This window comes from Coprobacter tertius, from assembly GCF_024330105.1.
Lineage (GTDB): Bacteria > Bacteroidota > Bacteroidia > Bacteroidales > Coprobacteraceae > Coprobacter > Coprobacter tertius.
Map to the genome: position 1 here is coordinate 115,344 of NZ_JANDHW010000001.1, position 230,686 is coordinate 346,029.

A 230,686-nucleotide genomic window follows, 5' to 3' on the forward strand; every position below is an offset into this window, starting at 1 on the left:
CATTGTTCGTAAGCCGTTGCCTCGAGTTAGCCGGGTCGAGTTGTGAGGCAGTCATATCCGAGAGTTTTCCGCCCCAACTCGTAGCCCCTATCGTATAACCGTTGGCTTCATTACCTTTTATCTCGCTGCCGTAAACATTTTGCAGCTTTGGTAATACAAGCGGTGTTTCAAAAGTGGTGTTGCTAGAAAAATCGATGCGCAGGGAACCTTCTTTCCCTTTCTTGGTGGTGATCATCAGTACCCCGTTCGAGGCTGCGCTACCGTACAGGGCGGCCGAGTTGGCGCCTTTCAGGATGGTGATACTTTCGATATCGTCGGGGTTGAGTTGCGATAGCCCGTCGCCGCCTTCACCCGAACCTTCGGAGATGAGCAGTTCGCCGTCGCCCATTCCCATTTGGCTCGATACGCTATTGAGCATAGGAACACCGTCGATGACGATAAGGGGGCTGTTGTTACCGAGCATAGAAGCGTTACCACGCAATAAAATCTTCGATGCGCTACCGGCTCCTCCTGTATTGGGCGTAATTACAAGGCCTGCGCTTTTCCCCTGCAGAGAATTGATAAGGTTAGCTTCTTTAGCCCGGGTAAGTTCGTTCCCGCCTACGGTTTGGGTGGCATAGGTAAGGGATTCCGATTTCCGTTCGATTCCCATGGCGGTAACGACGACCTCGCCGAGCATTTGCGAATTTTCTTTTAGTATGATGCTAAGATTTTCGTCGGATGCTTTTAAGTTTTGGGCGATATATCCTATATAAGATACCGATATAGTGCTTCCTTTGGGAACGCGGATAGAGAATTTTCCTTCGTAATCGGAAATCGTTCCGTTGCCCGTTCCTTTTTGTGAAACGTTTGCCCCGATAACCGGTTCGCCTTTTTCATCGATGATCGTACCCTTTACAATGATAGTTTCAGGGGTATCGGGAGAATTTTGCTTTGTCTCCTTGTTTTGAAGTTTGGCATTGGCATCGGTTAAAATAATTTGATTATCTTTTATAGTATATATAATCGAAGTGTTTTTAAAAAGTTCCTGTAGTATCTCATCGATATTCCGGGTATCGGCATTCAGGTTTACTTTCCGTTCGATATCGGTTATTTTGTTGTTATACAGGAAGGTATAACCGGTTTGTTTTTCTATTTTCTCGATCACCTGCCCGATGGTTTCGTTACTGGCGTTGATAGAGAATTGGCGTATTTGGGAATAGCCGTTACTCGCGTAAACTTGCGAGAAGGTAATGATTAAGAGAGAAACGGCTATTTTTATGCGCCGGGATGCTTTACATAGAATATCCTTTCTTGTTTTTTTATTCATGGTAAATGATTTATTAAATGGTTTGGAATTAGTTTTGCGGTTTCGGTTATTTCGGCGATCAGTTCATTCTGACAATGATTTTTTTGTTAGACGGATGTTCGTCGCTGCCTTGTATATATATCTGTTCCCATTCAAGCGGAGCGGTCATTTTCAGGTAGTCGAGAATTTGGTAGATGTTTTCATGGGTAAAAGTCGCCCGGTAATTGTAATCTTTTCCCGATTTATTGATAAATTCGATATCGACGTTGTATATACGGGAAAGCCTCCGGAAAACTTCGGGTAAAGGAGTATCCCGGAATATGGTTTTTCCGTCTTTCCAGGCTGTTTTTTCGTATGGCTTTACGGTTTTGATAAACGCGTCGCGATTAGACCGGTCATAATAATAGCATTCTCCCGGCTTCATTTGTGTGGTGTTACCGCCCGACATAACGCTCACTTTCCCTTTTTCGAGGGTGATTTCAATCATTTCTTCATTGCCGTAGGCATTTACATTAAATCGTGTACCGGTCACCTCTACGTCGATATGGTCGGAGGTCGTAACGTAAAAAGGGTGTTGTTTGTTTGAGGTTACTTTAAAATACGCTTCCCCTTCCATTTCTACTCGGCGGCATTCTCGATCGAAGCGCGCCGGATAACGGAGACGGCTTTCTGAGTTGAGCCATACTTCTGATTTATCGGGGAGGGTGCAATGGTATATCGTGCCGGGCGCCGATTTTATTTCGATAAAAGACATTTCATCTTCAGTCGGCTGCAGCAATAAATATCCCATTAGAGCAGAGGAACATAGTAAAGGAAGTGCCATAAAGGCGGCGATACGGTATATGATGGCGGTAAGACCGATTTTTTTATTTTTTCTGATGCGTTTATTTACTTTACGGTATGCGTTTTTTACGTCGATGCGGGTATAATGTGCGATTTTTTGGTCGATATCGAGTAGTTTTCTGAGGTTTTCGATATCGTTTGCCAGAGATTCGTCTCTGGCCGCGCGTGATTCTATTTCGAGTTCTTTTTTCGCGTCGAGCTTTCCTTCGCAATAGTTCAGGAGTTCATCGGCTTCTTTAATTCTATCTATGTTATTAGTTTCGTCCATTTTATATGCCTTAGATATATAATAGACAATTGGAAACGAAAAAAAGGACAGCGATATATATTATATATAAAACTAATTATGCGAATAATTTTATATACTGAAGTTGAATAAATGATAATTTTATTGATAAACAGAGTCTTAAATGGTAATATGTATATGTTTATGTAAAGAAAATATTAAAAAATATTGTATAATTCGATATAAATATATTATTTAGCTGTATTAATACATTTATAAATCGTAAATATTGGTTTTGTCTGTTTTTAAGACAGATGATTAGATAAATAGAAAGGGGAATCTCCGGCATCATATTACCGATCGGAGAAAGAGTTATCGCTTTGGAAAATAATCGTACCGTATGCATATAGATGAATTAATGAAAGACGTTTTAGAGAACAGCAGTCACCGAGCTTTCAGGCAGCTGTTCGAAACATTCTACCCTGCTTTGTGCGTATTCGGTAAACGGTATATCGAGTCTGACGAGGTGGTAGAAGATATTATACAGGAAATTTTTGTGATGCTGTGGGAAAACCGCAGTAAAATTAATATTCGTACATCGGTAAAAAATTATCTGATGACAATGACCCGTAATTCTTGCCTTAATTATTTGCAACATGAAAAGATTGTAAGGGAATATGCCCTGGAAAAAGAAATAGAAAACGCTGAGGCCGTTAACGAATGTGATGAATTATTGTTGCTTGCGGAGTTGAAAAAATTATTTGACGATACTTTGAATGCGTTACCGGTAGAATACCGGAAGGTTTTTATTATGAGTCGCGTACACGATAGAAATTATCGGGAAATAGCCGAGGAAATGGGTATTTCGGTTAAAACGGTTGGGAGATATAAGGATAAAGTGGATAAAATTCTCGCGGAAAGTTTGAAAGATTATGTTACTGCGATTATTTTCTTTTACGCATATACTTGGGGTAAATTCTGAAATGATAGTATTATAAATAAAGGAAGCGCAAGCGGCGCTTCCTTTATTTATAATACTATTTAGGACGATTTTGTAATCGTATAAAATTTACGGGATTATAATACCCAGTCGGCAGGAGTACATTGTTCTTTTACTTTGGCCGGTGCAGTCGGGAAGAAGGTAAATCCGGTAAGTTCTTCTATTTCTTTTACCGATTTACAGTCGGTTGCCAGACTATGATTTTCATCATAAACTTTTTCGTGTTCGAACCAGAGTCCGATTGCTTTCAATTCCGACTCGGAACATTCGGCGATCGGTTTACCGGTATTTCCGCTACGGGTTCTGAGCAATATCTTAAAGTAATGGGTGGGTACTGGACATTCTTTCGACAATGCACTGGCATTTCCCCAAGACGTGGCGTCTAATGTTGTTTTGTAACCGTTTCCGAAGTAGCAACCGGTAACGACATAAAGAGTATCGTTGCACATATTGTTTCTTACTTTTCCTTCGAGGGTTCCCCATATGCCCGAGTTGAAATTACTGCTTTGCGGAGTCATGTTAGAGGCATAGAACGTTTGTGCATTCAGTGCATCGTTGGCGGTACGGTCGGCCGACGGTATTTGGTGGCCGCGGGTGTAATCTTTATACCGGGAAAATTCTTCTCCCCACAGTACGGCTTGCCACGATTCGCTGATGGAGGGGTCGGCGGCCCAGGCTTCGGTACGTCCCGAACTACCCCGGTAAGACTGATGCAGCGGATATGCTACCCATAGGGCAGCGTATTTTGTTTTATCGAAACACATCGAATAATTACGTACAGTCGTACCGGCCAGATCAGCAGCATGATATACATACAAATAGTCGTACGGTGTTGTCGTTAGCGGAAGTTCGGGATATGGGTAATTTACCTTCCCGAGATCGATTTTATTTTCAGACGGGTTGCCGGTGGTAAATTTTATATCGTCGATACGTATTTGCGTAGCGGCTGTAGCTTCGAATTTTAGGTATAAATTCTCTATCGGTTTGGTGAAAGAGAATGTCGATTTAGCTAAATCCCAGGTTCCCGAATTCGTTGCACGGGTAAATTCGATGGGTATCCACCGGCTTCCGTCTCCCAGCGATACGACCAGGTTGGTTTTGTTGAATTGGTCGTTCCCAGATAAACCGAAAGAAAGAACATAATCTTGTTTTCCTTGTGGAAGGACAATATTTTCGATGGTAAAATATCCACCGGCTTTACTGAAATAAATATTATTTATCCCCGATGCTTTTCCGGCGTAAGAGGGGGCGGGAGAATAGTCTGAGGTCCAGTCGCTGCGTACATTTAAATTGAAAAACGAATAAGTTTCGCTTCCCGAACCTGAGCCTTCGGCATTTTTCCAACCCTCGAACTGGTCGAGATAAGGCCAATATGAACCGCCTCCATAGGTTTTGGTTGCTGCCTGTTTATCGAAATTATTGAAATAAACGATATCTCCTTCGACAATGGGCGGATCGACAGGAGCTTCTCGTTTTACCGTTATATTTTTCGATATCGAGGGGTTTTCCTGTGTTGCTATCGTAGCAATGGTAAGTGTAATCGATTCTCCCTTGGGCATATCGAGGACTTTAATTTTTTCCTCGCCGGCTCCCCTACCCTCTGCTTTGTCGAGTGATAGTGCCTCGTTATCGGGAGTTGCCGTCCAGGGAGTATTGGAGTTTACGGTAATGTAGTTTTTACTGTCGTCAGTTTCATTAAAAGTAAATACACTTTCTGGTGTTACGCTCAGAAATACTTTTTCGGGTTCTCCACCTCCGGGTTCGTCGTTCGGAGAATCGCTACAATTCCAAAAAATAAGCATGCCGATTAAGGCGTACAAGCAATGTTTTTTCATAAAAATATTTTATCAAATTATTAATTATATATTCTTGAGGATTTGCAAAATTAGACTTTAATGTATTTAAAAAAGGATCATATCGTAAAATAAAAGTTTCATTCGGTAAAAAATCAGTTTTTTTGATAGGTTGTACTGGTTAATCGGTTTGAAGACTTTTTTGGGGGAAGTTTTGATATTGTTTTTTGTATTGTAACGGAGTGCAATGGTGCTTTTTTTCGAAAGCCCGGCGAAAAGTGGATATGGAGTTGAATCCCGATCTTTCGGCGATCTCTTCTACCGTGAGATTTAAACAAGGATCGGATAAAATGCGCTCGGCGTGCTCGATTCGATAAGAATTTATAAAATCATAAAAATTGGTATTCAGGTTATTATTCAGGTAGTCGGAAAGATACGTCCGGTTGGTTCCCAACATTTTGGACAGTTCCATAATGGTGAGGCCCGAATTTTGAAAAATGCATTTTTCTTCTAACATGTATTTTAGTTGCGGGATAAAAGTATAACTGTTTTTCTCGGGCATTTCTTCCGAAGAGTTTGCGTATGTATCTTCCTGCAAATCGATAGCTTTTTGTCTGTCGCTGTAATAGCAAATCACTCCCCATAACAATATGGCCGAACAGTAATATATGGCATCTCCGATCCAAGAGACCCGGTAACAGGCATAGAGCCAAATACACAGACAACAAAATAGTAGGCCTGTGGCGGTTCTCAGCCATTTTATATCAATATATTCAAGGTTTGAGTAGTTATTTTGCAACATTCGATTATAGAGGCGTATTTCACGGCTGAGATAAAAAATGATGAAGCCACTGTAAGCAGCAGCCCAAATACCGTTCAGTATAAAAACAAAGTAATTGCCTGTGATCGCGTATAAAAGCGTGAACGACAGGTAAGGGATAATGTGCAAAAGAATGCGTTTTAATGAAAGAGAATGCGGACGCAATAATTCTATTACATAAAAAGCGCAAGAAACGACAGCCCACATGTCGACAGACATAAACAGTATTTTAAAAAATTCTGATCGATGGAATGTTTCGGTCATAAGGGGCAGATCTTTCCAGAATAGGAATGCCCAAAACGCAAGGACTTTCCCCAAAGTTTCTTTCAGGTTGCTTTCGCCTCTTTGCCTGAGGAAATAAATAGCCATCAGGGTGAAAAACATGCAGGCGCTCCCATTAATGAAAAAAGTTATTTTGTTCATGTGTGATGTGTGACCGTGTGATTTAATTACAAAGATATGTTTTTAAACTGGATAGAATGTTAAAATGATATTTATTTTACAGTTTGTTTTTATTGAATTTCCGTTATTCTCTTTTGGTGTGTTTTTAGTGTGTATAAAGGCTAAAAATAACTTTGTTTTATGTCGTCGTTTTAAAAATCGGAGATCGACTGTGATATAAAAATAAATTAAAAAACTTGTTTTTCATTGCGGCTAATTATTATCTTTGCGCCGTAAAGAACATAATGTGGAAGGATTTGGCTGCTTGCAACCACGAAAAAAAATGCTAAAACTGCGTCACTAACCCGTTTTTCGGCGGAATTACCACCAGCTAAGCATTTTACCTTTCCTAAGTGAGGCGATTTTTTCCCGGCATGTTCTTATGCAGTGAAATATATCTATATTTATCAATTAAATTACAGATTATGAATTATTTATTCACCTCTGAATCGGTGTCTGAAGGACATCCCGATAAAGTAGCCGATCAGATATCGGATGCTTTGCTAGACGAGTTTTTGGCTTATGACCCGAACTCGAAGGTAGCTTGCGAAACCCTCGTGACGACCGGCCAGGTTGTTCTTGCGGGAGAGGTTAAATCGTCTGCTTATGTAGATCTTATGGAAGTTACACGGCGCGTGATTAACCGGATCGGTTATACGCGTAGCGAGTACAAATTCGACGGGGATTCTTGTGGCGTATTTTCTGCCATCCACGAGCAATCGGCCGATATAAACCGCGGTGTGGAACGCGAAGATGTAATGAATCAGGGAGCTGGTGATCAGGGTATGATGTTCGGTTACGCTTCGAACGAAACCGATAATTATATGCCTATTTCGCTCGATCTTTCTCATCTTTTGCTGATCGAATTGGCTGCTATTCGCCGAGAAGGAAAGCAAATGACTTATTTAAGGCCCGACTCCAAATCGCAGGTAACGATCGAATATAACGAAAATCATGTTCCGGTACGTGTGCATACGATTGTCGTATCTACCCAACATGACGATTTTATTACACCGGCCGATAATACGGTTGCTTCACAGGCTAAGGCCGATGAAGAAATGTTGCAGGTTATTTACAACGATGTAAAAAATATACTGATTCCCCGGGTTATCAACCAGTTGCCCGAACGAGTAAAAGCTCTTTTCGATGATAAACTGATTCTGCATGTAAACCCCACCGGTAAGTTTGTAATCGGAGGTCCTCATGGTGATACCGGACTTACGGGCCGGAAGATTATCGTAGATACTTACGGAGGAAAAGGAGCACACGGCGGAGGTGCGTTTTCAGGTAAAGATCCCTCGAAAGTCGATCGCTCGGCGGCTTATGCCGCCCGTCATATTGCGAAGAATATGGTTGCGGCCGGTGTAGCTGACGAAATGCTGGTACAGATTTCCTATGCCATCGGCGTGGCAAAACCGGTAAGCGTTTATGTAAATACATACGGTAAATCGAAAGTTGAGATGAGCGATGTACAAATCGCCGGCATGATCGATAAAATTTTCGATCTTCGTCCTAAAGCTATCGAGGAAAGATTGAAATTACGGAATCCGATTTATGAAGAAACGGCGGCTTACGGACACATGGGCCGTAAACCGCAGATCGTTGTAAAAACGTTTTCATCGAAATATATTCCCCAACCCATACAGCGCGAAGTCGAATTGTTTACGTGGGAAAAACTCGATTATGTAGATACGATAAAAAAAGCTTTCGGCTTGTAATCGTATAAATGATATGGTAAATAAATCCGTCCGGCACGAATGCTTTGGGCGGATTTATTTTGTGGCTCGGTACAAAAAAAGTAAATTTGCGGATATAACTTAATACCGAAAAATATGCGAACCCTATTCGCTGTCGTATTACTGATATTTTCTGGTCTGTTTTTATCCTGTTCCGATAAGAATGAATATGTTGTGGAAGCTGAACTCTCTAACTTGTCGGATCAGCCGTTATACGTAATACACGACCGGTTCAGGGCCGGAATGACTTTAGATACCATACGTCCGGTAAATAATTTTTTCCAGTTTAAAGGATCGTCCGAAGCGCTTACCCGGGTAAATATCCTCAACCCCGATCGTACTCTTTTGTTACGCCTTTATTTACAAAACGGTGATCGTGTAAAGATTACCGGTGATGTAGAAGTTCCCGGAGAAATAAAAATTTCGGGAAGCAATACCAATGAAGAACTGGGAAAATTCAGAAACGAAAATTCAGTTGTGTTAGGACGCATAACCGAAGTTGAGAAAAAATACGCTCTAGACAAAGATTTGTCTGCTTATTATTCGGATATTACACGACTGCGGGATTCGTTATATTACCCTGTAAAAAAATATGTTACCGAGAATACCTCTTCTCCGGTATCGGCTTTGCTCATTTATGAATACTTGCTCGATGATGTGAATTTTAAAAGATGCGATTCTCTGTTTAAAAGTATCGATCCGGATGGGAAACCCACTAATATACAGGCTCTGGTAGAGTTGTTTCTTGAAAATGTAAAGAAAACCGAGATTGGTAAACGTTTGCCTTATTTTGCTTTTAAAAGTGATAAAGACAGTATGTTATATACCTCTTCATTTATCGGTAAGCCCACCTTGGTTACTTGCTGGACGGCGGATGATAATGCCAGTATTCACGAAATATTGTCTCAGCGGGATATTTTCCGGAAGACCGATAAGAAAAAATTAAATATGGTATCTTTTTCCCTCGATCCCGATTCGATCGGATGGAAACGGCAGATTAAAGCCGATAGTTTGAACTGGCGGCATCTGCGTATTCCTGAAGGCTGGAACGATCGATGGGTGAAACAAATCGGAATCACCCGGATTCCTTACACATTGGTTCTTGATAAAACCGGAACGATAGTAGCACGTAATCTGTATGGCAAAGAACTCGAGGATTACATCCTGAAGATGTTAGCCGATACCGAAAAAAAGGAAAAGAATAAATAGCCCCGGTTTTTTTATAATTTTTTATTTGATTAATCATGCTGGTAAAAGTTTATGGAGCCGCCGTACAAGGTATCGACGCGATTACGGTGACCATCGAAGTGAATTGTACGAACGGTATTCGTTTTTTTATGGTGGGTTTACCCGATACCGCCGTAAAGGAAAGTCACGAACGCATCGTTTCGGCTGTACAACACAACGGATATAAATTCCCGAGAAAACAAATTGTGGTGAATATGGCGCCCGCTGATATTCGTAAAGAAGGGGCCGCCTATGATCTGCCTCTCGCCATAGGCATATTAGCTTCTGCCGAAACGGTGTCCCATGCGATGTTATCTGATTACATGATGATGGGCGAGTTATCGCTCGATGGGACGATATTGCCGGTAAAGGGGGTATTACCTATCGCCATAAAAGCCCGGGAAGACGGTTTTAAAGGGCTTATAGTACCTAAAGCGAACGTAAGAGAAGCTGCTGTAGTGAATAATATCGATGTATATGGTGTCGACAATATACGGGAAGTGATCGGTTTTTTTAACGGTGAAATCGAGTTGTCGCCCATGATAATCGACACAAGAGCTGAATTTTATGACAGACAAGAAAATTTCGAACTCGATTTTGAGGATGTAAAAGGGCAGGAAAATGTAAAGCGGGCCTTTGAAGTAGCCGCCGCAGGCGGACATAACCTGATTATGATAGGGCCCCCCGGAGCCGGAAAATCGATGATGGCTAAACGTATTCCCTCCATTCTTCCACCCTTAACGTTACAGGAGGCATTGGAAACGACTAAAATACATTCGGTTGCCGGTAAAATGGGAAGAGGGGCTTCGCTGTTGAGTCAGCGCCCGTTCCGCTCGCCGCATCACACGATATCGGGGGTAGCTTTAGTGGGGGGTGGTACTTTTCCGCAACCGGGAGAAATATCCCTGGCGCATAACGGCGTACTTTTTCTCGACGAGTTACCCGAATTTTCGCGACAAGTACTCGAGGTAATGCGACAGCCCCTCGAAGACCGTAAAATTACGATCTCCCGCATTAAGTATTCTATCGAATATCCCGCCGGCCTCATGTTGGTAGCTTCGATGAATCCCTGTCCGTGCGGCTATTATAATCATCCCGATAAAGAATGTATTTGTTCACCGGGAGCCGTGCAGAAATATCTCAATCGCATATCGGGTCCCTTGCTCGACCGTATCGATATACAAGTCGAGATCGTGCCGGTTCCCTTCGAAAAAATATCGGATATACGACCTTCCGAGCCGAGTGCCAAAATAAGGGAACGGGTGATAAAAGCCCGAAGATTACAGGAAGAGCGTTTTGCCGATGTCCCCGGCGTATATTGTAATGCCCAGATGAATACCAAATTACTGGGGCGGTACGCTGTACCCGACGCCGCCGGAAAAGAACGCTTGAAAATGGCGATGGACCGCTTTTGCCTCTCGGCCCGGGCTTATGACCGCATTCTGAAAGTCGCCCGTACGATCGCCGATCTCGACGGAAGTGAATCGGTCTCGGTGAATCATATCACCGAAGCGATCGGTTACCGTAATCTCGACCGGGCCAATTGGGCGGGTTGAAATCGGTAATATGTATGGGGGAATACCGGTTTTAAACTTCTATAAAATATTCGCTTGTATACTCAGGCTTATCTGCTCTGGGAGATTTGGCAGAATGTCCGGCAATAAACAATAAAATGCTAAACGGCAATGAAACGAAGTAAAATGATTCTGGCAGTGAAAATAGCAATGGCCCTTGCGGTTGTTTTGTATATCGCGTTTTGGGGATATAATAAAATAAAATTTATGAGTTTGAAAAAATATAAATGGGAGCCTACCTCCAACGTCCCTATTCTTTTCCCGGTAGATATTCATGTTGCCTATATGCGTTGTGGGGAAAACAGTGCGTTGGCAGTGGTGGTTCCAACAACACAGGTTTGGGGAATATTGGTGCGACATATGGTTTGGAAGGGACGTTTCCGCTTCCCACCGGATTGGATGTGATCTGGCTGTCGCAGGTAGATAAGAAATTTTATAAGGCGGAGGTCGATTTCCCGATGGAACAAATAACCCGGTTTTTCGAGGAGGGTTATATAAATTTCAAGGGAGAGAAAGAGAACTACAAATGGGTCAATGCCTGTTTCCTTCCGGGGGGACGCATCGTTGTCTACGTGACAGGCTATCAAAAAGGTGTTATTTTGGCAGAGTATCAGGGTAAAGAAACAACCGTAGAAATGAAAGATTTTATGCCGGACGGATACTTCGCGTATAAGAATTGGGATGAATATTATGATAAAATGCTTAGCCATTTAGATGTAAAATGGATCGCCAATTATCATGCCAACGGAGTGCCATACGGGTTATGGGACCGGTATTTCGAGCGGTTTAACTATGATGTAAAATTTGAGTTCGAGAACAAGCAGAGCGTATATGAAGGTTCGGGCTATGATTTTACCAATGGCGAACAAGGGATCATAGCTCCGTTATATTCTCTGGGTATGCCGATTACTCCTGCCGCCAGGGTGCGTGTTATTACTAATGATTGGACTGTCGGCGAATACCTTTATTCTGCATGGTTTTATTTCAACGAGCAGGAGGTGTTGGACGTTTTCGACAAAGCTTTTAAAGATAATCCCGAACAAAAGGGAGAACTCAAAATTTGGGTGAGTAAGTACAATAATCTTTTCGACATCTCGCTGACCGTTGCTGGACGTGAGCATAAATTTAAAAAGACTCAGATTCGGGTTTTTAAGGAACCCAAAGGGAAGCCTGAAGACGCTGAGTTGATTTACAAAAACTACGAGGGTAACCATGACTTGTTTTTAGGAGAATAAGCCATGAGCGATTATATAGATGGTATTTGTAGTTTCGGGCTATCAAAAGACAATCCGGGTTACCGGTATCGATAAAGATTATTACAATGAAAATAATTATGATATATGCACTATTGTCGCTTTTGGGGTTGAATTTTCAATCGTGTGGTGGTAAAAACAAAAAAGAGATGAGAACGATTTTTTCGTGGAGTCCGTCTGTTAGTACACCTTACAATTATCCGGCAGAACTTCACCATTGCAATGTAGGTTTTGGGGTTAAAGGAAAAAGTATTCCAGTCCTGGATCAGTTTCCCAGGTTGGGTATAGGAAGAAGCGGAGCCGGTGGGGTCGATTTAAACGCGTTCGACATAGAACAGGGGTTGCCTGTACCTAATAGTCTTGATATTTTATGGGTTTCTTACACCGAGAAGAAATTCTATAAAGCAAATATTCGGTTTCCGGAGGAATTACAAACTCGAATGTTGGAGTTGTTTCGCGAGGGATACTATGGTGTTAGTGAACAGCAACGGTTTAGGTACAACAACCTCGTCATCACACTTTTGCCGGGAGGAAAAATATGGCTATACCTTGATGGTCCTCATCGTTATGTCCGTTTGGATTATACGCTGCAAGCAGAAGAGGTCTCGGTAAAACTAAGTGATTTTGTAGAAACCCGCCATAAAACGATAGAAGACTTTTGCAAGGGCCGCTTGTCTGATTACCCAAAAGCGGTTGAAAATTTATCCAAAAATGGCATTCCTAAAGGATTATGGGATATTTACGCGGAGAGATTTCCGTATGATATCAAAATTGAGTTTGAGAACGATCAGGCGGAATTAGATCCGGATTACGGTTATTATTGTTCAAATGGAGAAATGTTCGGGAGCCTCGACGATGTAAAAAGTTATCCCATGTCACGGCTTAGATATCTGATAATGGCATGGAGTGTTGCCGATACAGTTTATACAGGGCATTTCTTTTTTAACGAGGATGAGGTCATACATAATTACCCAGAGGTATTCGGCAATAACTCCAATCCAAATATTCGGGGTGAATTCCTGATAAAAGTCAGTAAATACAACAACCGGTTCGATATCTTTCTGCGTGTCGGAGACCGGGAGTTGAAGTTTGAAAAGACACAAATACATGTGTTTAGAAAATGGCCAGGCAGGACGGATAAAGACGACCCTGTTTTTTACAACAATCATCAACAGATCCATTCAAGAGATTTTAAATTTGTTGGAGAATAAATCTGAGCGATTATACAGATATTATATGAGGTATCGGACTGCTAAATGACAATTCGAGTTATCGGTATCGACAAAAATTATAACTATGAGGATAATTATGATATATGCACTATTGTCGCTGTTGGGAATAAATTTTCAATATTGCGGAGGACAAGCGAATAATAACAAAAAAAATAAGGAAATGGCAAATGGTTATTCCTGGGGACCGGCGGCAAGTGCACCCAAACTATTCCCCGTTGAATCGAGATATGTAATTTTCTATGTCGGCGTAGATAACTCCCCTTATCCTGTCATTTACTCGGAGCTGCGCCGAGGCATCGCTAATGGGTCGAGCAATGCAGCCCTTAATGACTTCGACGCACAAATGGCTATGCCTAATGGATTTAAGACAATATGGCTGTCTAGAGCCGAACGTAAAGTTTATGGAGGCGATTTTACATTTACCGACGCACAAAAGGAGAGATATCGGCGGTTGTTTGTTCAAGGATATGAAGTTTTTAAAAAGTGGCAAGGTAAGACTGAACAAAAGCATTATACCTACACCACCTTTTGTGTAACCTTTATCCCCGGTGGCAAAGCCTTATTACATATAACCGGTCCCGGACGCCGCGTGTATGTAGACTCCTTCCAATGTGACGAGTTGAAAGATATCACGCTCGAAGAGTTGAACTTTCCTTATGTGACGAATTATAAAACAATGAAAGAACATTTTGACAGAACTTTAAAATACGAAGAATACCAGCCGATGCTTGCCTATATAAAAGAGCATGGCATTCCCTATAAGCTATGGGACAGGTATTTGGAAAAATTCAACTACAAAATAAAGATTAAGTTTGAAAATAATGAGACGAAACTCGATCCCGATTATGGTTCAAGTTATGCAAATGGTGAGATTATAAAAAGTCGGGACGGAATTCCTATAAATTCATTGGCAAGAATTAAGAGCCTTGCCTTTAAGTGGTATGTTGGAGATGTCAAATACACAGGGCATTTTTATTTTAATGAAGATGAAGTACTCGAATTTTTCGACAAAGCCTACGGAAAGGATCGGGGGCAGAACGGTGAATTTGTGATTTATGTGAGCAAAAACAACAACCGGTTCGATATTTTTCTGCGTGTCGGAGACCGGGAGTTGAAGTTTGAAAAAACACAAATTCATGTGTTTAAACAGGGAGTCGAACAGCCTGATAAAGAAGCGATTGTTTTTTATAATAATCATCGAGATATTCATTCGAGTAATATTAAATTTATAGGAGAATAAATAGATTAATTAAGTGAATTGACGTATGCGAGAGTGAATTACGGAATAGTTAACAGGGACTATTTATGTTTAATGTTAAGGCTGCCCTCCTATCCAACGCCTATTTTTCTTGTCCGACTTGTAGTGTGACTATCGGTTTGTATTTGCTATTTTAAAAAATACTTGATTTCAGGAGAATACAATCAGAATAACGATGAGAAATAACCGACGCCTACCATGACAACGTAATACCGGAGAAATTTGCCTGCGAGCATCGATAAGTTTACAATCAGGACGTTAGCCCGCATTAGCCCCAAACTAAGAATAATAAGATCTCCGCCGAACGGAAGAAATACGAAAAAGGCCATTAAAGCGCCTTTTCCCTGAAGAAACTTTTGGGCTTTATCGAGACTCGACCGTTTTACTTTAAAATATTTCTCTATCCAGTCGATACGTCCCAATCGTCCGACATAATAACAGGTAACTCCTCCCAGCCAGTTACCGGCCGTAGCGGTGATAAGACAGGCCCAGGGAGGGTAACCTGCCGCCAGCAAAAGTCCCAGTACAACTTCTGAACTGAACGGTAGAATGCTACCGGCGAGAAATGCCGCCAGAAAAAGACCTATATAGCCCCACTCGCTGAGTGCTGAAATAAACTCCATATGAAAAGGATTAAGTAGAGGAAGATCACGATATAAAACAAAATAATCGATATACGGGTTTTCGAATGGGTGAAATAGTGTGCGCATTGCAATGCGATGCAGGCATTGAGTATAGGCATGTAGGTATCTGCTTCTGAGAAATGCAGGGCTGCCGCAGCCAAAGAGCAAATAAGAACTACGTTTATAAAACCGTTAGAAGCCCGTACGCGCGTTTTGTCATTATAATGGCGATATAGGTTGCCTATAATCGTTAAAATGCCGATAAGGGCTGTAAAAACGAGCCATAGGGTTTGTATAATGTCCAGTCGATCCGGTTTGACAATATCGATACCGGAAATCATATCCCATACATTTTGCGGATATAGTTTGAGCTCGGTAATCCAATGTAAACAAAAGATGACCCATATCGTTGTAACAATTCCCATAAGCGAGGCGAGGAAAGACTTAAAAGTAAAGGCTCGCATCAGAAAAGTCCCTATCCAGAAAACCGGAAGGAAAAAGAGATACGGCGGCCACAATAAGGCTCCTACGCTTGTCATAAGTGAAATGCCGAATGCAAATTTCTGAGGTTCGGGATATTGATAAGAAGAATATAAAACGAATAATGACAGAATAAAAATAAAAACCAACAGGTTTCCGGTGTTCAACTCGGTTGTAAGGCCCGGGTTGCTTCCCTCGAAAAGAAGGAAGAATAAAGCCGGGAAAATCGTCCGGTTTCGGATGAGTGAAAATTTATTGCATAACCTGATCATTAAAAGCGAGCATGTAAATATGATCGCATTGTTGATGAGTACGCGGGCAAATGGGGTAAGTCGCCATGCATTGCGTTCCGGCATTACCAGACTAAAATTGGTAATCTGTGTTTCTACCGGAAATACGAGACATGCCGCAGTTACGGCTGCGGCAAACAATACAATGCACAGGGTTAGTAATCCTGTATTGTCGGAGAGGTTTTTCAGATAATTTTCTTTCAAATTACTCAATATATTATTCAGTAGCTCCGAAACAAGTTATTCCGGGGCTGTAGTTTACTATAAATCTTTTCCGATATCCGAACGGAAATATTTGCCTTCGAATGCGATCTTTCCTGCATTCTCGAACGAAAAAGCAAGGGCTTCTTCTTTATTTTTTCCGTAGGAACTGACTGCGATTACCCGTCCGCCGTTTGTTACAAGTCCGCTTTCTTTTAAATCTGTACCCGCATGAAAAAGGAGACTGTTTTTGACAAGATCAGTTCCGGTAATCACTTTCCCTTTTTCATATGAGCCGGGATATCCCCCTGAAACAAGCATGACGGTAACAGCGGCTCGGGGATCGATTTTGAGATTGCGTTGGTCGAGATCTTCCTTTGCGACGCCTTCGAGTAAATCTACAAAATCGGAGGCGATACGTAACATTACGACTTCGGTTTCTGGATCACCCATACGTACATTGTACTCGATAACCATCGGTTCACCGTTTACTTTTATCAATCCAAGAAAGATAAATCCTTTATAATCGATACCTTCCGCCTTAAGGCCTTCTATTGTCGGTTTTACAATACGTTCTTCTACTTTTTGCATAAATTTCCTGTCGGCAAAAGGTACCGGAGAGACGGCTCCCATACCGCCGGTGTTGGGACCGGTATCCCCCTCTCCTATCCGTTTATAATCTTTTGCTTCGGGGAGTATTTTATATGAATTGCCGTCGGTAAGGACAAATACCGAACATTCGATGCCGGAAAGGAATTCTTCGATAACAACAGTACGGCTGGCCTCGCCGAACATTCCGTCGAGCATTTCCTTCAGTTCTTTTCGAGCTTCTTCGAGGTTATCGATAATTAATACGCCTTTTCCGGCTGCTAAGCCATCGGCTTTCAGAACATAAGGAGGTTCGAGTAATTCGAGGAAGCGGTAGGCTTCTTCAATCTCACCAGCTGTAAAGCTCTTATATTTGGCTGTGGGGATACCGTGCCTCATCATAAAAGCTTTGGCAAAATCTTTACTGCCTTCGAGCCGGGCTCCCGATTGTGAGGGTCCGATCACTGGGATATTTTTCAGTTTTTCGTCTTTTTTAAAATAATCATAGATCCCTTTTACCAGAGGATCTTCCGGTCCCACGATAACCATCCCGATATTTTTTTCGAGAGCAAACTTGCCGATTGCGTCGAAATCGGTTACGCTAATGGGTACGTTCGTTCCGCAGGAAGTTGTACCCGCATTACCGGGTGCAATAAATAATCGCTCGGTTTTATTACTTTGCCTTATTTTCCAGGCCAGTGCATTTTCTCTGCCGCCAGATCCTAAAAGTAAAATATTCATGTCGGTCGTATTGTGTTTTATTATTATTTTAGATAATCGTTGAAGTATCGGGTGATTTTTTCATGCAGATGTACCCTGTCGAGCCCGATAACATTATGTTCGTGTCCCGGATAAACAAAATAATCGGGATATGTGCGGGCTTTAACGCAATGATCGAGGAAGCTGAGGCTGTGTTGCATTACGACGACCGGGTCCTGATCACCGTGTATAAGTAATAAATGACCCTTTAGGTTACCGGCATAATTATTTAGATTCGATTTTTCGTATCCTTCGGGATTATTTTGCGGAGTTCCCATATACCGTTCACCATACATTACTTCGTAGTATTTCCAATCGATTACCGGTCCTCCAGCCACCCCTACTTTGAATGTTTCGGGATAGTGTGTCATCAGGTAGGTAGTCATAAATCCACCGAAACTCCAGCCATGGACTCCCATACGCTCTTGATCGACATACGGCAGTGATTTCAGAAAAGCCACTCCTCTCATCTGATCTTTTCCTTCAATTTCTCCTAAACGACGGTGAGGTGCGCTTTCGAATTCAAGGCCTCGGTTATTCGAACCACGTCCGTCTACGCTAAAAACGATATACCCGTTTTGGGCCATATATATATCCCATCCCCGAACATCCCACATCCAGGTATCATGTATCATTTGGGCATGAGGGCCTCCGTAAACATAAATTACAGTCGGATATTTTTTTTGAGGATCGAATCCTACCGGTTTTATAAGCCGGTAATAAAGGTCGGTTGAGTCGTCGTCTGCTTTGATGGTGCCACAGGTAATTTCGGGAAATCCGTATCCTTTATAAGGATCGGCCGCTTGGTAAAGCGTATTATTTTTCCCCGATTTCAGGTCATAGAACCGCTGTATGCGAGGGGTAGAATGATTAGAATAGTTATCGATAAGATAGCGGCCTGATTCGCTGACGATTGCCGAGTGTACGCCATTTTCCTGTGTAAGCCGGTTGTATTTTCCGTTTTTAAAGTTCAGTTTGTAATAATGTACTTCGAGTGGCGATTTTTCGGTTGCTGTAAAATAAATATTCTCTCCTTTTTTATCGATTTCGGCATTTAAAACTTCCCACGGTCCTGTCGTAAGCTGTTTTATGAGTTTTCCCGTAGTATCGTATAGATACATGTGCCTGTAACCGTTTCGACGCGAAAGCAAGATGAACCGGTCACTTTTACCCGGTATGAAAAGAATCGGGTGTTCGGGTTCTGTATATTTTTTGCTGCTGTCGGTAAACAGGGTTCGCAATCGTTTCCCTGTTTCGCTGCTGTAAACGACGAGAGAACAGGTGTCTTGCCCGCGATTTACTTCCTGAAGGTATATTTCTTTTTCGTCGGGAGACCAGCTTATATTGGTAAGATATCGGTCTTTGGGAGCTCCCGTTTTTAAGAAAACCATGCTTTTATCCGCAGGTCTGTATACCCCGATCGTGGTTTGATGGCTTTTCATTCCGACCATGGGGTATTTTATATTGATGAGTTTTCCCTCCCGTGCCGAAATATCGACGAGCGGATAGTTTCCTACCATGCTTTCATCCATACGGTAAAAAGCTAATGCGTTTCCCTGAGGTGACCAGTAAGTTCCTTTTTTAAGGCCGAATTCATTCCGGTAAACTCTTTCCGATCCGAACAGTATATCCGGTTTATTTTCTTTTGCGATACAGGTACGATTTCCATCTGCTTCGATAAGATAGAGGCCCGATCCGTTGGTGACTGCATAACTGTTCAGTTTCGGGTTGATATCTTTGTTGGTATCTCCTTTTTCGAATCGGTATGAATAAACGATTTTTTTCTGATCGGGAGAATAAACAAACGAATGGCTATCGTGATCGAAACGGATAAATGTGTTTTTATCGACCGATGCGACGGTTATAAAGGGTAATCGTTTTAATTTTTTGCTGTTTGTTTCGGTATTTTCGAGAGCCTCTTGCAGGTCGGTTTTCGTTACCCAGACATGTTTTTTATGGGCAGGATTTATTTTGTACAGAGTGTCGTTTTGTACAAACAGATAATGATCGCCTATAAAACGCAGTTGTTTCAATTCTTTAGAAGATGGTGAAAATTTGGCATAATTTTTTCCGCCCGGAATAAGGTCGTCGAGCGTAAAGGTTTTATCCTGTGCCATTAACGGTATAACGGTATTTATGAGAATGATAATGAAATAAAAAATGCGTTTCATTGATTGGATATAAACAAGTTAATTGTCAGTTTTATTGTTTTTATCGTTGTTTTTTCGGTAAGGAGATTTTCCGTCGCGTTTTCCGAATGGTTTGTTATCTTTATTTCGCGAAAAGTTGTTTTCCCGTTTTCCCGATGGTTTGTTGTTTCTGTTTTCGTATGGTTTTCGATCGGATCTGCCTGCTTTTTTATCTGTTAGACCAGAAGGAGTCTGACGAAACATGTTGTTTTTTTCTTCTTTTTCTCGATCTTTTCTCACGCGTTCGAGATTTTTATCTCGTAATTTTTTCCATCCTGGACGGTTATCTACTTCGGGGTCTTCTATCGATGGAAGTCTGAAACGTACGAATTTTTCTATGGCCTCTTCTCCGTGAAGAATTTCGGGACGGCGATTCTCTCCTGTTTCCGTATCTTGACCGGCCGATTGCCGTTCTTTGTTCTCTTTCGGAGTATATTTTCTTTTTTCTTCCGAAGGTTTTGAGAACGTATTTCGTGAGTCTGAACGGCTTTCTCTTTTACGTATAGTTCCAGGGGTGAATTCTTCTGAACGGTTTTCTCTGAATCCTCCGGTATCACGTTTGAAATCTTTGTATTTTCCTTCGAATATTTCATATTTTCTGTACTGGCATTCGAGGGCTCCGTTCATAAGTTCTATTTTAATAGCCGGTTTCAGACCTATTTTTTCGAAACATTCGTCACGATAACTGATGATCCATGCGTCGTAACCTCTGAATACGTGCTTCAATTGTGAACCGATCATTTCGTACAATCCTAAAAGGTCTTGTGTGGAGATACGCTCACCATAAGGAGGATTAGTTACTAATATTGCATTTTCGGGAGCTTCTTCGTAACGCTGGAATGGCGTTACTTTAAGATCGATATATTTTGTCATCCCGGCGCTTTTTATATTACGCTCGGCAATAGAGATGGCTTTTGGAGAAATGTCCGAGCCATATATTTTATATTCGAAATTTTTTTCGTTCGAATCATCGTTGTAAATTTTATCGAAAAGCTCCTCGTCGTAATCATTCCATTTTTCGAACGCAAAATCTTTTCGGTAAATACCCGGGGGAGTATTGGTTGCTATAAGTGCGGCTTCGATTAGTAGTGTACCCGAGCCACACATAGGATCGATAAAGTTTTTATCTCCCTTCCATCCTGTTTTGAGTATCATTCCCGCAGCCAGAACTTCATTGATAGGCGCTTCGGTTTGTTCCACTCGATATCCCCGTTTGTGTAACGATTCGCCCGAACTGTCGAGTGAAAGCGTACAGTTATGTTGTGATATATGCAGATTGAGTATAAGATCGGCATTGTTGATGCGTACCGAAGGACGGTCTCCGTTTTTTTCGGTAAAATAGTCTACGATTGCGTCTTTTGTACGGTAGGTAACAAATTTTGAATGTTTAAATTCCTCGGAATAAACCACCGAATCGATAGAAAAGGTTTTACCGATTGAGAGATACTTCTCCCAGTCGAATTGTTTAATTTTTTCGTAAACTTCGTCGGTATTGTTTGCGGTGAATTTATAAATCGGTTTCAGAATGCGCAAAGCTGTTCTCAGATATAAGTTCGCTTTATACAGCAGTTCCTGATTACCCGAGAAAGATACCATACGACGCCCTATTTCGACGTTCTCACCACCTAATCGAGTAATCTCTTCGGCCAATACATCTTCCAGCCCCTGAAAAGTTTTAGCGATAATTTCAAATTTTTCGTTTTTCACCCTGATATCGTATTATGTATCTGTTAATTGATTATTTATTTTTTTCGGTTTGTCTCGAGCGGGTCTGCATTACTTTGTCTCCCGGTTCTACATTCTCGGTGACCCAAATGTTACCGCCGATTATTGCACCTTCGCCTATAACGATACGCCCGAGTATAGTCGCATTCGAATAAATTATGACATTGTCTTCGATGATGGGATGGCGGGGTATTCCTTTAATCGGGTTTCCTTCGGCATCGAGTGGAAAACTTCTGGCACCAAGGGTTACACCTTGGTATATTTTAACATTGTTGCCGATAATCGCTGTTGCTCCGATCACGACACCCGTTCCGTGATCTATCGTGAAATAGTTGCCTATAGTTGCGGCCGGATGAATATCGATTCCGGTTTCGGAATGTGCCATTTCGGAAATCATTCGGGGGATGAGAGGTACCCCGAGTTTGAGCAACTCATGAGCGATACGGTGGTTGCTGATAGCCCGTATAGCAGGATAGCAGAAAATAACTTCTCCGTAACTTTCGGCAGCGGGGTCCCCGTTATAAGCGGCAATTACATCGGTTGTCAGTATTTTTCTCAGTTCGGGAAGATAGGCGATAAATTCAGCGGTTTTTTCTACCGATTTTTCGCGCATTCCTTCGAGGCTTACATATTTGCTTCGGTCGCAGGCAAAACATAAGCCTGCGAGAATCTGTTCAGAAAGTAATTCGAACAACTTTTCGGTATTTACTCCCAGATAATAAGTTATGGTACGGCGGTTTACGTTGGAATGGCCGTAATAGCCCGGAAAGAGTATGGCCCGGCACAGTTCGATGATTTCGTGCAATACTTTTTCAGAAGGATAGGGTTCTCCGTCGTGATGCTGGTGGCATAATAACTTAAACGACTCGTACTCCGACAGTTTTGTTACCGTAGAAGTAATGGTATCTGAGTATTTGTGCAGGTTCATTCCGGGTTCAGTTTAAAATTAGCCTAAGTTGCAAAGTTATAACAAAACCGTGAATATTTAGGTTTTATAACGAAAAAGAAACACACGGCAAAGTATATTTTAGGGATGTGTCGTATCTTTGCATATTGTTTTTTAAATCTGTCCTGTTATGGAACCATCGCATAAAATCAACAAAGTAGAAATAAGAAATCTTCAGATAACCGATTATACTCAGCTTTCGCAATCGTTCAAAAGAGTATATAATGACGGGTCGGACGTATTCTGGACTCATAAGCAGATAGAAAAACTGATCGATATTTTTCCCGAAGGACAATTTGTAACGGTTGTCGATGAAAAGATCGTAGGTTGTGCTCTTTCTATTATCGTCGATTACGATATGGTAAAAAACGATCATACTTATGCTAAAGTAACGGGTGACGAGACTTTTTCGACCCACAATCCTAATGGAAATATTCTTTACGGAATAGAAGTGTTTATTCATCCCGAGTACCGGGGATTGCGTTTAGGGCGTCGTATGTACGATTATCGGAAAGAGTTGTGTGAAAGGCTTAATTTGAAATCAATTATGTTTGGCGGACGTATTCCTAATTATCATAAATATGCTGATACGTTACGGCCGAAAGAATACATTCAGCAGGTGAAAAAGAAAGAGATTTTCGATCCGGTTCTTACCTTTCAGCTTTCTAATGATTTTCATGTGCGCAAGGTGATGACCAATTATTTGCCGAATGATGAGGAGTCGAAACATTTCGCAACTCTTTTGCAATGGGATAATATATATTATACGCCTCCTACGCAAGAATTTAAAGTTGATAAGTCGACGGTACGTCTCGGGTTAGTACAGTGGCAGATGCGACCTTATAAAAGCCTCGATGATGTTTTTGAGCAGGTAGAATTTTTCGTTGATTCGGTTTCAGACTATAAAAGCGACTTTATACTTTTTCCTGAATATTTTAATGCTCCTTTGATGGCCCGTTTCAACCATCAGGGAGAGTCGGAAGCGATTAGGGGCTTGGCGCAATATACCGATGAAATGCGCGAACGTTTTGTAAATTTAGCGATCAGTTATAATATAAATATCATTACAGGCAGTATGCCGCTGATACGTGACGACGGATTGTATAATGTCGGTTTTTTGTGCCGTCGCGACGGGAGTTACGATATGTATGAAAAAATACATGTTACGCCCGACGAGATAAAAAGTTGGGGGTTGTCGGGCGGGAATATCGTGCAAACTTTCGATACGGATTGTGCCAAGATAGGTATTCTTATTTGTTATGATGTAGAATTTCCCGAATTATCCCGTATCATGGCGGAACAGGGAATGCAGATACTTTTCGTGCCATTCCTTACCGATACTCAGAATGCCTATTCCCGGGTAAGAGTATGTGCCCAGGCCAGGGCGATCGAAAACGAATGTTTTGTGGCGATTGCGGGTTCGGTGGGTAATTTGCCCCGGGTACATAATATGGATATCCAATACGCCCAATCGGGGGTATTTACTCCTTGTGATTTTGCTTTTCCAACCGATGGAAAACGGGCCGAAGCGACTCCGAATACCGAAATGATACTGATTTCGGATGTCGATCTCGATTTGCTCAATGAATTACATACTTATGGCAGTGTGCGTAATTTGAGAGATCGCCGTCATGATTTGTATGACTTGAGATTAAAGAAAAAATAATTCTTACCGTTGTAGAGTAAGTAGGGCTTCAGGGCCAGTGTTGAAAAGCAGATCGATGATGCTCATATCGGGAATGAACCCGTGCCGATCTGCAAATACCTGATAATAAGGCTGGGCGACAAAACCTGTATCGACCGGATGCTTGGGGTGTATTGCTTCCCTGAAGTCGGTTTCATCGGGTTCGAATACAGTTTTATACTCTGGAGAGTAGGTAATATCCGGGTTTATTCCCAAGAGGCTGCAAATCGTTTCCCGTAATGATTCGTTGAAATCGAAAAGAAATTTTCCGGCCGCATTATTTTTATAAAAAGGGAAGAAATCGTCTTGATAATATTCGAAAAAGGGAGTCGAGCTATAAGCCGAAACAATAGCGTTCCAATGCAGGTGTTGCCAATTGTCATGCGAAGAGATACGGATATCTCTGGTAGGACATTTCCCGGTTGTCGGTTTCTCTACAGGTATCGATAAGGGCATTATACCGTTCGCCGCGATAATATTACACCGGTTACGATAAGTTTGTTTTATATAATATCCCCAGGCATCTATTTCGATGTATTCGCAGTTAAATAATTCGTAATAGTACGAGATAGGGGCGAGGTAAGCTGTATTCAAGCAGATACGGGTCATGAAAATTAGTTTTTGCTGACGGGTTTAAATGTACGGGTGGGACGTAACGATTCATAAAAAGGTTTATCGGGATTTGTAGAGAACCAAATGCGCTTAGCTTTTCCTATAAGGTGAGATTGGGGAACAGCGCCGAAAGTACGGGAATCGATAGCGTTTTCCCGGTTATCGCCCATCATCCAATAATAGGGTTGTGAAAACCGGAACCAGGATACTTCTCGCCCTTTTTCATAGAGTCGGTTCTCTTTTTTTATGATTTGTCGTCCTTCATGCAGCATTAGTAACGGATACAGGAATTTTATATTATCGGGGGTAATTTGTACCGGTTGTCCTGGCCGGGGCAATATTATTGTAAAATTATTTCGTTTCAGATGTACGGGATTCAGTATATTCTTATTCTTTGCCGAGTTGTGTAAAATATAATATTGCATTTTCGTGAAAAAACGCAGGCGGTTTCCTTTTAGTTGTTGGTATCCCGGGTCGGAAATTTCGTTATGTTTTAGCAGCGCCGAAAGTTCGGATTCGAGTGAATCGGGAGTGAGGTATGCCTCCATGGTTAATGGGGGTTGTGCGCTTTCTTTTCCATTGATAAAAAGTCTTCCTTCCTGCATGCTTATCGTGTCTCCCGGTAATCCGATACAACGTCCTACTGCGATTTTTCGGCGATCGATGGGGGTGGTTTCGTCGATAGGATCGGGACGGTTGAAAACGACGATATCGTTTCGGGAAGCTTCTTTATCGAAAAGGCGAAAATAGGGTAACCTCACTGAAGATAAATATGATCTTGAATTAAACACAGTAATCGAGTCATGTAAAAATGGAATCGAGAAAGGGGTTACAGGTAAACGCAGGCCATAGTTCCATTTTCCGACCATGATATTATCGCCGGGTAATAATGTCCCTTCCATTTGTCCTGACGATATACGGTATAATTCACCTCCCAGATTACGGATGATCCAAATAACGATAATAATGAGGATCATCCATTTCCAGTAGACTCGTTTTTTCCTTTTAGCCATACCTTTCCCGATACTTACAACGGTTAGTCTTTACCTATTCTTTTAAATAGCCGGTTAAACCGGATACGTCCGTCGAACAGGCTGCGGTCTTTATCGATAGATAACCATACAAACAAGGGTTTACCCACAACGTGGTCTTCGGGTACAAATCCCCAGTAACGACTGTCGGCCGATTTGTCCCGGTTGTCGCCCATCATCCAATAGTAGTCCATTTTAAACGTGTACGAGTCGGCCGGTTTGTCGTTGATATATATCACGCTATCTTTTACCTGAAGCTTATTACCTTCGTAGTTACGGATAATGCGTTCGTAAATTGGTAAAATATCGGTCGTCAGTTTAAGGGTACTTCCCTTGGCTGGAATCCATATTGGGCCGTAATCAGAACGAGTCCATTGCGGCCGGAAACCGATAGGATATACGTCACCTCCGAGAATTCCCGGTTCGGGTATAACCTCGGTTACAAAATTGTATTTTTTTATATTTGCCAGTGATTCCTGAGTAAGCGGGAATTCATATACAGGGTTATATGTTCCGTTTGCATTAGGTTTTATTCCTACATATTCGAAAAGGCCTGTCGGGTTACCATCCCGGTTGAGAAGCTGACGATCTTCGACGCTGATATTCAAGTCTCGGTAATTTTGTTCGTTAAATAAGGTTCCGTTGGTAACTACGAGGTAGTTTTGTTGTAGTTCTTTGGGATTTTTCAACTCTTTCCCGTTGATATATACCAGATTATTACGCATCGAAAGAGTATCTCCCGGCATGCCTATACAGCGTTTTACATAGTTTTCACGACGGTCGACGGGGCGGTATACGATATCTCCGAATCTCGCTTTGTCGCGGTTTACGATTTTTCGTCCTTCCTCGAAACAAAGTTCTGCGAATTCGGGAGTTTGTTCGATATTGTCGAAGCCCGGTATTCCCGAGGAAAGAAGTCTTTTTCCTTCATTAAAACAATTGGTATAATAGTCGGGGTTCTGAGCCAGTATAGCCACCGTATCTCCTGCCGGGAAGTTAAATACCACAATATCGTTACGTTCTACTTTTCCTGTTCCCTTGAGACGGTGGTAGGGCCATTGAGGCCATTCGATATATGATTTGGTATTTATAACAGGTAATGTATGCTGGGCTAAAGGGAAGGAGAGAGGGGTATTGGGCACCCTCGGTCCGAAACTCAGCTTGCTTACAAAAAGATAATCTCCGACCAGCAATGATTTTTCTAAAGAGGAGGACGGTATTTTATAGTTTTGGAAAAAGAACGTGTTGATGAGGTATACAGCCACTAATGCATACAGAATTGCATCTACCCATTCCATTGTTTTCCGGAAAACCGAATTTTTTGAGGTTCTCCAAAATCCCCAGGGAATAAAACGTGAAATATATACATCGAAAAAAAGAACGATTAGCAGTAATACCGTATAGTTCCCCAGCCAAATTGCAAAAGCGATAACGGCCAGTGAAGCGAGTGCGAAACGTACCCAACGTGAAGTTTTAATTCCTTTGAAACGATTTTCTTTATCTTCATTTTTCACATCGGGAGAGATATTTTCGTTTTGTTTGGTTTCCATTATATATCGTTTATTAATTAAAATTTAAGCATATCCTGCATGGTAAGAAAACCTTTTTTGCCATGCGTAAACTCTGCCGCAATAACGGCCCCCAGAGCAAATCCTTCACGACTTTTAGCATCGTGTGTTATGCGTATCGAGTCGACTTCCGATTCGTAAATAACCGTATGTATTCCGGGAACTTCTCCCTCTCTTATGGCTTTAATTCCGATTTCGTTTTTTTCGGGTTCTTTACCTACTATCCAGCTGGTTTTGCGTTTTATATTGTCTATGAGGTCTCCGGCCAAAGTTATGGCTGTGCCACTGGGTGCATCGAGTTTATGTATGTGATGCACTTCTTCCATGCGTACATCGTATTCGGGAAATCCGTCCATAATTCCGGCCAGGTATTTGTTCAGTGCGAAAAATATATTTACTCCGAGACTGAAATTAGATGCATAGAAAAATGTATTTCCGTTTTTGCAAGCTTCTTTAATTTCTGGAAGGTGTTCAAGCCAACCTGTTGTTCCCGATACGACCGGAACTCCGGCAGCGAAAGCTTTGCGATAATTGTTTACAGCTACAGCAGGTACGGTGAACTCAATCGCGACGTCGGCACTTTTAAAAGCTTCCGATTCGAAGTCTTCGGGATTGTTTATGTCGATGATGCTAACGATTTCGTGTCCCCGTTTTCGGGCGATTTTTTCGATGATATGACCCATTTTGCCGTATCCAATCAATGCAATCTTCATATTTTAATTAAATTTTATGTTTAAAAATATTGTCGAACTGTTCGCTATATCGATGATATACTTTATCTTGCAAAGATAATGAAAAATCAGTTGGTTTTTCGGAGAAAGTATATTTTATGGAAAAGCTCATGCATTACATTTGGGAGCACCGGTTATTAGGAGAGCGGGATCTTGTTACTACAACCGGAGAAAAGGTACAGATTATAGACCCGGGACATCTTAATACTGATTCCGGTCCTGACTTTTTTAATGCCAAAATACGTATCGGTAACAAAATATGGGCCGGTAATGTAGAAATACATGAGAGGGCGTCCGATTGGAAACGTCATAATCATCATACCGATCAAGCATACGATTCTGTTATCCTGCATGTAGTAGGTGTGAATGATATGCAGATTTGTCGTATTTGTGGTGAGATGATTCCACAGATGGTGATGGTTTGTTCTCCGAGATTTAGAGATGATTATGCATTTTTGGTACAGCAAAATAGTTTTTTACCTTGCGGTGATCGGCTGGGAGAACTTTCGCCTTTGGTTATAGCCGATTGGATATCGGCATTGTTTTTGGAAAGATTGCAACAAAAATCGGATCGTATTTTCGATTGGTTGAAAATTTACAAAGGTAGTTGGCAGGAGGTATGTTACGTTACTTTATCTCGCTCGATCGGCTTAGGGACTAATAACGATGCGTTTGAAAGGTTGGCGCGAGGGTTACCTTTGATTTTTTTACAAAAGCATGCCGCTTCTCTGATACAGTTGGAAGCATTCCTTTTTGGACAAGCAGGATTACTTGAAGAATATGATCTTCAGGATGATTCTTATTACAGGCGTTTATCGGATGAATATTTGTTTTTGAAAAATAAATTCGGACTGCATCCCATGAAAAGTGAGAGCTGGAAATTCTTCAGGTTACGTCCTGCTAATTTCCCCCATCAGCGTATTGCTATGCTGGCCCGGTTTATTTCCGACGGATTCTCGTTATTTTCGGGTATTTGCGATGCAACGGAAGAAAAAGAATACCGGCAATTATTCGATATTAGGCTCGATAGCTATTGGAATACACATTATGCTTTCGGCCGGGTATCTTCTGATCATCCTAAAACTTTGGGGCGTACCGCTGTGGATATATTGTTGATAAATACGGTTGCCCCTTTATTATATGCGTATGGTATGTTTACAGGTGATAATGTATTAATAGATAGGTCGATGACGTTGCTCGAGTCGCTGAAATCCGAACAAAATCGTATCGTAAGGGAATTTTCTTCGGCCGGTGTAAAATGTAATAATGCGCTCGAAAGTCAGGCACTGATACAGTTGCATAATGCATATTGTGTACCGCGCAAGTGCCTTTATTGTCGTATCGGTCATAAACTATTGGCGTGTAAAGCTCTAAAGTAGCTTCTTTTTCGTAACTTTGCGGTGTATTAAGGTAAAAAAGATATGAAAAAATTTAGGAGTGGACGGGCCGGAGGAGTAGCGTTCTCGATTTTGGTATCGTTAGGAGCCTGTCACATGCTAAACGATACATTACAATCGCTTATTGCCGCCATTTATCCTTTGATTAAAGATTCTCTTTCACTTTCGTTTTCGCAGATCGGGCTTATTACCCTTGTTTTTCAGATATCTTCTTCGGTATTTCAACCGTTAAACGGATGGTTTACCGATAAACATCCCATGCCGTTCGCTTTACCAGTAGGTATGACTTCTACTTTAATCGGACTTATTTTTCTGGCGTTTGCTAATAGTCTTCATCTGGTACTTTTAGCTGTTTTCCTGATCGGTTTGGGGTCTTCGGTATTCCATCCAGAGGCGTCACGATTGGCATATATGGCTTCGGGAGGACGTCCGGGAATGGCGCAATCGATTTTTCAGGTGGGCGGTAATCTCGGAGGTTCATTCGGCCCTTTACTGGCGGCACTGATTATAGCTCCTTTCGGGCAGCGTAACGTAGTATGGTTTGTTATCATTGCCTTGATATGCATTATGGTTATGTTACCGGTGAGTCGATGGTATAGCCGTAACCTGAATATGTTCAAGCAGAGAACGGCTGCTGATAAAGCCGAGCGGGAATCGCTGTTTTCTCATCGGAAAGTAGTATTCTCCCTAAGTATCTTACTTATTCTTATTTTCTCGAAATATGTTTATTTGGCCAGTATCAACAGTTATTATACTTTTTATCTGATACAGAAATTCGGGGTTACAGTGCAACATTCACAATTATATCTTTTCGCTTTTTTGTTGTCTGTAGCTATCGGTACTCTCGTAGGTGGGCCGCTGGGAGACCGTATCGGGAGGAAATATGTTATTTGGGGGTCGATCCTCGGAGCAGCTCCCTTTACGATGTTGATGCCTTATGCTAATCTGACTTGGACCTGTATATTGAGTATTTGTATCGGATTTGTAATTTCTTCGGCCTTTTCGGCTATTCTCGTGTATGCTCAAGAATTAATGCCTGGTAAAGTAGGGATGATCGCCGGGATGTTTTTTGGCCTGGCTTTTGGAATTGCGGGTATCGCTTCGGCCGTTTTAGGTAATATTGCCGATAGTAAGGGTATCGAATATGTTTATCATATTTGTTCTTATCTTCCTCTTATCGGCTTAGTTACCGGATTTTTACCTGATATACGAAAGGCCCGGATGAAAGCTATGGCTGAAAAAGAAAAACTTTGAACTTTTAATTCTGATGATTGTTAAAGTATTATCTAAAAATAACAATCTGACATTATGAAAAGTATTCAAGGTACCCTTACCGAGCAGAATCTGCTGAAAGCTTTTGCCGGTGAATCCCAGGCCCGTAATCGTTATTCTCTTTTTGCTGAAGTAGCGCAAATGGAGGGCTATCAACAAATCAGTAGTGTTTTTCTTGAAACAGCCGAGCAGGAAAGAGAACATGCTAAACGTTTTTTCGATTTTATGACCGGGGGGGAAATGTTAACCATTACGGCTGATTACCCGGCGGGCCGTATCGGAACGACAAAAGAAAATCTTTTGGAGGCCGCCGAGGGAGAGAAGTTAGAGTGGTCGTCTTTGTATTCCGATTTTGCGGGTGTAGCTCTCGAGGAGGGTTTTAAAGATGTTTCTATCGCTTTTAAAATGATTGCGAAGGTAGAAGAATTTCACGAATGGCGTTATCGTAAATTGCTTTCTCGGCTTGAAGACGGTACGGTCTTTAAGCGTGAAGAACCTATTAAATGGCAATGCCGTAATTGCGGTTTTGTCTTTGAAGGTAAAGAGCCGCCGGCAAAATGTCCGGCATGTTTGCATCCGCAAGCCTATTTCGAACCTAAGAGAGATAATTATTGATTTTATTGTTCTGAAAAATAGAAAGAGACTGTCTGAATATAATCAAACAGTCTCTTTTTATTTCTATTTTTATAGGGGGTGATATTCTACAAAAGCTTCTATGGCTTCATAAGAAGCGAGGCCTAATTGTGCATACAAATTAGCTGTGGCTTTATTACGGTCTTCGGCTCGTTGCCAGAACAGCCGTTCGTCATCACCTAGGAAAGGTGCACTCTCCATTTGGGATTGATGTTTCAGAATAGAATTTCGTTTCTGCCGCAATTCTTCAGGGCTGATAGGTACTGCCATTTCAATATGGTCTATTTCCCATTCTGCCCAGGCACCCCTGTACATCCATACGCGACAATTTTTCATCCATTCGTCCTCTTTAACATCATCGATTGCAGCTAATACGGCGTCGAGGCAAACACGGTGTGTGCCATGCGGGTCGGCCAAATCACCGGCAACGAATATCTGATCGGGTTTTACTTTTAGCAAAAGATCTTTTACGATATTTTTATCAGTTTCGGTAAGCTCCCCTTTTTTAATCGTGCCGGTTTCATAGAAAGGTAATTGCAGAAAGTGTACGTTTTCGGGTTTTACTCCTATGTAATTACAAGCGGTGCGGGCTTCTCCCTGCCGTATCTGGCCTTTGAGATATCGTATATCGGCCAAGTCGATATCGCCTTCTTTTTTATTTTTTACAAATTCGGTTATTTCTGCGTGTTTAGCCAGAAACTCAGGCGTATCGAAATGAAATTTTTTAGCAATTCCGCCCATCAGCATGACATATCGCATCATGTCCTCGTCGCCAACAGCTATGTTACCTGAAGTTTCGTATGCGACATGTACATCGTGGTGTTGATCGACTAAGCGTTTTAATGTCCCCCCCATCGAAATTACATCATCATCGGGATGAGGACTGAATACGATAACTTTTTTAGGATAGGGGGTCGCTCTTTCGGGACGAAAGGTATCGTCAGCATTCGGTTTTCCGCCGGGCCAGCCGGTAATGGTATGTTGTAAATCGTTGAAGATTTTGATATTTACATTATAGGCAGATCCGAATAGTGCCAGTAATTCGCTTAAACCGTTATCGTTATAGTCTTTGTTGGTGAGTTTAAGAATCGGTTTGCCTGTAATTTTACAAAGCCATACGATCGCTCTTCTTATCAATTTGTCATTCCATTCACAGGATGTAACAAGCCAGGGAGTGCTGATGCGGGTAAGATTCTCGGCAGCAGACAGGTCAAGTACCATTTTAGCATCTTTATGCTGTTGAAGATAACTGGCCGGTATCGAATCGGAGACACAGCCTTCGATCGCTTCTTTAGCAATTGCTGCACGATTTTCGCCCCATCCCATTACGATAATTCTTTTGGTTGTTAATAGAGTAGAAATACCTATAGTAATGGCGCTTCCGGGGACATTCTCGGTAGAGTTGTACAAACTGGCGGCATTATGTCGTGATTCACTGCTGAGAAGCATTAATCTGGTAGTTGAGCCGATTTGTGAACCTGGTTCGTTGAATGCCAGATTACCTAACGGGCCCATTTCGAGTAGGGCCAGGTCGATTCCTCCGTAACTTTCGATTTTCTTTTCGTAGTCACGACAGAATTCGAAGATATTTTCTTTTTCACCGTTTGCTAACGGAGTGAATATGTTTTCGGGCTTTATATCTACCAGATCCAGTAAGTATTCCCGGAGTATATGTGTAGTTCCTCGAGCATTTTTATTCAGCGGATAGAATTCGCTGATATTGAATACAACAACGTTTGAAAAACTGATTTTTCCTTCTTTATAAAGCCGCACGAGGTCTTTATATACCGTATGGGTTCCTAAACCGGCACCGAGTGCTAATACACAGGGGCGGTTTTCTGCATTGCATTTATGAATGAGATCGGAAATTTCGTTTGCGATATGAACCGATCCTTCTTCGGTTCCTTCGTCAATTTCAGTGTTTATTTTTTCGAAACGGGTAAGCGCCGTAAGTTCGAAGGCATCGTTCGGTCGATAATACCTTTTGGGTATTCTATCGAGTTTAATTTGTGAACTTAAATGAGCTTTCATAAAAGTGTAATTATTTAGTTAGCGAAAAAGATATTTTCGAATTGAGAGTAACAAAGATAAATCTTTTATTTAACATGATCTCTTAATTTTTGAAATAAAGTTGGGTATATTTTATTGAATTCAGCTGTTAATAGAATCTTTTGGTTCGGGATGATTTTAAAAAAAAGAGATCATACGACGAAAAATGACTATAATCGGTATAATTTTTTTAATTTTGGGGCAATATTTTGAATAGAATTATTTTTCTAACGTTTGTAATGACGAGACAGAAACAACTAAAATAGTATCATTATGAGATTAATTATCGAGCCCGATTATGCAAATGTATCGCAATGGGCGGCCAATTACGTTGCTGCGCGTATTAATGAATACAGCCCTTCCGCAGAACGTCCGTTTATTTTGGGGCTTCCTACCGGTTCTTCACCGCTTGGAATGTATAGGAACTTGATTGAATTGAATAAAAAAGGAGTGGTTTCTTTTAAAAATGTCGTGACATTCAATATGGATGAGTATATCGGTTTACCGAAAGATCATCCCGAAAGTTATCATTCTTTTATGTGGAATAATTTTTTTGGCCATATAGATATTAATCCCGAGAATGTGAATATCTTAAATGGAAATGCAGAAGATCTTGCTGCTGAATGTGAGAGATATGAGAAAAAAATAAAATCGTATGGCGGTATAAATTTGTTTTTGGGAGGAATCGGTCCCGACGGGCATATTGCTTTTAATGAACCGGGTTCGTCATTAACATCTCGTACTCGTGTAAAAACGCTTACTCAGGATACCATTATTGCCAACTCCCGTTTTTTCAATAACGATGTAAATCAAGTGCCTAAAACTGCACTGACAGTAGGCGTTGGGACGGTGATGGATGCCAGAAGTGTTTTGATTATTGTAAATGGACACAATAAAGCACGAGCTTTGAAACATGGTGTAGAAGGCGGAATTTCTCAGATGTGGACGATCAGTGCACTGCAATTGCATCCGTATAGTATTATCGTTTGCGATGATGATGCTACAGCAGAACTCAAAGTGGGAACTTATAAATATTTCCTTGATATAGAGAAAGATAATATCGATCCGGCATCATTACTTAAAAAGTGATATAGTAGTTTGTATGAAAAAATTTTTTTTAAAGGAGTGTAACGAACATTTGTTCGTTACACTCCTTTTTTGTAAAGGTCATTTTTTAAGAATTTATAAAAATCGTTATTCGAGAATCGGTCATTCTTTTTTAAAAGCAGAAGGTAAATATCGGTTTTTCCTATTTTTGTTATTATGATGAAATCATTATTCCTTAATCGGTTTAGCTATTTTATCATGGTATATTAAATCAATTTCCCTCTTGAAAAGTTAAATTTCGGGAGATTTTTATAAATGCCTGATAAATAACTTTATAATAATTTTTTATTGTAAATATAATTTATTTTATTTGTATATTCCTCAATTGGCAGACTGATGTCTTTTTTTTCGTTACATTATACTTAAATTTTTAATACCATGAAACTGCGTTATTTTATTATTTTATTTTTGGGCTGCTCATCGTATATGTCTGCTCAAGTATCGCAAAAACTTACTGGAAACATAATCGGGACCGAATTCTCAGTTGATTATGACCATGGAGTACAATCAACGACTGTAAATACGAAGGAAAATGTATTCGATGGAGATTTCGATACTTTTTTTGCTTCTTTCGATCGTTCCGGGACTTGGGTAGGGCTCGATTTGGGAGAGCCTCATATTATTACAAAAATAGGTTATTCTCCTCGTGTCGGATCGAATAATCGTGTTGTTTTAGCTGTAATTGAAGGGGCTAATTCACCTGATTTTATCGATGCTATTCCTATTTATCTTATCAAAGAGGAGGCTCCCGATCGGAAAATGACTTATGCCGAAATCGATTGTTCTCGTGGATTCAGGTATGTAAGATATGTTTCTCCCAATGATGTAAGGTGTAATCTTGCGGAATTAGAATTTTACGGCAAAAAAGGAGAGGGAGACGATTCTAAACTTTATCAGCCAACTAACTTGCCACTGGTAACGATTCATACCGAAGGTGCAAAAGATATTGTCGAAAAGGAGGTATATCTTCCGGGGCAGGTATCGATTATTTCTGAAGACGGAACAAAACTTTTACATAAAGAACTCGACGTAAGAGGACGTGGGAATGCAAGTTGGTCTTTCCCTAAAAAACCGTATCGGATGAAATTTAATAAAAAAGATAATGTCCTTGATTTTCCGGCTAAAGCAAAAAACTGGACATTGATCAGTAACTACGGCGACCATACACTCATGCGTAATTTAATTGCTTTTGAGATAAGCAGGCGCGTAGGTTTGGAGTATACTCCGGCCGGGAGACCTGTGGATGTGATGCTTAATGGCGAATATAAAGGTTGTTATCAGTTATGCGACCAGGTAGAGGTGAACGAAAATCGGGTTAATGTTGAAGAAATGGAGCCGACCGATATATCCTCGCCTAACATAGAGGGCGGGTATTTGATTGAGGTAGATGCTTATGCATATAGTGAAATTTCGTGGTTTGCATCGGCACAGAAACAAATACCTGTGACGATAAAATATCCTAAGGATGACGAAATCGTATCGCAGCAGAGGCAATATATCGTAAATAGATTTAATGAGATAGAAAGCCGTTTGTTTTCGAATGATTTTATTACTCCGGGAAAATCGTATCGTGAGCTGTTCGATGTCAAAAGTTTTTTACAACATTTCTTGGTAGGAGAGTTGACGGGAAATACCGATACTTATTGGAGTACTTTTATGTATAAGCGACGCAATGATCCGCTTCTTTACACAGGTCCTGTTTGGGATTTCGATATTGCATTTGAGAATGATGACCGTACCTACCCGATTAATGCGCAAACCGATTTTTTATATCGTTTCGAAAGAGCTTCTCATGCTAATAATATGAATGTTTTTGCCGATCGTGTTCTCCTTTCCGATCCGCAGACTAAAGAAGAACTTTCGGCCTTATGGACCAAATGCCGGAAAGAAACCGGGATTACGGCGGAATCTCTTTTGGATTATATTGATAAAACTGCATCGGAATTGCAGGAAGCCCAAAAATTGAACTTTAAACGTTGGCCTATAAACGATACTTTTGAAGATGCCTTAAATGTTGTGAAAACATATTTGAGTGAACGTGTCGCATGGATGGATAAAAAAATTCCTTTTACCACAGGTATAAAAAATGTGTCTGTTGTGTCCGAAGGAATTATTTATGCTGATAATATGCAGGTTGTAGTTACGAATTTTGAGAAAGGGGCGGTTGTAAATATATACGACTTGCAGGGGCAACTCGTGACGCAGGGTGTTTGTGATGAAAATGGAGTGCGTATTCCTTTAACAGCCGGTTTTTATGTAGTACAGGTTGTTTCTCATGGGAAGAGCATTAGCCAGAAAAAAGTTTTATTATAAAGTAAAACAGGGCTTTCGCTATACAGCGAAAGCCCTGTTTTTAATGAGCCTCGAGCCAATTATTTCCGATACCGGAATCTGCAATAAGCGGGACATGTAATTTGGAGGCATGTTCCATTTCTTCTTTGACAATACATTCTACCTTGTCGGCTTCATCGGCTTTCACGTTGAAGTTAAGTTCATCGTGTACTTGTAAAATCATGCGTGATTGTAATCCCTCTTTTTCAAATCGGTCGAAAATGCGTACCATCGCTATTTTGATAATATCTGCTGCGCTGCCCTGAATTGGAGCGTTAATAGCATTTCGTTCGGCATAACCTCTTACAATAGCATTTTGAGAGTTAATATCGGGTAACATTCTCTTACGTCCGCTGATGGTCTCGACATATCCTCTTTCACGGGCCGATTCTATGCTTTTGTTCATATATTCCTTTACTTGAGGATAAGTCGCAAAATAACCGTCTATAAGCTCTTTTGCTTCGCTTCTGGGGATGTTAAGTCTTTCGGCCAAGCCAAATACCGATATGCCGTATATAATGCCGAAATTAGCCGTTTTTGCCTTTCTCCTCATATCTTTGGTAACAGCTTCGATCGGCACTTTATAAATTTTGGCCGCAGTAGCTGCATGGATATCGTTACCGGAGTTGAAGGCTTCGAGCATATTCGGGTCTTGACTCAGGTCGGCCATGATACGTAATTCTATTTGTGAATAATCGGCCGAGAAGAAGAGACAGTTTGGGTCGGGAATGAATGCTCTGCGTATTTCTCGTCCTTCGTCGTCGCGAATCGGGATATTCTGTAAATTGGGATTACTCGAGCTAAGCCTCCCTGTTGCTGTTACTGCTTGGTTAAATGAGGTGTGTATTTTTCCAGTACGGGGATGGATAAGTTCCGGTAAGGCATTGATGTAAGTACTGAGAAGCTTGCGCATTCCTCTTTGTTCGAGAATTTTACCGACGATAGGATGTCTGTTTCTCAACTTCTCGAGGATTTCTTCGGTTGTTGAATATTGTCCGGTCTTGGTTTTTCGAGCTTTCTCATCTATTTTTAATCGATCGAACAGAATTTCACCTACTTGTCTGGCCGAACTTACATTAAATTCTGTTCCGGCCATCTCATAAATTTCTTTTTCAATAGTTTCTATGCGTTTTGTCAATGATTCTGAAAAAACCGAAAGAGCATGTGTATCTACCTTCACACCTGTAATCTCCATTTCAGCTAAAACTCTGACTAAGGGCATTTCTATTTCGTAGAATAATTTTTCCATGCCTTCGGATTTAAGCTCTTTTTCGAGAATATTTTTTAATTTCAGTGTTACATCGGCATCTTCAGCGGCGTATTCGCATATTTGGGTGGCTTCTACATTTCTCATACACAATTGTCCTTTACCTCTGGGGCCGATAAGTTCTTCGATCGGTATTGTTTTATAATGAAGATATACTTCGGCGAGATAGTCCATATTATGCCGTTGTTCGGGTTGAAGCAAGTAATGAGCAATCATGGTATCGAAGAAATTGCCTTTTAACGTGACACCATAATTTCGTAACAGGATATAATCGTATTTAATATTTTGTCCGATTTTGAGAGAATTTACATTTTCTAACGCATCTTTAAAAATTGAGACGATTCTTTTGGCTTCTGTCTGATCTTCTGGAACTGGTACATAATAAGCTTCATTTTCTTTCAAAGCGAAAGACATACCGACTAATTCTACCCACATAGGATCGATTCCGGTTGTTTCGGTATCTATTGAAAAATATTGAGCATTTTTTAGCTTATTTGCTAAATCTATTCTTTTCTCTTCTGTATCAATAAGATAATAGGTGTGTTGAGTAGAGTTTAAGTCACTGAGAGTCGTATATTTTTTTTCATCCTGAGGGTCGGCCGTAAATTCGGCAAAGAGAGAACCTTGAATCGGTGTATTTGAAACTATTGTTTTGTTAATAGTTGTTCCGAGAACTCTATCAGATAAATTTTTAAATTCCAGTTCTTCGAAAATTTCTCGTAATCGGGAACTGTTTATTGGCTCTCTCAATAATTCTTTTTCATTGAATGTAACCGGAACGTCGGTTTTTATAGTGGCGAGAAATTTAGAAAAACGTATTTTTTCTGCGTTATCTTCTATTTTCGTTTTTAGGGCTCCTTTTAATTTATCTGTATTTTCAAGTAATTGGTCGATACCTCCGAATTCTTGAATGAGTTTTACTGCCGTTTTTTCTCCAACGCCCGGACATCCCGGAATGTTATCAGAACTGTCTCCCATGAGCCCCAATATATCGATAACTTGTTCGGGATTGTCGAGCTTGTATTTTTCTTTTATTTCTTTTATACCTCGAATCTCAAAATCGTTACCTCCGTATTTGGGTTTGTATATAAAAATATGATCGCTTACTAATTGTCCGTAGTCTTTATCGGGCGTCATCATGTAAGTGTCGAATCCTTCTTTTTCTGCCAGTTTAGCCAATGTACCTATTACATCGTCGGCTTCATATCCGGCAACTTCGATAATGGGAATATTATAGGCTCCGATGATTTCTTTTATAATAGGAACGGCTTTTCTTATATCTTCGGGTGTGGCTTCTCTTTGGGCCTTGTATTCGGCATAAGCTTCGTGTCGAAATGTAGGGCCCGACGGGTCGAATCCTACGGCGATATGAGAAGGATTTTCTTTCTTGAGGACATCTTCGAGCGTATTTACAAATCCGAAAATAGCTGAAGTGTTGAGGCCTTTCGAATTGATACGCGGATTTTTTATGAAGGCATAATAGGCACGGTAAATAAGTGCATATGCATCTAACAAGAATAATCTTTTGTCTGACATTGAAATAACTCTGTTATTAAGGTTTTCTGTAAACCGATGGAAAAATAAAGATCACGTTATATTTTGGGTAAATTTACAATAAACTGTGCATATTCTTTTGTTTTATTGTTATTTTTGCACATCATTAATGTAATATGGATAAACTCTCGATTATACAACAGCCTATTTCCGATGAATTGGTTCGCTTAAATGAAGTGATTGTAGATGCTTTAAAAGCCGACAGTGAATTGATGAATGTTGTTGTTGACTACTATTTAGGTAAAAAAGGAAAACAGATACGTCCTATTTTGGTGATGCTTTCTGCGAAAATGTGCGGTGGTATTTCCAAAACAACGATAGATGCTGCTGCATCTATCGAGCTGCTGCATAATGCGAGTCTTATCCATGATGATGTCGTTGATGAATCGTTTGAGCGGCGTGGCCGCCGAACTGTAAACGGAATTTGGGATAACCGTATTGCCGTGCTTGTTGGAGATTTTTTTGTTTCATGTGCACTGAAGCACTCTCTGGTGACCGGTAATTTGCAAATAGTAGATACATTAAGCACTTTAGGTAAAGAGTTGGCAAAAGGGGAGATCGATCAGGTTTCGAATGTAGAGGAACATCGTTTCAGTGAAGAGGCTTATTTTGAAGTAATTCGCCAAAAAACAGCATCTCTTTTTATTTCTTGTATGCGTATGGGTGCATTATCGGCGCATGCTTCGGAGGAAAGGTTAAAAGATCTTGAATTATTCGGTGAGAAGCTGGGGCTTTGTTTCCAGATCAAAGACGATATTTTTGATTATTTTGATAATAACGAGGTCGGTAAACCTACGGGTAACGATATTCGTGAAGGTAAAATTACTTTGCCGTTGATATATGCTTTGAATAAAGCAACAGGAATCGATAAAGAAAAAATGGATCGTTTGGCTAAAAAAGATAAGCACGACAGGACAGATATCGAAAAATTGATTTCTTTTGCTAAAGAAATGGGAGGGATAGAATATGCCGAGGACGTAATGAAAAAGTTACGAAAAGAGGCATTATGCGCTTTATCTGCTTTTGATGAGTCTCCCGTGAAAGAATCTTTGAAAACGATACTCGATTATACTATAGAACGGGATAAATAAAGGATAAATGATACATACAACGGGGGCGTAATCTTATAATTACGCCCCCGTTGTATGTAGAGAATTATTTAAAAGAATTTTATATCTTTTCCGGCAATCGAAGTTAACAGGTTGTTAGCTAATCGGCTGGCTCCGATACGGAAGAGATCTCTGGTAAGCCATTCTTTACCTAATATTTCCGAAACGATACAATAATACTTAACGGCATCTTCGGATGTAACGATTCCACCAGCCGGCTTAAATCCTACTTTCCGACCTGTTTTTTCGTAATATTCTTTGATGGCCTGACACATTACATAAGCAGCCTCGAGAGTAGCTGCCGGTTCGAGTTTACCGGTCGATGTTTTTATGAAATCTGCACCGGAATACATAGATAAGATTGCGGCTTTTTTTATGTTTGATGCAGTTTTTAAAGCACCTGTTTCGAGAATGACCTTCATATGGGCAGTGCGACAGGCTTCTTTTATTTCTTCGATTTCATCGCACATTTCTTCATATTCGCCACTTAAAAAATCACCGACGTTTATAACTATATCTATTTCGTCCGCTCCATCGGCAACAGCCATAGAAGTTTCTGCTACTTTTATTTCAGAAAATGTTTGTGACGATGGAAATCCGGCTGAGACGCATGCTATATTTACACTCGAAACTTCCAGGTTCATACGTACGATTTCTGCGAAGTTAGGATATACGCATATGGCTGCAACATTTTTCATGTCGGGATGTTCATTTTCGAAATCATTCACCCGTTTCGTAAAAGCTGCTACCGAAGTATTCGAATCGGTTGTTTTTAAAGTCGTCAGATCGATACAACCGAAAAGAAACTTATATACCTCTGTATTGCTGTTTTTTGCGAGGTTATCTCTTAGTATCTTTTCAACCGATTGTTTTACCGTTTCGTCATTAAGGTCGGTAATGTACCCCTTCAATGCTTCGTTGTATTTATCCATTTTAATGCAGTTTAGGGTTATTAATATGTCTGTTTTTATCTCGTTTGGTTTTTTTCTCGAGGTTCTTAAGCAGGGCATCGGTCATGTCTATGCCAGTTTGGTTGGCAAGACAGAGTAAAACCCACAATACGTCGGCCAGTTCATCTCCGAGTTCTTTATCCGATTCCCCTTGTTTAAATGATTGGTCTCCGTATTTCCTCGATATGATGCGTGCTACTTCTCCCACTTCTTCGGTAAGAATAGCCATATTGGTAAGCTCACTGAAGTATCTTACACCGTTTTCTTTTATCCATTTATCGACAGTTTCCTGCGCTTCTTTTATTGTCATATTATTCTTTATTCTTAGAATCGATCCATATAGTTACCGGACCGTCATTAATGAGTTCTACTTTCATATCTGCGCCAAACTCACCTGTAGCCGTTTCTTTACCGGTTTCTCTGCTTATCATTCGGCAAAATGTTTCATACAGCGGGATAGCATGATCGGGTTTCGAGGCTTTAATGTATGAGGGACGATTCCCTTTTTTTGTTGAAGCGTGTAATGTGAACTGACTGACAACCAGGATTTCTCCTCCGTTTTCGAGAACCGATCGGTTCATAACGCCTTTTTCGTCATCGAAAATGCGCAAATTCACAGTCTTCTTACTGAGCCATTCTGCATCTTCTTCAGAATCGTTATCTTCAATGCCAATTAGTACGAGCAGCCCTTTCCCGATGGATGATTTTATGTTTCCTTCGATCCTTACCGATGCTTTCTGTACACGTTGTATAAGTATCCTCATGATATAGTTCTTTATTTCCGGATAACGAAGATACATTTTATTTTTCAGAAAAATTTATTTATCACTCTTTTTCATGCAAAGCTTTGAAAAGAATACCGGCTTTAGATTTTCCGATAACTCCTTCGAGTTCGAATAAAGGAACTTCTCGGATGCGTTTTACGCTTTTGTAGCGATTTAGTAAAATATCTTTCGTTTTATTCCCTATCCCTGCTATTGTATCGAGTGCAGAAGCGACTTGCGATTTACTGCGTTTATCCCGATGAAAACGTATGGCAAAACGATGTACTTCGTTTTGTATCTGCTCCAAAAGATGAAATAAGGGAGTTTGTTGTTTTAATCCGATAATCAGAGGAGGGAAGCCGAATAATAACTCCGATGTTCTGTGTTTGTTATCTTTGGCAAGTCCTGCGATAGGAATATTCAGGTGTAATTCGTCTTCAATTACTTTCCGGATGACTTCCATTTGTCCTTTTCCACCGTCTGCAATAATTAAATCGGGTAGGGGTGATCCTTCGTCTAATGCTCTTTGATATCGTCGCCGTACGACTTCTTGCATAGAGGCGTAATCATCGGGGCCTTGTACTGTTCGAATAATATATTTTCTGTAGTCTTTTTTCGATGGTTTGGCCATTTTAAATACTACGCAGGCAGCTACTGCATCAGAGCCTTGTATGTTCGAATTATCGAAACATTCGATATGTACAGGCATTTTTTCAAGCTTGAGTTCGTGCTGAATTTCTTTTAATAACCGGATACTTTTTTGTTCAGGATTTAGTTTCTCGGCCTGTTTAAGGCGATCTATTTTATGTTGTTTTACATTCTGTACCGATACATCGAGTAATTTCTTTTTATCACCCCGCTGTGGAACTACTAAAACGGTATTTTCAAATTCAAGCTCGGGAAGAAACGGGACGATTATTTCATGGGAATTACTTTTAAAACGTGTACGTAATTCTACAATACCGAGTGCAAGTATTTCTTCCCGGGCCTCATCGAGCCGTTTTTTATATTCGAGTGTAAAACTTTGAGTGATAGACCCGTTTTTTACATGAAGATAATTAATGAAGGCTGCGTTTTCATCTTCATCATAGGAAAATACATCGATATTGTGAAGAGATGTACTTACAATAATCGATTTTGCCTTATATTTCTCGATCAAAAGATATTTTTCTTTAATCGTTTGTGCCTCTTCAAACTTCAGTTCGGAAGCGAGGTTTTCCATTTTTTCCCGTAAATGTTCGCTAAGCTGATGTATATTTCCGTTTAATATTTGCTTTATTTGAGTAATGTATTCGAAATAATCTTCTTGGTTTTCGTAACCGCAACAAGGTCCTTTGCAGTTTTTTATATGGTATTGCAAACATACTTTGAACTTTTTCTTTTTTATATTTTCGGGAGTCAGAGCTAAGCTGCAAGTGCGTATGGGGTATAATTCCCGGATTAGATCGAGCATTGTGCGAGCAACATGCAGGTTAGAATAAGGACCGTAATATTTAGATCCGTCTTTAACGAGTTTCCTTGTTAGAAATACACGGGGAAAATGTTCGTTTTTAACCGTAATCCAAGGATATGTTTTATCATCTTTGAGTAAAACATTATAACGCGGTTTGTACTCTTTAATAAGGCTGTTTTCAAGATGTAGAGCATCTTCCTCGGTTTTAACCACAATGTATTTAATATCTTGTATGTTTTTAACAAGAACATTCGTTTTAACCGATTCGTGTATTTTATTGAAATAAGATGAAACTCTGCGTTTGAGGTTTTTGGCTTTACCGATATAAATAATTTTCCCCGTTTTATCGAAATACTGGTATACTCCCGGAGTTTCTGGTAAAAGGGTAAGAATATTTTTAATATGTTCGCTTTTTTCGATCAATGCATTAGTATTTGATTAAGGCGTCGATCTCTACATCGGCAGGGAATACATTCCTTCCATTTAAAAATTCGAGTTCGACAATAAAATTTACATATATTTTTTGGGGATTAAAGCGTTTTACCAAATTATATGCAGCAATCATGGTGCCACCGGTTGCTAACAGATCATCATGAAGGACGACGATGTCGTTTTCGTCTAAGGCATCTTTGTGTATTTCGATCGTGTCTGTCCCATATTCTTTTTCGTAAGATTCACTCCATGTCTCGGCTGGTAATTTACCCGGTTTTCTCATGGTAACAAATCCGGCACCTAAATTGTTTGCCATAATGGGACCCATAATAAAACCTCTCGATTCAATCCCGACTACTTTCGTTATACCTTTATTTTTATAAAGATCGGTGAGGCTTTCGCTTAGCTCATGTAAGCAGTCTTTGTCTTTAAAAGCGGTGGTGAGGTCTCTAAAAATGATTCCTTTTTGAGGGAAATCATATATGTCGCGAATCTTTTTTTTAATCGTTTCTACTAACATAATTTATTATCTATTTGTATATTTGATCGTTATCCTTTAGTATTAAAGTAATACTTTTAGTGTTCCACGTGGAACACTACCTTCCTAATAGTACCAATAATATATTTATATCACTGGGTGAAATCCCGGGAATTCTCGATGCTTGTGCAATTGTTTCGGGATCGATGCGTTGTAATTTCTGTCTGGCTTCGGTCGATAATTGCTTTATGGAAGGATAATCGAACTTCCCTTTTATTCGGATATTTTCGAGTCGATCAATCTTGTTTGCAATTATTTTTTCTCGCTCTATGTATCCTTCATATTTCATCATAATTTCGGCAGCCTCTGTAATTTCTTCTTTCCGATTTTTGATTTTATCGATTTCTGCTTGTAATGCGGGTATTAACGTGGCTACCGAGTTGATCGTTAATTGTGGCCGTAAAATTAAATCGATAAGTTTTACCCCTTGTTTCAATGGGGTGGTTCCGAGTTTTTCAAGTTCTTCGTTTACAAATTGCGCTTTAACCGAATAATTCCGGGAAAATTCGATAATTCGGTCACGATCTTTTTTCTTCTGATCGAGCAATTGTTTTCGTAATGGGGTTGCTAAGCCTAATTGGTAAGACTTTTCTGTTAACCTCATATCGGCATCATCTTGACGTAGAAGAATTCGATATTCTGCTCTTGATGTAAACATTCGATAAGGCTCGTCTACTCCTTTAGTAACGAGATCATCGATAAGAACGCCGATATAGGCTTCGTTTCTTCCTAAAATGAATTCTTCATTCCCATGACATTTCAGATGTGCGTTTATTCCGGCGATAAGGCCTTGTCCGGCCGCTTCTTCATAACCGGTGGTTCCATTTATCTGGCCTGCGAAAAATAACCCTTCGATACGTTTTGTTTCTAAAGTATGTTTTAATTGTGTGGGATCGAAAAAATCGTATTCGATTGCATATCCCGGTCGATAGATTTGTATATTTTCGAACGCCGGTATCTTTTGCAGTGCTTGTAATTGTATATCGATGGGGAGGGAAGAGGAGAATCCGTTTAAATAATACTCCTGAGTCGTTTCACCTTCGGGCTCTAAGAATAACTGATGTTCCGATTTTTCTGAAAAAGTTACGATCTTTGTTTCGATGCTTGGGCAATACCGGGGACCGATACTTTTTATTTGCCCGTTATATAGTGGAGAATCGGGGAGACCTTGTCTGAGAATCTCGTGTACTTCTTCATTGGTATAAGTTATCCAACAGGATCTTTGTTTCAGTTTTTGTGTTTCGAGGTCGAGGTATGAGAATTTATGAAAATCGTTTTCGCCTACCTGTTCCGTCATTCGATCGAAACATACACTGCGACCGTCGATACGTACAGGAGTTCCGGTTTTCATTCTTCCCACAGAAAATCCATAAGATGCCAACTGATCGGATATTCCGTAAGATGCAGGTTCCGAGATACGTCCTCCGGGTAATTTAGTGCGTCCGATATGTATCAGTCCGTTCATGAATGTTCCCGAAGTAAGTATGACTGAACGGGCTGTAAAAGTAACGTTCAGTCCGGTAATTACCCCATGAATGCGTCCGTCCTTAATGATTAGTTCTTTGACGGAATCCTGCCACATGGATAAGTGATCGGTATTTTCGATAATTCCACGCCATGTTTGTATGAATTTTTCGCGATCGCTTTGTGCTCGAGGGCTCCACATTGCCGGTCCTTTCGATCGATTTAGCATTCTGAACTGTATGGCTGTTTTATCGGTTACAATTCCCATAAATCCGCCCAATGCATCTATTTCTCGTACGATTTGTCCTTTTGCAATGCCTCCTACTGCCGGGTTGCAACTCATTTGAGCGATCTTATTCATATCCATAGTGATCAAGAGTGTTTCCGAACCCAGATTGGCGGCGGCACAAGCGGCTTCGCATCCGGCATGCCCGGCTCCTACGACTATGACATCGTAATCAAATTTCATATAGTATGCTGATTGAGATAAATTATTTATAGGTTACCGCATATTTAGAGCTTCATTTTCACAAATCTCCATTTTTTCCCGTTCGCCGGGGCCTTTATCATTTATTCCGCAGAGATGAAGAATGCCATGAATAATTACTCGGTACAATTCTTCTTCAAATGGAAGGCGCAATTCTTCGGAATTACTCCTTACTGTATCCAAACTTATAAAAAGGTCGCCGCTAATACGGTTTCCCTGTGTGTAATCGAAAGTAATGATATCGGTATAATAGTCGTGTTTAAGATATTCCCGGTTTACTTCGAGGATTTTTTCGTCGGTACAAAAAATGTAGGAAATATCACCACAGTGTTTTCCGTATTTTTCTGCAACACGACGTATCCAGTCGTTAGTTTCCTTTTTTTTCAATACCGGCATTTTTATATCTTCGGCAAAATATGAGATAGCCATATCTTCTGTTTATTAACACAATAATGTCACAAAGATAGGGATTAATAACGATAAGTAAAAACGGGAATAGATAAAATATAGGTTGATAAGTTATCTTCGTAAAAGCCTGTTTTAGGTTTTAAGATCAACTGTTTCCGAAAAAAAGATAAGCGGTGAAAATAGCTGCAATAATTCCGATTGCATCAGCGAAAAGCCCGTATCCTGCGGCATAACGGGTATTTCGTATTCCTACACTGCCGAAATAAACGGCCAGTATGTAAAATGTGGTATCGGTAGAACCTTGAATTGTTGAAGCTACCCGGGCAACGAACGAATCGGCTCCGAAAGTAGACATTGCATCTACCATCATTCCTCTGGCTCCGCTTCCGCTTAGGGGCTTCATAAGTGCTGTAGGCAGAGCGCCTACAAATCCGGAATCGATTCCACACCAGTTAACGAATCTTGTAATTCCGGAAATTATGACATCCATAGCTCCAGAAGCTCTGAATATCGCAATTGCTACAAGCATTGCGACTAAATAAGGGATTATTGTGATTGCGGTTTTAAAACCTTCTTTAGCACCTTCGATAAAAGCGTCGTAGATATTTATTTTTTTTATCAGTCCGGCTGTGATAAAACCGATAATGATGGAAAACAAAAGCAGATTAGCTCCAAATGCGGAATATAAAGATACTTTTTCTTGTGGCATTCCCCAGAAGAACCAGATAATGAGCGCAATAGTTGCAGTAAGTCCCAGAAGGGAAAGGGATATGACTTTATCGAAAATATTAATTCTTTGTTTAAGGCACACGGCTATGAGTCCTGCTATGGTAGAACAATAGGTTGCGATAAGTATAGGCAGGAAAACATCAGAGGGGTTAGCAGCTCCCATTTGTGCCCTGTATACCATAACACTGAGCGGGACCAATGTCAGCCCTGTAGTATTAAGAACAAGAAACATTATCATAGGGTTGGATGCAGTATCTTTACGGGGATTGAGTTCTTGCATTTCCTGCATCGCTTTTAGACCGAGAGGTGTTGCGGCGTTATCGAGCCCTAACATATTCGCCGATACGTTCATAAATATAGAACCTAAAGCCGGATGATCTTTAGGCAGATCGGGGAAAAGCCGACAAAACAATGGACTGATTAAACGTGAAAAAAAAGCGATCACGCCACCTTTTTCTCCAATCTTCATCAGTCCTAACCATAAAGACAGCACCCCGGTAAGACCGAGTGAAATTTCGAATGCTGTTTTTGCAGAAGAAAACGATGCATTCATAATATCAGTCCAAATCGTCAGGTTTCCAAAAAATACAGTTTGTATAACAGCGACAACGAAAGCCACCAGAAAAAAAGCGATCCAGATATAATTAAGAACCATCGTTTTGTTTTTTAAAGACTACCAACAAAATTATATATTTTTATTGTAATCTTTTATTTAACGGATAAATATATTGTAAATGGTATGGTTATTAATTATTTTAAGTCTTTACGTAGTAATTCTAAATTTGGCATATGTATTTGATATTAAACTATTTACAAAAATTCGTGGCTGATTAGAATTGAATATATATTTTCAACCTGTATTCTTATACAGAATATAGAAATATAAGTGTTAATAACTATAAATGAGTTTTATTTTCTGAAAATGTAAAAGTTTTTTACGACGTTTGTACATTTTATTTACTTTTGGCATCAGGAATAAAAATGAATGTATGATGAAGAAAAAAGTATTGGTTACTTATAATATGTTTCGGGAAGGGTATGCTGAGTTGATGAGTAAATATGATGTAACGATACCTGAGGGAGATGTAGAAACATTTTCATATGAAGAAGTGCTCGAGATGATTCCTGACTTTGATGCACTGTTGTCGATGTTCAATTTTCCTGTCGATCGTCGTTTAATCGATACGGCATCTTCCCGATTAAAGATCGTTTCTAACTATGCTGTGGGATACGATAATATCGATATTCCCTATTGTACCGAAAAGGGAATACAAGTCACCAATACTCCCGATCCGGTAACGGAGCCTACTGCAGATCAGGCATTCGGCCTTTTGCTGGCTGTGAGCCGGCGTATTTCAGAAGTAGACCGTCGTATGCGTATACCGGGAGCTGTAAAAGTCGCTTTATTGGAAAATCTGGGACATTCTTTGTACGGTAAAACGATCGGTATTTTAGGCATGGGACGTATCGGACAGGCTTTGGCCCGTAGAGCTTTAGCTTCGGGGATGCGGGTCGTGTATCATAATCGTCATCGTTTGTCTCCCGATGTAGAACAGAAATATGAGGCTCGGTTTCTCCCTTTAGGAGAGTTACTGGCGATTGCGGATGTGGTTTCGGTGAATGCACCGTTAACCGCAGATACTTATCATCTGATAGGAGAAGAAGAACTGAAAAAAATGAAGCCCGACTCTATATTGATAAATACTGCGCGAGGACCCTTGGTCGATGAAAAGGCTCTTGTGAAAGCTTTACAGAGTAAACAAATTTGGGCTGCCGGTTTGGATGTATTTGAGTTTGGGGATTTCCCGTTGCCCGAATTATTGTCGATGGATAATGTGGTTCTTAATCCTCATACCGGTACTCAAACATATGAGGTACGTAACGAAATGGCCGCTTACGCAGCTCGTAATATTATCAATTTTTTTGAGGGGAAAGGACCGGTTGCGAAAGTCAATATGAAATGAAATAAAAAAGCTTATGATTACATTCGGAAATATGAAAGAGACTTTGCTCACTTATGCCGACGATGAAAAAGCAAAAGTGTTGCAGGGTTTTTTCAAAACAGGTAAAGGTGAATATGGTGAAGGCGATACTTTTGCCGGAATTCCGGTTCCGCAGGTCAGGAAAGTCGCCCGACAATTCAGGGAAGCTCCTTTGTCTGAATTAACTAAGCTATTATCCGATCCGATTCATGAATGCCGGCTATTGGCGTTATTGACGATGATCGAAATATTTAAACATGGTGACGAGTCGGTAAAACAAAATGTTTTTGAAACTTATTTGGCTCATACCCGCTATATAAATAATTGGGATTTAGTAGATTTATCGGCTTATCAGATTGTGGGACAGTATCTTTTACATAAAGACCGAGAACCTTTGCATCGTCTTTCCCGAAGCAATTATTTGTGGGAACAACGTATTTCGATAGTAGCAACCTGGATATATATCCGGTCCTCTGATTTTACCGATACTCTTATCATTGCCGATCGATTGCAAAATCATCCGCATGATCTTATGCAAAAAGCGGTAGGATGGATGTTGCGTGAAGTAGGGAAGAAAGATAAGAAAGCATTGGTCGATTTTCTTGAAAGACGTTATATGAATATGCCCCGTACGATGGTACGTTATGCCGTTGAAAAATTTTCTCCTGAAGAACGACGTAAGTATTATCTTAAAAGATAATATTGTAATTTTTAACGGTATAGGTAATTTAGTTTATAATAGGATTTAGTAAATTTGATTGAAAGGTAGATGACTATCGTTCGATTCACTTAATAATTATATAAGCTATGTTATCATTTATTATTTACATTGTCGGTCTTATTTGTACGATATGGTGTGTCGTAGATGTTTTTAAAAAAAACATCTCCATGACTTGTAAAGTGATAGTAAGTATTCTTATCCTGCTTACCAGTTGGATCGGGTTGTTGGTATACTATTTTATAGTAAAAGACAATATAGAAAAATGGTGTGCCGGTAAATAACTTTGGTAAGGGCATTTTTTTCTTATGCCTGGTTTCTAACCCATTTCGACATATAATACCTCACCGCAAACCATAGGTGCAACAACGTTACGGAAATGCGTCCGTAATAGCGTACCATGATGTCGTATCGTTCTTTTAGCGATGCCTTATGATTTTGTGTGGTAATTCCTTCGTTCAGATAATCGATAAGGGTATGGTGGGTATTGTGTATTTGGGAAGATTTTTTCATGCAACGGATGCACCAGTCGTAGTCAGCTGAAAAGCGATATTGGGTATCATATTCGGGTGCCAATTCCCGACGTACGATAAATGCCTGATGACAAACTAACATTCCCATACGAAAACTTTTCCAGGTAAGTTTATCCGGAGCATGTAATCTCCTCATTCCGATAAAATTTCGGTCGGTATCTACCAATGCTGTTTCACCATAAATGATATCGGGTCTGTTTTCTCCGATAGAATCGACAATTTTTTCTAATGTGTCTTTAGAATGAAGTGCATCTCCGGCATTTAAAAAAATGATATACTCTCCCGTTGCCAGTTTTAGACCTTTATTCATGGCATCATACAATCCGTTGTCGGGTTCACTGATATATTTTGTCAAGTAAGGAGATGATTTTAAAATTTGGGTCGTTCGGTCTTTTGATGCACCGTCGATTGCGATATATTCGTAATTTTTATAACTCTGATTACCTACGCTTTCTAAGGTAATACCTACTGTTTTTTCTGCATTGTATGTTATTGTTACGATCGTAAAAAAGGGTTTTTCCATTATCGTATAGATTAATCTTTATTTTTGGGAGTAAGTAATCGGTTATACAGTTCCAGATATTGGCGGGCTACGGTCCGGCTGTGGTACATGTGCCGTACTCTTTCGATACAATTTTCTTTTATTGTAAGGTTTCCCTTTTGTTGAAACCCCCAGTCGATACCCTCTGCCAATGATTCGGGAGAAGGATAAGTCGCAAGATATCCGGTATGTAAATGTTCGATAACATCGTTTTGCCCGCTATTGTCGAAAGAGACACCCGGTGTCCCGCAAGCCATCGATTCGATAAGTGTTTGTCCGAAGGTCTCGTAATGTGATGGTACAACGGTAACATCTGCTGCCGAATATAAAGCTGCCAGTTCGTTCGCTTCGGAAATTTTTCCCATATATCGGTATTCACAAGGAATATAATTCAAAAAATCGGGGTCATTTTTAATTTTTCCGAATAAAATCAATAAAAGTCGTTTTCCATACTTTTCGTACAATATTTTGAGAGCCTGTTTCAGGAGATCGAATCCTTTGTTTGGGTCATTTAGCTTTGCAGCACCGAAAACGATTACCATACGTTCGTCGCTGATCATTGCTTTTTTTCGGTATTCTTCCCGGTTCTTGGGATAAAATACGGTAGTGTCGAGAGTATTCGGTATTACGGTAGAAAAAGAACTCCCGGTTAAACCGCTGGTTTTTACTTTTTCATTAAGCCAGTTGCTTACCGGTACAAAAGTAATACCTGCATTTTTCAGGAATATTTTTTTATTCCATGTGATGGCTGAAAGGTCATGGGTTCCCGGTGTTTTTAAATAGAAACATTTTTGACATCCTGTTGTAAATTGTTTGCATCCGCAAGCATGGTGGCAAATAGCAGTACAATACCACATATCATGTAGCGTAATAACGACCGGTTTTCCGAGCGAGATGAGTTTTTGTATGTCATTTAAAGATAAAAAACCTTGGTTTACCCAGTGTAGATGCAAGATGTCGGCTTTTTTGATTTCCGGGAAAGAAGAAATATCGCATCCGGTAGAAGCAGTCGAAATGGCAAAAAGGTTTTTCTTTGAGAAACGATTGGCACAATATATCTGCAATCGTTCGAGTATGAAATTCAGTTTATAACGTAATGGTGAGATGACCTGTATCGTATCGTTATCTTCGGTTGTTTTACAAGCCACTAACATATTTACATCAGCACCTTCTTTTTTCAGTGCATCTTTAAGGCGTTTACAGGCAATCGCAGCACCGCCTCCGCTGTCGGATGTATTTATCAGGACTATTTTCATTTCCTATTGATTTTTACGATGTGAAGATACGTTTTTTTTGTGGTTTGGCCTTTATGTGTTCCAAAAAGCTTTGCATTGGTATTCTAAAAAAAATGGTTACATTTGTGAGGACTATAAATACGGTTTATGAACCCGTTTTTCGATAAAATACAACGACTGGCTAATGATAGTGTGCAGACTGGTTTGAGCCTGGTAAAAATAGCTTTGTTTTCGAAATGGAAAACGCCGGTTCCATCTGTTTCGGGTTTTTCCGAAGAATTGGTTATTTTGGGAAATGGCCCCTCACTTAATACAACGATCGATGAACATTACTCTTTTTTAGAGAATAAAACGCTGCTGGCCGTCAACTTTGCCGGTGCTACTCCGGTTTTCGAACGCTTGCGTCCTGCTCTTTATGTGATTGCCGATCCTTACTTTTATTCGGGAACACAGCAACGGGCTACCGATTTGTTCCGTCATATTCGGGAAACGGTCACTTGGGATATGGTTTTATTCATGCCTGCGGTGGCCTCAGGTAAAGGAGATTGGCATTCGTTAATCGAAAAAAATCGGAAAATACATGTGGTTTATTACAATACGACTCCAGTAGAAGGTTATAAATGGTTTACAAGAATGGCCTACCGGTATGGATGGGGAGGGCCTCGTCCACGTAATGTTCTTATTCCTTCTCTGATGTTGGGTTTACGAATGAGATTTGGCAAAATTTATATTGCGGGAGCCGATCATTCCTGGACAACTCAGCTATCGGTCGACGATAATAACCGAGTATTAACGGTACAACCTCATTTTTATAAGGAAAGCGAACAAGAAGTAAAACAGGTATTTGCCGAGTATGCTAAAGTGAAACTGCATGAAGTTTTATATAGTATGTCGGTTGCTTTTCGTTCTTATTTTGCGGTAGAAGATTATGCCCGTTACTCTGGTATTAAAATATATAATATAACACCCGGTTCGTTTATCGATGCGTTCCAACGGTTGAAGATATAAAATTTGGCAATAGAAAATAAAAGCAGCGTTTCTTAATAATGCTTTCTGAAGATAAATAGAAAATGAAAAAAGTATTAGTGACCGGAGCCGATGGTTTTATCGGTTCTCATCTTACCGAAATGTTACTCGAAAAGGGGTATGGAGTAAGAGCTTTATCGTATTATAATTCGTTTAACGATTGGGGGTGGCTCGAGGGTATCCGACATCCGCAACTTGAGGTGGTTACCGGCGATGTGCGAGATCCTTATTTTTGTAAACACATAACAAAAGATATCGATATCGTATTTCATCTTGCAGCACTTATTGCAATTCCTTATTCATATATAGCCCCCGACAGTTATATAGATACGAATGTAAAGGGTACATTGAATATTTGTCAGGCGGCTAAAGAAAATGATGTTTCGAGGGTGTTGGTTACTTCTACATCCGAAGTATACGGAACCGCAAAATATGTTCCTATCGATGAAAAACATCCCCGGCAACCGCAATCTCCTTACTCAGCCTCGAAAATTGGGGCCGATGCGCTGGCAATGAGTTTTTATAATGCGTTCGGATTACCGGTCGTGATTGTGAGACCTTTTAATGCATATGGTCCGAGACAATCGGCAAGAGCGATTATTCCTACGATTATAACTCAGATTGCGCAGGGGAAAAAAGAAATAAAGCTAGGTGATCTTACTCCCACCCGTGATTTCAATTATGTAAAAGATATTTGTAAGGGATTCATCGAGTTGGCACAGTGCGAAGCGGCTATAGGACAAGAAGTAAACGTATGTAGTAACCATGAGATATCTATGCGGGATACTCTTGAAAAAATTGCCGGTTTAATGAATGCCGATGTACGATTTATCGAAGATTCTCAACGGTTGCGTCCTAAAAATTCAGAAGTATTTCGTTTATGGGGCGATAACGGAAAAATAAGAAGGCTTACCGGATTTTTACCCTCTTATACGATAGAGGACGGTTTAAGAGAAACTATCGGATGGTTTCTCGATAAAGAGAATTTGAAAAAATATAAAGCCGATATTTATAATGTTTAGCGAGATTGTCGATTTTATACGCATTACTTTCGGCGGTAAGGAAATTGTTCCCTTACATGCTCCTTGTTTTGTGGGAAATGAAAAAAAATATCTCGAAGAATGTATCGATACTACTTTTGTGTCGAGTGTAGGAAAGTTTGTCGACCGTTTCGAATCGATGATGGCTGAATATACCGGTGCAGCCAGAGCTGTTGTGTGTGTGAATGGAACAAGTGCCATTCATATGGCACTTTTGTTAGCGGGTGTAGAACGTGGCGATGAAGTGATTACGCAGCCGCTTACCTTTATTGCGACCTGTAATGCTTTGAGTTATTGCGGCGCTCACCCTGTGTTTATAGATGTAGATACCGACACGTTAGGCCTCTCTCCCGGTAAAATGGAGGAGTGGTTACAAAAAAATTCCGAATATAAGGGGGATGCATTATATAATAAAAAAACCGGACGGCGTATCAAAGCCTGTGTCCCGATGCATACTTTCGGACATCCTGTCCGTATCGATCGTATTGCAGAGTTATGTAGTCGTTATCATCTTCAACTAATAGAAGATGCAGCCGAAAGTATCGGCAGTTTTTATAGCGGTCGGCATACGGGTACTTTCGGAAATATCGGGGCGATTAGTTTTAACGGTAATAAAACGATAACGACTGGAGGAGGCGGGGTGTTATTATTTTCAGATAAGTCGTTGGGTGATTATGCAAAGCATCTTACGACACAGGCTAAAGTTCCTCATCCCTGGGAATTTGTTCACGATCATATCGGTTATAATTATCGGATGCCTAATATTAATGCGGCTTTAGGGTGTGCTCAATTAGAGACTTTACCACTTTTTTTAGAAAAAAAAAGAGAACTTGCCGATTTATATAAAAACTTTTTTAATGAATTGGATATAACGTTTGTGTCGGAACCTGAAAATGCTTGTTCTAATTATTGGCTGAATGCCATTATTTTTAAAGACCGTTATGAACGGGATGAGTTTCTTCAGTATAGTAATGATCACGGAATTATGACACGTCCTATTTGGCGGTTGATGAATAAACTGCCGATGTTTGAAACGGCAGAGTGTGGTGATTTACAGAATTGTGAATATCTCGAGCAGCGTGTCGTAAATATTCCGAGTAGTGTACGATTATGAGTAAACGATTGAATATATTATTTTTAGGAGGCGCCAAGCGAGTTTCTTTTGCAGAACATCTGATAGCGGCGGGCTGTAAGAAAGAAATCGATGTATGTATATTTTCTTATGAGCTTAATCAGACAGTACCTATTGCATCGGTAGGAAAAGTTATTCTTGGGTTGCGATGGAAAGATGTTGCTCTCGACAAACATCTTATTTCGGTTATAAAAGAGTTTCATATCGGAATGGTATTGCCTTTTGTCGACCCTGCTGTTGAAGTAGCTGCACGCTTAAAGACAGCTCTTCCCGATGTTTTTATACCGTGTAGTCCGATCGAAATATGTCGTATAATGTTCGATAAAAAATGTTCTGAAGAATGGTTTATAAGTCGGAAGTTCCCCATTCCTCAGAGTTACCGGTTACAAGAGATCCCTGTTTTTCCGGTTATTCTAAAACCAAGAAAAGGATCTGCATCTAAAGGAATACGGATAATTACCGACCGGGTTACTTGGCTGTCGGTAGAAAATCCCGATGAATACGTTATTCAGAAATACATAGCCGAAAGAGAAGAATTTACGGTCGATGCTTATGTTTCTTCTTCCGGTAAAATTATTTCTGTTGTTCCCCGTTTACGCCTGGATGTAGCCGGAGGAGAGGTTATGAATTCCGTTACGGTACGGGATGAAAGGCTTATTGCTTTGTCTCGTGAAATTATATTGGCCGGAGGATTTCGTGGGCCTGTAACGATTCAGTTTTTACGAGACAAGACGACCGATGAGATTTATATTATGGAAATAAATCCACGATTGGGTGGAGGGGTAATCGTCAGTATAGAAGCAGGCGCCGACATACCTTTGTTTCTTCTTGAAGAAGAAGCCGGAAATATGCCCGAACCGGTCGATGATTGGAGGGAAAATACATTAATGACAAGATATTTTAAAGAAGTTATATTTTATGCAGATCATCATTGATATGGATGGTACGATTTGTACCGAAGAACGGACATATAGCCGGTGCCTGGCTCAGCCTAAAACCGGAGCTGTTGAGGCTGTAAACGCTTTGTATGATGCTGGTAATACGATTATTATCTATTCGGCGCGTACGTGGATGGAATTTGAAATGACGACAGCGTGGCTGAAACAATACGGTGTAAAATATCATCAATTGATGATGGGAAAACCGGTAGGAGATGTCTGGATAGACGACCGGGCCCTTCGGTTTCAGGATAATTGGGAAGAAATACTGAAAAAATTGAATAAATAAGAGTCCATGGGTAAAGCGATTATAATAGCCGAAGCCGGAGTAAATCATAACGGAGATTACCGGTTGGCCAAAGAGTTGGTATTGGCTGCTAAAGAAGCTGGAGCCGATTATGTAAAGTTTCAGACAGCTCGTCCGGAACTCGTTATTTCAAAATATGCACCGAAAGCCGAGTATCAATTAGGTACTACTCATAAGGAAGAATCTCAACTCGATATGTGCAGGGCGATTCACTTACCTTTGACCGATTATAAGCCGTTAAAAGATTTTTGCGATGAAACGGGCATAAAATTTCTATCTACACCCTTTGATCTCGAATCGATAGATGTCTTGGAAGAACTCGATATGGACTATTATAAGATTCCTTCGGGAGAGATTACCAATTTACCCTATTTGCAAAAAATATCCCGTTTGGGGAGACCGGTAATTCTTTCTACGGGAATGTCGGGGTTGGGCGATATCGAAGCGGCCCTGAATGTACTTATTGATGGAGGCCTCATACGGGAAAAAATTATTTTACTACATTGCAATACCGAGTATCCTACTCCTTATGAGGACGTAAATCTTCGGGCTATGCAAACTTTGGCTCGATGTTTTGGGGTAAAAGTAGGTTATTCGGACCATACTTGTGGAATCGAGGTTCCTTTAGCCGCTGTTGCAATGGGTGCTTGTGTTATCGAGAAGCATTTTACACTCGATAAAAAATTGCCGGGACCCGATCATAAGGCTTCTCTTGAACCCGAAGAACTAAAACAAATGGTGCTTTCGATACGTAATATCGAACGGGCATTAGGTAGTACGATAAAAGAAGTATCTCCTTCTGAGCGGAAAAATCAGCCGATAGCCCGTAAAAGTCTTATTGCTGCGAAAAATATTTTTGCCGGTGAAATATTTACCGCCGAGAATATGACCGTAAAACGTCCTGGAAATGGTATTTCTCCGATGCGGTGGTATGAAGTTATCGGGAAAACAGCACCTCGTGATTTTAAAGAAGACGAACTTATCGAAATATAGGATTTATTATGCGGAAAATATGTATTGTAACCGGTACACGGGCCGAATATGGGCTTTTAAGTCGCTTGATGAGGTTCATCGAGGAGGATGTCGATATGCAATTGCAAATTATTGCGACTAATATGCATCTTTCTCCCGAGTTCGGGCTAACTTATCGCGAGATCGAAAAAGACGGTTTTAAGATCAATAAAAAGGTAGAAATGTTGCTTTCTGCCGATACTTCTTCATCGGTCGCAAAATCGTTGGGCCTGGGTATAATCGGTTTTGCCGATGCATATACCGATTTACAGCCCGATATGATCATCGTATTAGGAGACCGGTATGAAATATTAGGTGCTGTTTCTACGGCATTGTTATTTCGCATTCCGGTGGCTCATATTTCGGGAGGGGATGTTACCGAAGGTGCATATGACGATTCGATACGCCATGCTGTTACCAAAATGAGCCATTTGCACTTTACAACGACCGAAGAGTATCGTAACCGAGTTATACAATTAGGAGAAAATCCCTCGAGAGTATATAATGTGGGTTCTATAGGATTGGATAATATTCGGAATATGAATTTATTGAGTCGAGAGGCATTTGAGGAGAGTATCGGTTTTCGGTTGGGAGAGCGAAATCTGTTGGTAACATTCCATCCTGTGACTCTTGAACAGCACACTGCGGCTGATCAATTTTCCGATTTGTTGGAGGCACTCGATAAATCGGGTGCTCATATCATTTTTACGAAGCCAAATTCTGACTCTGACGGACGGGTGATCATCTCGATGATCGATGATTTTGTAGAGCACCATCCCGAAAAATCTGTTTCATTTCTTTCGTTGGGCTATCTTAGGTATTTGTCTGCGTTGCAATATGTCGATGCTGTTATCGGGAATTCTTCGAGTGGAATTGTCGAAGCACCCTCTTTCGGTATCCCGACAGTCAATATCGGAGACCGTCAGAAAGGCCGAATCCGTAGTGAAAGTGTCATCGATTGTGAGCCTGATAAAGAATCGATCGGAGAAGCTATAAAGAAAGCATTTTCTTCTGATTTTAAAGAAGTGGCGAGCCGGGCAATAAATCCTTATGAAAAAAACGGAACCGTATACGAAATACTCGATGTGATTAAAAATACCGATATATCTTCATTGATTCCGAAAAAATTTTATGATTTATCATTATGATGTCAACTGAAAAATATATCATAAACGACTCATTATCCGTTAGAGACGCTTTGGCGAGATTAAACGAATTGTCATCGGATATTCTTACTTTACTTGTAGTAGATTCCGGTAAAAAACTGGTGGGAAGTATTACCGACGGGGATATAAGGCGTGCGCTTATCGGGGGTGCTGAACTCTCCGATTTGGTAACGAGAGTACTTCATCCTCATCCATTTGTTTTACACGATACGGGCTTTACTACTGAAGATATGCGTACTATACGGAAAAAAAGGTTGGAACTGGTTCCTGTCGTCGATAAAGAGGGACGCATCACGAGAGTTTATAATTTTAGGGATAAAAGAACTATATTGCCCGTAGATGCCGTGGTTATGGCCGGTGGCAGGGGCGAAAGGCTGCGACCGTTGACCGATTCGGTACCGAAACCACTTTTACCTTTGGGCAATAAACCTATTATAGAATATAACATAGATAATCTATTATATTTTGGAATTGATAAAATTACGATATCGGTACGGTATTTGGGAGAGCAAATAAAGGCATATTTCGGAGACGGAAGCCAAAAAGGGGCAACAATCGGATATGTCGAGGAGGGAATACCTCTCGGTACGATCGGAGCATTAGGTGAAATTTCTGAATTCGATAATGAGGTTGTATTGGTGATGAATTCCGATTTGTTTACCAATATCGATTTCGAAGAGTTTTATTTACATTTCAGCGAAAGCGGAGCCGATATGTCAGTTGCTTCTGTACCTTATAATATATCGATCCCTTATGCTGTCATGCAGACCTCCGACGGGCTGATACATTCGTTCGAAGAAAAACCCACCTATACGTATTTCTCCAATGGCGGAATCTATCTGATAAAAAAGTCGGTAATCGATAAATATATTCAAAAAGGGTGTCGGTGCGATGCTACCGATTTAATGCAACGGTTGATCGATGATCGTAAGAAAGTGACTTATTTTCCTGTAGTAGGTTATTGGATAGACATCGGAAAACCGGAAGATTATAAGAAAGCTAAAGAATTTATCAAATATCTGAAAACGGAATAATTCGATATGAGAGCATTATTTTTGATTCCCGCAAGAGGAGGGTCGAAGGGAATTCCCCGTAAAAATATAAAAAAATTGGGAGGACGGCCCCTTATTTATTATACTATCGATGCGGCTCGTGGCATAGCTTCCGATAATGATATATGCGTAAGTACCGATGACGACGAGATTATCGAAGTAGTACGGGAGTACGGTCTTTCGGTACCTTTTAAGCGCCCTGAAGAATTGGCAACCGACCGGGCTGGCAGTTATGAAGTTATTATGCATGCTCTTAAATATTATGAGGATCGTGGAATTTATTATGATGTAGTAGTGCTTTTGCAACCGACTTCGCCGTTTAGAACAGCACGGCATATTCGAGAAGCTATCTCGTTGTATGATTCCTCTTATGATATGGTCGTATCGGTGATAGAAACCGATAAAAATCCGTATTTCGTATTATTCGAAGAAGATAAAAACGGTTATTTACAGCGATCAAAGGATGGGCATTTTACACGCAGGCAGGATTGTCCCAAAGTATATGAGTACAATGGTGCGATTTATGTAATGAATGTCGACTCTCTGAAATCGAAATCGCTCGGGGAATTTTCCAAAAATGTAAAATATGTAATGAATAATATCGATAATGTGGATTTAGATACACCGCTTGATTGGGAGTTTGCAGAATTTCTTATTGCGAAGCGAAACGGAAGGCGCAAGTAGTGTAAAAATAATATTACGGTGAGAATGTTCCGTTTAAACCTACTTTTCGAGCCTTAATTTTAAAAAAACGAGAAATCTTTGAATCGTATAGTCTTTATTGATATTTTTTGTTTCATGAGCCTCAAAACGGCCTTCTGCGATACGTCCTTGCTGACTTCCTGCCGAGCAGGCATCTCCACGTAGCATATTCTTATAAATATGTTGTTGGTATGACCTTGTATAATAGTGGTTTATCTGTATTTTCGATTCGGCATGTAAAGGAGTACGGGGAATCCAGTAATGGAAGAAACGTTTGAACTCGTTAACCGGTAATATTTTTGTTTTTATTCCCACCAAGGAGGTTTCTGCATAAAATGTATGGCAAGTAAATACCTCGAAACGGTATGCTGTATTTATAAAAGATTTTCCGGTATTTACCAAATGGGACCATGAAGCCGTGTACTGTTCAATAACCAGTCGGTCGGGATCATGTTGTAGCCGGCCCGAAGTCCCGAAAAATTTCCAATTAATAAGAACACTCGGGTATTTTTTATATCCTTTTATCCAATCTTTTATATTTTGTTCGTATTTCAGACAAACGAATTCATCCAGATCGATGTATCCGATCCACTCTGTATCGTTTTTATAGGTCTCGTAACAATGTTTGTAGGCTTGTAGTTGTCCATATTGCACAGGCCAGTCTATAAGGTCTACTACTCCTTTTTCGATATAAGGCAAGAGAATTTCGTTGTAATTATCATCCGAAAAGTTATTATATAAATAAAAGTGATCGATTCCGATTAATAGGTGATATTCCATCCATTCTTTCAAGAATGGGGCTTCATTTTTGAAAATGGCACAAATCGAACAATTATATTTTTTCGTTTTTTTATTTATCTTATTAATATATATACTTGTAAACGAGATAAAAAAACGAATATATCTGATTATTGTCCAAAAGAAATTTTTTTTCTTTATGGGCACATAGGTGATGTATTTCATATTTTTCTTCTTTTTTTATAAATGAAAGATATACTTTCCCGGAACATTACCGAACGACTTATCCACATAAAAAATAGATATAAAATAACAGCACAAATAAATTTTATAATTACGCTTGCATAAATATTATCTATCTTTATTACAATCGAGTAGGATATCCCGATAGAAAGCAGAGCAAAAAAAGCGTAAGGTAAAATATCTTTCAGCATATCGATTAACCGCAATCCGATAAAACGGCGGGCAAAACGTTGCCATATAAAAATCCAGCAGATGTTGACTGTGGCAAACCCGATAATCATCGCATATATTCCGAACCGGTGCAAGAGTAATAATATTCCGAATTGTAGGATTCCAAGTGTTATTGTGTTCCACATAAATATATTCGATCGGCCATGGCTGACGATCATATTCGAAAAAAGAGTGTTTAAAGGAGATACAGCGCCCCATATGCAAAGTAATTGTAGAATAGGTACACTCGGTAGCCATTTGTCGGTAACGGTTATCAGGATGAGTTCAGGTGCGATAAGAGCTAATCCAAACATAATCGGGAAAGATACGAATGCTGTGAAACGCAGCATTTTTCTGAATATTTTCAGTTGTCTATCTTTTTCAGCGGATACCTCGGCAAGAACCGGTTGCGATACTCCGTTAACCATACTGGCGATAAATGTATTACCCATTACCATCCATTTGTTTCCTTGCGTATAGAATCCTACCTGAGAAGGATTGTAAAATTTACCCAGTAATGCCGAAAATATGTTGGCATTGGCTTGTACGAAAATATTTGTAATAAGAACTTTAAAACTGAAAGAGAACATCCCTTTCAGAGGATTTAGGTTGATCTTGAGAGTGGGTTTCCAAGGAGAATAATGCCATATTAAAATTACCAATGTCAACATGTAGGTGATGTTTTGTGCGGCAATGCCCCAATACGACATTCCGTTCAATGCCATAATTACTCCTACAGTTCCCGAGAAAAGAATAGCGATAATATTGGCTTTTGCTTTTTGTTTAATCATCATTTTTTTCGTAAGTATAGCCCCATGTACCGTACCTAAACTCCCGATAAGAAAACCCAGAAATAAAAATCGGGAAAGGGGTACAAGTTGGGGAATGCCATAAAACCGGGCAATCAGAGGGGCTATAAAAAAAAGAATAAGATACATACTTATGCCAACAAGTGCACAAAACCAAAATACGGCATTATAATCTTTGTGAGTTGCATTTCGTTTATTGATAAGAGCGATGGAAAATCCGCTGTCCTGGATGATACCCGCTATTGCGGAAAATATCATGAGCATACCCACCATACCGTAATCGCCGGCATTCAGAATGCGTGCGATAAAGATACCGAAAAGCAGGTTCAGTATTTGTTGCAACCCGTTGCTCAGTCCGCCCCAAAAAAGACCTTTTGCCGTTTTTTCTTTTAGTGATTCGCTCATCGGTAGGAGTATGAAAATTGTATTTGCGTTACAAATATATGATTAATTGTGGTTATGTATGATTATTTATGCGGGTTCTTTAGTCGATGAACGATTAAGCTTGTAAAATATGATGTTCATAGTTACGATCTTGAGATTTATTCTTTCCGGTTTATCGAAAAGGAGGATTTTATTTCTTTCAGGATTGCAGAATTCAGTTTTTTATTTATCCAATAGTAGAAAATAACGCAGACTGTTATTTGCAGGAATAATAAAACAACAGTATTTTTTATGACTAATTTCAACGGATAGGCTGTGAAAATCATTAATGCGGTTAAGCCTAAATAAGGAAATATATCTTGTAACTGACGATACCACTTATAGCCGGTACATTTATCGGTAGAGACTACGTACAGTATGTATATAATTGCTTTTACGACTGCTAGGCCGGTTACTACATAAGTGATCGACATTTTCCAGGTACAAGATAGAGCTATTGTTACCAGTATTATCTTGGTTATTTCTAATTTAAGTATCCATTTCGATTCACCCGATATTTTTATGAAATTACCGTTTATTGTCGTAAATACGGTAAATATACCGGCGACGGATAAGATTTGTAAAAATAAGGTAGATGGTTCCCATTTGGATGAAAGTAAAACAGAAATAAAAGGGTGACTTACTAATGCAAGGCATGCCAGAACGGGAAAAGTTATAAACGCAGTTAGTTTCATAGTTTTCCGGTAAGCCCTTATAAGGCGTTCTTTTTCTTCCTGAATACTGCTGAATACGGTATAAGTAGCATTTTGAACGGTACCGTATAGTGTCGTAATACCCGTTTCGGCCCATTTATTAGCCTGGGTATAATATCCCAAAATATTCTTATCGTATACGCGTCCGATAAACGCGGAATATATATTTTGGAATATTGCGTTTATTATATTAGCTAACATTAAATTAGATCCGAAAGAAAATAATTCTTTAAACGAGTTCATCGAGAAAATAAGCTTTGGATACCAATGTCCCGCAATCCATAGTAAACTGGTTTTAGCTATACTTTGTGATAGAATTTGTGCGGTTAGAGACCAAACGCCGTATCCTTTAAAAGCGAAATAAAGAGCTGTAATTCCCGAAATGAGAAGTGAGAGAAAATTAATAAGGGCTATTTTACCTAATTCTATATTTTTTACCAGCCGTGCCGTTTGCACCAAGCCTAATGAGTTGATAATAAGAGTTGCAAAAATAGTTCGGGAAAGAGGAATCAGGATCGGTTGATTAAAAAAACGTGCGATAGAGGGGGCGCAGAAATAGAGAAAAAAATATAATAAGATGGAAATTACCGTATTGAAATAAAAAATCGTACTGTAATCTTTATGGGTAGGTTCTTTTTTGCGCACTAAGGCTGCAGAAAAACCACTGTCGGTACAAGTTCCTGCAATAGCTGTAAAAATGGCCAGCATCCCGATAATTCCGTAATCAGAGGAATTCAGGATACGGGCCAATATGATTCCTGTTACGATAGAGACAATCTGAGTAGAAACTTTGTCTAAAGCAGTCCAGATAATGGCATTGCGGGCTATGACTCTCAGATTGTTCATCCCCGTATGTTTTTATTATTTTACTTCCGATCCCGGCTTCACTCCATCGGCCGGCTCTATAACAACCAGACGGCCATCGGCATCTTCGGCAGAAAGTATCATTCCTTGGGACTCTATTCCTTTAAGTTTCCTGGGAGCGAGGTTAGCTACAAAACATACGTTTTTACCGACAAGTTCTTCGGGATTATAATGCTTAGCGATTCCCGATACAATCGTACGTCCGCCTAATCCGTCGTCAATTTTAAACTGTAGTAATTTATCGGCTTTCGGTACTTTTTGGCATTCCAGAACTTTTCCTATGCGTATATCGAGTTTGGTAAATGTTTCAAAATCGATATTTTCCCGTATAGGAGCGGCTTTATGGTTTTTTAGTTCATTGGCTTTTTTCGTTTCCAATAGTTTTTGTATCTGGGCTTCTACGACCGAGTCTTCTATTTTTTCGAAAAGCAGTTCCGGTTGTGATAACTGCGAATCGGCATCTAATATATCGATACTTCCGAGCAGATCCCAATTAGCCGTTTCCATTCTCAGCATTTTCCGTAACTTACATGCAGAGAATGGTAAGAAGGGTTCGAACGCGATTGCTAGGTTAGCAGATATTTGTAACGAAAGGTTGAGTATGGTAGATACTCTTTCCATATCGGTTTTAGCCAGTTTCCACGGTTCGGTATCGGCTAGATATTTATTCCCGATACGGGCCAGGTTCATCGCTTCTTTTAAAGCGTCGCGAAAACGGTAATTATCGAGATACGATTCCATATCGGCTTTTACATGTACGAATTCCGACAGGGTTTGCTTGTCGTATTCGGTAAGTTGATGTCGAGATGGGACCTTTCCTTCGAAGTATTTTTGGGTGAGAACCATCGATCGGTTTACAAAATTGCCCAGGATAGCGACCAGTTCGTTGTTATTTCTTGCCTGAAAATCTTTCCATGTAAAATCGTTATCTTTGGTTTCGGGTGCGTTGGCGGTAAGAACGTAACGCAGAACGTCTTGTTTTCCCGGAAAATCTTCAAGATATTCGTGCAGCCATACGGCCCAGTTTCTCGAAGTGGAAATTTTGTCTCCTTCAAGATTAAGAAATTCATTTGCAGGTACGTTATCGGGTAAAATATAGCTTCCTTCAGCTTTCAGCATCGCCGGGAAAACGATACAATGAAAGACGATATTATCTTTACCGATAAAATGAACCAGTTTGGTTTCTTTATCCTTCCAGTATAATTCCCAAGTATCGGGTAAGAGTTCTTTAGTATTCGAAATATAACCGATCGGAGCATCGAACCATACATATAAAACTTTTCCTTTTGCACCTTCTACCGGTACGGGCACTCCCCAATCGAGGTCGCGGCTTACGGCTCGGGGCTGTAACCCCATATCGAGCCATGACTTGCATTGCCCGTAAACGTTGCTTTTCCATTCTTTATGGTCTTCGAGTATCCATTGACGCAGGAACGGTTCCCATTTATCGAGGGGTAAATACCAGTGTTTGGTTTCTTTCATTACGGGAACACTTCCACTGATTGCCGATTTGGGATTTATCAGGTCGGTCGCGTTCAATGATGTTCCGCATGATTCGCATTGGTCACCGTATGCTCTTTCGTTGTGACAGTGCGGGCAAGTACCTGTAATATATCGGTCGGCAAGGAATTGTTGAGCTTCTTCATCATAATATTGTTCAGATGTTTTTTCGATGAATTCGCCTTTGTCATATAATTTACGGAAAAATTCCGATGCTGTTTTATGATGTGTTTCAGAAGAGGTACGGGAATAGATGTCGAAAGATATCCCGAAATCTTCGAATGATTTTTTGATGATATGATGATAACGGTCTACCACAACTTGAGGGGATACGCCTTCTGCTTTTGCTTTGAGAGTAATGGGTACACCGTGTTCGTCCGAGCCGCCGATCATGATGACATCTTCACCTTTTAGTCTCAGATATCGTGTGTATATATCAGCTGGGACATATACGCCGGCCAAATGCCCGATATGTACGGGGCCGTTAGCATAGGGAAGAGCCGTAGTCACAAGAGTCCGTTTAAAATTTTTTTCCATCTGATTTCTTGTTTTGTGGTTGACTGTATTTATTTTAAGACGCAAATATACGATATTTTTATTGCATAGCCGAGAGCGTAAAATGCAAAAACATTATCTTTGGGAATTGAAGTTTGATTTTAATCGGAATAAAAGACATCGCAAATGATAAATAAAGAATTGACCGAACCCCGTAGTATCGTAATTATCGGCGGCTCCAACAATGTACAAAAACCGGGAGGAAAGATTATTCGTAATCTGTTAAGTGGTAATTTTCCCGGTAATTTATATGTTGTAAATCCAAAAGAGACTGAAGTTCAGGGAGTACCCTGTTTTCATTCGATCGAGGAGTTACCCGATGTAGATTTGGCTATTCTGGCTATTCCGGCTCCTGTATGTAATAAGGCGGTAGAACAACTAGCTTCTGGGAAAAATACCCGGGCATTTATTATAATCTCGGCCGGATTTTCAGAAGAAACACCGGAAGGAGCGCGATATGAGAAACAAATTCTCGATACAGTGAATAAATACGGTGCGTCTTTGATTGGGCCGAATTGCATCGGATTAATGAATTTGTATCACAGAAGTGTGTTTACATTGCCGATTCCGGAATTGTCGCCTCAAGGAGTAGATATGGTGTCGAGCTCAGGAGCTACGGCCGTTTATATTATGGAATCCGCAGTAGGAAAAGGATTGAGATTTAATTCGGTGTGGTCGGTAGGAAATGCTCCGCAGATAGGAGTAGAAGATGTTCTCGAGTATCTTGATCGTACGTTCGATCCCGAACATTCTCCACGTATCAAAATGTTGTATATCGAAAATATAAAAGATCCGGACCGTTTGTTATTACACGCTTCTTCTCTGATTAGAAAAGGATGCAAAATCGCTGCAATAAAATCCGGTTCTTCAGAGTCGGGTAGTCGGGCGGCATCTTCGCATACAGGGGCGATGGCTAGTTCAGATTTGGCGGTTGAGGCATTATTCAGAAAAGCTGGAATTGTACGATGTTTCAGTCGGGAAGATCTGGTAACAGTTGCTTGTGTATTTACATTAAAAGAAGTGACGGGTCGTAATTTTGCGATTGTTACTCATGCCGGGGGACCGGCTGTTATGCTTACTGACGCACTTTCGAAAGGTGGTCTGCAAGTGCCCGAAATCAAAGGTGAGAGAACGGTAGAACTTAAGAAGAAGTTATATCCTGGTGCCTCTGTTACCAATCCTATCGATATATTGGCAACTGGTACGCCTGAACATCTCGAGGCTGCGATAGATTTTTGTGAGAGGGAGTGTCCCGAAATCGATGCTATTGCTGTTATCTTCGGAAGTCCCGGTTTGGTAAAAATGTATGATGCTTATGAGGTATTGCATCGGAAGATGGAAGAATGTACCAAGCCGATTTTCCCGATTCTGCCTTCGGTGGTAACTGCAGGTAAGGAAGTTTCTTTTTTTCTGAAAAAAGGACATGTGAACTTTTCGGATGAAGTAGAACTGGCAACGGCAGTTAGCCGGGTTTGTAATGCCTCTAAACCTTCTAATGAAGGGATCGAATTATATGGTGTAGATGTTCCTCATATACGTAAAATAATCGATGGAATCGATGAAAATGGCTATCTTTCGCATGATTATATCCAAGAATTGCTATGGTCGGCAGGGATACCTGTCGTTCCCGAATTTGTTTCGGGACAGAGAGAAGAAGTGTTGGCCGAAGCAAAAAAAATGGGATTTCCTATTGTTGCTAAAGTCGTCGGCCCCATACATAAGACCGATGTGGGAGGGGTGGTGCTGAATATTCGATCAGAACACCATTTAGAAATCGAGTTCGATCGTATGATAAAGCTTCCGGAAGTTACGGGAATTATGATACAACCGATGTTAGCCGGTAAAGAATTGTTTGTAGGGGCTAAGTACGAAGACCGTTTCGGGCATGTGATTCTCTGTGGACTGGGAGGAATCTTTGTAGAAATACTGAGAGATGTAGCCTCAGGCCTTGCTCCGTTAAGTACCGGCGAAGCGTTGTCGATGATCCGTTCTTTACGGGCGTATAAAATGTTTCGGGGAGTAAGAGGAGAGGCTCCTATCGATGAAGTGCAATTTGCCGAGATTATCGTAAGGTTATCGACGTTACTGAGGTTTGCAACCGAGATAAAAGAGATGGATATAAATCCGCTTTTGGCGACAGAAAAGGGGATTATTGCTGTTGATGCACGTATCAGAATAGAAAAATAAAGCAGTAATCTGTATAAGAAAGCCCCGGTTTAATAATTTAATTATACCGGGGTTTTCTTAAAGGCTGCAATGACCTTTTATAACTTTTGCTTCGTAATTATTCCTTTATATTATTCATCTCTAATAGTTCGTCGATATATTTTCGATGATTACTTAAACGGGGAACTTTGTGCTGGCCGCCGAGTTTTCCCTTTTTTTTCAGCCAGTCGTGAAACAGATCTTTACGGGCCGGAATGATTTCGAGCGGACTTAGAGCGATGCCTTTGTAGCGTTTTGCCTCATAATCCGAATTAAGTTCTTGTAGGGTTTTATCCAGTCGATCAGCAAATTCTTCTATCGATTCGGGCCTTTTTTCAAATTCGATCAACCATTGGTGCCGTCCTTTCGTTTTATCCGACATAAATACTGGTGCGGCAGTATAGTTCGACACAATGGCACCCGTCTCTTCACAGGTGCGAGATAGACCTTTCTCTGCATTGTCGACCATAAGTTCTTCTCCGAAAGCGTTGATGAAATGTTTCGTCCGTCCAGAAATAACGATTTTAAGTGGAGATACAGATGTTACTTTTACAGTGTCTCCGGTTTGATAACGCCATAATCCGCTGTTAGTCGTTATTACCAAAGCATAATTTTTCCCTTTTTCAACTTCCCATATCGGTAATGTAAGCGGGTGCTCATGGTTGATTTCTTCAAGAGGAATAAATTCGAAAAAAATGCCGAGGTCGATCATCAACAGCATTCCCGGATCTGATAGTTCATTTTGTACGGCAAAGAAACCTTCCGATGCATTGTAGGTTTCAACATAATGCATCTTTTCAGAAGGAATAAGTTCTTTATATTGAGAACGATAGGGGTCGAAACTAATCCCTCCGTGAAAGAACACCTCTAAGTCGGGCCATACTTCGGTCAGATATTGCTTCCCGGTTTTATTTAAAATTAGTTTTATTAAAACTAAAAACCAGGAAGGTACTCCGGAGAGATTCGTAATATGAGCATTTATGGTAGCATTACTAATGGCCTCGAGTTTCGATTCCCATTCAGACATCAAGGCTATTTTTTTACTCGGAGTACGTATCAGGTTTATGAGAGGGCTTATATTTTGTATAAGTACTGCCGATAGGTCTCCGCAATAACAATGATCGGATAAAGCACTTACATTGTGACTTCCTCCTAAGATAAGCCCTTTTCCTGTGAGAAAACGACTTTCTGGATTCATTTGAAGATAAAGAGCCACGCAATCTTTCCCACCTCTGTAATGACAATCTTTAAGGGCTTCTTTACTTACCGGAATAAATTTACTTTTATCGTTAGTGGTCCCGGATGACTTGGCAAACCATTTTATCGGAGATGGCCATATCAGGTTTTTTTCTCCTTTTTGTAATCTTTCGACATATGGTTTTAACTCCTCATAGGTGATTAGGGGCACCTGTTCGGAAAAAGTTTTATATTCAGAAATAGAGCCGAAATGATATTTTTGTCCTATTTCGGTATTTTTTGCAGTCTCCAGTAAATTTTTTAACTGGTTTTGCTGTATTTCTTTGCCGTATTTCCCGTATAATGCGATTTCTTTTTGTCGGGATGAAAAAATACGGCGGAGAATCCAAGTAGTATTCATTTTCATTTTTTAAAATACAGGTACAAATTTAAGTAAATATTGCCAGTAGTACAACCGGTTTTGTTAAATAAAAAGCCTGTGAGTGTGTTTGTGAGAGAATAGTTTATTATAACTTATTATATTGGATAACGAACTATTCTCCCCATTCCGACGGTTCTGGTCCCATCGTAAGTTCCAAAGTCGCTCCGGCGATTATTTCTTCGTGTGTAATATAGCTACGGTCAAGAGTTTTTCCGTTTAATTTGGCTTCCTGTATGTAAACGTTTCGGGAAGAATTATTTCTTGCGATAATAGTAAATGATTTCCCGTCGGCATATTGTTTGTCTAATGTAAATGTGATTTTGTCGAAAACAGGACTGGTAATTTCGTATTTTCCATCCCCCGGACAAACGGGATAGATACCCGATGCTGCCATGATATACCAGGCAGACATTTGCCCTACATCTTCATTTCCAACCAGCCCCATTACCGAATTTTTGTAAGCCTTTTCACAGATCGTACGGGTGTATTTCTGGGTAAGGCTAGGTTTTCCTACTTTGTTGAAAAGGAAAGGTATGTGATGTACCGGTTCGTTTGCATGGTTATAAAATTGATTCCATAAAAAATCGTCAGGTGTATTTTCAAACATAGTTATTAAATCGTCTATAACCTTTTCTTTTCCACCCATCAGGGAAATCATGCCTTCTATATCATGAGGAACAAACCATCCTTGCTGATAAGGATTACATTCTACACAACCGTAAGCTTCTTGTAATCGTCCGTTTTCTGGGATATCCATCCATTTTCCGTTAGCGTTGCGTGGCCTGAACCACCCGTAATCTTTATCGAAAACATGTCGGTATGCTTGCGATTTATCTTCATATTGTTTGCTTTCATCGATTTTTCCCATCCAGTGTGCCAGTTGAGACAAGCACCAATCGGTATAGGCATATTCGAGCGTATGTGATATTGCACTGTTGCCGGGTGTAAACCCTAAAGGTTGGTTCCCGAAAAAATTCGATGAGTTGACAGCATATTGGTATGCCTTATTTGTATCGTAGTCTTTTATTCCTTTAGAATATGCATCGCAAAGTACCGAAATTGCCGGGTTTCCCAACATGCATCCGCTATATGCATTAAGAAATTCCCATCTTTCATAATATTGTTTTCCAGATTGGTCTGCCAATTCGATAAGTGAATTCAGCAAGTCGTTTACTACCCGGGGATTTATGATAGTTTGTAATGGCATTTGAGCTCTGAAGACATCCCATCCACTAAAAATGGTGCGTTTATCGAACCGATCCGAAACATATATTTTCCCGTCTGCTCCCCGGTATTCCCCATTGATGTCGCTACATGTACGGGGATCGATTAAGGTATGGTATAATGCGGTATAAAAAACGACTTTGTCATCGTATGTACCTCCTTCTATTTTTATTTTCCCTAAATTTTCGTGCCATAACTTCTCGGCGTTTCTGTGAACCTGAGAAAAATCCCAACCTTTTATTTCCTGTTTCAGATTTTTCTCTGCGTTTTCAATGCTTGTAAAAGAAATGCCGGTTTTCAGTAAGATTTTTTCATTTTTATGAGTTTTGTAACCGGCATAAAAGCCGAGGTGTTTTCCCTGAAATGAATTTACTTTAGGATATATATCTGCATTTTTGATATATTCTCTGTATTCGGCACTTACTATGTCTTCGAGCTTACGGGATTTTTTGTCGGGTATATTAGCAGACCAAATACCATAAGTGTCGAAAGGTTTCGAAAACTGTGCATAAAAGAATACCGTATAGTCTGCTTTCCCTTCTCCATTACCCCATCCTCCTCCTTGGGGAGTACATTTCATATATCCTTTTATAGTATATTCATTGACGATTTCTATGCTTTGAAATGTTGATGTTCCGCCAACTCGGCGTGCCAGATCGATCTGTATCCGGGACTGGTCGCTTTCCGGAAAAGTAAAGCATAATATACCGCTATGAGGCGCCGCTGTTGCTTCGGCATATATTTGGTAATCGGAGAGAAATACGGAATAGTAACCGGCAGATGCTTTTTCCGAGCTTTTATCATAAGTCGAACGGTAACCGTCTTCCGGTTCTTTTTCTGTCCCTGCAAATGTTTTTAACGGACCAGTTGTCGGCATAACGAGGAAGTTACCTAAATCGCCATACCAACCAACTCCGCTCATTTGGGTAAAAGCGAAGCCTTCTATCGTTGTGTGTTCATAACTGTATCCCGAGCCATTGTCTCCTCCTGTAATGGTGTTGGGGCTAAGTTGTACCATTCCGAATGGAGTGGCGGCTCCAGGAAATGTTTTTCCTAATCCGTGATAGGTTCTCGACGCTTTTGTATTGGTAGTAGCCCCTATAAAAGGGTTTACATAACGTTCGTATTTTCGAGGGTTTTCCGCTTGAGACGGATAAGCCGTAAAAATTAAATAAATAGCCAGGAGAAAAGAAAAATAAAATTTCATTGTAACGATATAGGATTAAGGTCGGGTTAAAATTCGCCATTCGTTTACTGAACGAATAGTAAACAAAGATAGTATATTTTTAGATAAAACCATGTCTTCAAAAAAATCCCCGAAAATATTTTATATTCCGGGGATTTTTTTGAATATGACTTTTTCTAATTATCTTATTTCCTGCGTTTTTGTTCCGATTTTCTGCGATTCGCGCGTTTATCGTTATCGCGGTTGGTGAAGGCTCTTTTTCCTCCTTTATAATCTCCATTTCCCCGTTTTCTCCCTCGTCCGTTTTCATGCGAAGAACCGTTCTCAGATGCGACTTCAACTGAAACCCTTCTACCGGAAAAGTCGGTGTTGTTTAATCCGGAAAGAACGTTTCTTACATCGTCGTCTTCTACTTCGAAAAATGAGAAATTTGTCAGAAGGTCGATTTTACCGATATTAGCTCTGCCCCTTACGTTATTGTTAATTAATTCGATTAGGGTATTGGGATATAAACCGTCGGTTTTTCCTAAGTTAATAAACAATCGGGTATAACCCGCTTCCGCTTTCCGGCTTCTTTTTGTCCGATCGTTGAAGTCGTTTTTACCTGTTTTTTCACCACGACCTTTTTCGTCGGGGATATCCAGTTCTTTAGCGTCGGCATAGTAATCGAGCAACCGGTTGAATTCCAAAGATACGACCCGTTTTATTAAGTCTTCGTTACTTAACCATTCCAGTTTACGGTATATTGAGGGGAGATAACCGGCTATCTCTTCTTCATTAACTTTTACTTTTTCGATTTTATCAACCAGATTAAAAAGTTGTTTTTCGCATATCTGTTCTCCGGTCGGGATGCGTCCTTTTTCAAACTTTTTGCCGATAATACGCTCGATATCGCGCATACGTCCTTTTTCCTTTACGTGTATGATCGCGATAGAAGTTCCGGTTTTACCTGCGCGTCCTGTACGGCCGCTACGGTGTGTGTAGGTTTCTATATCTTCCGGTAAACCGTAATTGATGACATGAGTTAGATTATCCACATCGAGACCTCGAGCCGCTACATCGGTTGCAACCAGTAATTGCAGGTTTTTAACGCGGAATTTTTGCATTACCGCATCTCGTTGTGCTTGGGAAAGTTCTCCGTGTAGTGAGTCGGCATTGTAGCCGTCTTGTATCAGTTGATCTGCGATTTCCTGTGTTTCACGTCGGGTACGGCAAAAAATTATCCCGTAAATATTAGGATAATAATCGGCGATACGTTTCAGTGCGAGATATTTGTCTTTTGCGTGTACCATATAGTACACGTGTTTTACGTTTGCAGCCCCTTCATTTTTGCTACCTACTACAATTTCTTGAGGATTATGCATGTATTTTTTTGAAATACGTGCTATTTCGGCAGGCATAGTGGCCGAAAAGAGCAGCATACTGCGTGTTTCGGGAACTTCGGCGAGAATAGCGTTAATGCTGTCCGAAAAACCCATGTTCAGCATTTCGTCGGCTTCATCCATAATCACGGTGTTAACGTTTTCGAGTTTCACCATTTTGCGGTTCATCAAATCGAGTAAACGTCCTGGTGTAGCCACGACGATGTGTACACCTTTTTTTAGCGATTTTATCTGACTTTCGATACTCGACCCTCCGTATACCGGAAGAATTTTCAGGCCGTTGACATATTTCGAATAGTCGGTAAGATCGCTGGCGATCTGAAGACATAATTCGCGGGTCGGACTTAAAATCAGAGCTTGAGGTTGGTTGTACTTCAGGTCTATTTTCTGGATAACGGGCAAACCGAAAGCGGCTGTTTTCCCTGTACCTGTTTGGGCTAATGCCACCATATCGGTGTTTTCACCCAATAATTGCGGAATAACTTGTTCTTGTACCGGCATCGGATTTTCATAACCCATCTCGGTTATCGCTTTCAGAATTTCCGGCTTTATTCCTAATTCTTCAAATGTTTTCATTTAATAATAATTGCTTGTTATAACTTTAGAGTCATAGCAAAAGGCAATTTTCCTTCCCAAAGGCTAAGGGTCTGGAGGAGAATTATTCGTCTATAATTTGTCTAAAGATATCTTATCGGCCACAAAGGTAAATATAATAATCGACTTATGGCTGATAAGTTACAGATATTTTACAGTTTTTCTTTAGCGATTAATCTATTATGATGAAATGGATTATTTAGTTGTACAATAATATATGTTGAAGTTTGTGGCGTTTTTCGGGTGTTAATCCCAGCTCTTGTTCAAGATATTTGTTTATGCTGCCATATTCTTTTCTCAATTTTTCGAGAGTATAGGATAAAAAACGCTGATCGGCCGACATAAATATAGTAATCGCTTCCTGAACGTCATAGGAAAGATTTGTGGGATCTATATCGCATACGCGTTTATCGACAAGATCGTTAGATAGTAGGTAATCATCAATGATCTGTTGTTTGGGAACATCGAGTGCGCAAAGTATAAGAGCAACGGCAAAACCTACCTGATCTTTTCCGTATCTCGAGCTGAGAACAACCGGATAATTGTCTTCTACGAGCAGTTGATTAAACATAGATCGAAAAGCGCTTTTTGAATGTTGGCTGATTTCCATATAAAAATCTTGCATATAGATGATTGCATCTCCTCTTCTGAGTTCGTTATTGTGTACTTTATCCCGTATAACATAACTACAGGGTGTGTTAACGGGAAGGTTGATAACATTCTCGAGCTGAATGCTACCGGGAGGGGTTCTGAATTTATCGGTTGTCCTAAAATCGATTAGGGTGCGTATTCCCATCAGGTTTAATCTGCGGGAACTCAGATAATCGAGGGAATCGAGGCTTCCCGAACGGAAAATTTTACCCCAGCGGATATATTTTTTTTGCTGGGTTTCATATCCTCCTAAATCCCTAAAATTTTGTATGTAGTTTAGTTTAGGGGCGCGAATTCCCACAATTTTGTCATATTTGTGATCGAAACACAAAAGAAAGTAATGTCGCATCATGTTTTTTCCGGCGGTTACCCGTACCGATCCGTCGGAAATAGGGCATTCAGCCAATGGAGGAGATTGAATATCGAATTTGTCGGGATTTACAGAAGTATAGATTTTTACATTTCCTTCTGTCTGAGGATAAACATCCCATTTAAGGATATACTCAAAATTTTCATCTGATTCACAGACTACTTCTATTTCGGGTGGAGTAGATCTGCAGGAAACAAAAGTCAGGAACAACAAAAATACGATGTAATTATGCATGGAAATCCTCTATATATTATTATCCGGAGACAAATATATAAAAGAGGATGCATTTGGAATAAATGGTTTTATTTATTTAATATATAATAGAGTTTCTTGCAAATTAAGATGTTATCTGTTTTCTTCGAGTAGTCGTTTGGCAAATGTTAATGAAATATAGTTGTCGTATGATGTACATACCTCGGTAGAGAAATCGAGAGCGCAGTTTATTATTTGTGTCCATATATCGATGGAAAGGTCGTATAATTGGTCGAGAGTTACATTATTTTTAAGTAGTCCGTATAATATTCCTGCATTGAAGTTATCTCCGGCTCCGATAGTACTTATCACTTTGGCTTCTCGGGCATCGAAGTGGCGATTGCCGGCAGGAACGAACATATCTACTCCTCTTTGTCCGTGAGTATGAATAAAATTAGGACAATAAAACTTAATGTGGTCTTTGTAAATTTTATTACTGTCGTTTTGGTGGAAAAGGGTTTCGAAATCTTCGTCAGAACCTCTGACAATGTCTGCATATTCTAAATTCTCTAAAATAGAAGGCATTACTTTCATGGCCTCATGGGAGTGTGATTTTCTAAAATTGGGATCATAATAAATAATCGCTTTACGGGTGCGTGCGTAATCGAGAAATTCTACGATACGACTCCTTAGTGCGGGATTGACAGCGTAAAACGAACCTAAAATCAGGATATCATCGGCATCGATACGGGGCCAGACCACGTTGAGTCGTTGAGTCGGGTATTGAGTGTAAAACATATACCGAGCATCGTTTTCGTCATTTAGGAAAGCGAGGGAAACTGGAGATTTTCCATCGCAGAAAATATCGATATAATCGGTAGAAATGTTGTTTTCGCGCATAAAAGAAAGAGCAATTTCTCCGACATAATCCTGACCGAGTTCCGAAATAAAATTTACAGGTATTTGCAACCTGCCTAAGGATACCATTGCGTTGAATACCGAACCTCCCGGTAAAGCTTTGGTTGGTTGATTGTTTTTAAAGATGATATCGAGAATGGTTTCTCCGATCCCTATAATTTTACGCATAACAGATCGTTTTTAATGATTAATCGTTATTGCTTTGTTGACGGGATAGTTGTCCCAAATATCCGCCGTGATGTCGTAATGCGTATTGTTTACAGTCGAATCCAGTAGCCAGCATCGTGTTAACCACCAGTATATCTCCGATAACAGTCATCATCGTCGTAGAGGTAGTAGGAGTGAGCCTCAGTGGACATACTTCTTCGGGTGAACCGGTATAAAGACAAGCGTCGGCCTGTTTTGCAAGTTCACTATTGTTGTTTCCGGTAATAACGATAAATTTCATATCGGGATACAATCGTTTTGTTAATGTCAGTAATTCGAGTATTTCTCGTGTTTTTCCCGAATTGGAGATTACCAGCATTAAGTCGTTTTCCTGTAGTACACCCAAGTCGCCGTGCTGGGCTTCACTCGGATGTAAAAAGACGGATGGAATACCAGTTGAACAAAATGTCGTAGCTATATTCATCGCAATCTGGCCGGCTTTTCCCATACCGCTTGTAACCAGTTTTCCTTTTTGTGTATGTATTTTCTCTACAATGAGCGAAACAGCTTTTTCATAAGCATCCGAAACGGGAAGATTCAAGATCGCTTCTGCTTCGCGTTTCAATATCGACTGGATATTTTCCTGTATTGTCATAGTATGTGTATTTAAATTTCTTTGTTTGTTTTCTTTATAATTTTTATGCATTCGGTAATATTGCTTGCCACATGATAATGGTCGCGATAGGAGTTTTTTGCAAAGCCCGAATGATATGAATATTCAATCTGTTCAATCAATTTATCATAAAAGCCATTGGTATTGCAAAATAATATTTTTTTTGAATGGTATCCTAAATGAGCCGAAGCAATTACGTCGAAAATTTCATCCAGAGTACCGAATCCCCCGGGTAAAGCAATAAATATATCGGCCAGTTCGGTCATAATCTGTTTACGTTCGGCTAAAGTTTTTACCTGTATCATGCGATCGGGCAATTTGCTCTTTTTCCCCCATCCCGATATTTTTTCGGTAATAACCCCTGTCATATAGCCGCCGTAGAGTTTTACATTCCGGGCCGTTTCTTCCATGAGACCTACATTTGCCCCGCCATATATCAGACGTAATTTATTTTCCCCGATAAATCGCCCCAATGAAACGGCTTCATCGAAATAAATGGTATCGATTTCGTTTTCCGAAGAACAAAAAAGGCCAATCGTGTGAATCATATTATTATTTGCAATAAAAATATGGACGAAGATATGTTTTTTTATTCATAATTTTTATTCTGTGAGATAGAAATATTGTCTTCGGTTAATATAGGTATGTTTTATGAAAATAATAAAAAATGATTTTTTGAAATAGATAATTCGTTTTGTCATTACCTTTGCAGACGATGGAAAAATATGATACATATACTCTTGCAAACGGTCTGCGAATCGTCTGTTTGCCTACGGATTCTTCGGTTTCGTATTGTGGGTTCGCTGTAAATACCGGCACCAGAGACGAGCGTCCCGATGAAGCTGGAATAGCGCATTTTACCGAACATATGATTTTTAAGGGAACGAGGCATCGTAAATCCTGGCACATACTCAATCGTATGGAAAATGTAGGAGGTGAATTAAATGCGTACACAGCAAAAGAAGAAACCCTGATTTATTCGGTATTTATGAAAGAACATCTCGAAAGAGCTGTCGAATTGTTATCTGATTTGGTTCGTAATTCTATTTTTCCTAAAAATGAAATCGATCGTGAAGTAGAAGTAATTATAGATGAGATAAATTCGTATAGGGATAATCCGGCTGAACTGATATATGATGAATTCGAAGATTTGCTTTTTTCCGGACACCCTTTGGGTCATAATATTTTAGGAGATGAAAAAACTCTATCGGGTTTCAATTCTGAGGTGGGACGTGATTTCCTTCTTAGAAATTATCATCCCGGTAATATGGTATTTTTTTATATGGGTAGTTCTCCTGAAAAGAAAGTAATTTCGTTTGTCGAAAAATACATGGGTGATGCTGTTGCAATATCGAGTATTCAGGAAAGGACGGCTCCTGGAGAGTATATCCCGTTTTTGCATACCGAGGGTAAAGAAACTTTTCAGGCTCATGCGCTTATCGGTACGCGAGCTTTCGATATGTTCGATAAGAGACGTACAGCTTTGTACCTTTTGAATAATTTATTGGGAGGGCCTGGTATGAATAGTCGGCTCAATGTTTCGTTACGGGAAAAAAGAGGTTATGTATATACGGTAGAATCATCTTTGACTTCTTTTACCGATACGGGAGTGTTTACGATTTATTTTGGTACCGATCCGAAAAATATCGACTGTTGTCTGAAGTTGGTATATAAAGAATTAAAGCGATTACGGGACGTATCGTTGACCACATCGCAATTATCTTTAGCAAAGAAACAATTATGTGGCCAATTAGGGGTAGGTACCGATAATAAAGAGAGCATGGCATTGGGGCTTGGAAAATCTTTTTTACATTTTAATCGTTACGATACTTTGTCCGAATTTTATCATCGTATCGAAGAGGTCACTTCTCGGGATTTATTGGAGGTAGCTAATGAAATTTTCGATGAAAAGAGACTTTCTACTCTTATTTACCATTAATCATCAAATAACTTTTATCAGCTCTTTAATAGAATCTAATTCGAAAAATCGGTTTGATTTGGCCGGCTTCTCGGCAATTTCATGTGCCCATGTTTCCTGGCAAGGGATATAAATACCGTATCCACCGAGTTCGAGTACCGGTAAAATATCCGATCGTAAAGAATTCCCAACCATAGCGGTCGTCTTAATTTCGATACCGGTACGGTTAGCTAAAGATTTATAGTTATCTATTTTTTTATCGGGCATTATTTCGATGTGAGAGAAATAGTGTTGTAATCCCGAAGCTTCGATTTTTCTATTCTGATCTGTTGGGTCACCCTTTGTTGCCAACAGTAAATCATAACGGCCATGCAAAAACTCAAGAGTCTCCTTTACTCCGTCATATACTTTTACCGGATGTTTGAGTTGCCGGTTACCGATCTCTATGATTTCCCGTGTCATAGTTGCGGTAAGTCCCTCTCCACATAATTGAAGGGCTGTACGTATCATACACAGAACAAATCCCTTTATTCCATAACCATATATATTTAATGTGCTCATTTCCGATTCCAGTAATGTTTCGATGACTTTATGAGGAGGTGCGAAATCACCTAATAATTTACAGAATTTTTTTTCCGATTCACGAAAAAAGATTTCATTTTCCCATAAAGTATCGTCTGCATCGAAAATAATTGTTTTTAATTTTGTTCCCATTTTCTTTTTTGTAATTATCGCAAAGGTAGAAAGTTTTTGTAAATTTGTTTTTGTTAGAAACTGATTTTTTCATGGATAAAAAACGGGTCTTGTTAGGAATGAGCGGGGGTACCGATAGTGCAGGAGCAGCCGTTCTTCTTCAGAAACAGGGATTCGAGGTAATAGGGGTGACATTCCGGTTTTTCGATGCCGATGGTGATACGTCTTATCTCGATGACGCCGTCGAAACAGCCCGTAAACTTAACATTCGACATTTTGTATATGATGTGCGCGAAGGATTCAAGCATCATATCGTTTTATACTTCATTCGCGAATATATGTCGGCACGAACTCCGGTTCCATGTATTCGTTGTAATAATACGTTTAAATGGCCTTTACTCGTTAAAATTGCCGATGAATTGGATATATTTTATATTGCGACCGGTCATTATGTGCAGAGTGTCGAGATAGAAGGGAAAATATATATTCATACCGGAACCGATAAAGATAAGGATCAATCCTTTTTTTTGTGGGGATTGGGAAATGAGATTCTCCGGCGTGCGATTTTCCCATTGGGGAATATGTATAAAGCTGAGGTACGAGAATTAGTCCGTACTGCTGGTCTCGAGCGTATTTCTATTCGGAAAGATAGTTTGGGAATTTGTTTTTGTAAAGGTAATTATCGTCTTTTTCTAAAAGAAAATGTACAATCCGGAAAGATTCTCCCTGGTTTTTTTGAAGATGAACAGGGTAAAATATTAGGGAAACACAAAGGGTATCCTTTTTATACGGTCGGACAACGTAGGGGATTGGGGTTGAATCTTAATCGCCCTATGTATGTAAAAGAATTAGATCAGGCTAATAATCGCGTAATTTTAGCTCCTTTACAAAATATGTATAAGACTCGTATTTATTTGAAAAACGTACATTATATCTCACAATCAGATTTTCTTGATAATAGTCCGGTTGTGTGCAAAATACGTTATCGTAAACAGCAAAGTTCTTGTATTGTAAATCTTCTCGATGGGCAATGCGCTATTGTAGAATTGCTGGATCCCGAACACTCGGTAGCACCCGGTCAGGCAGCTGCATTTTATAGGGGTGAAGTATTGTTGGGGGGCGGTATTATCAATTATTCAGAATAAAATTACTATTTGTATAAACGCTTATATATGAAACACATTTTTCTTACACTTATTGCATGGTTAGTCGTTATGGGGATTGAGGCAGCTCACCCGATAGAGTTTAATATTGTATTTATCGGTAATAGTATCACTCAAGGAGTTCAGATTGAAAATCCCGATAAACAGGCGCCTCCTCCTCAAGCAACCAGATTGTTGAATGAACGTGGTTTTATCGTAAAGTCGGTAAATTGTGGTGTAAGTGGGGCGACAACGTATAATTTTCTTCCGGGTCAGGGGCATTTATTCTCTCCTGTGATTCAGGCAGCCGATCATTTTTATGCTACAGGAAAACCGCTTGTGTTTTCGGTTATGCTGGGGACTAATGACAGTGCCGTTGCAGGTACGACGGGAGCGCCGGTTTCACCCGATCAGTACTATAAAAACATGGAAGTTATTATCGATAGTTTATTATCTCGGTATTCTAATTCCACGATTATCATACACCGTCCTATATGGTATAGTCCCAATACGCATAACGGTTCTATCTATTTGTCCGAAGGATTGGCGCGTTTGAAAACGTATACTCCGAAGTTGAAAGCTCTTGAAGCGGCACATCCGGGACGAGTGTTTGTCGGCGATAAGAAAGCATATTCCTATTTTAAAAAGAATCATTTAAAATACCTGATTCCGGAAAACGGTAATTCGGGTGTTTTTTATTTGCATCCCAATGCGGAAGGTGCGGAAAAATTAGGTGATTTTTGGGCAAAAGCTATTGCAAAACGTATGAATGAGGAATTAAAAAAATAAAGGATATTAAAAGAATTAAGTAACATTAAAAAGGGTATTTATAAATACCCTTTTTAATGTTACTTAATATTTTATTTTACTTCCCAGGTTTCACCTTTCAAGAGTAATTCGCGGAGATTGTTTACTTTTTTCTCTGAGCGTACCGAAGCGATTTGTGTCTCTACTTCCCGGTCATATACCGGAGATTTGGTAGATCGTATAACGCCAACGGCCATAGGAAGTTCTTTGCCGTTCATCATTGCAAGCCGCTGATGCAGAAAATTATCTGGAGTAGTTGCGTCATGTATGAGTATATCATCCAGTGTTATCCCATTTTCGCCTATTGTAACGGCTTTCAGGTCGAAGCCGTCGAGGATTAACCCCTTGTTATTATTTTGTCCGAAAAGCATTTTTTCACCTTGTTTCAGATGAATAGTACGTTCGGCACGAAATTCTCTGTCAGCAATATAATTATGAATCTTGTCATTAAAAATAACGCAATTCTGTAATACTTCTACTACGGATGTTCCTTTATGTTTTGCGGCTTCAACCAAAACTTCTTTTGTCGTAGCCAGGTCTACATCGATAGAGCGGGCGAAAAAATTTCCTCGTGCCCCGAATACGAGTTCTGCCGGGATAAAAGGATCTTCTACTGTGCCGTAAGGAGATGATTTCGTAATAGCTCCACGGTCGGAAGTGGGAGAATACTGTCCTTTGGTGAGGCCATATATTTTATTGTTTAATAATAAAATATTAAGATCTACATTTCTACGTACGGCATGAATAAAATGATTTCCTCCGATAGCCAGTCCGTCACCGTCGCCGCTGATCTGCCATACTGTAAGTTCGGGATTGGCTACTTTTACTCCGGTAGCGATAGCCGCAGCACGTCCGTGTATGGTATGAAAGCCGTATGTATTCATATAATAGGGCAAACGGGAAGAACAACCGATACCTGAGATTACCGCAGTCATATGCGGCGCGACACCTAATTCGGCCATTGCTTTCTGTAAAGTACTTACAATAGCATGGTCGCCACAGCCGGGGCACCAACGCACATATTGATCACTCTTAAAATCTTTAGCTGTGTATGTCATGTTATTGTCCATCTGTTTTATTCCTCCATAAGTTTAATAAAATGTTCTTTCAGTTCGTTTACCATAAATGGTTGGCCTTGTACTTTGTTATATTTCGATGCGCTCAGACCTGGAATTTTTGAACTGAGGTAAGTGTGGAATTGTCCGTTATTGAGTTCGCAAACAACTATTTTGCCGAAATTTTTCAATATTTCGGCTGTATTGCGAGGTAATGGATTGATATAGTTGAAATGAGCTAATGCTACTTTATATCCTTCGCTATTCAATTCTTCTACGGCCGAATAAAGATGCCCGTAAGTCCCTCCCCAGCCTATGACCAGAAGGTCGGCATCGTTTTTCCCTGATAATTCGAGTTCGGGAATGCAATTCGCGATATAATCTATTTTGTTTTGGCGGGTATCGGTCATCTTCTGGTGATTTTCAGGATTTGTAGAAATCGCACTTGTCGTAAAGTCTTTTTCTAATCCTCCCAGTCGGTGCATAAATCCTTCTGTTCCGGGTATCGCCCAGTAGCGGACATGTGATTTCGGATCTCGTTTGTAAGGTTTCCAGTTGTCTTCGAGAAGATCTGCTGTTACGTAATTAGGCCTTATTTCGGGATATTCTTCCATTTCAGGGATGCGCCATGCGGAAGAACCGTTTGCGATGAAGCCGTCGGTCAGCAGTATAACAGGTGTCATATGCTCTAAAGCTATTTTACAAGCATTGAACGCCATATCGAAACAGTTTGTCGGGGTCGAGGCTGCAACTACTACTACGGGGCTTTCTCCGTTTCGGCCATATAATGCTTGTAGTAAGTCGGTTTGTTCAGTTTTTGTCGGAAGACCTGTCGAGGGACCGCCTCGTTGAACATCTATGATCACAAGCGGTAATTCGGCCATGACGGCTAAGCCGATAGCCTCACTTTTTAAGGCTAATCCGGGACCAGATGTCGAGGTTGCAGCTAAGCGTCCTGCAAAACTGGCCCCGATGGCGGTACATACTCCGGCGATCTCGTCTTCGGCTTGTACTACTTTTACGCCCAAATCTTTTCTTTTAGCCAATTCATGCAATATTTCACTGGCCGGTGTTATGGGGTAACTTCCGAGAAAAAGCTGTAATCCCGATTTTTCTGAAGCCGCAATCAGCCCGTAAGCTGTAGCTGTATTTCCGTTGATATCGGTATATATACCTTTGCAGGAGTTTGCTGTTTCTATACGGCATGAAGATATCGAGGCATGTATATTGTTCCCGTAGTTATACCCGTCGGTCAGTACCTTTATATTGGCTTCGAGGATAGTCGGTTTCTTAGCGAATTTATTCTTCAGCAAATGGGACGCCTGGTCGACCGGACGGTCGAATAACCAGCAGACGAGGCCCAGAGCAAACATATTTTTACACCTGAGTATCGCTTTATTGTCAAGTCCCGATCCGGCTAAAGATTCTTTTACCAGAGATGAAATAGCAACAGGAACTTGTTGTATGCTGTTGAGCCCGAGTTCATTAAACGGATCATTCGTTGTGAAAGCTGCTTTTTCGAGATCGCTTTTCTGAAAAGAATCGGTATCGAATATGACAACGGCATTTGATTTGGCAAATTTCGCGTTGGTCTTCAGTGCAGCTGGATTCATGGCTACTAAAACATCGGCTTGATCACCTGGGGTATAAACGCCTTTTCCGATATGCACCTGAAAGCCCGATACTCCGCCTAAAGTGCCTTGTGGCGCTCTGATTTCAGCGGGATAATCGGGAAATGTGGAAATTTCGTTTCCGATAGCAGCCGAAACATTAGAAAAAAGATTTCCGGCAAGTTGCATACCGTCACCGGAGTCACCGGTAAAACGTACTACCACTTTTTCTAAATCCTTAACTTGTGTTTTTTGTGTCATATTAATATTAATTAAGCTTGAAGTTACATTATTCCTTATATGTATCATACTTGCGCAAAGCGACATTTTTGATACACGATGAATATAAGATCCGATGTATGAATATTTAGAATTTGTTCCATTTGGTAATGGTGCAAAGAAACAAAATTTTACGTATTCTGCCAATTTTATGCGGTAATTTAAGTGGCTTTTTTTAATGAAAATCAGAAAATTGCAATAAAGAGGGCTATATCGCAGAATGGGAGGTTAAAGCGCTGTGCAATTTCTCGGTTAACGACTTTGCCGTTGAGTAGATAAATGGCTCTTCGAAATCCTGGGTCGGTTTTAATTTTGTTGGCTATTCCGTTTTTATCGGCTATATCGAGTAATATCGGTAAGAATAAATTACTTAAAGCCATTGATGCGGTGCGTGCCACTGATGATCCGATACTGGAAAGACAATAATGAAGTATCTCGAATTTTTCGAATATTTTATCTTGCGGGCTGTTGGGACAGTTCGAAGTTTCGAAACAACCTCCTTTTCCGATGCAAAGATCGATCAATAACGCCCCTTTTTTCATTTTTTTAATTTCTTCCTCGGGCAATATAAATTGCGTATCGCAGGATGTCCCGATTACTACATCTGCCGCTTCGAGAGCATGCTTTAATACTTTCGGATGAAGTGTGGAAGTAAAAATATGCGTTCCGAGTAGATCTGACGCATTTCTGAGTCTCGGTACATTATTGTCGAAAAGGCGTACCATGGCTCCTTGTCCTAAAGCCGAAATGGCGGCAGCCCTACCGGCAAGTCCTGCACCCAGAATTACCACCTCTGCCGGTGCGATGCCTGGAATACCACCCATTAAAATACCTTTTCCTCCCGACGAATTGCTGAGAAGATAAGAAGCGGTCACCATTGCGGCTCTTCCGTCTATTTCATCGAGAATATCAGCAAAAATACGATGATTTTCTTCATCTGTTATTTCGTCAAAAGCCATAGCAACAATTCGTTTTTGTAATAGAACTTGTATGGCTTCCCCGTTTTGGTATTGTGGTTGAAATAAAGATACGACGGTTGCACCCGGTTTTATAAGATTGGCTTCTTCTACAGTAATGGGAGTGATTTTTAAAATAATATCAGCTTGAAAGACCATTGCCTTTTCATCGGTAATTTCTGCTCCTGATTCGGCATATAATAAGTCGGAATAATTAATACTGATTCCTGCTTGTGATTCTATGATCACATGTATGCCTGCTTTTGTTAAAATAGCGACTGCCTCAGGGGTAAGAGGAAACCTTTTTTCTTTTTTGTAACCTTCCTTAGGGAGTCCGATACATAACGATTCGGCATTTTTACAGATTTCGCATAATTGTTCCTGCGGGCATAATCCTTCTTGTGTCATATGTAAAATACGGTCTTTCATTAAAAAACAAGGCATTAAATACGAAGATATAAAATTTAAATGAAAAACCAGCGTGATATACTTCAAAAATATCCGTATTCTTGTTATAAATATCCTGTTTTTCTTATCAGGGTTATCAATGCATTAGTAGCCTGCTCGATATCTTGATAGGAATCGAGGTGGTCGGCGTTGAAAATGAGAGAGGCTTTCTCGTAATGGCAAGACCGGCGTTCAATATTATCACAAATGTAAGTAAGCAGTTCTTCTTCGGTTTTATCTCGTAGTAAAGGCCGGGAGTTACGGGCAACTTTTAATCTTTGGTGTAGTGTCAGAGGAGAGGTTTTAAGGTATATGGTAATTCCTTGAGTATTCATATATTCTATGTTGTTGTAAAAGCAGGGAGCCCCTCCTCCCGTTGCGATTATAACATTATCGAATTCACCGGCTTCATGCAGCATATTATGCTCGATTTTGCGAAAACCGTCTTCTCCTTTTTCTTCAAAAATAGAGCCTACCGTTTTACGGTACCGGTTTTCTATGTAATGGTCGAGGTCGATAAACTCATAATTCAGTTTCTCGGCAAGCTGTTTACCGAGTGTCGTTTTGCCGGCACCCATATATCCAATTAAAAAAATCCTCTTCATTTTTTTAGAAATAACGATAGTGCAAAAATACGCTATTTTATCTCCCGGCTGAATAAAAAACGCTAAATTTGTGTTTTGTCATGTAGAAATGCCTGTATGGAGAAGTATAAATACTATGTCGTTTGGGAAGGATTGGCTCCTGGAATATATGATACCTGGGAGGAATGTCGTTTGCAGGTCGAGAATGTGAAAGGCGCCAAATACAAGAGTTTCGATTCGAAAGAAGCTGCGGTGAGGGCTTTTCGTGGAAAACCGGAAGATCACCTTGGTATCCTCAATCGTGTAGCGCAGGCTATGCATCAGGTAAATACTGTAGCGGAAGCAAGTAGCCGATCTCCTTACATTGTCGATAGTATCGCTGTAGACGCTGCTTGTAGCGGTAATCCGGGAGATATGGAGTATCGGGGAGTATATGTACCTACTCGTCAGGAAATATTTCGTATAGGTCCTTTCCCTGAAGGAACAAATAATATTGGCGAATTTTTGGCAATTGTACATGGCTTAGCTTTATTAAAAAAGAAAAATAGTTCGTTACCGATTTATTCAGATAGTGCTAATGCTTTATTGTGGGTGAAAAATAAAAAATGTAAGACGAAATTGCAACGCAATGAACGTAACTCTCCGATTTTCGATCTTATAGAAAGAGCTGAAAAATGGCTCGAAACAAATACATATACTACTCCGTTATTAAAATGGGAAACGCGTAAGTGGGGCGAAATTCCTGCTGATTTTGGCCGTAAATAATATTTAAACGGGTGGTCCTTTCTATAATTTTTATTTTTATTGTTATTGAGTATGCAGCAAACCGTATCTTTTTTGCATCTAATTAATATGAGATTTTATGAAAAAGAATCGAACGAAAAAAAAGAAGAAAAAACGATTTAATCTGCAAAAGATGATAATAGGTTTAGATGCGAAACGGGCTATCGCTAACCATACCGGATTGGGCAATTACAGCCGTTTCATGGTAGATATAATGGCCACTTATCAGGAAGGACATAGGTATCGTTTGTTTATTCCGAAGAAAAAGAATAATAGTTCGTACGAAAAGCTGTTGAAACATGCGAATGTTCGTTCTGAATTACCTCATTCTTCAACGATGAAACGTTTTTCTTCGTTATGGCGTTCCTTTTTCATTAAAAAGGATTTATTGAAGCAAGGTGTACAACTTTATCATGGTTTAAGTAACGAACTTCCGATCGGAATACATAAAACAGGTATAAAGAGTGTCGTTACCATACATGATCTTATTTTTTTAAGATATCCCGAATATTATCATTCTATCGACCGTAAAATTTATAATTTTAAATTTCGGTATGCCTGCCAAGTCGCAAATCGTATTGTCGCTATCAGTGAGTGTACGAAACGTGATATAATGCATTTTTACAATATACCCGAAAGTAAAATAGATGTTGTGTATCAAGGTTGTGGTGCACAATATTCGGTAATGGTAAGTGATGAGGTAAAAAAACAGGTGCGTGAGAAATACGCCTTGCCTGATCGGTTTATATTGAATGTGGGTAGTATCGAAACCCGGAAAAATCTGATGCTGGCTCTGAAAGCTCTTAAAAATGTTCCCGAGGAGATTCACTTAGTGGCTGTAGGACGTCGTACGGCTTATGTAGATGAGCTGCTTGAATATGCACGCCTGAACAATCTCGAAAACAGATTCCACCTTATACATGATTTACCGCATGTCGATCTTCCGGCAGTTTACCAATTAGCAGAATTATTTGTTTATCCTTCTCGTTTTGAGGGTTTTGGTATTCCCATTATCGAGGCAATGCATTCACAGCTGCCGGTTATAGCTGCAACCGGATCATGTCTTGAAGAAGCTGGTGGCGAGCATTCGTTATATGTAAATCCAGATGATGTACAGGGTATGTCTGACGCTATAAATCGTGTTATAAGCGATGAGGAACTACGTGAAGAAATGGTTTCAGAAGGAAATATTTACTTAAGACGTTTCAATGAAGACGTATTGGCCGATCAAATGAACAAGGTTTATAGTAAATGTTTTTTGTCGGAGAAATCACCATCTATTGTGCCGGAAGATATTCAAACAGTACCTTATACTTACGGTAAATTGGTCGCTGACAACAGGTAACGAGTTTATTAGTAATTTTTTCCTATCCCTAACTTGTATTTTCTCAGATAATGAAAGTATAATTTCAAGTTCCGAAAAGAAAAAGGGTACTTTTGGCTGAAATCCGATATATATTTTTTAATTAAATCTTTATCTCCTGTATTTTTCCGAATGAGAAAACGAGCAAAATGATAAGAAGAGAATCGCTCGTGTTTGTTTACGGTTTTTTCATTGGGGCGGTTTACATACACAGGCAATATGTTTCCCCATTTCTCATGAAAGTCGAGTGTCCCTTTTAACCAGCCCGGATTATAAGCTCCATCCGAAAAATGCTCGATCATAACCGAGTTACAAACATAGTTTTTGTATTTGAGAGCGACTTGCAATGAAAAGTCGAGGTCGTATAGGTGAAATCCAGGGAAAGTCGTTTCATCGAACCGACAATCTTGCCATACTTTCTTTGTCGAGAAAAGGCACATTCCATCTAATACGATTACTTGTGAAAATTCGTTTTCATCAGCCCCTTTTTTACAAACATAAGGTTTTTTGCCTTTCTGGTGCTGAATGTAATGAAAACGTGTATATTCAGGTATCGATCCCCATCCTGAGATCGCTCTCGGTTTCACGGCCGATCCTGCAAAACCAATGACTCCGCAATCTTTTTCCTGTAATTTACCGATAATGATTTTTCCCCAATTTTGTGTATCGAACTGTATGTCTTCATGAACGAAACATAAATAATCATATCGCGCTTCCGATGCGCATTGGTTATATACTTTAGTAATTCCGTAAGCGGTTTCCCGGTTATCGAATCCGATAAATTCATACGGAATGCCTATGGTACTGGCGATATTTTGCTCGAGAGCTACTTTTTTTTCGGGATGTATCGAACAGGTAATTATCGTAATCATATATAATAAAGATACATTTTTCTAAGTTATTTATCAGTTGACACAGGTATTATATTTTTCCAGAAATTGCGCATCGCCGGTTTATTCCATCCATGACATCCAAAAGGCAGTTGTTTCCCGTGTAATACAAAAGCATCTTCGGGTAATTTGTCGAAGGAAAAGGCAAGTGCTTCTCTCCATGAAGGTATATGGAGCCTGTGTTCGCGATTATTTACTTCAATTCCCCAAAATACATCTTCGTTGAAACGGTTTCGGTGGCACTGCGATAAGTATAGCGAGATGGTTTCTTTATCAGTAAGCGAGATGTCATAAAACTTACTTACTCTTCTTAAAGAAAATCCTCCGTTGCCTACTTTATAAAAAAGACGGGTATAATCAGATGCTCCGAATAAGTGATTATATATTTTTTTTAGGTTGAAATATAGGTGATAATACCATTTCATATATTTTTTTTTCGGTATCCACGGAGCGCCGATATAATCGTAACCTTTCAGGCACCAAGCCGAAAGGTCGTCTTTAAAAACATAGGCATCGGTTTGGTAAATGAGAATATACTCGTAATCGAGAAAGGATTTGTAAAATTCAGGAGAGAGCATCATCTGGTTATATCCTTCCAGTCCTTTAAAAAAGGATGGAGTAAAAGGGTGAACAGAAAAATTCTGATATCGTCTGTGCAATAGTTCTATATCGAGACCTTCCGGTACGGCGAAGGCAATTTCGTATTTTTTCCCCAATAAAGAAAAGCAACGGTCGATCGAACTCCATTCTTCTTGTTTTAGAGTTGTCGTATATATCGGAATAATGATTTTTACCAGTTTATCGGGTTGCATGGGATGGTTGAATTAGTATCCGGAATGCAAATGTAGCGAATTTATATGAAAATATTTAACCCTTAACGGTTTAAAACCTATGTCTATCCGCTGTTTTTCTGGTTGTATTGTAGAAAAATGTTACAATGTCGTTCTTGTTGGCAAAAAACTGTTTTATTGTAAGGAATTATCCTGTCAGAATGGTAAAATGTATGAAAGGAGTCGGGCTTATGACTCTCTTTTTGTTATCTTTGTATCCGCTTTTCCGGCCTTTTCCGGATTATAGGTTTGCTATATTATACACACAATACAAAAACAGGTTTATTATGATGATGAAGAGAAACAAGTATTTCTTGTTGGGGATAGTGTTTGCTTTTTTGGGGACTACTGTGCCATACGATGTTTTTGCAGGGCAAGAAACTCCGCAGGAAAATACATTGAAACTGTTTAAAAAGAAACGTAAGAAAAAGGCTCAGGAAGAGGCCGGGAATCAGGAGAAAGAAGAAAATAAATCGTTGAAAGATTATAATAATATTGTAGGTGAGGGTACAATTTCTCAAAGTGGCCTTTTCAAAGTGCATCAGAAAAAAAACGATTATTATTTCGAAATACCCGATTCTCTAATCGGTCGTGATATGCTTGTGGTGAACAAGTTAAGGAAAGTACCGGCTGAGATCAATAAGGCAGGGATTAATAAAGGGATAAATTATCAAACTGAAATTATACGGTTCGAGTGGGATAAAGCCGGGAATAAATTACTTGTAAGAGAAGTTCAGCCCCGGCCGGTATATCCGCCTAAGGACGTTATCGGTCTCTCTGTAGAGGATAATTATATCGATCCTCTGATGTTTTCTTTTAAAATAGATGCCTATAATGCCGACTCGACTTCTTTCGTGGTAAAAATAAATGATGTTTATAATGGAGAATCGGCTTTAAACAGATTTTTTCCTAATCTAAATGTATCTTCTTCGGTGAATAAAGATCTTTCGCGCATTGTAAAGGTAAAAGCTTTCGATAATAATGTAGCTGTTATTTCTGAACTTACGGCTAATGTAAAAGAGTTTAACGAGGTAACTAACCTTACTGCCGAAGTAAGTTCTTCGATCGTTGTTCTGCCTGAAAAACCGATGGTGGGACGTTATACGAGTCCTAAGGTAGGGTATTTTTCGGTTCCTCGTCTCGAATATAGCGACAAACAACAACGAGTATCAAAACGGGAACTTATTACCCGGTGGCGTCTCGAACCACGTCCCGAAGATCGGGACGCTTATTTAAGGGGTGAATTGGTAGAGCCTGCGCGTCCGATTATATTTTATATCGATCGGACGACTCCGGTACAGTGGCGTAAATATATTAAGCAGGGTGTTGAAGACTGGCAGGTTGCTTTTGAGAAAGCCGGGTTTAAAAATGCGATTGTAGCGCGTGAGCTTTCCGATACGGTCCCCGATGACGATGATATTAATTATTCGGTTATCAATTATGTCGCTTCCGAGATGTCCAATGCTATGGGACCCTCGATAACCGATCCGCGTTCGGGTGAAATTATCGAAGCTGATGTGATATGGTGGCATAATGTAATTGCAGTGCTTAAACAATGGATAACTATTCAGACAGGTGCTGTAAATCCGGCAGCTGGTCAGCCTATACTTCCCGATAGTCTTATGGGTGATGCGATGCGTTTTGTAGCTTGCCATGAGATTGGTCATTCTCTTGGGTTGCGTCATAATATGATGGCCTCTGCTGCCTATCCGACAGATTCTTTACGCTCGAAAAGCTTTACTGAAAAAATGAAATCTACGGCATCTTCTATTATGGATTATGCACGTTATAATTATGTTGCGCAACCGGGTGACGGTATAAAGGATTTGGCTCCGCATATCGGACCTTACGATATTTTTGCTATCGAGTATGGTTATCGTTGGTATAATGTCGAATCTCCGGCGGAAGAAAAAGAAGTTTTATATGAGTTTTTGAATGACCATAAAGGAAAATTGTACCGGTATGCCGACGCTCAGCCGATGCGTGATGCCAGCGATCCCCGGGCGATGATAGAAGACCTTGGCGATGATAATGTAAAAGCCGCGCGTTACGGGATGGCGAATCTGAAAAGAATTATGCCGAAGTTGATTGCTTGGACGACTACCGGAGAAAGAGGTCAAACCTATACCGATGCCGGTAAATTGTATAACGGAGTCATCGGACAATGGAATAATTATTTATATCATGTACTTTCGAATGTAGGAGGGATGTATCTCGATAATACCGAAGTGGGCGATGGCCAGCAAACTTATACTTTCGTTGAGAAAAAACGGCAGAAAGAGGCATTGCAATTTCTTTTAGATGAAGTTTTTTCAAATCCCGAATGGTTATTGAAAGCTGATATCAATAAGTATACCTATCCGATACAGGTTTCTTCGGTATTGGGAAACATTGAAAATTCTCCTTCGTTCGTACTTAAAAATGCACAAGGGTATCTTTTCTGGGATCTCTTATCGAATAACCGCATCGTTCGGATGCTGGAGAATGAGAAACAAAATGGAAAGCATGCATTTACTGCTATCGAGATGCTCGATATGATGCATAAACATATTTTCGGTGTTACACAGCGAGGGGGAATTCCGGATGCTAATGAGCGGGAATTGCAGAAGGGATTTGTCGATGCACTACTGATTGCAGCGCAAGAAGAAGCAACTACAAAAGAAGCGCCTAAGCTACATTTGCTATCGCAACCTACAGCTTGGTGTTGCAATTTTCATCTGGATGAAGATAAGGCGGCAGGCGGTCGTGTTGTAAATTTTTACAGCGGTCAGTCTAATCGAACTTCCGATGCGGTCTCGGTAAAGCGAGGTGAATTATTGCGTATACTCGATTTGTTGAAATCGAGATTGTCCTCTACTGCTGATATCGCTGCCAAATATCATTATAAAGATGTTATTTTACGTATTGAAACAGGCTTGGGCCTGACGAAATAAAAGTAGAGTTTATTAGAGGTTTTTCCCCTGTTATCAGATTTCTGATAACAGGGGAATTTTGTATTATCGGTTTTTCTGAAATTGATTTCCTTTTTATAAAAAAAGGATAAGAACATTGGCCTTATCCCTTTTCATCGAAATAATATGTTATAAAATAGAATTAAAATTTACTCTTCTTCTGCTATTCCGGGTTTTCTTCTGATTACATCGATAAGAGCCCATATGCCCAGCAATAAGATAAGTGTAATGCATCCGATAGCTATTCCGGTAGTGACTTTTACCGAAACGGGATCGAAACGGAAAATAATTTCGTGTTGCCCGGCCGGTATTTCCATAGCTCTTAATACGTAATTTACCCGGGCCATTTGAGCCGGTTTCCCGTCGATTGAAATTTGCCATCCCCAAGGGAAATAAATTTCAGAGAAAACCGCTAATCCGCCTTTAGAGCTGTTCGATTTATAACGCAGTTCGTTTGGCTTATACGAAGTGAGATAAATCGTGTCACCGGGAGCCGGAGGGGTTATATTTTTATCGATGATATTTGCAAAGTGTTTATCTATAATCGCTGTTTTCTTTTCATCGAAATCGGTAAGAGCATTCATTTCTTCTTGTGCGTCGTTTACCCATTTGATATCTGAAACAAACCATGCATTTCCGGCTGCGTCAGGATTTTTTATTACCTGCGGACCCGTTTCTTTGTTACCCGGTACAATGAGGTAGCGAGTATTCAGCATATTAATGACATGGCGATTATTATTTGCGAGCTGATATTTGATTAAGTCGTCATAACGCCTCAGTTTTGCAGCATGATAACCTCCTATCGATTTGTGCCGGTACGATGTAGATGCGTCTTGAAAAGAGGAAACCGTAAGGTTATATACCCTATAATTGGGATCTTTGTCTTCTAAAATGATACGATCTGCTTCTGTCATTGGGAAAGGATCTTTTATTTTCCGTTCCGGGACGAAATTGTCACTGTTGAGATAACGTTTATCTACCGAATACATATCGCTTAAAATAATAATACCCGTGAATACGATAAATGTCGTTTTTCCCAGTTTTCCGTAACCATATAATAAAAGTATAGCTGTACCGAGAGTTATAATAAAGAAACTTCTCCAGGCATCGGCACTGAAAATACCGATACGTACGGTTTCGAGACTGGCAAATATTTCACCAAATTCCGGATGTTCGGTCATAAACGATTTCTCATATGCACTGAAGAATGAGAAAAACAGAGACGGAAAGATGGCGAATAATAATGCGAAACCGCCTGTAATAGCAAAAGATATACCGATAGTTTTCTTTTGTGTTTTAATGATCGACGGGTTTTGTATCAGCTCTTTCAGTGCCAGAATAGCCAGTAAGGGGATACAGAATTCTGCAATAACAAGAATACTCGATACCGTACGGAATTTATTATACATCGGAAAATAATCGATGAACCATTGGGTTATCGGCAGGAAGTTTTTACCCCATGAAAGTAGAAGTGAAAGTATTGTTGCGGCTAAAAGAGCCCATTTGAACGGGCCTTTTACAATAAAGCATCCCAATATGAAGAAAAACGCGACAAGAGCGCCTACATAAACAGGTCCAGACGTTCCGGGCTGGTCTCCCCAGTATTGGTTCATTTCGGCTACATATTGGCGTATATCTGTTTTTACGTCTTTCATAGCCTCTTTATTGTTTCCCAAGTAACCCGAAGCTCCACCTTTAGCGTTCGGTATCAGTAATGTCCATGTTTCGCCGATTCCGTAACTCCATTGTGTAATGTATTCGGTATCGAGACCTGTTTTTGCACCGCCTTCCTGATGTGCTGGAGCAAGTTCCGATTGTCCCCGCATGGTCTCTTTTGAATATTCATAAGTATGATAAAGGTTCGGAAGATTTGCACCTACTGCTAATACAGCTGCAATAATTAGCACACCGCTTGCTTTGAAGAAACGGGGAAGTTCCTGTTTACGCCAGGCTTCTATAAAATAGGCGATTACTATTGCAGCAATTACGAAAAGGAAATAATAGCTCATTTGAATATGATTCGAGACGATTTGCATAGCTCCGAATAATGCGGCTATCACTCCTCCCCACAAATATTTTCCGCGGTAAGCCAATACGATACCTGCTATCGTAGGAGGGATATATACCAAAGTTACGAATTTCCAGATATGTCCTGCGGCGATGATAATAAAAAAATAGGATGAGAAAGTATAGGCAATAGCTCCAATAAGAGCCAGATACCATTTTGTACGAAGTGAAAGTAAAAGTATAAAGAATCCCAACATCATCATAAATAAAAGTGATGCCGGTGAGTTGATCCATAAATGGAACGCATTTCCGATTACATTCAGAACCGAATTATTGGGATAACTCGGTGATATCTGAAAATTGGGCATTCCCGAAAAGATAGAATTTGTCCAGCGGGTAGTCTCTCCCGTTTGTTCTTTAAAAGCGAGTCCTTCTTGTCCGATTGCTATGCCTTGTTTCATATCATCCTGAAGAAGAACCTTTCCTTCGAAAATTTCGGGCGCAAAGTAGATGTAAGAGAGCAATACCATAAATAATATCGACCCGATATAAGGTAATGCTTTTTTTAAATTTAATTTTCTCATAACAGAATGCAATATTAATAATGATAATGATCTGCTTTATAGGGCCCGTTTTTGGGAACACCTATATATGCGGCTTGTTTATCTGTGAGAACGGTAAGTTCTACCCCGAGTTTTTCGAGATGTAGGCGAGCCACCTCTTCATCTAAAACTTTAGGTAAACGGTAAACTCCTACTTCGTATTTTTTAGTATAAAGTTCTTTTTGAGCAAGGGTTTGGTTGGTGAATGAATTGCTCATTACAAACGAAGGATGGCCTGTTGCGCAGCCCAGATTTACCAGACGGCCATCGGCCAATAATAAAATAGAATGTCCTTGAGGGAAAAAATATTGATCGACCTGAGGTTTGATATTCCGACAACGTATTCCGGGGTATTTTTTTAGTTTATCTACCTGTATTTCGTTATCGAAATGGCCGATATTACAAACAATTGCACCCGATTTCATTTTCTCCATGTGTTCGATACGTATAATATCGCAATTACCGGTTGTCGTTACATAAATATCTCCTTCGGAAAGTGCTTTTTCTACCGTTGTTACTTCAAATCCTTCCATCGATGCTTGTAATGCGCAAATAGGGTCTATTTCGGTAATGAGTACCCGGGCTCCGTACGAACGCATCGAGTGGGCACAGCCTTTGCCTACGTCCCCGTATCCGCATACGACCACGACTTTACCGGCAATCATAATATCTGTAGCACGTTTTATTCCGTCGGCTAATGATTCCCGGCAACCGTAAAGATTATCGAATTTCGATTTTGTTACCGAGTCGTTTACATTAAAGGCGGGGAATAATAACTTACCCTCGTCCATCATCTGATATAACCGGTGTACACCTGTAGTCGTTTCTTCAGATACTCCTTTTATTTCTGGTACCATACGGGTCCAGACTGAATTGTCTTCCGACATTACGTTTTTTAATATCTTCAGTAATTCGATTTCATCTTCGGTATCGGCATTACGATCTAAGATCGATGAATCTTTTTCGGCTTCATATCCCAGGTGAATCATAAGTGTAGCGTCGCCTCCGTCATCTACGATGAGATTCGGACCTTTGCCTCCGGGGAATCGGAGAGCTTGCAAAGTGCACCACCAGTAATCCTCGAGGGTTTCTCCTTTCCATGCAAAAACTGGGATTCCCGCTTTCGCCATGGCAGCTGCAGCATGGTCTTGTGTAGAATATATATTGCAGCTTACCCATCTTACATCAGCACCTAAAGCGACAAGGGTTTCGATAAGTACAGCTGTTTGTATGGTCATGTGCAGCGAACCCATGATACGTGCACCTTTCAATGGTTTTTCTTGGCCGTATTTTTCTCGCAGAGCCATAAGACCGGGCATTTCCTTCTCGGCTAATTCGATTTCTTTTCGTCCGAAATCAGCTAAAGTGATATCTGCTACTTTATAGGGTAGAGCAGAAAATAATTGTTCTGTCATAGCGATTATATCTTGCTTGTTTTTATCTGATTGCAAACTTACTAATTTTTAATGAATAATAAGGCTCTCGCTATGAATAAAGGACATGAAAAAAGGCGCACTTTTTAAAAGTGCGCCTTTCGGTATTTCGATAATCTTTATTATTTCGCAATAGACGAGATATCGTATTTTGCAAATTCAAGATCGGTAGCAGCTTGTTTAGCCATGTTGCTGTCGAGCTTGATTGCTTTGTTCAAATTATCTGTAACAGCTTTTTCGTTGTTGGTGCGTGCACCGATTACAGCCATCAGATAATAAGTCGTAGCATTGGGTTCGCTTACGCCAGCCAAAGTATTTTTAGCTTTGTTGTAATCTTTGGTAAGTATCTGAGCCAAAGCAGCATTGTTGCTCTTTGCGTCGCCAAAAGCACGAGCGGCTTTGGCATATTCGCCTCTTTGCAGATATAATACACCCAGAGCTTCGTTCAAACCTTCAGAACCAGCTGATTTACCGAATGCCTGTTCAGCTTTTGCGAATTCGTCTTTAGTCAATTCGATCAAGCCTAAATTCATCTGTACTTCCGGGGTATTGGGAGCGATCTTATTTGCTTTGTTAAACCAGTTTTCAGCAGCATTGATATCGCCTTTTTCGAAACAAATCAAACCTACGTTGTTATAACCGCGGTAGTCGTTCGGATAAATTTCGGTAGCTTTCTTATAAATAGATTCTTTTTCAGAAAGAGAGTTCGTCAGAGTTGCAGCATACAACAGTTCATCTACCGAAAGAGATTTAGGATCGGAAGCAGCTAGTTTGCTGATTTCAGCATCCGATTTTCCGATAACATCGATAGAAGCTGTAATTCTTGAATAACGCAGTTTAGGAAGAATCTCTTCGGCGAGAATTTTAAATGTAGAAGACATGTTTTTGATTTCACGTTCTCTTTGTTCCGGATCTTTGTACATTGACAAAACGCGGAGGATAAGATCTTTATCTTGAATATTCGATTTTTCAACCAATTCTTTGAAACCTTCCCAGTCTTCAGCTGTAAATTCACCGGTAAGGTCAGCATTTACAGCATCTTTTTTCATCTGTTGTTTCAGATATTTTGTTGTATTATCTTCACGAGCTTGTGCCAGTTTAGTGTTTAATTCCATTCCACCGTCAGGAGAAGCATAAGAAGAAATGTTTACACCGGTGATTTTTTTGTTGGGAGCTTCAGCAGCGGCTTTAACATTGTTTTGGTAATCCTTCATCTGGTTGCTGTTCAGCTCGCTGCTGCGCAAGTTAGCTTGTTGGATGAGGAACATAATGTCGGCCTGATAGTTTTCTTTGATAATACGTTGGAATTTATCTGCAGCTAAGGCTGGAGTTAAAGCATTGGGATCGCAAATTTCAGCTGTAGAAATAACACCTTCAGCGACTTTTACACGCGGAAGCTGATATGATTTGGACCCGCTTTTAACCGTGAAATCAAGATATAAATCCGATTTTCTCATAGCCGGGATATATTTAAAAGTAGTTTTCATCGTAATGTTACCACCCATTTTGTAAGAAATAGTTTGGTTATTACCTACTACTTTCTCTCCCTGATATGTATAAGAAGTACCAGCTGTTTCGCCACCTTCGTATACCAGATAAGGAGTTACTGTAACAGTAGCTTTTTTCTTGAAATACTTTTCGGGGAAATTACCGGTAATTGTTGCCGGAACCTCACCACCGATCACTTCCAAAGGATTGGGAGTAACGGTAAAATAATCGGGAGAGAGTGCCCCCATTTTTTTACACCCTACAAATGCTACCATAAAGGCTAATAATAAGGGTAAATAAAGTTTCTTGTTCATAATAATTGTTATTTGGTTATACTTCTTCTTTCGTGTCGCAAAAATAATATTAATTTTTCATTCCAAGTATTTTCCACTAAAAAAAGCGCCTGTTTAGAGCATCTTTGCATAATGAGAATAAATTACCGTTACAAATATAGTTAAAAGTATGATAGTCTGGCTTCCGTAACCTGCGAATTTGCAGGGCTGATGTGTTTAAAAAAATTAAATCAATATTCATGCTTTTGCATATATCAAAGAATTTATTATAAAAGTATAAAAATAAATTTTATTATGTTAATTGTTAAACAAGCGCAGTAGGTGTCGTTACTGCTTGCCTTTCATATTTCGGGGATGGTGGTTGAGAATTTCGCTGCGAATGAATTCTTTATCGAGATGTACATATACTTCGGTGGTTGTAATGCTTTCGTGTCCCAGCATTTGTTGTATAGCTCTTAAATTGGCACCGCCTTCGAGTAAATGTGTAGCGAATGAATGGCGTAAGGTATGCGGGCTTATTTTTTTCTTTATGCCGCATATTTCACATTGTTTCTTTATGATGTAAAAAATCATGACTCGGGTCAGATGACCACCGCGCCGATTGAGAAAAAGAATATCTTCGTCGCCTTTTTTTATATTCAGGTGTTTACGGTCTTCGAGATAAAGGTTTATTTCTTGTAGGGCTCTTTGTGAAATTGGTACCAGCCTTTGTTTGTCCCCTTTTCCTTCGACAATGATAAACTCTTCTTTAGCAAATATTTGGGAGATTTTCAATCCGATTAATTCCGATACTCGCAGTCCGCATCCATATAGGACCTCAATGATTGCCCGGTTACGCTGACTTTCTGGTAACGACATGTCGAAAGAGCTGCTGAGGCGATCGATTTCGGTTACACTGAGAATTTCAGGAAGGTGTAGGCCGAGTTTTGGACCTTCGATAAGTTCGGTCGGGTCATGGTCGATGTATTCCTGTGTAATGAGAAATCGGTAAAACGATTTTATTCCCGATAAAATACGGGCTTGAGAACGAGGGTGTATTCCGGTGTCTTGTAATTGGTAGATAAATTGGTGTATATCAGTTTTTTCTATGGTCTCGGTGTTTAATATTCCCGATCCTATAAAGGTGATAAGTTTTTGCAAATCGAGCAGATAACCGTTTATCGTATTGTCCGACAACCCTTTTTCGAGTTTCAGAAATGAAATATATTCATTCAATATGTTCTCTTTTTTTAGTGACATCGATTTGTGGGATATATTCCGTTTTTTTTATTAATTTTGCAACGAAACTTGCCCTGTACGAATACGATTATAATGTTTTGTTTACGAACAACCAGGGGAGCTATTCCGTTTTACAAAGATACTAAAAAGATTGTTATTTTATGAATATACTAATAATCAATGGTCCAAATCTTAATTTATTAGGGAAACGAGAGAAAAGTGTGTATGGCGAGTCTTCATTCGAAAATTATCTCGATCGGCTTCGAGAATGTTATCCCCAACATAACCTTCGGTATTTTCAGTCCAATGTAGAGGGTTTTATTATCGATGAAATACATCGGGTCGGGTTCGATATCGATGGTATCATTCTTAATGCCGGGGCATATACACATACTTCAATAGCTATTTCCGATGCGATAAGGGCAGTTCCGGCTCCTGTTATCGAGGTCCATATTTCAAATATCCACAATAGAGAAACTTACAGGCATGTTTCGATGATTGCCGCAGCATGCAAAGGTTCGATTATCGGTTTCGGCCTCGATTCTTATCGTTTAGCGGTTGAGTCGCTTGTCGGTAGTTTGTAAGTAACAGGTAAAAATAAGATATCAATATAAGAAATAATATGTCTAAACACACCAAGATTGTAGCCACAGTTTCTGATCTCAGATGTGATGTCGATTTCGTTCGTGCGCTTTATGAGAACGGTATGAATGTGGTGCGAATGAATTCGGCCCATCTGACAGCCGATGGTTTTAATAAAATAATAAATAATGTTCGTGCGGTTTCTAATAAGATAGGAATTCTTATGGATACTAAAGGCCCCGAAATGCGAACGACGACTATAGAAAACGAAGGTCGTGTAACATTTGTTTCGGGTGATATTGTAAAAATGGTAGGAAATCCCGATATTCCCACGACCAAAGAATGTATAGCTATATCTTATCCCAATTTTGTAAACGACTTGTCTTTGGGAAGCCATATTCTTATTGATGATGGCGAGATAGAGTTTAGAGTAATCGAGAAACATTCCGATTACTTGCTTTGTGAAGCCCAGAATGAGGGTGAATTGGGCTCGCGCAAAAGTGTAAATGTGCCGGGAGTACGTATTAATTTACCTTCGCTTACCGAAAAAGATAAAAGAAATATTATGTTTGCGATCGAACATAATATCGATTTTATTGCACACTCGTTTGTAAGGAATAAACATGATGTCCTCGATATACAAAAAATTCTCGATGCTAATAATAGTGATATCAAGATTATTGCAAAAATCGAAAATCAAGAAGGAGTAGATAACATCGATGAAATTATCGAAGTGGCTTATGGCGTCATGATTGCCCGTGGTGACTTGGGTATAGAAGTTCCTCAGGAAAAAATACCGGGGATACAGCGAATACTCATTAAGAAGTGTATTCAGGCTAAGAAACCGGTTATTGTCGCTACCCAGATGTTGCATTCCATGATAAAAAATCCGCGTCCTACCCGGGCCGAGGTTACAGATATTGCAAATGCGATATATTACCGTACCGATGCCCTTATGCTAAGTGGTGAGACGGCATACGGGAAATATCCGGTAGAAGCGATTGCGACAATGTCGAAAGTTGCCGAAGAAGCCGAAAAAACCAAGCTATCAGATAATGATATTCGTGTAATTACTCCGGAGGTAGGTCTCGATGTTACTTCGTTTTTAGCTAAGCAGGCTGTAAAATCCTCTGTAAAATTGGGAACTAAAGCGATTATAACCGACAGTTATACGGGTCGTACCGCTCGTTATGTAGCTGCATACAGAGGCAAATATCCGGTACTGGCTATATGTTATCGCGAACGTACGATGCGTGAATTATCCCTTTCGTATGGAGTGTACCCGATGTTTCAGCATGAGACTCGAACTTCGAGAGAATATCTTTTCCGGGGGCTTAATTTGCTGATCGAGCGGGGATGGCTTACCCGGGAAGATCTTATTGCCTATGTCGGTGGAGCTTTTGGTGAAGGTGGCGGCTCTACTTTCCTCGAAATAAATTCAGTAGGTAAAGTATTGGCTGATTATAAACATTACGTGCTTCCCAATCTCGAAGAAAGCGACCGGTAAGATTATGACGGATGAGATAGAAGATTATATACTTGCGCATAGTGATGCAGAGGGTGAATTGCTTCGTAAACTTAATCGTGACACGCATGTAAATATGCTTAGGCCACGCATGTTATCGGGCCATTTACAGGGGCGAATTCTTAAAATGTTGTGTCGTATGATTTCTCCTAAGTATGTACTCGAATTAGGTACGTTTACCGGATATTCGGCATTGTGTATGGCTGAAGGAATGGAGGATGACAGTGAACTCCATACGGTCGAAGCCGATGATGAGGTAGAAGATTTTACTCGGTCATACTTCGAACGATCCCCTTATAAAGACCGTATTTATTTTCATATCGGAGATGCTATGGAAGTCGTTCCTTCGATAGACCGTATATTCGATATGGTATTTATCGATGCCGATAAACGACATTATATCGATTATTACCATTTAGTTTTCGATAAAGTAAAACCGGGTGGGTTTATACTTGCCGACAATACCTTGTGGGACGGAAAAGTTATTGATTCTAAAGCTCATGATCCCCAAACGAAAGGAATTTTGCGTTTTAACGATTTGGTGGCTGCCGATGACCGGGTTGAAAAAGTAATACTTCCGTTGAGGGATGGTTTAACCCTGATCCGGAAAAAATAAAATCAGATAAAATGATCGTTATACACAGAAAGTTCGTATCTTGAACAAAGTGTTATAGATTTTTTATCCTAAGTTATTCTTCTAAAAGGAGTATATAAAAAACAGATAAATATGGAAACGACGAGACAAAGTAAAATCGGTCGGTTGCTGCAGAAAGATTTGAGCGACATTTTTTTGAATGAGACCCGCAAAACACACGGTACGTTGATATCGGTGAGTGTCGTGCGGGTGAGTCCCGATTTGAGTGTGGCTAAGGTTTATCTTAGTATCTTTCCTCCAGAAAAGAGTGCCGATATATTAGAATCGATACGATCCAATGCAAAAAGTATTCGTTACGAGCTGGCTCAGCGAGTTAGGTTTCAGTTGCGTAAAACTCCCGAATTGATGTTCTTTCTCGATGATTCGCTCGATTATATCGAAAATATCGATTCACTGCTCAATAAATAACCCGAAATTGAGATAATGGGACTTTCTTTTACCATTGCGCGGCGTTATTTGTTTTCGAAGAAATCACATAGTGCTATCAATACCATATCGATCGTTTCGGTATGTGGTGTGGCTATTACCACGATGGCGCTTATTTGTACGTTATCGGTATATAACGGATTTCAGGATTTAATCGCATCGTTGTATTCGACTCTCGATCCACAAGTAAAAATCGAGTTGGTAAAAGGGAAAACATTCGATACCTCTCAACCGGTTTTTGGTGAAGTCGAAAAATGGCCTGAAATCGAAGAATGGTCCCCTGTACTTGAAGAAAACGTATTGCTTGTTTACCGAGACAAACAGATGCCTGCGTTAATGAAGGGGGTGCCCGATAATTTCGGAAAGCTTACCCAAATCGACCGTATTTTGCTCGATGGTGAGTTTATGCTTCGAGATTCTATTGTCAGATATGCTACCATAGGAGTAGGGGTTGCTAATCGTCTCGAAGCAGGAGCGCATTACCTGCATCCATTAAAAGTGTATGCCCCTCGTCGTAAAGGAAAAGTGAATATGGCCAATCCGGCTGCATCTTTTAACGAGGGAACTCTTTTTACCACAGCTGTTTTCAGTGTTAATCAGCCCGAATATGACGATCAGGTCGCCATTGTCCCTTTAGATTTTGCGAGAGAAATACTCGATTATAAGACTGAAGCTTCAGCAATCGAGATTAAACTTGTCGATGGAGTAAATGAAAAAGCATTTATCGATAAATTACAGAGTCGTTTGGGTATAGGATTTGTCGTAAAAGATCGTATGCAGCAGCAAGAAACTTCGTTTAGAATGATGCAGATCGAGAAATGGATGACATTCCTTATTTTAGCATTTATTTTAATGATTGCGACATTTAATGTAATCGGTTCGTTATCGATGTTGATTATCGATAAGAAAGACGATATAAAAACACTGCAAAGTATGGGTGCCGATGACAAGTTGATATCCCGTATATTTTTAACAGAAGGCTGGTTGATTTCGGCTATAGGTGCAGGTCTCGGTCTTGCCGTGGGAATACTGCTGTGTTTTCTGCAACAAGAATTCGGGTTGTTGCGTTTGGGACAAACTGCCGGCGCTTTCGTAGTCGACTCCTATCCTGTTAAAATAGAATGGATCGATTCGGTTGCAGTGCTTCTTGTCGTTGCAATACTTGGTTTTCTGGCTGCCTGGTATCCGGTTAAGTACTTACGGAAAAAATTGTTGTAAATTCTATTCCATTTTGGCGGAGATCGCGTCTGCAATCCGTTTCATTTCTTCCGGGGCGAGAGAGAGTTTTTCTTTCGAAAAATACATATCCGATTCTTTATTTATGGGAATCAGGTGTATGTGGGTATGAGGAACTTCTAATCCCATAACAGCTATTCCCACGCGTTTGCAGGGAATCGCTTTCTCGATGGCCTTCGCTACTTTTTTGGCAAATAGAGTGAAAGATGCCAGATCTTCATCTTCCATGTCGAATAAATAATCTCCCTCATGTTTCGGGATAACGAGTGTATGTCCTTTTACGACAGGATTGATATCGAGGAATGCGTAATAACGGTCGTTTTCTGCGACTTTATAACTGGGAATCTCTCCCGCAACGATACGGCTGAATATTGTAGGCATAGTCTCTGTAATTATAATTTATAAAATAAAAACTTAAAGGCAAAAATATAAAAAAATCTCTCTTTCCGTTTAACTATAGGAGGAAAAGAGAGATTTTAATATTCTTCTAAAAAATAAAAGCGACCGGAGCAGCCGTTGGTGAGACTGTGGTCGCTTGTATGTTTATATCGAGATATCGATTACTTCGAATGTCATCACTCCCGATGGTACTTGTATTTCTACTACATCGCCTACTTTTTTACCTAATAGTCCTTTTCCTATAGGAGTATTTACGGCGATTTTTCCTTCTTTCAAATTAGCTTCGCTTTCAGAAACCAGCATGTATTCCATGGTAGCGTTATTCTTCGTGTTTTTTATTTTCACTTTATTCAGTATCTGAACGGTATGTGTGTTCAGTTTCGAATCATCGATCAGTCTAGCGTTGGCTACCTTATCTTTTAATTGGGATATTTTCATTTCGAGCATTCCCTGAGCTTCTTTTGCCGCATCGTATTCTGCGTTTTCAGAAAGATCGCCTTTGTCTCGTGCTTCGGCTATTTGTCTTGATATTTCAGCTCGTTTTACCGTTTCGAGATACGCTATCTCTTCCATCATCTTCTTATAACCTTCTTCGGTCATGTAACTGATTGCCATAATTTAGTCTCCTATAGTTTTTTTAGTTTGTTCGTCTCTTATAAACAAAAAAGAATTCCCGCTGGTTGCCCAGCCGGAACTCCTTTTTGTGTTTTCACTATTGCAAAGATAATTTCTTTTTTTTACTTGCCAAATAAAAAGGGAAACTTTCTAAACTTCTATGTATAAAATATTTATTTATTTACGTCTGAAAGCCGATATTTTTCGAGTAGTTGATATGGAAAAATAATTATAATAGTTTCTTTATTTCGTTTTCGAGTGATTTCATCGATTCTACTCGTGTTTTTATCGAACCATTACGATCGAGCAGGAACGAAGTCGGTAACTTTTGCACATTATATAAAGCGGCGTTACGTGAACTTTGGCTGTCTGCATCCCATACACTGATCCAGGGTAAGTTCGAGGCCGATACTTTCCAGAAATTCTCATCGTTATCGAGAGATACTTGGTAGATTTCAAAACCTTTGTCTTTATATTTTTTATATATGTTGGCCAAAGTAATATTATACTGAGGAGAATAGTCGGTTTGATAGGCAGTAAAATCCAATAATACTACGTTCCCTTTCAGAGAGGATAATTTTTGGATATGGCCGTATTCGTCGGGAAGCGATATATCGATGGCGCCCGAGGTCGTGTCAACACGGATTGAATTTTCAGCAGCGCGCATTTCGGCTAATGCTTCGATTGCCATTTTATGGAGTTGTTTTGCACGCACCGATTCTTTATAGAAAAAGTCGTATTGTGTAGCCACCGCTCTTATGGCTTTACTATCTTCTTTATCATAGGGATCATATATCGATTTTCCGTCGATTTGCTGAAAAATAATATAATAAGCGACAGCCGACCTGGGATTGCTGTAAAGGATTTGATTCATTTCTTTTTTATAGTCGGCGATATCATCCAAAAATTTTTCAGTAATTAGCCGTTGGTCAACTCCGGGCATTTTCATATCGACCATGGCTTTATCGGTTTTTTCTTTTAAAGCCTGACTTGCCTGCGAAACAATTTTCATTTTTTCACTGCTTTCGGATCCCGATACGCGGTAATCAGATGCAAATCCGGGAAATTGAGAATCGATCGTAACCGTTTCGGTAGAATCAACCGAAAAATCGATATGAGCGTTTCCGATACGTAAACGGTAGAATTCTGGGTATTGGGGAGCCGGTGCGCTGAACTTATATTCTCCTCCGGCATCAAGTTTTACAGAATCGAGAATAAGGTTACGGGTAATTTCTGAGGCTTCGAGATATAAGGTTTTTCCATCGGCACCCGAAATAGTCCCTTTTACCGTAAACTTATCGTTGTGACAAGAACAAAGCAGAATTCCGAAAATAAAAAGAATACTGTATTTTTTCATAATAGCTATATTTATCGAACAGAAATATTTTATTTTTCTGATACAAAGATATGTTTTTTAGATATTCCGACAATTCTTTTCACAAATGAAAGGCCTGTTTTAAGAAAAAGCTCTTTCATTTGTGAAAAACTATTTAGAAATAAACAGATTTTTATATTTTTCTTTCATTTACACGAGGTTGCGCGTAAAACTTTATTTATCTTTGCATGATTTTGGATAGAAGTGAAAAAGAAATATTGTTTTTATGATTAATCCTATTAAAAAAACGATCGAACTTAGCGATGGACGTACCATCACGATCGAGACAGGGAAATTGGCTAAACAGGCCGATGGAGCAGTAGAAGTACGCATGGGAAACACCATGTTGCTGGCTACTGTAGTTTCAGCTCAGGAAGCTGGTGAAGGGGTAGATTTTATGCCGCTTCAGGTAGAGTATAAAGAACGCTATTCGGCATTCGGCCGGTTTCCGGGTGGATTTACAAAAAGAGAAGGCCGGGCTTCGGATTATGAGATCCTGACCTCGCGTCTTGTCGACCGGGTTCTTCGTCCCTTGTTCCCTGATAATTACCATGCAGATACATTTGTAAATATCATGTTGTTTTCCTCAGACGGTAAAGATATGCCCGATGCCTTGGCCGGTTTGGCTGCTTCGGCTGCTATAGCCGTTTCCGATATTCCTTTCAACGGTCCTATTTCTGAAGTACGGGTCGCTCGCATCGACGGACAATTTAAAATTAATCCTACTTTCGAAGAATTGGCAAAAGCAGATATGGACTTGATGGTAGGTGCTACGATTGAGAATATAATGATGGTGGAAGGCGAAATGAACGAAGTTTCGGAAGCTGAATTATTGGAAGCTTTGAAAGTCGCTCATGAAGCTATTAAAGATCAGTGTCGCGTACAGATAGAATTGGCGGAAGCTGTCGGGTCTACCGTTAAGCGTACCTATTGTCACGAAGTGAACGATGAGGAACTTCGGAAAGATATATGGGAAAAATGTTACGATAAAGCATACGAAATCGCTCGGTCAGGTAATGCTAACAAGCATGCCCGCGGTGAAGCGTTTGAAAATATCGTTAAAGAATATCTCGGATCTATGGATCCTGAAGCCGCTGCCGAGAAAGAGGCTTTGGTGAAACGTTATTACCATGATGTAGAAAAAGAAGCCGTACGCCGTTGTATCCTCGATGAAGGCAAACGTCTCGACGGGCGTTCTACGACTCAGATTCGTCCTATTTGGGCCGAAGTAGATTATCTGCCGGGACCTCATGGTTCGGCCGTATTTACCCGGGGAGAAACTCAGTCGTTATCTACTGTTACACTGGGAACTAAACTCGATGAAAAAATCGTAGACGATGTACTCGATCAGAGTCGCGATCGTTTCCTTTTACATTATAATTTCCCGCCTTTCTCTACCGGTGAGGCTCGTGCCAGCCGGGGAGTAGGACGTCGTGAAATCGGTCATGGAAACTTGGCGAACCGTGCGTTGAAAAAAATGATTCCCGATGATTATCCTTATGTGATACGTATCGTATCTGATATTCTCGAATCGAATGGCTCTTCATCTATGGCTACCGTTTGTGCGGGTACCCTTTCTCTGATGGATGCCGGTGTACCCATTAAAAAACCTGTATCGGGTATTGCAATGGGACTTATTACCGATAAGGATAATGTAAAATTCGCGGTACTTTCCGATATTCTCGGTGATGAAGATCATTTGGGAGATATGGACTTTAAGGTGACGGGAACAAAAGACGGTATTACGGCTACACAAATGGATATAAAAGTAGACGGACTTTCATATGAAGTACTCGAAAAAGCGTTAAATCAGGCTCGTGAAGGTCGTATGCATATTTTGGGTAAGATTCTCGAAACGATTCCCGAACCTCGTCGCGAAATGAAACCTCATGCTCCTCGTATCGAAGTAATAAATATACCGAAAGATATGATTGGTGCGGTAATAGGTCCGGGCGGAAAAATTATTCAGGGTATACAGGAAGCTACTGGAGCTGTAGTTACGATTGAAGAAATAGATAATATCGGTAGAGTAGAGGTTTCTGCTCCCGGTCGTGATTCAATCGATGCCGCTATGGCTCGTATTAAGGGCATTGTTGCGATTCCCGAAGAAGGCGAAGTTTATACCGGTAAAGTGAAATCTATTCTTGCATTCGGAGCATTCGTAGAGTTTATGCCAGGTAAAGATGGACTTTTGCATATTTCTGAAATAAGTTGGGATCGGATTGAAAATATGGAAAGTTCGGGAATTAAAGAAGGTGATGAAGTAACCGTTAAGCTGATCGAAATCGATAAGAAGACCGGTAAGTTCAGGTTGTCGATGAAAGCACTTCAACCTCGTCCGGAGAGAATTGAAGAAAAGCCAGCAAAGCATTTTAATAAACCGAAGAAAGATAATAGCCAAGAGTAATATTTTTCGTTATTATAAAAAAGCACTCGTAAACAACGAGTGCTTTTTTATAATAAGAGTTTTCTTGTAAAAGTTATTTACCTAAAGACATTCCTAAATATATTCCTATACAATACGGGATAAGCCAAATACACCATACTATAATACTGAAGCGATTGAAGTGTTCACGGGCTTTTAATGAACCTTTGTAATAGGTCCATAATGCCCAAATGGCATGCACAAACATCAGTAATATGGCTATGATGCCTGTAATTGTATGTATGCGATCATGTAAGTGAGTCAGATGAGCAATATGTTCCATGAGTCCTGTCCCTAAAGTATCGGCACAGAGACCGGCAAGGAAAAAACCGACATGCCATCCTTTTAATTCTTTTTGAATGCGTTCACTCCATACACCGATCGAATAAAATACAAGAGCCGACGAAATGACGATAATTGCGGCTATAAGAAAGTGTGTATCAACTTGGTTGAATATCATATTTTAAATTGTGTTTTTTTAGGAACAACCTGATATCCCGATTAGTTCAGTCCGTTTTTTAGAGGTATATTTAAATATCGTTAAAACTGCGGTTTTTTTGTTACAGATGTAATCTGTTTACGTTCTATTATAAATCCTTTCGATATGGAAGTATATGTTTGTAGATCGTAAAAAATCCTGCGTATTTTTAGAAATCTGTTTCAGTTTTTTCCCAGTGGGATAAAATATAGACTTGTTATCCTAAAATATAATTTTAATAGTATGAAAAATTACAGACATTATGTTCTTTTGGTATTATTGCTTTTTACTCCCTTATTGCCGGCTCAGGAACAATTGTTGGATGTACTTAGTAAAGAGGCCGACCGTAATCTCGAATTGCTGCGTCAAGAAGAAGTTCCGGCGTATTATATCAGTTACCGGGTATATCAAAATTCCGATCAAACATTTTCGAGCCAGTTTGGCGGCAGTGATACCCCTGTGCGAGAAGAGTCGCGAATGCTGCATGTTATCGTTCGTGTCGGGGATGTACAATTAGATAATACTCACGAAGTTAAAGGTGATTTTTTCGGAAGTCAGAATGAGGGACAGAGTATATTATTTCCTTTATCCGATGATCCTGAAGCAATACGTTTAGCTTTGTGGGTTGCTACCGATAAGTATTATAAAAATGCAGTACAAAGATATAAGAAGGTGAAGGCAAATGTGGCAGTTTCGGTGGAGGCTGAAGATAAATCACCTGATTTTACAAAGGAGTCTGCTGAAGTTTATATCGAAAAAAAGTTAACCTTGAAAGATTTGAAATATGATGAAAATGAGATCGAGAGAAAACTAAATAAATACACCAGTCTCTTCTTGAAAAATAAAGATATACTTTCAGGTGATGCTTTTTTTCGGGCGGGAATTCAGCAAATGTATTTTGCCGATACCGAAGGTCGTAAAATTTTTCAAAATGATGCTTCTGTCAGATTGGGTTTAAATGCATATACGATTGCAAATGATGGAATGAGTTTGCCCTTGTACGTTAGTTATTTTGGCTTTAAGGCGAGTGATCTTCCTTCGGATAAAAAGATTCTTGCCGATGTTGCAGAAATGAGCGATATGCTGTCGCAGCTTAAAAAAGCACCGGTAGCCGATTCATATACCGGTCCGGCCATTTTAAGTTCTAAGGCGACAGGTGTATTTTTTCATGAGTTTTTCGGACATCGGGTCGAAGGTGCCAGAATGAAACTCGAGGGGGATGCCCAGACTTTTAAGAAAAAAGTATCTCAATCGGTGCTCCCCGGTGATATGAGTGTGTATTTTGATCCTACTTTGAAAGAATATAAAAATACGCTTCTTAGTGGGCGGTATGTTTTCGACGATGAAGGTATCAGAGGGCAACGTGTCGATGTTGTCGATAAAGGAACATTAAAATCTTTTTTGATGAGTCGTACGCCGATCGATGGATTTTTAAACTCTAATGGTCACGGGCGGGGTATGATTTATTACGATCCTGTTACTCGACAGTCTAATATGATTGTAGAAACAAATAATCCTTTTACTCCCGGCGAACTGAGGGCAAAACTTAGAGACGAGCTGAAAAAACAGGGAAAACCTTACGGTTATTATTTCGGGGAAGTCAGTGGTGGATTTACCAATACGACCCGATTCGATGCTAATGCTTTTAATGTTACTCCCTTGATCGTATATCGTATATATGCCGATGGGCGTCCCGATGAATTGGTCAGAGGGGTAAATTTGATAGGAACTCCTTTATCGGTTTTCTCGCAGATCATGGCTTGTGGAGATGATTATGAAGTATTTAATGGATATTGCGGTGCCGAATCGGGCTCGATACCGGTTTCTTGTGTGGCTCCTACGATGTTGATAAAAACGGTCGAAACGCAGAAGAGTGGAAAATCAACGGCTCAGCCTCCAGTTCTCGAACGGCCTTCGGTAAACTTTTAAATGAAAAAATCATGTATATAAATAAACAGATAATAACTCTCTTGGCTGGAGTTGCTATAGTGATAAATGCTTTTGGAACGAAAGTGCAGGATGACCCTGTGATGAAAGCGATGAAATATGAGATCGATCGAAATGCTTCCGGTTTAAAAATCGGAGATTTTGCTTCTCCCTTTTTTATCGGATGTATGATGAGCGATTTAGAGACTTTAAGAATAGAAGCTTCGTTAGGAAGTCTTTATGGTAATAAACTCGATTATGTACGTCGTATAATTCCTACCTTATTTATTGGAGATTATCAGAATAACAATAATAATTTTATGGGGGTAGAACAGCTTTATTCCGGAAAAGTTTTTGTCGCTCCTTATAGTGATAATGAGTTTTTGGTGCGCACTTCTATTTGGGGTAATCTCGATGGTCTTTATAAAAAGTCGATCGAACAATTAGAACAGAAAAAAAGTGTATTGCATCAGAAAAACCTTTCTTCTGAAGAAACGGCTCTTCCCGATTATACTGTGATGCCTTCTGTAAATATCGAAGTTCCTGTGAAGCGTATGAATCTCGACCGTAAAGCTTTAGAGAAATATGTATGTGAAGCCTCGGCTGTTTTTCGTGATTATCCTCAATTAACCGACTCTCGTGTCGTTATTTCAGCGGTAAATAAGGTGGTTCGTAATTATAATACAGAAAATACGGTAGTGAAGTACCCCGATAATTCTGTTTATATCGACGTATATATAAAAGGCATGACTCCTGATGGCCAGTTACTTGAAAATATGGTAGCTAATTTGTATCGTGATGTTTCCGAGATACCCGATATTGATAGTCTGAAGGCTTTTTGTCGTGAGATCGGAGATCTTTTTGTCAAAGTGTACAATGCCCCTATTATAAACGAGCCGTATGATGGGCCGATTTTAATCGAGGGTGACGCAGTGGTTACTTCTTTTATCGATAATTTTTTTAGTGGAACCAGAAACTTGATTGCACGCCGTAAAACTCTTTTAAGTGAAGATTTAGATCGTTATTATCCTTATAATTCAAAATATGACGATAATCAACTCGAGCAGATGATGAATAAACGTATCATTTCGAAAGATTTGAATATAACATCTTTAACCGGTACACCTGTTTATAATGGGATTAATCTCGTGGGATATTATCCAGTAGATCTCGAAGGAGTGGTTCCCGATAAAGAGATGATCCTTGTGGAAAACGGTATTCTGAAGGCGATGTTGAATGGGCGTACGCCTACTTTGAAAAGTCCGGTTTCCAACGGACATTATCATACCGACAGATGGGGAATGTCGGCCGGTGTATACCCCGGTGTAGTACGTTTGAGTGGAAATAACAGATCTTCTAAAGAAGAATTGAAAAAGAGACTACTTAATAGAGCGAAAGATGAAGGTTATGATTATGCTTATATTCTTCGTAAAAAAAGCGGAAATAAGGCCGATGAGCTTTATCAGGTCGACGTGAAAACGGGTAAAGAACAATTGGTTCGCGGTGGGGTCATAAACGATCTGAATATGAAATCATTTAAAAGAGTACTGGGGATATCCGATAAAGAGTTTGTTAAGAATATGACTTCAGGAAGTTTTCAGTCGTCTTTTATATTGCCCGAAACGATTCTTTTAGGGGAGTGTGAAATCGTGAAGGATAATAACCTTTCATTGGTGAAACCTTTTATTGTACCGCGTCCGGATTGACGATAATGTAAATCGTATGATTATAAAAAAATGATGCCGATAAAACAACTTTTATCGGCATCATTTTTTTTTAGTTCGAAAAGATCGATTAGTTGGGGATATATTCTTTTTCCATGGTATTTTCAATCTGTATTTCTTTTTCGGTCGATATTTGTTCTTCTGTATCTCCTGTATCTATTTCTTTTTCTTCTTTATCTTTAGCAGTTTGTGAATCGAGAATCGCCTGTAAAAAATCTTTATCCGATTTTATTTTTTTCAATGCCATTTGAGCCGCATTTTGCTGCGATTCTTTTTTGGTATAGCCTATTCCTATTCCTCCTGATATCCCTCCTATAATCACTTGAAACTGGAAAATAGGATTATTATCATGATCGGTAAAAGATTCGATCAGAGTAAAAGTTATATCTACTTTATTTTTTTGGCACCATTCAATCAGTTTCGATTTAAAATTGACCTCTTTTTTTGCGACCTGATTCAGGTTAATATAGGGTTTTATAACTTTTTCTTGTATGAATTTTTTACAGACTTCATACCCTCTATCGATATAAATAGCCCCGATAAATGCTTCGAACGCATTTCCGTAAATGTAATTGTTATGAGAGCTGGTATGGGTAGAAGCAATAATGAGTTTATCGAGTCCGATTTTCAGGGCGATCTGATTCAACATTTCCCTCTGCACGATTTTTGAGCGGGTATTAGTCAGGAATCCTTCCTTTTTCGATTCGAATTCGTTAAATACAATATCTGCTACTATAGCGTCGAGTACGGCATCCCCTAAAAATTCAAGGCGTTCGTTATTAATCCATTGGCCTTTTTCTGTACGAATCGATGACGATCGATGCAGGCAAGCCTGTTCGTAAACGTCGATATTCTGGGGATAAAATCCTAATATCTTATAAAAATTACAATAAGGCTCTTTATGCCGAAGCTTAAAGAGCCTTATCTTATGATAAATCGTTTTGAACACTTTATTTCACAAATTTTTTTACGATCAGGCTGGCATTGTGACCTCCGAATCCGAACGTATTCGAAAGAGCCGCATTGACAGTCCTTTTTTGAGCTTTATTAAATGTAAAATTCAGTTTGTAATCGATTTCTGGATCTTCATCACCTTCATGGAAATTGATCGTTGGAGGTACGATATCGTTTTCAACCGCTTTTACGCATACCATGGCTTCGAGAGCACCTGCTGCGCCTAATAAGTGACCGGTCATCGACTTTGTAGAACTGATATTCAGATCGTAGGCATGGTCGCCGAATACCGACTTAATAGCTTTTACTTCCGAAATATCACCTACCGGAGTGGATGTACCGTGTACATTGATATAGTCGATTTCTTCCGGTTTCATTTCGGCATCATCCAAAGCATTTTGCATTACCAATTTAGCACCGAGTCCTTCGGGATGTGATGCTGTGATATGATATGCGTCGGCCGACATTCCGCCTCCTACAATTTCAGCATATATTTTTGCACCTCGAGCGAGTGCATGCTCTAATTCTTCCAAAACAAGGCATACTGCACCTTCTCCCATAACAAAACCGTCGCGGCTTGCGCTGAAAGGACGTGAAGCTCCTTTCGGATCGTCGTTTCTTGTCGAAACGGCATGCATCGAATTAAATCCGCCGAGACCGGCAACTGTAATGGCTGCTTCGGCTCCACCCGATACAATAACATCGGCTTTACCTAAACGAATGTTGTTGAACGAGTCGATGAGTGCATTGGTAGAAGAGGCACAGGCCGATACGGTAGCGTAATTAGGTCCATGAAAACCGTACATCATGGCAATATGACCTGCTGCGATATCAGCGATCATTTTGGGGATGAAAAATGGGTTGAATTTGGGTCCTTTCTCTACATTATTAAAATATGCACTGACTTCTTCTTCAAACGTTTTGATGCCTCCGATTCCTGCGGCAAAAATAACTCCTACACGATCTTTATTTACTTTTTCAAGATCGAGTCCCGAATTGGCTACGCCTTCTTTGGCCGATGCAATGGCTAATTGTGCGTAACGGTCGAATTTACGGGCTTCTTTCCGATCGAAATAAAGACTCGGGTCGAAATTTTTTACTTCACACGCAAACTGTGTTTTAAACAGTGAAGCGTCAAAAAGAGTAATAGGTCCGGCACCACTTACTCCATTGATCAACGAGTCCCATGTACTGTTCACATCGTTGCCAACTGGGGTGATTGCTCCCAGACCTGTTACCACAACTCTTTTTAATTCCATACGAGTAATGTGTCGATTTACTTCTTCACGTTAGCTTCAATATAAGCTATAGCGTCGCCTACTGTAGCGATTTTCTCAGTCTGATCGTCAGGGATATTTACTCCGAATTCTTTTTCGAAATCCATGATCAGTTCGACTGTGTCGAGTGAATCTGCTCCTAGATCGTTGGTGAAGCTAGCTTCCGGGGTAACTTCTGATTCTTCTACAGCTAATTTATCGACAATAATCTGTTTTACTCTTGATGCAATTTCAGACATAACTTCCAGTTTTTAGTTAATTAATAGATTTACTTTCTTATTTTTGCAGTGCAAAGAAATACATTTTTCTCCAAACAAAAAAAATATTTCTCCATTAATTTCATGAAAATTGCACATTTTATACGATTTTGTGCAACTTTTGGGCCGCTATTGTTTCTGTTTTGCATAAAAAACAGTATTTTGTGCATTTGGTTGGTTATGGAAAATGGATAATTCTAATGAAAATGAGAAAGAAAATCGCTGTTTTTGCTTCGGGTTCGGGAACGAATGCCGAGAATATTATTCGTTATTTCAGAGATAGGGAATCAGCTCAGGTCGTTTTGGTTATTTCCAGTCGTCCCGATGCCTATGTGGTAGAAAGGGCTCGCAAATTGCAGGTTCCTTGCCATATTGCCGGTAAAGAGGCTTTTGCTACACCTGGCTTGGTGATTTCAATGCTTCATGACGCGGGTGTAGATATGATTGTTTTAGCCGGATTTTTGCTGAAGGTTCCTGAAGAGATTGTACGGGCTTATCCCGATGCGATCGTGAATATACATCCGGCACTTTTACCCAAATTCGGGGGAAAGGGCATGTATGGCGATCGGGTACACAATGCTGTAATAGAAGCCGGAGAACAAATATCGGGTATAACGATTCATTATGTAAATGAGCATTATGACGAGGGGACGGCTATTGCTCGCTTTACTTGTCCTGTTTTGAAAGGCGATACACCGCAGTCGCTTGCTGCTCGTGTGCATGAATTGGAATATCGGTATTTTCCTGAAGTAATAGAACAGGTGGCGACTTCGGGGAAATAGGGAAAACTGTTTATTATTTGTCGTTACTGTATATTGAACCCGAGTTCTTGTAATATAGGAACGATTTCAGGTGGACAGTTATTAAGGGTATATGCCCCGAACTCACGGCGTAAGCCGTAATTCCCTCGCAATTTTTCAAAATCTTCAGGGTGGGCCAATAATGAAGCCATGTCTTGACGTGGATCGTAGGTCGCAAGTACCGAAGCGGTTAAGGCATCGGCTCCTTCCGGAATTGTTATATTATCGAAAAGAGGTGATGGAGGGATAATATTTGAACTGCATATTTTCTTTTTTATCCATCCCGATACAGCGTTAACCATTTGCCGGGTAGCATTTGATTTCCCGTCGGCAGAGTAACCGGCTATATGTGGGGTAGCGATGAAAGCTCTTTCTAATAATTCTCGGCTAATATGAGGTTCGTTTTCCCAACAATCGAGAATGTATTCTGAAACCAGACCTTTTCGGCTGGCGTCCAATAAGGCCGTATTGTCGATTATTTCTCCACGTGACGAATTAATAATGATCGGTTTTTTACATAAGCGATTCAGGAATTTATTGTTGCATAAATGATATGTTTTGTCATCACCTTCTTTAATTAAAGGAGTGTGAAAGGTTATAATGTCGCTTTTTTCGGCAATTTCTTCCAGTGAAACGAAATCTTCGGCCGATTCTTTTCGGGCTCGCGGCGGATCGTTACGCAGAACGTTCATTCCGATAAGACGACAGTATTTTTCAATGATTGTTCCTACATGTCCTACTCCTACGATTCCGATTGTTTTTTCCCTAAGTAGGATCCCGTATCGTTCCTGAAGTAAAAGAAGAGAAGCCAAAATATATTGACCTACCGATGGAGCGTTGCACCCCGGAGCATTTTTCCATAGGATACCATTTGCACTGCAGTATGCCGTATCTATGTGGTCATAGCCGATAGTTGCTGTTCCTATAAATTTACATTTGCTGCCCTCGAGAAGTTCGGCGTTGCAATGAGTACGAGTGCGTATAATGAGTATATCGGCATCTTTTACGGCATTCCGGTCTATTTTTTCGGGTGCGATGTATTCTACCTCGGCATACGGTTCTAAGATTCCTTTTATATAAGGTATTTTGTTATCAATTATTATCCGCGTCATAAAGTCTTTTTTATAGCTTTCTTACAAAGATAAGGGTAAAAAGCGGTTGCGTGCCTTATTTTCATTTTTTTTCTGATTCTTTTCGGGATATCGTTGTAACGTTGATAAAGACTCCTGTATAAGTATTCGATTTGTTTTATTATTCGGTATTTATTGTTATGTTTGTGAAACGAATCAATACGAATATCATGACTATGACAGATTTTAGCGAAAAAAGCAACCGTATATTCTGGAATGCAACACAGCATTATCATACGATGGATGATGTAGATGCTGAAATGAATAATCCTTTCGAAGAAAAGACGATAGAATATTATTTATTTCTTAAAAACTGGATCGATGCGGTACAGTGGCATCTTGAAGACATTATACGTGACCCCGATATAGATCCCGTAAAGGCATTGCAGATAAAACGTCGTATCGATAAGTCGAATCAGGATCGTACCGATCTCGTAGAATTGATTGACGGTTATTTTCTCGATAAATATAAAGATGTAAAACCATTACCCGAAGCAACGATAAATACCGAAAGTCCTGCATGGGCGATCGATCGTTTATCGATATTGGCTTTAAAAATTTATCATATGCAGCAGGAAGTCGAGCGTCACGACGCTTCTCCCGAACATGTCGAAAAATGCCGTGCAAAATTAAGGGTTCTTCTTGAACAAAGAGTCGATCTTTCGATTGCGATCGAGCAGTTGCTGGCTGATATCGAGAGCGGTCGTAAATATATGAAAGTATATAAACAGATGAAAATGTATAATGACCCGGCTTTAAATCCGGTGTTATATGCGACAGAAAAAAAATAAACGGGTGGAAAACGAATCACATTCGGGAAAGAGGATATTGATAATCCGGTTATCGGCATTAGGGGATATTGCCATGTCGTTACCGGTTGTATATTCTATGTGTCGTTCTTATCCTGACGTAGAATTTACCATGTTAACTTCTGAAGCCGGTAGCCGGTTGTTTTTATCGCCACCGGGTAATCTTACGGTGATTGTAGCTGAAGTGCATGGTAGACATGCCGGTGTAAAAGGTATTTATCGGTTATTTCGAGAATTGAATGCACCTCGGTATGATGGAGTTGTCGATTTGCATGACGTTTTACGAACTAAATGGTTACGTTTATTATTTCTTTCGTCGGGTATTCCTACGGCTCATATCGATAAAGGGCGACCTGAAAAAAAAAGATTGACGGCCCGAAGACATAAAATAAAAAAGCAGTTGAAAACGTCTTTTTCAAGGTATGCCGATGTATTTGGCCGCTTTGGATTTGTGTTACCGGTTTCTTTTATTCCTTTTACTAAGGAACAGTTACCGTTGATTCCCGATTTTGTAAAATATTTTACCGATAATAAAATCGGTATAGGAATTGCTCCTTTTGCTCAACATATCGGTAAAATATATCCCGAAGATAAGATGAAGGATGTTATCAGGTTATTGAGCCAATCGGGAGAGTATCGTATATTTCTTTTCGGTGGAGGAGAAAAAGAATCTGCTGTATTAAATGAATGGGCATGCGAATATCCTGATGTCGTTTCGTTGGCAGGCAAAAAATATGGTCTGGAAAATGAAATGGCTTTAATGTCACGTCTTATAGCTGTTATTTCGATGGATTCGGCTAATATGCATCTGGCTTCATTGGTCGGAACTCCCGTAATTTCAGTATGGGGTGCGACTCATCGTTATGCCGGTTTTCTGGGGTGGGGACAGAAGATAGAGAATGTGGTAGATGTAGATCTGTCATGTCGTCCCTGCTCGATTTATGGAAACAAATCTTGTTGGAGAAAGGATTATGCTTGTTTGTATCGGATTAACTCCAGACGCATAATCGATTGTGTCGAAAAAATCGTCTTGCATGTAACCGAAAAGGGTAAATAAAAGATAGTGATGGCTAACAGTTTACGCTTCTTTCGGTTTGTCTTAATTATATATATTTTATGAAGGTAGTTATTAATCCCGTTTACAAAAATGAATTGTCGCAGTTCGTTATGCGTCTTCCCAAAATTTTCGATAAGGAAGGTGAAATGGTATATCAGGCGCGAAATACATTGAAACGGTTTACATATGATGGTTTCGATCTTACGGTAAAACGGTATAAAATACCGATATTTATCAACCGTGTAGCCTATACTTTTTTTAGGTCGTCGAAGGCTTGTCGAGCTTATGAGTATGCCCTTATTTTATTGAGTAAGGGGATAAAAACTCCTGATCCGGTCGCTTATATCGAGATAAAACGAAACGGTTTATTTTACGAAGCATATTTTATTTCGATGACCGAACCGTATGCTCATTTGATGAGAGAGTTCTATTTCGGTATCGAGGGGCGGGAAGAAATATTGGATGCTTTTGCCGCATTTACTGTAAAAGTGCATGAGTCGGGAGTATTGCACCTCGACTATTCGCCAGGGAATATTATGTTCGATGTATTCGAGGGGGAGATTCGGTTTAGTCTTCTCGATTTAAATAGGATGAAATTCGGGAAATTATCTAAAAAGGAATGTTTGCGTAATTTCGAACGTCTAACTCCCAATGAAGCGGTGATGACCCGTATTGTTTCACGTTATGCCAGATTGAGGGGATGGAATGTGGAACAGTCGGTTCGAGAGGCATTGGCTTATGAGAAAACGTTTGACCGGTTGCAAATAATTAAAAATGACCGTAAAAATAAAATGAAGAAAAAAGCATAAGAAACGTGTGCCTGAATAAAACCGCATAATGTTTTTTGTTCTAACTTTGTTCCGTATCGTTTTTATAAAAAATGGAAGAAGATTTTAATATAAGGGAACAGCATATTTCAGATATCGAAAAAGAATTCGAGAAAGCTTTGCGTCCGCTTGCGTTTGAAGATTTTAGCGGGCAGGAAAAAATCATCGAAAATCTGAAAGTGTTTGTTATGGCTGCCCGTATGCGTGGCGAATCGCTCGATCATGTGTTGTTGCACGGTCCTCCCGGTTTGGGAAAAACTACACTTTCGAATATCGTTGCGAATGAATTGGGGGTAGGTTTTAAAATTACTTCCGGGCCGGTACTCGATAAACCCGGTGATTTGGCCGGAATACTTACCTCTCTCGAACCGAATGACGTACTTTTTATCGATGAGATACATCGTCTGAGCCCTGTTGTAGAGGAATATCTTTATTCTGCGATGGAAGATTATCGTATCGATATTATGATTGACAAAGGTCCAAGTGCCCGGTCGATACAGCTCGATCTCAATCCGTTTACTCTGATTGGGGCCACCACCCGGAGTGGCTTGCTTACCAGTCCGTTACGTGCTCGGTTTGGAATCAATTGCCATCTCGAATATTACGATCATCAGATATTGTCTCGTATTATTCGTCGATCGGCATCGATTATGCAGGTGCCTTGTAACACTGAAGCCGCTGATGAAATTGCGATGCGCAGTCGTGGGACTCCCCGTATTGCCAATGCTTTGTTGCGCAGAGTACGTGATTTTGCACAGGTGAAAGGAACCGGAGAAATCGATCTCGAAATCGCTCGTTTCTCACTCGAGGCTCTAAATATCGACCGGTACGGACTTGATGAAATTGATAATAAAATACTTACAACGATCATCGATAAATTTAAAGGTGGTCCTGTGGGTCTTACTACTATCGCCACGGCTTTGGGAGAAGATCCTGGAACTCTTGAGGAAGTATACGAACCGTATCTGATTAAAGAAGGATTTATTAAGCGTACTCCAAGAGGTAGAGAAGTGACCGATCTGGCATATGTGCATTTGAATCGTAACCGGTTTTCCGATCAGGGATCGTTGTTTTGAAAAAATAATTTAAAACATAAAACAATAAAGGGGGCCGAAATACGGTTTACCACCTTTTATATACATTTGAAAAATGTCGGGAATGAAAAGTCTGGCCAAGGATACGGCCATTTACGGATTAAGTAGTATTCTGGGGCGTTTCCTCAATTGGTGTTTTGTCTTTCTGTATATCAATGTACTGAAAACGACTGCCGAATACGGTATTGTTACCAACCTGTACGCCTATATGGCTTTGCTGCTCATAATTCTTACCTATGGTCTCGAAACGGGCTTTTTTCGTTTTGCAAACGATAAAAAAGAAAATGATCCTCAAAAAGTATATACTACAGGTCTTATTTCGTTAGCCGTATCTTCTTCTTTATTTTTTGTATTGGTTTTGTTGTTTCTTCGTCCGGTATCTGCGGCTTTAGGATATCCCGAGCATACCGATTATGTCTGGATGATGGCTCTTATCATTGCTATGGATTCGTTTACAGCCCTTCCTTTCGCTTATTTACGTTATCAGAAAAGGCCTATTCGTTTTGCTTATGTAAAACTGATCTCCATTTTTCTGAATATCGTTTTAAATTTATTCTTTATTCTGCTTTGCCCCTGGTTATATAAGATACATCCCGAATGGATTTCTTGGTTTTTTGATCCCGATTTTTTGGTCGGTTATATTCTGGTTGCCAATGTGATCAGTTCCGCTGCAATATTTCTGATCCTTATTCCTGAAATATTCGGAATACGGTATCGCTTCGATGCCGATATATGGCGTCGTATGCTTCGCTACTCCTTTCCGCTACTGATATTGGGAATCGCTGGGATTATGAACCAAACATTCGACAAAATGTTTTATCCGGTATTGGCATCTGACCGTTCCGATGCAATGTCAGAATTAGGTATTTACGGAGCAGTATATAAAATATCTATTGTGATGCTTATGTTTACACAGGCATTCAGGTTTGCTTACGAGCCTTTTATTTTTGCTAAAAATAAAGAAAAGGGTGAAGATAATAAACAGGCGTATTCCGATGCGATGAAGTATTTTATTATTTTCGGATTGTTTATATTTTTGGCAGTGATGTTCTATCTCGATTTGGTGAAGTTTTTTATGCCGGCGAAATATCGTGTGGGTTTGGGTGTCGTCCCTATTATAATGTTGGCTCAGTTATTTTTCGGTATATTCTTTAATATTTCCTTATGGTATAAACTTACCGATAAAACTCATTGGGGAGCATGGTTTTCTATTTTCGGATTTGTGATTACTATGGCGATAAATATTATTTTCGTACCCCGTTTCGGTTATATGGCTTGTGCATGGGCGGCCTTTATTTGTTATCTGAGTATGATGATCACTTCTTATATTATCGGACAATATTATTATCCGATTCGCTATGATCTGAAATCGGCTGTAACTTATACCTTGTTGGCAGCTGTATTATATATTATCGCATATTTTACCGATATCGATAATCTTGTACTTCGTTTATCGTTCCGTACTGTACTGCTTTTAATTTTTGTAGCCTATATCGTAAAAAAAGATATGCCTTTACGAGAAATACCTGTAATTAACCGTTGTATGAAAAAATAAACTGATGAATTTTAATTTGAAAACTTTTACGGAAGGGATACGCAATTTTTTATCCCGCTATTTAAATATGAATTCCGACCGAGAGAACGAAGAGGCGACTGTGCAGGCTATACGTGACGGAATAGAATTTAAGGGTGCGACTGTATGGATTCTTATTTGTGCTATATTTATCGCTTCGTTGGGTTTGAATACCAACTCAACAGCTGTTATTATCGGTGCGATGCTTATTTCACCTCTGATGGGACCGATTATGGGAATCGGATTAGGGGTGGGAATATATGATTTCGAACTGATTAAAAAATCTTTTCGGAATTTAGGTATAGCGACTTTATTCAGTGTGTTGACCTCTACTCTGTATTTTCTGATAACGCCGTTGAGCGATGCCCGGTCTGAGTTGTTGGCGCGTACGGCTCCTACGATATATGATGTTCTCATCGCTTTTTTTGGTGGTGGTGCGGGTATTGTAGCGATGGCTACTCGTCAGAAAGGCAATGTTATCCCGGGTGTTGCGATTGCTACGGCATTGATGCCGCCATTGTGTACCGCAGGTTTTGGGCTGGCTTCGGGGAACCCGGAATATTTTTTCGGAGCTTTTTATTTGTTTTTTATCAATTCGGTATTTATCGCTTTTGCTACCACTTTAGGGGTAAAACTGATGCATTTTACCAAGAAAAAATTTATAGATCCAAAGCGCGAGCTAACGGTTGAGCGTATCGTATACACGATTATAGCTCTTACAATGGCACCCAGTATAGTTCTTACTTATAATATGGTGCGGCAAAGTTATATCGAGACGGCTGCTTACCAGTTTGTAAATACACAGATGAATTTCCCTGACACACAGATATTAAGTAAGTCGGTTACGGTGCAAAATGGGCAAAGAATATTGAATGTTTCTCTTATCGGAAAAGAAGTTCCCGAAGATTCTATATTGGCTGTAGAAAGCCGTATGCCTCAATATGGACTTGAAAATGTGCGTTTGAAGGTTTCACAAGGATATCAAGATAAAGTCGATCTGAAAAGTCTTAATAGTATGATGTTTCAGGATATTTATAAAGATTCTCAGGAAAAAATCGAACGACAATTACTGTGTATCGATTCGTTAAAAACGATTGTCGGACGCCGTGAACAACTCGATTCGCTCGGTATGGAGATTGCCCCTGAACTGAAAGTACTTTTCCCAAAAATAAAGGATATTGCGATTTCTCGGATGGTATATAATGACCTCGATTCGATGAAATGTGATACGGCCATGACTGTTATTCTTACTTATAGCCGTCGTATGCCCGCAGCTGAAGCTATTCGTTTTAGAGAATGGATTGAAGCGCGCACGGGAATGAAAAATGTACGTATTCTCGAGAATTAGGTAAAAGAAAATTATATGTAAAATCCCGATAGAGAAATCGTTTACGAAATGCTATCGGGATTTTTATGTAAAGTCAGTCTTCGTTGTTTAAATATAATCGTTTCCGAATTTTACTTTTGCGTCGGTGACGAATTGACGAATGCGTTGTTCTTCGCTTTTTTTACATATAAGTAAAACATTTTCGGTATCGGCGATAATATAATCATCAAGTCCTTGTAATACGATAAGTTTTTCATCGGGAGCGGCAACAATATTGTCATTGCATTCGTATTGTAAACGTTTTCCTGGTCGTTCTGCGTTTCCCGACCGGTCTTTTGGCGAAAATTCGTATAATGAGCCCCATGTTCCCAGATCGGCCCAACCGAATTCCGAGCAAAGGACAAAAACGTTAGAGGCTTTTTCCATTAATCCGAAATCGATCGAAATATTAGGGCATGCCGCAAATTGTTCTCGTATGAAGTCTTTTTCGCCGGGTGTTCCGAAAATTCCTGCTCCAGCCTCGAATCGGTTCGATAATTCGGGTAAATGTCGCTGCAAAGCTTTTATTACCGATTGTACATTCCAGATAAAAATACCTGAGTTCCAAAAAAACTCTCCGCTTTCGAGAAATACTTTGGCTAATTCGAGATTTGGCTTTTCGGTAAATGTTTTAGCCGGTTTTATATCGCGATCGCCGTCATCATCGATTTGAATGTATCCATAACCTGTTTCAGGACGGTTGGGTTTTATTCCTAAAGTGAGTAATGCCGGATATTCAGCAACAAAATCCAACCCTTTCAATATACTTTCGGCAAAGGTATCTTCTCTTAAGATAAGGTGATCGCAAGGAGTTACGACAATATTTGCGTTCGGGTTCAATGCCTGTATATGATAAGCCGCCCATGCAATGCAGGGGGCTGTGTTACGCCGTTGAGGTTCGAGTAATATGTGGTCTTCTTCCACTTCGGGCAACTGGTCGCTTACCAGTTCTGCATACAGTTCGTTGGTAGAGATAAAAATATTTTCGGGTGGGATAATCCGGCTGAAACGGTCGTAAGTCGATTGTAGTAATGTACGGCCGGTTCCGAAGAAATCGAGAAATTGTTTTGGCCGGTCGGTACGGCTGAAAGGCCAGAAACGGCTACCGATTCCTCCGCTCATAATCACACAATATCTATCTTTCATGGGTAATAAAATTAAATACGAAATAAAGCAGGATAGAGGCTTGTAATTATCCCACATCCGACTTCTAAAAAAATTTTATTTCATCAGCTAAGATAAGTAATATTTTAAAGTAACGGCCGAAAAAAATCTTTTTTAATGAAAAGTTATATAAACCTGCATTTGTATTTCACATTTTATTTTTCGGGCCTGTTTTTTGTATTTTCGGATTTATCGATTCTAAAAAAACAAGAAATAGTTTTGCAATATTCAAAAGATTTTTTACATTTGCACCGCCTTTACGCCCAGATGGCGGAATTGGTAGACGCGCTGGTCTCAAACACCAGTGGATTCACTTCCATGCCGGTTCGATCCCGGCTCTGGGTACTATCGTGAAATAACCTACTGAAATTCAGTAGGTTATTTTTTATATATATTCCAATTTAGAACCTTTTTATTTTTTGTGATGATATTAATAATATCTGGAAAGGTCTTATTAGATGTAAAATCAAAGTAGTATTAAATTTCTATTCATAACGTCATTTCTTATTTAAGATAAAACGGTTGATGAAATTATTTTTTTCCTTATTTTAATCCAGGTCGCTTTTTTCCATAACCATTCTAATGGCCCTTGGCGATGTGAATGAAGCCACCAAAGACAGAAAAAGTATTGTAAAAGGAATACGCATACTCCCATAAGAAAACTTACTGTAATTCCTGTATATCGGTAAAGTTCCAATCCCCAATTGTAGAATAAAAATCCTCCGATGAAAGATTGCGATAGATAGTTTGTTAAACTCATACGTCCATATGGTGCTAAAAGATGCAGAATGCGTTTAAACTTCGTTAGGTAATAAAGAAGAATTATCCCGGCAAACAGTATGCCTGTATAGGCAATATTCGAAAGTGACTGTAGCAGGAGGGTAGAAGGTACGAGCAGCGACTCTCGACTTATAAAATCGGGGAGTACGGATATTAATCCATATAGCGGGAAAAAAGTTATAGTGGCTATGATGAAAGCTATCATCCAGAATTTAATGTTTTTCTCCGAAAAGAGGAACAGATAATTGCGTCCTATTAACATACCGATCATAAATAATCCTGCAGTTTGAGTAATTCTTCCGTGTAATAGCATCCAGCCCATATTGGCTATATTGCCTGTCCAAATTGCAGTTTTACACATTTCGAAGAATGAAGCTTCTTTTTGTGCTGCATTAACCATCTCCCAATAAGGTGCATCGAGTTGCGCATTAATAATATATTCGGGGTGTATGAGGGCATAAATTATTTGTCCCCATTCAATGGGTTGCAGTAAAAGTATAATCGCTATTATTAAAACTGTGCGGGAAGAGAGGCGACATACTGCAATCAGTACATAGCCGAGTAACGCATAAAGAACTAATATTTCTCCGGGGAATAAAGCTGAATTGATACATGCTATAAAAAAAAGTAATACTAATCGCCATGCGAACCGTCTTCGAAAATCTTTTCCTTTTTCTTTTTGAGAGTTGTCTTGAATAAAAAAGCTGAATCCGAAAAGCAATGCGAAAATACAGTAGGCTTTTCCCGAAAAATTAAAAAACACGCTATCCCAGATTATTCTGTCTGTAAATAGTAAAAAGTTGTTGGTTTCTATCGGATGGCTATTGAGGCTAAATCGTTCGATAAAATGGATCAGGGTAATACCTAATACGGCAAAACCTCGTAATACATCTGCTACTTCTATACGATTGGTTTTAGTAAGCATAGTAGATGAATTCATGCATTATTAATTTTAAAATGTTAATATACTCTTTATTCGCGTTGCAAATTTATTATAAACCTTTTATATTCCTTGAAATAGATTTAATAAATAATGAAATAATAATTTATAATGGCTATTCATTTTTTGTATTGATTTCATGACAAAGGTATAAATAAGTAAATGAATTTAATACAATTAAAATCACCTGTATTAATGTAGAATATGCCCGATAATAAATAAGCTTATCTTAATTCTTTCGTTATTTTTTAGTTCAAAAAATTATAAGTTGGCTGATATAAGGTTTTTCATGTAAGATTTATTGTAAAAATATATTTTTATGTGTCTATCGAGCCTACCTATCTTTTTTATCTATTATAGATGTAATCTGCCGGTGAGATAAAATGATGTTGTCTTATTTCAGGTTAGAAATGTGAGGGGTGGGTAAATAATCGATACTATATATTGTAATGAAAGTAGCTGCTGTTAAAGGAAGAATCGCTCGGGGAAAACCATATTGCTTTATTCTAAAAAAAAGAGAATATTTGTCATCTATATCCTCCTTTTTTTATTACTGGTAGTAATTTTTGATCGTTTATTTACTTGCAAAAGATAACGGTTATGAAAAATATAAATTTATTTGGGGTAATTTATTTTTTATTATATCGTTATATTCTTTTTCATCCCCAATGATATTTTTCAACCGATCATTAATCATTTTCAGGTGAAGAGTTTCATCGGCAATAAGCTTGGTCAGCAACTGCCGGGTGATATTTACCGAATCTGTGGTTTCGATTAGATAAGTTTTTATTGATTTATAAAACTTTATGGTCTCAATTTCGGCCTGGGCGGCTAAAATAAGAGCTTCCGAGGCATTTGTTCCCAGTTTTATATTTTTGTTATCGAAAGGTTGTGGTAATTTCCCACCTAATGCTACAATAGCATCTCTTACCGAAGCGAAATGTTTCATTTCTACTAATGCAATACCAAGCATTAGTTCTCCTATCTCATCGAATAGAGCCTCTTGTTGCGTATATTGTAGAATTGATGAAATTTCGGAATATTCGGCATTCTCAATCGCCGGATAGAACCATTCGGGTTTTACACCGTCGTTGGGTTTTAGATCTGCGGGTTCGGGCCATTCTACTTCGGTTTGTGAGTATTTCAGTACGTCGACCAAAGAATCGGCCATTCTATCAATGTAATTTATCATACCGTTCTGTTTTTATATTATAATCTTATAACAGTTTCTACAGTATTTGGTTTTTGAAAATATTTTTATTATCTGGCTTATGCGATTATTATTTTGAAAAAACAAAAATCGTATAAGAGAACGGGGCTATTTCGTACGCCTGCTTTCCCGATTTTTTTATTTCTTTTCCTTCAGGAGTGATTCGTTTCGGTTGGTCGGGAGTATTTATGTCATTCGGATTTCCAGATAATGTGATGGTTTTTGCTTTTTTTATTTTCCCGAATCCGTTTATAGTAAGGTCTGCCGATACAGAAGATTTTTCTGTATTTACAATATGTAAAACCAGTTCTTTGCCGTTTTCACTACGAGTCGCTGTAACGTCGAGTTTCTTTTCTTTACCTTCGACGTTGCTGTATACTCTTAATGGCTGATGTGTTTCTGCTGCCATTTGTTGGGCATAATAAGGCGGCATTCCCCATACTTGCGATGGGGTGAAAAATATTTGTCCCTGGTCCCATCCGTTATCATTTTGCCGATATGGCTGCAGAGCATTGGCAGCACAAGAAGTTAGTAGAAAATCTCCTATACGCCGGTTGGTATTCATAATTGTCGCATGGCCCAATGCGCGTTGCATATTATGAGTATTGCCGTTTTCTTCGAAAATAGCACATTTCATAGTTGTGTTTTTATCCCACTTTTTGAATAGGTTGCGCATACATATCAACTCTTTTTCTACTCTTTCTCCCGAGTTTGCGTCATCGGCCCAAGGATGATAATCCCAGTAAGCAGCTTTGCCATTGAGAGCATGGAAGACCCGCTCCATATTAGGAGAGTTAGGCCGCCACCAGGCTGCATTGATAAATACCACTGAGGTGTCTTTCGAGCGTATGGCTTCGTATATTTCGTTAAAACGGTCTATGTAATGATCGTATCCAGCAGCATCGTCGCTGTGGATAACTTCTTCGTTGCCGATTTCGATATATTTTACGCCGTAAGGTTTCGGATGCCCGTTTTGGGCTCTTATTTTCCCCCATTTCGTATCGGTAGAACCGTTCAGATATTCAATCATGTCGGCTGCGTCTTCAGCGGTTTCTTCAATATTGATTGCAAAAGACGGAGTAAAACCGGCAGCTTCACAGAATTGCAGAAAATCTTCGATACCGAAGCCATTTGTCGAGTAAGAGTACCAATGTCCTCGGTAAGGTGGCCGTTTATCCCGGTCTCCGATCATTTTTTTAAATCGGTATTCGGGTGCATTTACCATCGTACCTCCATATCGTAAAAAGTTAAGACCTTGATTTACAATGGCTTGTCCTATGTCGTTTCTAAAAGGGAGTCCTTTAAATTGATATTTCCCCGTCGACATTAAAGTAACCTGATCAATCCAAAGCTTTCCGGGTTTGTCTATAAAAATTGTGAAACGGGCGTTGGTATCGTTATTATTCGATGTGAGTTCGAAAGAATATTTGTTCCATTTTTCGTTAACTCCGTTGATTTTGTAGCGTGCATATTCTTTTTTTCCATCGTTACTTTGAAGGGCTACGGTAACATTTCCTTTTAGATTAGGGCTTTTCAAATAGAGCCGACCTTTAAAAGTCTGCCCTTTATTTACTGCAATGCCCCAGCGGTTGAGGCTGGAGTTGCTGATACCGATCGAGCCGTTACCAGAGATATATTCTATGACTTGTGAGTTTTTGCCGTTATAAGCATCGTAGGTATCGAGAAAGAAAGAGAACGAGACATTTTTATTTTTTACAGCATCCCACCGGTCACTTATTTGTGGTTGGGGAATAGTTGTGAAAGTTAATGTTTCCGATGAGTTATCAGAGCTCACTTTTACATTGCGGAATTTTACGTTCGAATTCCAGGTTCGAAGTGCAATTTTTCCATTTTTCAGTGACTCGTCATAGTCGTCGAATGTATAAATGATTTTGTTATTCAGGAAAACTCTTATTTTACCGTTATGCATTGCCGCTTTCAGGAGATTCCATTCTTTCGGATTGCAGTTTATCGGGACTTCTTTTATCGGGGCGAAATTATTTTTATGTTTTCCGATAACGATCTTTTTTCCATCGGCCGATAAGCTTACTTCATAACCGTAAAAACGATCGGCTCCATTACCCGGCTTCGTAACGCGTAATAACAACCCTGCATTTTCTCCGTCGTTCTCGAATTTTATTTCTGTTTCAACTGTACCGGTATCGAGTAGTATTGGGTCATATACCAGTTTGGCACCTGCATGACGGGATACCGATAATTCTCTCGATGTGACATTCCAGTTTCCTTCATAAGGTGTAAAATGCTTGAATTTGGGTTGAGGAACTGGTTCTTCGAAACTTTCGCCAAATATACGTTGATCATACAATCCTCCATATATTTCATGGTTTACATCTTCTATGCATGCGCCATAAAGATAAGGGATAATGCGATTCTCGGTTTTAGCTGCGTCAACCGTAATTCTTACTTGTGCCTCTAATGAAAAAGACAGACATGTCAAAATAATTAGTAGGATTCTTTGTTTTGAGAATTTTGTTCTCATGATATAATTGTTTTTGAACATATTTTTTGCGATATCGAAAAGCATTTGTAATGAAAGTGTATATAAGATACTATTAATAACCGGCTTTCACCGAATATGAAGTTCTGGTATATGCTTTATTTTTGCAAAGATAGGAGAATTACATGTTTTAGATGTATACCGGTAGGTATGTTTTTAAACATATACCAGTTCGTACCAGTTCGAATGTTTTTGTGTATTTTTGAATAAAAATATATTTTTATGAATGAATCGAAATATAAACAGGTTGTTAATTATGTTATCGAAGGGATTTGTAAAGGTACTTACAAAAAAGGAGATTGGATTCCTTCGATTAATGACTTCAGAAAACTGTTCGGATTATCTCGGGATACTGTTTTTGCCGGTATTCGGGAATTGAAATCTAAGGGTATTATCGGTTCCAATCCTGGTGTTGGGTATTATATTATGAGCACACGGGTTTCGTCGGTACATAATATTTTTTTATTATTCAACGAATTCAATGAATTTAAAGAAGATTTATATAATTCTTTTATGGATTCGGTTGGAAAGTCGGCTCATGTCGATCTTTATTTTCATAATTATAACCGAAAAGTTTTCGAGACATTAATAAATGAAGCGAATGATAAATATACTTCTTATGTTATTATGCCGGGGAAATTCGAAGGAATAGGATCTTTGTTATCTTCATTGTCGGGAAATGTTTATTTGTTAGATCATTTCCATCCCGAATTAAAGGGGAAGTATTCTTCGGTTGCTCAAAATTTCGAGAAAGATACGTACGAAGCATTGGTTTCGGGGTTAGGGTATCTCAGAAAATACAAACGAATCATTATGGTACAGAAAGATCGTAAAGAACCGGTTGAAAGGTACACGGGATTGCGTATTTTTTGTACCGAATACGATTTTATACATCGTTATATCGGTACAACTCACGAACGCATTATAAAAGAAGGGGACGTTTTTATGGTGGTAAACGACAGAGACCTTGTAGATTTATTGAAACAAGCGTCGAAGCAAAATCTTACGCCCGGTAAAGAGTTTGGCATTATATCTTATAACGATACTCCCCTTAAAGAAATTTTGGCAGGAGGAATTACTACCTTATCGACTGATTTTAAACAAATGGGACGTACGATGGCCGCACTTATAAACAAGAAAACGATCGAGACAATCGAAAATCCGTGGAAACTTGATATCCGTAAATCGTTATAAAAATGGGATCTTTTAGGGAAGAAGATATTTTATTGAATTTATATTTTTGGATGTGGAGGGAATATGATTAAAAAAAAGGATTTCGGTAGCTTGAAAATCGGAGTGTATTTTTTGTAGGTATATTCACTTCCCGATTCAATTAGTATCTTTACTTCCTGTAATGAAATGAGAGACTATTTAGAAAGAGAAAAAAGAAGTTACTCCAGATTCAAGTCGTTTTGCGTTGAATTTTCATAGAGAATTACTTATTTATATTGAAACATTCCTATATATGTATTGGCCTCTTTTTTTTACATTCGTGAAAATCGGTATGTTTACAATCGTGGCGGATATGCTATGATTCCGCTCATCGAACGGGAAATCGTTGCTTGCGGATGGTTGGGAAAAAATGATTTTATCGATCTTTTACAGTGACACAATCTCTTCCGGGAGTTTTTGCGGTGAATATATCTATTTCTGTCGGTTACAAACTTAATAAACTGCCGAAAAGTTTGTTTTGTACGCTGGGCTCTATTTTGCCGCGTCTTTTCTTTTGTTATGAAAATACAATATACATCCGATATTGATAATTTGTATAGCCGGCTAATATTTTACTGGTAAACGTAAATTATCGGGTAAAGGCTCTATTTGATTTCGAATCGTACTGTCATCTCATATCGTAGTTTAATGGTTCTGAAATTATTCCAATGATTATCTTCCGTAAAAGATATATTACTGTTCAATGAGATTTGTGGTTGGAAAAAATATTGATTTTTGTCATCTATCTCGGTAATGCGTAATACGTCGCCCAATTGTTTTCCCAGAGCACTCGTTAGAGATTCTGCTTTAGATTTGGCGGCTTTTAATGCGGCGATTTTTCCTTTAATACGATAATCGGCTATATTTTTGTTTTTCAATTCGCCGATTCTCATCGTTTGTATTCCTTTTGTGTCAATATTCTTAACAATTTTATCGATGGTTCCGAAATCTTTTACCGTGATATCGAAATTTTTACTGATCAGAAAATCTTTTCCTTCTTCCCGCCAATAGTCTCCGATTTGTTGAATATGGATATCTTGTTTCCTGATACCGGCAGTCTGGAGAACTTGCATTAAATTTTTTTCAATTTCAGAGAGCGGTACTTTGGTTTTGTAGTTTTCTGGTTTATTCTTTTTCTCGAATTCTTCTTTCCAATATTCTCTTATTTGTATAATAAAGTGTATTTCATCGGGGATGACCTCTGTTTCAGAACTGCCTGTGACTTCGATATACCGTACGTTATTATCTTGTGCAAAAAGAGGGAGAGTAAAAGCTAATAGTAGAATTATGGTAGATACGATCTTTTTCATAAAGCGGTATTTGAATAGTTGATATTTTTTAATCGATGATTTTTTCCATATAAATATCGGCTCTGTTTCCTTTGTACCGAGTATTTTCGTATATGTCGACCATTTGCATACTATATGAATCTATGGCGGATAATGACTTTTCGGAAAGATTACAGGAAAGTAAGCCGCTGCCTGAAATTCCCGGGTTGCAAGTTGGCGTATCTTTGCCGATATTTTTCATGATCAGTTCTATACAATGTAAATGGCAACCGGATAGTCCCGATAGTCCCGACAAAATGTATTTATTTAGTCGCTGTTTTTCATTAAGAGTATTGAAACCGTACCATAAAAGGCATTTCGCTTTTCTTTTTGCAGCTTCGATGAAAATATCGAGATATGTTTTTCCAGATATTCCGTCCCGGTCGATTTCATACGGATCGATGTGTATCAATGAGGTCGAAGATGTCTGCGGTAACCATTCGTCTATTCCTGATAAAGAATCCCGGTTATTGAGATTTATTTTATTTTGTATATGCAGTGATTTTGCCAATTCATCGATATTTTTCAGTGCATTTTTTTCGATATCGAAGAAAATGAATGTATTGCATAATTCAGATAAAATATTTATCGCAAGCCCTGGAGAACCTAAATATTTTTGTCGGATTAATGCTGGTTTTTCTTGTCGATAATAAATAGATTTTGATAAAACCGGATTATTTGTAGTTTTTTCGATGAAATGGAAAATACCCAATTTTCGTTCTGGTGAATTGTCTAAAAGATAATCGGCATAAGCTGAGTTAGTTTCGATGTATGTTTTCGGTTTTTCGAAATTCAGGATTTCACATAATGCCAGATGTTTCCATACATCGGCCGGTTTACCGAAATGAGTATAAGGCATATCTGTTTGTTTTTAAAGGTATTGATCAAAGATAGCAAAAATGTTTGTATTTGCGTAAAAGGTGTATGACTATATATCCTCATATCGTTTTATAATGTTTTTACAAATCGGGAATTATAAATTTGAAAACGATCTTGAATAAAATTTAAGTTGTTGCTCTCAATGTAAAATGCATTATTTAGTGTCAACGACTGTTTGCCGTGAGGTTGCGTTGCGGCGGAGGGGAACCGGCTTCATCCAGGTAATGATTCTCCATATCCATTCCATCGGACCGTAATAATAACGTTTTATCCACCAGTTACTATATAATACCTGAACGGCATAAATGACAAGCCCTAAAAGCATACATTGCAGAAAACTGAGTTGTGCCGCCAGGTTGGCTCCGAATCCATAAAAAAGAAATACACCGATAAAAGATTGGGCCATGTAATTTGTTACACTCATTCGTCCCACCGGAGCGATTCGATCGAATATCTTTCGTGCATTGAAATTATTGTAGTAAAGGAGGATGAAGCAACAGATATAAATTAACATTTGGGCGAGAGATGCGTAGGAGCGGAATAAGGCTGTTCCTGTACGTAGCGCAAATCCTTCTATATCTATTGAAGAGAGTATAAGAGAGATCCCATAAAATAATACGAAAGCCGTAATGCTCATAGGAAGTACCTTTTTACTGTATTTTCTCATTTTTTCTTCGCTCTTATGTATTCCTGCACGTCCGATGAGCATACCACAAATAAAAAGTCCTATAAGTTGAGGATACCGTAGGTTATTAAATACCCATAAAAGTTTGGCTTACTGACCTTTCCATGAATTAAATTCGACAACCTCTTTTAAACTGCCGTTTGTAAATATGTCGGCGCATGTTACATATAGCTGATCCATATAGGAGACCGCAGCACTGGGTTCATTAGGTGTTTTACCACTGAGTAAAGATATAAAACTGATTATATCGGGTATTTGTAAAAAAAGTAAACCGGCAATGATAATGAGCCATTTAGAGGGTACTTTAAATAAAGGAATAAGTATAATACCTAAAATAGCATAAACTACGAAAAATTCACCCATATAGACGAGACCGTTGAGGTATCCTAATAATAGTAATATCGTTAATCTCCAAAGAAAACGCCAACGAAAATCTATCCCTTTTTCTGCTTGTGAGTCCATTTGCATAAAAAAACTCAAACCAAATAAAAGAGAAAAAATAGCATAGGCTTTACCGGCAAAAAGGAAAGATATTACAGAGTATACGCCATTATCAATCGTTTGCCATATCGGTGAATCGATGACAGGGATTGTCATCAGATCGAAATGCTCCATGCAGTGAAACATAAGAATCCCGAATAAGGCGAATCCGCGAAGTGCGTCTATTGAATTAATTCTTTTTTTAGGTATAATAGTATTGGTGTGATTCATATAAAAATATTAAATTATCGTGATGAATGAATATAAGGGTATGGGTTTTCCTCGATTATCTATTGAGTCTTGCAAATATAATGATTTTGAGTAAAAGTATTATACTTTTAGTGACTTACTGTTTTAGAGAATACATTTATGATAATTACACCTGCTATGATGAGTAAAAGGCCTATTATGGCCGGTAAATCTAAATGCTGTTTAAAAAACAAAAGCCCGATAAGAGTAATAAATACGATGCCTGCCCCCGACCAGATCGCATAGGCAATACCTACCGGTATGGCTTTCAGTACTATACTGAGACAATAGAAAGAGGCTGTGTAAGCGGCAATCGTAAATACACTGGGCCAAAATTTGGTAAACTGTTCGGATAGTTTCAGGGTAGAAGTCCCACTGATCTCGCAAAGGATCGCTAAGAGTAAAAATAAATATTGTTTCATAATCGGTATTTTTGAATGGTTCAAAGGTATGTTTTTTGTGAATGCTGTCGTCTAATCGAAGTTTTATAAAAATGTTTAAAACTTATGATAGTCGGAATAATAAAAAACAGGCTTGTATTTATTGTACAAGCCTGTTTTTTGAGAATTAGAAAAGTCGCTTATTTTACCAATACACGGTTAACATAAGAACCTATTTTTACAATATAGACTGTGTTAACTGCGAGATTTGCAGTAATTACGGTGTTATTACCGTTATAACGGCCTACTAATGCACCTTGAGTGTTATAAATACTTATAGGTAAAGATTCGATATTTCCTTTTATATACAGGTTACCGTTTGTGGCATAGGCATAAATACCTTGTTCTGCATTTGCACCGTCGATTCCCGAATCTTTAACGACTGTGAGTTTTCCGTTAGCATAAGTTACTTCATATTTAACCGAAATTCCAGGAGTAACGATAATATCGAATTGATCACCTACTTTAACAGTCGAAGGAATTTCATTTTCCAAAACAGCCGTTGGTAGGGTCAGGAAAGCGTCTCTGGCTTTATCGTCATTTACTAATCCCTCGTAGGTTAATTCGAAAGTTTCGGGAGCTTCACTGCCAATGATAAGTTCTACATCGGTAGCTTTTACGGTAAGAGGGGCTTTCGCGATATTGACTTTTATCTCTTTTTCGATACCCGACAGTTCCCCTTTAGGGCTAATATAAGCAATAATAGAAGTTACACCGGCTTGTTTAAATGTTACAGCTCCAGAAACTACTGCTGCAATGGTATATTCTTTCGGTGTGAAATAGACTTTAGCTCCTTCGTCGGTCGTGATTGTCAAAGGTACGGGTTCGTGTCCATAAGTTACGTTCAGTTCGGTTTCAGCGATCTCCAATTTCGGAGCCGTTTTTACAATTACTTTGCCATCTTCGGGAATACAATTTTTAATGTTGTAATTTTCAAGCTCCATAACGGGGAAGGTTAGCGAAGCCGTGCCTTCGGTACCAGCAGGATCAGATTTTTGAATTGTCCAGTTTACTGTAGGAAGATTTTCTCCAAAAACTGAAGCGGCATCGTCGTTATATTTGAATCCCAAATATGAGACATGAAGCGGACATTTGTCGAGGCCTATAGGTGCGATAATCTCTTTGTAGTTGTACATTGAGTTAAGGCTTTTATTAGCATATTCTACATATACCGATAGAGTTGTTTTTTTAATCGTAAGGGTTTGATCTGTAGCATATGTAATTTCATAATTTTCGGCTGCGGCTGCGGAAAGAGTTACTGCCCGTGTAGAACCTACAGTTTCGGGTTCTTTGGAAGCTGCACTGGTAACTTTTACGGGAGTTGTAAGTACAGACTCGTTTTCTTCGTTTACAAATCCGTCATATACTAAAGTATATCCGCAAGTTCCGTTCTTTACATTTGTTTCGCTTACCGAAACGCCTCGTTCACACCAGGCATCTTTAATAGAAATTTTCAGCGGTGCTTTATTTACAGTTACGTTAATAGGAGTCGACACTGCAGAAGAGAAGTTTTCGTTTGCGGATTGGTAAGCAGTGATATTGGCTGTTCCTACACCTACGGCTATCAGTTGATTATTTGTATTATCGTATTTTATCACCGATTCGTTATCCGATTTATATGTAAATGGTGCATTGCTATTAGAGGTAAATCCGATATTATCTGCTGCATCGCCGTATATAAATACGGGAGTTTCAGTTGGAGTTTCGATTTTTGCCGGTTCTCCTCTGAATGTAAAGGTATAAGTCAGTTGTTTTTCACCGGCTGTTTCGTTGCAGGTAACCGTTACCGTTTTAACGACGACACCAGTCTCTTCGGTCTGATTTATTCCTATCGATGCGGTGGCGCCATACGCGTGGGCGTTTATTTCTTTGTCTTTATCGGCATACGGCAGGAAATATTCGAAAGTATCTTCATCGAAACCACTTAACTCTTCTCCATCGAGAGTTACCGATTTCAGTTTGGTGTTATAAATGAATTTTACATCGTCTGCCCAAAGGCTATTTCCGGGTACGATTTCACTGCGATTCCAGTAATTGCATGCCGAAATAATGATATTTGCTTTCTCAGGGGCGGCAGTGTTTCCATTATACTCTACCGGAATAGAGATGCGGCTCCAGTCCTTTAATTCTTTGCTGATGATATATTCGGCTTTACCGATGAGTTGTGCATTACCGCCAGCCTCTTTTTTACCTAAAATACAAAGGTCTTGGTCCTGTACTTCTTGGGTTTCATCTGAAGTTAACCCCCCCTTGGGATTTACTGGAACGTTAGAAATGCTGGTACCTTTCCAGAAATAGGCGAGGATAAGCGCATTTTCCGGCTCTGTTCCTTCAGCCAGAGTTCTTTTATAAAATCCTACGAGTGAGTCGGGGCGGGATACGAATTCGACACCCCCGACTGTACCTCCGTCACACGCAGAGAGATCCATAATAGCGTATACCCAAGGGGTACCTAAAGTGATATAACCCGGAGCGGGAGACGTAATGCCAAGGGCTGCAACTCCAACCGATTTATTTTCCATTTTTACGGAATACCCGTCGGTTTTACCCAACCGATCGGCATCTTGTGTTACTAAAATATCCTCAACTGCAAGCAGAACTTTTTGATGCACGTTAGAAGCTTCCCATCCTTGTGGTTGAACGCCGGGACGCAGATACATACCCGGAAGCGCACCGTTTCCTTTCGTATCTTTTACCCACGGGCTGTCGAAATCGCCTTTGATATTCTGGGCATTGGCCGTTAAACTGGCAATGCCCGACAGAACGGCAACAATAAAAAGAGTAAATTTTTTGTTCATAATCTTTTTGTGTAGTTTATAAATATATATGTGTGATAAAGAAATTGCAAAGTAAAGGTATTAATTGGATAGCCACAAGGTCTAAATTTATGTATTTATGTTCTGTATTTAAGATTTTACACAAAATAGGTTAGTAAATCCGATATTATTGTTTCTTTTTTTTGTAAAAGAAGACCGGAAATAAAGAAATAGGTCTAAATAATTGAGAAATATCGTTTTGAGTATAAAAGTAGTTTGTCGAGAATTATTATAGAGATCATTAAAACTAAAGATCATTTGGTTATTTATCTATAAATTGAAAATATGGATGTATCGATTTAAAAATAATCGCATCCTTTCATGTAGTATAAACAACTTTTAATTGTTTTTTCTGTAATTATATTACATGCCTTTTTTTATTCCGGCTTTTATGAGTAATATATTCATTGGATAAGAAGTGAAAAACCCCACAAACATGGCTAATTGCATCATAAACCAAAAAGTCCATGATGTTTTTGTGAGAGGAGTTCCACTAAAAATAACGAAATGAGTGATGGCCATCCATGTATACATGCCTATTTGCCAGGCCGTTAAAGAAAGGGTATCTGCTTTTGCGGCTTTTATGAAGGCTTTTCTGGCTGAGATTTTTTCCATTTGCCTTATTGCAAAATATTGAAAATAAATACCTATGATGAGTGCGAGAATAAAATCAAGGAGCCAATTACCGATAAGAACACTTCCGCCGATACTGACAGGTATGAAGTAGGTAAACCACTCTCCGATGATATCGGCAAGAACACAACCGGCACCGCAATGCAATGTAGATAGTGTGACCGAATGCCATTGGGGGCGAGATTCGTTCATATCCATATTCATTCCATTATTTCCTATTCCTATAACCATTCTATCTTTCCTGTATCCTAACCGGAAATATGCGGGTATTGCAGCAAAACTTGCCCATAACCCGGTAAGTATCCATACGGCATTCATAATTTTCATGGGTTGCCGGTTACGGAAAAGAGAGATGGTTAGGATAAGCGATGTGAAAATGCCACCCATTACAAAAATAAACGATATCAATTGTAAAAGAGAAAACGGGCTCATTATAAACTGTTTGAATTGTATTTAAATATATGCAATAACAGCGTATTGTATATATTGGTTCGTATAAAATAAATTCATTTATGTAACCCGTTAAAATATGCGATTTTTTACAATTATGAATAAGGAATAATTTTTACCTTTGCAGGCTATGAAATCTCAGAAAAAATATAGTTACAAACAAATTCTTCATATTGCTTATCCTATTCTTATCAGTTTGGTGATGGAACAACTTATCGGGATGACCGATACGGCTTTTTTGGGACGAGTAGGAGAGATCGAGTTAGGTGCATCTGCTTTAGCAGGGGTGTATTATATGGCTATATTTATGATTGCATTCGGGTTTAGTATCGGATCGCAAATCGTTATCGGACGTCGTAACGGAGAAGGGCAATATACTCAAATAGGCAGTGTATTTTACCAGGGAATTTATTTTCTTCTTTTTCTTGCGGTAGTTATGTTTTCTCTTTCACAATATTTTTCGCCTCGGATATTGAAAAATATTATTTCCTCACCCCACGTTTACGAAGCAACAGTGAGTTATATCAACTGGAGGGTATACGGTTTCTTTTTTTCGTTTATCGGCGTTATGTTCAGAGCTTTTTTTGTAGGTACAACGCTGACAAAGACCCTTACTCTCAATTCTGTTGTCATGGTATTGTCCAATGTCGTATTCAATTATATCTTTATTTTCGGTAAATTTGGTTTTCCGGCATTGGGAATTGCCGGTGCGGCGATCGGATCGTCATTGGCCGAGTTGGTTTCAGTCTTATTTTTCGTTATATATACTTATCGTAGAGTAGATGTAAAAAAATACGGGTTGAATCATTTGCAGACATTTCGTCCTAAATTATTAAAGAGGATTCTGAATGTGTCTTTCTGGACGATGATACAAAATTTCGTTTCTCTTTCTACTTGGTTTTTGTTTTTCTTGGCGGTAGAGCATTTGGGGGAACGTCCTTTGGCTATATCCAACATCATTCGTAATGTATCGGCTTTACCTTTTATGGTCATGATTGCTTTTGCATCAACATGCAGCACGCTGATTAGTAACTTGATGGGGGCGGGAGAAAGTCGTTATGTAAAAGGTACTTTGAAACAATGTATCGGTATTACTTATATTTTTTTAATACCGCTACTTTTATTCTTTGTTTGTTTTCCGTCTTTGATTTTGCATATTTATACCGATTCTGCAGTATTGATTAAGGCTTCGATTCCGGCTCTTATGGTATTGTGTTCTTCTTATTTGCTTTCTGTTCCCGGAAATGTATATTTTCAGGCTGTTTCGGGTACCGGAAATACTCGTACCGCTTTATGGCTCGAGCTTCTGACTCTTGCGATATATATCGGATATGTCTCTGTTCTTATTTTCCATTTTAGAGTTGATGTTGCTGTTTGCTGGACAACAGAGCATATATATGCCGGATTTATCTTGTTGTTTTCCTACCTTTATTTTAAAAAAGGAAAATGGGAGGATAAACGTATTTGAAAAGTATCGATACTATAAATTTTTTCCTTGCGTGAATTCGCGGTAATGCATGGCGGTAATCCCGGTCCTTTTTTTAAAGACTGTACAAAAATAATCGGGATTCTCATAACCTACTTCATAAGCGATATTTTTTATGCTTTGTGAAGTATTGGTAAGCAATACTTTACTTTTCTGGATTCTTATTTCCTGAAGATATTGTGCCGGTGCAAAACCGGTATATTGCTTAAATATACGTCTGAACCACGAGTAACTCATATTTACCTGACGGGCGATCGCCTCGGGTTGTATAGAAGTATGCAATAACTCGTTGAAAAGTATCTTGGCTTTATTTATTTGATTGACTACTTTGAGGTCCTCGAAAGTGCAATGTCGATCGTATGAGTAGGCATAGCCGAGAATATAATTTACGATACCGGCTAACATTTGCTGGAATCCGGTATTTTGGTTTTTAGCGACATCGATGGCTTGTTTATAAAGAGTGACGATTTCATCATGTATTCCCAAATTGAAAATCGGTTTTTGTTTGCTGAAGAATCCGGTTTCTATTCTTTTATCTATGTTCACTCCATTAAATCCGATCCAGTATTCATCCCACCCTGTATTCGGATCGGGGCGGTAATTATGCCATTCTCCGGGGAAGAGTAAAATCATGTTGCCTTCTTTTATCGGGATACGTTTATGATTTGCCGACATGAAATGTCCGCTTCCCTTTGTAATATATAATAATTGATATTCATTCAGGATACGTCCTTTTTCGGTAGAGAAAAGGTAGCGGCTGGGATGGTTGCGAGGCGGATAAGTAGAATGAGGTTCCACTTGTTGGTATCCGGCGGTATTAACAGTAAGTCCCCATTGGATGTCTTGTTCGTTTGCAATCAGATATTTGATGTTTAATCCGTTTTTCATAGTATGGATTATATATGGTATATATAGAAATAAGATCCGGAATTATTTGTTTTATAATAGGTTATGTGTTGTTCTGGGGTAAAGATAGATAATTATGTCAAAATAATGTAATATGGGAATCATTTTTTTGAGTACATAAATCATTTTGTAAAATAAGAATTGATAAGTGTACTATATTTTTGTATTTGAAAAAACGTAACATCACATAATTTAATGTGCTCGTTAAAGAATATAACGACCTGACCATGAAAAATGAATTTTAACCACTCCGAAGTTTTTATCCCTTTTACCGGATGAATCGATTCCTTTTCTATTATTAAAATATTATCAAAAAAGAATACAATTAACCTTTAAAATTTTAGTATTTATGAAGTATCATTCTTCAAAGCTTGTGCGGGCAGTATTATTAAGTACTATGTTCGCATTTATAGCGTTTCTGATAGGCTGGCCTGTAACGGTCTATGCTGCAGATTCAGCTCCTAAAGTGAAAAATTTACGTGTGGAATCGTTGAAGAATCCGGTCGGAATCGATGTGGCGACTCCGCATTTCAGTTGGGCATTGGATGCATCCGAGAGGGGAACGGTACAAACGGCTTACTCTATAAGAGTTTCTACCGATGCAGCCGGGTCTAATTCTGTTTGGGATTCGGGACAGATCGATTCCGATCGTTCGGTACATGTAGAATATACCGGTAGTACATTGTCTCCTTCAACTCGGTATTATTGGCAAGTTACCGTATGGGATAACCACGGTAATCAGGTACAATCGACCGAAAATGCTTATTTCGAAACAGGATTATTGGATTCGGGATGGAGTGGTGCGCAGTGGATAAAAGCAACGACCATATCCCAGAATGGAGGTTCGGATGGTGGAGATTCGGAAGATACCGATCCCGGTGAAATAACGGATTATTCCGTTTCTGTCGATTTCGAAATAAAGGATGTTGCAGCCGGTATTTGTTTCGGAATGACCGATGCAAGTAACTTTTTTATGTGGCAAATCAATCTCGAGAGCGGCAATCCGAGATTCCGGCCTCATGCTTGGACTAATGGAAACGCTTCTTGCCTTGAGGAAAAAGACCTGACAGGGATAATCGATATACAGCCGAATACGACATATACTATGCGTATCGATATCGTAGGCGATGAAGCGAAAACATATATCGACGATGTGTTGGTCGATACCCGTAATAATCCTCGTGGAGGAAATTTCGGTTTCGGAAAATTAGGAATCCGTGCCGATAAGGCCGAGCATAGTGCAACGGTAGAACTATCGTATTTCGATAATTTTAAAGTAACTACTTCACAAGATGGAAAAGAAAAAGATCTTTTCTCAGAAGATTTCTCAAATCCCGATAATTTTGCGTTTACAGCCGGAACGGTTGAAGATGGACGATTAATGGTACAGGGAGCATCCGGTTCGGTATATTCTTGGCAAAAAGAAGTTACCGAATGGGCCGATGTAACCGATTATACCATATCGGTAGATTTCGAAATTGTAGATGTCGCTGCGGGAATCTGTTTCGGGCAAATCGACGATCAGAATTTTTATATGTGGCAAGTGAACATCGAAAAAGGATTCCCCCGTTTGCGTCCGCATTCCTGGAAGGGGGGTAATGGGGCTTGTCATGATAATGTCGACCTTACCGACTTAATAAATATCGAAAAGAATAAAGTATATACGATGCGTATCGAAGTTAAAGGTACAGAGGCAAAAACCTATATCGATGATATTCTCGTAGATACTCGCGAAAATCCGCGCGGTGGCAATTATGGCTGTGGCAAATTAGGTATTCGTGCCGATAGAGCAGAAGAAAGTGAAACGGTCGATTTAGCTTATTACGATAATTTTAGAATGACTACCGAAAAAGAAGGAAAAGAAGAAATCTTGTTTGCCGAGAATTTTTCCGATCCTGCTAATTATGCGTTTAACGGAGGTACGGTCGAAGAAGGACGTTTGAAAGTGGAAGGTGCTTTCGGAACTGTATATGTTTGGCAGAAAAAAATAGAACCCGATCTCGATGTTATTTCCGATTATTCAGTTTCGGTAGATTTCGAGGTAAAGGATATTGCGGCTGGAATTTGTTTCGGACAAACCGATGCCTCAAATTTTTATATGTGGCAGATTAATATCGAAAAGGGTTACCCCCTTTTGCGCCCGCATTCTTGGAGAGGCGGCAATGGGGCTTGCCATGATAATGTAAATCTTACCGATATAGTCGATATACAAGCCGGACAAGTTTATAATATGCGTATCGATGTAACCGGAAACGTTGCTAAAACTTATATCGACGGTAAGTTGATCGATACCCGTGAAAATCCGAGGGGCGGCAATTATGGGTATGGCCTGGTAGGAATTAGGGCCGATAAAGCTGAAGCAAGTTCTACATTGGAAGCTGCCTATTACGACAACTTTAAAGTAACGACAGTTACCGGAGGGCAGGAAGTAGAATTGTTCTCGGAAGATTTCTCTGATGCAGGCAATTTCAAATTCACGAAAGGAACTGTCGAAGATGGTCGTCTTTATGTATTGGGAGCGTTCATGTCAGTATATTCTTGGCAGATTTCTGATAAAAAGTCTTCCGATAAATATACGATAGAAATGGATATGACATTGATTAAAGATAATGCAGGTATCATATTCTCGGCCAAAAATACGCAGAATATGTATATGTGGGCGGTAAATACCCATGATGATGCCAATGCACCGTTATTACGTCGTCATATTTATACGGGCGGAAACCCCAATTACAGTGATGTTAATATCGGTAGTTTTTATTCGAAAGCTGATTTACTGAATACCGAAAGACATCTGAAGATAGAAGTAGCCGAGGGAATCGTTAAAACTTATATCGATGATGTATTGGTGGATACATTTAAAGATACCGATGCAAATTTACATAACGGATTTATCGGATTCAGAGCTTATGTTGGCAATAATACCGATGAAATCGCTTATTTTGATAATGTAAAGGTTACCACTTATACGACTGTCGAGGGGGTGGAAACTTCAAAAGTAACCTTCTCTGAAAATTTCGAAGACGCTTCGACTCAATTTGAAGATGGGGAAGTTATCGATGTTGACGGAAACAAAAAATTGAAAATGTATTCCCGTAACGGAGATACTCGTATTTTGCAAAATTCTTCAATGGGTATCCCGATGTTCCGCAAAGAGTTCAATGTCGCTCGTGAAGTAAAATCGGCTAAGATTTATTCTTCGGGTTTGGGTGTATACGATATTTTCATTAACGGAGATCGTGTAGGGCATTTGCAGTCGGATAATTCGATGATTTTTGATGAGTTGAAACCCGGTTGGACCGATTATTCAAAAGAGATATTCTACACGACTTATGATGTAACTCAGTTACTCAAACAAGGCCAGAATGCAATAGGAGCCCAGGTTTCATCGGGATGGTGGAATGGAGACATTGCACATAGCGAGTATGGAAGTCCCGAACTCGGTTTTATTGCAAAGCTTCTGATAGAGTATACCGATGGTTCCAACGAAACTGTTGTAACAGATCTTACCTGGTTGTCTTCTACCGATGGACCTGTAATGAAGGGTGATATATATCACGGAGAAAGTTACGATGCTCGCAAAGAGAAAGACTGGTCGGTTGCCGGGTTCGATGCTTCGCAATGGTATAAAACGGCTGTTAATACCGATTTCAGAGGAAAAATTTCTGCATTTGTAGGTCCTGCGGTAAGAGTCCGTGACGAATTGCGTCGCGAACCGCAAACAATTACAGTTTATGAAGGGGCAAAAGAAACCGGAACTGCTTACGGAATGATTAATGTAGTGAAAACTATCGATGGAAAGGGAACTGTACTGCTTAAAAAAGGTCAGACGGTTGTTTATGATCTGGGACAAAATATGGTCGGCTGGGTGCGTTTTACCGCCAAAGGTGAAGCCGGAACGAAGATGAAATTCCGTTTCGGTGAGATGTTGAACGATAAAGGCGATACTAAACGTGGTGACGATGGCCCCGGAGGGAGTATTTATACAATTAACCTGAGAAATGCCAAGGCAACGATGTATTATACGCTCAAAGGCGATGAAGCTGGTGAGACATATAATCCTTCGACGACATTTTTCGGATTCCGTTACTGTGAAGTAACTGCCACGCAGGAGGTAGAGATAAGTGCTCTTACCGGAGAAGTAGTCGGCTCTGTAACAGAAGAAGGTTCTTCTTTCGAGACCAGTCATTCTGCTGTTAACCAGTTGTATCAGAATGTAATTTGGGGACAAAGAGGTAACTTCCTGAGTATTCCTACGGATTGTCCGCAACGTGACGAACGTCTCGGATGGACGGGTGATACGCAGATTTTCTCTCGTGCAGCTACTTATAATGCCGATGTAAAAGCATTCTATCACAAATGGATGGGTGATATGAGAAACAGTCAGCGCAATGACGGTGCATATCCCGATGTGGCTCCGCATGCATGGGTAGGCTATGGGAATGCAGCTTGGGCAGAAGCCGGACTTGTTGTTCCCTGGACCGTTTATTTGATGTATGGAGATAAATCGATTTTGGAAGAAAATTATGAATCGATGGAGAAATACATGGGATTCCTTGCCAATCAGAAGGGCGACGGTTATGAATATAATGGTGCTGGTACGAATTATGGAGACTGGGTTGCATTCGAGTCTACCGATTCGAGATACGTTAGTGTTTGTTATTATGCTTATGCAGCGCAACTGATGGAGAAAATATCGTTAGCGTTGAGCACTTCTCCGGATGATGAGTATGCCGTGAAAGCCGAAGAGTATAAAAACTTGTATGGTAAAATTAAAGAAGAATTCCAAAAAAGATATACCCAACCAAGTGGTTTATTGAGGCTTACCTCGCAAACGTCTTATTTGTTGGCACTGAAATTAGATCTTTTCCCCACTGAGACGGCAAAAGAGAAAGGATTGGCAAATTTGAATTATATAATTAAACAGAACGGGAATAAATTAAAGACCGGATTTGTCGGAACAGGTATCCTGAATCAGACTCTCAGCCAATTAGGTGCAGACGGTACTGCATATAATCTACTGTTACAACGGGAAAATCCGTCTTGGTTATACAGTGTCGACCAAGGGGCGACTACTATTTGGGAACGTTGGGATTCTTACACTAAAGAACGCGGGTTCCATTCAGATATTACGATGAATTCGTTTAATCACTATTCATATGGAGCTGTTTCTGAATGGATGTATCGTTATGTAGCCGGTATCGAAGCTGATGAATCCAACCCCGGATTTAAGAATGTAATTCTTCAACCGACTCCCGATAATCGTACATCCTTCCCCGATGGCCAAGAACGTATTACGTGGGCAAAAGCGACTTATAATTCTTATTATGGAGATATAAAGAGTGCTTGGACGCGTAAAGACGATGGACGTATTACCTATACCGCAACGATTCCGGCCAATACAACCGCTACCTTATATTTGCCGGTAGTTTCAGAAAACGATGAAATCTTCGAAAGCGGTAAGCCTGTGGCCGAAGCCGAAGGTGTGACATTTGTAGAAATAAAAGACGGTAAAGCGAAATATGAGCTGAAATCGGGAACTTATAACTTCGATGTAAATCCCGGAGAGGAAGACGCTGTGAAAAGTGAAACGAAATTTTTCTCGGTTTATCCCAATCCTGTGGAACAAATGTTGAATATTGCAACCGATGAAGAAATACAGCAAATAATCGTCGTTGATTCTACTGGAAAAGCGGTACATGTACAAAGTGATAATACTCCGATAGACTCATCACGGTGGTCGTCGGGTATCTATCTCGTTAAGGTAATTACCGGTGAGAAAACACGGGCGGTAAAAGTGCTTAAAAAGTAAAGCAGTGTAAATTTTTATATAAGAAGAAAAGGGGATACCGAAACTTCGGTATCCCCTTTTCTTAAGCTGAAATTAAGGAAAAATAATAGGAGAATAGACAGTTCTGAAAATTTTCATATCTTTGCGTCGGAGAGTGGATATCGGGATATTTTAGTTTTACCGTTTCTCTTTTTTTAATGTTTTGCTTTAAATTATTTCGCATATATATTGATGAATTTCAAAATGAGATATTTTTATGCGATGTGGTTGAGATATAATAATTAGTTAATCTTAAAATAATGCGTATGACTAGAATTTTGTACCGTACGATGTCATGTTTCGTTATCCTGATGGCAATGAATTTTTGTCAGGCAGTTTACGCACAGTCGATCGATACGAAAGTTTTGTATGAGATTGTCAATGTAAACGGTTTGGTTCTTGATAATCAAAGTAATCTTGACAATAATTCCAATATTTTTATTGCGACCCGTGTCCCTAAGAAGACCTCTCAGGTATGGGCGTTGGTGCATTTGGATAATGGATGTTATCAGATCGTAAGTCCTTTATCGGGGAAAGCGCTCGATAATGGTAATCACGGTCAGAATGTGGGGCGCGTTATTCAGTGGGATGCACAACAGAATAACGGGAACCAGCAATGGACACTGACTCCTGTGGGTAAAGATACTTATACTTTTACGAGTAAAAGTAGTAATATGAATCTCGGATCACCTGATGAAGGTGCTGTGGGAGAGACCGTTTTTCAGCTTAAGCCCGATGCTTCCAATCGGTTACAACACTGGAAATTGGTAAAATCGAATTTGAAAGTCGAATTCGATGCTCTCAAAACGACTAGTGAAAACGATTGGGAGAACGAAGCGATATTTGCTATTAATAAGGAGCCGGGGCATACGACATATGTTCCTTTCCCATCGGTTCAGGCGTTAAAAAATGATCCGTCGTATCAGAAACCGTGGATCAGAAATCAATCTTCACGTTACCAGCTTTTGAATGGAAACTGGAAATTTAATTGGGTAAAACAGCCATCTGAAAGACCGGTTAATTTTTATAAACCAAGCTATGATGTATCCGCCTGGGATGAGCTCCCTGTTCCTTCTAATTGGGAAATGCACGGTTACGGAACCCCGATTTATACTAATATTACTTATCCTTTCCGTAATAATCCTCCTTTTATACAGACTCAAAAAGGATATACCAATGAGAAAGAACCGAATCCGGTTGGTTCGTATCGTCGCAATTTCGAGATTCCTGCCGATTGGTCAGGAGATGAAATTTTCTTGCATTTCGATGGAGTATATAGTGCTATGTATGTGTGGGTGAATGGGAAGAAAGTCGGTTATAGCCAAGGAGCTAATAACGATGCGGAATTCAATATTACACCCTATGTGAAAAAAGGAAAGAATGTTTTGGCTGTCGAGGTTTACCGTTGGAGTGACGGAAGCTATATCGAAGATCAGGATATGTTCAGACTCAGTGGTATTCACCGGGATGTTTACGTTTATGCTACCCCAAAATTGCATTTAAGAGATTATTATATTACTTCCGGATTTAATGAAGATTTGAGCAAAGCTGAAATGAACGTCAGGTTTAATGTGAAAAATTACGGTAAGAAAAAATCTGATGTGGCTGTGGCTCAGTTAACTCTTTTGGATGCAGATGGAAAACAGGTCGCTCTGATCAATGAAAAAATCGATCCGTTGGCTAAAGGAAAAGAGGCGGTGGAAAATGCTTCGGTTACGATTAAAAATCCTAAGTTGTGGACTGCAGAAACTCCTTATCTTTATACCGCTATCGTAGAATTACTTGATAAAGACGGTAAAACATTGGAAGCTTTCCAGACTATGTACGGTTTCCGTAAAATCGAAATTAAAAATAATCGGGTATATATCAACAACGAACAGGTATTTTTCAAAGGAGCTAATCGTCACGACATACATCCGCAACTCGGTAAAGCTGTTCCGGTAGAATCGATGATTGAAGACATTCTTCTGTTTAAACGCTATAATTTAAATACAATACGTACAAGTCACTATCCTAATGATGCCAAAATGTATGCATTATATGATTATTACGGTTTGTATGTGATGGATGAAGCCGATCTCGAATGTCATGGGAATAATTCGATTAGTGAAAAGGAAAGCTGGATTCCGGCGTATGTCGATCGAATGGTACGGGTTATTGAACGTGATAAAAATCATCCTTCGGTAATTTTCTGGTCGATGGGAAACGAGTCCGGTAACGGTAATAATTTTAAAGCGGTTTATAAGGCAGCACGTGCTCTCGATTCGCGTCCGATACATTATGAAGGATTTAATGAAATTGCCGATATGGACTCACGTATGTATCCTTCGGTAGATTTTATGATTAAAGAAGACCGCAATGGACATCAGAAACCTTATTTCCTTTGTGAGTATGCTCATGCTATGGGAAATGCGATCGGAAACCTGGCTGAATACTGGGATTATATCGAAAATAAGTCTGAACGAATGATTGGAGGTTGTATCTGGGATTGGGTAGATCAAGGAATCTGTAAGTATGACGAGAAAAAAAATCGGTACTATTTTGGTAGCGATTTTGGAGATAAACCCAATGATTTCGATTTCTGCTGTAACGGAATTGTGACACCCGATCGTCAGATAACACCCAAATTACTCGAAGTAAAGAAAGTTTATCAATATATCAAATTCAAACCAGAGGATATTGCAGCCGGTAAAATAAAGATTATTAATAAATACGATTTTCTTAATCTCGATCAATTTGATCTGTACTGGACGTTGCAGAAAGACGGGAAAGTGATAAATGACGGTTCTATGCCATTAGGAAATGTAGCTCCTAACGGAGAAGTTACCGTAACAATACCTTATACAAAAGATATCCAACCGGGAAGTGAATATTTTGTAAATCTGGGAATTCTTTTAAATTCCGATTGTGTATGGGCCGAAGCCGGGCATGTAGTGGCTACCGAGCAGTTTGCTATAACACCGCGGGTAGAAGTCCCAGCTTGGGTAAATGCATCTTCCGATACGTTGAAAACATCGCTTTCGGGTGACGTCCTTGATTTTAAATCTCCGCATTTTTATGTCGCTTTCGATACGAAAGACGGTAAAATGGTTTCATTGCGTTATAATGGTACGGAGATGATATACGATAAGACCGGGTTTGGTTACAATTGGTACCGTTCGATCAGTAACGAGAGAAATGATTTCGGAAACTGGTCGACACATTTGGATTGCACTGTTTTCGATTGGAAAATTTCTGAAGACAAACGTTCGGCGACTGTAAATACATCGTTTGTGGTAAATATCGATCGTCCGGAACGTCCGATTACAGAGAAGTATTCGGTTACATATGTAATTAACTCTGATGGTACTATCGATGTAAAAGGATCCTTCCCCACCAGCGCGAAATTTGCCTTACCCCGTATCGGGTTACAAGTAAGCCTTAACCCGACACTCGAACAGGTAGAATGGTATGGGCGTGGTCCCATAGAAAATTATTGGGATCGTAAAGACGCGGCATACGTGGGTATTTATAAAAATACGGTAACAGGTATGGAAGAATCTTATGTGCGTTCACAAAGTATGGGTAATCGGGAAGATGTTCGTTGGTTGGAGCTTACCAATCAGAAAGGAGAGGGTATAAAAATTACTTCGCTCGATAACTTGCGTTTTACGGCATTGCATTTTACCGATCCTCAATTATGGGATATTGTACACGGACACGATCGGGATGCGGTGCGGCGTGCCGAGGTAGTTCTTACCCTCGATTGCATACAGCGCGGGTTGGGAAATGCCAGTTGTGGTCCTCGTCAATTACCGAAATATCTTATAAAATCGAATAGTCTGTACGAGTATTCCTTCCGCATTACACCTGTAAATCCGTGAGGAAAACAGTATATCAAAAAAACAAACGCCTTTCTTCAATAAAGGAGAAAGGCGTTTGTTTTTTAATCGTGATATTTTTTTTGAATGGGAGATTGTTTAATGATTTTGGTTTTCGGCGTTCGCTTCGTTATGGAAATTATTTATAATCGTATTCAATTCTTCCGGCCGGTTCGACAACGGGAGCGGTTTAGATTCTTTTAAAGCGTCGGGAGTGATGTCTATGCGCACGTACTGGGGCAAGCTTTCTAAAAATTCTTTCTCTACAGAATTCGAATCGGTGGGGATTTTTTTTGTCGCTACAAACGATCGATTGCCAATCCAGATAAAATTTTCGAGGTCGGATTCGTAGAAATTATAACCTCCACGCTCGAGTGAGGCGATTTGAGCCAATCGCCCATTGGGAAGTATTTTATATACGTAGATATAAGGATTTCCCATATAAGGATTTTCGTAATTAGTTAAAAACAAGTTTGTCCCTTCGCATAAAACGGGAATACTATTCGACTTAAATTCGGTGACTTCTCCTGTCGCAGCATTCATTACAAAATAATACCACGACTCATATCCCTCGAAATGGAAAAAATGCAAATTATGTTCAGGCTCGTATCCGTCGTATACCCATTCACACGAAAAGTCTGCTGCTTCATCCTCGTTATAATCATGATTCAACAAGGTAATATTTCCGGTTTGACAATGTAAAGTCAGGCTATCGCCATTCAGCGTGAATTGTTTCGATCCGGGATTGAGTTTTTTATTATAATTTCTTTTTGTCAGGGTTACGTATTCCCGGTGGTTTATACCCTTCACATGGGCACCCATATTGCTGTAAATACGTAAAGGAACCAGCGTTTCACTTTCATAGTCGTATATATATCTATTAATGATTTTACCATCTTTCGAATAACTTTCGGCGCATATATTTGAACCATCTCCAAAATATAAAGGACAAGTTTCAAGATAAATCAAACGTCCTTTTTTATAGTCCCGTATTTCGAGAAATTCATTATCGTTTTTCTTTATTATTTTTTTGCTGACCGAGTCGCAATCGTCTTTAGTTAATCTGAATATTTCATCGTATGGAGTGGAATATATACGTTTATAAAGCTGTTTAATACCATCTTCTCCGATTTTGTAATTTTCGGTAATCCGGTACGAATCTGTGTCGTCTTCCCATGTCGCATACGTAATCGTGTAACGGTCGGGGGCTTTTTTAGTACCGAGGTGATATAAAAAATCATCACTCGACTGGCTGTAATACCATGTTTCGAAGGGTAATATTTTTTCATCGTCGCGGTATCTTTCTACCAGAGAGAGATATCCGTTAGGAAACCATCGGCGGGTTTCTCCGTTTAACTTTCCGCCTTTGTATTGTTCAAACCAGTCTGGGGTTCCGTCATAGAACCAACGTTTCCGCCATCCGTCGAGTTTCCCTTTAGTCGCCTCATAATAGATATAAGGAAGCCCGTTAGATGAATATGAAGTATAAAATTCGTGTATACTGTCGGGACGTACTATGATTTCCATCAAGCGATTATCTCTTGTACTGTAAAACCGTACGGTATCATTTTTTATCCCATCCCTGTAACGAGCGATTGAATAACACAGATCGAATTTGTCGAAATAAAAATCCTTATAATCTCCATCCATTAATTCTTCACCAGAATACCAGCGATCTACGCCATCGATATGTTTCTTTCTTACGCTGTCTTTGTAATAAGTCTTAAATGAATCTTCGGGTTCTCTTAAAAAGACGGGCAGTGAGTTTTCGATTTTTTGTTTATGATTATCTTCTTTATAAGTTGTAGAGGTTTGATGTATCGATTTGGTTTCTTTACAGCAAATGAACAGTAAAAGAAATATACAGTTATAAATAAGGAGATTTTTCATGATAAGATTTTTTACCCGGAGTATGAAGTAGTAAGATTTCAATTAATTAAACTATGCAAATATAATAAAATATTTTTGTTCTTAGGGCTTTAGATAAAATTTTAGATAATGCGTGTTTAGGTTTTATCATGTTATTGAAATGGATAGTCTTTAAAAAAACTGATAACTAAAAGTTATCGGTAATAACAAAATAGAAGGTTGTTATGTGAAAAGAATTATGTTCTTTTGCATCTGATTTTAATAGTAACATTAAAAAAGAAAAAATAATGTTTAGTGAAAAGAGAGGGAGTATGCTCCACGGTATTTTGTTGATTGTATTGTTTTCTTGTGCGGCGTTTTATATCGGCGACATTCCATTTGTAAAAAAACTTTCGTTCAGCCCGATGATCGTAGGTATTGTTTTGGGTATGCTATATGCTAATAGTTTACGGAATCATCTGCCTGGTACATGGATACCCGGGATACAATTTTGTACAAAACAAATATTACGGTTGGGCATTATATTGTATGGGTTCAGGCTCACTTTTCAAGATGTTGTAGCAGTGGGTTTGCCTGCGATAATTATAGATGCTATTATTGTTACCGTTACCATCATCGGAGGCATATATATTGGCAAAATTTTGAAAATGGATAAAGATACCGCATTACTTACATCGGTCGGAAGCGGTATTTGCGGAGCTGCAGCTGTTTTAGGTGCGGAAGCGACGATACGCAGTAAGCCGTATAAAACAGCGGTTGCTATTTCTACTGTCGTCATATTCGGAACGATCTCTATGTTTTTATATCCGTTTTTGTACAGAACGGGAGTATTTGATCTTTCTCATGAGCAAATGGGTATTTTTACGGGATCTACGCTGCATGAGGTTGCACATGTAGTAGGTGCCGGTGATGCGATGGGTAAGGATATTTCCGATTCGGCTATCATTGTAAAAATGATAAGGGTAATGATGCTGGTGCCGGTATTGTTGATTATAAGTTTTGCGATGGTACGTGCAGGTGCAGGGAAAAATAAGGGGGGAAAAGAAGGTCAAAAAAGTAAGATTACGATTCCCTGGTTTGCAATTGGTTTTTTGTTGGTAATCGGTTTTAATTCGTTCGATTTGCTACCGGGTAGGTTTGTAACCGGAATCAATAATTTCGATACATTTTTGTTAACCATGGCTATGACAGCTTTAGGTGCTGAAACTAGTATCGAAAAATTTAAAAAGGCAGGAGCTAAACCATTTATATTAGCTTTGGTTTTGTATGCCTGGTTAATAGGTGGCGGATATGTAATTATAAAATACCTTACTCCTTATATTTTATAAATAAATAGCTTTTGGTAAATTTATTGGGGAGACAAATCTGTTTCCCCTTTTTATATATTTTACGATAAAAGTTATTGATTCAAATAAATGAAGTTTATACAGTCGGGAGTTGTTACAAAGTAAATGTGTCTATTGATATTGTTTTGTTTAATCTCTATTTTTGGGTATCGAGTGTAAATTTCCAGGCGCATGCGCAAGTAGGATCGGATACTTGCGGGTAGCAACTTATCGGTTCGCAAATAAAACGGTCGTCGATAGCAAGAGCAAAATAGGTATATTCCATTAATCCGGCCGACAGACAGGGGTGAAAAGGCATGCTTTTTCGCGAGCGGGCGGTTTGTACTCTGCAATTATTTACCCGGTATATCAAGGTATTGTCTTTGATAATGATTTCAGTGTCGTTAAGAAATTCATTAAAACGATAAGCCAATGCTTGTTTTAGGCCTTCGACTCCCGGACGATCAGATAATTTCAAAAATTTTTTTATCCGTTTTCCTTCCGAATCCGAATATCTTTTCCAAACATTGCAATCATGATACATTGCTTCGTCCATGCCGAATTTTGATTCAACCGACTGAAACCATACCCCATCGAGGGCCGACATATTTTTTGAGAAAATATGTACCAATTCAATTAATTGTTCTTTCGAAAGAGTTTCGAGTATATTCATATCGCTTTATTTATCGTATTATCATAAGTAGAGTAGAAATTATCACGAGTATAGTTATAATAATTCGGAATCCTTTTTCGGGAAGTATCCGTATGATAGATTTTCCGGTAAATGCACCCAGTAAAATACAGGGTATGGCAAATAGGGCGAGCAAAAAGGAGGTGGGAGGAATATTCTCCCAAACGAATATTTGTATCGGCAATTTTACGACATTCATTATAAAAATAAACCATATACTGGTCGTTACAAATGCGTATTTAGGAAGTCGCATCGTCAAAAGGTAAACCGATACGACTGGCCCTGCTGCATTTCCAATCAAGGCCGAAAAACCGGCCAGTATACCGAATAAAGGGCGTAACCATTTTTTTTGTCGATGAGTAAAGGTATGATGTTGCATAACGGTCATGACGATAAGGCCGGCTAAAATGCAGGCTGCCATTAGTTTGCCGAATTGCACCGAAGGCATGTTTTTACCGGTGAATAATGCCAGTATGAGGCCTGCTGCCGCCCAAGGTATCAGATGCAAAATATAGGTGAAGTGTATATGATGTCTGTTTAACCAGGCCGACATTATATCTGCGACGAGTATCGAGGGTAGTATAATGCCTGTGGAAGCTTTTGCCCCGAAAAGTAGTGCATATATGGGGATTGTTAGGCTGCCGACTCCCTGAATACCGCTTTTGGCGATTCCCGTCAGAAAAGTGCAACAGAAAAAAACTACCCATTTCCAGGGTTCGTCGAAAAGTTCAGCCATTTTTATGTTCGAGTAATTCGATGCAAAGATACGTTACTTTCGGTAATTCTTTTCTTGGAAATGAAAAAATACAAATCTGAACCCGGCTGTTTGAGGTGAATTGACTACCTTTACAGGTACTTTTAATTAAACGATGAGATGGAACGATTTGATGTATCGCAATGGCCCCGAAAAAAAACGTATGAGTTGTTTAAAGATTATGCAGACCCTACATTTAATCTAACTACAAATGTTGAGGTTACGCGCTTATATAAAGATTGTGTTGAAAATAAAAGGAGTTTTTTTCTGTCTTCTTATTATTATCTTTTGAAAGCCGCTAATGAAGTTACTGAGTTCCGATTGCGAATTATCGATGATGAGATTTGGGATATTGGTAATCTCGACGGAGCATCTATCGTATCGCGTGGCAATGGAGACATTTCCTTCATTTATTTCCAAAATCAACCCACCTTTGAAGAATTTATGGAAGATGCTTCGAGACGTCTTCATGTTCATTTGCAACAAGACGGTCATGATCCCGAAAGCTTCCGCCGTAATCTTATTTTACATTCGGTGCTACCATGGGTCTCATTTACTTCGGTAAAACATCCGCATAAGGATTTGAAAGATGCCGATATGCCACGTATTACTAATGGTAAATTAATTAAGGATAAAAACCGTATCTGGATGCCGACCAATGTAGAAGCACATCACGGGTTGATGGATGGGTATCAGATGTCTCGTTTTTTTGATAAATTGGAAACTTATTGTGCACGCTGATAAAGGAAATAGATATGGGAGAGATCAAAAACATTGTTTTCGATTTGGGAGGAGTATTGTTATCTCTCGATCGTGACAAAGCCGTAAAACGTTTCGAGGAAATAGGAATGGCTGATGCTGAGCAAATGATAGATCCGTATCATCAGAAAGGAATTTTCCTCGATCTCGAAGAAGGTCGTCTTACCCGCAAGGGGTTTTATGAAAAAGTGAAGGAACATATTGGCAAAGATATATCTGCTGAAGCGATTGATTATGCCTGGATGGGTTTTATTGTCGATGTAGAAGAATATAAACTTTCGTATTTATTGGAATTAAGGAAAAAGTATAGAGTTTATCTCATCAGTAATACCAATCCGATCATTATGGGGTGGGCTCGTACTTCTGGTTTTACTTCATGGGGACAGCCTATAGGCGATTTTTTCGATCGTATGTATACCTCATATGAGGTGGGAGCTTGTAAGCCTTCTGCTGTCATATTCGATTATATGATAAAAGATTCTGGGTTGAACCCGGAAGAGACATTGTTTGTTGACGACGGTATCCGAAATATAGAAAAAGGAAAAGAGCTGGGATTTGTCACTTATTGTCCGTTAAACGGAGAAGATTGGAGGCCGGTTTTGGATAAACTATTAAAAAAAGATTTATAGTAATGAAGATTGCTCATATTGCACTTTGGACGAATGATATAGAAAAATTAAAGGATTTTTATGTGCGGTATTTCGGAGGAATATCTAATGAGAAATATATAAATCCACATAAAAAATTCGCGTCGTATTTGGTTGCCTTTGACGGAGGAACGGCTATTGAGATAATGGAGCGTGCCGACGTAAAAACACTTCACCCCGAGAATGAATGTCTTGGGTGGGCACACCTCGCTTTTTCGGTCGGATCGAAAGATAAGGTAGATGAAATGACCGAGCTTTTTAGAAAAAATGGATATGCTGTTATCGGAGAGCCTCGTACAACGGGAGACGGTTTTTATGAAAGCGTCATACTCGACCCTGAGGGAAATCGTGTAGAAATTACTGCCTGAATTTGATTTAAGAGAAATTTACCCGTTATTCTCTATGACCGAGATAATTTGTTCTTTTCCTTTTCATAAAAATATTTCCAAAGAGGTAGTGCTTGTGTGGCTTGTATAATTTCACCACTTTCGAGAATGGAGAGAACTTCCTCGGGAGATAAAAGATATACATCGATATCTTCTGTATTTTCAAGATGAGGTTCTGATATTTTTTCGACATCTGTTGCCAAATAACAATATACTTTGTTTGTGTGTGTACTGGGATTAGCGGAAGTGACTACAAGTTCCTGCCATGCTCCGTTACCATATCCTGTTTCTTCCAGTAATTCACGCTTTGCTGATGCCAGTGGAGATGCATCTTCCTTCTCACATACACCGGCACAGAGTTCGTAAGTAGTGATACCCGATGCATGACGGTATTGTTTTTCGATAATGAATTTTCCTTCACGGGTAATTGCTATGACGTTAATCCAGTCGGGATATTCGAGTATGTAATAAGACGGTATAATGTTTCCGTTAGGTAATTGTACTTTTTCACGCCTAGCGGTAAACCAAGGTTCTTTTGATAGATAATCGCTCGAGAGTACTTTCCATTTTTTATCGGTATGGTCTTTCATAATTGGGGTTGTTAAAGTTAATTATGGATATAAAACGGATAGAAGACATTAAAAATTGTTTTTATCGGAAGAAATTATAGCGTGCTTCTATTTTTATATGCTGGCGAAGGAATTTAATATCAAAACAATTATCTTTGCCCCGCTATGGCAAAACGCATACTCCGAAAATATTACATAAAAACCATCAGGCGTTTACGACACCGAAAAGGATACGGTGTACATTCTCCTTTTGCTTATAATCTGATAACTAAAGTTATCGAAGAGCCGTTTATGTATTACTGTTATAATGAAATCGAGCGTCTTAAAAAGGAGGTATTGCCTTTGTATACCGAAAATATTTCGACAGGAAAAAGAAAAAAGATTTCTTTTAAGAAAGGAACGCTTTTGTTTCGGCTCGTTAACCATTTTAAGCCACAGCATATACTCGAGATAGGATCTTCTTGGGGAATATCTACGTTATATCTGTATGAGGGAAATCCGTCGGCAGAACTGAGGAGCATCGAACCGGATAAACTTGTATGCGGGGTGGCTCGGGAAATTACATCTTCTTTTTTATCTCCCGATACATTTTCCGACGGAGCTTTGTTTGAAGCAATCGATAATTATTTACTACAATATCCCTGTTTACAATTTGTTTGTATTCATCGGCTGGCAAATGAGCAGGATTATCCTTTATTATTAGATCGTTTACAGAACCATTTAGGCCCGGAAACCGTTATTGTCATCGATGAAATTAATGGAAATCGGGCTCGTAAAGTATTCTGGACCGGATGGATGGAAAATAATAATGTAAGGGTAACTATGGATTTATATGATATAGGACTGATATTTTGTAATCCTAAGTTAAATAAACAGGATTACGTTGTCGCATTTTAATAGGAAATATGTATGAAAAAAAGTAATATTTATACGGGTACCGGAGATAAAGGTTTTACCACATTGGTAGGTGGGGCTAAAGTATCGAAGACCGATCCTCGTCTCGAGGCATACGGTACGGTTGATGAGCTGAACGCTCATATCGGGTGGTTGATGCAGGTCGAAGGGACCGACTCCGAGAACGAGATTTTGTCTTTTATACAGAACAAACTGTTTGTAATCGGGTCTTATTTGGCAACAGATACAGCATTAACTGAATTGAGAGAGGCAAGCCGTATGAAATCCGAGGATGTACTACGTATCGAAAGACGAATCGATGAACTCGATATGCAGTTACCTCCGATTTCTAATTTTGTGTTACCCGGTGGCACGCCGGCTGCTGCTGCTTCACATATTTGTCGTACAGTATGTCGCAGGGCTGAACGCCGTATATGTGAAGTTTCCTCTCAAGCAGAGGTTGATGATAATCTAATGAAGTTTATGAATCGTCTTTCTGATTATCTATTTGTGTTTGCAAGATTTAACAGTTTTAAGGAGATAGGTACTGAAATTTTCTGGAATAAAAGTTGCTAATGTATTTTTTTGCTTTATTTTTGCGGAAATTTAAAAAGGAATAAATTTTAAACCCCATATACTATGTATTGGACATTAGAATTGGCCTCGAAACTTGAAGATGCGCCTTGGCCAGCCACGAAAGACGAACTTATCGATTATGCCATGCGTTCGGGCGCTCCGCTGGAAGTGATCGAAAACCTTCAGGAGATGGAGGATGAAGGAGAGATCTACGAATGTATCGAAGATATATGGCCGGATTATCCCAGTAAAGAAGATTTCTTCTTTAACGAGGAAGAATATTAATTACTTCTAAATAAGTAAAATATTAAGTCCCAGCGCGATAAACAAAATAGTTATTTATCGCGCTGGGACTTTTGTGATTTTGCATGGATTTGTTTCGTTTGTTTAAATTATAATTCTTTGCTATTAAAGTCGAAGTTAAAATCTACTTTTACATTATCCATTGTAAAATCGGGAAAAGCTATGCCGGGTTCCGGTCAAATTAGTGTTTTCGTTTGGGTAGAAGGAAAACTCCGGGTTGGTGTGGCAGTTACTACTTCGTGTGGTGTAATCGAGACTGATGCGTAGGAAAACCTTCTTTTTTATCTATTTCGAAATCCATGCGATTTAGTTCTACTTATGGCTCGAACATTACTCTGGCATGTTCTATTTCGTTAGGGAGTAATGCCTGTGTATATATCTATTATTGGGGATAAATCCTAACGTATCGGGCAGCTGTAATCGTAGTGGTGAATGCGTTCGTCGGGGAAGTTACTTAGAAGCGTCGATAGACTTTGGCGCATCTTCATTTTTATCTGCCATAATATTTTGTCATTCCGTACGTTTTTTATTTTAAAATATCTATTTGTAATATGGTTACGATATAAATCCAGACTCATTTATTTTTATGAAGAAGATAGTCATAGCTTGTGATTCTTTTAAAGGTTCGGTTTCTTCGATACAGGTTTCTAAAGCAGTAGAACTTGCTATAAAAGAAGTATATCCTTATTGTAAAGTGATTACTTTGCCTGTGGCCGATGGGGGAGAAGGTACCTTAGAAGTGCTGATGCAGGTGAAAAAAGGAGAATCTGTGTTGGTGGATGTCCATGACCCTTTGATGCGACCGTTAAAGGCTGTCTATGGAATTTCTCCCGACCGAGAAACTGCATTTATCGAAATGGCTGCGGCCAGTGGTCTTACTCTGTTAACACCTGCAGAGAGGAACCCTTGTATAACGACGACATACGGGACCGGAGAATTTATTGCAGATGCTTTGTCGCGAGGATGTCGTAATTTTATTATTGGCATAGGAGGCAGTGCGACTAATGATGCCGGTACTGGTATGATGCAAGCTCTCGGGTATCGATTTTTCGATAGGAACGGGGAAATTATAACTACATGCAACGGTGAAGCTTTATCCCGTATTGCATCGATTGATGCTGTCGGTTTACTACCGGGTCTGAAAGAATCGCATTTTACAATAGCCAGTGATGTATCTAATCCTTTTTCGGGACATCAAGGTGCAGCATATGTATTTGCCCGACAGAAAGGTGCAGATGAAGAAATGATAAAATTATTGGATGAAGGGATGGAAACCTATGCAGGACTGGTCGAAAGGCTTACGGGAGTGGATGTCGAATGTATCTCGGGTGCTGGTGCTGCCGGAGGGTTGGGGGGATGTTTTGCGGCATTTTTTTGTGCAGAATTAAACTCCGGAATCGATATTATATTGAACATGCTCGAGTTTGATAAGCAGATTTCTGATGCAGATATGATCATTACAGGAGAGGGACGGATAGACGGACAGACTTTACTCGGTAAAGTTCCTTTTGGCATATTGGAAAGAGCTTCAGGAAAAGGAATACCGGTTGTGGCTTTATGCGGTAGTGTAGAAGAGTCGGAATTGCTTGAGAATGCAGGGTTTCTTGCCGTATTACCGGTGGCTCCCGGGCCGATTTCTCTGGAGGATGCCATGGATGTGAATTTTACCGAAGAACAGATACATCGTACAGTTAGACAATTTTTACGTTTGATCAATTATTTTTCCGGGAAATTCAATTGTTAATCGTTTTCTTTTTCTTCCAAATTTCGTTAAGTTTTATTTTATTACTTTTGCAATTTAAAAAATAGCTCGTCTTACAATTTAAATGAAGTTTTTAAGTTATATAAAGACAATATAAGGGAAGACCGTGTTAATTACGAGATCCTTCCGTAAAAAATGAAAGTAAAATACCTCATATCATTTTTATTATTGTTGCCAGCCTTTTCGGGTTTAAAGGCGCAAGTGGATGCACAGTTTAGCCAATACTGGGCCTTACCGGCGTATTATAATGCCGGTAGTGTGGGAGCCAGCGAGCGACTGAATATACTTGCTTCTTCCCGTCAGCAATGGGTAGGAATGCCTGGGGCGCCCAAAACGTTTCTGGTAGGAGCGGATATGCCTTTGCGTTTTCTGAAGCAGGATCACGGAGTAGGTCTGATGCTGTCTTCAGAATCGATCGGCCTTTTTTCTACGATGACGATGGGATTGCAATATGCCTTTAAAGTAAAACTCTGGGGTGGAAAACTCGGATTGGGATTGCAGCTGGGATTACTTAATCAGAAGTTCGACGGGACGAAAGTATATATACCCTCCAGTGATGAACATGTTACTACCGAAGACGGGATACCCCAAACTCAGTTACAGGGAATGGCTTTTGACATGGGATTTGGGGCCTACTACACTCATAAATATTTTTATGTAGGATTATCTTCTCAACACCTGACACAACCGTTGATCAGTTTCGATGAAAAATACGAGACTTATGCCTCCAGAACTTATTTTTTTATGGGAGGGGGCAATATCCCGATTAAAAACACGTTATTAGAGGTACAACCGTCAATGATGCTGAAAACTACTTTTAAAATGACTCAGGCAGAACTTACGGCTCGTCTGAAGTATAATAACTTTATTTGGGGCGGCTTGGGTTATCGTTGGAAAGATGCGATGATCGTCATGATCGGTGCGAAAATAAAAAACGTTCTTTTCGGTTATGCTTATGATTATCCGGTCTCGAAGATTGTAAAAGCTACCAAGGGTAGTCATGAGGTATTTGTAAGCTATAGCATGAAAGTCGATTTTTCTGATAAAAATAAAAATAAACATAAAAGTATTCGCATACTGTAATTTATGAAGAAACTAATCTTATTATTGGCTTTAGTCGGTATTTTGGCCTCATGTGCTCCTTCGTCGCACAGTAATGGCGGCGAGTTGGTCGGTGTCGGCGGTACGGCGTGGGGAGAACCTGCACCTTACGGTATGGTATTGGTTAAACGCGGAGCGTATAATATGGGGCCGGCGGAAAAAGATAGCTTATGGGGTAATCTGCGCGATTCGAGAGGCATTTCGGTAGATGCCTTTTGGATGGATGAGACCGAGATCACCAATTCGGAATATAAACAATTTGTTTTCTGGGTACGTGACTCTATTATCCGTGAACGTTTGGCCGATCCCGCATTCGGCGGAAACGAAGCATTTAAAATAGAAGAAGATCGGGACGGTAATCCCGTAAAACCTCATTTAAATTGGAATAAAGCGATTCCCTGGCGCAATCCTACCGAAGATGAATTGCGGGCTATCGAAAGTGTTTATCGCGTTAATCCGATAACCGGTCAGCGTGAATTAGACGCTGCACAGATGAATTTTAAGTATGAAATATTCAATCATACCGAAGCGGCTAAACGCCGGAATCGTCTCGACGCAACTCGGCGGGTTCTCGATACCGATGTAAAGGTCGATCCTAATGAAGTCGTGATGATATCTAAAGATACCGCTTATATCGATGAAGATGGTCGTATTATGCGCGAAACGGTAACAAGACCGTTACAGAGTGAATTCGACTTTCTGCATACCTATATTGTAAATATTTATCCCGACACGACAGCTTGGGTAAATGATTTCGATAATGCTTATAATGAGCCGTATATGCGTATGTATTTTGCGCATGCCGGTTATAACGATTATCCGGTTGTTGGTGTGTCGTGGGAACAGGCTAATGCTTTTTGTGCTTGGCGTACGCAATATCTCCAGGCCTCTTTCGGAGGGCGTGGCCCTGCTTTTATCGAGCCATATCGGCTACCGACCGAGGCGGAATGGGAATATGCGGCAAGAGCTGGAAAAAATGAAAATAAATTCCCTTGGAGCGGCGATGAAACCATGGCCGAAAAAGGCTGTTTTTATGCCAATTTTAAACCCGAGAAGGGAAATTATGTAAAAGACGGTAACCTGATCACATCGCGTGTCGCATCTTATTCTCCTAATGAATTCGGGTTATATGATATGGCAGGAAATGTATCTGAATGGACTTCTTCTGCTTATACCGAAACCGCCAATCTGAATACCAGTGATATGAATCCCGAGTACCGTTACGATGCGGCAAAAGAGGATCCGTATAAGATGAAGCGTAAGATTGTGCGCGGTGGATCTTGGAAAGACGTTTCGAACTTTATTCGTTCCGATATACGTATGTGGGAATATCAGAATGAGCAAAGGTCGTATATCGGATTCCGTTGTGTACGTACACAGATTGGGTTTGCCAAAGGACGTAAATGAAAATTAAAATAGAACAGGATATAATTTCTACCAAAGACCATGGGAAAATATAAAAAATATAAAAACAGATTGGAGAAATTTCTCCAGAGCGAGGCAGGCAGGCGGTTTTTTAATTATGCTTACAGTATTGGTGCTGCTATCGTAATTCTGGGTGCTTTATTTAAGATCTTGCACCTTCCTTTCGGAAATCTATTACTGAGTATCGGTATGGCTACCGAAGCATTGATGTTTACGCTTTCGGCATTCGACCATCCGGCTAAAGATTATGATTGGGAACAGGTTTTTCCTGTTTTAGGTTCGAAAGATCCCGAAGATCGTCCCGATTTCTCGGGAGGAAACGGTACTGTTATTATCGGTAACGGTAAAGGAGGCTCTGTGACAACTTCTGCGTCGGGTGTAGCAGCTATAACACCTGAGGCTGCTCGGCAAGCTGCTGGTTTAAGCGGGATACAATTGGAAGAAGAAGATTCGAAAAGCCTGACCGAAAGCATACAGAAACTTTCTGCTGCGGCGGATCAGCTTTCCCGTATGGCGGAACTTACGGATGCTACGCAGCAATATCTCAATCAGCTTTCATCTATTTCTGATGAAATGAACCGGTTGAGAAATGCGACTCAATCGCTTACAGAAGTTTCCAATGTATTATTGAATTCTTATCAAAGTATTACCGATAATTCGGATGGAATAAGTGAACATTCGCAAGGTTATGTAACTCAGATGGAAAATCTGAACCGGAATATTGCCGGTCTGAATACGATTTATGAAATACAATTGAAAAGTATCAGTTCCCAGTTGGATTGCATCGATAGGGTAAATGTTGGCTTGAAGAGTATACGCGACATGTACGAACATTCGGTAACCGACAGTTCGCGTTATTGTGAAGAAACGGAGAAGATGACGCAATACATGAAACAGTTGAATAAGATTTACGAAAAAATGCTTACGGCTATGACTGTAAATATGTATTCGCCGATGGGGCAGCGTCCGATGGCCGCAGAACCGGCTCCTACAGAACAAGTTCAGACGGAAACGGGCGTTCCGAATAGGGATAAAGAATGATTCTTTGGTTTTTGGAATTTCTTTAATAAAACAGAAATATGGCATCTCCTAATTCAAACCTATCTCCTCGTCAGAAGATGATAAACTTAATGTATATCGTCCTCACGGCGATGCTGGCCTTAAACGTGTCGTCTGATGTGTTGAACGGTTTCCGGCAGGTAGAGGAGGGTTTGGTGCGTACGACAGGCAATTCGTCAGTACAGAATCAGGCATTGTACAAAGAGCTTTCCGCATATCATGAAAAAAATCCGGAGAAGGCTGGTGAATGGTATGATAAGGCGGAAGAAGTGAGAAAACGTACCGATTCTCTTTATAATTATATCGGTGAACTTAAAAAACGAATAGTAATACAGGCTGATGGTGAAGACGGTAATGTTTTCGATATAAAACATCAGGACGATCTCGAGGCTGCATCGGTCGTGATGCTGGCTCCTAAAAAAGGAGAAGGAAAGCGATTACGTAATTCGTTGACCGAATATAGTCGGGTTGTAACAGGCATGATACCCGATACGTTACAGCGTAAAGTAATCAGTGAGTATCTGACTCCGCGTTTACCGGGTGCGACAGATCATCGGAAAGCATGGGAAGAGGTTATGTTCGAAAATATGCCTGTTGCCGCAGCCGTAACGATTCTAAGCAAGTTACAGAGCGATATACGTTATGCCGAAGGAGAAGTATTACATACATTGATCAAGAATGTGGATGTGGGCGATGTGAGGGTAAACAAACTCGATGCTTTCGTGATTCCGAATTCAAAGACGATTATTCGCGGAGGAAGATATTCGGCTGATATTGTATTGGCTGCTATCGATACTACTCAGGCTCCGGATATATATATAGGAGGAGTTAAATTGCCTCAGGCAAATAAGGGCAAGTATGAATTTATTTGTGGAAAAACCGGTGTATTCGATTTTTCGGGGTATCTCGAAGTCCCTCATGGCGACGGTTCTCTTACCCGTCACGATTTTACATCTTCTTATACGGTCATAGAACCTACGGCGACGGTTTCTGCAACTATGATGAACGTATTATATGCCGGAATAAATAATCCGATAAGTATATCGGTACCGGGTATTCCTACTCAGGCGATTAGTGCAACTATGTCTAATGGCCAGCTTACCCGATCGGGAGACACATGGATAGCTCGTCCTTCTAAGGTGGGTCAGAATGCGACGATTACTGTTACGGCAAGTCTGGAGGGACATTCCCAGGTCGTGAATACGACAACATTCAGGGTACGCCAGTTACCCGATCCTACTCCATTTATCGTATATAAGGATGAAAAGGGAAACAATCGTCGTTATAAAGGTGGTAAGCCGTTTTCAAAAGCTCTTCTGTTATCTTCACCCGGTATAGAGGCTGCTATCGATGATGATTTGTTGAATATCGATTTCAGAGTAATCGAATTTAAAACGGTTATTTATGATTCGATGGGTAACGGAATCCCCGAAATCTCAAATGGTGCGTCTTTCTCCGACCGGCAGAAGACGGCGTTGAGACGTCTTTCTAAAGGAAAGCGTTTTTATATATCCGGAGTGAAAGCCGTAGGGCCGGATGGGATACAGCGTGATATCTCTCCGATTGAAGTAATTGTAAATTGATATTAAGAAAGAAAAAATAGATAGGGCGTATGAAACTAACTAAATTTATATGGGCTATAGCGTGTTTCTCCTGCTCGCTGACAGTTATTCAGGCTCAGACGGCAAACCGGTCTACCGTACGTACTGCCTCTCCGGATAAGGAAGAGAAGAGTGTACTTTCGGTACGGGCACAAAATCTGTATGATAATACAGGTATTTCAGAGGCGGATATCCCTTGGGAACGTGTTATTTATCGGGAACTTGATCTTACAAAAGAGAAAAATTTACCGTTGTATTTTCCCGAAGAGGTTATCGACGGACAGGAGAACCTTTTTCGTATGATTATGCGCTTATTGCTTGATAATCAGATACCGGCATATGAGTATCTCGATGGTCGGGAAATATTTAGCGACCAGTATAAACTTAAATTGAAAGAAGGAATTCTCGACCGTTTTGAAATAATGTATGAGGAAAAAGAGGGGAGGACAACTAAAACGACTCGTTATATAGTCGAAGATAGTGATATACCCACCAATCTGGTGTTATCTTATTATCTGAAAGAACGTTGGATTTTCGACCAGCGTAATTCGAAATTCTATCCCGAAATAATAGCGATATGTCCTATATTGAGCCGTACTGGTGATTTCGGTGGAGAACCGGTAAAATATCCTATGTTTTGGATTCGTTACAATGATTTGCGACCTTATTTGTCGCAACAATATATCTTGGCCGACAATGAAAATAATGTTCGTCATTATACTTACGACGATTATTTTCAGTTACGTATGTTTGATGGAGATATATATAAAACGATGAATCTGCGGAACATCTCTTTGCAACAGCAATATCCCTCTGATACAGCTCGTATAGCAGCACAAAAGAAAATAGAGGATCAGTTAAAAAATTTCGATAGTAATTTGTGGGTAACCCCGCCCACGGCCAATAAAGCTGAGGCCAAAGCAGAAAAAGACGATAAATCGGATAATAAAGAAACAAAGACTGCTGTTAAGGAACAGACCGAAGTGAAAAATTCTGTACGCTCTAAGCGTTCTTCTCGGGGATCGAAGAGTAGTAGTGTGAAATCATCGAAAAGCGGAGGAAGTAAATCTTCTTCTAAGTCGGCTCCCGTACGATCGGTTCGCCGTACACGGTAATTTTACAGATACGGAAATGGCGAAGTTTTCTGAAAACTTCGCCATTTCTATATTTATTTCAATCATTAGAGTAAAAAGTATTTATTTTTTCAACCCGTTTTTTGCCCCTTTAAACCCTGATTTTATCACTTCGTTTAATTGACTCACTTCGTCGGTATAACTTGCCCTTAAGCCGCAATTCCAGTATTCAGTAATGGGATTGCGGTCGATAATTCTTTTTTCGAGTATCTCTAACGAGGGAGCTTCTTTCAGTTTACTGTATTCCTCATAAGTATAATCGGTAAACGCGGCATTAGGTCCAATACCTCGATTGTCCAACCAATATCCATTATTTAATTGGGTAGGGACAGCCAGTTTACCCTCATAATAAATATCAGTAGGTGCCGGATAAGAAATAATGCGTGTTCGAGTTTCATCTAAAGTAACCGGTACGAATTTTGCATAATTTTTTACGGTTTTATACACAATGGCCTTTGGCCCGGGGGCGAAACGCATGGATATGGAAGTCATCGATGCTTCGTTATTTTTGCTTCTGTTTTCCGAACTTTTACAGCCGGTTGATAATGCCATAAATAGTGCCGTTATTGTGGTTAGCCATATTTTTTTCATCAACTATCGTTTTATCAGTTTGAGTATTTTATATTTACCTTCCGAATACAAGGTCACAGTGTAAATTCCCGAAGGCAATTGTGAAATCGTGATTCCGCCTGAGAGATCGCCCGGTATTTCATTCACATAATAAATCCGTCCTGATAGGTCTGAAATAACGATTTTTGAGAGAGGCTTATCTCCCTTAATATAAAATCGGTCGTCTGCAGGATTGGGATAAAGAGTAAAACCGTTATTATCTGCAACCGACTTTTCTATCGAGGAGAGATCGGATTCGCTGATATCGATTCCCGAGGAATTTATTTCGAGAATAAGAGCCTGTGTATCTCCTAATATGGCTTTAGGATATTGCCATGTATTGCCGTTCGTTGATTTTGCGGCAACCTGTAAACGGTAGGTGCCATTAGCTACGGTAGAAGGAATGGCTATATTGAAATTGGGGCTGCTTTCGTAGAAAACATCTAATTCATATTGCCCGGTAAAATCTATTTTGTCGAGAATTATATTATTACCGCTATTTATGTCTTGAAGAGATAATCCTACTTGTCCCGAGAAAGTTTCTGTGCCCATATTAAAGATCGAAAAACGCACCGGCAGTTTTACATTCCGGCCGGTATGTGTTGCTGAAGTATATAAATTTTCTATATAAAGCGAAGCTGCCGGATCGTATAGCGCAGAACCTTTATCGGGCTGAATCCCGATGATTGCACTTGCGTTTATCGAAAAACCTCCGTCGCCTGATCCTCCACCTGTGCCTACTCCGTCGGGATCAAGTATCGTAATATCGAAATATCCATCTTGATATCCACCCCATCCCCAATTGATATGGAAGAGCCCGTTATTGTCGTAGCCGTCGCACACGAATTCATGTCCTTCGTTTCTGTTATTGCTTCCCCCGTACATAATCGGTCTTTGGGCATCGAGTTCCGATTTTAGCAATCTCGACCAGTTTTCGGTCGTATAATAATCGGCAAATACGACTCGAAGTCCCTTATCGTAACCGAAATAGGTGTATAATGCATGGGCTGCTGTATTATCCATCGCTCCACTCGACTGGTAGGTGTAATCCATATCGCATGATACCCCGCAATGGAACATCAGTTGCGCAACTGCGGCTTTTTCAATGTCAGAACTTTTGTCATTGTACCGGGGTGTCATATTTTCCCAATCGTATCGGGTTCCTTCGAAAGTGGCCGATAAATTAAATTTTTCTGTTTCCGATACATATTTATGCGATCCTTTTCCGGTAAGGGGCCATTTATGATAATACATGATCTGGGCCATGGCGGTGGCGACGCATCCGGTGGGACAATGCGTGTCTCTGATAGTCGGGCAATCATTATAATAAGGATCCAGTTGATTCCATTGTGTTTCTCCTAAAAGAGGCCCTACAACGGAAGTGGATTTTAATTCACGTTCGGTTCTTTTATAATTTCCCGATGTGATAATTTGCGCAATAGATTTATTATAAGCGTCCAGCCAGAAACGTATATTTTGGGGCATATTCTCGGTAATGAATCGATTGTCAAAAGAATAACCCAAAATCGGTTGTATTCGATCGTCTGCTGCAATCATTACAAACCCGGGAGCATCATTTTCATTTCCAAAAACATAATAATAATTCTCGATAGAGTTATCCGATCGGGTTACATTGTTTTCTGACATTTTCCCGGTATATATAAGTTTGAGATTTGTCGTGTGACTCCGGGTTTTCGGATAATTTACCGAAAAGAAATTTTTGGCGGTCTCGAGTGCAGTCTCCGGTGAAATTTGTTTTGCCTCCGCCATTATTATGACCAGAAAAAGTAAAGCGATTGCGAGTGTAATTTTTTTCATATATTATAAGTTTTTGGTAATTCAAGGGCCATAATATACTGGATTTGTTGTTATTAATAAATATATTAGGTCTAATTTTATTTATTTTTAATCTATTCTGATGGTAATTGCCGGTAATTTACCAGAAAATACGTTGATATGTAATTTTATTACTCCGAACGATCAGTCCAGTCTCCGTTTTGTTTGATGAGATCTATCAGTTTATTAACCGCATTTTCTTCAGGGATGTTTTTTTCGATACATGTTTTGTTTTTGTAAAGGCTGATTTTTCCGCGTGCTGCCCCTACATAGCCATAATCGGCATCAGCCATTTCACCGGGACCGTTTACAATACAACCCATTATACCTATTTTCAATCCTTTTAAATGAGATGTTGCATCTTTTACTCGAGCAATTGTTTTTTGCAAATCGAATAAGGTACGTCCGCAACCGGGACAGGATATGTATTCGGTTTTGCTGATTCGTTGCCGTGTTGCTTGTAAAATACCGAACATATATCGTATAAGCATGTCGGATGGTATTTCACCTTTGTTTTGCATCCAGATTCCCTCTCCGAGATAATCGAGTAAGAGTGGCCCGAAATCGGCACCTCCGAAAATCTGTAAATTCTCCGTATTATTTGTCTGGTAACTTCTTCGGATTATTACGGGGGTGGTTATATTTTCGCGGATCAATTTATGAAACAGGGCTCGTATTTCTCCTACCGGATTAATATGCTCTGATTCTGCTATGATTACGATATCGCTGTTTTTCTGGAGTAATGTAGTAATGCGGCTGTCGTATTGGTCGTATCTGAGCAGTAGAAATTTTATATCCGCTTTTGTACCGGATATGTTTTGAATATTTTCTTTTGTAAATAAAGGATAAGTGTTGGGGACACCGGTATAAATTTCGGCATCTACAATTTGTTTAACATCTGTCGTTATCTCGATTTCTTTTTGTTTTCCAGTGTAAATATAATCCGGACGCATCTCGAAAGAGCCTTCTTTGCTAATATCGGCAACGACAACAGGAATATTTCCATTACCGATATCGACGACAGTATGAGTCGTTCGTTTTACCGGTTCTGTGAAATCGAATGTATCGAATATTTCTCCCGATATGGTGGAATGTCCTGCTCTGCGGCTAATATATTCGACCAGTTTACGTGCAACAGGTATTTCCGATTCAGGCTTTTCGCTTAGCGAAACCCTTATCGTGTCGCCGATACCGTCTGTAAGAAGAGTTCCAATACCTACAGCCGACTTAATACGTCCGTCTTCCCCGTCTCCGGCTTCAGTAACTCCAAGGTGCAGGGGATAGTGCATGTTTTCTTTATCCATGGCTTTTACGAGCAGGCGTACTGTTTTTACCATAACGACCGTGTTCGAGGCTTTAATAGATATAACGATATTATCGAATGCTTCTTCTTTACAGATGCGAAGGAATTCCATGCAGGATTCTACCATTCCTTCGGGGGTGTCTCCGTATCGACTCATTATGCGGTCCGACAGAGAACCGTGATTTACTCCTAGGCGTATCGTCGTATTATGCTCTCTGCAGATTTGTAAAAATGGGACCAATTTGTTACGAATGCGTCTGATCTCTTCTGCATATTCCTCATCGGTATATTCGAGTTTTTTAAATGTACGTGCCGCATCGACAAAGTTTCCGGGATTTATACGTACTTTTTCAACTATACGTGCTGCTGCTTCGGCTGCCTTGGGGTTGAAATGAATATCGGCTACCAGTGGAGTCGGGTAACCTCTATGTCGCAGCGCGGAACGTATGTTTCCTAGATTTTCGGCTTCGCGTACGCCTTGTGCCGTGAGTCGTACATAATCGGCACCCGCATCGATGATGCGGATACTTTGTTCTACGCAAGCTTCTGTATCGAGAGTCGATGTATTAGTCATCGATTGTATCCGTATCGGATTGTTGCCTCCTAACGGAGTGTTTCCTATTTTTACTTCCGAGCTGTGACGACGTTTATAGTTGAAATAATCCATGCGGTATGTAATATGTAAAGAAGTATGTATGCTATATTTATAGCCTTACATACTTCTTTTAAAAGATTTATTAATTCGTTTTATATTTGAATTCTATTTGGGCAAGTTCTTCGTTTGCTTTAACGATTTTTTTTGCTAACCCGGCTTTGTATTCTTTTACTTTTAGCGCTATTTTTTCATCGGTAAGAGCTAATATCTGTGTTGCCAGAATAGCAGCATTCAGAGATGCGTTGATACCGACTGTAGCGACAGGAATTCCCGGAGGCATTTGTACGATGGCGTAAAGTGCGTCGATTCCTTCGAGGCTAGACTTAATCGGGACACCGATTACCGGTAGCGTTGTCATAGATGCGATAACTCCTGGTAGATGTGCAGCCATACCGGCAGCGGCGATGATCACTTTTATTCCTCGTTTGCAGGCTCCTTTTGCAAATTTTTCCACTTCTTCGGGAGTTCGGTGTGCCGAAAGTGCATGCATTTCGAACGGAATTTCGAAATTATCGAAAAGCTGGGCGGCTTTTTCCATAATCGGTAGGTCCGATGTACTGCCCATGATGATACTGATAATTGGTTTCATATTATATTTGATTCGGTTTTAAAGGTTTTTCTTAGATTATCTTGAATGCGACGCTCAGAATCATGCACAGATATACCCAGATAAATCCGTTTGCGGTTCCTGCGATAACCTGCATGACAGTATGGCACCCCAAACCAACTCGGGAAGTTCCTAATAATCCGGCTGCGAGAATGAGACCTGTGAATAAATGCATGGGAAAGATCATTTGTATTGTTGCTAATGCGAATGCAGCTCCCAATACTCCCCCGATTCCTGTCATATGAGCACTTATTTTCCAACGGGTGTTTACGATTGCAGCGGTAATTATAGCAAGTAGTCCGCCGATAACGTATGCGGTAACCCAAAGCGGAAGACCTGCCCTGAAAAGATAAATACCACAGAAAATATAAGAGAGAAAACAAATGGCATAGGGTAAGGGGCGATCCTCTCGGTGATTGAGGCCGAGTGTTTTAATTTTTCCGGTCTTATACAACAATAGTATGCTTAATGCGGGTATCAGGCATGTAAATAATAGTACGCCTCCCAGAATAAATAATTTATAAATTGTAGGGAAGATAAAGAGATAAGAATAGAAAAACATCATGAGAATACCATAAAAAGGCATTAATAACGGATGTAATGTTTCTGAGATTATTTTTGCTAAAATTTTCATATCTCTGTCGTTTTATATTTCTTTTCTCAACCGGGCTACCGGTATTCCCAGTTGCTCTCTGTATTTTGCAACAGTGCGTCTTGCGATTACATAGCCTTTTTCTTTCAGCAATTCGCAGAGTTTATCATCGGCCAATGGCTTTTTTTTATCTTCATGATCGATGCATTCCTGTAATATTTTTTTTATTTCACGGGAAGATATTTCTTCTCCCGAATTATTCTGCATCGATTCGGAGAAGAAATACTTTAACGGAAAAACTCCGAAGTTTGTTTGCACGTATTTACTGTTGCTTGCCCGGGATATAGTAGAAATATCATACCCTGTACGTTCTGCTACATCGCGAAGTATCATCGGCTTGAGGGTGCTTTCATCTCCTGTCATGAAAAATTCCCGTTGCAGTAATAAAATTACTTCCATAACGGAAAGCATAGTTTGTTGCCTTTGTTTTACGGCGTCGATAAACCATTGGGCGGCGTCGAGTTTTTGTTTTACAAATAGCAGTGCGTCTTTCTTTTCTCGAGTCTGATTTTCTTTATTTCCGGTATAATCTTTCAACATATCGGCATAAGACCGATTTACTCTCAATTCAGGCAGCTCTCCGTTGTTGAGACTCAGTGTGAGTTCTCCGTCTTGCTCATCGACGATAAAATCGGGAATGATGTGGTTCCCTCCAGCTTCGAAAGAATCTGCGCCTCCTCCCGGTTTAGGGTTCAACGAAGTTATTTCTGTTATGGCATCCTTTAGTTCTTCTTTATTAACGTTAAGCTGGCGTAATATTTTGTCGTAGTGTTTCTTACTGAATTCTTCAAACATTTCATCTACGATGCGATAAGCCAAGAGATTAGCAGGTGTGGCCGGTTTGCGTTCGAGTTGTAACATTAGGCATTCTCTTAGATTGGTCGCACCTATGCCTGCCGGTTCAAAATCCTGTATGATTTGCAGTAACTCTTCCAGTTTTTCGGTACTGACATCGATACCGGCCTGGAATATCAGGTCGTCGGATATCGCTTGTAACGATCGTTGCAAGTATCCGTTATCATCGATGTTACCGATAATATATTCAGCAATTCGAGTGTCTTCTTCGTTCAGGTTACGTAATCCGAGTTGGCGAAGGAGTCCATCGTGGAATGAAGAATTACCGGAAAACGGGATTTCTTCTCTTCGGTCTTTATGGGAAAAATTATCGGCTTCGAGTTTATAATCGGGGATATCGTCTTCACTGAGATAATCTCCCAAAGAAATATCTTCGGCTGTTTCTGTATTATTATTTTCTTCCTCCGAAAGCAGATTATCGTCATTATGTTCTTCGGGGCCTTCCTCGAGAGCCGGATTATCTACTAACTCCTGTTTTATCCGTTCTTCCAGTTCGATGGCTGTCAACTCGAGCATTCTCATGACCTGAATCTGTTGAGGTGACAGTTTCTGTTGCAGCTTCAGTTGTAATTGTTGTTTCAGCATCGTAAAAACAGATATGACTTTCCAAAAACGAAGATAGTGTATTTTTTGCTAAAGTCTTTTATTTTGATCTTTTTTGTGACATTAAAAACAACTGTTTTCCGGTTCTGTTCTTGCCGGTTAGTCATTATTTATTTTTTTAGTATTACTCGTATTCCTTCTGGGGCTTCTACCCGGCTTGTTATCTTTCCTGAAGAACTTTTTTTATGTGATATTTTAATAATGCCTAAGGGGGTAGGAACTGTCCCTTCCACCCAATCTAGATTTCCGAGATGTGGTGAAATACGCACGGTTTTGCAACCCGGTTCTATTGGTATTGCGCCTAATACATACCGACTCATCCAGGCCGTAGGACCCGATGCCCATCCGTGGCAAAAACTATGTCTGAATCCTTTGTAGCAATGATCTCCACCTTTGGCGTGTATATCGTATTTACCTGCCGGAATGACTTCATCGATGCGTGCAGCTTTCAACGCATCGCTGTAATCGAGATCTTCCCAAAATGTAGTAGCTCCGAGGTCGAGCATAGCCCCCCAATAGTCGGATATGATTTTTAGAGCCTGTTCGTAGCAATTACCAGCTGCAAGAGCTTCGAGCATGTAGTAACCATAAAATGTTGCAAAACGTTCCGCCCCGTCACGTGCGATTACTGCAAGAGCGGTTTCTTCTACATTACCGTAACCGGCTAATACGGAGAGAGCTGCAGCTTGTTTATTATCATGTAGTTCGGGTATGTTCTTTTCGAGATTCAATGCGCAGTCAGAACATTCTTTCTGAAGTTTTTTGTCTTCCAGCCAGATTGCCAGTTGTTCACCGGCTCGCATACTGATTAGAGAAAGCGATTGTAGCCCCGAATGAATTACATTTGGGTTGCGTGCTGTTGGCCAGTCGAGAAAACGTCCGGTAGGTAAAGCCTCTTTTCCATTATGAATGTGACTGATTATTTGCCGCAATAATCCCGAAATATAAGTATGCTGTTTTTTCAGATATTCATAATTTCCGCTATATAGGTAGAGGTCCCGGTGGATGATAAGCCACCATAACGAATAAGCGCACATGTCGTTCATCCATCCGGGAAGGGGGGTATTGTCTCGTGCGAAATCAAGACTTTTCGTAATTACTTCGTTATTTCCGAAAACCGAAGTAATAGTCATTACCTCCGGATGCATATCTCCCAACCAGACGAGGCGGTCGCGCTTTATTCCGTCCCACAAGTATTCCTGCATATTCAGGTGTACAGTATAAGCGCCTGTTTCCCAGATGCGGTTCAAGCGTTCGTCATTACAATGGAAACTTCCCAGATACGGAATATCACGGTATCGGCATATTGCCTGCACGGTCTTCAATGGTAATTTTACTCCTTTATCGAGTAGATCGATGCGTACGAATCGAAAGCCCGATTGCCCGGTTTCTATACTTCCTAGCCACGGTATTTCTAAAATGTAATCTCGTAATGAATGATCGTTTGTTGCCGATGAGTCGGCTGTCGTACCTCCGGTTTCACTCATGGTTTCACTTACCGATTCACCCAGTCTAACCCTTATCCGTACTGTTTTTTTATCACTGCGTATAGGGGCGAAAATACGTATATTCCCATATATTTCCCGCCCGAAATCGAGAATTACGGCAGCCGTATCAGTATCTTCTTGCTTAAAAAAGGTACAAAAATCCGTCGTGTTGGTTGCAAGTTGTCCGTCGAAAGGTTTCAATAGGTTATCGGGTGCTGAAATCGTATTTTTGTCGGTAGTAGATACCCATACGATACGTTGAGGAGAAAGTGTCGCCGAAGATAATTTTACAGGTTTGAAATGAGATGAATCGAAAAAATCGTCAAATCGCTTATGCTGTGCTGTTATACAGGAAATAAAGATCGTCATGAAGACTGTAAAAAGAAGATGTCGTTTCATTGTGATGATGCGTGTATAATTATTTTAAATTACAATATTAACGACAAAAATCGGAAAATCAAGTTTCTCGGGCCTGATTATCCGATTATTTTGTTTTAAGTCTTGTAATTATCTGCAGGGGAGTTTTATTATAAATGTACTTCCTACACCGATTGCGCTTTCAACGGTAAGAGTTCCTCCGTGCGCTTCTACAAAGTCTTTAGAGATGGAAAGTCCGAGCCCGCTCCCCTGAACTTTTGTTCCCGGAACCCTGAAATAACGGTCGAAAATACTTTGGTGATAGCGTGGGTCGATTCCTTTTCCGAAATCTTTCACAAAAAGCACGATGGTTCTGTCTTCTTGTTTAGCCCCGATGATGACTCGCCCGTTTTCTTTTGAGTAACGTATCGCATTACTTAACAAATTGGTAATTACCCAAGCGATTTTTTCGCTGTCGACAAATAGCTTGTTTATTTTTTCGGGATATTCCACTTCTATCTGGCATCCGAATTTTTCGGCTTGTACACGATTAGCGGTAATAGCGTAATTGATAAGTTCAATCGGTTTTGTGATCTTGGGCATTAGTTGCAGTTTTCCGGCTTCTACTTGTGTCATATTCAGTAATTCTCCGGTAATACTTAGCAACCTTTCACTGTTTTCCTTAATGCTTTTCGAGAGTTCTTCCTGCTCCTGGTTTAGATTTCCAATTCGTTTGTCTTCAAGTAGTTGCAGGCTCATTAAAATAGCAGAGATCGGAGTTTTCAGTTCGTGGGAAATCGTTGAAATAAACGTAGTTTTAGCAGTATCGAGTTCTTTAAATTCGGTAATATTTTTAAGTAATATAACGTGTCCGGTCCCCGACGATTCCTTTTCTCCATTATATTCGGTATTTATGGGAATGTATTTAGCCTGAAAATAACATTCTTTATTATCGGCGTATATTTTCAATGGTTCTTTCTTTTCGTCGGGAGTAACCAATTCCCTAATCAGACGTCTTAACAAGTCGTTTTTCAATGCTAACTCGGTTGCCGATTTGCGGTATGCGTTTTCCCGTTTCAAATTAAGAATATTTAAAGCCTCGTTGTTGATAAATAAGATTTCATTGTCGTTGCTTAATCCGATAATAGGCTCGGTAATGCTGTTTACAATGGCTTCGATATATTTTTTGCCGGCCAGTATATCGTTTAATGTGCTGGCTCGGTATTCTGAAAGTTTTTCAGCCATACGGTTAAATCCTTCTGCAACATCGGCAAATTCACTGCGTGGTTCGAATTTAAGTCGTTTCTCATAATTGTAATTGGCAATTTCGAGAATACCCGCTTTTAGTTCCCTGATCGGACGGATTATAAATCCGGGCATTCTGAAAAGTAGGAATATACCGATAAGAATGCAGATTCCTCCGATAACAGTTATCCAGATAAGAGCTTGATCGAGAGCCGGTTTTGCGGCAGGACTGTCTGGGTCGGTTGCCGTAAGTAACTGTAGGTTGATAATCGACAATGCGACCAATAATATGATCATGCTTACCAATATGCCGATACTTAGAATTAATCTTGTTTTTATATTCATAATTTTTATTTTAATTCTTAGGCTAAAATAATTAAATCTGTATTATTCTGAGAGAGAGATTCGATTAATTTCTTATAACGCATTATCGAAAAGAGAGCCCATGGTATTTTTAATCGAGGACTTCCCATACATAATGTCGTAATTTGTTTTTCTTTGCATACTTGCATAATTGTACCCGGAATATCTTCGGAAGGAATGCGGATGACTTCTCCTCCCAATTCGGTTGCCAGTTTAAAATGGTTCAGTAAGTGTCTTTGGCTCGAAAGAGCGATGCGGTCGGGGTTTTCGCGGGGTGTTTGTACATACAGTATCCAGAATTTTGTATTATAACGGGTCGCCAGACGGGCTGCTTTCCGTATGATTTTACGAGGCGTTTTTTCGTTACTGCTGATACAGGCCATTACTTTCTCATGACGCACTCGCTGTATGTCGCTTACAACTTCATTTTCTACTTTTTTCTCAACGCGCAATGCAACTTCTTTTAGCGCGAGTTCACGGAGTTGCAAGATGTTTTCCGATTTGAAAAAATTTTTGAGAGCCGTTTGTACTTTTTCAGGCCGGTAAATTTTACCGGCTTTCAGGCGCTCTACCAATTCTTCTGCGGTTAAGTCGATGTTTACTACTTCATCAGCTTGTTCGAGAACACTATCGGGAATACGTTCTTTAACTTCTATTCCTGAAATTTCCTGTACTTCTTCGTTGAGACTTTCGATATGTTGGATGTTTACGGCACTGATTACATTTATACCTTCATCGAGTAAAGTCATTACGTCTTGCCAACGTTTTTCGTTTTTGCTTCCTTCTACGTTGGTATGAGCCAGTTCATCTACAATAACGATTTCTGGCCGTATGCGTATAATCGTGTCGAGATCCATCTCTTCGAGTTCTTTCCCTTTATAGAAAATTTTTCGGCGGGGTATTACTGTAAGTCCTTCAACTAAAGCCTCTGTTCCGGGGCGTCCGTGTGTTTCGATATAGCCTATTTGTACATCCACTCCATTACTGAGTAGGTCGTGCGCTTCTTGTAACATACGGTATGATTTTCCTACGCCGGCGATCATTCCGATATATATTTTAAATTTCCCTCGACGCGATTCTTTTATGAGTTCGAGAAAATGTTGTATATTTTCTTCTCTGTTCATTATTTTATCATTATGTTTTTTAAATCGTTTGGCTCGTGACAATATCCCTATTGCCACGAGCCTGTACACATGGATGTTTAAAAGCTGGGGACAGCAATCTGTATGGCTGCCTACCGTAGTGTAATCCCCAACACCAAATGGATGTCTTCCTTATTGGGATTCCAGATGATCTGGGTGTAAACAGGAAGAGAGAATTTGTCGGTGATGATGATTTCTTTTGAAGCTTTTAACGACACGTTGGTTACTGAAAACTCTCGGGTTCCGTACATCGGAGCATCCCAGGGAGTGAATCCGACGATTGCGTTCAGTCCCACTTTTTTAATAGCAAACGGATAGTTCAATTCTACGTAGGTAGAATAGGCCTGTTTACCTCTTTTATTCATTTCATACACTGGCTCTTCGTTATCGTCGTAACCGGAGAGAACCGTTCCCTTTTTATCTGCACCGGCAAACATCGTGTACCAGCTTAAAGATAGTGGAAATTTTTCTATCGGGAGCGCATAAGAGATTCCCGCTTCGAAAATATGATCGGTTTTATGTGATTTGTAATGAAAATAATTGAGTGCGCCTTCTCCTTTCCACCAGTAATCTGTGATCCCGATCGTTACTCCGGCAATGCTGTATGATGCCGTAAGATCTACCTCTTTAGCTCCTTTTCCTGTAAAATCGACACTCCCCCAGGCTGTGAGAGAAAACCCGGAGACATTTATTCCGAGTGTCGGCTGGAAACTCGATCCGGTTTGATATTGTCCTCTCCATACGTAGGAACTTACGATATCGCCGGCAACATTAAAATTTACACCTTTATTATCTTCTGTTTCTATTTCTGTAGCCGATGCGGATACGCAGAAGCATAGAGCCGGTAAGGCTATTATTTTTTTGAGATTCATTTGTTCTGTAAAGTTTAGTGGTTCATCGATTATTTTTGATTAAACTCTTTGTCGAGTGCAATATTCAATTTTAATACATTTACTTTAGCCGGTCCGAAAAGGGACAAAAACGGCTTTTCTTTTTGTTGATCAACTAATTTCAGTATAGCGTCTTCAGATACATTTCGGGCCAGTGCTATCCGTTTTATCTGAACATATGCACATTCGGGCGTAATATCGGGGTCGAGTCCCGAACCACTGGCGGTAACCATTTCTGCCGGAACGTCTTTACGAGTCAGATAAGGATGATGGACAAGAAATGTATCGATACGGGCTTCTACTTCATTGAGGTATTCTTCGTTTGTAGGCCCTTTATTGCTACCTCCCGATCCGTCGGCTGTGTAATCTACCGCTGAAGGTCGTCCCCAAAAATAAATATCCTGTGTAAATGACTGTCCGATATTGACGGCTCCTACTACTTTTCCGTTTAGGGTAGCCAGTTCGGCATTTCCTTCATTAGGACCGGCTATGCGGGCATAGGCCCACAAAACCAGAATGTAACAGACTGCAAAAAATAAGCAGAATACGAGAGTGATACGTAATGATTTTATAAGATTCGATTTCATTGTTTCTGATAATTAAAAGAATAAACTGATAAATAAATCGATGAGTTTAATGCCTACAAACGGGGCTATGATTCCTCCTAATCCGTAGATCAGCAAGTTCCGTCTGAGTAGAGCTGAGGCTCCGATTGGTTTGTATTTTACTCCCCGTAATGCCAGTGGTATAAGAATCGGTATAATAATGGCATTGAAAATAACGGCACTCAATATCGCGCTTTCGGGACTATGTAGGTGCATGATATTTAATGCTGCCAGTTCGGGGATCGAAAGCATGAACAATGCGGGGACGATGGCAAAATATTTTGCTACGTCGTTAGCGATTGAGAAGGTAGTGAGTGTTCCCCGTGTCATGAGTAATTGTTTCCCTATTTCTACTATCTCAATCAATTTGGTGGGATCATTATCGAGATCGACCATATTACCGGCTTCTTTTGCAGCCTGTGTTCCACTGTTCATGGCTACGCCTACGTTCGCTTGTGCAAGAGCCGGTGCGTCGTTTGTCCCGTCTCCCATCATTGCAACGAGTTTTCCTGTATCTTGCTCTTTACGAATGTAATTCATTTTGTCTTCGGGTTTGGCTTCAGCGATAAAGTCATCTACTCCGGCTTCTTTCGCTATATATTTTGCTGTAAGAGGATTATCTCCTGTTACCATGACGGTTTTAACGCCCATTTTTCGTAATCGGGCAAAACGCTCTTGAATACCTGGTTTGATGATATCTTGCAACTCGATGACTCCGACGACTTTTTTATCTACACACACTACCAAAGGGGTACCTCCGTTGCTCGATATGGCTTGTATGAGTTCTTCAATTTCTTTCGGGAAAGGGTTACCGGCATTTTCCGTTATTCTACGGATAGTATCGAAAGCTCCTTTTCGTATTTCGGTGCCGTCTTTCAGATTTACTCCCGAACATTTGGTTTCGGCACTGAAGCGGACCATCTTAGATACATGTGCATCGAGATTATGCATGTGAAATCCGCTTTCCCGTCCCAATTCAATGATAGATTTACCTTCGGGGGTATCGTCGGCTATAGAAGAGAGCATACAGTATTCTGTAAATTTCTTAAAATCGATATTCATATCGGAATTCGGCCAGAATTTTGTCGCTTTACGATTCCCGATTGTGATTGTGCCAGTTTTATCGAGTAAAAGTGTATCTATGTCACCGGCTGTTTCAACAGCTTTACCCGATTTGGTAATTACATTGGCTCGTAAAGCTCGGTCCATACCTGCGATTCCGATGGCCGAAAGCAGTCCACCGATCGTAGTAGGTATAAGGCATACGAATAACGAAATAAGCGATGCGATCTTAATGGTTGTGCCGGTATAATCGGCAAATGGTTTCAGAGTGACACATACTATGATAAAAACAAGAGTGAAGCCGGCCAGTAATATGGTAAGTGCTATTTCGTTAGGGGTTTTCTTCCTCGAGGCTCCTTCGACCAGAGCAATCATCTTGTCGAGAAAACTCTCTCCCGGTTCAGTGGTTACTTTTACTCTTATATGATCTGAGAGTACTTTCGTACCTCCGGTAACCGAGCTTTTATCTCCTCCGGCTTCTCGTATTACAGGGGCGCTTTCACCGGTAATTGCACTTTCATCGATCGAGGCGAGTCCTTCAATGATTTCTCCGTCAGCGGGTATAATATCCCCTGTTTCGCATTCAAATATGTCTCCTTTTTTCAACTGTGAGCTACTGGTAATCTCGACTTTTTCATTAACGATGCGGCGAGCGACCGTTTCTTCTCTCGTTTTACGTAAACTGTCGGCCTGCGCTTTTCCTCGAGCTTCGGCAATAGCTTCAGCGAAATTGGCGAATAAAAGTGTTAAGAGAAGAATGATAAATACAAGCGCATTATAAGCGAACGAACCTTGTACGTCGTTAAACAGAGAATAAATAGTCATTACAAGCATCACGGCAGTCGATGCTTCGACCGTAAACATGATCGGGTTTTTTATCATCATTCGTGGATCGAGTTTCACGAATGATTGTTTAATACTGTCTTTTACTTGCTTCTTCTGAAATAATGAAGCTGATTTATTATCTTTCATAATGATCTGCTGTTATAAACTGAAATGTTCTGCGATGGTACTTAATGCATGTACCGGGAAAAATGACAGGGCGGCCACGATAAAAATGACGGCAAAGGTCATTACACCGAAGGTGAGGGTATCGGTTTTTAAGGTTCCGGCACTTTCGGGTATGTATTTCTTTTCAGCCAGTAGCCCGGCGATGGCAACTTGCCCGATGATCGGAATAAACCGGGACAATATTAGAACAATGCCACAAGTAAAATTCCAGAAGAACGTATTGTCTCCCAAGCCTTCAAATCCCGATCCGTTGTTTGCTGCCGATGAGGTATATTCGTATAACATTTCGCTCAGCCCATGGAACCCGGGATTATTGAGCCAACCTCCCTCTCCCGCCACAAATTGCGGAGCATGTACGAAAAGATATGAACTGAGGGCTGTTCCGGTAAGAATAACGAACGGGTGGAGGAGTGCGACGATCGTTGCAATTTTCATTTCTTTTGCCTCTACTTTTTTCCCCAGAAATTCGGGAGTACGTCCTACCATAAGCCCGCTGATGAACACCGCAATAATAATAAATGTGTAATAGTTCATCCAACCGACACCAACACCGCCAAACCATGTATTTATTTGCATGTTCAGCATCTCTATCATTCCCGAAAGAGGCATTGTGCTGTCATGCATACCGTTTACCGAACCGTTTGATGTCACCGTTGTCGTTACACTCCATAATGCGGTAGCACCCGATCCCAATCGTATTTCTTTACCTTCCATGGCACCTCCGTTTTGCGAAATTCCCATGGCATCGATACGAGGATTACCGTTCATCTCCTGGTACGTATTTATTCCTACACCTACCAGATAAGCAAAAAGCATGACTCCGAAAATAGTAAATGCCAGTTTTCTCTTTTTCAGATAGAAACCAAGAGCAAAGATCATGGCCATAGGTATGACCAATATCGACCAGCATTCGACCATATTGGTAAGGTATGTCGGATTTTCGAGCGGATGTGAAGAATTTACTCCGAAATAACCTCCTCCATTAGTTCCCAGTTGTTTAATCGGGATAATTGCGGCTGCCGGTCCCTGTGATACGGTTTGTTCGGTTCCTTCGAGAGTCGGAACAGTCATTTTACCATCGAATCCCATCGGAACGCCTTCTGTTATAAGAATAAAGCCCACGATGAGGGATAAGGGTAAAAGGATACGAGTACAGCTTCTTACCAGAAAATACCAGAAGTTTCCGATTGTTTTAGTCGTTTTGGCGGCCATGGCTTTCATAATACCGGCCATTGCAGCCATACCGGTTGCGGCTGTAATAAACTGGAAGAGCATGATAACGAATAACTGAGTCAAATAGGTAAGTCCGCTTTCCCCGCTGTAATGTTGCAAATTACAGTTTACCATAAAACTGATGCAAGTATTAAATGCCTGGTCGGGCGACTGAGGACCGTTTCCATCAGGGTTTAAGGGCAACCATCCCTGACTTACCAGTAAAACCATACCCCAGATAAACCAAAATAGGTTTAGTGTAAGTAAGGCTTTCAGGAATTGTTTCCAGTTCATTTCTTCATTGGGATTAATCCCGCTGAGTTTATATATCCATTTTTCGACGGGAGTCATAAAGTCCATCAGGTTCTTTTCTCCCTTATATACTTTGGCAATGTATTTTCCCAGAGGATAGGCTATAACTATCATCAGGACGATTTGCAATACTATGCCGGCAATTTCTGTATTCATTGTATAAAAATAGATTAGAATTTTTCAGGTTTGACAAGTACGTAGCACATGTAGCCGAAAGCGGCTAATCCGATAATAAATAATGCAGTATACATAATGTTTCACTCTCCTTTCTGTTATATTTTGTCGAACCAGTCGACGCATTTAAAAAATAACCCGAAGCAGGCAATTCCGCTCAGTATACAAATGATGAATGATAATGTTACTCCCATTTTCTTGTTTTTTTAATTGTTATACTTTTATGTTATCTCGGTATTTCACTATACCAAACATGTGCCAAAATGATATCGTTAATTCTAAGATTCACAGAATCAGTTAAATATAAATTTGAGATGGAATGGAAAGCAGAAGGGCACCTTTTCATTTTGAAAAGGCGCCCTTCTGCTTTGGGAATAATTATAGGATGATGATTGGTTATAAACCGTATTCTTCAATTTTCCGATAAAGAGTAGTAAGACCTATTTTTAACAAACGTGCAGTCTCGGTTTTATTTCCATGAGTATATTGCAGTACACGTGAAATATGTCTCCTTTCCATTGAGGCTAACTCGAACTCGGAATATGTTTTTATTCCTTCTTCTTCGAAGTGTTCATTTTGCATTTCAACCGGGAGATCTTCCAGCGAAAGGGTATCACCCTCACAAATGATCATACTACGCTCCATTACATTACGTAATTCTCTTATATTGCCATTCCACGGGTTGGAGTATAATGCTTTCAAAAAGTCTTTACTCATATTTTTGGGTAAGTTCCCACTCCGTTTAGAAAAACTCTCGATAAAAGATCGGGCGAGTATTTCAATATCATTACCCCGTTCCCGCAATGGTGGTAATTGTATGCTGAACACCGATAATCGATAGAAAAGATCTTCGCGAAATCGGTTATCGGTGATTTCTTTTTTTAAATCGCGATTGGTCGCTGCGATTATGCGTACATTTACTCGTGACGGTTTCGTTTCTCCGATTTTCAGATATTCTCCTGATTCGAGTATCCTAAGTAATTTTGCTTGCAGATCGAAAGCCATTTCTCCGATTTCATCAAGAAATATGGTTCCGTTGTCGGCTTCTTCAAATAATCCTTTTTTATCTTTTAAAGCGCCTGTAAAAGATCCTGCTTTGTGGCCGAACATTTCACTTTCGAGCAATTCTTTACTGAAAGCCGAACAATTTATGGCGACAAAACTTCCCGATTTTCGATTGCTTCCCATATGTATAGCTTGCGCGAATACTTCTTTTCCAGTGCCGGTCTCTCCGGTAAGAAGTACAGGGACATCGGTTGCTGAGACTTTCCTGGCTAATGTTATTGCATTTAATAATACTTTGGAAGTTCCCAAAATAGAATCGAAAGAATAGGATAATGAACCATTTTTTTCTTGTTGTATTTCCCGTTTGTTAGCCTGCGCTTTTTCCATGGCCCTGCTAATAAGGGGAATGATTTTATTATTATCATCTCCTTTAGTGATATAGTCGAAGGCTCCGTTTTTAATGGCCTGTACTCCATCGGGAATATTGCCGTGAGCTGTAAGTAAAATGATTTCGGTAAGCGGGAACTGTTTTTTTAATTTTGTTACCAGTTCGACACCGTTTCCATCCGGCAGCCGCACATCGCATAGAATTACTTCGGGGTTTATAGCCGATACTTGTTTCAATCCCGATCGACAATCGGCGGCTTGATATACTTCATATCCTTCGAGCTCCAACATACGAGCCAGAAGTTTACGAATTTGCGGTTCATCGTCGATGATAAGAAGTTTGTTCATTCTTTTGGCAATTAACGGGAAAAAATATTTGGCAAAGATACGACTTTGAAGATAAAATGCAACCCGTTAACGTACAGACAATCATGAGCAGGCTTTTATTTTTTTTTTGTAGCTTACAAATTGATTTTATATTTTTTCTATGCGATATGTCGTATCGGATTTTTCATTTACTTTAAATCGGATATTTCCCTTTTTGCCTGCTTTCAATATTTTGTTATTTCCATTTATCGAAATTCGGTATTTGTTTCCCGGTAATAGCCCACGCAATTCAAATTCGCATTTCCCTGTGCCATTCGTCGACCAAGTATAGTAATCGGGATTCCAGTCAAGGATATGTAAATTTATTTTTCGATTTTCGCGAGCATTTAATATGAGGGCCATAGATTCTTTATTTTCCGGGTAAAAAATCAGTTCTTTCCCATTTGGGAAGATACCGAAATTTCTACTGCTGCGTACTGAAAAATTTTCTGTTCCGATTCGGTAATCGCCTTCTTTTAGTTCGATGCGATATTCGGTACCCAGGTGGGTGTAGGCAAAGGAGGTTCCGTTAAGTTCTTTTGTTAAGTTTGGCTCTAAACCCATTCGGTTCCATTTGGGACGTATTCCATATATATCTCGGTAGAGTGCTGTTACGCTGGTGCATATACCGGCTAAAATATCAGAGCCTTGTCCTTGCTGGGTTTTTCGACTATACCGTTGTGAAGAAAGTCCGTCTTTTTTGTACTGGTCGAGAATGTTGCGAATATATTTAAGGCCGATATTTTTGTTGTAAGCGACATAGGCTCGTATCCCGAGATATCCCCATGTAGGAAATATATCGCCGTTTTCGTAAGTAGGAAAAGGCCAGTTCCTGTTGCTGACTTCTTCTCTTTTATAGGAATCGAAGCATAGAGGCCAATGGAAAAGGTTTTCTTCAGAAGTACGCGATTCTATTTGATCGAGGATTCGGCTGATTCTATCCTGGTTGTCGCATATTCCGAACGCGATAGCTGCGAAATTTACCGGGGTTACGAGATTGTCCCCGTGTATCGACCCGTCTTTATCGCGCCAGTACACATATTGATTTTTATCTGGAGACCAGAATCCACCCTGATCTACTGGCTTATTAAAAGCTGATTTAAGTCGTTTGGCTACCGATTTGTAATAGGCGCTTTTTTGCTGATCTCCCAGAATCGATTCACAATCGGCCCATAATTTCAAGGCTTCATACATCTGAGCATTTACGAATGCATTTTCGAAACTTGCCCAAACGATATCGAGCCAGTCGCTTGCGGTTTGTTCGTCGATAGAATTATTCATCATTTCGAAAATCCCGTTATGGTTCGAGTCTCGGGCAATCAACCAGTCGAGAGCCTTTTCACAACTTTTTTTATGGGAACGCAGCCAATCGATGTCTCCGCATAAATCGAATTGTTCTGCTGTATTGATGATATATCCCGTTTGAGAATCGATGGTATATCCCCATCGAGCTTCATAGTATCCGGTTTCGTAATCGTAAGTCCCGGGCATTTGGTCCGAATCGTCATTGTGCCACCGAGACAATACGCGCCCTTCTTCTGTTATGGCATAATCTCTTTCACGATCTAGCGTTGCACAGAAATTACGAGTGTAATTTTTGTCGTTTAATGCCATCCCTATTTGTGCAAAAAATGGTTCATGCAAGCATTTCCAGTTAGTTGTCCAACCATTGGCTCCTATAATCCCGTTGTCAACGACTCCGTATCTTCCGGTGGTATTCATCAATTCACGAACTGCTTCTGAGTCGATTCCGGGTAAAACTCCCCTCGAATAAATTGCAGTATAATCGATATATTGTAGCTCGAGATTTATCTCGCTGTTTTTGGTTTTCACAGAAAAAGGAGAAAAAACATCGGCTTTACCCCGTACAAAACGGTTGAGATTATATCTTTGTTTCAACTCTTTATCGGTGACCAGGTGAGTGCAAACAAATTCTTTTTTATCGCTTAGAGAATATTTAGAAGCAATGAAGCTGTTATTTCCGGGTTGAGCTGCAATCTTCAACCCGTTTCCCGATTGCGGATTCCATAATGTTACTCCTCCTGTGTGTACACCGTAGGTATCGTTTATTCCCGATAGATACTTGCACCAAACCATCCCTCCGTTATCGAAAATACCCCCTTTCCAGATGGATAAGTCGGCAAAATTCCAACGAGGGAATTCTATTTCTTCCAATTCTGTCGTTTTATTGTATTTCCGTTGGATATTCCAAATTATTTTTTCATTGTGTAATACGAAATTCCATGTTTCATCGACTTGGATAGTATCGTTTCCGAATGTAATTCCTTCTAAACGTATTCCTTCCGGTATATTTATTACATTGATTTTTTTATCGAGAACGCAAGAATTATAAATTTCGTTTTTTGTTGTGAAGCCGGTATAGATACCCGATTCGGAAAGTGTATTGATTCCTTTTATATTTAATTGTGTAATTTTACAGCCCGTAGAATAATCGATTACCAGTTCGAGATTTCGACTAGTATCTGAAATACGTATGATTCCTGCGTCGGATTCATGTTTTATCGTAGAACGGCTGTTCTTTGTATTATTTGTATAATCATGTGTAATAGCTTGTAAAGGCAGATTGGAAAAAGCACAAAGAATGATTACAGAAATAAAAATGAGAAAAAAAGACGAATGCAAAAAGAATTTTAGTGAGACTGCAGATTGTGTATGTTTCATATTTTCGTATTATTTCGCATAAAGTGATGAAAAAACTTTTTGTTTTTAAAGGTAAATATTTACTGGATAAATCTTTGGTTGTAATTGTGTTAATAATATTTAAATCTATTTCGATATGAAACAGAAGTGGAGGGATCTGCGTTACTTTTGTTTAATTCTGTACCACATTATTGTACAAAATTTACCTTAAATAATACTTTGATGAAGAGTTCTGTTTTATTCCAAGCGCTTGCTTTTTTCTTTTTTTCATTAACGATTTCGGCGCAAAATTACGACTATCCTTCTTATCGTACCCGCAATACGATGGTACTTGAAATTTCTCGTATCGAGCGTAACGATACAGCGGTGTATCTCGATGCAGAGGTTTATTCTAATCCCGGAGAGTGGGTACAGCTTTCTTCAGGAACGACCCTTAAGGGTTCGGTTACCGGTAAAATCTATAAATTGGTGAGTTCCGAGGGTTTTAATCTCGATGAAAAAGTAATTATGCCCGATAGCGGAGGTATTTCATTCCGGTTGCGTTTTGAACCGACCGATAAAAAAGACATCGAACTGGATCTCAGGGAAGGAAACGCCCCCGATGATTTTGTTATTTCGGGTATTCGTTTTTCTCCTCCGGATACGATTGGGAAAATCCATTGTAAGTTATCCGGTAAAGTGATAGATCGTCCGCAATCGAGTCGGTTGATATTGATCCCTGACGGAAAAGACATAAGGACAAACAATTATATTTCTATTCCGATTCGGGATGGAAAATTTGAATATGATTTATACAGTGATTCAAACATTGCTTATAATTTACTTTTTGGGGATGAGGTATTTAAGGGTATGTTTTATGAAACGATATTTTTTGCCGAAAACGGACCTGTAAACTTTATTCTTTATCCCAGTGAAAACGATCCGCGTTTTATTATCGAAACCCAAAATCCGCTTATGCTCGAGAAAATGGGCTTTGATCTCAAATGTAAACAGAAATTCGATTTTTCACCTATTTATTCCCGTATCGATTCATTGGATAAAATCGGGAAATATGAAAGCGAAGCTTTGAAAGCATTATGGTTGAGATATGCTGCTGCCGGAGATAATTATGCCGAAAAAGATAAATTATATAAAGAGAGGGACCGTTTAGAAAAAAGCGGAGAAGCATATACGCCGGAAGCACGTAAATTAATCGCGGAGGGAGATAAGCTAAGGAACGAGAGAAATGCGTGGAAGTTGCGATATATTGAAGAGAATCCTTCTTTAGCTTCTCTTTTTTTATTAAAACAGATGTGTGAAGATGAACGATCGGGAGATGATTTAACTCCGCAAATCGCATTGTTTGAAAAAGTATTTGCAAAACGTTATTCCGGTCATCCTTATAGTGAAGATATGCAAATGTTATCGCAAAGCACCCGTCTGAAGGTGGGTGAACCTTATCTCGATATCGTTGCCCCGGATTTAACCGGTAAACAGGTCCGAGTCGGTGATTGTATTCGGGGGAAAATTGCGTTGATCGATTTATGGGCTTCTTGGTGCGGACCGTGTAGAAGAAACTCTAAAAGTATGATACCGCTTTATCTGAAATATAAAGACCGAGGATTTACGGTTATCGGGATAGCTCGTGAAAAAGGAAATACGATGGCTATGGAAAAGGCTATAGAGCAAGATGGTTACCCGTGGATTAATCTGGTAGAATTAGATGATGCGGGACAAATTTGGCTGAGACATCGTTTGCAAAAAGCAGCCGGAGGGACATTTTTAGTGGGTACAGATGGAAGAATCTTAGCGATAGATCCGGATGCGGAAGAAGTTGAAGCGGTTTTGAAAAAGAATTTATAAGGGAGAGAGTTTTAATTTTATTATAAAAAGACTCCGGGTGCTGAAATTTTCGGATACCCGGAGTCTTTTAATAGAAATAAGATTATTTCCCTTTTGTCATTTTGTAGCGTCCGCCTTTCCAGTTTTTATCCCACGTATTTTTTAATGGATGTGCTTCACTGTTGAGTACATATTTATCAAAACTGAAGGTTTTTTCGGGGGCGAAAAACAGATAACAATATTTCATCGTTTCTGCAAAAAAGAAGCTTTCTAATGTATCCCATTTTTCTTTAGTACGTACATCTTTTAGCTGACAATAACCGTTATCGAGTTGACAATATTTTTCGATGGACTCGAACATCGTTTTTCCTTGTTGATAATATTTGTCGTTTCCCGTGGCTTTCCATACATAATAGGTAGATTCTATAGCTTCGGGGCGCGCCATATAATAAGGAGATACGACTTTCATATTAGAATAATCAATACGTTCGGGTTCGATACCGTGAAGTGTCCACATTTTAAAAATCGATTCTTGTAATTTTTCTGCTCGTTCGTTATCTCCGTCGAGAATAAGGCATCCGTTCCAAAAGCAATCGAGAGCTCCGAACATAGTTCCTGTACGTTTCCCGGTATTCATGTCGGCCATTCCGATCCAGTATCCGTTAGGAGTATCTTCTCCAAGATATTTGTTTACACCGGCAACCGATGTTTTCCACATTTCAAGTAAATCTTCATCTCCGAAAAGAATATATCCTTTCAGCAGATATTCGTAAAAAGCATCGATGCCTCCACTGATGTGAGTATTTTTATCGAGCCATTCTCCGGTATCGCAGCTAATACGTGCTCCCACCAAACCTGTTTTGCCTCTTCGATTAAATACCTCTACGATCCCTTTTTTGCATTTGTCGTAATATTCGGGATTACCGGTAAGTTTACTCAGAGTGCCGTATTCGAGTAGCATACAACCTACTTCACAAGGGTTCGTTGTATTACCGCTTATTTTTCCTGTACGCAAATTTACCATGCGGTAGGGAATACCGGTCGGAGAGTCGAAAACAGGCATGAGCCGATCTCCGAGATCTTTAGCCAGATCGAGAAACCGCTTATCTCCGTCGAGCTGATAGGCTGAAAGTAATCCCCCGACAAGGCGTATGGCAATTTCGAATTGTTGTACCTCCATATCTTTATCGAAGTTCAGCTTTGAGAAAATGAGTTCCTTTGCTTCTTTTTTGGCTTCTTTCAGATTCATGAGACACATCGTACTGTAAGCGTCTACAGGTGTCATTAGAAGAGGTTCTGAATACCAATTGTGTCCTTTTTTAGAAATAGGATTTACGGCGTCGAGTCCCCATGCATAATTTTTATAGGCATTCCAACCTTTCATAAAGGCTGTTTTTGCTCGTTCAGCATATTCTTTCTTTTCTTTTTTTAAGTTGTCGTTTGCCGAAGCGATAGGCATCGCTATCAACAAAATCAGACAGATGAGAATTCGGTTCTTTTTCATTTGTCAATTAGTTTAAATAGGTTTTAATAGATTCTTTATCAGTTATCACATAGTCGATCTACGACCAGTTTGCGGAAATCGGGAGTCAGCATCGAAAAATAAGCTGTAAATCCGGTACAACGTACTACGAGATCAGGATATAATGAAGGATCTTTATAAGCATCCAGCACTTTTTGTTTATCCATGATGTTAACATTGATAAGAGTACCACCGAGATTGAAGTGCGTTTTAACAACAGCTTCGATAAATGCGGCGGCTTTTTCACCCATCGATGTTACATCTACCTCCCATTGCATGGGGGCTGTATTTCCATAGCCGGGTTGTACGGAGGCAATCGATTTGGCTAGTAAAAGTGAGGCGCCGTCAGGAGCGAATCCAGGGCATGGATTTGCTCCGTGAGAGATAGGTTCTCCCTTCTTTCTTCCGTTTGGAGTGGCCCCTACGGCAATTCCCAGCTCTATGGTATTGGCCCATGAAAAGAATCCGGGTATAAATATACGATTTAATTCCGGTTCCGTTTCGTCTCTGACGTATTGGGTAAATGTCTCTGCTATTTTTTTTGCCCAACGATCTCCGGCAGTATCGCCTTGTCCGTATTTTTCAGAATTTTTCAGAAGCAGACGTTTTCTTTCCCCGTCTGGATTTTCGAAATTGCTGTCGAGTAATTCGAAGAGTTCTTTCCAGTTTATTTTTTTTTCTTTCTCGATTCGTTGTTCTATCGCCGCGAAAGAGTCGGCTACGATTGCCAGTCCGGCTCCGTCGATCGCCAGATTATAATACATAGCGCCTCCGTTACTGGCATCCAGCCCTTTTTCTATCGGACCATGACTCAATAAATTAAGAATGAGTTCGGGTTCATTGTATTTTTGATTTTTCAAATGAAAGCGTATCCCTTCTGCAGCTGTATGTACGGCTTTTTTTAGGTGTTTGTCGAAAATTCGGGAGAGCTGTACGGTAGAAAATTCATTATTTCCGTTCCGCATGTCATGAAGGGCGACATCGAATACTTTCGCCATATTTACCTTTACTAAGTCGTTCATTGTGTATTCGAGTCCCGGTAACGACATCCAGTTACAACCTACGGCAATCCGTTTTCGAGCCAGTTTTTCATCGAATCCGTTTCGAATGAATCCTTCAACAAGGGCTTTATCTCCGGAAAATCTCGGCCATGCATTTTTATTTTTCAATAAGTACCCGACTGCTTTTTGCATAAGTTTTTCATTGAGTTTATCATGTACCCGTATGGTTATGTTCAACGAAGTGTTTAACCGGTCGGCAGCTTCAAGAATCAAGAAAGATATTTCGGATGTCTGATCGTTACCGTTGGCGTCGGGCCCTCCCAGCTGCCAGTAAACGGGGTCATTTATCAAAAAACAGGCCAGGTAATATATGACGGTATCCCTATCTACGATACCGGCTTCGAGATCTCGCTCATAATAAGGTTGTAAAAGAGTATCTATCTGTCCTCCTGCTCCGTCTCGGTTGTAGGTTCGGGAAGCCAGATGATACCAGATAATCCATTGGCATGCTTCTCTCAAGGTTTTAGGAACACCCGAGAGTATGTTGCGGTTTACCTGAGCCATATCTTTCAGGTTATTACGTAACCCTGTATCAGATTCTTTTTCGATCATCTGCTCGATAGCTTCTATATGGTGTTTTATCCAGGTTTGTATCGCTTCTATTGCTTGTCGATGACAATCGTAAAAATGGCATTTTTCGGTATCTTCTTCATGAAGTTTACGGTAATGTTCGATTTTTTCGAGCAGACCTCCCCATCCGAGAGACAATCCCATTTCGAAATCGGGCGCAAAATGTGCGTCATCTCCTATTCCGCAAATAAGGTTATATTTATCTATTCCTTTTTGTAATTCGGCGTAGGGTATATCCGGACGCCATTTGGGAGTCATACGAGACATAAAATACATCCATCTTCCGGCAAAGGCATCATGAGGATCTACATAGACCGGGTGATTTTGCATGAGAGATACGAAATTCGTACACCATCCGTCGAGTCCGTAAAAGTGACCGTCGGGATGATTCGGTATTGGTTTCCACGCTTTTTCGGGGGGAACTACACGTCCGTAATCATCTTCGTTTAAAGAACCTTCTTTCTTTATTTTTTCATCTATTTGCTCCAGCTTCTTTTTACGAAGCCAGTCGATCAGCGGTTGATATCTGAAATTTTCCATAGTAATTAATTTTTATATTGGTTAGCGATAGAGTTCAGGTATTTAAGTTTCTTATCGGATAGCCGAGGAGTAGATGCAAAAATATATTTCATTCCCAGGTTATCGTATTTGTAGGATGCCATGGGATGAAACGGCAATAATTCATAATCTTCGGCATGATGCATTTTCCCGGCAAAGCGGGACATTTTGATGATTGTTTCCTCATCATCGTTTACTCCCGGTATTACTGGAGTGCGTAATCGGTATGAAATTCCCGATTTATCGAGTCGTTGGATATTTTCGAGTATAAGATTGTTGTCGGCACCGGTCCAGTATAAATGTTTTTCTCGATCGATATGTTTCAGGTCTGCCATTACATGGTCGATATACGGAAATATTTTTTCATAAAGATGCCATGATAATGAAAGGTTGGTTTGCAGAACCACATGTATTCCTTTTGAAGATAATAGCCGGGCGAGAGCAGTCGTAAAAGCCGGTTGTATCATGGGTTCTCCTCCCGATAAAGTTACTCCTCCACCCGATTCACGGAAAAAGGGAATATCTTTTTCCACGGAGGAATATATCTCTTCCGGAGTATATCGTGTTCCGATCAGTGTGTGGGCTCCCGTATAACAGGCTTTTGCACATTTTCCGCATACGATACATTTCCGAGTATCTCTTATAATCTTTCTCCCGATTACTTCCAGTGCATTTTCTTTGCACGTATCTATACAGGTACCGCATCCGATACATTTGGAAGCGATCCATTCCATTTGAGGTTTTATTTTGAACGTTTCAGGGTTATGGCACCATTTACAACTCAGGTTACAACCTTTCATAAATACGGTTGTGCGTATTCCCGGGCCGTCGTGAAGCGACATCGGTTGCAAATGTGTTATCCATCCGTATGTGTTATCGTCTGAATTTTTCATTAATTATTGAATCAGATTGTATGTGTATGTAAACTTTTATAATAAAAATTGTATATTCGTGTCGTTAAAACATTTATTATTCGCATGAAAAGGACTTCGCTGAAAGATATTGCCAATGCCGTAAATTTGTCGAAAACTACTATTTCGCTGATCCTTAACGGTAAAGCAAAAGAAAATAATATCAGCGATGAGACGGTAAACCGAGTTCTTGCCGTTTCCCGCAAGATGAATTATTCTCCCAACAGTCTGGCGCGTAGTCTCAGTATGGGCCGGTCTAAAACGATCGGGTTGATAGTTCCTTATATTACCGACTCTTTCTTTGCACGGGTAGCCCAGGTTATCGAACGGCAATGCTCGAGTAAAGGATACACACTGATTTATTGCAGCAGTGAGGAAAGTGCCGAAAAAGAACGTTCCCAAATAAATGCTTTGTTAGCCAGACAAATAGATGGTTTGATTATTGCCTCTTCATGTCGTAACGGAGAAGATATCGCACTTCTGAAGAATAATAATTTTCCTCTTGTGCTTATCGACCGCTATTATCCTGCGATAGAAACGTCACATGTGACGGTAGAAGACGAGCCTGGAGCATTTCGGCTCGTATCATATTTAATTGATCGTGGACACCGTCGTATAGCAATGGTATCTGTATCTTCCGAGTTACTCCCTATCGATAACCGACAAAAAGGATATCGTCGAGCTTTGGAATCGGCTGGTATCGAATACGACGAAAGAATGATATTCGAAGCTGATAATGCCGATCATGAAGGCTCGGTAAGACGATCGATTGATGCGATGTTATCGATGTCAGAGCCGCCCGATGCGATATTTTTTGCAAACCATCTTCTGGCTGCAGTTGGTTTCAAAGTGTTGAAGTCGAGAGAAATCGCTATTCCTTCTCGTATGGCTATCTGCTGTTTCGGTGACTCTTCGTATCTTGAGCTGCTCGAACCTTCGATAACCGCGATTCCCATGCCGTTTGAGGCGATAGGAAATGAAGCTTTACGTATATTGCTGGATCAGATAGAGAGCCCGGAAACTTCTTGTTATGAACAGATCGTTTTACCGGTTACCGAGATTATTCGTCAATCTACTTGATGTTTTTTACAGATTCATTTTTTCTTTTATCAGCTCATTTAAGTATTTAATGCTGGTTTGACTGAGGTTATAAAATTCGAAATCCCATAAATGTGTTTGTGCATTTTCGATGATAATGACTTCAGCATCTTCTGTTTGTCCTATGTTGTGCCAGCAATTTGCAGGGATTGTATAAATAATTCCCGGTTGCATATCGGAGATTTCATATTCGATCATATCTTCTTTTATACGAGCGGCGACAAGAGCGGCTCGTCCTCGGGCAAGAATAAAAGATTCGTCGGTAAAATGATGTATATCGAGACGGTGTATATCGAAAAATCCTCCTCCTTTTTGATGTTTGAGTATTGCTACCTGCCATTGAGGTGTTACGTGTAAAGGATGATATCCTGCTAAATGTGACTGGTCGGTTTTTATGAGTGCGTTGTTTTCCATATAGATTAATTTTAGGATACTAAACCGGTTTAGCTATAGCGCAAATGTAAGGATAATATTATAATGGGAAATAACCTTTAATAATATTTAACTTCAAAAAATATCAAGTAGCGCTATAAAATAAATTGTGGATTTACGTAAAAAAAGAATTTTAAAATAATTATACAAATAAGTTAGGATATGTATAAAAAGTTTATCTACATTTGTGTGTACAGACGGTAGAACAAAATCCCGATAAAATTACTCAATGTCTTACAAAAAAATCGCCGATTTTTTTGTAATTAATGTGTCTTTATTTGAGAAAAATAATATTATAATAATATATATTGTATGCTTTTCTCGGGTGTCATTGCAAAATAGAACTATGCATAAAGTTGCAGATTGATATAGTTCTCGGAGTTTTAAGAAGTATTGAACAATGGGTCGGAGTCGAATGAAGATATCCGACCCATTTGCTTTTTATAAAAAAATATATAAACTGTTATAAGGAATTTCCTGTTAAGTACATAACCATTTTATTGTTTTGCTAACTTTGAAAAATAAAAGATAGTTTTTTACGGAATCTAAAAATATTAGGATATGATGCATAGAAACCGTCATAATTATGTGATATATATAACGATGATGATCGTTTTTGGAGCTCTCATCTTTTTTGCTTTGGCACATGGAGAAAAGTTCAGCCATATCGAACCGGCTTTGAGGCATTCGCGTAATGTTTCGCCTTTCGGCATGTTTTTGCAGGTTATTACTCATAATTTACAACATCCGATTGTTATATTGTTATTTCAGATTATTGTCATACTGGTTGTTGTAAGATTGTTTTCTTTTTTATTCAAATATATCGGGCAACCGGGAGTGATCGGCGAGATTGTTGCGGGAATTGCGTTGGGCCCCTCCTTATTAGGCCATTTTTTCCCCGAAATAGCTGTCGCTATATTTCCACCCGATTCTCTTGGAAATCTCGAATTATTAAGTCAAATCGGCTTGGTACTGTTTATGTTTGTAATCGGTATGGAGCTTGATTTCGGAATATTAAAAAATAAAATGAACGAAACGCTGGTAATTAGCCATGCGGGTATTGTGGTACCGTTCTTTTTGGGTATTTTATCGTCTTTTTGGGTATATGAAGAATATGCTTCGACACAAACCGATTTTTTACCGTTTGCTCTTTTTATGGGTATATCCATGAGTATTACGGCATTCCCAGTGTTAGCCCGTATCGTACAGGAGCGGAATATGGCCAAAACCCAGTCCGGGATATTGGCTTTGGCATCGGCTGCAAATGATGATGTTACAGCTTGGTGCTTATTAGCTATCGTTATTGCTATTGCTCAGGCCGGGACATTCGTTAGCGCTTTGTTTACGATCGCTTTGACGGTGGTATACATATTATTTATGTTTATACTGGTAATGCCTTTTTTAAAAAAAATCGGGAATATATATGCCAATAAAGAGGTAATTAATAAATCGTTTGTGGGCTTTATTTTTCTTATTCTTCTGCTGTCTTCTGCTATTACTGAAACGATAGGCATACATGCTCTTTTCGGTGCCTTTATGGCCGGGGTGGTTATGCCTTCCAATATAGGATTCAGAAAAGTAATGATGGAAAAAGTAGAGGATGTAGCGACTGTAATATTTCTACCTTTATTTTTTGCTTATACCGGTTTGAATACACAGATCGGGGCAATAAATTCTCCTGAATTATGGGGTGTTTGTTTCTTTTTGGTCGCAGTATCTATTACCGGGAAATTGGGGGGATGTACTTTGGCAGCCCGTTCGGTAGGGGAAAAATGGAAAGACAGTATCGTTATCGGTACACTTATGAATACAAGGGGGTTAATGGAATTAGTCGCATTGAATATTGGCCGTGAAATGGGTATTTTATCGACCGAAGTATTTGCTATTTTGGTAATTATGGCTCTTACTACGACTTTTATGACTACACCTATTTTACATTGGGTAGAACGATGGAAGGGAAAAGATCGTAACAAGATGCCGGGAACGCGAAGGCTGATTTTAAGTTTCGGACGCCCTGAAACCGGGAAGTTATTATTGTCGGTGGCTAATATTCTGTTTGGACAACAATTAAAAAAGATAAATGTAATAGCGGCTCATTTTACGTTGGGAACCGATTTAAATCCGGTGAAAGCCCAGCAGTATGCTCGAGATAGTTTTATTCCTGTCAGTAAACAGGCTGCTGAGTATCATATACGTTTGGATAAGAGATATAAAGTGACCGATAAGCTGAATCAGGAAATCGTGCAGTTGGTGCATAACGAGCAGTCCGATTTGTTATTATTAGGTGCCGGACCTCACTTTATGGCCGAAGGACAAACTAATAATCATTCTAAAGGTATGTTATCTAATCTTTTAGGATTTTCCAGAATGATGAGTACGATACGCGAAAAGACAATGCATTTACCCGGATCGTTATTAAGAGAAAAAATAGAATGGATTATGGATCATACCCAAAGTCCGGTTGCTGTATTTGAAAATAGGGAATTAAAGAAAATTACCCGGGTTTCTTTGCTTATCGATACGGTCGATGATTTATTTTTGCTCGGCTATGCCGACGGAATATTCAGTGGGAAAATAGAGAATCTTACTCTACGTGTTTCGGAAGCTATGATCGGTAACGAACATTTGGAAGAAGCAATAGAAGCTGTAGATAAACGGTATGTTCCGAAACTGGGAATGGACACTTACGCACTAAGGGGGGTAGTTTGTCCTACAGGTGAAGATTTGCTCATTCTCAGTTATGATGCCTGTAAAAAGATTGCGACTAATACCGGGTGGTATGATTGTCTTCCCTCATTCCTGACGATACGACCTGCCAAAAAATCTTTCGATGCCGAAAGTTAAACGGATAAATATCGTAATAGAAGGGGCATTGAAAAAAGGAAATACATTTATTAAGGAAATCCCATTTAAAAATTATTTATCCTCATTTTTTAGAACTGTAAAAAAGAACGAGGGTTTAAAATTTCGATATAAACCTTCTTTTATAATATAAAGCTTACGCGGAATATGGCTTGTTATTGAAATGATAAATGTGTGTTAATTTATTTGTTGATGATTTTGTAAGAGGATACGTTGTCTATATTGTCGATGTTTACTACGTAGATTCCTTTCCCGGGTAAATTTATATAAGCGATTCCGTCATTTAATTGTCCTTGCCTAATGTTTGTTCCGTTCAAAGTAAAAACCGATATATTTCCATCTTGTCCTCCTTTAACGATTAATTGGTTATTATCTACGATCAGCCGGTACACAGAATCTTTCGATATGTTGGTAATACCGTCTTCCCCTTCACTGTATTTTAATTGAGGGAAATCGAATCCGTCGTTCATTTTCCAGACTGAAGCAAAATCCCAGCCGATATTTTCATAAGTGTCTCGACGACGGAGTTCGATAAGAGATTTCGGTTGTGAAACATTATCGACATAGACATATTTTATATCATCGCTATTTCTCGGCCCAGGATATTCCATTTCTTCATTATAGTAAGTATTCGATAATGTTTTTAACAAGCAATTATCATTCGATGCTCTTGCGATGAGTTTTCCCGGAAGTCCTCCATAAACTTTTTCAGCAGCGCATACGACATTGGCCAGTCCGCTTTTCCCATCTTCGAGCAGACCGTAAATACCTCCGGTATTGTTTCCGTTTCCGCTATACGGTCCGGTAACAGTCCCGGCAAAATAAGAATTTGCTACGAGTGTATTTGATACGGCTCCTACGAGTCCGCCTACCTGATAGTTATTGGATTTGATATTGCCGTGTACAAAACAATTTTCGATAAGTGTTTGTGAGTCGCTTACAGTGCCCCCTATTAATCCTCCGATATGATCGTTTCCTTCTATATATCCTCTTACTGACACTTGATGTATTTTGCCTCCGGTACTTTTTCCTACAAGTCCTCCGACATCGGCTTTTCCGGTAATATGTACATTTTCGAGATTGAGATTTTGTATTGTCGCGTTATTTATATATCCGAAAAAACCTTGGTTCGATGAGTTTTCCCGGTTGATCGTTACATTTTTTATGGTATGTCCCTGGCCGTCGAGTGTCCCAGTAAAGGGATTGTTCTGAGAACAGATAGCATCCCATGCGGTACCTTTCAGATCGAGGTTTGCGGCTAAAAAATAACAGGCATGGGGGAGGTTTTCTATTTTTCTAAGATCGTCTGTTGTATTTATTATCATATGCGAGAGGTCTTCATTTGAAAAAGATTCTATTTGAAGGGTAACAGGGGATAAAGATATATTTTCGTTTTTTGTTCCGGTATTTATTGTTATACGGGTGGTTCCGGTACCGAAAATTGTAATTTTATTATCATTTTTTGAGAATGAAGCTATATTGTTGTTATCGGAATTTACGGTTAAATCTTGTCCTAATGTGCTTCCGGTAAAGAATGGAATTTTATCGCCTTTTACTACGGTGTAGGAGGGTTGATAATTACCTATGATAACACTTTTAATGGGTAATGTTTGCCAGTTGAGAACAGGATAAGCATCATCATCGATGAATTTCCATTTCGACATATCCCACAGCAAAATATTCTGGTAAAAATCGAATTTTTTTAGGTCAGTTGCCGATACATTAGCTCCTTGTAGTTTGTTTTTCCCATATTGTGCGTTACTGGAGAGGACAGGGGCCAGATTAAGGAATGTATTTCCGATTTTCATATCGGTGCAGGCATAATTATTGCTTCGTATAAAAGTGTTGCTGCTACGGTCGTTACTCGCAATACGGGTAGGGATTGGCGATACGATGTAAGGCGACATGACTACGCAATTGGTAAGTTTTCCCGAAACATCGTCTCTATCGACAAGAGTAACGATACCTGCAGCATTTGTTTTTTCGCAAGTAATTACTCCCGAAAAATAACAATTTTCTATACTGGCATCTATCAATACCCCCATAATCCCTCCTGCCTGATGCTCTCTCGAATGTATTGTCGCAGATGAATAGCAATTTTTTATGATAGACGGTTCTGAAGGACTTCCCGGTATCGCCCTTCCTGTCGCGCCGACAATACCGCCAATATGATCACGCCCTTCTAAATAACTGTTACTTACATAACACTCTTCGATGGTTGTATTTTTAGCAAGGCCAACAATACCGCCGATATCTTCGTTTCCATTAAAAAAGGCGTCTTCTATTCCGAGCCGTTTAATTGTGGCACCTTCTGTATATGCGAACAGACCCAATTGGGCCTGTTCAGTATTACTATAACGAAGTCCTGAAATTATATGTCCGTTCCCGTCTAAAGTCCCGGTAAAACCTCTGATCGGAATCCATTCTCCTGTGACTTCTATATCGTTCATCAGTATATAATCCCCATCGGGATTGAGACGAATATCCGAAAGGTCATCCTGGCTTCTGATCTCATTATTTACATTTTTGATCATATCCCGGGAAACCGAAAATGGAGCATCTTCTTTATTAATTCCACGGGTCGTATTCGGGGTATTACCCATTTCGAAATGCAAGGTTCCGCCATTCATAATCTCATCATAAGTAAGCCAAGAACGGGTAAAGTTTTTACCGTTTAAAGAGGCCGACTGTATATAAATATTTTCGGGAGAGTTATTTTGAGCTTCGATAATCAGTTTTTTGCCGTTTTCGAGGTGTACTGTCATTTTGGGGAAGAGCGGACTACCGATGACATATTGGTCGGTACCGGGACATACCGAGTATAATCCCATAGCGCTGATGACATACCAGGAAGACATTTGACCCTGATCTTCATCGCCGGGATATCCGTCTTCGGTTGCGTTATATAAATCGGTCATTACTTTACGTACCCACTTTTGTGTTTTCCAGGGTTCTCCTGCATAATTATAAAGGTAAACCATGTGTTGAATGGGCTGATTTCCATGAGCGTACTGTCCCATATTAATCATTACCATTTCGGTCATTTCGTGAATGACATAACCGTAAGAGCCTACTTTAAAATCACTGGGTTCGGAAAATACCGAGTCTATTTTTGCTACGAAATTCTTGTCTCCTCCCATCAGATTTATCAGCCCTTGTATATCGTGCATTACCGACCAGTGCCAATGCCATGCACACCCTTCGGTAAACGGACCTCCCCATTCGATCGGAGAGAAATTGGGAGTCCATTCCCCATTACTTTGCCGCCCTCGCATAAATCGGGTAACGGGGTCGTAAACATTACGGTAATTAAATATCTGGTTTCCGAAAAATTCTTCGTATTCTCGATTTCCCGATAATCGGGCAACTTGCATTGCGCAAAAGTCGTCATAACAATATTCAAGTGTTTTAGCGGTGGCTTCACCTACTCCGGGATAGGGAATGTATCCCAGCCCGAAATAATATTCCCAACCGTCGCGTCCGATCGACGGTCCTCCGGGACCCTTAGCTGTTGCGTCGTGCTTCATGGCTTTGAGGGCTTTCAGTGGATCGAATGTACGTACCCCTTTTACATAAGCGTCGGCTAACAGAGAAAACGCATGATTTCCAATCATACCTCCGCTATGGCCGGGGAACGACCACGAAGGCAACCAGTTACTCTGATCATAAGCCTCCATGAGCGTACGCACATAGTCGCTGTGCATCGAGGGGTGTAAAATAAGATTTAGTGGAAATTGGGCTCTGAAAGTATCCCAAAAACCATTGTCGGTATACATGGTACCTTCGTGTATATTACCGTCATAAGGGCTGTAGTAGATCGGGTTGTTATTTTTATCTTTTTCGTAAAATTTACGGGGAAATAACATCGATCGAAAGAAGCAGGAATAAAATGTTTCGAGTTGTTCCTGAGTGGCACCTTCGATTTCTATTTTTCCTAATTTTTCATTCCAGGCTTTTTCGGCATTTTTTTTCAATTCGTCGAATGTTTTTCCTTTAAGTTCCTGTTCGAAGTTTAATTCGGCTTGTTCGTGACTGATAAAAGAAGATACGACTTGCGCTTCGACTTTTACTCCGGGTTCGAATTTTAAATAAGCCCCTGTATTGTCACTTTCACTTTCTGTAGAATTAAAATTGAGGGCGTAATCTTTGGTGCCGTCATAGGTGCCGTAAGCTGTAAATGGCTGATTGAATACAATGATGAAATAATTGGCAAAATTCGCCGGCACCGAACTGTTTGCATTTTTGCAATAGCCTATTACTTTTCGTTCTTCTGGGAAGATATGTACCATACTACCTCCGCTGTTACCATCTACAACGATATAGGAAGCTTTATTGGTCGGAAAATCGAATTTGAAATGTACTCCTCGTTCGGTCGGTGTCATTTCAGTCGTTAGTCCGTTATCGAAAGTAACTTTATAGTAATGAGGTTTTGCGATTTCGTTATCATGTGAAAATTTTTGCCCCCGTTTGGTGTTGTCAACGATGAGTGTTCCTGAAAGCGGCATTAAAGAGAAAGCGGCATAATCATTTGTCCATGAACTGCATTGGTGTGTTTGCCTGAATCCTTTAATTTCGTCTTTGAAATATTGGTATATCCAGCCATCCCGGTTATTAGCCGTTTGAGCGGTCCAGAAATTCATTCCCCATGGCATAGCGAGGGTTGCGTATGTATTACCTCTGGTTAGTTCGAATTTTGAATTTGTCCCTTGCAGGGAATTTACATAATCGACCAATCCGTCTGCTGATGCCGTCGCTACCAGAAAAAAAGTAATTAAAATAGATAGAATTTTTCGCATAATGTAAGAGGTATTATGAGGGTTGTTTTGTATGGTGTAGTGAAAAAGTTAAAGCACTTTATGATGATAAACAAAATTAAAAATATATTCCGTATAATACAAATTTTTTTTATTTCGTTTGAGTATAGAAGTTTTTCTTTTAAATATAAGACGTTTAATGTAGAATATCCGGGGGAGAGAAGAAATCAAATGTTTTAAATGGGACTTTCTATTTGCATTGATTTTTGAAGGTTTAAAAAGTTTATTCGAAGTTTTATTGTTTTGAGAAAATAGCAGAACCGAAATACCTCTTTGTAACTTTATTTGTGTTAAATTATGTTTAAAATCAATCTACAATGTGTTGTAGGGCTAAAGCATCAAAAAAAAATAGGAAAATAGACGGGAGAAAACGATTATTTTTTAAAATATCATATATATCTTTGTTTCAAAATTTCGGAGAAATCTTATATCAAAATTGATATATAAATCTTCGGGAGGGAAAAACTGAATATTAATATCGATGTGAATCGCAAAAAAACTCTTATAATGACACCTATCGACTATGTGAATAGTCCGTTCCCGTTTGTTTCCCGAAGATTTATTTTTTAGCTATCATTTATTTGCGGAAACCATCTTTTCTTTATTGTGATTGTTTAACTTTGCGGGTGATAAAATTCGTGAATATGCATCTTTATTGTATCCGAAATGAAGGATATAGAGAGATGTATGAAAATATTTGTAATGTTTCTGTCTGAATTGTGATTTTGTTAGAGAAAAATATCGATACAGAGATTTTGAGTGATAAAAATGAAAAGTATATTCTAAAAATAAAGTGTTCCCGATATATTTATTACCTTCACACCTCGAAATAATTCAGGGGTCGTTTTGTGATCCTAATCGTATTTTGGATTTTTAAAATAATCATTTGTGTTTTTTTAATTATGCTGTAAGTCCTGAGGGACGATTAAATATTGTGCTATGAAAAAAAAGCTATTTTCTTTTCTTATTGCGAATGCCTTTTGGGGTATTTGTTTCGGGCAATCAAACAATGGTTTGCTCTATGGTAATGACGCATATTCGGTATTTACCGATAAAGTAATTCAAGGAGAATATATTTCTCGAATCATATCGACAGATGAGATACGGAGTAATTATAGGAGTCCTGAAGATGTATCGAATGCCGAAAATCCTCACATGCTCTTTAAATTCTGTATAAACGGGGGGGATAATGAGAACCATGGAGGATATGATCATACGTTTAATATTTTATCTCTTACGGGAAAAGATGAAACACCGCTATTTAGGTTCGGTGAATTATACATTGATAAAAGAGAAATTCCTGATGATTTTGTGATCGTGCCGAATACCCGTCTAAAAATTAGGCTGGATATGAATCATGTGCTCAGATCGTTCGATGAAAAAGGATATTATATCACACCGAGAGGTAATAAAATTATGAAAGAAGATTTTAAAAGTGTATATATTGCCGGCAATATCGAACCATTGACATGGAATTTCGGCCGTCTGAAAAATCGACCCGATCTGGAACTTAAAGATGATGATGGTGACGGAATATACGAAATAGAGCTTATTATGAATAATCAGGATAAAAAACGGGTTACTTGTTCATGGAAGAAGAAAAAAGAAGTAGACCGTTATCCACGCTTTACTTCAGATATTCTCATTTCGGATGCGATTTACAATATTTCGGTAGAAGAGGCTACTAATCTTATAGAGGCTGATAATACTTGGCGTACCGGTGAATCTTGGGGAGGAGTTTGGACTCGTGATATAAGTTACAGTATATTGTTGTCGATGTCGTATATGCGTCCCGATATTTCTATGAACAGCCTGATGCGTAAAGTTAAAGATGGTCGCATCGTGCAGGACACGGGAACAGGAGGATCTTATCCGGTATCGTCGGATCGTATTATTTGGGCTGTCGCTGCTTGGCAGATTTATTTGGTTACGGGAGACAAAGACTGGTTGGCTAAATCATACGAGATTATAAAGAACACGATATTGCAAGATGAGCAAATAGTTTTTGATACTGAAACTGGTTTAGTCAGAGGAGAATCTTCGTTTCTCGACTGGCGTGAGCAGGAATATCCACGGTGGATGCAACCGGCCGATATATACGAGTCTGAATGTTTGGGAACAAATGCTGCGTTTTATAGGGCCAACGAGATCGCTGCAGAGATGGCGTCATTAACAGGAGATAATGCATTAGTTCCGCATTTTAAAGAAAATGCAGAGCGTATAAAGAAGGGAATAAATCGTTATTTATGGATGCCCGATAGAGGCTATTACGGACAATATCTTTACGGGCGTAATGCAAAAATACTGTCGCCCCGTTCCGAAACATTGGGAGAATCTCTTTGTGTATTGTTCGATATTGCCGATCAGGAACAATCTGAAAAAATTGTACGTTCGGTCGTACATACGCCTTTCGGTAATACTTGCCTTTTCCCTCAGATACCGAATATGACTCCTTACCATAATAACGGAATATGGCCTTTTGTACAGACATATTGGACTTGGGCTGCAGCAAAAGCTGGAAATGAGCCGGCTGTAACTGCGGGTATCGCGGCGGTATATCGTGCGGCCGCATTATTTGCAACTAATAAGGAGAACTTTGTAGCCGAAAACGGAGACTTTAAAACTGAGATGAACTCGAGCAATATGTTATGGAGTATTTCTGGTAGTTTGGGGATTGTACACCGATTATTTTTCGGAATTAATTTCGAAAAAGACTATTTAGCTTTCAGGCCCTTTATTCCAAAAGCATTAGCGGGTAAAAAGAAACTTGAAAATTTTAAGTACCGAAATGCGACACTCGATATAGAAATTAGCGGTTATGGCGATGAACTTGATTCTTTTACGATCGACGGAAAGAAAAGCGATCCGATAATTACTCCTAAGTTAAAAGGGCGCCATAAAATTGTTATGGTGATGAAAAATAATACGCCGAAAAGTCAGTATTTCAATGATAAACCTAATTATACTTCGGTAGAAACACCTAAAGGATATCTTTCTGCAATAAATGAATTGGCTTGGGTAGAGGCTGCAGATGCTGTTTCCTATAAAATAATTAAAGACGGGAAGGAAATCGCACATGTAAACGATGCGTCGATAAACGGAAGTCGTTTTCGTATCGGTGATCCGGGTATGTATACCGAATATCAGTTTATCGGAGTAGATAAAAAAGGATATGAAGGTTTTGCCAGTGAACCGTTACCGGTGTATGATCCTAAATACGAAACAATTGTATATGTATCTGAATTTGCTCCTGTGACTGATTTTAAAAAATGTCGTAAATTTACAGGTAATGGAGCAGTGGAAATTTCGAAAACGGAAAATCGGGAAATTGTGATGACGGTAGATGTTCCCGAGACAGGAGAATATATATTCGATTTCAGGTATGCGAACGGGAGTAATACATTGATTGAAGATAATAAGTGTGCTATGCGTACCTTGTCTGTCGATGGAGAAAAGCGGGGAACGGTAGTATTTCCGCAGCGCGGCAGGGATATGTGGTCGGAGTGGGGATTTTCAAATCAGGTAAGAACCGGGCTCGAAAAAGGGAAACGTACTGTCGTATTATCATTTGAGGATTTTAATGAGAATATGAATGGTAATGTTAATCGGGCTATGCTCGATTATATGAGAATTATCAGAGTAAAGTAGTTAAATACGATAATATAAACAGAAAGGCTTCTTTTGAGAAAGAAGCCTTTCTGTTTATATTATATGCTTTTGAATTATCGATTATTTGAATAACCCGTTTTCTTTCGGGATAAGGTTCAAGGGATGAGAAAAGCAAAAACGGGCTCCTTGATTATAAGAACTGTCTATCCAAATATCGCCTCCCATTTTATTAATGGTCAATTTGCATATCGAGAGTCCTAATCCGGTTCCTTGGGCAAACTCATTTAATTTTTCGAAACGATCGAATACTTTCGCTTGCTTTTCTTTGGGGATTCCACAGCCGGTATCGGTAACGGAGAATACGACCCGATTGTTTTCTGGTTCTTTTTTATAGGAAAGGGTTATACTTCCTGAGGAAGTAAATTTACCGGCATTATTGAGTAGATTGATAATAATCTGTTGCAATCGTTGTGAATCGGTCACCAATTCGAATTTTTCGTCTTGGGTATCGAATATATATTCTGCATCGGTCTTTTTTACCTGATTTAAAGTAGCTACTTGATCATGGCATATCTGTACGATATCGTAAGTCGAAAAATTGAATTGTACACGTCCCGATTCCAATCGAGAGACGTCGAGAATATCATTGATGAGACGCAATAATAAGTCTGAATTTTTTTGGATAATGTTGAGATATTCCTGTTGTTCCGGGTTTTCGTTTTCTTCGGCTAATACGGCCGAAAAACCTACGATCGCATTCAGCGGTGTACGTATTTCGTGGCTCATATTCGCCAGAAATGCTGTTTTTAAACGACTCGATTCTTCGGCATGTTCTTTGGCAATGATCAGTTCTTTTTCCGATTTTTCCAAATGTTCTTTTATACGTTTTGTTCTTAAATAAAAATATGAAGTCGTCATAAAGCCGATGATCAAAATAAATAAGGTAATTCCGATTGCAGTAGTTTCCATCGGGTACTTTTTCCAAAAAGGCTCTTCTTTATTAATGAGAGTCGCATTTTTAGGAAGGCTGCTGAGAGAAATGCCCATTTCTTTTACTTTATTGGCGTCGAATAAGTAGTAATTGGGTATGAATTTTACTTCTACTTCCTTATTGTGTTCGAGATCTATTGCTTGTTGTGCCATGCCTGTTCCCTGTTCCTGATAGAGAGGAGAGTAACCGCCTATAGCCCAGTTTCCTACACCTAATGACGATATAGAAAATACAGGTACTTTAGGATTTACATCGGCCATGGTATAAATAGCGTTCTTCATAAAAAAGGCGTTCGATGCATCTACTTTCCAAGTACCGAACAGTATAACTGTGTTAGGAGGAAGTTCGCTAATATCTTTTATAATTTCATAGATGGTATTAAAACGTCCGTCGAGAATAATAAGATTAAGATCAGCAAACGCTTTCATCTCTTTCTTTACGAGAGCTTGCAAAGAAACACCGCCATACGTGTTGTCAGAGATAAAGGCTATATTACGGGTTAACGGGTATAAGTGCCGTATCAAATTAATATTGGTAGGTATATCGTATTCATACGCATATCCCGATTTTATACTTTTATGGTTCATATCGTCGAATACATCGACACTTTCGGGAAACCATTCGTTCAAATTTTGATTTTCATCAGGAAGTAAAACAGCATTTCGGCTTGCCATTCCACAGAGAACGGGTATATTTTTTATCGGTATTTCATCCTGTGAAAGGTAAGACGACCAAGCCTCTTGCCCGTAAAGAACAATCAATTTTAGTGGAGTCTCTTTATATTTAGCTAATATTTTACCCATTCTCCCTTTCCATTCCTTCGACTCTGGAAGGCTTTGACAATTCATATTTTCGATTGAGATTACGGATGTCCCCCCTAATTTTACGTATTCTTCACTGAATGCGTTTATGTTAGCGGTTGTAAATTGTGTATCGGGGTTGTAGGAACTGATAATAAGTATCGTCGATTTGTCGGTGGCAAATAATGTTATCGGACATAGTAAGAATAGTAGCCCGGCAGAGAAAGATTTTCTGAAAAAGTGGTAAATCTTATCTGTAAAAGGTTTCATATATATGAGTGTTCTGTTCATCTTTAATTATTTGTTCTCTTATAGGAATCGATATTGATAAACCGATTTATCATATCTCTGAGTATCTGTGGATTAATTGGCTTTGTAATGAACCCGTTACACCCGGCTTTTTCGGCGATTTCACGATCTCTATCGAAAGCATGAGCTGTTTGCATAACGATGGGTATATCAGAGGATATTTTACGGATTTCTTTTAACGCTTCAATGCCATTCATTTCAGGCATTTTTATATCCATTAATATCATATTTACAGTTTCCGATTTGAATAAATCGACAGCTTCTTTTCCGTTTTTCGCCCATATTATATTGTATTTATTACCGATAATAGTTTGAAGTAAGAGAAAATTACTTTCGATATCTTCGGCAATCAGCAAACATGGTTTTTGAAAGTTATTATATCGATCAGCTTTCGGTACATTTTCAGGTTTTGGAGAATAAGTATCCATAAAGATTTTGGGGTTCTCTGCTTTATCTTCTTTAGTTAGAGGGAAAATTATACTAAAGCAGCTACCTTTATCTTTTTGAGAATCAACTTTTATAACCCCGTTCAATAATTTTGTAATTCGGGCGCTAATAGACAAGCCGAGACCGCTTCCTTGTGTAAATTCGTCTTCTTTATAAAAATGGTCGAAAATAACGAGAAGTTTTTTTTCACAGATTCCACATCCGGTATCTTGGACGAAAAAGATGATTTCTTTATTTTCATTTGTTTTGTATCCGATGGTAATAGTCCCTTCATGTGTAAATTTTACAGCATTATGAATCAGATTAGATAAGATATTTTTAAGACGTATTTCATCTGTCTTAAAAATTACGGGATGTATGGGGGTGGATAGTTTGAATTTTACATTTTCTGTTTTTTGTGATTCGAATTGTTCTATTAATCGGGACAGTAATACATGTGGGTTACAAAATTCTTTTTGTAGTTCTATTTTCCCGGATTCAAGCAGTGAAAGCTCTAAAATATCGTTTATCAGTTTAAGTAGCGTCTCACAATTTTTATTAATAGTTTGGATGATTTCATGGCGTTCTTCATCTGTAATGTCATCGTTATCGGTTAGTAAGTTTGTGAACCCGACGATTACATTCAGCGGGGTACGTATTTCGTGGCTTATATTGGCAAGGAACGATTGTTTCAGTTCTGCCTGTGCAGCCATATCTTTAGCGATAATGAGTTCTTTTTCATGCTGTTTTACCTCTTCTATCGAAAAACAGATTCCACAAATGCGGGGGGCTTTCTCTGAAGAAGTTGTAATGGCAGAAAAGGCGATCTTCCACCATTCGAATTTATCGTTTCTATTGCCTATTCTGAATTCGCATTCTCCTCTTTTTTCAGGGTGTTTTATCGAATTTCGTATTTGAGCATTGATGTTCTCCCTGTCGTCAGGATGTATACGCTGAAGTATTTCTTCTTTTCCTATCTGCGGACTTTTAATAAACGGAATATCGGTTCCGCTAAAAAACCGTTTGTCAAAAGAGAAAATTTCGTTATTGGGGTCATATAACCAGGGATAAAAATTAATTGCATGAAAAACCTGATACAGTAACTGCTGATTGGAAAAAAGTTGTTCTTGTATTCTTTTTTTCTTTATGTATTCTCTTATAAGCATATAGCAGGCTGTCAATAACAGTATTGCGACAATTACCGAAATGATGATAATTACGGTTTTGTATTTCTCGAAGGCCGGCATGTTATAAAAATAGCTTTCGGGCGGGAATGACGATGGCGAAAGATCGAGTCTTTTTATTTGTAGCCAGTCATATACCGGTTTCGACGCATGGTATTGTAACGGGACATGAGTAATAACCTTTTTTTTCAATAGTATATCGGCCGCAAGGCAGGCTCCGTCGTAACCTTGTTGAAATGACGTAGGAAATATACCGCCCAGAATACCTCCATTCATATTTTTACCTATTCCTTCGTTACAGAGCGAATAGAATGGTCGATTTGAAATATTCGAAAATAAAGAAGTGGTAAAATCCCACCGGGGAAGAATGAATATTTCATCGTTTTGGGCGTAACGGAACTGAAATAAGACATTAAATGTGCGAGTATCTCGGGGGGAAATAAACCGTAATTTATAATCTGTTTTGTAACTTGCCGGTAATTGCTTCCACTGTTCTATGATTTCTTTTTGGGAAGCTTTTCCCAAAATAGTACTGTCTATAACGACATTGATGTATTTTACAGATGAAATCGACCGGGCCAAATCGATACATTTCTGCAATTCTTTTTTGCATTCGAACCCGGTTATGTTATTATGTCCGATAAGTATATCGTAGTTAAGGTAACTTACTCCGGCGAATATAATAGGTATATTTTTTGTAAAAGGGTGTTCACAGGTAATCAGGGAAAAAGTCGCCTGGTCGTCTTCAACAAGAATGAGATCGGGTTTATTTTCTTTTTGTTCTTCCAGTAATTTATAGAGAATGGCTAATTCCGATTTGGCATTTAATTGTTCACAGTTAAGATAAAAATGTTTTAGAGAAACGTTTAAATGATTTTTAGAAAATCCGGTCGAGATTCCTTTATTTATTTCTTCTCCCCACGAATATCCTTCTTTATAAGAGTGTATGACTAGTATTTTATAAATTTGTTCTTTGTCTCTGGGATTTAATAAAAAAACGAGTACACCGATTACCGTCGTCATCACGACGGCAACCAGTGTAGTTAATAATATTATTTTCTTTTTTTTAGCCACTCTTTTCCTCGAAATATTTAATTAAAAATATATTTTATTCCTAATTGTATCTGCCAACAATTATCAGTCATATTCTGACGGGAAAAGGATTCGGTAGGCAGCACTTGTTTACCGTATTTAGTTAGCGTATTCATAGAAAAAGTAGGTATATTATTTTCGTCTAAGCCTTCATAATGCAGAATTCTTCCGTTCTTTCCGGCGGCATTGCTTTTAATAGTGCCCCAAGAACTGTTCAGCAGGTTTCCAAAGTTAAGAACGTTGACACTAAGTTGTAGCGTATTTTTCTGTTTTTTTGTGTAAATATGGAAATCTTGGGCGATTCTTATATCGAAACGATTTACCCAGGGAAGACGAGCCGAATAAGCTTCGGCATATTTCCCTTTTCGATTTCTTAGGTAAGGATCTTGCTCTATGAAGTCCCAAAATGCATCTTCTTGCTGCTCTTTGGAATAGCCGTTTTTATCAACGAATTTTATTTCGTCTTTTGTACGGGGAACATAGATAAGATCGTTTGAGTTTCCATCCTGGTTCATATCGTTATCGTACATGTAAGAATAGTTACCCGGATTACAGCCATAGTAATATACCCCTAAATGTGTTGCATAATTGCGGGCATACGGTATAGAGTAAGCAAGGGAGGCGATAACGCGATGCGGGGTAAGATATTGCGAATTTTGTAATCCGCTATAGTTGGCTGTATTTACTGCCGGGCTGTTTTTCCAGGCCGATGAAGCTTGGTCGCCCGGATTGTCTGAAATGACTTTAGCCCCCGACCAGGTATAAGCGATCATTGCCGATAGATTGTCGATAGGACGTATCCGGTAAGTGATATTCATATTGTAGCTATATCCTTTCGAGGTATTTTTTAATAACGTAGTTTCCCATACTGAATTTACAACGCTGCTGTTTCTTGAGCCAGGAAAGAGGTAACGGTTATCGGGGCCTTCAAAACGTTTCATGCGGCTATCTTCGAGTTCTATCAGGTTGCAATTGTAATGATAGACCGCGTTAATGTCTTTTGAGTATATGCCTTCTACCGATAATTCGGAATTGAGAAACGGTAATTTAAAATCTATTCCCAAAGTCGATTTCCATACCTGGGGCAACCTGAAATCTCTGTCTACACCTGCGATTGCACCCGAGGCAAGAGTCGTAGGATCGTTCGGGAATTTTTCGGGAATCAATTGACGTACTTCTTCTCCGTTACGTATTCCTCCGGCCAATTTGGCGAGATCTGAGGGTTGGTTTATGGTAACGGTATTTTGTATCATGCCTCCGTTTGTGGGCATATTGGTAAAAAATACGAGAGGGATTCTGCCCGTAAAAATACCCGTTCCTCCTCTTAACGTGATTGTCCGGGATTCGTTCAGATCCCAATTAAATCCGATACGAGGAGATATCAGAGGCCTCGATTTAGGCCACATCCCTGTATTTATACGTTCCCCGTAAGCAAATGTTAACTCAGATACCAATTTGTTTTCGGTAAGTTTGTTAAGGTATAGAGGTACATCGATACGTAAACCATAAGTCAGTCTAAAATTCGGAGCGGCGTTCCATTCATCTTGGGCGTATACCGATACTTGGCCGAATCTTAATTCCGCACGGGGATTTTTTACGCCGTTATAAGCATAAGTCAGCGCATAAAGGGAAGGGGCCTCTTTATTTACCAGCTGTTCGAAACTGTCATACAAGTAATATCCCGTCCCATATCTCATAAAAGCATTCGAAACATATTGGGATTCGTAAGACAAACCGGTAGTTATCATGTGGTTCCCGGTTATGTAACTGAAATTGTCTGTAATAGTCCATGCTTTATTATTTACGGCATTGTTATATGAAAAAAGTTCATAGCCTGCTGTCATAAAGGGATTTCCATCTTTTAATATGTCTACATGAGGAAAAATATTCGAATCGGAACTTCTTTCATCGTCGCTTTTAATAAAAGTTCCGATAAGTTTATTCGACATACGGTTGCCGAAATTACTGTTCAGTTCTGCTGTTAAAGATTGTATGGTATTTCCCATAATGTAGTTGGAGTTTGAAAAGGCCATACTATATTCGCTTACTCTGTTAAAGGCCAATGGAGACCCCGGCTTACTGGTGCTGTTTACCGGGAAATCAGTCTCACGTTTGGTATAATTATATCTTGTTGTAAAAGTATGGTTGCGGTTTATATTCCAGTCGATACGGGCCATGATACGGTTATTTAAGTTCCCTCCGTCGAAATTGGTATAGCTTCCCGGATTATAGCCGTAGGTATTTCTCAATAAGCTCGAAAAAGCATCCATATCCGCGCTCGTGACTCGTGATATAAAGTTAGAAGGATCGGATTCTCCATTTTGTGAAACTCTCCATAAATGTACCGGGCTGTCGGTTTTTTCATGTTCGGCATTAACAAAAAAGAATAATTTGTTTTTTACAATAGGTCCGCCCAGGGTAAATCCGTAAGTAGTTGTCGACTCCGGAATCCGGTCTCCCAAGTCGATACCTTCGATTTTGTTTCCGCGTGTCTTTTCATTTCTGAAATAGTAATATGCCGATCCTCTGAACTGGTTACTTCCGCTTTTGGTAATGGCATTTATACCGGCTCCTACAAAATTGGACTGGCGAACATCGAAAGGCGCGACACTTACCTGCATTTCTTCGATAGCATCCATCGAAATGGGATTACCGCCACCTGGCATAAAACCGTTTTGGGCAAGCCCCATATTGTTGTTGAAATTGGCTCCGTCGATAGTAATGTTATTCATACGACCGTCTCGCCCGCCTATGGCATAACCGTTAGATTGAGCTCCGGCATAAGGCGAAAGGCGGATAAAATCGTCGAAAGTACGGTTTATCGTAGGTAGAGTGTTTAGTTCCCGGTTCGAAATTTGTGTAGTAGCTACTGGTTGTTCCCCTGAAAAGCGAGTTTTTTTGGCAGACACTACGACCTCATTTAATTCGGCAGACGGTTGCAGAGTTACGTTTAATACGAGATTTTCTCCTAATTTTAGATATATGTCTTTATAAACGAGTTTATTACAACCTACATAGCTGTATTCTATACGATAGGGTCCGCCGGTTCGCATGCCTTTTAAGCTGTATTGTCCGTCTTGGTTGCTCGATGTTACATATTTTGTTCCCGACGATTCGTGTATGGCCGATACGGTAGCTCCGATAAGCGCTTCTTTATCCGATGTCACTTTTCCACTGATACCGGAGGTTGTTATTTGGGCTTGTGAATAAAAGACAAAAAATAACAAGCATAAAATAGTGAAAGATAGATGTTTCATCATTAAGATTTTGTTTAATTTAAATACATGTTCCTGATAAAATGCAAGACATTTTTAAGCGTGTGTTGTGATAAATGTTTTCTTGGATAAATACGTGAAATATGTATCCTCTAAATGGGGTATTATTTGCTACTGTTTTTTCATAATGTATTTGTTTTTCGTTTGTAACTCTTAGACACCTGTTGTATATATATTTATATTTCAATTTAAAAATTTTTTCCGGTATCCCACCATAGCCTGCTTCCGGCATTATCCGGTTTTCCGAAGGCTGTTTGTAACATTTTAAAAAGTTCAGGTTCCGACTGAGACAAAGACCGGGGAAAATTGAGTCTTCGAATCATAATTTCGGTATCGATGCATCCATCTTTACTGTTGTTTATTAAAACAGGGAAAAGGCGAGGATAGCCTGTACGTCGTTGTTCTGCCCAAGCTTCACAGGATTCGGGAAACATGGCAAGCCATTTTTGAGTGATAATTTTTTCCAACTTTATCTCGGACGATGCCGTTTCATCCCATCGAGGTGATACTTTGCAACGGGCATTTATATTAAAATCTTCCGTAAAAGCATCGATGTAATCGGCGCCTATTCGGTCGTTTTGCAAATAAGATTCCACATTGGGAGCTTTCCATTGTGAAAAAGATGCTTTTATTCCCGTTTCGTAACAAGTTCCCGGGTTTTCAGACGTCCACCCTCTTAATGCGGCTTCTGCTCGTAAAAACCAAGTCTCTGCTGCTGTAAAAAGTATTGCGTCGGTAGTGGGATTTACGGTTATTTTCGAGTGTGTGATATAATACTGATGCCCGAAACAAGTTCCCTGCCGTATCCCTTTAAAACGGCCTTTTAGCGTAATGGTGACCGAATCATTTCCGTATCTGTCTTTTAAGGTGATATCTTTTGTACAAGGTTCGAAAAAGAGGTTTCGCCTAGGATCTTCATATCCATTTAAAATCGATTCCATCGAGGCATTCATGTATACTTCGTCCCAGGTACGATTAATTTCTCCTAACGGATTGAGATATCCACTATTGGTAGATACGGCTACTGGTTTTTCTGAATTATCTAATATTCCTCCGGGATGTTCTAACGCCGCTTTGAATTCTTTTTCTGCCGTTTGCGGTTCAACCATAGCTATTCGTATAGCAAGTCTCATGCGCAGCGAATTGGCGAATTTTATCCACGAACTGTATTTTCCGTCTAACAAAATGTCGTAAGGGGAGAAACGGGATTCGTTATCTTCCTCGTTAATGTAATTTGAAAGTATGTTTACGGCAGTTTCTAAATCATTGAAAAAAGTCTTATATGCTTCTTCCTGGGTATCGGGAATATAATAACGGTCTTTATTCCCGAACGAACGGTAGATTATCGGACCGTAGCAATCTGTCAGACGATGCATGATCTCGACTTTAAGAATCAGGGTAATAGCATATAAATCGGGATAATTTATTTTCGTAAGTTTTTCGGCACGGATGATTTGTGGCATGATATATGAATTGGTATATATCCAGAATGTTTCATTCCAACCTTCTTGAAGATTGTAGTCAGAATTGGAACTGCCACCGTTAAATGGTTTATAATCGTGCATATAACCGCTATACATATCTGCATTGAGATTAAACATCAGTTGATAGGGCCAGTTTTTTCCTTTGCCGAAGTCGTAATTGAAATATATTCCTTCTTGTATAATACCCAGAATAATCCCCGGATTATTATCGTCGATGCCTGTTTTGTCAGTGTTATAGTTTTCGAATCGATCGGTGCATGCCGGTAAGAGGCCTGCTGAAAAGATCAGGCTGAATGTTAATATGATCGGGTATAATTTGTAAGCATTCATTATATTTCACATTTTATACTGAATCCGAAACTTCGAGTCGTGGGCATCCCGTATGAGTCTATCCCTTGATTATCATTGCCGGTTGAAAGTACGAGTTCCGGGTCGAACGGGGCTTTTTTAAATAAAAAAAACAGATTCCGGGCAATAAACGAGAACTGTATTTGCTTAAAAATACGGGTTTGTCGTAATAATTTGTCGGGTAGGGAATAACCGACAGATAATTCTCTCAAACGTATGTTAGTGGCATTATACATATAGTATTCGGTCACTCCCGACCGGCCCCCGACTATATTTTTATAAAATCCTTTTATATTCGTTATTTTATGCCCTTCGAGATTTACATATCCTTGGTTACGGGCATCACCGGTTGCTTTTGTGACCCCGAATTGATCCATATCTGCTTGAGTTTGAGATAATACTTTGCCTCCGAATCGACCGTCGATAAGTAAAGAGAGAATCACATTTCCGAATGAAATATTATTTGCCCAACTCAGCAAAAAACGAGGCATACAATTACCTACTTTTATCGTATTGCCTTCTCCATCTACCAAGGGTAAGTCTTTATGCTCTCCGGATGTTTCATAAAGTATATTCCCGTTATCATCTCTTCTAAAAGCTTTGCCATAAATATCTCCGAACGAGCCGCCTTCTTTCAGCCTCATCGCATAACTTGACGAAAATCCATAAGGACCATAGAGAAACATCGGTAATTCATCGTGTAAACGAATAATTTTATTACGATTCATCGAAAAATTTATTCTCGTGTCCCAGTCCCATGACGATGTGCTTACCGGATTGCCTCCGATTGAAAATTCTATACCCCGATTTCTTATATTTCCGGCATTAGCATATCGATAAGCGTATATATCTCCGGTTTGTGCCGGTAGTTTGAAAACCTGGTTGTGAGTATTTGTCTGGTAAACAGTTATATTGAAGTCGAGTCGGTTATCGAAAAATTTCCATTCTGTACCGATTTCGATGGCCTTGGTTCGTTCGGGTTTGAGCGTATTAAATGCGGCTGCATCAGCTAATTGTATATTTCCTCCGGCTCCTAAATGAGAAACGGGATGCGTAATGAAAAGGGGAATATCGTTTCCTACCTGGCTCCAGGATATTCTTATTTTTGAAAGTGAAATTTTTTCCGGGAAATTAAAGGTTTTATTCATTAGCCAACTGGCTCCTGCCGAAGGATAGAAAAAACCTTTTTTTAGATGGGGTGTGAATGCTAATGTACTCGACCAGTCATTACGGAAGCTGGCATCGAAATATATTTCGTTGCGAATGCCTATCTGAAAAGTGCCGAAGACCGATTGCAGCTGTTTTCGAGCCTCTATTTGTTGTGAAATATAAGCGGCTCCACTCATATTGATATTGGCCAGGGTAAAGACATTCGGATATTTAAGGGATGCGTTTTTAGAATCGTAACGTATCGAATTAACTTGGGTGTCGTTTACCGAAGCTCCGATATCGGCATTCAAAGAGAATATTCCGAAATAGTTGTTATATTGTCCTATTATATCTCCGTATCTTTGGGATTCGAGATAGGAATATTCTTCGTATCTACCGTTTTCTCCGGCGAGTGCCGGGGCTGTAGAGGCATAACTTTCTTGGCGCGACATGTCGGATGCATAATCGTAACTACCTCTGGCCTTAATACGGAAGTGCCGGTTTATGTCCCACTGAATAGCAAGTGAGACGAGTGCTCGGTTACGGGAACTTTTACTATGTATCCGATTTATAATCCAGTAGGGATTTTGTTCGAAATCCTGAGTGCCGGATATCCAGTTTTGCTCAGTAAATCCTTTTGCCGAATTATATGTTTCGAAATTTTCTTTATAAAAGGAAATATCCGTTCCGCGAGGAAAACGGTATAAACCGACTAACGGATTCATATAAAATCCGCCGGGTACGGGGCGGTCTTTTATTGTTTGTCTGATCAGATTTACGTTAGCGTCGATGTGGAGGCGTTTGGCAAAAAAAGAAGACGAACTTCTGATATTCAAGTTATGGCGTTCGGTTTTATTGTTACCTATGATTCCTTTTCCGGTAGTATTTGCATATGAAAAATAATTCTGGGCCGTATTGTTCCCTGTTGTCAAGGTAAGGGCTGTGATAGAGGTGAGCCCGGTGTTGAAAAACTGTCCGGCATTATTATATGACGGATAATTTCCTTTTACTCCCCAACTTTCGAACTCATCGCTTGCGCCATAGTTATTTTGAAATTGTGGCAGACAAAATGCTTTATCCACAGTTAAGCTGGTAGAAAATGAGATTTGCTGTATGCCCGGGTTTCCTGATTTTGTAGAGATCAGTATTACTCCGTTTGCTGCCTGACTTCCGTAAAGTGCCGCTGCTGCACCGCCTTTGAGAATACTGATATTTTCGATATCTTCCGGGTTTAAGTTCGATATGCCGTCTCCTCCGTCTCGGTTTCCTCCGTCGGTCGAACTTCCGATAGCGGTATAAGCCTGTTCGTAAGATGTATTCAGTATAGGTATACCATCGATTACAAATAACGGCTGATTATTTCCGCTGGCAGACCGTATGCCTCTGAGCACTAATTTGATGGATCCTCCAAGGCCGGAAGCGTTTTTATTGATTTGCAACCCCGGTATTTTTCCGGCAAGAGCCGAGAGCATATTCATATCTTTTACCTTGTTCAGTTCTTTTCCTTGAATTTGTTCGGCAGAATAAGATAAAGTCGAAATTTCTTTTTCCAATCCGAGCGCTGTAATAATTACATCTTCGAGAGCTATGAAATTCGGTTCGAGGCGGATGTAAATTTCAGATACTTTCCTTGCCGTGATCTCTTGTGTAACATATCCGACAAACGATATTTTAATTGCATCGTTTGTATTTACAGATAAAGAAAAATGGCCTGAAGAATCGGCTATTGTTCCTTCTCCCGATCGGGCATTGTATATATTAGCCCCTTCAAGGGCCTCTCCTTTTAGGTTGAAAATGAATCCTGTAAGTATGAAATTATCTAATGTATCGGTTTCTGAAATATTGTAATTTGATTTTGAGAGAATATTATAATTTTGGGCGTGTATAATACCGATATTACACACGATTAAAATCGTAATTAAAATATTCTTTATCATAAACAAACGTTTTATATTCCCATCGATTCCAATAAGTCAATTAGTTTTTTAGGGACAATTGGTTTTGTTAGATACTGGTCGAAACCGGAGGATAATATTCTTTCTTTATCTTCTGCAAAAGCGAAGGCCGTGACGCCAATTATGGGGACTGTATTGGAAATTTTTCGGATAGACTCGGTTGCTTTATATCCATCCATAACAGGCATTTTTATATCCATGAGAATAATGTCGGGATTATTTTTTTCAAATAACTCTACAGCTTCTTGTCCATCCCAGGCGTGAATGAGCTTGTATTTTTTGCCTAAAGAGACCTCATATAATTTGTAATTGTCTTCCATGTCTTCGGCAATTAAAACTGTTTTTTTCTTTGTTTCTCCGGTAGAAATAGTTTTTGCCGATATTTCGGAATCGATTATGATTTCTTCATCTTCGATGTTTTGTTTGTTATCTGTGTGTTGTATTTCGGAGGAATTTTTCTCATGAGATATACCGATAATTTCGGTTGGTAACGTAAACCAGAAGGTGGACCCTTTACCTTCTTCTGAACTTACTCCGATTTCACCTCCCAGTTTTTCGACGATTGTTTTAGATATGGCTAAACCGAGACCTGTTCCCGGCTTAATTTTATTTAGTTTTGTAAAACGTTGAAAAAGAAGAGTCTGGTCTTCTTTGCTGATTCCCGATCCTGTATCGGTGACATAAAAATATAGACCATTTTCCTGTTGTTTGTACCCGAAACGAATAGCCCCCTCATAAGTAAATTTCAATGCATTGGTTAAGAAGTTTGTAATTATTTGCGACAAACGATTACGTTCGGTATATATATTGCATTCGGGTAATCCGGGTTCGAAAATGATTTCAACCGGGCTGTTTTCTCCGGCTTTCATTTTGGTACTTTGTTCAATATCATATAACAACGAATTTATATTTACAACAGAATATACAAACTCTAAAGTATCGGCTTCGATTTTCGATAAGTCGAGAATATCGTTAATTAATTGAAGTAATAATTCATTATTGTTATCGATAATATCGGCGTATGATTTTTTTTCATCAGGATCATCCGATTCGGCAAGTAATCTCGAGAATCCCACGATTGCGTTTAATGGTGTACGTATTTCGTGGCTCATATTTGCTAAAAATATCGATTTTAGTTTATCAGAATTTTGGGCTTTTATTTTTGATCTCTTTAACTCTTCTTCTACATTTTTACGGTCGGTTGAGTCGATATTCCAACCCAGTATTTCGACATTTCCGTTTTCGAATGTTTTTTGTTTCAACATCTGGCGTACCCACCTCCAATTTCCATTTGCATCCATTACTCTGATATCCATATCGAATGTTTCTTCAGGGATATGAGAGATGAATGCTTTTTCGGTAAAATCGAGTAATTTCTTTCTGTCTTCAGGATGAACTCGGCGATAATTTTTAATAATATCTTTTACATCGGTGTTTATATTTTCTCCCAGATTAGTCAGATATTCGGGGGTTACAATTGTTTCGTCTTTTAGAAAATTGATCAATGTAAAACCTGTTTTTGATGCAGATGAGGCAAACCGGAACATATTCTGGATGTTTCGATTTTCTTTAAGGGTATTATGTATCAGAGTGTTATTTACCCAAATGATAATATATGATTCGATATTTCCTTGGAGATCTTTAATGTAATCTGTAATAATGCGATAGTATTGTACGTTTGAATGTTTACTGATAAAATATCCTTCTTTATTAAGAAGTTTATAATCGTATTTTACTTCTTCCGATATCTTTTCACCCTTTTTCATTCGGCTTTTCAGCTCGTTTGGTATGCATGGGTTTTTAAAGAAATTCACTTTGTTTTTTAAAAGATATTCTGGAGTAGTGCCCATTGTTTCGTGATAAAAATTATTTACGATATCGATATAGCCCTCTTTGTCGCATATTCCTATTCCTACCGGAAGACTATTAATCGTAAGAAAAAACTGAGCTTTATCGCGTTGTGCTTTTTCTCGTATTTGCCTTTCTTTTGTGACATCGAATACCGAAATAAGTACATATTCTTCTTCACCGAATTTAAGGTAAGAACCTGAGATAATAGCTTCACAGGATACCGTATTTTTATTGGACATTATAATATCAAGCGATGCTTTCAGGCTATTGAAATCTTTTTGTTTTTTAAAAGAATTGCCAATCGCATTACGGATATTGCAATGTGGGCATTGTACACTTTTACCACAGCCGCATTCTATCGCATTTTTGCAATGAAGTAATTCACCTACGGTTTTATTTTTTTGTTGCTTTGTGTCACCTGTAAGGCTATAGTAATTTGTGCGTTTTACGATGAAATTTTTATCTACTAACAAGATATAGGAATGGATATTTTCGAATGCCGATTCGGTGATCGACTGGTTTTTCTTCAATTCATGATTTTGGATCCTGATTTTTTTTCTGAGACGTAAATGCCTGTAAAATAGAAGTAGTAATAAAATAAATAATAACAGAGAAGAGATCATAAACGCATTTAAGAAATTACCTGTATCTTCATAGGTACTGTTAAAAGCATGAGCAGCTTCATTCTTCAGATAAAAAGTAATTAACAGCGTAAAAAACTTAAAATATTTTTTCATAATGAATTCTCTTCAAAACGCATGACACCACAAACAAAAAAGGTAATTTTCCCCTAAGTACACTATTCCACGATTGGAATAAAAAATAAAATAAATATCTGAGATTAATTTACAAATATAGATATTATTTTTTACACGTTGAGGTAGTTTCTAAATATCTTTTTATCTGAGTGAAAATGTTTTAAAAAATGATTTAAGAATTTTATGAGGGGCTGATATGTTTTGGTGACGGGTATAAGTTATTTTCAATTCTTTAATAGGATTTTTCTGTATATTTTCCGGACTTCGATTCTTTTATTGCGTAACCTTGTGGTAAGTCGTATATATCTTCTGTTTCATTGGTTATTTTTCTGTTTATCCGAAAATTTTGTTTTAAGTAAATAATTCTGTCTATTTTTAGTTCGTAACAAGGAGAGAGATTGCGATCATTTTCAAGATTTTGAAAGAAAAAGCATTCGAAATTTTATTTATATATATAATGGGGTTTTCTGGATAAATATTTTAATATAATTAATATATATAACAATTGTTATTTGAATATTTTTTCTACAATATAAAATATATTAATAACTGGTTTTATTTGTATTTTCGCAGAGATACTTGTAGTCGCTGTAAATATTGTATGTATTTTGTAATCAGTGAAGTATGAAGTAAATATGGGATTGTTCTCAACCCGATTCACGTTTATTCTTTTAGAATATCTCGTTTTAAACGATCGGTTTACCTATTGTTGAGATGTTATTGAATGGGAAGAATATATGCGGTTTTAAAGAAAAATATATTTCTAAATAAGTGATAAAAATAAATTCTAAAAACGGGTATAAAAATTAAGGTGTCGATTATCCGGAAAATGTACCTGAATCTGTTTTTTAATAAATAAATTCAGGTATTATACAAGCATAATATATGTTTATATTTATTTAATCGAGTGTATTATTACAAATTCCGGTTTATGAAGAGTTGTAAGACAGGGAGAACGCAAAAAATACCTTCTCCCTGTCTCGTTATGTAATAAATGATGAGATAGGTAAGAATAAAATTTGAAACAAGATCATTAACGAAAATTTTTCTTTTGGTGGAAAGTCGCAAAATTATTTAAAGTAGGAAAGAAAACAATACCTTGATTATTGCTGGAAATTAGTAAATTATAGAAGGAAGGAGAGCTGTTGAAATAATAACGGATGATTATACCTTCTGACAACGTTCTTAGCGGTACTTTAAATAAACAGGGATGTGATAAAGATTTTAATCGGTTGAAATTTAAATATCAAATGGACTAAAGTATAGATAAAATCTTTTGTTTTTTCTTTTTTTATCATACTTTTGTTATGATATTTTTGTATCACTTAAATGATAATAACATGAAAAAAAGTGCGATGAATTTATGGCATAAGAAAATGGCCATATTGTCTTTGATTTGTTTCTGTTGGGCGAATGTTTGTGCACAGACAGAAATTTCGGATGCTGCAGGCTTAGCAGATATTTCAAAAAATTTATCCGGAGATTATAAACTTACTGCCGATATTGCCTTAACTGAGGCATGGGTGCCTATCGATGGTTTTACAGGTACCCTCGATGGGAACGGGCACATTATCAGTGGGCTTGTGTATAATAATTCTGAAACAGAAAAAGCCGCTTTGTTTGCAACAACAACGAATGCTACCATAAAAAGGTTAGGTATCGAAAATGCCAATATTATAGCCAAAAAGGATATTGGTGCCTTAGTGGGTATAATGACAGGAGGCCTGATAGAAGAATGTTATGTAGCTGATAGCTATTTTCAGGGTAATGATCACGTTTCCTCATTAGTGGGTCAGGCTGTCGGAGGTGCAAAAGTGCAGAATTGTTATTCTTCAGCTTATGTATATTGTACAAGCAATAATACCGGCGGTATTATTGCCAGCGGTAAGGATTGTACACTTTCGAAATCTTATTTCTCCGGAATGATAAGAACGGCAGGAGGTTCTCAAGCTGCGGGACTACTCGGTTTTGTAGAAAGAAACTATAAACCTGCAATCGATAATTGTGTGAATCTTTCTCTCCTTGTTGCATCAGGTGGAGGAGCTATGCGTATAATCCCAAATCCGGACCGGCCTGCTACAATTTCTAATAACTATTCATTGAGTACTACTTTGGTAGGAAAATACGACTTGAATAGTTTATCTGAAGTAACAAGCGGCACAACATATTATGGAAAGGATAACAGGCATGGAGCTAATTTGCCGGATGATGCAGATGCTAAATCCCAGACTTTTTATAGTACGACATTGGGTTGGGATTTTGTAAATGTATGGAAAATGTTGGGTGATGGTTATCCTGTGTTTCAATGGCAGAAGATACCGGTAAATACTTATGTAATAAATGCGAACTCTCCTGATAATTTAAACTTGTTGGATGTTACCGGTAGAGCTTTAAGACCGGGTATGGAGCTTGATTTATCTAAATTTATATCCGGACATGACATCGAAATGAATATAAGTTCGGATAGTCCTAAAATTGAGATCGTATCGAATAAGGTGAAAATAAGTGCTGGCACAGAAATTACCGAAGAAGAAAATGTCGCTATAAATGTTGCTGCGGTGAGTCCCGATTTTACAGTAAAGGGTACCATAACAATCAAACTATCTCCGGGCATTCCGTTCCCTAATTTCCCTCTTTACCCGGATGGAAATATCAGTGAGGTATATAATTCAGGCCCCGGTATGGCTATCGATAAAGAAACGACTACCGACGAAGATTCAAAAATGGTAGTTATTAGTGCTACTTCTTTAGAAACATTTAATGATTATATCACGGTTCTTTTAGATAATGGTTTTACTCAAATAACAACGAACACAATAGAAAACAATATATTTTATTTGTTGAAAAACGAAGACCGATTCTATTATGTCTATTTTACGGGATCAAAAAATGAAGTTAGAATAATACAAGATAATTCGACGCGCACTTTATTGGCTGATCTTGATGTTGCCGCTCAGGGAACAGGGAGGACAGAGTTCTATTCATATAGTCTTGATTATACCCATGGAGAAGGACAAACTTCTAAATCCGACTATTGGAAGATCGATTGTGGAGCACTGATAATTATTAAATTGAAAGATAACAGTTTGTTTATTATCGATTCGGGACATGAACGTCAAAGCAGTATTGCGGCGCAAGAAGCTTTATTGAAATTTATGTATGAGATTA

Annotated in this window: 170 protein-coding genes, 1 tRNA gene and 1 pseudogene (2 of these 172 only partly in view); 73 read left to right on the top strand and 99 right to left on the bottom strand. The window is 39.5% G+C overall.

Features of this window, described 5'->3' with window-relative positions:
• Positions 1-1,309, bottom strand: partial view of a SusC/RagA family TonB-linked outer membrane protein gene (locus NMU02_RS00390; protein WP_255025064.1) — the start only. It extends 2,312 nt beyond the left edge of the window; 1,309 of the gene's 3,621 nt are visible here — the first part of the coding sequence; the start codon lies at positions 1,307-1,309; its stop codon lies beyond the left edge, outside the window.
• Positions 1,310-1,367: 58 nt separating this feature from the next.
• Positions 1,368-2,399 (bottom strand): FecR family protein, encoded by a 1,032-nt coding sequence (locus NMU02_RS00395; RefSeq protein ID WP_255025066.1) that lies wholly within the window; start codon positions 2,397-2,399, stop codon positions 1,368-1,370.
• Positions 2,400-2,757: 358 nt separating this feature from the next.
• Here NMU02_RS00395 and NMU02_RS00400 point away from each other — a divergent pair, with 358 nt between their 5' ends.
• On the top strand, positions 2,758-3,339 hold the full coding sequence (locus tag NMU02_RS00400) for an RNA polymerase sigma-70 factor (RefSeq protein WP_255025068.1): 582 nt from the start codon (positions 2,758-2,760) through the stop codon (positions 3,337-3,339).
• Positions 3,340-3,434: 95 nt separating this feature from the next.
• Here the strand turns inward: NMU02_RS00400 and NMU02_RS00405 are convergent, their stop codons facing one another.
• The gene (locus NMU02_RS00405) at positions 3,435-5,192 is read right to left on the bottom strand and encodes a DNA/RNA non-specific endonuclease (RefSeq protein ID WP_255025070.1); all 1,758 of its coding nucleotides are present in this window, start codon (positions 5,190-5,192) and stop codon (positions 3,435-3,437) included.
• Positions 5,193-5,331: 139 nt separating this feature from the next.
• Positions 5,332-6,393: a helix-turn-helix domain-containing protein gene (locus NMU02_RS00410; protein WP_255025072.1), complete on the bottom strand. Its 1,062-nt coding sequence runs from the start codon at positions 6,391-6,393 to the stop codon at positions 5,332-5,334.
• Between the two features lie 443 nt (positions 6,394-6,836).
• Here NMU02_RS00410 and metK point away from each other — a divergent pair, with 443 nt between their 5' ends.
• The 7 genes from metK (at position 6,837) to NMU02_RS00445 (ending at position 14,673) form a co-directional block, all read left to right on the top strand.
• Positions 6,837-8,129, top strand: coding sequence for a methionine adenosyltransferase (gene metK / locus NMU02_RS00415; protein WP_255025074.1), 1,293 nt, complete (start codon positions 6,837-6,839; stop codon positions 8,127-8,129).
• A 114-nt stretch (positions 8,130-8,243) separates the two neighbouring features.
• Entirely contained in the window at positions 8,244-9,356 is a 1,113-nt protein-coding gene (locus NMU02_RS00420; RefSeq protein WP_255025076.1) for a DUF4369 domain-containing protein, read from the top strand.
• 35 nt (positions 9,357-9,391) lie between these two features.
• On the top strand, positions 9,392-10,930 hold the full coding sequence (locus NMU02_RS00425; RefSeq protein WP_255025078.1) for a YifB family Mg chelatase-like AAA ATPase: 1,539 nt from the start codon (positions 9,392-9,394) through the stop codon (positions 10,928-10,930).
• 129 nt (positions 10,931-11,059) lie between these two features.
• The gene (locus tag NMU02_RS00430) at positions 11,060-11,353 is read left to right on the top strand and encodes a hypothetical protein (protein ID WP_255025080.1); all 294 of its coding nucleotides are present in this window, start codon (positions 11,060-11,062) and stop codon (positions 11,351-11,353) included.
• Positions 11,314-12,183 carry a DUF2931 family protein gene (locus NMU02_RS00435; protein ID WP_255025081.1) on the top strand — a complete coding sequence of 290 codons (870 nt, stop codon included), beginning with the start codon at positions 11,314-11,316 and terminating at the stop codon, positions 12,181-12,183. Before NMU02_RS00430 ends, NMU02_RS00435 begins: the two co-directional genes overlap by 40 nt.
• Before the next feature lie 86 nt (positions 12,184-12,269).
• Entirely contained in the window at positions 12,270-13,412 is a 1,143-nt protein-coding gene (locus NMU02_RS00440) for a DUF2931 family protein (RefSeq protein WP_255025082.1), read from the top strand.
• Positions 13,413-13,497: 85 nt separating this feature from the next.
• Positions 13,498-14,673, top strand: a complete 1,176-nt coding sequence (locus NMU02_RS00445; RefSeq protein WP_255025083.1) for a DUF2931 family protein — start codon at positions 13,498-13,500, stop codon at positions 14,671-14,673.
• Positions 14,674-14,855: 182 nt separating this feature from the next.
• On the opposite strand, the gene NMU02_RS00450 is transcribed toward NMU02_RS00445, so the two are convergent.
• The 6 genes from NMU02_RS00450 to NMU02_RS00475 are packed head-to-tail and all read right to left on the bottom strand — an operon-like array spanning position 14,856 to position 22,474.
• Positions 14,856-15,314: a YqaA family protein gene (locus NMU02_RS00450; RefSeq protein WP_255025084.1), complete on the bottom strand. Its 459-nt coding sequence runs from the start codon at positions 15,312-15,314 to the stop codon at positions 14,856-14,858.
• The gene (locus NMU02_RS00455) at positions 15,275-16,288 is read right to left on the bottom strand and encodes a hypothetical protein (RefSeq protein WP_255025085.1); all 1,014 of its coding nucleotides are present in this window, start codon (positions 16,286-16,288) and stop codon (positions 15,275-15,277) included. Before NMU02_RS00455 ends, NMU02_RS00450 begins: the two co-directional genes overlap by 40 nt.
• A gap of 57 nt (positions 16,289-16,345) precedes the next feature.
• Positions 16,346-17,614, bottom strand: coding sequence for a phosphoribosylamine--glycine ligase (gene purD / locus NMU02_RS00460; RefSeq protein ID WP_255025086.1), 1,269 nt, complete (start codon positions 17,612-17,614; stop codon positions 16,346-16,348).
• Positions 17,615-17,637: 23 nt separating this feature from the next.
• Entirely contained in the window at positions 17,638-19,803 is a 2,166-nt protein-coding gene (locus NMU02_RS00465; protein WP_255025087.1) for a S9 family peptidase, read from the bottom strand.
• An 18-nt stretch (positions 19,804-19,821) separates the two neighbouring features.
• Complete coding sequence (locus NMU02_RS00470; RefSeq protein WP_255025088.1) at positions 19,822-21,528, bottom strand: THUMP domain-containing class I SAM-dependent RNA methyltransferase; 1,707 nt, start codon at positions 21,526-21,528, stop codon at positions 19,822-19,824.
• A gap of 31 nt (positions 21,529-21,559) precedes the next feature.
• On the bottom strand, positions 21,560-22,474 hold the full coding sequence (locus NMU02_RS00475; protein ID WP_255025089.1) for a serine O-acetyltransferase: 915 nt from the start codon (positions 22,472-22,474) through the stop codon (positions 21,560-21,562).
• A 148-nt stretch (positions 22,475-22,622) separates the two neighbouring features.
• Here NMU02_RS00475 and NMU02_RS00480 point away from each other — a divergent pair, with 148 nt between their 5' ends.
• Positions 22,623-24,158, top strand: coding sequence for a bifunctional GNAT family N-acetyltransferase/carbon-nitrogen hydrolase family protein (locus NMU02_RS00480; RefSeq protein ID WP_255025090.1), 1,536 nt, complete (start codon positions 22,623-22,625; stop codon positions 24,156-24,158).
• A 3-nt stretch (positions 24,159-24,161) separates the two neighbouring features.
• Here the strand turns inward: NMU02_RS00480 and NMU02_RS00485 are convergent, their stop codons facing one another.
• From NMU02_RS00485 to dapB, 4 genes are read right to left on the bottom strand one after another with little or no spacing between them, the layout of a single operon-like run.
• Positions 24,162-24,785: a WbqC family protein gene (locus NMU02_RS00485; RefSeq protein ID WP_255025091.1), complete on the bottom strand. Its 624-nt coding sequence runs from the start codon at positions 24,783-24,785 to the stop codon at positions 24,162-24,164.
• 5 nt (positions 24,786-24,790) lie between these two features.
• Complete coding sequence (gene lepB / locus NMU02_RS00490) at positions 24,791-25,801, bottom strand: signal peptidase I (protein ID WP_255025092.1); 1,011 nt, start codon at positions 25,799-25,801, stop codon at positions 24,791-24,793.
• A 23-nt stretch (positions 25,802-25,824) separates the two neighbouring features.
• Entirely contained in the window at positions 25,825-27,369 is a 1,545-nt protein-coding gene (locus tag NMU02_RS00495; protein WP_255025093.1) for a S26 family signal peptidase, read from the bottom strand.
• 17 nt (positions 27,370-27,386) lie between these two features.
• Positions 27,387-28,100 carry a 4-hydroxy-tetrahydrodipicolinate reductase gene (gene dapB, locus NMU02_RS00500; protein ID WP_255025094.1) on the bottom strand — a complete coding sequence of 238 codons (714 nt, stop codon included), beginning with the start codon at positions 28,098-28,100 and terminating at the stop codon, positions 27,387-27,389.
• 116 nt (positions 28,101-28,216) lie between these two features.
• On the opposite strand from dapB, the gene NMU02_RS00505 reads away from it, so the two are divergent.
• From NMU02_RS00505 to rbr, 3 genes are read left to right on the top strand one after another with little or no spacing between them, the layout of a single operon-like run.
• Positions 28,217-29,497, top strand: a complete 1,281-nt coding sequence (locus NMU02_RS00505; protein WP_255025095.1) for a DUF2851 family protein — start codon at positions 28,217-28,219, stop codon at positions 29,495-29,497.
• A 42-nt stretch (positions 29,498-29,539) separates the two neighbouring features.
• The gene (locus NMU02_RS00510) at positions 29,540-30,769 is read left to right on the top strand and encodes an MFS transporter (RefSeq protein WP_255025096.1); all 1,230 of its coding nucleotides are present in this window, start codon (positions 29,540-29,542) and stop codon (positions 30,767-30,769) included.
• 51 nt (positions 30,770-30,820) lie between these two features.
• Entirely contained in the window at positions 30,821-31,402 is a 582-nt protein-coding gene (rbr, locus tag NMU02_RS00515; protein ID WP_354003098.1) for a rubrerythrin, read from the top strand.
• Positions 31,403-31,471: 69 nt separating this feature from the next.
• Here rbr and NMU02_RS00520 read toward each other — a convergent pair whose 3' ends face one another.
• A complete protein-coding gene (locus NMU02_RS00520) occupies positions 31,472-33,451 on the bottom strand; it encodes a glucosamine-6-phosphate deaminase (RefSeq protein WP_255025099.1) in 1,980 nt (659 codons plus the stop codon).
• 291 nt (positions 33,452-33,742) lie between these two features.
• Between NMU02_RS00520 and nagB the strand changes: the two genes are divergently transcribed.
• Both nagB and NMU02_RS00530 read left to right on the top strand, forming a co-directional pair.
• Positions 33,743-34,558 carry a glucosamine-6-phosphate deaminase gene (nagB, locus tag NMU02_RS00525; RefSeq protein WP_255025102.1) on the top strand — a complete coding sequence of 272 codons (816 nt, stop codon included), beginning with the start codon at positions 33,743-33,745 and terminating at the stop codon, positions 34,556-34,558.
• Between the two features lie 396 nt (positions 34,559-34,954).
• The gene (locus NMU02_RS00530; protein ID WP_255025103.1) at positions 34,955-36,889 is read left to right on the top strand and encodes a CotH kinase family protein; all 1,935 of its coding nucleotides are present in this window, start codon (positions 34,955-34,957) and stop codon (positions 36,887-36,889) included.
• A gap of 40 nt (positions 36,890-36,929) precedes the next feature.
• Here the strand turns inward: NMU02_RS00530 and polA are convergent, their stop codons facing one another.
• Positions 36,930-39,710 carry a DNA polymerase I gene (gene polA, locus NMU02_RS00535; protein WP_255025104.1) on the bottom strand — a complete coding sequence of 927 codons (2,781 nt, stop codon included), beginning with the start codon at positions 39,708-39,710 and terminating at the stop codon, positions 36,930-36,932.
• 134 nt (positions 39,711-39,844) lie between these two features.
• On the opposite strand from polA, the gene NMU02_RS00540 reads away from it, so the two are divergent.
• The gene (locus tag NMU02_RS00540; protein ID WP_255025105.1) at positions 39,845-40,819 is read left to right on the top strand and encodes a polyprenyl synthetase family protein; all 975 of its coding nucleotides are present in this window, start codon (positions 39,845-39,847) and stop codon (positions 40,817-40,819) included.
• Between the two features lie 68 nt (positions 40,820-40,887).
• Here the strand turns inward: NMU02_RS00540 and deoC are convergent, their stop codons facing one another.
• The 8 genes from deoC to NMU02_RS00580 form a co-directional block, all read right to left on the bottom strand.
• Positions 40,888-41,769 carry a deoxyribose-phosphate aldolase gene (gene deoC / locus NMU02_RS00545; protein ID WP_255025106.1) on the bottom strand — a complete coding sequence of 294 codons (882 nt, stop codon included), beginning with the start codon at positions 41,767-41,769 and terminating at the stop codon, positions 40,888-40,890.
• Position 41,770: 1 nt separating this feature from the next.
• On the bottom strand, positions 41,771-42,097 hold the full coding sequence (locus NMU02_RS00550; RefSeq protein WP_255025107.1) for a nucleotide pyrophosphohydrolase: 327 nt from the start codon (positions 42,095-42,097) through the stop codon (positions 41,771-41,773).
• A 1-nt stretch (position 42,098) separates the two neighbouring features.
• The gene (gene dtd / locus NMU02_RS00555) at positions 42,099-42,551 is read right to left on the bottom strand and encodes a D-aminoacyl-tRNA deacylase (protein WP_255025108.1); all 453 of its coding nucleotides are present in this window, start codon (positions 42,549-42,551) and stop codon (positions 42,099-42,101) included.
• Between the two features lie 61 nt (positions 42,552-42,612).
• The gene (gene uvrC, locus NMU02_RS00560) at positions 42,613-44,427 is read right to left on the bottom strand and encodes an excinuclease ABC subunit UvrC (RefSeq protein WP_255025109.1); all 1,815 of its coding nucleotides are present in this window, start codon (positions 44,425-44,427) and stop codon (positions 42,613-42,615) included.
• Between the two features lie 4 nt (positions 44,428-44,431).
• A complete protein-coding gene (locus NMU02_RS00565) occupies positions 44,432-44,956 on the bottom strand; it encodes an adenine phosphoribosyltransferase (RefSeq protein ID WP_255025110.1) in 525 nt (174 codons plus the stop codon).
• 76 nt (positions 44,957-45,032) lie between these two features.
• Positions 45,033-46,907: a tRNA uridine-5-carboxymethylaminomethyl(34) synthesis enzyme MnmG gene (gene mnmG / locus NMU02_RS00570; RefSeq protein WP_255025111.1), complete on the bottom strand. Its 1,875-nt coding sequence runs from the start codon at positions 46,905-46,907 to the stop codon at positions 45,033-45,035.
• 33 nt (positions 46,908-46,940) lie between these two features.
• Complete coding sequence (gene ybeY / locus NMU02_RS00575) at positions 46,941-47,354, bottom strand: rRNA maturation RNase YbeY (protein WP_255025113.1); 414 nt, start codon at positions 47,352-47,354, stop codon at positions 46,941-46,943.
• Between the two features lie 124 nt (positions 47,355-47,478).
• Positions 47,479-48,717, bottom strand: coding sequence for a nucleoside recognition domain-containing protein (locus NMU02_RS00580; protein ID WP_255025114.1), 1,239 nt, complete (start codon positions 48,715-48,717; stop codon positions 47,479-47,481).
• Positions 48,718-49,054: 337 nt separating this feature from the next.
• Here NMU02_RS00580 and NMU02_RS00585 point away from each other — a divergent pair, with 337 nt between their 5' ends.
• The 3 genes from NMU02_RS00585 to NMU02_RS00595 all read left to right on the top strand — a co-directional run bounded on the left by NMU02_RS00585 (position 49,055) and on the right by NMU02_RS00595 (position 51,046).
• On the top strand, positions 49,055-50,026 hold the full coding sequence (locus NMU02_RS00585) for an NAD(P)-dependent oxidoreductase (RefSeq protein WP_255025440.1): 972 nt from the start codon (positions 49,055-49,057) through the stop codon (positions 50,024-50,026).
• A gap of 13 nt (positions 50,027-50,039) precedes the next feature.
• On the top strand, positions 50,040-50,744 hold the full coding sequence (locus tag NMU02_RS00590) for a DNA alkylation repair protein (RefSeq protein WP_255025115.1): 705 nt from the start codon (positions 50,040-50,042) through the stop codon (positions 50,742-50,744).
• Positions 50,745-50,851: 107 nt separating this feature from the next.
• Positions 50,852-51,046, top strand: a complete 195-nt coding sequence (locus NMU02_RS00595) for a PLDc N-terminal domain-containing protein (RefSeq protein WP_255025116.1) — start codon at positions 50,852-50,854, stop codon at positions 51,044-51,046.
• A 22-nt stretch (positions 51,047-51,068) separates the two neighbouring features.
• Here the strand turns inward: NMU02_RS00595 and NMU02_RS00600 are convergent, their stop codons facing one another.
• Together NMU02_RS00600 and NMU02_RS00605 are read right to left on the bottom strand one after the other, a co-directional pair.
• Positions 51,069-51,818, bottom strand: coding sequence for a glycosyltransferase family 2 protein (locus NMU02_RS00600; protein ID WP_255025117.1), 750 nt, complete (start codon positions 51,816-51,818; stop codon positions 51,069-51,071).
• Positions 51,819-51,829: 11 nt separating this feature from the next.
• Positions 51,830-53,092, bottom strand: coding sequence for a glycosyltransferase (locus NMU02_RS00605; protein WP_255025119.1), 1,263 nt, complete (start codon positions 53,090-53,092; stop codon positions 51,830-51,832).
• A gap of 126 nt (positions 53,093-53,218) precedes the next feature.
• Between NMU02_RS00605 and NMU02_RS00610 the strand changes: the two genes are divergently transcribed.
• From NMU02_RS00610 to NMU02_RS00650, 9 genes are all read left to right on the top strand, one after another.
• The gene (locus tag NMU02_RS00610) at positions 53,219-54,079 is read left to right on the top strand and encodes a motility associated factor glycosyltransferase family protein (protein WP_255025123.1); all 861 of its coding nucleotides are present in this window, start codon (positions 53,219-53,221) and stop codon (positions 54,077-54,079) included.
• A gap of 62 nt (positions 54,080-54,141) precedes the next feature.
• Positions 54,142-55,119, top strand: coding sequence for an NAD-dependent 4,6-dehydratase LegB (locus NMU02_RS00615; RefSeq protein ID WP_255025124.1), 978 nt, complete (start codon positions 54,142-54,144; stop codon positions 55,117-55,119).
• On the top strand, positions 55,112-56,251 hold the full coding sequence (locus tag NMU02_RS00620; RefSeq protein WP_255025125.1) for a LegC family aminotransferase: 1,140 nt from the start codon (positions 55,112-55,114) through the stop codon (positions 56,249-56,251). Before NMU02_RS00615 ends, NMU02_RS00620 begins: the two co-directional genes overlap by 8 nt.
• Complete coding sequence (locus NMU02_RS00625; RefSeq protein ID WP_255025127.1) at positions 56,248-57,204, top strand: ATP-grasp domain-containing protein; 957 nt, start codon at positions 56,248-56,250, stop codon at positions 57,202-57,204. Before NMU02_RS00620 ends, NMU02_RS00625 begins: the two co-directional genes overlap by 4 nt.
• Positions 57,188-57,496: an LNS2 domain-containing protein gene (locus NMU02_RS00630; RefSeq protein WP_255025129.1), complete on the top strand. Its 309-nt coding sequence runs from the start codon at positions 57,188-57,190 to the stop codon at positions 57,494-57,496. The genes NMU02_RS00625 and NMU02_RS00630 overlap by 17 nt, the downstream gene beginning before the upstream one ends.
• 6 nt (positions 57,497-57,502) lie before the next feature.
• Positions 57,503-58,507 carry an N-acetylneuraminate synthase gene (gene neuB, locus NMU02_RS00635; protein ID WP_255025130.1) on the top strand — a complete coding sequence of 335 codons (1,005 nt, stop codon included), beginning with the start codon at positions 57,503-57,505 and terminating at the stop codon, positions 58,505-58,507.
• 8 nt (positions 58,508-58,515) lie between these two features.
• On the top strand, positions 58,516-59,673 hold the full coding sequence (neuC, locus tag NMU02_RS00640) for a UDP-N-acetylglucosamine 2-epimerase (protein WP_255025131.1): 1,158 nt from the start codon (positions 58,516-58,518) through the stop codon (positions 59,671-59,673).
• Positions 59,670-60,725 (top strand): nucleotidyltransferase family protein, encoded by a 1,056-nt coding sequence (locus tag NMU02_RS00645; RefSeq protein ID WP_255025132.1) that lies wholly within the window; start codon positions 59,670-59,672, stop codon positions 60,723-60,725. The genes neuC and NMU02_RS00645 overlap by 4 nt, the downstream gene beginning before the upstream one ends.
• A gap of 6 nt (positions 60,726-60,731) precedes the next feature.
• A complete protein-coding gene (locus NMU02_RS00650; protein WP_255025133.1) occupies positions 60,732-61,427 on the top strand; it encodes an acylneuraminate cytidylyltransferase family protein in 696 nt (231 codons plus the stop codon).
• A 39-nt stretch (positions 61,428-61,466) separates the two neighbouring features.
• On the opposite strand, the gene NMU02_RS00655 is transcribed toward NMU02_RS00650, so the two are convergent.
• From NMU02_RS00655 to metG, 4 genes are all read right to left on the bottom strand, one after another.
• Positions 61,467-62,408, bottom strand: a complete 942-nt coding sequence (locus NMU02_RS00655; RefSeq protein ID WP_255025134.1) for a glycosyltransferase family 92 protein — start codon at positions 62,406-62,408, stop codon at positions 61,467-61,469.
• Positions 62,405-63,850: a lipopolysaccharide biosynthesis protein gene (locus NMU02_RS00660; protein WP_255025135.1), complete on the bottom strand. Its 1,446-nt coding sequence runs from the start codon at positions 63,848-63,850 to the stop codon at positions 62,405-62,407. Before NMU02_RS00660 ends, NMU02_RS00655 begins: the two co-directional genes overlap by 4 nt.
• Before the next feature lie 137 nt (positions 63,851-63,987).
• The gene (locus tag NMU02_RS00665; RefSeq protein ID WP_255025136.1) at positions 63,988-65,427 is read right to left on the bottom strand and encodes a lipopolysaccharide biosynthesis protein; all 1,440 of its coding nucleotides are present in this window, start codon (positions 65,425-65,427) and stop codon (positions 63,988-63,990) included.
• Between the two features lie 15 nt (positions 65,428-65,442).
• A complete protein-coding gene (metG, locus tag NMU02_RS00670) occupies positions 65,443-67,482 on the bottom strand; it encodes a methionine--tRNA ligase (RefSeq protein ID WP_255025137.1) in 2,040 nt (679 codons plus the stop codon).
• A gap of 144 nt (positions 67,483-67,626) precedes the next feature.
• Here metG and NMU02_RS00675 point away from each other — a divergent pair, with 144 nt between their 5' ends.
• Complete coding sequence (locus tag NMU02_RS00675) at positions 67,627-69,687, top strand: acetate--CoA ligase family protein (RefSeq protein ID WP_255025139.1); 2,061 nt, start codon at positions 67,627-67,629, stop codon at positions 69,685-69,687.
• A gap of 97 nt (positions 69,688-69,784) precedes the next feature.
• Here the strand turns inward: NMU02_RS00675 and NMU02_RS00680 are convergent, their stop codons facing one another.
• The 7 genes from NMU02_RS00680 to NMU02_RS00710 all read right to left on the bottom strand — a co-directional run bounded on the left by NMU02_RS00680 (position 69,785) and on the right by NMU02_RS00710 (position 79,208).
• Entirely contained in the window at positions 69,785-71,302 is a 1,518-nt protein-coding gene (locus NMU02_RS00680) for a GH3 auxin-responsive promoter family protein (RefSeq protein ID WP_255025441.1), read from the bottom strand.
• A gap of 133 nt (positions 71,303-71,435) precedes the next feature.
• Entirely contained in the window at positions 71,436-73,754 is a 2,319-nt protein-coding gene (locus NMU02_RS00685) for a GH92 family glycosyl hydrolase (protein WP_255025140.1), read from the bottom strand.
• Positions 73,755-73,918: 164 nt separating this feature from the next.
• A complete protein-coding gene (locus NMU02_RS00690) occupies positions 73,919-75,691 on the bottom strand; it encodes a DEAD/DEAH box helicase (RefSeq protein ID WP_255025141.1) in 1,773 nt (590 codons plus the stop codon).
• A 217-nt stretch (positions 75,692-75,908) separates the two neighbouring features.
• The gene (locus NMU02_RS00695) at positions 75,909-76,964 is read right to left on the bottom strand and encodes a tyrosine-protein phosphatase (protein ID WP_255025142.1); all 1,056 of its coding nucleotides are present in this window, start codon (positions 76,962-76,964) and stop codon (positions 75,909-75,911) included.
• 111 nt (positions 76,965-77,075) lie between these two features.
• Positions 77,076-78,008 carry a carbohydrate kinase family protein gene (locus NMU02_RS00700; RefSeq protein WP_255025143.1) on the bottom strand — a complete coding sequence of 311 codons (933 nt, stop codon included), beginning with the start codon at positions 78,006-78,008 and terminating at the stop codon, positions 77,076-77,078.
• 19 nt (positions 78,009-78,027) lie between these two features.
• Positions 78,028-78,642, bottom strand: a complete 615-nt coding sequence (locus NMU02_RS00705) for an SIS domain-containing protein (RefSeq protein WP_290427090.1) — start codon at positions 78,640-78,642, stop codon at positions 78,028-78,030.
• Between the two features lie 11 nt (positions 78,643-78,653).
• The gene (locus NMU02_RS00710; RefSeq protein ID WP_255025144.1) at positions 78,654-79,208 is read right to left on the bottom strand and encodes an LOG family protein; all 555 of its coding nucleotides are present in this window, start codon (positions 79,206-79,208) and stop codon (positions 78,654-78,656) included.
• A gap of 167 nt (positions 79,209-79,375) precedes the next feature.
• Here NMU02_RS00710 and NMU02_RS00715 point away from each other — a divergent pair, with 167 nt between their 5' ends.
• Complete coding sequence (locus NMU02_RS00715; protein ID WP_255025145.1) at positions 79,376-80,599, top strand: M16 family metallopeptidase; 1,224 nt, start codon at positions 79,376-79,378, stop codon at positions 80,597-80,599.
• A 3-nt stretch (positions 80,600-80,602) separates the two neighbouring features.
• Here NMU02_RS00715 and NMU02_RS00720 read toward each other — a convergent pair whose 3' ends face one another.
• Positions 80,603-81,292: an HAD family hydrolase gene (locus tag NMU02_RS00720; protein ID WP_255025146.1), complete on the bottom strand. Its 690-nt coding sequence runs from the start codon at positions 81,290-81,292 to the stop codon at positions 80,603-80,605.
• 71 nt (positions 81,293-81,363) lie between these two features.
• On the opposite strand from NMU02_RS00720, the gene mnmA reads away from it, so the two are divergent.
• Positions 81,364-82,416: a tRNA 2-thiouridine(34) synthase MnmA gene (mnmA, locus tag NMU02_RS00725; protein ID WP_255025147.1), complete on the top strand. Its 1,053-nt coding sequence runs from the start codon at positions 81,364-81,366 to the stop codon at positions 82,414-82,416.
• Between the two features lie 27 nt (positions 82,417-82,443).
• On the top strand, positions 82,444-83,202 hold the full coding sequence (locus NMU02_RS00730; RefSeq protein WP_255025148.1) for a GDSL-type esterase/lipase family protein: 759 nt from the start codon (positions 82,444-82,446) through the stop codon (positions 83,200-83,202).
• A gap of 71 nt (positions 83,203-83,273) precedes the next feature.
• On the opposite strand, the gene NMU02_RS00735 is transcribed toward NMU02_RS00730, so the two are convergent.
• The 4 genes from NMU02_RS00735 to NMU02_RS00750 all read right to left on the bottom strand — a co-directional run bounded on the left by NMU02_RS00735 (position 83,274) and on the right by NMU02_RS00750 (position 88,172).
• Positions 83,274-84,290, bottom strand: coding sequence for a 2-oxoacid:ferredoxin oxidoreductase subunit beta (locus NMU02_RS00735; RefSeq protein WP_255025149.1), 1,017 nt, complete (start codon positions 84,288-84,290; stop codon positions 83,274-83,276).
• A gap of 5 nt (positions 84,291-84,295) precedes the next feature.
• Positions 84,296-86,146, bottom strand: a complete 1,851-nt coding sequence (locus tag NMU02_RS00740; protein ID WP_255025150.1) for a 2-oxoacid:acceptor oxidoreductase subunit alpha — start codon at positions 86,144-86,146, stop codon at positions 84,296-84,298.
• 203 nt (positions 86,147-86,349) lie between these two features.
• Positions 86,350-87,549: an alanine dehydrogenase gene (locus tag NMU02_RS00745; RefSeq protein ID WP_255025151.1), complete on the bottom strand. Its 1,200-nt coding sequence runs from the start codon at positions 87,547-87,549 to the stop codon at positions 86,350-86,352.
• Positions 87,550-87,632: 83 nt separating this feature from the next.
• Positions 87,633-88,172, bottom strand: coding sequence for a shikimate kinase (locus NMU02_RS00750; RefSeq protein WP_255025152.1), 540 nt, complete (start codon positions 88,170-88,172; stop codon positions 87,633-87,635).
• 96 nt (positions 88,173-88,268) lie between these two features.
• On the opposite strand from NMU02_RS00750, the gene NMU02_RS00755 reads away from it, so the two are divergent.
• Positions 88,269-88,916, top strand: coding sequence for a ribonuclease H1 domain-containing protein (locus NMU02_RS00755; RefSeq protein WP_255025153.1), 648 nt, complete (start codon positions 88,269-88,271; stop codon positions 88,914-88,916).
• Between the two features lie 151 nt (positions 88,917-89,067).
• A complete protein-coding gene (locus NMU02_RS00760; protein WP_255025443.1) occupies positions 89,068-90,279 on the top strand; it encodes a glycosyltransferase family 4 protein in 1,212 nt (403 codons plus the stop codon).
• An 8-nt stretch (positions 90,280-90,287) separates the two neighbouring features.
• On the opposite strand, the gene NMU02_RS00765 is transcribed toward NMU02_RS00760, so the two are convergent.
• On the bottom strand, positions 90,288-91,169 hold the full coding sequence (locus NMU02_RS00765) for a glycosyltransferase (protein WP_255025154.1): 882 nt from the start codon (positions 91,167-91,169) through the stop codon (positions 90,288-90,290).
• Between the two features lie 26 nt (positions 91,170-91,195).
• On the bottom strand, positions 91,196-91,999 hold the full coding sequence (locus tag NMU02_RS00770; protein ID WP_255025155.1) for a DUF5672 family protein: 804 nt from the start codon (positions 91,997-91,999) through the stop codon (positions 91,196-91,198).
• A 311-nt stretch (positions 92,000-92,310) separates the two neighbouring features.
• Here NMU02_RS00770 and NMU02_RS00775 point away from each other — a divergent pair, with 311 nt between their 5' ends.
• A complete protein-coding gene (locus NMU02_RS00775) occupies positions 92,311-94,950 on the top strand; it encodes a zinc-dependent metalloprotease (protein ID WP_255025444.1) in 2,640 nt (879 codons plus the stop codon).
• Positions 94,951-95,117: 167 nt separating this feature from the next.
• Here the strand turns inward: NMU02_RS00775 and NMU02_RS00780 are convergent, their stop codons facing one another.
• The 4 genes from NMU02_RS00780 to xerD all read right to left on the bottom strand — a co-directional run bounded on the left by NMU02_RS00780 (position 95,118) and on the right by xerD (position 102,030).
• On the bottom strand, positions 95,118-97,559 hold the full coding sequence (locus NMU02_RS00780) for a glycosyltransferase family protein (protein WP_255025156.1): 2,442 nt from the start codon (positions 97,557-97,559) through the stop codon (positions 95,118-95,120).
• Positions 97,560-97,573: 14 nt separating this feature from the next.
• Entirely contained in the window at positions 97,574-98,992 is a 1,419-nt protein-coding gene (gene ahcY, locus NMU02_RS00785; protein WP_255025157.1) for an adenosylhomocysteinase, read from the bottom strand.
• Positions 98,993-99,132: 140 nt separating this feature from the next.
• Complete coding sequence (locus NMU02_RS00790) at positions 99,133-100,812, bottom strand: tetratricopeptide repeat protein (protein ID WP_255025159.1); 1,680 nt, start codon at positions 100,810-100,812, stop codon at positions 99,133-99,135.
• 306 nt (positions 100,813-101,118) lie between these two features.
• A complete protein-coding gene (gene xerD / locus NMU02_RS00795; protein WP_255025160.1) occupies positions 101,119-102,030 on the bottom strand; it encodes a site-specific tyrosine recombinase XerD in 912 nt (303 codons plus the stop codon).
• Positions 102,031-102,170: 140 nt separating this feature from the next.
• On the opposite strand from xerD, the gene aroQ reads away from it, so the two are divergent.
• The 5 genes from aroQ to NMU02_RS00820 all read left to right on the top strand — a co-directional run bounded on the left by aroQ (position 102,171) and on the right by NMU02_RS00820 (position 106,415).
• Positions 102,171-102,593, top strand: coding sequence for a type II 3-dehydroquinate dehydratase (gene aroQ, locus NMU02_RS00800; protein ID WP_255025161.1), 423 nt, complete (start codon positions 102,171-102,173; stop codon positions 102,591-102,593).
• A gap of 38 nt (positions 102,594-102,631) precedes the next feature.
• A complete protein-coding gene (gene pyk, locus NMU02_RS00805) occupies positions 102,632-104,098 on the top strand; it encodes a pyruvate kinase (RefSeq protein ID WP_255025162.1) in 1,467 nt (488 codons plus the stop codon).
• A gap of 4 nt (positions 104,099-104,102) precedes the next feature.
• Positions 104,103-104,732: an O-methyltransferase gene (locus tag NMU02_RS00810; protein ID WP_255025163.1), complete on the top strand. Its 630-nt coding sequence runs from the start codon at positions 104,103-104,105 to the stop codon at positions 104,730-104,732.
• A 111-nt stretch (positions 104,733-104,843) separates the two neighbouring features.
• Positions 104,844-105,179, top strand: coding sequence for a 30S ribosome-binding factor RbfA (gene rbfA / locus NMU02_RS00815; RefSeq protein ID WP_255025164.1), 336 nt, complete (start codon positions 104,844-104,846; stop codon positions 105,177-105,179).
• Between the two features lie 15 nt (positions 105,180-105,194).
• Positions 105,195-106,415 (top strand): FtsX-like permease family protein, encoded by a 1,221-nt coding sequence (locus NMU02_RS00820; RefSeq protein ID WP_255025165.1) that lies wholly within the window; start codon positions 105,195-105,197, stop codon positions 106,413-106,415.
• Positions 106,416-106,418: 3 nt separating this feature from the next.
• Here the strand turns inward: NMU02_RS00820 and NMU02_RS00825 are convergent, their stop codons facing one another.
• The 3 genes from NMU02_RS00825 to NMU02_RS00835 all read right to left on the bottom strand — a co-directional run bounded on the left by NMU02_RS00825 (position 106,419) and on the right by NMU02_RS00835 (position 108,804).
• A complete protein-coding gene (locus NMU02_RS00825) occupies positions 106,419-106,814 on the bottom strand; it encodes an HIT family protein (RefSeq protein ID WP_255025166.1) in 396 nt (131 codons plus the stop codon).
• 162 nt (positions 106,815-106,976) lie between these two features.
• Complete coding sequence (gene greA, locus NMU02_RS00830; RefSeq protein WP_255025167.1) at positions 106,977-107,447, bottom strand: transcription elongation factor GreA; 471 nt, start codon at positions 107,445-107,447, stop codon at positions 106,977-106,979.
• A 229-nt stretch (positions 107,448-107,676) separates the two neighbouring features.
• A complete protein-coding gene (locus tag NMU02_RS00835; RefSeq protein ID WP_255025168.1) occupies positions 107,677-108,804 on the bottom strand; it encodes a thioredoxin-like domain-containing protein in 1,128 nt (375 codons plus the stop codon).
• Between the two features lie 244 nt (positions 108,805-109,048).
• On the opposite strand from NMU02_RS00835, the gene pnp reads away from it, so the two are divergent.
• Positions 109,049-111,229, top strand: a complete 2,181-nt coding sequence (gene pnp, locus NMU02_RS00840; RefSeq protein ID WP_255025170.1) for a polyribonucleotide nucleotidyltransferase — start codon at positions 109,049-109,051, stop codon at positions 111,227-111,229.
• A 73-nt stretch (positions 111,230-111,302) separates the two neighbouring features.
• Here pnp and NMU02_RS00845 read toward each other — a convergent pair whose 3' ends face one another.
• Entirely contained in the window at positions 111,303-111,707 is a 405-nt protein-coding gene (locus NMU02_RS00845; RefSeq protein ID WP_255025171.1) for an HsmA family protein, read from the bottom strand.
• Positions 111,708-111,968: 261 nt separating this feature from the next.
• Here NMU02_RS00845 and NMU02_RS00850 point away from each other — a divergent pair, with 261 nt between their 5' ends.
• Both NMU02_RS00850 and NMU02_RS00855 read left to right on the top strand, forming a co-directional pair.
• Positions 111,969-113,654, top strand: coding sequence for a TldD/PmbA family protein (locus tag NMU02_RS00850; protein ID WP_255025172.1), 1,686 nt, complete (start codon positions 111,969-111,971; stop codon positions 113,652-113,654).
• 11 nt (positions 113,655-113,665) lie between these two features.
• Positions 113,666-115,357: a metallopeptidase TldD-related protein gene (locus NMU02_RS00855; protein ID WP_255025173.1), complete on the top strand. Its 1,692-nt coding sequence runs from the start codon at positions 113,666-113,668 to the stop codon at positions 115,355-115,357.
• Positions 115,358-115,445: 88 nt separating this feature from the next.
• On the opposite strand, the gene rnc is transcribed toward NMU02_RS00855, so the two are convergent.
• The 3 genes from rnc to NMU02_RS00870 are packed head-to-tail and all read right to left on the bottom strand — an operon-like array spanning position 115,446 to position 117,845.
• Positions 115,446-116,324, bottom strand: coding sequence for a ribonuclease III (gene rnc, locus NMU02_RS00860; RefSeq protein WP_435521998.1), 879 nt, complete (start codon positions 116,322-116,324; stop codon positions 115,446-115,448).
• Position 116,325: 1 nt separating this feature from the next.
• Positions 116,326-117,588 carry a beta-ketoacyl-ACP synthase II gene (gene fabF / locus NMU02_RS00865; protein WP_255025174.1) on the bottom strand — a complete coding sequence of 421 codons (1,263 nt, stop codon included), beginning with the start codon at positions 117,586-117,588 and terminating at the stop codon, positions 116,326-116,328.
• A gap of 17 nt (positions 117,589-117,605) precedes the next feature.
• Entirely contained in the window at positions 117,606-117,845 is a 240-nt protein-coding gene (locus NMU02_RS00870; protein ID WP_255025175.1) for an acyl carrier protein, read from the bottom strand.
• Between the two features lie 224 nt (positions 117,846-118,069).
• Between NMU02_RS00870 and purN the strand changes: the two genes are divergently transcribed.
• Positions 118,070-118,645 (top strand): phosphoribosylglycinamide formyltransferase, encoded by a 576-nt coding sequence (gene purN, locus NMU02_RS00875; RefSeq protein WP_255025176.1) that lies wholly within the window; start codon positions 118,070-118,072, stop codon positions 118,643-118,645.
• A 23-nt stretch (positions 118,646-118,668) separates the two neighbouring features.
• On the opposite strand, the gene pdxB is transcribed toward purN, so the two are convergent.
• Positions 118,669-119,775, bottom strand: a complete 1,107-nt coding sequence (gene pdxB, locus NMU02_RS00880) for a 4-phosphoerythronate dehydrogenase PdxB (protein WP_255025177.1) — start codon at positions 119,773-119,775, stop codon at positions 118,669-118,671.
• Between the two features lie 194 nt (positions 119,776-119,969).
• Between pdxB and NMU02_RS00885 the strand changes: the two genes are divergently transcribed.
• The 6 genes from NMU02_RS00885 (at position 119,970) to NMU02_RS00910 (ending at position 126,501) form a co-directional block, all read left to right on the top strand.
• Complete coding sequence (locus NMU02_RS00885) at positions 119,970-120,584, top strand: DUF4254 domain-containing protein (protein ID WP_255025446.1); 615 nt, start codon at positions 119,970-119,972, stop codon at positions 120,582-120,584.
• Entirely contained in the window at positions 120,565-121,659 is a 1,095-nt protein-coding gene (locus NMU02_RS00890; protein WP_255025180.1) for a glycosyltransferase family 9 protein, read from the top strand. Before NMU02_RS00885 ends, NMU02_RS00890 begins: the two co-directional genes overlap by 20 nt.
• Before the next feature lie 59 nt (positions 121,660-121,718).
• On the top strand, positions 121,719-122,468 hold the full coding sequence (locus tag NMU02_RS00895) for a lipopolysaccharide kinase InaA family protein (protein ID WP_255025181.1): 750 nt from the start codon (positions 121,719-121,721) through the stop codon (positions 122,466-122,468).
• Between the two features lie 71 nt (positions 122,469-122,539).
• Positions 122,540-123,562 carry a Holliday junction branch migration DNA helicase RuvB gene (ruvB, locus tag NMU02_RS00900; protein ID WP_255025182.1) on the top strand — a complete coding sequence of 341 codons (1,023 nt, stop codon included), beginning with the start codon at positions 122,540-122,542 and terminating at the stop codon, positions 123,560-123,562.
• A 73-nt stretch (positions 123,563-123,635) separates the two neighbouring features.
• Positions 123,636-125,135: a lipopolysaccharide biosynthesis protein gene (locus NMU02_RS00905; protein WP_255025183.1), complete on the top strand. Its 1,500-nt coding sequence runs from the start codon at positions 123,636-123,638 to the stop codon at positions 125,133-125,135.
• A 4-nt stretch (positions 125,136-125,139) separates the two neighbouring features.
• Complete coding sequence (locus NMU02_RS00910; RefSeq protein ID WP_255025184.1) at positions 125,140-126,501, top strand: DUF389 domain-containing protein; 1,362 nt, start codon at positions 125,140-125,142, stop codon at positions 126,499-126,501.
• An 87-nt stretch (positions 126,502-126,588) separates the two neighbouring features.
• Here NMU02_RS00910 and NMU02_RS00915 read toward each other — a convergent pair whose 3' ends face one another.
• Complete coding sequence (locus NMU02_RS00915; RefSeq protein ID WP_255025185.1) at positions 126,589-127,665, bottom strand: mannose-1-phosphate guanylyltransferase; 1,077 nt, start codon at positions 127,663-127,665, stop codon at positions 126,589-126,591.
• A gap of 279 nt (positions 127,666-127,944) precedes the next feature.
• Here NMU02_RS00915 and NMU02_RS00920 point away from each other — a divergent pair.
• Positions 127,945-128,028, top strand: a tRNA-Leu gene (locus NMU02_RS00920).
• Positions 128,029-128,191: 163 nt separating this feature from the next.
• On the opposite strand, the gene NMU02_RS00925 is transcribed toward NMU02_RS00920, so the two are convergent.
• The 3 genes from NMU02_RS00925 to NMU02_RS00935 form a co-directional block, all read right to left on the bottom strand.
• Positions 128,192-129,403 (bottom strand): DUF418 domain-containing protein, encoded by a 1,212-nt coding sequence (locus NMU02_RS00925; protein ID WP_255025187.1) that lies wholly within the window; start codon positions 129,401-129,403, stop codon positions 128,192-128,194.
• Between the two features lie 598 nt (positions 129,404-130,001).
• Complete coding sequence (locus NMU02_RS00930; protein ID WP_255025188.1) at positions 130,002-130,595, bottom strand: ferritin-like domain-containing protein; 594 nt, start codon at positions 130,593-130,595, stop codon at positions 130,002-130,004.
• 88 nt (positions 130,596-130,683) lie between these two features.
• Complete coding sequence (locus NMU02_RS00935) at positions 130,684-133,113, bottom strand: alpha-L-arabinofuranosidase family protein (RefSeq protein ID WP_255025192.1); 2,430 nt, start codon at positions 133,111-133,113, stop codon at positions 130,684-130,686.
• A gap of 234 nt (positions 133,114-133,347) precedes the next feature.
• Here NMU02_RS00935 and NMU02_RS00940 point away from each other — a divergent pair, with 234 nt between their 5' ends.
• On the top strand, positions 133,348-134,325 hold the full coding sequence (locus NMU02_RS00940) for a GntR family transcriptional regulator (protein WP_354003099.1): 978 nt from the start codon (positions 133,348-133,350) through the stop codon (positions 134,323-134,325).
• 271 nt (positions 134,326-134,596) lie between these two features.
• Positions 134,597-134,846: pseudogene (locus NMU02_RS00945) on the top strand (chromate transporter); the annotation flags it as partial.
• Positions 134,847-134,948: 102 nt separating this feature from the next.
• On the opposite strand, the gene NMU02_RS00950 reads toward NMU02_RS00945, so the two are convergent.
• From NMU02_RS00950 to NMU02_RS00980, 7 genes are all read right to left on the bottom strand, one after another.
• The gene (locus NMU02_RS00950) at positions 134,949-135,653 is read right to left on the bottom strand and encodes an SIMPL domain-containing protein (protein WP_255025198.1); all 705 of its coding nucleotides are present in this window, start codon (positions 135,651-135,653) and stop codon (positions 134,949-134,951) included.
• 28 nt (positions 135,654-135,681) lie between these two features.
• Positions 135,682-136,530 (bottom strand): 23S rRNA (adenine(2030)-N(6))-methyltransferase RlmJ, encoded by an 849-nt coding sequence (locus NMU02_RS00955; protein WP_255025199.1) that lies wholly within the window; start codon positions 136,528-136,530, stop codon positions 135,682-135,684.
• A 174-nt stretch (positions 136,531-136,704) separates the two neighbouring features.
• Positions 136,705-137,259, bottom strand: a complete 555-nt coding sequence (locus NMU02_RS00960) for a DUF418 domain-containing protein (RefSeq protein WP_255025200.1) — start codon at positions 137,257-137,259, stop codon at positions 136,705-136,707.
• 66 nt (positions 137,260-137,325) lie between these two features.
• Positions 137,326-137,946, bottom strand: a complete 621-nt coding sequence (locus tag NMU02_RS00965; RefSeq protein ID WP_255025201.1) for a DUF418 domain-containing protein — start codon at positions 137,944-137,946, stop codon at positions 137,326-137,328.
• A 107-nt stretch (positions 137,947-138,053) separates the two neighbouring features.
• Positions 138,054-138,386, bottom strand: a complete 333-nt coding sequence (locus tag NMU02_RS00970; protein WP_255025203.1) for a DMT family transporter — start codon at positions 138,384-138,386, stop codon at positions 138,054-138,056.
• A gap of 158 nt (positions 138,387-138,544) precedes the next feature.
• Positions 138,545-141,202, bottom strand: coding sequence for an MBG domain-containing protein (locus NMU02_RS00975; protein WP_255025204.1), 2,658 nt, complete (start codon positions 141,200-141,202; stop codon positions 138,545-138,547).
• Between the two features lie 381 nt (positions 141,203-141,583).
• Positions 141,584-142,285: a DUF4396 domain-containing protein gene (locus tag NMU02_RS00980; protein WP_435521999.1), complete on the bottom strand. Its 702-nt coding sequence runs from the start codon at positions 142,283-142,285 to the stop codon at positions 141,584-141,586.
• A gap of 148 nt (positions 142,286-142,433) precedes the next feature.
• On the opposite strand from NMU02_RS00980, the gene NMU02_RS00985 reads away from it, so the two are divergent.
• Entirely contained in the window at positions 142,434-143,771 is a 1,338-nt protein-coding gene (locus NMU02_RS00985; RefSeq protein WP_255025205.1) for an MATE family efflux transporter, read from the top strand.
• Positions 143,772-143,783: 12 nt separating this feature from the next.
• On the opposite strand, the gene NMU02_RS00990 is transcribed toward NMU02_RS00985, so the two are convergent.
• Positions 143,784-144,677, bottom strand: coding sequence for an AraC family transcriptional regulator (locus tag NMU02_RS00990; RefSeq protein ID WP_255025206.1), 894 nt, complete (start codon positions 144,675-144,677; stop codon positions 143,784-143,786).
• A gap of 367 nt (positions 144,678-145,044) precedes the next feature.
• On the opposite strand from NMU02_RS00990, the gene NMU02_RS00995 reads away from it, so the two are divergent.
• A complete protein-coding gene (locus NMU02_RS00995; protein WP_255025207.1) occupies positions 145,045-150,507 on the top strand; it encodes a family 78 glycoside hydrolase catalytic domain in 5,463 nt (1,820 codons plus the stop codon).
• A 284-nt stretch (positions 150,508-150,791) separates the two neighbouring features.
• Positions 150,792-154,388: a glycoside hydrolase family 2 TIM barrel-domain containing protein gene (locus NMU02_RS01000; protein ID WP_255025208.1), complete on the top strand. Its 3,597-nt coding sequence runs from the start codon at positions 150,792-150,794 to the stop codon at positions 154,386-154,388.
• Positions 154,389-154,484: 96 nt separating this feature from the next.
• On the opposite strand, the gene NMU02_RS01005 is transcribed toward NMU02_RS01000, so the two are convergent.
• The gene (locus NMU02_RS01005; RefSeq protein ID WP_255025209.1) at positions 154,485-156,275 is read right to left on the bottom strand and encodes a hypothetical protein; all 1,791 of its coding nucleotides are present in this window, start codon (positions 156,273-156,275) and stop codon (positions 154,485-154,487) included.
• Between the two features lie 266 nt (positions 156,276-156,541).
• Between NMU02_RS01005 and NMU02_RS01010 the strand changes: the two genes are divergently transcribed.
• The gene (locus NMU02_RS01010; RefSeq protein ID WP_255025210.1) at positions 156,542-157,582 is read left to right on the top strand and encodes a YeiH family protein; all 1,041 of its coding nucleotides are present in this window, start codon (positions 156,542-156,544) and stop codon (positions 157,580-157,582) included.
• 154 nt (positions 157,583-157,736) lie between these two features.
• Here the strand turns inward: NMU02_RS01010 and NMU02_RS01015 are convergent, their stop codons facing one another.
• Both NMU02_RS01015 and NMU02_RS01020 read right to left on the bottom strand, forming a co-directional pair.
• Positions 157,737-158,252, bottom strand: coding sequence for a DUF6125 family protein (locus NMU02_RS01015; protein ID WP_255025211.1), 516 nt, complete (start codon positions 158,250-158,252; stop codon positions 157,737-157,739).
• Positions 158,253-158,262: 10 nt separating this feature from the next.
• Positions 158,263-159,006 (bottom strand): sulfite exporter TauE/SafE family protein, encoded by a 744-nt coding sequence (locus tag NMU02_RS01020; RefSeq protein ID WP_255025212.1) that lies wholly within the window; start codon positions 159,004-159,006, stop codon positions 158,263-158,265.
• A gap of 138 nt (positions 159,007-159,144) precedes the next feature.
• On the opposite strand from NMU02_RS01020, the gene NMU02_RS01025 reads away from it, so the two are divergent.
• The 3 genes from NMU02_RS01025 to NMU02_RS01035 are packed head-to-tail and all read left to right on the top strand — an operon-like array spanning position 159,145 to position 160,798.
• On the top strand, positions 159,145-159,765 hold the full coding sequence (locus NMU02_RS01025) for a CatA-like O-acetyltransferase (RefSeq protein ID WP_255025213.1): 621 nt from the start codon (positions 159,145-159,147) through the stop codon (positions 159,763-159,765).
• 14 nt (positions 159,766-159,779) lie between these two features.
• On the top strand, positions 159,780-160,412 hold the full coding sequence (locus NMU02_RS01030; protein WP_255025214.1) for an HAD family hydrolase: 633 nt from the start codon (positions 159,780-159,782) through the stop codon (positions 160,410-160,412).
• 2 nt (positions 160,413-160,414) lie between these two features.
• The gene (locus NMU02_RS01035; RefSeq protein WP_255025215.1) at positions 160,415-160,798 is read left to right on the top strand and encodes a VOC family protein; all 384 of its coding nucleotides are present in this window, start codon (positions 160,415-160,417) and stop codon (positions 160,796-160,798) included.
• A 32-nt stretch (positions 160,799-160,830) separates the two neighbouring features.
• Here NMU02_RS01035 and NMU02_RS01040 read toward each other — a convergent pair whose 3' ends face one another.
• Complete coding sequence (locus NMU02_RS01040; protein WP_255025216.1) at positions 160,831-161,406, bottom strand: NUDIX hydrolase; 576 nt, start codon at positions 161,404-161,406, stop codon at positions 160,831-160,833.
• 144 nt (positions 161,407-161,550) lie between these two features.
• Here NMU02_RS01040 and NMU02_RS01045 point away from each other — a divergent pair, with 144 nt between their 5' ends.
• From NMU02_RS01045 to porN, 9 genes are all read left to right on the top strand, one after another.
• Complete coding sequence (locus tag NMU02_RS01045; protein ID WP_255025217.1) at positions 161,551-162,282, top strand: O-methyltransferase; 732 nt, start codon at positions 161,551-161,553, stop codon at positions 162,280-162,282.
• 12 nt (positions 162,283-162,294) lie between these two features.
• Positions 162,295-162,855: a cob(I)yrinic acid a,c-diamide adenosyltransferase gene (locus NMU02_RS01050; RefSeq protein WP_255025218.1), complete on the top strand. Its 561-nt coding sequence runs from the start codon at positions 162,295-162,297 to the stop codon at positions 162,853-162,855.
• 63 nt (positions 162,856-162,918) lie between these two features.
• A complete protein-coding gene (locus NMU02_RS01055; protein WP_009318182.1) occupies positions 162,919-163,140 on the top strand; it encodes a DUF2795 domain-containing protein in 222 nt (73 codons plus the stop codon).
• 604 nt (positions 163,141-163,744) lie between these two features.
• The gene (locus NMU02_RS01060) at positions 163,745-164,902 is read left to right on the top strand and encodes a glycerate kinase family protein (RefSeq protein ID WP_255025224.1); all 1,158 of its coding nucleotides are present in this window, start codon (positions 163,745-163,747) and stop codon (positions 164,900-164,902) included.
• Positions 164,903-165,055: 153 nt separating this feature from the next.
• On the top strand, positions 165,056-166,003 hold the full coding sequence (locus NMU02_RS01065) for a PorP/SprF family type IX secretion system membrane protein (protein WP_255025226.1): 948 nt from the start codon (positions 165,056-165,058) through the stop codon (positions 166,001-166,003).
• Between the two features lie 3 nt (positions 166,004-166,006).
• Positions 166,007-167,428, top strand: a complete 1,422-nt coding sequence (gene porK, locus NMU02_RS01070) for a T9SS ring complex lipoprotein PorK/GldK (RefSeq protein ID WP_255025233.1) — start codon at positions 166,007-166,009, stop codon at positions 167,426-167,428.
• 69 nt (positions 167,429-167,497) lie between these two features.
• A complete protein-coding gene (gene porL, locus NMU02_RS01075) occupies positions 167,498-168,487 on the top strand; it encodes a type IX secretion system motor protein PorL/GldL (RefSeq protein WP_255025234.1) in 990 nt (329 codons plus the stop codon).
• Between the two features lie 38 nt (positions 168,488-168,525).
• Complete coding sequence (gene porM / locus NMU02_RS01080) at positions 168,526-170,088, top strand: type IX secretion system motor protein PorM/GldM (RefSeq protein WP_255025236.1); 1,563 nt, start codon at positions 168,526-168,528, stop codon at positions 170,086-170,088.
• Between the two features lie 29 nt (positions 170,089-170,117).
• A complete protein-coding gene (gene porN, locus NMU02_RS01085) occupies positions 170,118-171,221 on the top strand; it encodes a type IX secretion system ring subunit PorN/GldN (RefSeq protein WP_255025237.1) in 1,104 nt (367 codons plus the stop codon).
• An 81-nt stretch (positions 171,222-171,302) separates the two neighbouring features.
• Here the strand turns inward: porN and NMU02_RS01090 are convergent, their stop codons facing one another.
• From NMU02_RS01090 to NMU02_RS01165, 16 genes are all read right to left on the bottom strand, one after another.
• Positions 171,303-171,830 carry a hypothetical protein gene (locus tag NMU02_RS01090; protein WP_255025239.1) on the bottom strand — a complete coding sequence of 176 codons (528 nt, stop codon included), beginning with the start codon at positions 171,828-171,830 and terminating at the stop codon, positions 171,303-171,305.
• 3 nt (positions 171,831-171,833) lie between these two features.
• Positions 171,834-173,666, bottom strand: a complete 1,833-nt coding sequence (locus NMU02_RS01095) for a C10 family peptidase (RefSeq protein WP_255025241.1) — start codon at positions 173,664-173,666, stop codon at positions 171,834-171,836.
• Between the two features lie 149 nt (positions 173,667-173,815).
• Entirely contained in the window at positions 173,816-175,654 is a 1,839-nt protein-coding gene (locus NMU02_RS01100; RefSeq protein ID WP_255025243.1) for a 4-hydroxy-3-methylbut-2-en-1-yl diphosphate synthase, read from the bottom strand.
• Between the two features lie 70 nt (positions 175,655-175,724).
• Positions 175,725-176,231: a 5-(carboxyamino)imidazole ribonucleotide mutase gene (gene purE / locus NMU02_RS01105; protein WP_255025246.1), complete on the bottom strand. Its 507-nt coding sequence runs from the start codon at positions 176,229-176,231 to the stop codon at positions 175,725-175,727.
• Between the two features lie 31 nt (positions 176,232-176,262).
• The gene (locus NMU02_RS01110; protein WP_255025248.1) at positions 176,263-176,883 is read right to left on the bottom strand and encodes a hypothetical protein; all 621 of its coding nucleotides are present in this window, start codon (positions 176,881-176,883) and stop codon (positions 176,263-176,265) included.
• Positions 176,884-176,895: 12 nt separating this feature from the next.
• The gene (gene rpoN / locus NMU02_RS01115; RefSeq protein WP_255025249.1) at positions 176,896-178,341 is read right to left on the bottom strand and encodes an RNA polymerase factor sigma-54; all 1,446 of its coding nucleotides are present in this window, start codon (positions 178,339-178,341) and stop codon (positions 176,896-176,898) included.
• A 128-nt stretch (positions 178,342-178,469) separates the two neighbouring features.
• On the bottom strand, positions 178,470-180,245 hold the full coding sequence (locus NMU02_RS01120) for an alpha-L-rhamnosidase-related protein (RefSeq protein ID WP_255025250.1): 1,776 nt from the start codon (positions 180,243-180,245) through the stop codon (positions 178,470-178,472).
• 108 nt (positions 180,246-180,353) lie between these two features.
• Positions 180,354-181,793 carry a sensor histidine kinase gene (locus NMU02_RS01125; protein ID WP_255025252.1) on the bottom strand — a complete coding sequence of 480 codons (1,440 nt, stop codon included), beginning with the start codon at positions 181,791-181,793 and terminating at the stop codon, positions 180,354-180,356.
• Between the two features lie 17 nt (positions 181,794-181,810).
• Entirely contained in the window at positions 181,811-182,935 is a 1,125-nt protein-coding gene (locus NMU02_RS01130) for a sensor protein KdpD (protein WP_255025253.1), read from the bottom strand.
• A gap of 110 nt (positions 182,936-183,045) precedes the next feature.
• Positions 183,046-183,825, bottom strand: coding sequence for a TorF family putative porin (locus tag NMU02_RS01135; protein WP_255025254.1), 780 nt, complete (start codon positions 183,823-183,825; stop codon positions 183,046-183,048).
• A gap of 29 nt (positions 183,826-183,854) precedes the next feature.
• A complete protein-coding gene (locus NMU02_RS01140) occupies positions 183,855-184,430 on the bottom strand; it encodes a K(+)-transporting ATPase subunit C (protein WP_255025255.1) in 576 nt (191 codons plus the stop codon).
• Between the two features lie 12 nt (positions 184,431-184,442).
• The gene (kdpB, locus tag NMU02_RS01145) at positions 184,443-186,482 is read right to left on the bottom strand and encodes a potassium-transporting ATPase subunit KdpB (RefSeq protein WP_255025256.1); all 2,040 of its coding nucleotides are present in this window, start codon (positions 186,480-186,482) and stop codon (positions 184,443-184,445) included.
• A gap of 12 nt (positions 186,483-186,494) precedes the next feature.
• Positions 186,495-188,201, bottom strand: a complete 1,707-nt coding sequence (gene kdpA, locus NMU02_RS01150) for a potassium-transporting ATPase subunit KdpA (RefSeq protein ID WP_255025260.1) — start codon at positions 188,199-188,201, stop codon at positions 186,495-186,497.
• Between the two features lie 14 nt (positions 188,202-188,215).
• Positions 188,216-188,296, bottom strand: a complete 81-nt coding sequence (locus NMU02_RS01155) for a potassium-transporting ATPase subunit F (RefSeq protein ID WP_255025448.1) — start codon at positions 188,294-188,296, stop codon at positions 188,216-188,218.
• A 319-nt stretch (positions 188,297-188,615) separates the two neighbouring features.
• The gene (locus tag NMU02_RS01160; RefSeq protein WP_255025261.1) at positions 188,616-189,959 is read right to left on the bottom strand and encodes a sigma-54-dependent transcriptional regulator; all 1,344 of its coding nucleotides are present in this window, start codon (positions 189,957-189,959) and stop codon (positions 188,616-188,618) included.
• Positions 189,960-190,085: 126 nt separating this feature from the next.
• Entirely contained in the window at positions 190,086-192,659 is a 2,574-nt protein-coding gene (locus tag NMU02_RS01165; RefSeq protein WP_255025263.1) for a glucosidase family protein, read from the bottom strand.
• Positions 192,660-192,860: 201 nt separating this feature from the next.
• Here NMU02_RS01165 and NMU02_RS01170 point away from each other — a divergent pair, with 201 nt between their 5' ends.
• Positions 192,861-194,480 carry a redoxin domain-containing protein gene (locus NMU02_RS01170; RefSeq protein WP_255025264.1) on the top strand — a complete coding sequence of 540 codons (1,620 nt, stop codon included), beginning with the start codon at positions 192,861-192,863 and terminating at the stop codon, positions 194,478-194,480.
• An 82-nt stretch (positions 194,481-194,562) separates the two neighbouring features.
• Here NMU02_RS01170 and NMU02_RS01175 read toward each other — a convergent pair whose 3' ends face one another.
• From NMU02_RS01175 to NMU02_RS01185, 3 genes are read right to left on the bottom strand one after another with little or no spacing between them, the layout of a single operon-like run.
• Positions 194,563-195,963, bottom strand: a complete 1,401-nt coding sequence (locus tag NMU02_RS01175; protein WP_255025265.1) for a glycoside hydrolase family 47 protein — start codon at positions 195,961-195,963, stop codon at positions 194,563-194,565.
• Positions 195,964-196,001: 38 nt separating this feature from the next.
• Positions 196,002-198,152, bottom strand: coding sequence for a pyruvate formate lyase family protein (locus NMU02_RS01180; protein WP_255025266.1), 2,151 nt, complete (start codon positions 198,150-198,152; stop codon positions 196,002-196,004).
• A gap of 5 nt (positions 198,153-198,157) precedes the next feature.
• Positions 198,158-199,063: a glycyl-radical enzyme activating protein gene (locus NMU02_RS01185; RefSeq protein WP_255025267.1), complete on the bottom strand. Its 906-nt coding sequence runs from the start codon at positions 199,061-199,063 to the stop codon at positions 198,158-198,160.
• Between the two features lie 84 nt (positions 199,064-199,147).
• On the opposite strand from NMU02_RS01185, the gene NMU02_RS01190 reads away from it, so the two are divergent.
• Positions 199,148-200,161 (top strand): LacI family DNA-binding transcriptional regulator, encoded by a 1,014-nt coding sequence (locus NMU02_RS01190; protein ID WP_255025268.1) that lies wholly within the window; start codon positions 199,148-199,150, stop codon positions 200,159-200,161.
• A gap of 6 nt (positions 200,162-200,167) precedes the next feature.
• Here NMU02_RS01190 and NMU02_RS01195 read toward each other — a convergent pair whose 3' ends face one another.
• Positions 200,168-200,593, bottom strand: a complete 426-nt coding sequence (locus NMU02_RS01195; RefSeq protein WP_255025269.1) for a hypothetical protein — start codon at positions 200,591-200,593, stop codon at positions 200,168-200,170.
• A gap of 579 nt (positions 200,594-201,172) precedes the next feature.
• On the opposite strand from NMU02_RS01195, the gene NMU02_RS01200 reads away from it, so the two are divergent.
• Complete coding sequence (locus NMU02_RS01200; protein ID WP_255025270.1) at positions 201,173-203,455, top strand: cation:proton antiporter; 2,283 nt, start codon at positions 201,173-201,175, stop codon at positions 203,453-203,455.
• A gap of 200 nt (positions 203,456-203,655) precedes the next feature.
• Here NMU02_RS01200 and NMU02_RS01205 read toward each other — a convergent pair whose 3' ends face one another.
• A complete protein-coding gene (locus NMU02_RS01205) occupies positions 203,656-208,269 on the bottom strand; it encodes a GH92 family glycosyl hydrolase (RefSeq protein ID WP_255025272.1) in 4,614 nt (1,537 codons plus the stop codon).
• 957 nt (positions 208,270-209,226) lie between these two features.
• On the opposite strand from NMU02_RS01205, the gene NMU02_RS01210 reads away from it, so the two are divergent.
• Positions 209,227-211,935, top strand: a complete 2,709-nt coding sequence (locus tag NMU02_RS01210; RefSeq protein WP_255025274.1) for an MGH1-like glycoside hydrolase domain-containing protein — start codon at positions 209,227-209,229, stop codon at positions 211,933-211,935.
• A gap of 81 nt (positions 211,936-212,016) precedes the next feature.
• Here NMU02_RS01210 and NMU02_RS01215 read toward each other — a convergent pair whose 3' ends face one another.
• The 6 genes from NMU02_RS01215 to NMU02_RS01240 all read right to left on the bottom strand — a co-directional run bounded on the left by NMU02_RS01215 (position 212,017) and on the right by NMU02_RS01240 (position 227,497).
• Positions 212,017-213,957 carry a sensor histidine kinase gene (locus NMU02_RS01215; RefSeq protein WP_255025275.1) on the bottom strand — a complete coding sequence of 647 codons (1,941 nt, stop codon included), beginning with the start codon at positions 213,955-213,957 and terminating at the stop codon, positions 212,017-212,019.
• Positions 213,958-213,980: 23 nt separating this feature from the next.
• Entirely contained in the window at positions 213,981-216,680 is a 2,700-nt protein-coding gene (locus tag NMU02_RS13695) for a response regulator (RefSeq protein ID WP_255025278.1), read from the bottom strand.
• Between the two features lie 17 nt (positions 216,681-216,697).
• On the bottom strand, positions 216,698-219,958 hold the full coding sequence (locus NMU02_RS01225) for a TonB-dependent receptor (RefSeq protein ID WP_255025279.1): 3,261 nt from the start codon (positions 219,956-219,958) through the stop codon (positions 216,698-216,700).
• A gap of 203 nt (positions 219,959-220,161) precedes the next feature.
• Positions 220,162-221,787 carry a SusD/RagB family nutrient-binding outer membrane lipoprotein gene (locus NMU02_RS01230; RefSeq protein WP_255025280.1) on the bottom strand — a complete coding sequence of 542 codons (1,626 nt, stop codon included), beginning with the start codon at positions 221,785-221,787 and terminating at the stop codon, positions 220,162-220,164.
• A complete protein-coding gene (locus NMU02_RS01235) occupies positions 221,787-224,891 on the bottom strand; it encodes a SusC/RagA family TonB-linked outer membrane protein (RefSeq protein WP_255025281.1) in 3,105 nt (1,034 codons plus the stop codon). The genes NMU02_RS01230 and NMU02_RS01235 overlap by 1 nt, the downstream gene beginning before the upstream one ends.
• 11 nt (positions 224,892-224,902) lie before the next feature.
• Positions 224,903-227,497 carry an ATP-binding protein gene (locus NMU02_RS01240; protein WP_255025282.1) on the bottom strand — a complete coding sequence of 865 codons (2,595 nt, stop codon included), beginning with the start codon at positions 227,495-227,497 and terminating at the stop codon, positions 224,903-224,905.
• Positions 227,498-228,858: 1,361 nt separating this feature from the next.
• Between NMU02_RS01240 and NMU02_RS01245 the strand changes: the two genes are divergently transcribed.
• A protein-coding gene (locus tag NMU02_RS01245) for a hypothetical protein (protein WP_255025283.1) crosses the window boundary here: on the top strand, positions 228,859-230,686 show its 5' portion. 1,487 nt of this gene lie beyond the right edge of the window; 1,828 of the gene's 3,315 nt are visible here — the first part of the coding sequence; its start codon is at positions 228,859-228,861; its stop codon lies beyond the right edge, outside the window.

What these genes read in the sequence shown, in the direction of transcription:
- NMU02_RS00395 (WP_255025066.1), bottom strand. Translation starts at nt 2,399, where the DNA reads ATGGACGAAACTAATAACATAGATAGAATTAAAGAAGCCGATGAACTC.
- NMU02_RS00400 (WP_255025068.1), top strand. Translation starts at nt 2,758, where the DNA reads ATGCATATAGATGAATTAATGAAAGACGTTTTAGAGAACAGCAGTCAC.
- NMU02_RS00405 (WP_255025070.1), bottom strand. Translation starts at nt 5,192, where the DNA reads ATGAAAAAACATTGCTTGTACGCCTTAATCGGCATGCTTATTTTTTGG.
- NMU02_RS00410 (WP_255025072.1), bottom strand. Translation starts at nt 6,393, where the DNA reads ATGAACAAAATAACTTTTTTCATTAATGGGAGCGCCTGCATGTTTTTC.
- metK (WP_255025074.1), top strand. Translation starts at nt 6,837, where the DNA reads ATGAATTATTTATTCACCTCTGAATCGGTGTCTGAAGGACATCCCGAT.
- NMU02_RS00420 (WP_255025076.1), top strand. Translation starts at nt 8,244, where the DNA reads ATGCGAACCCTATTCGCTGTCGTATTACTGATATTTTCTGGTCTGTTT.
- NMU02_RS00425 (WP_255025078.1), top strand. Translation starts at nt 9,392, where the DNA reads ATGCTGGTAAAAGTTTATGGAGCCGCCGTACAAGGTATCGACGCGATT.
- NMU02_RS00430 (WP_255025080.1), top strand. Translation starts at nt 11,060, where the DNA reads ATGAAACGAAGTAAAATGATTCTGGCAGTGAAAATAGCAATGGCCCTT.
- NMU02_RS00440 (WP_255025082.1), top strand. Translation starts at nt 12,270, where the DNA reads ATGAAAATAATTATGATATATGCACTATTGTCGCTTTTGGGGTTGAAT.
- NMU02_RS00445 (WP_255025083.1), top strand. Translation starts at nt 13,498, where the DNA reads ATGAGGATAATTATGATATATGCACTATTGTCGCTGTTGGGAATAAAT.
- NMU02_RS00450 (WP_255025084.1), bottom strand. Translation starts at nt 15,314, where the DNA reads ATGGAGTTTATTTCAGCACTCAGCGAGTGGGGCTATATAGGTCTTTTT.
- purD (WP_255025086.1), bottom strand. Translation starts at nt 17,614, where the DNA reads ATGAATATTTTACTTTTAGGATCTGGCGGCAGAGAAAATGCACTGGCC.
- NMU02_RS00465 (WP_255025087.1), bottom strand. Translation starts at nt 19,803, where the DNA reads ATGAAACGCATTTTTTATTTCATTATCATTCTCATAAATACCGTTATA.
- NMU02_RS00475 (WP_255025089.1), bottom strand. Translation starts at nt 22,474, where the DNA reads ATGAACCTGCACAAATACTCAGATACCATTACTTCTACGGTAACAAAA.
- NMU02_RS00480 (WP_255025090.1), top strand. Translation starts at nt 22,623, where the DNA reads ATGGAACCATCGCATAAAATCAACAAAGTAGAAATAAGAAATCTTCAG.
- NMU02_RS00485 (WP_255025091.1), bottom strand. Translation starts at nt 24,785, where the DNA reads ATGACCCGTATCTGCTTGAATACAGCTTACCTCGCCCCTATCTCGTAC.
- lepB (WP_255025092.1), bottom strand. Translation starts at nt 25,801, where the DNA reads ATGGCTAAAAGGAAAAAACGAGTCTACTGGAAATGGATGATCCTCATT.
- NMU02_RS00495 (WP_255025093.1), bottom strand. Translation starts at nt 27,369, where the DNA reads ATGGAAACCAAACAAAACGAAAATATCTCTCCCGATGTGAAAAATGAA.
- dapB (WP_255025094.1), bottom strand. Translation starts at nt 28,100, where the DNA reads ATGAAGATTGCATTGATTGGATACGGCAAAATGGGTCATATCATCGAA.
- NMU02_RS00505 (WP_255025095.1), top strand. Translation starts at nt 28,217, where the DNA reads ATGGAAAAGCTCATGCATTACATTTGGGAGCACCGGTTATTAGGAGAG.
- NMU02_RS00510 (WP_255025096.1), top strand. Translation starts at nt 29,540, where the DNA reads ATGAAAAAATTTAGGAGTGGACGGGCCGGAGGAGTAGCGTTCTCGATT.
- NMU02_RS00520 (WP_255025099.1), bottom strand. Translation starts at nt 33,451, where the DNA reads ATGAAAGCTCATTTAAGTTCACAAATTAAACTCGATAGAATACCCAAA.
- nagB (WP_255025102.1), top strand. Translation starts at nt 33,743, where the DNA reads ATGAGATTAATTATCGAGCCCGATTATGCAAATGTATCGCAATGGGCG.
- NMU02_RS00530 (WP_255025103.1), top strand. Translation starts at nt 34,955, where the DNA reads ATGAAACTGCGTTATTTTATTATTTTATTTTTGGGCTGCTCATCGTAT.
- polA (WP_255025104.1), bottom strand. Translation starts at nt 39,710, where the DNA reads ATGTCAGACAAAAGATTATTCTTGTTAGATGCATATGCACTTATTTAC.
- NMU02_RS00540 (WP_255025105.1), top strand. Translation starts at nt 39,845, where the DNA reads ATGGATAAACTCTCGATTATACAACAGCCTATTTCCGATGAATTGGTT.
- deoC (WP_255025106.1), bottom strand. Translation starts at nt 41,769, where the DNA reads ATGGATAAATACAACGAAGCATTGAAGGGGTACATTACCGACCTTAAT.
- NMU02_RS00550 (WP_255025107.1), bottom strand. Translation starts at nt 42,097, where the DNA reads ATGACAATAAAAGAAGCGCAGGAAACTGTCGATAAATGGATAAAAGAA.
- dtd (WP_255025108.1), bottom strand. Translation starts at nt 42,551, where the DNA reads ATGAGGATACTTATACAACGTGTACAGAAAGCATCGGTAAGGATCGAA.
- NMU02_RS00565 (WP_255025110.1), bottom strand. Translation starts at nt 44,956, where the DNA reads ATGTTAGTAGAAACGATTAAAAAAAAGATTCGCGACATATATGATTTC.
- mnmG (WP_255025111.1), bottom strand. Translation starts at nt 46,907, where the DNA reads ATGAAATTTGATTACGATGTCATAGTCGTAGGAGCCGGGCATGCCGGA.
- ybeY (WP_255025113.1), bottom strand. Translation starts at nt 47,354, where the DNA reads ATGGCTATCTCATATTTTGCCGAAGATATAAAAATGCCGGTATTGAAA.
- NMU02_RS00580 (WP_255025114.1), bottom strand. Translation starts at nt 48,717, where the DNA reads ATGGTTCTTAATTATATCTGGATCGCTTTTTTTCTGGTGGCTTTCGTT.
- NMU02_RS00585 (WP_255025440.1), top strand. Translation starts at nt 49,055, where the DNA reads ATGAAGAAAAAAGTATTGGTTACTTATAATATGTTTCGGGAAGGGTAT.
- NMU02_RS00590 (WP_255025115.1), top strand. Translation starts at nt 50,040, where the DNA reads ATGATTACATTCGGAAATATGAAAGAGACTTTGCTCACTTATGCCGAC.
- NMU02_RS00595 (WP_255025116.1), top strand. Translation starts at nt 50,852, where the DNA reads ATGTTATCATTTATTATTTACATTGTCGGTCTTATTTGTACGATATGG.
- NMU02_RS00600 (WP_255025117.1), bottom strand. Translation starts at nt 51,818, where the DNA reads ATGGAAAAACCCTTTTTTACGATCGTAACAATAACATACAATGCAGAA.
- NMU02_RS00605 (WP_255025119.1), bottom strand. Translation starts at nt 53,092, where the DNA reads ATGAAAATAGTCCTGATAAATACATCCGACAGCGGAGGCGGTGCTGCG.
- NMU02_RS00610 (WP_255025123.1), top strand. Translation starts at nt 53,219, where the DNA reads ATGAACCCGTTTTTCGATAAAATACAACGACTGGCTAATGATAGTGTG.
- NMU02_RS00615 (WP_255025124.1), top strand. Translation starts at nt 54,142, where the DNA reads ATGAAAAAAGTATTAGTGACCGGAGCCGATGGTTTTATCGGTTCTCAT.
- NMU02_RS00620 (WP_255025125.1), top strand. Translation starts at nt 55,112, where the DNA reads ATGTTTAGCGAGATTGTCGATTTTATACGCATTACTTTCGGCGGTAAG.
- NMU02_RS00625 (WP_255025127.1), top strand. Translation starts at nt 56,248, where the DNA reads ATGAGTAAACGATTGAATATATTATTTTTAGGAGGCGCCAAGCGAGTT.
- NMU02_RS00630 (WP_255025129.1), top strand. Translation starts at nt 57,188, where the DNA reads ATGCAGATCATCATTGATATGGATGGTACGATTTGTACCGAAGAACGG.
- neuB (WP_255025130.1), top strand. Translation starts at nt 57,503, where the DNA reads ATGGGTAAAGCGATTATAATAGCCGAAGCCGGAGTAAATCATAACGGA.
- neuC (WP_255025131.1), top strand. Translation starts at nt 58,516, where the DNA reads ATGCGGAAAATATGTATTGTAACCGGTACACGGGCCGAATATGGGCTT.
- NMU02_RS00645 (WP_255025132.1), top strand. Translation starts at nt 59,670, where the DNA reads ATGATGTCAACTGAAAAATATATCATAAACGACTCATTATCCGTTAGA.
- NMU02_RS00650 (WP_255025133.1), top strand. Translation starts at nt 60,732, where the DNA reads ATGAGAGCATTATTTTTGATTCCCGCAAGAGGAGGGTCGAAGGGAATT.
- NMU02_RS00655 (WP_255025134.1), bottom strand. Translation starts at nt 62,408, where the DNA reads ATGAAATACATCACCTATGTGCCCATAAAGAAAAAAAATTTCTTTTGG.
- NMU02_RS00660 (WP_255025135.1), bottom strand. Translation starts at nt 63,850, where the DNA reads ATGAGCGAATCACTAAAAGAAAAAACGGCAAAAGGTCTTTTTTGGGGC.
- NMU02_RS00665 (WP_255025136.1), bottom strand. Translation starts at nt 65,427, where the DNA reads ATGAACAATCTGAGAGTCATAGCCCGCAATGCCATTATCTGGACTGCT.
- metG (WP_255025137.1), bottom strand. Translation starts at nt 67,482, where the DNA reads ATGGAAAAAAATTTTAAACGGACTCTTGTGACTACGGCTCTTCCCTAT.
- NMU02_RS00675 (WP_255025139.1), top strand. Translation starts at nt 67,627, where the DNA reads ATGATAAATAAAGAATTGACCGAACCCCGTAGTATCGTAATTATCGGC.
- NMU02_RS00680 (WP_255025441.1), bottom strand. Translation starts at nt 71,302, where the DNA reads ATGAATACTACTTGGATTCTCCGCCGTATTTTTTCATCCCGACAAAAA.
- NMU02_RS00685 (WP_255025140.1), bottom strand. Translation starts at nt 73,754, where the DNA reads ATGAAATTTTATTTTTCTTTTCTCCTGGCTATTTATTTAATTTTTACG.
- NMU02_RS00690 (WP_255025141.1), bottom strand. Translation starts at nt 75,691, where the DNA reads ATGAAAACATTTGAAGAATTAGGAATAAAGCCGGAAATTCTGAAAGCG.
- NMU02_RS00695 (WP_255025142.1), bottom strand. Translation starts at nt 76,964, where the DNA reads ATGCATAATTACATCGTATTTTTGTTGTTCCTGACTTTTGTTTCCTGC.
- NMU02_RS00700 (WP_255025143.1), bottom strand. Translation starts at nt 78,008, where the DNA reads ATGCGTAAAATTATAGGGATCGGAGAAACCATTCTCGATATCATCTTT.
- NMU02_RS00705 (WP_290427090.1), bottom strand. Translation starts at nt 78,642, where the DNA reads ATGACAATACAGGAAAATATCCAGTCGATATTGAAACGCGAAGCAGAA.
- NMU02_RS00710 (WP_255025144.1), bottom strand. Translation starts at nt 79,208, where the DNA reads ATGATTCACACGATTGGCCTTTTTTGTTCTTCGGAAAACGAAATCGAT.
- NMU02_RS00715 (WP_255025145.1), top strand. Translation starts at nt 79,376, where the DNA reads ATGGAAAAATATGATACATATACTCTTGCAAACGGTCTGCGAATCGTC.
- NMU02_RS00720 (WP_255025146.1), bottom strand. Translation starts at nt 81,292, where the DNA reads ATGGGAACAAAATTAAAAACAATTATTTTCGATGCAGACGATACTTTA.
- mnmA (WP_255025147.1), top strand. Translation starts at nt 81,364, where the DNA reads ATGGATAAAAAACGGGTCTTGTTAGGAATGAGCGGGGGTACCGATAGT.
- NMU02_RS00730 (WP_255025148.1), top strand. Translation starts at nt 82,444, where the DNA reads ATGAAACACATTTTTCTTACACTTATTGCATGGTTAGTCGTTATGGGG.
- NMU02_RS00735 (WP_255025149.1), bottom strand. Translation starts at nt 84,290, where the DNA reads ATGGACAATAACATGACATACACAGCTAAAGATTTTAAGAGTGATCAA.
- NMU02_RS00740 (WP_255025150.1), bottom strand. Translation starts at nt 86,146, where the DNA reads ATGACACAAAAAACACAAGTTAAGGATTTAGAAAAAGTGGTAGTACGT.
- NMU02_RS00745 (WP_255025151.1), bottom strand. Translation starts at nt 87,549, where the DNA reads ATGAAAGACCGTATTTTACATATGACACAAGAAGGATTATGCCCGCAG.
- NMU02_RS00750 (WP_255025152.1), bottom strand. Translation starts at nt 88,172, where the DNA reads ATGAAGAGGATTTTTTTAATTGGATATATGGGTGCCGGCAAAACGACA.
- NMU02_RS00755 (WP_255025153.1), top strand. Translation starts at nt 88,269, where the DNA reads ATGGAGAAGTATAAATACTATGTCGTTTGGGAAGGATTGGCTCCTGGA.
- NMU02_RS00760 (WP_255025443.1), top strand. Translation starts at nt 89,068, where the DNA reads ATGATAATAGGTTTAGATGCGAAACGGGCTATCGCTAACCATACCGGA.
- NMU02_RS00765 (WP_255025154.1), bottom strand. Translation starts at nt 91,169, where the DNA reads ATGATTACGATAATTACCTGTTCGATACATCCCGAAAAAAAAGTAGCT.
- NMU02_RS00770 (WP_255025155.1), bottom strand. Translation starts at nt 91,999, where the DNA reads ATGCAACCCGATAAACTGGTAAAAATCATTATTCCGATATATACGACA.
- NMU02_RS00775 (WP_255025444.1), top strand. Translation starts at nt 92,311, where the DNA reads ATGAAGAGAAACAAGTATTTCTTGTTGGGGATAGTGTTTGCTTTTTTG.
- NMU02_RS00780 (WP_255025156.1), bottom strand. Translation starts at nt 97,559, where the DNA reads ATGAGAAAATTAAATTTAAAAAAAGCATTACCTTATATCGGGTCGATA.
- ahcY (WP_255025157.1), bottom strand. Translation starts at nt 98,992, where the DNA reads ATGACAGAACAATTATTTTCTGCTCTACCCTATAAAGTAGCAGATATC.
- NMU02_RS00790 (WP_255025159.1), bottom strand. Translation starts at nt 100,812, where the DNA reads ATGAACAAGAAACTTTATTTACCCTTATTATTAGCCTTTATGGTAGCA.
- xerD (WP_255025160.1), bottom strand. Translation starts at nt 102,030, where the DNA reads ATGTCACTAAAAAAAGAGAACATATTGAATGAATATATTTCATTTCTG.
- aroQ (WP_255025161.1), top strand. Translation starts at nt 102,171, where the DNA reads ATGAATATACTAATAATCAATGGTCCAAATCTTAATTTATTAGGGAAA.
- pyk (WP_255025162.1), top strand. Translation starts at nt 102,632, where the DNA reads ATGTCTAAACACACCAAGATTGTAGCCACAGTTTCTGATCTCAGATGT.
- NMU02_RS00810 (WP_255025163.1), top strand. Translation starts at nt 104,103, where the DNA reads ATGACGGATGAGATAGAAGATTATATACTTGCGCATAGTGATGCAGAG.
- rbfA (WP_255025164.1), top strand. Translation starts at nt 104,844, where the DNA reads ATGGAAACGACGAGACAAAGTAAAATCGGTCGGTTGCTGCAGAAAGAT.
- NMU02_RS00820 (WP_255025165.1), top strand. Translation starts at nt 105,195, where the DNA reads ATGGGACTTTCTTTTACCATTGCGCGGCGTTATTTGTTTTCGAAGAAA.
- NMU02_RS00825 (WP_255025166.1), bottom strand. Translation starts at nt 106,814, where the DNA reads ATGCCTACAATATTCAGCCGTATCGTTGCGGGAGAGATTCCCAGTTAT.
- greA (WP_255025167.1), bottom strand. Translation starts at nt 107,447, where the DNA reads ATGGCAATCAGTTACATGACCGAAGAAGGTTATAAGAAGATGATGGAA.
- NMU02_RS00835 (WP_255025168.1), bottom strand. Translation starts at nt 108,804, where the DNA reads ATGAAAAAATACAGTATTCTTTTTATTTTCGGAATTCTGCTTTGTTCT.
- pnp (WP_255025170.1), top strand. Translation starts at nt 109,049, where the DNA reads ATGATTAATCCTATTAAAAAAACGATCGAACTTAGCGATGGACGTACC.
- NMU02_RS00845 (WP_255025171.1), bottom strand. Translation starts at nt 111,707, where the DNA reads ATGATATTCAACCAAGTTGATACACACTTTCTTATAGCCGCAATTATC.
- NMU02_RS00850 (WP_255025172.1), top strand. Translation starts at nt 111,969, where the DNA reads ATGAAAAATTACAGACATTATGTTCTTTTGGTATTATTGCTTTTTACT.
- NMU02_RS00855 (WP_255025173.1), top strand. Translation starts at nt 113,666, where the DNA reads ATGTATATAAATAAACAGATAATAACTCTCTTGGCTGGAGTTGCTATA.
- fabF (WP_255025174.1), bottom strand. Translation starts at nt 117,588, where the DNA reads ATGGAATTAAAAAGAGTTGTGGTAACAGGTCTGGGAGCAATCACCCCA.
- NMU02_RS00870 (WP_255025175.1), bottom strand. Translation starts at nt 117,845, where the DNA reads ATGTCTGAAATTGCATCAAGAGTAAAACAGATTATTGTCGATAAATTA.
- purN (WP_255025176.1), top strand. Translation starts at nt 118,070, where the DNA reads ATGAGAAAGAAAATCGCTGTTTTTGCTTCGGGTTCGGGAACGAATGCC.
- pdxB (WP_255025177.1), bottom strand. Translation starts at nt 119,775, where the DNA reads ATGACGCGGATAATAATTGATAACAAAATACCTTATATAAAAGGAATC.
- NMU02_RS00885 (WP_255025446.1), top strand. Translation starts at nt 119,970, where the DNA reads ATGACAGATTTTAGCGAAAAAAGCAACCGTATATTCTGGAATGCAACA.
- NMU02_RS00890 (WP_255025180.1), top strand. Translation starts at nt 120,565, where the DNA reads ATGCGACAGAAAAAAAATAAACGGGTGGAAAACGAATCACATTCGGGA.
- NMU02_RS00895 (WP_255025181.1), top strand. Translation starts at nt 121,719, where the DNA reads ATGAAGGTAGTTATTAATCCCGTTTACAAAAATGAATTGTCGCAGTTC.
- ruvB (WP_255025182.1), top strand. Translation starts at nt 122,540, where the DNA reads ATGGAAGAAGATTTTAATATAAGGGAACAGCATATTTCAGATATCGAA.
- NMU02_RS00905 (WP_255025183.1), top strand. Translation starts at nt 123,636, where the DNA reads ATGTCGGGAATGAAAAGTCTGGCCAAGGATACGGCCATTTACGGATTA.
- NMU02_RS00910 (WP_255025184.1), top strand. Translation starts at nt 125,140, where the DNA reads ATGAATTTTAATTTGAAAACTTTTACGGAAGGGATACGCAATTTTTTA.
- NMU02_RS00915 (WP_255025185.1), bottom strand. Translation starts at nt 127,665, where the DNA reads ATGAAAGATAGATATTGTGTGATTATGAGCGGAGGAATCGGTAGCCGT.
- NMU02_RS00925 (WP_255025187.1), bottom strand. Translation starts at nt 129,403, where the DNA reads ATGAATTCATCTACTATGCTTACTAAAACCAATCGTATAGAAGTAGCA.
- NMU02_RS00930 (WP_255025188.1), bottom strand. Translation starts at nt 130,595, where the DNA reads ATGATAAATTACATTGATAGAATGGCCGATTCTTTGGTCGACGTACTG.
- NMU02_RS00935 (WP_255025192.1), bottom strand. Translation starts at nt 133,113, where the DNA reads ATGAGAACAAAATTCTCAAAACAAAGAATCCTACTAATTATTTTGACA.
- NMU02_RS00950 (WP_255025198.1), bottom strand. Translation starts at nt 135,653, where the DNA reads ATGAAAAAGATCGTATCTACCATAATTCTACTATTAGCTTTTACTCTC.
- NMU02_RS00955 (WP_255025199.1), bottom strand. Translation starts at nt 136,530, where the DNA reads ATGCCTTATACTCATTTCGGTAAACCGGCCGATGTATGGAAACATCTG.
- NMU02_RS00960 (WP_255025200.1), bottom strand. Translation starts at nt 137,259, where the DNA reads ATGCTCATCGGACGTGCAGGAATACATAAGAGCGAAGAAAAAATGAGA.
- NMU02_RS00965 (WP_255025201.1), bottom strand. Translation starts at nt 137,946, where the DNA reads ATGAATCACACCAATACTATTATACCTAAAAAAAGAATTAATTCAATA.
- NMU02_RS00970 (WP_255025203.1), bottom strand. Translation starts at nt 138,386, where the DNA reads ATGAAACAATATTTATTTTTACTCTTAGCGATCCTTTGCGAGATCAGT.
- NMU02_RS00975 (WP_255025204.1), bottom strand. Translation starts at nt 141,202, where the DNA reads ATGAACAAAAAATTTACTCTTTTTATTGTTGCCGTTCTGTCGGGCATT.
- NMU02_RS00980 (WP_435521999.1), bottom strand. Translation starts at nt 142,285, where the DNA reads ATGAGCCCGTTTTCTCTTTTACAATTGATATCGTTTATTTTTGTAATG.
- NMU02_RS00985 (WP_255025205.1), top strand. Translation starts at nt 142,434, where the DNA reads ATGAAATCTCAGAAAAAATATAGTTACAAACAAATTCTTCATATTGCT.
- NMU02_RS00990 (WP_255025206.1), bottom strand. Translation starts at nt 144,677, where the DNA reads ATGAAAAACGGATTAAACATCAAATATCTGATTGCAAACGAACAAGAC.
- NMU02_RS00995 (WP_255025207.1), top strand. Translation starts at nt 145,045, where the DNA reads ATGAAGTATCATTCTTCAAAGCTTGTGCGGGCAGTATTATTAAGTACT.
- NMU02_RS01000 (WP_255025208.1), top strand. Translation starts at nt 150,792, where the DNA reads ATGACTAGAATTTTGTACCGTACGATGTCATGTTTCGTTATCCTGATG.
- NMU02_RS01005 (WP_255025209.1), bottom strand. Translation starts at nt 156,275, where the DNA reads ATGAAAAATCTCCTTATTTATAACTGTATATTTCTTTTACTGTTCATT.
- NMU02_RS01010 (WP_255025210.1), top strand. Translation starts at nt 156,542, where the DNA reads ATGTTTAGTGAAAAGAGAGGGAGTATGCTCCACGGTATTTTGTTGATT.
- NMU02_RS01015 (WP_255025211.1), bottom strand. Translation starts at nt 158,252, where the DNA reads ATGAATATACTCGAAACTCTTTCGAAAGAACAATTAATTGAATTGGTA.
- NMU02_RS01020 (WP_255025212.1), bottom strand. Translation starts at nt 159,006, where the DNA reads ATGGCTGAACTTTTCGACGAACCCTGGAAATGGGTAGTTTTTTTCTGT.
- NMU02_RS01025 (WP_255025213.1), top strand. Translation starts at nt 159,145, where the DNA reads ATGGAACGATTTGATGTATCGCAATGGCCCCGAAAAAAAACGTATGAG.
- NMU02_RS01030 (WP_255025214.1), top strand. Translation starts at nt 159,780, where the DNA reads ATGGGAGAGATCAAAAACATTGTTTTCGATTTGGGAGGAGTATTGTTA.
- NMU02_RS01035 (WP_255025215.1), top strand. Translation starts at nt 160,415, where the DNA reads ATGAAGATTGCTCATATTGCACTTTGGACGAATGATATAGAAAAATTA.
- NMU02_RS01040 (WP_255025216.1), bottom strand. Translation starts at nt 161,406, where the DNA reads ATGAAAGACCATACCGATAAAAAATGGAAAGTACTCTCGAGCGATTAT.
- NMU02_RS01045 (WP_255025217.1), top strand. Translation starts at nt 161,551, where the DNA reads ATGGCAAAACGCATACTCCGAAAATATTACATAAAAACCATCAGGCGT.
- NMU02_RS01050 (WP_255025218.1), top strand. Translation starts at nt 162,295, where the DNA reads ATGAAAAAAAGTAATATTTATACGGGTACCGGAGATAAAGGTTTTACC.
- NMU02_RS01055 (WP_009318182.1), top strand. Translation starts at nt 162,919, where the DNA reads ATGTATTGGACATTAGAATTGGCCTCGAAACTTGAAGATGCGCCTTGG.
- NMU02_RS01060 (WP_255025224.1), top strand. Translation starts at nt 163,745, where the DNA reads ATGAAGAAGATAGTCATAGCTTGTGATTCTTTTAAAGGTTCGGTTTCT.
- NMU02_RS01065 (WP_255025226.1), top strand. Translation starts at nt 165,056, where the DNA reads ATGAAAGTAAAATACCTCATATCATTTTTATTATTGTTGCCAGCCTTT.
- porK (WP_255025233.1), top strand. Translation starts at nt 166,007, where the DNA reads ATGAAGAAACTAATCTTATTATTGGCTTTAGTCGGTATTTTGGCCTCA.
- porM (WP_255025236.1), top strand. Translation starts at nt 168,526, where the DNA reads ATGGCATCTCCTAATTCAAACCTATCTCCTCGTCAGAAGATGATAAAC.
- porN (WP_255025237.1), top strand. Translation starts at nt 170,118, where the DNA reads ATGAAACTAACTAAATTTATATGGGCTATAGCGTGTTTCTCCTGCTCG.
- NMU02_RS01090 (WP_255025239.1), bottom strand. Translation starts at nt 171,830, where the DNA reads ATGAAAAAAATATGGCTAACCACAATAACGGCACTATTTATGGCATTA.
- NMU02_RS01095 (WP_255025241.1), bottom strand. Translation starts at nt 173,666, where the DNA reads ATGAAAAAAATTACACTCGCAATCGCTTTACTTTTTCTGGTCATAATA.
- NMU02_RS01100 (WP_255025243.1), bottom strand. Translation starts at nt 175,654, where the DNA reads ATGGATTATTTCAACTATAAACGTCGTCACAGCTCGGAAGTAAAAATA.
- purE (WP_255025246.1), bottom strand. Translation starts at nt 176,231, where the DNA reads ATGAAACCAATTATCAGTATCATCATGGGCAGTACATCGGACCTACCG.
- NMU02_RS01110 (WP_255025248.1), bottom strand. Translation starts at nt 176,883, where the DNA reads ATGAAAATTTTAGCAAAAATAATCTCAGAAACATTACATCCGTTATTA.
- rpoN (WP_255025249.1), bottom strand. Translation starts at nt 178,341, where the DNA reads ATGCTGAAACAACAATTACAACTGAAGCTGCAACAGAAACTGTCACCT.
- NMU02_RS01120 (WP_255025250.1), bottom strand. Translation starts at nt 180,245, where the DNA reads ATGAAACGACATCTTCTTTTTACAGTCTTCATGACGATCTTTATTTCC.
- NMU02_RS01125 (WP_255025252.1), bottom strand. Translation starts at nt 181,793, where the DNA reads ATGAATATAAAAACAAGATTAATTCTAAGTATCGGCATATTGGTAAGC.
- NMU02_RS01130 (WP_255025253.1), bottom strand. Translation starts at nt 182,935, where the DNA reads ATGAACAGAGAAGAAAATATACAACATTTTCTCGAACTCATAAAAGAA.
- NMU02_RS01135 (WP_255025254.1), bottom strand. Translation starts at nt 183,825, where the DNA reads ATGAATCTCAAAAAAATAATAGCCTTACCGGCTCTATGCTTCTGCGTA.
- NMU02_RS01140 (WP_255025255.1), bottom strand. Translation starts at nt 184,430, where the DNA reads ATGAAATCGAATCTTATAAAATCATTACGTATCACTCTCGTATTCTGC.
- kdpB (WP_255025256.1), bottom strand. Translation starts at nt 186,482, where the DNA reads ATGAAAGATAATAAATCAGCTTCATTATTTCAGAAGAAGCAAGTAAAA.
- kdpA (WP_255025260.1), bottom strand. Translation starts at nt 188,201, where the DNA reads ATGAATACAGAAATTGCCGGCATAGTATTGCAAATCGTCCTGATGATA.
- NMU02_RS01155 (WP_255025448.1), bottom strand. Translation starts at nt 188,296, where the DNA reads ATGTATACTGCATTATTTATTATCGGATTAGCCGCTTTCGGCTACATG.
- NMU02_RS01160 (WP_255025261.1), bottom strand. Translation starts at nt 189,959, where the DNA reads ATGAACAAACTTCTTATCATCGACGATGAACCGCAAATTCGTAAACTT.
- NMU02_RS01165 (WP_255025263.1), bottom strand. Translation starts at nt 192,659, where the DNA reads ATGAAACATACACAATCTGCAGTCTCACTAAAATTCTTTTTGCATTCG.
- NMU02_RS01170 (WP_255025264.1), top strand. Translation starts at nt 192,861, where the DNA reads ATGAAGAGTTCTGTTTTATTCCAAGCGCTTGCTTTTTTCTTTTTTTCA.
- NMU02_RS01175 (WP_255025265.1), bottom strand. Translation starts at nt 195,963, where the DNA reads ATGAAAAAGAACCGAATTCTCATCTGTCTGATTTTGTTGATAGCGATG.
- NMU02_RS01180 (WP_255025266.1), bottom strand. Translation starts at nt 198,152, where the DNA reads ATGGAAAATTTCAGATATCAACCGCTGATCGACTGGCTTCGTAAAAAG.
- NMU02_RS01185 (WP_255025267.1), bottom strand. Translation starts at nt 199,063, where the DNA reads ATGAAAAATTCAGACGATAACACATACGGATGGATAACACATTTGCAA.
- NMU02_RS01190 (WP_255025268.1), top strand. Translation starts at nt 199,148, where the DNA reads ATGAAAAGGACTTCGCTGAAAGATATTGCCAATGCCGTAAATTTGTCG.
- NMU02_RS01195 (WP_255025269.1), bottom strand. Translation starts at nt 200,593, where the DNA reads ATGGAAAACAACGCACTCATAAAAACCGACCAGTCACATTTAGCAGGA.
- NMU02_RS01200 (WP_255025270.1), top strand. Translation starts at nt 201,173, where the DNA reads ATGATGCATAGAAACCGTCATAATTATGTGATATATATAACGATGATG.
- NMU02_RS01205 (WP_255025272.1), bottom strand. Translation starts at nt 208,269, where the DNA reads ATGCGAAAAATTCTATCTATTTTAATTACTTTTTTTCTGGTAGCGACG.
- NMU02_RS01210 (WP_255025274.1), top strand. Translation starts at nt 209,227, where the DNA reads ATGAAAAAAAAGCTATTTTCTTTTCTTATTGCGAATGCCTTTTGGGGT.
- NMU02_RS01215 (WP_255025275.1), bottom strand. Translation starts at nt 213,957, where the DNA reads ATGAAACCTTTTACAGATAAGATTTACCACTTTTTCAGAAAATCTTTC.
- NMU02_RS01225 (WP_255025279.1), bottom strand. Translation starts at nt 219,958, where the DNA reads ATGATGAAACATCTATCTTTCACTATTTTATGCTTGTTATTTTTTGTC.
- NMU02_RS01230 (WP_255025280.1), bottom strand. Translation starts at nt 221,787, where the DNA reads ATGAATGCTTACAAATTATACCCGATCATATTAACATTCAGCCTGATC.
- NMU02_RS01235 (WP_255025281.1), bottom strand. Translation starts at nt 224,891, where the DNA reads ATGATAAAGAATATTTTAATTACGATTTTAATCGTGTGTAATATCGGT.
- NMU02_RS01240 (WP_255025282.1), bottom strand. Translation starts at nt 227,497, where the DNA reads ATGAAAAAATATTTTAAGTTTTTTACGCTGTTAATTACTTTTTATCTG.